Annotated in this window: 209 protein-coding genes, 4 tRNA genes and 1 pseudogene (1 of these 214 running past the window's edge); 140 read left to right on the top strand and 74 right to left on the bottom strand. The window is 67.6% G+C overall.

What is annotated here, in order from left to right:
* The 4 genes in view from ABLI39_RS05445 to ccsB are tightly spaced (at most 16 nt apart) and all read left to right on the top strand, a layout consistent with a single transcriptional unit that may run on beyond the window.
* On the top strand, positions 1–572 hold the 3' portion of the coding sequence (locus tag ABLI39_RS05445) for a TlpA family protein disulfide reductase (protein WP_349412407.1). It extends 40 nt beyond the left edge of the window; only the last 572 of its 612 coding nucleotides appear in the window; the start codon falls outside the window, past its left edge; it ends in the stop codon at positions 570–572.
* 16 nt (positions 573–588) lie between these two features.
* Positions 589–1344, top strand: coding sequence for a cytochrome c biogenesis CcdA family protein (locus ABLI39_RS05440; protein WP_146336692.1), 756 nt, complete (start codon positions 589–591; stop codon positions 1342–1344).
* Entirely contained in the window at positions 1344–3173 is a 1830-nt protein-coding gene (gene resB, locus ABLI39_RS05435) for a cytochrome c biogenesis protein ResB (RefSeq protein WP_349412406.1), read from the top strand. The genes ABLI39_RS05440 and resB overlap by 1 nt, the downstream gene beginning before the upstream one ends.
* Complete coding sequence (ccsB, locus tag ABLI39_RS05430; protein ID WP_349412405.1) at positions 3173–4267, top strand: c-type cytochrome biogenesis protein CcsB; 1095 nt, start codon at positions 3173–3175, stop codon at positions 4265–4267. Before resB ends, ccsB begins: the two co-directional genes overlap by 1 nt.
* Before the next feature lie 2644 nt (positions 4268–6911).
* On the opposite strand, the gene ABLI39_RS05425 is transcribed toward ccsB, so the two are convergent.
* Entirely contained in the window at positions 6912–7331 is a 420-nt protein-coding gene (locus ABLI39_RS05425; RefSeq protein WP_349412404.1) for a PLD nuclease N-terminal domain-containing protein, read from the bottom strand.
* Between the two features lie 81 nt (positions 7332–7412).
* Between ABLI39_RS05425 and ABLI39_RS05420 the strand changes: the two genes are divergently transcribed.
* On the top strand, positions 7413–7721 hold the full coding sequence (locus tag ABLI39_RS05420; RefSeq protein WP_349412403.1) for a DUF4229 domain-containing protein: 309 nt from the start codon (positions 7413–7415) through the stop codon (positions 7719–7721).
* Between the two features lie 135 nt (positions 7722–7856).
* On the opposite strand, the gene ABLI39_RS05415 is transcribed toward ABLI39_RS05420, so the two are convergent.
* The 5 genes from ABLI39_RS05415 to ABLI39_RS05395 are packed head-to-tail and all read right to left on the bottom strand — an operon-like array spanning position 7857 to position 12183.
* Complete coding sequence (locus ABLI39_RS05415; RefSeq protein WP_349412402.1) at positions 7857–8738, bottom strand: 1,4-dihydroxy-2-naphthoate polyprenyltransferase; 882 nt, start codon at positions 8736–8738, stop codon at positions 7857–7859.
* 59 nt (positions 8739–8797) lie between these two features.
* Entirely contained in the window at positions 8798–9955 is a 1158-nt protein-coding gene (locus tag ABLI39_RS05410; protein WP_349412401.1) for an AMP-binding protein, read from the bottom strand.
* Positions 9956–9965: 10 nt separating this feature from the next.
* The gene (locus ABLI39_RS05405; protein WP_349412400.1) at positions 9966–10919 is read right to left on the bottom strand and encodes a 1,4-dihydroxy-2-naphthoyl-CoA synthase; all 954 of its coding nucleotides are present in this window, start codon (positions 10917–10919) and stop codon (positions 9966–9968) included.
* A 21-nt stretch (positions 10920–10940) separates the two neighbouring features.
* A complete protein-coding gene (locus ABLI39_RS05400; RefSeq protein WP_349412399.1) occupies positions 10941–11381 on the bottom strand; it encodes a VOC family protein in 441 nt (146 codons plus the stop codon).
* 52 nt (positions 11382–11433) lie between these two features.
* Complete coding sequence (locus ABLI39_RS05395; RefSeq protein WP_349412398.1) at positions 11434–12183, bottom strand: CPBP family intramembrane glutamic endopeptidase; 750 nt, start codon at positions 12181–12183, stop codon at positions 11434–11436.
* Positions 12184–12394: 211 nt separating this feature from the next.
* On the opposite strand from ABLI39_RS05395, the gene ABLI39_RS05390 reads away from it, so the two are divergent.
* Positions 12395–13855, top strand: coding sequence for an amino acid permease (locus ABLI39_RS05390; RefSeq protein ID WP_349412397.1), 1461 nt, complete (start codon positions 12395–12397; stop codon positions 13853–13855).
* Positions 13856–13909: 54 nt separating this feature from the next.
* On the opposite strand, the gene ABLI39_RS05385 is transcribed toward ABLI39_RS05390, so the two are convergent.
* Positions 13910–14698: a dienelactone hydrolase family protein gene (locus ABLI39_RS05385; protein ID WP_349412396.1), complete on the bottom strand. Its 789-nt coding sequence runs from the start codon at positions 14696–14698 to the stop codon at positions 13910–13912.
* A 113-nt stretch (positions 14699–14811) separates the two neighbouring features.
* On the bottom strand, positions 14812–14988 hold the full coding sequence (locus tag ABLI39_RS05380) for a CsbD family protein (RefSeq protein ID WP_146336704.1): 177 nt from the start codon (positions 14986–14988) through the stop codon (positions 14812–14814).
* A 145-nt stretch (positions 14989–15133) separates the two neighbouring features.
* On the opposite strand from ABLI39_RS05380, the gene ABLI39_RS05375 reads away from it, so the two are divergent.
* From ABLI39_RS05375 to ABLI39_RS05360, 4 genes are all read left to right on the top strand, one after another.
* The gene (locus ABLI39_RS05375) at positions 15134–15787 is read left to right on the top strand and encodes a pentapeptide repeat-containing protein (RefSeq protein ID WP_349412395.1); all 654 of its coding nucleotides are present in this window, start codon (positions 15134–15136) and stop codon (positions 15785–15787) included.
* A gap of 121 nt (positions 15788–15908) precedes the next feature.
* Entirely contained in the window at positions 15909–17120 is a 1212-nt protein-coding gene (locus ABLI39_RS05370) for a thiolase family protein (RefSeq protein ID WP_349412394.1), read from the top strand.
* A complete protein-coding gene (locus ABLI39_RS05365) occupies positions 17120–17923 on the top strand; it encodes an enoyl-CoA hydratase/isomerase family protein (protein WP_349412393.1) in 804 nt (267 codons plus the stop codon). The genes ABLI39_RS05370 and ABLI39_RS05365 overlap by 1 nt, the downstream gene beginning before the upstream one ends.
* Positions 17920–18792, top strand: a complete 873-nt coding sequence (locus ABLI39_RS05360; protein ID WP_349412392.1) for a 3-hydroxyacyl-CoA dehydrogenase family protein — start codon at positions 17920–17922, stop codon at positions 18790–18792. Before ABLI39_RS05365 ends, ABLI39_RS05360 begins: the two co-directional genes overlap by 4 nt.
* Before the next feature lie 58 nt (positions 18793–18850).
* On the opposite strand, the gene ABLI39_RS05355 is transcribed toward ABLI39_RS05360, so the two are convergent.
* Positions 18851–19291 carry an SRPBCC family protein gene (locus tag ABLI39_RS05355; RefSeq protein WP_349412391.1) on the bottom strand — a complete coding sequence of 147 codons (441 nt, stop codon included), beginning with the start codon at positions 19289–19291 and terminating at the stop codon, positions 18851–18853.
* A 107-nt stretch (positions 19292–19398) separates the two neighbouring features.
* On the opposite strand from ABLI39_RS05355, the gene ABLI39_RS05350 reads away from it, so the two are divergent.
* The 3 genes from ABLI39_RS05350 to ABLI39_RS05340 are packed head-to-tail and all read left to right on the top strand — an operon-like array spanning position 19399 to position 22956.
* Complete coding sequence (locus ABLI39_RS05350; protein WP_349412390.1) at positions 19399–20025, top strand: GNAT family N-acetyltransferase; 627 nt, start codon at positions 19399–19401, stop codon at positions 20023–20025.
* Between the two features lie 18 nt (positions 20026–20043).
* Positions 20044–20751: a tyrosine-protein phosphatase gene (locus ABLI39_RS05345; protein WP_349412389.1), complete on the top strand. Its 708-nt coding sequence runs from the start codon at positions 20044–20046 to the stop codon at positions 20749–20751.
* Between the two features lie 9 nt (positions 20752–20760).
* The gene (locus ABLI39_RS05340; protein ID WP_349412388.1) at positions 20761–22956 is read left to right on the top strand and encodes a S1 family peptidase; all 2196 of its coding nucleotides are present in this window, start codon (positions 20761–20763) and stop codon (positions 22954–22956) included.
* Here the strand turns inward: ABLI39_RS05340 and ABLI39_RS05335 are convergent.
* Entirely contained in the window at positions 22953–23369 is a 417-nt protein-coding gene (locus ABLI39_RS05335; RefSeq protein ID WP_349412387.1) for a PaaI family thioesterase, read from the bottom strand. The two genes, ABLI39_RS05340 and ABLI39_RS05335, sit on opposite strands and share 4 nt — an antisense overlap.
* A gap of 160 nt (positions 23370–23529) precedes the next feature.
* Here ABLI39_RS05335 and paaZ point away from each other — a divergent pair, with 160 nt between their 5' ends.
* Positions 23530–25641 carry a phenylacetic acid degradation bifunctional protein PaaZ gene (paaZ, locus tag ABLI39_RS05330; protein ID WP_349412386.1) on the top strand — a complete coding sequence of 704 codons (2112 nt, stop codon included), beginning with the start codon at positions 23530–23532 and terminating at the stop codon, positions 25639–25641.
* 141 nt (positions 25642–25782) lie between these two features.
* Positions 25783–26190: a VOC family protein gene (locus ABLI39_RS05325; RefSeq protein WP_349412385.1), complete on the top strand. Its 408-nt coding sequence runs from the start codon at positions 25783–25785 to the stop codon at positions 26188–26190.
* A 434-nt stretch (positions 26191–26624) separates the two neighbouring features.
* Here the strand turns inward: ABLI39_RS05325 and ABLI39_RS05320 are convergent, their stop codons facing one another.
* The 3 genes from ABLI39_RS05320 to ABLI39_RS05310 all read right to left on the bottom strand — a co-directional run bounded on the left by ABLI39_RS05320 (position 26625) and on the right by ABLI39_RS05310 (position 29191).
* Positions 26625–27230, bottom strand: a complete 606-nt coding sequence (locus ABLI39_RS05320) for a TetR/AcrR family transcriptional regulator (RefSeq protein WP_349412384.1) — start codon at positions 27228–27230, stop codon at positions 26625–26627.
* A gap of 99 nt (positions 27231–27329) precedes the next feature.
* Entirely contained in the window at positions 27330–28667 is a 1338-nt protein-coding gene (gene paaK / locus ABLI39_RS05315) for a phenylacetate--CoA ligase PaaK (RefSeq protein WP_349412383.1), read from the bottom strand.
* A gap of 17 nt (positions 28668–28684) precedes the next feature.
* Positions 28685–29191 (bottom strand): hotdog fold thioesterase, encoded by a 507-nt coding sequence (locus tag ABLI39_RS05310; RefSeq protein ID WP_349412382.1) that lies wholly within the window; start codon positions 29189–29191, stop codon positions 28685–28687.
* A gap of 91 nt (positions 29192–29282) precedes the next feature.
* Here ABLI39_RS05310 and pta point away from each other — a divergent pair, with 91 nt between their 5' ends.
* The 3 genes from pta (at position 29283) to ABLI39_RS05295 (ending at position 33237) form a co-directional block, all read left to right on the top strand.
* Complete coding sequence (pta, locus tag ABLI39_RS05305) at positions 29283–31400, top strand: phosphate acetyltransferase (protein ID WP_349412381.1); 2118 nt, start codon at positions 29283–29285, stop codon at positions 31398–31400.
* A 9-nt stretch (positions 31401–31409) separates the two neighbouring features.
* Positions 31410–32582 carry an acetate/propionate family kinase gene (locus ABLI39_RS05300; RefSeq protein WP_349412380.1) on the top strand — a complete coding sequence of 391 codons (1173 nt, stop codon included), beginning with the start codon at positions 31410–31412 and terminating at the stop codon, positions 32580–32582.
* A 79-nt stretch (positions 32583–32661) separates the two neighbouring features.
* The gene (locus ABLI39_RS05295) at positions 32662–33237 is read left to right on the top strand and encodes a GNAT family N-acetyltransferase (protein WP_349412379.1); all 576 of its coding nucleotides are present in this window, start codon (positions 32662–32664) and stop codon (positions 33235–33237) included.
* 580 nt (positions 33238–33817) lie between these two features.
* On the opposite strand, the gene ABLI39_RS05290 is transcribed toward ABLI39_RS05295, so the two are convergent.
* The 3 genes from ABLI39_RS05290 to ABLI39_RS05280 all read right to left on the bottom strand — a co-directional run bounded on the left by ABLI39_RS05290 (position 33818) and on the right by ABLI39_RS05280 (position 38282).
* Entirely contained in the window at positions 33818–36034 is a 2217-nt protein-coding gene (locus tag ABLI39_RS05290; protein WP_349412378.1) for a S9 family peptidase, read from the bottom strand.
* A gap of 61 nt (positions 36035–36095) precedes the next feature.
* The gene (locus ABLI39_RS05285; protein WP_349412377.1) at positions 36096–37181 is read right to left on the bottom strand and encodes an LCP family protein; all 1086 of its coding nucleotides are present in this window, start codon (positions 37179–37181) and stop codon (positions 36096–36098) included.
* A gap of 9 nt (positions 37182–37190) precedes the next feature.
* Positions 37191–38282: an LCP family protein gene (locus ABLI39_RS05280; protein ID WP_349412376.1), complete on the bottom strand. Its 1092-nt coding sequence runs from the start codon at positions 38280–38282 to the stop codon at positions 37191–37193.
* A gap of 218 nt (positions 38283–38500) precedes the next feature.
* Here ABLI39_RS05280 and paaA point away from each other — a divergent pair, with 218 nt between their 5' ends.
* From paaA to galU, 7 genes are all read left to right on the top strand, one after another.
* Positions 38501–39532 carry a 1,2-phenylacetyl-CoA epoxidase subunit PaaA gene (gene paaA, locus ABLI39_RS05275; RefSeq protein ID WP_349412375.1) on the top strand — a complete coding sequence of 344 codons (1032 nt, stop codon included), beginning with the start codon at positions 38501–38503 and terminating at the stop codon, positions 39530–39532.
* A complete protein-coding gene (gene paaB, locus ABLI39_RS05270) occupies positions 39529–39891 on the top strand; it encodes a 1,2-phenylacetyl-CoA epoxidase subunit PaaB (protein ID WP_349412374.1) in 363 nt (120 codons plus the stop codon). Before paaA ends, paaB begins: the two co-directional genes overlap by 4 nt.
* The gene (paaC, locus tag ABLI39_RS05265) at positions 39888–40823 is read left to right on the top strand and encodes a 1,2-phenylacetyl-CoA epoxidase subunit PaaC (RefSeq protein ID WP_349412373.1); all 936 of its coding nucleotides are present in this window, start codon (positions 39888–39890) and stop codon (positions 40821–40823) included. Before paaB ends, paaC begins: the two co-directional genes overlap by 4 nt.
* An 11-nt stretch (positions 40824–40834) precedes the next feature.
* Complete coding sequence (paaD, locus tag ABLI39_RS05260; protein WP_349412471.1) at positions 40835–41404, top strand: 1,2-phenylacetyl-CoA epoxidase subunit PaaD; 570 nt, start codon at positions 40835–40837, stop codon at positions 41402–41404.
* Between the two features lie 15 nt (positions 41405–41419).
* Positions 41420–42652, top strand: coding sequence for a 1,2-phenylacetyl-CoA epoxidase subunit PaaE (gene paaE, locus ABLI39_RS05255; RefSeq protein ID WP_349412372.1), 1233 nt, complete (start codon positions 41420–41422; stop codon positions 42650–42652).
* 38 nt (positions 42653–42690) lie between these two features.
* Positions 42691–43470, top strand: coding sequence for an enoyl-CoA hydratase/isomerase family protein (locus ABLI39_RS05250; RefSeq protein WP_349412371.1), 780 nt, complete (start codon positions 42691–42693; stop codon positions 43468–43470).
* 98 nt (positions 43471–43568) lie between these two features.
* A complete protein-coding gene (gene galU / locus ABLI39_RS05245; protein ID WP_349412370.1) occupies positions 43569–44459 on the top strand; it encodes a UTP--glucose-1-phosphate uridylyltransferase GalU in 891 nt (296 codons plus the stop codon).
* On the opposite strand, the gene ABLI39_RS05240 is transcribed toward galU, so the two are convergent.
* Together ABLI39_RS05240 and ABLI39_RS05235 are read right to left on the bottom strand one after the other, a co-directional pair.
* Positions 44449–45552 carry an acyltransferase family protein gene (locus ABLI39_RS05240; RefSeq protein WP_349412369.1) on the bottom strand — a complete coding sequence of 368 codons (1104 nt, stop codon included), beginning with the start codon at positions 45550–45552 and terminating at the stop codon, positions 44449–44451. The two genes, galU and ABLI39_RS05240, sit on opposite strands and share 11 nt — an antisense overlap.
* 98 nt (positions 45553–45650) lie before the next feature.
* Positions 45651–46316: an arsenate reductase/protein-tyrosine-phosphatase family protein gene (locus tag ABLI39_RS05235; RefSeq protein WP_349412368.1), complete on the bottom strand. Its 666-nt coding sequence runs from the start codon at positions 46314–46316 to the stop codon at positions 45651–45653.
* A 249-nt stretch (positions 46317–46565) separates the two neighbouring features.
* On the opposite strand from ABLI39_RS05235, the pseudogene ABLI39_RS05230 reads away from it, so the two are divergent.
* Positions 46566–46721, top strand: a pseudogene (locus tag ABLI39_RS05230) (acyl-CoA dehydrogenase family protein); the annotation flags it as partial.
* 65 nt (positions 46722–46786) lie between these two features.
* On the opposite strand, the gene ABLI39_RS05225 reads toward ABLI39_RS05230, so the two are convergent.
* The 6 genes from ABLI39_RS05225 to ABLI39_RS05200 all read right to left on the bottom strand — a co-directional run bounded on the left by ABLI39_RS05225 (position 46787) and on the right by ABLI39_RS05200 (position 54276).
* A complete protein-coding gene (locus ABLI39_RS05225; RefSeq protein WP_349412367.1) occupies positions 46787–47383 on the bottom strand; it encodes an LPXTG cell wall anchor domain-containing protein in 597 nt (198 codons plus the stop codon).
* Positions 47384–47552: 169 nt separating this feature from the next.
* Complete coding sequence (locus ABLI39_RS05220) at positions 47553–48797, bottom strand: DUF4012 domain-containing protein (protein ID WP_349412366.1); 1245 nt, start codon at positions 48795–48797, stop codon at positions 47553–47555.
* Between the two features lie 701 nt (positions 48798–49498).
* Positions 49499–50968, bottom strand: a complete 1470-nt coding sequence (locus tag ABLI39_RS05215) for a sugar transferase (protein ID WP_349412365.1) — start codon at positions 50966–50968, stop codon at positions 49499–49501.
* A 25-nt stretch (positions 50969–50993) separates the two neighbouring features.
* Positions 50994–51968, bottom strand: a complete 975-nt coding sequence (locus ABLI39_RS05210; protein ID WP_349412364.1) for a GDP-L-fucose synthase family protein — start codon at positions 51966–51968, stop codon at positions 50994–50996.
* The gene (gene gmd, locus ABLI39_RS05205) at positions 51968–52996 is read right to left on the bottom strand and encodes a GDP-mannose 4,6-dehydratase (protein WP_349412363.1); all 1029 of its coding nucleotides are present in this window, start codon (positions 52994–52996) and stop codon (positions 51968–51970) included. The genes ABLI39_RS05210 and gmd overlap by 1 nt, the downstream gene beginning before the upstream one ends.
* 65 nt (positions 52997–53061) lie before the next feature.
* The gene (locus tag ABLI39_RS05200) at positions 53062–54276 is read right to left on the bottom strand and encodes a glycosyltransferase family 4 protein (RefSeq protein WP_349412362.1); all 1215 of its coding nucleotides are present in this window, start codon (positions 54274–54276) and stop codon (positions 53062–53064) included.
* 565 nt (positions 54277–54841) lie between these two features.
* Between ABLI39_RS05200 and ABLI39_RS05195 the strand changes: the two genes are divergently transcribed.
* From ABLI39_RS05195 to ABLI39_RS05180, 5 genes are all read left to right on the top strand, one after another.
* Positions 54842–55468: an LbetaH domain-containing protein gene (locus ABLI39_RS05195; protein ID WP_349412470.1), complete on the top strand. Its 627-nt coding sequence runs from the start codon at positions 54842–54844 to the stop codon at positions 55466–55468.
* A gap of 1280 nt (positions 55469–56748) precedes the next feature.
* Positions 56749–57036: a DapH/DapD/GlmU-related protein gene (locus tag ABLI39_RS05190; protein WP_349412361.1), complete on the top strand. Its 288-nt coding sequence runs from the start codon at positions 56749–56751 to the stop codon at positions 57034–57036.
* Complete coding sequence (locus ABLI39_RS05185; RefSeq protein WP_349412360.1) at positions 57033–58118, top strand: glycosyltransferase family protein; 1086 nt, start codon at positions 57033–57035, stop codon at positions 58116–58118. Before ABLI39_RS05190 ends, ABLI39_RS05185 begins: the two co-directional genes overlap by 4 nt.
* 1245 nt (positions 58119–59363) lie before the next feature.
* Entirely contained in the window at positions 59364–60386 is a 1023-nt protein-coding gene (locus ABLI39_RS17400; RefSeq protein WP_502935186.1) for a glycosyltransferase family 4 protein, read from the top strand.
* Between the two features lie 133 nt (positions 60387–60519).
* Complete coding sequence (locus tag ABLI39_RS05180; protein WP_349412359.1) at positions 60520–60804, top strand: transposase family protein; 285 nt, start codon at positions 60520–60522, stop codon at positions 60802–60804.
* Positions 60805–60854: 50 nt separating this feature from the next.
* Here the strand turns inward: ABLI39_RS05180 and ABLI39_RS05175 are convergent, their stop codons facing one another.
* Complete coding sequence (locus tag ABLI39_RS05175) at positions 60855–61247, bottom strand: hypothetical protein (protein ID WP_349412358.1); 393 nt, start codon at positions 61245–61247, stop codon at positions 60855–60857.
* Here ABLI39_RS05175 and ABLI39_RS05170 point away from each other — a divergent pair.
* Entirely contained in the window at positions 61170–61784 is a 615-nt protein-coding gene (locus tag ABLI39_RS05170; RefSeq protein WP_349412469.1) for a transposase, read from the top strand. The two genes, ABLI39_RS05175 and ABLI39_RS05170, sit on opposite strands and share 78 nt — an antisense overlap.
* Before the next feature lie 132 nt (positions 61785–61916).
* On the opposite strand, the gene ABLI39_RS05165 is transcribed toward ABLI39_RS05170, so the two are convergent.
* From ABLI39_RS05165 to ABLI39_RS05155, 3 genes are all read right to left on the bottom strand, one after another.
* On the bottom strand, positions 61917–62990 hold the full coding sequence (locus ABLI39_RS05165) for a glycosyltransferase family A protein (protein WP_349412468.1): 1074 nt from the start codon (positions 62988–62990) through the stop codon (positions 61917–61919).
* Between the two features lie 274 nt (positions 62991–63264).
* On the bottom strand, positions 63265–64761 hold the full coding sequence (locus ABLI39_RS05160) for a tyrosine-protein kinase domain-containing protein (RefSeq protein ID WP_349412357.1): 1497 nt from the start codon (positions 64759–64761) through the stop codon (positions 63265–63267).
* 273 nt (positions 64762–65034) lie between these two features.
* Complete coding sequence (locus ABLI39_RS05155; RefSeq protein WP_349412356.1) at positions 65035–65496, bottom strand: Lrp/AsnC family transcriptional regulator; 462 nt, start codon at positions 65494–65496, stop codon at positions 65035–65037.
* A 159-nt stretch (positions 65497–65655) separates the two neighbouring features.
* On the opposite strand from ABLI39_RS05155, the gene ABLI39_RS05150 reads away from it, so the two are divergent.
* The 6 genes from ABLI39_RS05150 to ABLI39_RS05125 all read left to right on the top strand — a co-directional run bounded on the left by ABLI39_RS05150 (position 65656) and on the right by ABLI39_RS05125 (position 71383).
* Positions 65656–66873 (top strand): thiamine pyrophosphate-dependent dehydrogenase E1 component subunit alpha, encoded by a 1218-nt coding sequence (locus tag ABLI39_RS05150; protein ID WP_349412355.1) that lies wholly within the window; start codon positions 65656–65658, stop codon positions 66871–66873.
* Positions 66870–67982, top strand: coding sequence for an alpha-ketoacid dehydrogenase subunit beta (locus tag ABLI39_RS05145; RefSeq protein ID WP_349412354.1), 1113 nt, complete (start codon positions 66870–66872; stop codon positions 67980–67982). Before ABLI39_RS05150 ends, ABLI39_RS05145 begins: the two co-directional genes overlap by 4 nt.
* 2 nt (positions 67983–67984) lie before the next feature.
* Positions 67985–69427 carry a dihydrolipoamide acetyltransferase family protein gene (locus tag ABLI39_RS05140; RefSeq protein WP_349412353.1) on the top strand — a complete coding sequence of 481 codons (1443 nt, stop codon included), beginning with the start codon at positions 67985–67987 and terminating at the stop codon, positions 69425–69427.
* A 106-nt stretch (positions 69428–69533) separates the two neighbouring features.
* Positions 69534–70208 carry an SGNH/GDSL hydrolase family protein gene (locus tag ABLI39_RS05135; protein WP_349412352.1) on the top strand — a complete coding sequence of 225 codons (675 nt, stop codon included), beginning with the start codon at positions 69534–69536 and terminating at the stop codon, positions 70206–70208.
* A 4-nt stretch (positions 70209–70212) separates the two neighbouring features.
* Entirely contained in the window at positions 70213–70728 is a 516-nt protein-coding gene (locus tag ABLI39_RS05130; protein WP_349412351.1) for an acyltransferase, read from the top strand.
* 13 nt (positions 70729–70741) lie between these two features.
* Entirely contained in the window at positions 70742–71383 is a 642-nt protein-coding gene (locus tag ABLI39_RS05125; protein WP_349412350.1) for an SGNH/GDSL hydrolase family protein, read from the top strand.
* Here ABLI39_RS05125 and ABLI39_RS05120 read toward each other — a convergent pair.
* On the bottom strand, positions 71380–71661 hold the full coding sequence (locus ABLI39_RS05120) for a hypothetical protein (protein ID WP_349412349.1): 282 nt from the start codon (positions 71659–71661) through the stop codon (positions 71380–71382). The two genes, ABLI39_RS05125 and ABLI39_RS05120, sit on opposite strands and share 4 nt — an antisense overlap.
* A gap of 26 nt (positions 71662–71687) precedes the next feature.
* Positions 71688–72590, bottom strand: a complete 903-nt coding sequence (locus ABLI39_RS05115) for an SGNH/GDSL hydrolase family protein (protein ID WP_349412348.1) — start codon at positions 72588–72590, stop codon at positions 71688–71690.
* A gap of 142 nt (positions 72591–72732) precedes the next feature.
* Here ABLI39_RS05115 and ABLI39_RS05110 point away from each other — a divergent pair, with 142 nt between their 5' ends.
* A complete protein-coding gene (locus ABLI39_RS05110; protein ID WP_349412347.1) occupies positions 72733–74211 on the top strand; it encodes an O-antigen ligase family protein in 1479 nt (492 codons plus the stop codon).
* A gap of 588 nt (positions 74212–74799) precedes the next feature.
* Complete coding sequence (locus tag ABLI39_RS05105; RefSeq protein WP_349412346.1) at positions 74800–75558, top strand: SGNH/GDSL hydrolase family protein; 759 nt, start codon at positions 74800–74802, stop codon at positions 75556–75558.
* Between the two features lie 35 nt (positions 75559–75593).
* Here the strand turns inward: ABLI39_RS05105 and ABLI39_RS05100 are convergent, their stop codons facing one another.
* On the bottom strand, positions 75594–76196 hold the full coding sequence (locus ABLI39_RS05100) for an ElyC/SanA/YdcF family protein (protein WP_349412345.1): 603 nt from the start codon (positions 76194–76196) through the stop codon (positions 75594–75596).
* 157 nt (positions 76197–76353) lie between these two features.
* Between ABLI39_RS05100 and ABLI39_RS05095 the strand changes: the two genes are divergently transcribed.
* From ABLI39_RS05095 to ABLI39_RS05075, 5 genes are all read left to right on the top strand, one after another.
* Entirely contained in the window at positions 76354–77169 is an 816-nt protein-coding gene (locus tag ABLI39_RS05095; protein WP_349412344.1) for an MBL fold metallo-hydrolase, read from the top strand.
* Between the two features lie 700 nt (positions 77170–77869).
* Positions 77870–78754 carry a LysM peptidoglycan-binding domain-containing protein gene (locus ABLI39_RS05090; RefSeq protein WP_349412343.1) on the top strand — a complete coding sequence of 295 codons (885 nt, stop codon included), beginning with the start codon at positions 77870–77872 and terminating at the stop codon, positions 78752–78754.
* Between the two features lie 129 nt (positions 78755–78883).
* Positions 78884–80299, top strand: a complete 1416-nt coding sequence (locus ABLI39_RS05085; protein ID WP_349412342.1) for a MinD/ParA family ATP-binding protein — start codon at positions 78884–78886, stop codon at positions 80297–80299.
* 16 nt (positions 80300–80315) lie between these two features.
* Positions 80316–81050 (top strand): GAF and ANTAR domain-containing protein, encoded by a 735-nt coding sequence (locus ABLI39_RS05080; RefSeq protein WP_349412341.1) that lies wholly within the window; start codon positions 80316–80318, stop codon positions 81048–81050.
* Positions 81051–81090: 40 nt separating this feature from the next.
* The gene (locus ABLI39_RS05075) at positions 81091–82305 is read left to right on the top strand and encodes an MFS transporter (protein ID WP_349412340.1); all 1215 of its coding nucleotides are present in this window, start codon (positions 81091–81093) and stop codon (positions 82303–82305) included.
* 80 nt (positions 82306–82385) lie between these two features.
* Here the strand turns inward: ABLI39_RS05075 and ABLI39_RS05070 are convergent, their stop codons facing one another.
* The gene (locus ABLI39_RS05070; RefSeq protein ID WP_349412339.1) at positions 82386–83384 is read right to left on the bottom strand and encodes a phosphatase PAP2 family protein; all 999 of its coding nucleotides are present in this window, start codon (positions 83382–83384) and stop codon (positions 82386–82388) included.
* A 97-nt stretch (positions 83385–83481) separates the two neighbouring features.
* Here ABLI39_RS05070 and ABLI39_RS05065 point away from each other — a divergent pair, with 97 nt between their 5' ends.
* The 8 genes from ABLI39_RS05065 to ABLI39_RS05035 all read left to right on the top strand — a co-directional run bounded on the left by ABLI39_RS05065 (position 83482) and on the right by ABLI39_RS05035 (position 94137).
* Positions 83482–84858 (top strand): glycoside hydrolase family 32 protein, encoded by a 1377-nt coding sequence (locus tag ABLI39_RS05065; protein WP_349412338.1) that lies wholly within the window; start codon positions 83482–83484, stop codon positions 84856–84858.
* A 198-nt stretch (positions 84859–85056) separates the two neighbouring features.
* A complete protein-coding gene (locus tag ABLI39_RS05060) occupies positions 85057–86109 on the top strand; it encodes an o-succinylbenzoate synthase (RefSeq protein WP_349412337.1) in 1053 nt (350 codons plus the stop codon).
* Positions 86106–86636 carry a DUF6993 domain-containing protein gene (locus ABLI39_RS17395; protein ID WP_502935185.1) on the top strand — a complete coding sequence of 177 codons (531 nt, stop codon included), beginning with the start codon at positions 86106–86108 and terminating at the stop codon, positions 86634–86636. Before ABLI39_RS05060 ends, ABLI39_RS17395 begins: the two co-directional genes overlap by 4 nt.
* Entirely contained in the window at positions 86609–87442 is an 834-nt protein-coding gene (locus ABLI39_RS05055) for a class E sortase (protein WP_502935188.1), read from the top strand. Before ABLI39_RS17395 ends, ABLI39_RS05055 begins: the two co-directional genes overlap by 28 nt.
* 271 nt (positions 87443–87713) lie before the next feature.
* Entirely contained in the window at positions 87714–89792 is a 2079-nt protein-coding gene (locus ABLI39_RS05050; protein ID WP_349412335.1) for a PhoX family protein, read from the top strand.
* A 170-nt stretch (positions 89793–89962) separates the two neighbouring features.
* The gene (gene argS / locus ABLI39_RS05045; protein ID WP_349412334.1) at positions 89963–91750 is read left to right on the top strand and encodes an arginine--tRNA ligase; all 1788 of its coding nucleotides are present in this window, start codon (positions 89963–89965) and stop codon (positions 91748–91750) included.
* Positions 91751–91815: 65 nt separating this feature from the next.
* On the top strand, positions 91816–93492 hold the full coding sequence (gene menD / locus ABLI39_RS05040; RefSeq protein ID WP_349412467.1) for a 2-succinyl-5-enolpyruvyl-6-hydroxy-3-cyclohexene-1-carboxylic-acid synthase: 1677 nt from the start codon (positions 91816–91818) through the stop codon (positions 93490–93492).
* Between the two features lie 114 nt (positions 93493–93606).
* Positions 93607–94137, top strand: a complete 531-nt coding sequence (locus ABLI39_RS05035) for a cation efflux transmembrane domain-containing protein (protein ID WP_349412333.1) — start codon at positions 93607–93609, stop codon at positions 94135–94137.
* 87 nt (positions 94138–94224) lie between these two features.
* On the opposite strand, the gene ABLI39_RS05030 is transcribed toward ABLI39_RS05035, so the two are convergent.
* The 4 genes from ABLI39_RS05030 to ABLI39_RS05015 form a co-directional block, all read right to left on the bottom strand.
* The gene (locus ABLI39_RS05030; protein ID WP_349412332.1) at positions 94225–95001 is read right to left on the bottom strand and encodes an amino acid ABC transporter ATP-binding protein; all 777 of its coding nucleotides are present in this window, start codon (positions 94999–95001) and stop codon (positions 94225–94227) included.
* Entirely contained in the window at positions 94998–95957 is a 960-nt protein-coding gene (locus ABLI39_RS05025; RefSeq protein ID WP_349412331.1) for an amino acid ABC transporter permease, read from the bottom strand. Before ABLI39_RS05025 ends, ABLI39_RS05030 begins: the two co-directional genes overlap by 4 nt.
* Before the next feature lie 35 nt (positions 95958–95992).
* Positions 95993–96949: an ABC transporter substrate-binding protein gene (locus ABLI39_RS05020; protein ID WP_349412330.1), complete on the bottom strand. Its 957-nt coding sequence runs from the start codon at positions 96947–96949 to the stop codon at positions 95993–95995.
* 197 nt (positions 96950–97146) lie between these two features.
* Positions 97147–98520 carry an isochorismate synthase gene (locus ABLI39_RS05015; RefSeq protein ID WP_349412329.1) on the bottom strand — a complete coding sequence of 458 codons (1374 nt, stop codon included), beginning with the start codon at positions 98518–98520 and terminating at the stop codon, positions 97147–97149.
* An 87-nt stretch (positions 98521–98607) separates the two neighbouring features.
* On the opposite strand from ABLI39_RS05015, the gene ABLI39_RS05010 reads away from it, so the two are divergent.
* The 4 genes from ABLI39_RS05010 to ABLI39_RS04995 all read left to right on the top strand — a co-directional run bounded on the left by ABLI39_RS05010 (position 98608) and on the right by ABLI39_RS04995 (position 103323).
* A complete protein-coding gene (locus ABLI39_RS05010; protein WP_349412328.1) occupies positions 98608–99393 on the top strand; it encodes a demethylmenaquinone methyltransferase in 786 nt (261 codons plus the stop codon).
* A gap of 12 nt (positions 99394–99405) precedes the next feature.
* A complete protein-coding gene (locus tag ABLI39_RS05005; RefSeq protein ID WP_349412327.1) occupies positions 99406–100746 on the top strand; it encodes a geranylgeranyl reductase family protein in 1341 nt (446 codons plus the stop codon).
* Positions 100743–101843: a polyprenyl synthetase family protein gene (locus ABLI39_RS05000; RefSeq protein WP_349412326.1), complete on the top strand. Its 1101-nt coding sequence runs from the start codon at positions 100743–100745 to the stop codon at positions 101841–101843. Before ABLI39_RS05005 ends, ABLI39_RS05000 begins: the two co-directional genes overlap by 4 nt.
* A gap of 643 nt (positions 101844–102486) precedes the next feature.
* Positions 102487–103323 (top strand): type IV toxin-antitoxin system AbiEi family antitoxin domain-containing protein, encoded by an 837-nt coding sequence (locus ABLI39_RS04995; RefSeq protein ID WP_349412325.1) that lies wholly within the window; start codon positions 102487–102489, stop codon positions 103321–103323.
* 497 nt (positions 103324–103820) lie between these two features.
* Here ABLI39_RS04995 and ABLI39_RS04990 read toward each other — a convergent pair whose 3' ends face one another.
* Positions 103821–104249 (bottom strand): hypothetical protein, encoded by a 429-nt coding sequence (locus ABLI39_RS04990; RefSeq protein WP_349412324.1) that lies wholly within the window; start codon positions 104247–104249, stop codon positions 103821–103823.
* A gap of 14 nt (positions 104250–104263) precedes the next feature.
* Positions 104264–104935 carry a trimeric intracellular cation channel family protein gene (locus ABLI39_RS04985; RefSeq protein WP_349412323.1) on the bottom strand — a complete coding sequence of 224 codons (672 nt, stop codon included), beginning with the start codon at positions 104933–104935 and terminating at the stop codon, positions 104264–104266.
* Positions 104936–104996: 61 nt separating this feature from the next.
* On the opposite strand from ABLI39_RS04985, the gene ABLI39_RS04980 reads away from it, so the two are divergent.
* The 14 genes from ABLI39_RS04980 (at position 104997) to ABLI39_RS04915 (ending at position 120380) form a co-directional block, all read left to right on the top strand.
* Complete coding sequence (locus tag ABLI39_RS04980) at positions 104997–105749, top strand: sirohydrochlorin chelatase (RefSeq protein ID WP_349412322.1); 753 nt, start codon at positions 104997–104999, stop codon at positions 105747–105749.
* 58 nt (positions 105750–105807) lie between these two features.
* Positions 105808–107553, top strand: a complete 1746-nt coding sequence (locus tag ABLI39_RS04975) for a nitrite/sulfite reductase (RefSeq protein ID WP_349412320.1) — start codon at positions 105808–105810, stop codon at positions 107551–107553.
* Entirely contained in the window at positions 107550–108260 is a 711-nt protein-coding gene (locus tag ABLI39_RS04970; RefSeq protein ID WP_349412319.1) for a phosphoadenylyl-sulfate reductase, read from the top strand. Before ABLI39_RS04975 ends, ABLI39_RS04970 begins: the two co-directional genes overlap by 4 nt.
* Positions 108257–109405 carry a sulfate adenylyltransferase subunit CysD gene (gene cysD / locus ABLI39_RS04965; RefSeq protein ID WP_349412318.1) on the top strand — a complete coding sequence of 383 codons (1149 nt, stop codon included), beginning with the start codon at positions 108257–108259 and terminating at the stop codon, positions 109403–109405. Before ABLI39_RS04970 ends, cysD begins: the two co-directional genes overlap by 4 nt.
* Positions 109405–110832: a sulfate adenylyltransferase subunit 1 gene (locus ABLI39_RS04960; RefSeq protein ID WP_349412317.1), complete on the top strand. Its 1428-nt coding sequence runs from the start codon at positions 109405–109407 to the stop codon at positions 110830–110832. Before cysD ends, ABLI39_RS04960 begins: the two co-directional genes overlap by 1 nt.
* A 97-nt stretch (positions 110833–110929) precedes the next feature.
* Complete coding sequence (locus ABLI39_RS04955) at positions 110930–112096, top strand: RtcB family protein (RefSeq protein ID WP_349412316.1); 1167 nt, start codon at positions 110930–110932, stop codon at positions 112094–112096.
* Positions 112097–112317: 221 nt separating this feature from the next.
* A complete protein-coding gene (locus ABLI39_RS04950) occupies positions 112318–113484 on the top strand; it encodes an ABC transporter substrate-binding protein (RefSeq protein ID WP_349412315.1) in 1167 nt (388 codons plus the stop codon).
* 44 nt (positions 113485–113528) lie between these two features.
* Positions 113529–114254, top strand: coding sequence for an ABC transporter ATP-binding protein (locus ABLI39_RS04945; protein ID WP_146336777.1), 726 nt, complete (start codon positions 113529–113531; stop codon positions 114252–114254).
* Positions 114244–115182, top strand: coding sequence for an ABC transporter permease (locus ABLI39_RS04940; protein WP_349412314.1), 939 nt, complete (start codon positions 114244–114246; stop codon positions 115180–115182). The genes ABLI39_RS04945 and ABLI39_RS04940 overlap by 11 nt, the downstream gene beginning before the upstream one ends.
* Positions 115183–115308: 126 nt before the next feature.
* On the top strand, positions 115309–115788 hold the full coding sequence (locus ABLI39_RS04935) for an SRPBCC family protein (RefSeq protein ID WP_349412313.1): 480 nt from the start codon (positions 115309–115311) through the stop codon (positions 115786–115788).
* Positions 115789–115830: 42 nt separating this feature from the next.
* The gene (locus ABLI39_RS04930) at positions 115831–116127 is read left to right on the top strand and encodes a putative quinol monooxygenase (RefSeq protein ID WP_349412312.1); all 297 of its coding nucleotides are present in this window, start codon (positions 115831–115833) and stop codon (positions 116125–116127) included.
* A gap of 234 nt (positions 116128–116361) precedes the next feature.
* Positions 116362–117648, top strand: coding sequence for a uroporphyrinogen-III C-methyltransferase (gene cobA / locus ABLI39_RS04925; protein WP_349412311.1), 1287 nt, complete (start codon positions 116362–116364; stop codon positions 117646–117648).
* Positions 117649–117743: 95 nt separating this feature from the next.
* The gene (locus ABLI39_RS04920; RefSeq protein WP_349412310.1) at positions 117744–119222 is read left to right on the top strand and encodes an FAD-dependent oxidoreductase; all 1479 of its coding nucleotides are present in this window, start codon (positions 117744–117746) and stop codon (positions 119220–119222) included.
* 168 nt (positions 119223–119390) lie between these two features.
* Positions 119391–120380: a DNA topoisomerase IB gene (locus tag ABLI39_RS04915; protein ID WP_349412309.1), complete on the top strand. Its 990-nt coding sequence runs from the start codon at positions 119391–119393 to the stop codon at positions 120378–120380.
* A 4-nt stretch (positions 120381–120384) separates the two neighbouring features.
* Here the strand turns inward: ABLI39_RS04915 and ABLI39_RS04910 are convergent, their stop codons facing one another.
* Positions 120385–121242: a DUF1206 domain-containing protein gene (locus tag ABLI39_RS04910; RefSeq protein WP_349412308.1), complete on the bottom strand. Its 858-nt coding sequence runs from the start codon at positions 121240–121242 to the stop codon at positions 120385–120387.
* Between the two features lie 163 nt (positions 121243–121405).
* Between ABLI39_RS04910 and ABLI39_RS04905 the strand changes: the two genes are divergently transcribed.
* The gene (locus ABLI39_RS04905) at positions 121406–121942 is read left to right on the top strand and encodes a hypothetical protein (protein WP_349412307.1); all 537 of its coding nucleotides are present in this window, start codon (positions 121406–121408) and stop codon (positions 121940–121942) included.
* A gap of 97 nt (positions 121943–122039) precedes the next feature.
* Here the strand turns inward: ABLI39_RS04905 and ABLI39_RS04900 are convergent, their stop codons facing one another.
* The gene (locus tag ABLI39_RS04900; protein ID WP_349412306.1) at positions 122040–123482 is read right to left on the bottom strand and encodes a PucR family transcriptional regulator; all 1443 of its coding nucleotides are present in this window, start codon (positions 123480–123482) and stop codon (positions 122040–122042) included.
* A 159-nt stretch (positions 123483–123641) separates the two neighbouring features.
* On the opposite strand from ABLI39_RS04900, the gene ABLI39_RS04895 reads away from it, so the two are divergent.
* The 3 genes from ABLI39_RS04895 to ABLI39_RS04885 all read left to right on the top strand — a co-directional run bounded on the left by ABLI39_RS04895 (position 123642) and on the right by ABLI39_RS04885 (position 127575).
* A complete protein-coding gene (locus ABLI39_RS04895; protein ID WP_349412305.1) occupies positions 123642–125072 on the top strand; it encodes an aminobutyraldehyde dehydrogenase in 1431 nt (476 codons plus the stop codon).
* 61 nt (positions 125073–125133) lie between these two features.
* Entirely contained in the window at positions 125134–126489 is a 1356-nt protein-coding gene (gene gabT, locus ABLI39_RS04890) for a 4-aminobutyrate--2-oxoglutarate transaminase (RefSeq protein ID WP_349412304.1), read from the top strand.
* Positions 126490–126702: 213 nt separating this feature from the next.
* Positions 126703–127575, top strand: a complete 873-nt coding sequence (locus ABLI39_RS04885) for a universal stress protein (protein ID WP_349412303.1) — start codon at positions 126703–126705, stop codon at positions 127573–127575.
* A gap of 29 nt (positions 127576–127604) precedes the next feature.
* Here the strand turns inward: ABLI39_RS04885 and rarD are convergent, their stop codons facing one another.
* Entirely contained in the window at positions 127605–128663 is a 1059-nt protein-coding gene (gene rarD / locus ABLI39_RS04880) for an EamA family transporter RarD (protein ID WP_502935187.1), read from the bottom strand.
* Between the two features lie 166 nt (positions 128664–128829).
* On the opposite strand from rarD, the gene ABLI39_RS04875 reads away from it, so the two are divergent.
* The 9 genes from ABLI39_RS04875 to ABLI39_RS04835 all read left to right on the top strand — a co-directional run bounded on the left by ABLI39_RS04875 (position 128830) and on the right by ABLI39_RS04835 (position 139449).
* Positions 128830–130266: an FAD-dependent oxidoreductase gene (locus tag ABLI39_RS04875; protein ID WP_349412301.1), complete on the top strand. Its 1437-nt coding sequence runs from the start codon at positions 128830–128832 to the stop codon at positions 130264–130266.
* A gap of 110 nt (positions 130267–130376) precedes the next feature.
* Positions 130377–131783 (top strand): GAF domain-containing protein, encoded by a 1407-nt coding sequence (locus ABLI39_RS04870; RefSeq protein WP_349412300.1) that lies wholly within the window; start codon positions 130377–130379, stop codon positions 131781–131783.
* Positions 131784–131950: 167 nt separating this feature from the next.
* A complete protein-coding gene (gene exaC, locus ABLI39_RS04865; protein ID WP_349412299.1) occupies positions 131951–133474 on the top strand; it encodes an acetaldehyde dehydrogenase ExaC in 1524 nt (507 codons plus the stop codon).
* Positions 133475–133570: 96 nt separating this feature from the next.
* Positions 133571–133978, top strand: a complete 408-nt coding sequence (locus ABLI39_RS04860) for a DUF779 domain-containing protein (protein ID WP_349412298.1) — start codon at positions 133571–133573, stop codon at positions 133976–133978.
* Positions 133979–134099: 121 nt separating this feature from the next.
* Positions 134100–135716, top strand: a complete 1617-nt coding sequence (locus tag ABLI39_RS04855; protein WP_349412297.1) for an amino acid permease — start codon at positions 134100–134102, stop codon at positions 135714–135716.
* 251 nt (positions 135717–135967) lie between these two features.
* Complete coding sequence (locus ABLI39_RS04850) at positions 135968–136954, top strand: ABC transporter substrate-binding protein (RefSeq protein WP_349412296.1); 987 nt, start codon at positions 135968–135970, stop codon at positions 136952–136954.
* On the top strand, positions 136951–137793 hold the full coding sequence (locus ABLI39_RS04845) for an ABC transporter permease (protein WP_502935184.1): 843 nt from the start codon (positions 136951–136953) through the stop codon (positions 137791–137793). Before ABLI39_RS04850 ends, ABLI39_RS04845 begins: the two co-directional genes overlap by 4 nt.
* Positions 137790–138563: an ABC transporter permease gene (locus ABLI39_RS04840; RefSeq protein WP_349412295.1), complete on the top strand. Its 774-nt coding sequence runs from the start codon at positions 137790–137792 to the stop codon at positions 138561–138563. The genes ABLI39_RS04845 and ABLI39_RS04840 overlap by 4 nt, the downstream gene beginning before the upstream one ends.
* Positions 138553–139449 carry an ABC transporter ATP-binding protein gene (locus tag ABLI39_RS04835; RefSeq protein ID WP_349412294.1) on the top strand — a complete coding sequence of 299 codons (897 nt, stop codon included), beginning with the start codon at positions 138553–138555 and terminating at the stop codon, positions 139447–139449. The genes ABLI39_RS04840 and ABLI39_RS04835 overlap by 11 nt, the downstream gene beginning before the upstream one ends.
* Before the next feature lie 275 nt (positions 139450–139724).
* Here the strand turns inward: ABLI39_RS04835 and ABLI39_RS04830 are convergent, their stop codons facing one another.
* Together ABLI39_RS04830 and ABLI39_RS04825 are read right to left on the bottom strand one after the other, a co-directional pair.
* The gene (locus ABLI39_RS04830) at positions 139725–141230 is read right to left on the bottom strand and encodes a catalase (RefSeq protein WP_349412293.1); all 1506 of its coding nucleotides are present in this window, start codon (positions 141228–141230) and stop codon (positions 139725–139727) included.
* A 23-nt stretch (positions 141231–141253) separates the two neighbouring features.
* Positions 141254–141721, bottom strand: coding sequence for a Fur family transcriptional regulator (locus ABLI39_RS04825; protein ID WP_349412292.1), 468 nt, complete (start codon positions 141719–141721; stop codon positions 141254–141256).
* A gap of 81 nt (positions 141722–141802) precedes the next feature.
* Here ABLI39_RS04825 and ABLI39_RS04820 point away from each other — a divergent pair, with 81 nt between their 5' ends.
* Positions 141803–143074 (top strand): MFS transporter, encoded by a 1272-nt coding sequence (locus ABLI39_RS04820; RefSeq protein WP_349412291.1) that lies wholly within the window; start codon positions 141803–141805, stop codon positions 143072–143074.
* 57 nt (positions 143075–143131) lie between these two features.
* Positions 143132–144004, top strand: coding sequence for a zinc metalloprotease HtpX (htpX, locus tag ABLI39_RS04815; protein ID WP_349412290.1), 873 nt, complete (start codon positions 143132–143134; stop codon positions 144002–144004).
* A gap of 60 nt (positions 144005–144064) precedes the next feature.
* Here htpX and ABLI39_RS04810 read toward each other — a convergent pair whose 3' ends face one another.
* Complete coding sequence (locus ABLI39_RS04810) at positions 144065–144556, bottom strand: YajQ family cyclic di-GMP-binding protein (protein WP_138768479.1); 492 nt, start codon at positions 144554–144556, stop codon at positions 144065–144067.
* Between the two features lie 200 nt (positions 144557–144756).
* On the opposite strand from ABLI39_RS04810, the gene ABLI39_RS04805 reads away from it, so the two are divergent.
* Together ABLI39_RS04805 and ABLI39_RS04800 are read left to right on the top strand one after the other, a co-directional pair.
* The gene (locus tag ABLI39_RS04805) at positions 144757–145011 is read left to right on the top strand and encodes a hypothetical protein (RefSeq protein ID WP_349412289.1); all 255 of its coding nucleotides are present in this window, start codon (positions 144757–144759) and stop codon (positions 145009–145011) included.
* Between the two features lie 150 nt (positions 145012–145161).
* Positions 145162–145243, top strand: a tRNA-Tyr gene (locus ABLI39_RS04800).
* A 101-nt stretch (positions 145244–145344) separates the two neighbouring features.
* Here the strand turns inward: ABLI39_RS04800 and ABLI39_RS04795 are convergent.
* Complete coding sequence (locus ABLI39_RS04795) at positions 145345–146058, bottom strand: alpha/beta fold hydrolase (protein WP_349412288.1); 714 nt, start codon at positions 146056–146058, stop codon at positions 145345–145347.
* A 146-nt stretch (positions 146059–146204) separates the two neighbouring features.
* Here ABLI39_RS04795 and ABLI39_RS04790 point away from each other — a divergent pair, with 146 nt between their 5' ends.
* Positions 146205–146600, top strand: a complete 396-nt coding sequence (locus ABLI39_RS04790) for a DUF7793 family protein (RefSeq protein WP_349412287.1) — start codon at positions 146205–146207, stop codon at positions 146598–146600.
* Positions 146601–146721: 121 nt separating this feature from the next.
* Here ABLI39_RS04790 and ABLI39_RS04785 read toward each other — a convergent pair whose 3' ends face one another.
* The gene (locus ABLI39_RS04785) at positions 146722–147228 is read right to left on the bottom strand and encodes a hypothetical protein (protein ID WP_349412286.1); all 507 of its coding nucleotides are present in this window, start codon (positions 147226–147228) and stop codon (positions 146722–146724) included.
* 535 nt (positions 147229–147763) lie between these two features.
* On the opposite strand from ABLI39_RS04785, the gene ABLI39_RS04780 reads away from it, so the two are divergent.
* From ABLI39_RS04780 to trxA, 7 genes are all read left to right on the top strand, one after another.
* Positions 147764–147940 (top strand): DUF1059 domain-containing protein, encoded by a 177-nt coding sequence (locus ABLI39_RS04780; RefSeq protein WP_349412285.1) that lies wholly within the window; start codon positions 147764–147766, stop codon positions 147938–147940.
* Positions 147937–149103 (top strand): EAL domain-containing protein, encoded by a 1167-nt coding sequence (locus tag ABLI39_RS04775; protein ID WP_349412284.1) that lies wholly within the window; start codon positions 147937–147939, stop codon positions 149101–149103. Before ABLI39_RS04780 ends, ABLI39_RS04775 begins: the two co-directional genes overlap by 4 nt.
* 178 nt (positions 149104–149281) lie before the next feature.
* Entirely contained in the window at positions 149282–149818 is a 537-nt protein-coding gene (locus tag ABLI39_RS04770; protein WP_349412283.1) for a GNAT family N-acetyltransferase, read from the top strand.
* Positions 149819–149839: 21 nt separating this feature from the next.
* Positions 149840–150244 carry a VOC family protein gene (locus ABLI39_RS04765; RefSeq protein ID WP_349412282.1) on the top strand — a complete coding sequence of 135 codons (405 nt, stop codon included), beginning with the start codon at positions 149840–149842 and terminating at the stop codon, positions 150242–150244.
* A 32-nt stretch (positions 150245–150276) separates the two neighbouring features.
* Positions 150277–151005, top strand: coding sequence for a Type 1 glutamine amidotransferase-like domain-containing protein (locus tag ABLI39_RS04760; protein WP_349412281.1), 729 nt, complete (start codon positions 150277–150279; stop codon positions 151003–151005).
* A 45-nt stretch (positions 151006–151050) separates the two neighbouring features.
* Positions 151051–151596 (top strand): acyl-CoA thioesterase, encoded by a 546-nt coding sequence (locus ABLI39_RS04755; protein ID WP_349412280.1) that lies wholly within the window; start codon positions 151051–151053, stop codon positions 151594–151596.
* Between the two features lie 89 nt (positions 151597–151685).
* Positions 151686–152093 (top strand): thioredoxin, encoded by a 408-nt coding sequence (trxA, locus tag ABLI39_RS04750; protein WP_349412279.1) that lies wholly within the window; start codon positions 151686–151688, stop codon positions 152091–152093.
* A 104-nt stretch (positions 152094–152197) separates the two neighbouring features.
* Here the strand turns inward: trxA and ABLI39_RS04745 are convergent, their stop codons facing one another.
* Entirely contained in the window at positions 152198–152476 is a 279-nt protein-coding gene (locus ABLI39_RS04745; protein WP_349412278.1) for a putative quinol monooxygenase, read from the bottom strand.
* 112 nt (positions 152477–152588) lie between these two features.
* On the opposite strand from ABLI39_RS04745, the gene ABLI39_RS04740 reads away from it, so the two are divergent.
* The gene (locus tag ABLI39_RS04740; protein WP_349412277.1) at positions 152589–154265 is read left to right on the top strand and encodes an AMP-binding protein; all 1677 of its coding nucleotides are present in this window, start codon (positions 152589–152591) and stop codon (positions 154263–154265) included.
* Positions 154266–154429: 164 nt separating this feature from the next.
* On the opposite strand, the gene ABLI39_RS04735 is transcribed toward ABLI39_RS04740, so the two are convergent.
* Complete coding sequence (locus ABLI39_RS04735; protein WP_349412276.1) at positions 154430–155410, bottom strand: DNA-3-methyladenine glycosylase family protein; 981 nt, start codon at positions 155408–155410, stop codon at positions 154430–154432.
* Between the two features lie 207 nt (positions 155411–155617).
* Here ABLI39_RS04735 and ABLI39_RS04730 point away from each other — a divergent pair, with 207 nt between their 5' ends.
* Positions 155618–156040: a VOC family protein gene (locus ABLI39_RS04730; protein WP_349412275.1), complete on the top strand. Its 423-nt coding sequence runs from the start codon at positions 155618–155620 to the stop codon at positions 156038–156040.
* 7 nt (positions 156041–156047) lie between these two features.
* On the opposite strand, the gene ABLI39_RS04725 is transcribed toward ABLI39_RS04730, so the two are convergent.
* Positions 156048–157181: an ArsB/NhaD family transporter gene (locus tag ABLI39_RS04725; protein WP_349412465.1), complete on the bottom strand. Its 1134-nt coding sequence runs from the start codon at positions 157179–157181 to the stop codon at positions 156048–156050.
* A gap of 142 nt (positions 157182–157323) precedes the next feature.
* Here ABLI39_RS04725 and ABLI39_RS04720 point away from each other — a divergent pair, with 142 nt between their 5' ends.
* The 7 genes from ABLI39_RS04720 (at position 157324) to ABLI39_RS04690 (ending at position 165382) form a co-directional block, all read left to right on the top strand.
* Complete coding sequence (locus ABLI39_RS04720; RefSeq protein ID WP_349412274.1) at positions 157324–158709, top strand: cystathionine beta-synthase; 1386 nt, start codon at positions 157324–157326, stop codon at positions 158707–158709.
* 17 nt (positions 158710–158726) lie between these two features.
* Positions 158727–159914 carry a cystathionine gamma-synthase gene (locus ABLI39_RS04715; RefSeq protein ID WP_349412273.1) on the top strand — a complete coding sequence of 396 codons (1188 nt, stop codon included), beginning with the start codon at positions 158727–158729 and terminating at the stop codon, positions 159912–159914.
* A gap of 6 nt (positions 159915–159920) precedes the next feature.
* Positions 159921–161198, top strand: a complete 1278-nt coding sequence (locus ABLI39_RS04710; RefSeq protein WP_349412272.1) for a glycosyltransferase family 87 protein — start codon at positions 159921–159923, stop codon at positions 161196–161198.
* Between the two features lie 54 nt (positions 161199–161252).
* On the top strand, positions 161253–161768 hold the full coding sequence (locus ABLI39_RS04705; RefSeq protein WP_349412271.1) for a winged helix-turn-helix transcriptional regulator: 516 nt from the start codon (positions 161253–161255) through the stop codon (positions 161766–161768).
* Positions 161765–163105 (top strand): MFS transporter, encoded by a 1341-nt coding sequence (locus ABLI39_RS04700; RefSeq protein WP_349412270.1) that lies wholly within the window; start codon positions 161765–161767, stop codon positions 163103–163105. The genes ABLI39_RS04705 and ABLI39_RS04700 overlap by 4 nt, the downstream gene beginning before the upstream one ends.
* A 91-nt stretch (positions 163106–163196) precedes the next feature.
* Positions 163197–164591: a glycosyltransferase 87 family protein gene (locus ABLI39_RS04695; RefSeq protein WP_349412269.1), complete on the top strand. Its 1395-nt coding sequence runs from the start codon at positions 163197–163199 to the stop codon at positions 164589–164591.
* A gap of 5 nt (positions 164592–164596) precedes the next feature.
* Positions 164597–165382, top strand: a complete 786-nt coding sequence (locus ABLI39_RS04690) for an SDR family oxidoreductase (RefSeq protein WP_349412268.1) — start codon at positions 164597–164599, stop codon at positions 165380–165382.
* Positions 165383–165409: 27 nt separating this feature from the next.
* On the opposite strand, the gene ABLI39_RS04685 is transcribed toward ABLI39_RS04690, so the two are convergent.
* On the bottom strand, positions 165410–166597 hold the full coding sequence (locus ABLI39_RS04685) for an acyl-CoA dehydrogenase family protein (protein WP_349412267.1): 1188 nt from the start codon (positions 166595–166597) through the stop codon (positions 165410–165412).
* 173 nt (positions 166598–166770) lie between these two features.
* On the opposite strand from ABLI39_RS04685, the gene ABLI39_RS04680 reads away from it, so the two are divergent.
* The 6 genes from ABLI39_RS04680 to ABLI39_RS04655 all read left to right on the top strand — a co-directional run bounded on the left by ABLI39_RS04680 (position 166771) and on the right by ABLI39_RS04655 (position 172013).
* Positions 166771–167424, top strand: coding sequence for an MOSC domain-containing protein (locus ABLI39_RS04680; RefSeq protein ID WP_349412266.1), 654 nt, complete (start codon positions 166771–166773; stop codon positions 167422–167424).
* 393 nt (positions 167425–167817) lie between these two features.
* Complete coding sequence (locus ABLI39_RS04675) at positions 167818–169851, top strand: DEAD/DEAH box helicase (protein WP_349412265.1); 2034 nt, start codon at positions 167818–167820, stop codon at positions 169849–169851.
* A gap of 269 nt (positions 169852–170120) precedes the next feature.
* A tRNA-Thr gene (locus ABLI39_RS04670) sits at positions 170121–170192 on the top strand.
* A 62-nt stretch (positions 170193–170254) separates the two neighbouring features.
* Positions 170255–170328 (top strand) — tRNA-Met (locus tag ABLI39_RS04665).
* A 294-nt stretch (positions 170329–170622) separates the two neighbouring features.
* Positions 170623–171243, top strand: coding sequence for an alpha/beta hydrolase (locus ABLI39_RS04660; protein WP_349412264.1), 621 nt, complete (start codon positions 170623–170625; stop codon positions 171241–171243).
* Positions 171244–171353: 110 nt separating this feature from the next.
* Entirely contained in the window at positions 171354–172013 is a 660-nt protein-coding gene (locus ABLI39_RS04655) for an NAD(P)H-binding protein (protein ID WP_349412263.1), read from the top strand.
* Between the two features lie 102 nt (positions 172014–172115).
* Here ABLI39_RS04655 and ABLI39_RS04650 read toward each other — a convergent pair whose 3' ends face one another.
* Together ABLI39_RS04650 and ABLI39_RS04645 are read right to left on the bottom strand one after the other, a co-directional pair.
* Entirely contained in the window at positions 172116–174941 is a 2826-nt protein-coding gene (locus ABLI39_RS04650; protein WP_349412262.1) for an FG-GAP-like repeat-containing protein, read from the bottom strand.
* Positions 174942–175278: 337 nt separating this feature from the next.
* A complete protein-coding gene (locus tag ABLI39_RS04645; protein WP_349412261.1) occupies positions 175279–176523 on the bottom strand; it encodes an ROK family protein in 1245 nt (414 codons plus the stop codon).
* A gap of 73 nt (positions 176524–176596) precedes the next feature.
* Between ABLI39_RS04645 and ABLI39_RS04640 the strand changes: the two genes are divergently transcribed.
* The 5 genes from ABLI39_RS04640 to ABLI39_RS04620 all read left to right on the top strand — a co-directional run bounded on the left by ABLI39_RS04640 (position 176597) and on the right by ABLI39_RS04620 (position 181525).
* The gene (locus tag ABLI39_RS04640) at positions 176597–178303 is read left to right on the top strand and encodes a glycoside hydrolase family 13 protein (protein WP_349412260.1); all 1707 of its coding nucleotides are present in this window, start codon (positions 176597–176599) and stop codon (positions 178301–178303) included.
* Entirely contained in the window at positions 178300–179265 is a 966-nt protein-coding gene (locus ABLI39_RS04635) for an aldo/keto reductase (protein WP_349412259.1), read from the top strand. Before ABLI39_RS04640 ends, ABLI39_RS04635 begins: the two co-directional genes overlap by 4 nt.
* Before the next feature lie 176 nt (positions 179266–179441).
* Positions 179442–180305, top strand: a complete 864-nt coding sequence (locus ABLI39_RS04630) for an HpcH/HpaI aldolase/citrate lyase family protein (protein ID WP_349412258.1) — start codon at positions 179442–179444, stop codon at positions 180303–180305.
* Positions 180306–180329: 24 nt separating this feature from the next.
* Positions 180330–181268 (top strand): DUF2797 domain-containing protein, encoded by a 939-nt coding sequence (locus ABLI39_RS04625; RefSeq protein ID WP_349412257.1) that lies wholly within the window; start codon positions 180330–180332, stop codon positions 181266–181268.
* 32 nt (positions 181269–181300) lie between these two features.
* Entirely contained in the window at positions 181301–181525 is a 225-nt protein-coding gene (locus ABLI39_RS04620) for a DUF3188 domain-containing protein (RefSeq protein ID WP_349412256.1), read from the top strand.
* Here ABLI39_RS04620 and ABLI39_RS04615 read toward each other — a convergent pair.
* Both ABLI39_RS04615 and ABLI39_RS04610 read right to left on the bottom strand, forming a co-directional pair.
* Complete coding sequence (locus ABLI39_RS04615; RefSeq protein WP_349412254.1) at positions 181515–183194, bottom strand: SulP family inorganic anion transporter; 1680 nt, start codon at positions 183192–183194, stop codon at positions 181515–181517. The genes ABLI39_RS04620 and ABLI39_RS04615 overlap by 11 nt on opposite strands.
* A complete protein-coding gene (locus ABLI39_RS04610) occupies positions 183191–183568 on the bottom strand; it encodes an ArsR/SmtB family transcription factor (RefSeq protein WP_349412252.1) in 378 nt (125 codons plus the stop codon). Before ABLI39_RS04610 ends, ABLI39_RS04615 begins: the two co-directional genes overlap by 4 nt.
* Before the next feature lie 144 nt (positions 183569–183712).
* Between ABLI39_RS04610 and ABLI39_RS04605 the strand changes: the two genes are divergently transcribed.
* Genes ABLI39_RS04605 through ABLI39_RS04590 form a run of 4 tightly spaced genes read left to right on the top strand, consistent with a single transcriptional unit; the run spans position 183713 to position 187043 of the window.
* On the top strand, positions 183713–184192 hold the full coding sequence (locus tag ABLI39_RS04605; protein WP_349412251.1) for an FAS1-like dehydratase domain-containing protein: 480 nt from the start codon (positions 183713–183715) through the stop codon (positions 184190–184192).
* Between the two features lie 2 nt (positions 184193–184194).
* Positions 184195–184632, top strand: a complete 438-nt coding sequence (locus ABLI39_RS04600) for a MaoC family dehydratase (RefSeq protein ID WP_349412250.1) — start codon at positions 184195–184197, stop codon at positions 184630–184632.
* A gap of 18 nt (positions 184633–184650) precedes the next feature.
* Positions 184651–185922 carry an MFS transporter gene (locus ABLI39_RS04595; protein ID WP_349412248.1) on the top strand — a complete coding sequence of 424 codons (1272 nt, stop codon included), beginning with the start codon at positions 184651–184653 and terminating at the stop codon, positions 185920–185922.
* 53 nt (positions 185923–185975) lie between these two features.
* Positions 185976–187043 (top strand): UDP-N-acetylmuramate dehydrogenase, encoded by a 1068-nt coding sequence (locus ABLI39_RS04590; protein WP_349412247.1) that lies wholly within the window; start codon positions 185976–185978, stop codon positions 187041–187043.
* A 17-nt stretch (positions 187044–187060) separates the two neighbouring features.
* On the opposite strand, the gene ABLI39_RS04585 is transcribed toward ABLI39_RS04590, so the two are convergent.
* Positions 187061–187546 (bottom strand): hypothetical protein, encoded by a 486-nt coding sequence (locus ABLI39_RS04585; protein WP_349412246.1) that lies wholly within the window; start codon positions 187544–187546, stop codon positions 187061–187063.
* 120 nt (positions 187547–187666) lie between these two features.
* On the opposite strand from ABLI39_RS04585, the gene ABLI39_RS04580 reads away from it, so the two are divergent.
* Complete coding sequence (locus ABLI39_RS04580; protein WP_349412245.1) at positions 187667–188782, top strand: winged helix DNA-binding domain-containing protein; 1116 nt, start codon at positions 187667–187669, stop codon at positions 188780–188782.
* 16 nt (positions 188783–188798) lie between these two features.
* Here ABLI39_RS04580 and asd read toward each other — a convergent pair whose 3' ends face one another.
* The 11 genes from asd to ABLI39_RS04525 all read right to left on the bottom strand — a co-directional run bounded on the left by asd (position 188799) and on the right by ABLI39_RS04525 (position 199204).
* The gene (gene asd, locus ABLI39_RS04575) at positions 188799–189941 is read right to left on the bottom strand and encodes an aspartate-semialdehyde dehydrogenase (protein WP_349412244.1); all 1143 of its coding nucleotides are present in this window, start codon (positions 189939–189941) and stop codon (positions 188799–188801) included.
* A gap of 82 nt (positions 189942–190023) precedes the next feature.
* A complete protein-coding gene (locus ABLI39_RS04570) occupies positions 190024–190440 on the bottom strand; it encodes a hypothetical protein (protein WP_349412243.1) in 417 nt (138 codons plus the stop codon).
* Between the two features lie 5 nt (positions 190441–190445).
* Complete coding sequence (locus tag ABLI39_RS04565) at positions 190446–191102, bottom strand: hypothetical protein (protein ID WP_349412241.1); 657 nt, start codon at positions 191100–191102, stop codon at positions 190446–190448.
* A gap of 19 nt (positions 191103–191121) precedes the next feature.
* The gene (locus ABLI39_RS04560) at positions 191122–192075 is read right to left on the bottom strand and encodes a WXG100 family type VII secretion target (protein WP_349412240.1); all 954 of its coding nucleotides are present in this window, start codon (positions 192073–192075) and stop codon (positions 191122–191124) included.
* A gap of 157 nt (positions 192076–192232) precedes the next feature.
* On the bottom strand, positions 192233–192451 hold the full coding sequence (locus ABLI39_RS04555) for an NF038396 family protein (protein WP_146336836.1): 219 nt from the start codon (positions 192449–192451) through the stop codon (positions 192233–192235).
* Positions 192451–193044, bottom strand: a complete 594-nt coding sequence (locus ABLI39_RS04550; protein WP_349412239.1) for a dihydrofolate reductase — start codon at positions 193042–193044, stop codon at positions 192451–192453. The genes ABLI39_RS04555 and ABLI39_RS04550 overlap by 1 nt, the downstream gene beginning before the upstream one ends.
* Entirely contained in the window at positions 193041–193844 is an 804-nt protein-coding gene (locus ABLI39_RS04545) for a thymidylate synthase (RefSeq protein ID WP_349412238.1), read from the bottom strand. Before ABLI39_RS04545 ends, ABLI39_RS04550 begins: the two co-directional genes overlap by 4 nt.
* A 57-nt stretch (positions 193845–193901) precedes the next feature.
* Complete coding sequence (locus tag ABLI39_RS04540; protein WP_349412237.1) at positions 193902–194870, bottom strand: NUDIX hydrolase; 969 nt, start codon at positions 194868–194870, stop codon at positions 193902–193904.
* Positions 194871–194878: 8 nt separating this feature from the next.
* Positions 194879–197143, bottom strand: coding sequence for an RNA degradosome polyphosphate kinase (locus ABLI39_RS04535; RefSeq protein ID WP_349412236.1), 2265 nt, complete (start codon positions 197141–197143; stop codon positions 194879–194881).
* 100 nt (positions 197144–197243) lie between these two features.
* Entirely contained in the window at positions 197244–198236 is a 993-nt protein-coding gene (mshD, locus tag ABLI39_RS04530) for a mycothiol synthase (RefSeq protein ID WP_349412235.1), read from the bottom strand.
* 269 nt (positions 198237–198505) lie between these two features.
* Positions 198506–199204, bottom strand: a complete 699-nt coding sequence (locus ABLI39_RS04525) for a winged helix-turn-helix transcriptional regulator (protein ID WP_146336841.1) — start codon at positions 199202–199204, stop codon at positions 198506–198508.
* Between the two features lie 294 nt (positions 199205–199498).
* Here ABLI39_RS04525 and ABLI39_RS04520 point away from each other — a divergent pair, with 294 nt between their 5' ends.
* From ABLI39_RS04520 to ABLI39_RS04495, 6 genes are all read left to right on the top strand, one after another.
* Entirely contained in the window at positions 199499–200233 is a 735-nt protein-coding gene (locus tag ABLI39_RS04520) for a permease (protein ID WP_349412234.1), read from the top strand.
* Between the two features lie 183 nt (positions 200234–200416).
* A complete protein-coding gene (locus tag ABLI39_RS04515; protein ID WP_349412233.1) occupies positions 200417–201031 on the top strand; it encodes a nitrobindin family protein in 615 nt (204 codons plus the stop codon).
* Between the two features lie 76 nt (positions 201032–201107).
* Complete coding sequence (locus ABLI39_RS04510) at positions 201108–201830, top strand: flavodoxin family protein (RefSeq protein WP_349412232.1); 723 nt, start codon at positions 201108–201110, stop codon at positions 201828–201830.
* A gap of 22 nt (positions 201831–201852) precedes the next feature.
* Positions 201853–202935 carry a CAF17-like 4Fe-4S cluster assembly/insertion protein YgfZ gene (gene ygfZ, locus ABLI39_RS04505; RefSeq protein WP_349412231.1) on the top strand — a complete coding sequence of 361 codons (1083 nt, stop codon included), beginning with the start codon at positions 201853–201855 and terminating at the stop codon, positions 202933–202935.
* Positions 202932–203363, top strand: coding sequence for an ankyrin repeat domain-containing protein (locus ABLI39_RS04500; protein WP_349412230.1), 432 nt, complete (start codon positions 202932–202934; stop codon positions 203361–203363). The genes ygfZ and ABLI39_RS04500 overlap by 4 nt, the downstream gene beginning before the upstream one ends.
* Before the next feature lie 62 nt (positions 203364–203425).
* Positions 203426–204961, top strand: a complete 1536-nt coding sequence (locus tag ABLI39_RS04495) for a DHA2 family efflux MFS transporter permease subunit (RefSeq protein ID WP_349412228.1) — start codon at positions 203426–203428, stop codon at positions 204959–204961.
* Between the two features lie 38 nt (positions 204962–204999).
* Here ABLI39_RS04495 and ABLI39_RS04490 read toward each other — a convergent pair whose 3' ends face one another.
* The 5 genes from ABLI39_RS04490 to ABLI39_RS04470 form a co-directional block, all read right to left on the bottom strand.
* Positions 205000–205710: a GNAT family N-acetyltransferase gene (locus ABLI39_RS04490; RefSeq protein WP_349412227.1), complete on the bottom strand. Its 711-nt coding sequence runs from the start codon at positions 205708–205710 to the stop codon at positions 205000–205002.
* A gap of 33 nt (positions 205711–205743) precedes the next feature.
* A complete protein-coding gene (locus ABLI39_RS04485; RefSeq protein ID WP_349412226.1) occupies positions 205744–206769 on the bottom strand; it encodes a 6-phosphofructokinase in 1026 nt (341 codons plus the stop codon).
* 203 nt (positions 206770–206972) lie between these two features.
* On the bottom strand, positions 206973–207227 hold the full coding sequence (locus ABLI39_RS04480; RefSeq protein WP_146336849.1) for a PspC domain-containing protein: 255 nt from the start codon (positions 207225–207227) through the stop codon (positions 206973–206975).
* Positions 207228–207230: 3 nt separating this feature from the next.
* Entirely contained in the window at positions 207231–207503 is a 273-nt protein-coding gene (locus tag ABLI39_RS04475) for a hypothetical protein (RefSeq protein ID WP_497899608.1), read from the bottom strand.
* Between the two features lies 1 nt (position 207504).
* Positions 207505–209067 (bottom strand): PspC domain-containing protein, encoded by a 1563-nt coding sequence (locus tag ABLI39_RS04470; protein WP_349412225.1) that lies wholly within the window; start codon positions 209065–209067, stop codon positions 207505–207507.
* Between the two features lie 125 nt (positions 209068–209192).
* Here ABLI39_RS04470 and ABLI39_RS04465 point away from each other — a divergent pair, with 125 nt between their 5' ends.
* On the top strand, positions 209193–210557 hold the full coding sequence (locus ABLI39_RS04465) for an ATP-binding protein (RefSeq protein ID WP_349412224.1): 1365 nt from the start codon (positions 209193–209195) through the stop codon (positions 210555–210557).
* A 53-nt stretch (positions 210558–210610) separates the two neighbouring features.
* Positions 210611–211243, top strand: coding sequence for a LuxR C-terminal-related transcriptional regulator (locus ABLI39_RS04460; RefSeq protein WP_349412462.1), 633 nt, complete (start codon positions 210611–210613; stop codon positions 211241–211243).
* 266 nt (positions 211244–211509) lie between these two features.
* Here ABLI39_RS04460 and ABLI39_RS04455 read toward each other — a convergent pair whose 3' ends face one another.
* The gene (locus ABLI39_RS04455) at positions 211510–212727 is read right to left on the bottom strand and encodes a pyridoxal phosphate-dependent aminotransferase (protein WP_349412223.1); all 1218 of its coding nucleotides are present in this window, start codon (positions 212725–212727) and stop codon (positions 211510–211512) included.
* A 288-nt stretch (positions 212728–213015) separates the two neighbouring features.
* Between ABLI39_RS04455 and ABLI39_RS04450 the strand changes: the two genes are divergently transcribed.
* The 10 genes from ABLI39_RS04450 to ABLI39_RS04405 all read left to right on the top strand — a co-directional run bounded on the left by ABLI39_RS04450 (position 213016) and on the right by ABLI39_RS04405 (position 221653).
* Positions 213016–213088: transfer RNA gene (locus tag ABLI39_RS04450), tRNA-Trp, on the top strand.
* A gap of 79 nt (positions 213089–213167) precedes the next feature.
* The gene (gene secE, locus ABLI39_RS04445) at positions 213168–213452 is read left to right on the top strand and encodes a preprotein translocase subunit SecE (protein WP_146336854.1); all 285 of its coding nucleotides are present in this window, start codon (positions 213168–213170) and stop codon (positions 213450–213452) included.
* Between the two features lie 112 nt (positions 213453–213564).
* Positions 213565–214371, top strand: a complete 807-nt coding sequence (nusG, locus tag ABLI39_RS04440) for a transcription termination/antitermination protein NusG (protein ID WP_349412221.1) — start codon at positions 213565–213567, stop codon at positions 214369–214371.
* Positions 214372–214501: 130 nt separating this feature from the next.
* Complete coding sequence (gene rplK, locus ABLI39_RS04435) at positions 214502–214933, top strand: 50S ribosomal protein L11 (RefSeq protein ID WP_018773647.1); 432 nt, start codon at positions 214502–214504, stop codon at positions 214931–214933.
* A gap of 177 nt (positions 214934–215110) precedes the next feature.
* A complete protein-coding gene (gene rplA / locus ABLI39_RS04430; protein ID WP_146336856.1) occupies positions 215111–215818 on the top strand; it encodes a 50S ribosomal protein L1 in 708 nt (235 codons plus the stop codon).
* A gap of 93 nt (positions 215819–215911) precedes the next feature.
* On the top strand, positions 215912–217024 hold the full coding sequence (locus ABLI39_RS04425) for a GNAT family N-acetyltransferase (RefSeq protein ID WP_349412220.1): 1113 nt from the start codon (positions 215912–215914) through the stop codon (positions 217022–217024).
* A gap of 140 nt (positions 217025–217164) precedes the next feature.
* Positions 217165–218274, top strand: a complete 1110-nt coding sequence (locus tag ABLI39_RS04420) for a GNAT family N-acetyltransferase (protein WP_349412219.1) — start codon at positions 217165–217167, stop codon at positions 218272–218274.
* Positions 218275–218567: 293 nt separating this feature from the next.
* The gene (gene rplJ, locus ABLI39_RS04415; RefSeq protein ID WP_138768559.1) at positions 218568–219158 is read left to right on the top strand and encodes a 50S ribosomal protein L10; all 591 of its coding nucleotides are present in this window, start codon (positions 218568–218570) and stop codon (positions 219156–219158) included.
* A gap of 80 nt (positions 219159–219238) precedes the next feature.
* A complete protein-coding gene (gene rplL / locus ABLI39_RS04410) occupies positions 219239–219616 on the top strand; it encodes a 50S ribosomal protein L7/L12 (RefSeq protein WP_066436823.1) in 378 nt (125 codons plus the stop codon).
* Between the two features lie 204 nt (positions 219617–219820).
* Positions 219821–221653: a 5'-nucleotidase C-terminal domain-containing protein gene (locus tag ABLI39_RS04405; RefSeq protein WP_349412218.1), complete on the top strand. Its 1833-nt coding sequence runs from the start codon at positions 219821–219823 to the stop codon at positions 221651–221653.
* Between the two features lie 109 nt (positions 221654–221762).
* Here the strand turns inward: ABLI39_RS04405 and ABLI39_RS04400 are convergent, their stop codons facing one another.
* A complete protein-coding gene (locus ABLI39_RS04400; RefSeq protein ID WP_349412217.1) occupies positions 221763–222290 on the bottom strand; it encodes an aminoacyl-tRNA deacylase in 528 nt (175 codons plus the stop codon).
* Positions 222290–223489: an acetyl-CoA C-acetyltransferase gene (locus ABLI39_RS04395; RefSeq protein WP_349412216.1), complete on the bottom strand. Its 1200-nt coding sequence runs from the start codon at positions 223487–223489 to the stop codon at positions 222290–222292. The genes ABLI39_RS04400 and ABLI39_RS04395 overlap by 1 nt, the downstream gene beginning before the upstream one ends.
* A gap of 369 nt (positions 223490–223858) precedes the next feature.
* Between ABLI39_RS04395 and rpoB the strand changes: the two genes are divergently transcribed.
* Positions 223859–227374 (top strand): DNA-directed RNA polymerase subunit beta, encoded by a 3516-nt coding sequence (rpoB, locus tag ABLI39_RS04390; RefSeq protein ID WP_349412215.1) that lies wholly within the window; start codon positions 223859–223861, stop codon positions 227372–227374.
* The last annotated feature ends 37 nt before the right edge of the window (positions 227375–227411 follow it).

Here is a 227411-nt window from a genome sequence, read left to right as displayed (position 1 = left end):
TGACCGCCGGCGGCGCGGCGCTGGCCGGCGTGCTGGGACTCTCCGGCTGCGCCCAGGAAGACGCCCTCGCCAAGCAGGCCAGGGCGGGGGACAACAAGAACTACGTCGCCGGCGACGGCTCGGTGACCGAATTCGCCGTCGCCGACCGGAAGAAGCCGGTGGACATCAAGGGGACGCTGTTCGACGGGACCGCCGTCACGGCGTCGGACTTCCCCGGCAAGGTCACGGTGCTGAATTTCTGGTTCGCCGCCTGCGCCCCGTGCCGGGTGGAAGCTCCCTCGCTGGAGGCCCTGCACCAGGAGTTCAAGAGCCAGGGCGTGCAGTTCTTCGGGGTCAACCTGCGCGATGAAAAGGCCACGGCGGAGGCGTTCGACAAGACGTTCAACCTGACCTACCCCAGCTTCAACGACAAGGACGGCGCGGTGCTGCTGGCCGTCTCCGGTCTGGTTCCGCCGGGCGCGGTCCCCACCACGCTGGTGCTGGACAAGCAGGGCCGCGTTGCTTCCCGCGTGCTCGGTGAAATCCAGAAGGGCACCCTCAAGTCCCTGATCGCCGCCGCCGTGGCCGAGTAGCGGAGCCGACGACGCCGTGAACAGCCCCTTCGCCGAAGCCATCCTGAGCGGGTCGCTGCTGCTCGCCATCCCGGTGGCGCTGCTGGCAGGACTCGTCTCGTTCCTCTCGCCCTGCGTGCTGCCCCTGGTGCCGGGTTACCTCGGCTACGTCACCGGGCTCACCGGCGTCGACCTGCAGCAGCAGAAGCGCGGCCGGATGCTGGCCGGGATCGGGCTGTTTGTCCTGGGTTTCTCGGTGATCTTCGTCCTGCTCGGCGGGGCGTTCGGCCAGCTCGGTACGCTGATCACCGGCTCGCAGAACGCCTGGATCACGCAGCTGCTGGGTGTGCTGGTGATTTTGATGGGCATTGTGTTCCTGGGCGGGTTCTCCTGGCTGCAGCGCGACGCGAAGATCCATGCCAAGCCCCCGGCCGGCCTGTGGGGGGCGCCCCTGCTGGGCATCACCTTCGGCCTGGGCTGGGCGCCGTGCATCGGCCCCACCTACTCGGCCGTGCAGCTGCTGAGCCTTTCCGGCGGATCCTCCGCGGCGAAGGGCGCACTGCTGGCCTTCGTGTACAGCCTGGGGCTCGGTATTCCGTTCCTGCTAATCGCCCTGGCCGTGCGCCGCGGCATCGGCGTGATGTCGTTCTTCCGCAAACACCGGCTCGCTATCCAGCGCACCGGCGGCGGCATCCTGATTGTGCTGGGCCTGCTGATGGCCAGCGGCGTGTGGGGTGCCTGGGTGTCCGGGCTGCAGTACTGGTTCCAAACCGATGTGAAATTGCCGATCTGATGAGCGAGCGAGTGAACGTACAGAAAAAGACCCCAGCCAACGGCACAAAGCGCCCCGGCACGCCCGGCGCCGGGACGAAGCCCGCCGGGGATACCGTGTCTGCCGCCAAGGCGGACGCAATCCTGCCCTCGCTGGGACCGGCGGGCATGCTCCGCTGGGCCTGGACGCAGCTGACCAGCATGCGCACCGCGCTGTTCCTGCTCCTGCTGCTGGCCGTCGCCGCCGTCCCCGGATCGCTGTTCCCGCAGCGGCCCGCGAACCCCGCGGTGGTCACCCAGTACATCAAGGACCACCCGGACTACGGAAAAATCCTCGACGCGCTGCAGCTCTACGACGTGTACTCCTCGGCGTGGTTCTCCGCCATCTACATCCTGCTGTTCGTCTCGCTGATCGGCTGCGTGGTGCCGCGCGCCATCGTGCACTACAAGGCCATGCGCTCCCAGCCCCCGCGCACCCCGGCGCGGCTGTCGCGGCTGCCCGAGTACGGCACCCTGGTGATACCCGCCGGCGCCGGGATCCCGGCGGCGCACGCGATCGATGACGCCGCAGCCCTGCTGAAGAAGCGCGGCTACCGGGTGGAGGTCAGGGACCGCGACGGAGCCCGGCCCTCGCTGGGCGCCGAACGCGGCTTCCTCCGTGAGGTCGGCAACCTCGTCTTCCACACCGCGCTGATCGGGGTGCTCGTCTCCGTCGCCGCCGGCGGGCTGTTCGGGTACAGCGGCCAGCGGATCCTCGTCGAGGGCGACACTTTTGTGAACACCCTGGTGGGCTATGACCAGTTCACCCCGGGCACGAACTTCCAGAGCAGCCAGCTGCAGCCCTATTCCATCCAGCTGGACAAGTTCCAGATCACCTTTGACCGCGAATCCAAGGGCAAGTTCGGCCAGCCGATCGACTTCAAGGCGGATGTGACCACGAAGGAGAACCCTGGGGCGCCGGCCGAACAGCAGGTGCTCAAGGTCAACGACCCGATCAGCCTGGGCGGCACCAGCATCTACCTGACCGGCAACGGCTACGCCCCGGTGGTCACGGTGCGCGACGCCGCCGGCAACGTCGCCATGCAAGGCCCGGTCGTTGCCAAACTCCAGGGCGACAACTACTACTCCTCGGTGGTCATCAAGGTTCCCGACGCCAAACCCGAGCAGCTTGCCTTCGCGGGATTCTTCCTGCCCACGGCGTTCGTCACGCCCGAAGGTGTTTCCTTCAGCGGCGATCCGGAGCTGTTTAATCCGCAGCTGACGCTGAACTCCTACTACGGCGACCTCGGCCTCGACAGCGGCTCGCCGCAGAACGTGTTCGAACTCGACGTGAAGAAACTGACGCCGCTGAACGCCCGCAACCTGCCCACCAAGGGCATTGTGCTCACCCCCGGCGCCACCCACACTCTGCCGGACGGGAAGGGCACCATCAGCTTCGACGGGGTCAAGCGCTACGTGGGCGTGGACATCCACCACAACCCAGGCCAGGGCTACGCCCTCTTCTTCGCGCTGCTCGCCGTCGCCGGCCTGGTCACCTCGCTGTACGTCAACCGCCGCCGTGCGTGGGTCCGTGCCGGAACCCACGAGGACGGCCGGACCATGGTGGAGTACGGCCTGCTGGCCCGCGGCGAGGACCACCGCCTCGCGGGGGAGGCCTCGGCCATCCGCGCGCTGCTCGCGGCGGCGTGGCCGCTGGACGAGGCCGGCTCCCAGCCCGCTCCCAGCGCGGGGGCGGATAATGACCGGGCGGACGACGGCGCAGGCGCCGGCGCGCAACCCACCCAGGAACAACCCGCAGCAGATTCCCTCCAGACCACAGCCGGCTCTCCTGAGTCACAGAAGGATCAGTAATGTTCCCCATTAACGAAACCATGGGCCAGTACAGCGAGCTCTTTATGCTCCTCGCCGCCGGCACCTACACCGTGGCCTTCATCGCCTTCGCGTGGGACCTGGCCAAGAGCAGCAAGACCCTGCGCGCCGTGGACCTCAAGGCCGCGGAGCTCTCCGGTGCAGAGGCCGCCCGCGTCCCGGTGGGCGCCGGAGTCGGGGCCTCCTCCGCCGCCGTCGACCGCGCCGACTCGGACGTGGCCGGCCCGGTCGGGCGCGCCGAACGTCCGACGTCGTCGGTCTCGGGTGGCCAGGGCGCCGGCCAGACCGCCGACGGCGGCATGCGCTACGGCGCGGAGCGCCGCGTTCCTGCCCGCGTCGCCGTCGCCGTGACCGTGCTCGGTGCCGCCATTCACGCCGCCGGCGTCCTCACCCGCGCGCTCGGTGCCGGCCGGGTGCCGTGGGGCAACATGTACGAGTTCCTGACCACCGGCGCGTTTGTGGCGGTGGCGGTCTTCCTGTTGGTGCTGATCCGCCGCGACCTGCGCTTCCTCGGCACCTTTGTGGTCGGCCTGGCCATCATCATGCTCGTGGCCGCCTCTGTGGCCTACTGGACTCCGGTGGGGCACCTCGTGCCGGCGCTGCAGAGCTACTGGCTGATCATCCACGTCTCCATAGCCGTGCTGTCCTCCGCCCTGTTCACCCTGACCTTCGCGATGTCCGCGCTGCAGCTGGTCCAGTCGCACCGGCAAAAGACGATTGCCGCCGGCGGGGCCGACAAGCTGGGCTTTATGCGCCTTGTGCCCAACGCGTTGAGCCTGGAGAACCTGTCCTACCGAATCAATGCGATTGCGTTTGTGGGCTGGACCTTCACGCTGATGTTCGGCGCCATCTGGGCCGAGAAGGCCTGGGGCCGGTTCTGGGGCTGGGACACCAAGGAAGTCTGGACCTTCGTGATCTGGGTGGTGTACGCCGGCTACCTGCACGCCCGCGCCACCCGCGGCTGGACCGGCACCCGCGCGGCCTGGCTCTCGATCGTGGGCTACCTGTGTGTGGTCTTCAACTTCACAATCGTGAACCAGTTCTTCAACGGCCTGCACTCCTACTCCGGGCTGTAGGGCCGGGCGGGCTACGGGCCGGGTCTCGGGCCGGGTGCGCCTGGCCGCCGGATCACGATTCGCCAAACATGGCCGCTAAGCCTTCTCGCTTAGCGGCCATTTGCGTCAGATGGGCGCAGGTTGGGGGCAGGACGCGGGCCCGACCCGGGAGGTTGCCGCTGCTTCGCACCAGGGCTGGGCCTCCAGCCGCGTTCCACCAACGCCGCCCGCGGCTCGTCGCCATGAGTAGCCCGGACGCGTCGGCTGGCCGCGGTCCGTCCATTTGCCGAAGATGGCCGCCGGTTGGGGGCGGAACGCGGGGCCGACCCGGGAGGTTGCCGCTGCTTCGCACCAGGGCTGGGCCTCCAGCCGCGTTCCACCAACGCCGCCCGCGGCTCGTCGCCATGGGTAGCCCGGACGCGTCGGCTGGCCGCGGTCCGTCCATTTGCCGAAGATGGCCGCCGGTTGGGGGCGGGACGCGGGGCCGACCCGGGAGGTTGCCGCTGCTTCGCACCAGGGCTGGGCCTCCAGCCGCGTTCCACCAACGCCGCCCGCGGCTCGTCGCCAGGGGTAGCCCGGACGCGTCGGCTGGCCGCGGTCCGTCCATTTGCCGAAGATGGCCGCCGGTTGGGGGCGGAACGCGGGGCCGACCCGGGAGGTTGCCGCTGCTTCGCACCAGGGCTGGACCTCCAACCGCGTTCCACCAACGCCGACCGCACCCGGGTGACTGCCGTCGGCTCCATGCCGGGGGCGAAGGGGGTCAGATCCCACTGGGTCAGCACCACTACCCGCCACCCGGCATCGCGGGCGTTCTCGTCCCGGAAGACGTCACTGCGGCGCTGAGCGGGTGTGGCGTGGTGGCCGCCGTCGTACTGGACCGCGACCTTCTCCGTTTCGTAGGACAGGTCCGGGTCCTGGATCCAGCCGCCCGTTTCGTCGAACATGGGGACGTTGATTTCCGGTTCCGGCAGGCCATGGCGGAGCAGGAGCAGTCGGAGTTCGGTTTCTTTGGGGGAATCCGTGCCGGCCCGGACCAACTCGCGGGCACGCATGGCGCGCCGGTAGCCCGGTGTGCCCCGCTTCCCTGCGAGATAGGCGTCCAGCTCAGCGACCGTGGCCAAGGGATTCCTGCGTTGGATGAGGAAGTCGCCGGCGATCACCAAATCATCGAGACTCAGTGTGCCTGCGAGATCGAACCACGTCCGCAATGGGGATGTGCAACTTACCTTGGCCCCGGCAACGATCTCCTCCGGCTGCAGGGACTGCTGATGGCCCACGACGTTCTTTCGTCGCACAGCGCGACGGCCCGGCGGGCTCGTCAGATGAACGAGGGGCATGTTCGCCAAGGATGCCGGTAGGGGGAAGCCCCACAGTACGGCTGCGGATAAATGGCTCACCACCGCGGCAGTTACGGCAACCAGGGCGCGAACCCGTTCGAGGAGTGCGTCCGAGTTGGCGGCGGCGGTGCGCACTCCGTAACAGGGCGTGGCGAGGTCCCGGGCCCGGGTTCGACGTCGGCTTAACCCCGCCGCGCGGGCGTCTGCCATGGTGAATGGCTTGTCTCGAAGCTGTGCGGGTAGCTCACTTGGTTGGCGCATGATCGAATTCTGCGCCCGCCGGGAGGAGGCAAGGACGTTATCCACAGAGCGGGCTGGGTGTTGGGGAGTAGTGCACCCCTGGACGGAAGTTCGTGCCGCGCCTGTGTGTGGCGTCGGTTTGCCGGAGATGGCCGCTATGCGGGGTGGAATTTCGGCCGTGTGTGGCGAATGGCCGCTGCTGATGGGCCAAGCCCTAGGGGCGAGAGTTGCGGCCGTGGGAAGTCGTTAGCGGTTCGGGGAACCGTTCGGCGCGGACAGGGCGTGGGTTTGCCGGAGATGGCCGCTATGCGGGGTGGAATTCCGGCCGTGTGTGGCGAGTGGAGGCTCGTGGTGATCGGCCAAGCCCTAGGGGACGAGAGCTGCGGTCGTGGGAGGGCGTTGGTGGTCCAGCGAACCGTTCGGCGCGGACAGGGCGTCGGTCTGCCGGAGATGGCCGCTATGCGGGGTGGAATTCCGACCGTGTGTGGCGAGTGGAGGCTCGTGGTGATCGGCCAAGCCCTAGGGGCCGAGAGCTGCGGTCGTGGGAGGGCGTTGGTGGGCCAGCAAACCGTGCGGCGCGGACAGGGCGTCGGTTTGCCGGAGATGGCCGCTATGCGGGGTGGAATTTCGGCCGTGTGTGGCGAATGGCCGCTGCTGATGGGCCAAGCCCTAGGGGCGAGAGTTGCGGCCGTGGGAAGTCGTTAGCGGTTCGGGGAACCGTTCGGCGCGGACAGGGCGTGGGTTTGCCGGAGATGGCCGCTATGCGGGGTGGAATTTCGGCCGTGTGTGGCGAACGGCCGCTGCTGATGGGCCAAGCCCTAGGGGCGAGAGTTGCGGCCGTGGGAAGTCGTTAGTGGTTCGGTGAATCGTTCGGCGCGGACAGGGCGTGGGTTTGCCGGAGACGGCCGCTATGCGGGGTGGAATTCCGGCCGTGTGTGGCGAAAGGCCGTTGCGAGGGTTGGGATACGGGCCGTGTGTGGCGAATGGAGCGGGTGCCTCGAGAGGGCTACGTCGGACATCGGGCCGCCCGGCGTGGCAGTGGGCCGAATCCGTAGCGAAAACGGGAACAGCGCAGGGAACGGGCGGTTCTACTTGACCTCGTCGGTGCCCTGCGTGGTGTCGCCACTGGCTTCGCCGGATTCCGGGCCGCGGGAACGGCCGGGGCCGTCGCCAAGCTCACGTTCCTTGGCGTCCAGCTCATCTTTGAGCTTCTTGAGCCGGTCGGCCTCCGCCTGGTTGCGGCGGCGCAGCTCCAGGTTGCGGAGGAAATCTGCGTCGTCGTCCGGGGCAGCCGGGTGGCTGTAAGCGGCCGGGGACGCGGCGGCACTCCCGCGCGGCCGGCCGATGAGGAACCACAGCGCGGCGCCGATCAGCGGAAGGACGATTTGCACGACGATCCAGGCCGGCTTTGAAATGCCCCTGGTCTGGCGTGCGTCGGTCCGGATCAGGTCGATCAGCCCGTAGACAAACACGACCAGCAAGACGATGGGTACCACGACACGGAGCATAGCTTCAGTTTAGCCTCCATGCGAGCTTCCGGCTTAGGACCGGGGAACCGGGGGCCGGGCGGGGACGGCTAAACTGGGAGGGTGGCTTTCCTGAAATACTCCCTGATCCGTCTGGCGCTGTTTGTGCCGTTGTTCGCACTGTTCGTCTACCTGCAGCTGGGCTGGCTGCTGGCAGCGCTCTGCGCCGGAATGATGGCCTTTGCCATCAGCTTCCTGTTCTTCCAGAAGCAGCGTGACGCGGCCACAGCTTCCATTCGCCACCGCTTCTCCGGCCAGGCCAAGCCGCTGCGCAGCGCGGGGGAGGCCGAGGACGCCGCCGCGGAAGACCGCCTGGTGGACGAGCACCCGGACGTCACCGTGCGCACGGACAGCCGGCCCAAGGACTCCTAGCTCCCACCGCCGCCGGAATGCGCGCCGGGGCACCTGCGCATGCCGGGGCTCCGGCCGGAGGGGGTCCGAACGGACGGCCGTCTCCCGGACCCGCCTCCCTCAATTCCCGGCTGCCGGCGATTGCCGGCAAACGCCCTAGAACCCGTGGCTCAGCACCAGGCCGAGTGAGAACAGCACGGCGTAGCCAAGGTTGATGAGGCCGGTCTGCTTCAGCACGGGGATGAGGCTCTTGCGGCGGCGCCCCGCGATCATCAGCCAGGACGGCATCAGTATGGTCGGGATGAGCAGCAGCACTACCAGCATCCACGGCTGCCGGGGCGCGAGCACAATCACCAACAGAATCGCGACTGCCAGCATCAGCACGTAGCTTTCCCGGGCGTGTTTGTCGCCCAGCCGGACGGCCAGCGTCTTCTTCCCCGCGACGCGGTCGGTGGGAATATCTCGGACGTTATTGGCCATCAGCAGGGCGCAGGCGATCAGTCCCGTGCCGATCGCACCGATGACGGCCGCCAGGCTGATTCGGCCGGCCTGCGTATAGGTGGTGCCCAGCGTGGCCACCAGCCCGAAGAACACAAAGACGAACACGTCGCCCAGGCCCAGGTAGCCGTAGGGGTTCTTGCCCCCGGTGTAGCCCCACGCGGCCAGGACGCAGCCCACGCCCACGAGGATCAGCCACCACGCCTGCGTAATGATGACCAGGGCCAGGCCGAACAGCATGGCCAGTCCGAACGCCGCGAACGCAGCCCGCTTGACGTGCGCCGGCGTCGCCGCCCCGGAACCGACCAGGCGGAGCGGGCCCACCCGGTCCTCGTCGGTGCCGCGGATGCCGTCGGAGTAGTCGTTGGCGTAGTTCACGCCGACCTGGAGCAGAAGCGCCACCATGGCGGCCAGCACTGCGTTGACCGGACGGAACCCATCCAGCTCATAGGCGGCTGCGGAACCGATCAGGACCGGCGCGATCGCGGCCGGCAGGGTGCGCAGCCGGGCGCCCTGGATCCATTGTGCGGCTGTGGCCACGTTCAGTACCTCGTTGGTTTTGGTGACGATCTGGTTGGACAGACTTGGTTGAAGCTTTTCTATTTTCCCTGATGCAGGGCTTCCAGCCGAACCGTCATGCCCAGCCGGTCCGGTTTTCCGTTCGGAAGCATCAACAGTTCCGCCGCGGTCAGCACGGTTTTCGGGACCCGGGCGCCCGTCAAAGCGCCCGTACCGCCGGCTGCGAACCGCGCCCTGAACCCATCGGACGCCCCGGGGGAAGGATCGGCCAGCACCACGTAGGCCGCCAGCGCCTGGCCCCATTCGGCGGACGGAACCCCGGCCACGAACGCCGCCCGCACGCCGTCGAGCCGCTCCAGCTCCGCCTGTACGTGCGCGGCGGACACCTTGACGCCGCCGGTGATCACGACGTCGTCCGCCCGGCCCAGCACGGTCAGCGTGCCGTCCGCAGCGAGCTCTCCGAGGTCGCTGGTGCGGTACCAGCGGACCCCGTCGTTCTCGACAAACGCGTCCGCGCTGAGTTCCGGGGCGTCCAGATACCCCGCGGCGATGGTGGCGCCGCCCAGCAGGATGCGCCCGTCCTCGCCCAGCCGGACCTCGACGCCGTCCAGCGGCACACCGTCGTAGACGCAGCCACCGCAGGTCTCGGCGGAGCCGTACGTGGTCACCACCCTGACGCCGGCCTTGCGGGCCGCGGCGAGGAGTTCCGCCGAGGCGGGAGCGCCGCCGAGCAGGACCGCGTTGAAGCGGCAGAGCGCGGCCAGGGTCTGCGGCGAGGGCGACTCGAGCAGCCGCTGCAGCTGGGTGGGCACCAGCGAGGTGAAACGGAGTTTGTCGGTGAGCTCCCCGGCCGCGGCGGTGAAGGCCTCCGGGGTGAAGCCGCCGGAGAGGTCCATCGCCCACGGCCGGGTGCCGGCGAACAGTGACCTGACCAGCACCTGCACGCCGGCCACGTACTGCACCGGCAAGGCGAGCAGCCACTGGCCCTCGCCCTTGAGGGCGATCGCCGTCGCCATGGAGGAGGCCGCGAGGGCATCCACCGTGAGCACCGTGGCCTTGGGCGCCCCGGTGGAGCCGGAGGTCCGCACCACCACCGCGGCATCCTCAAAGCCGGGGGTCTCCACCAGGCTGACGGCGGGGGAGCCGTCCGGACCGGCGGAGAGTTCGACGGCGGGCCCCTCCCCGTGAAGGGCGGCTGCGAGGGCCGCGAGGGCGGGCTCGATGTTGACGGTAGTCACGTGCGGCGCCTCAGAAGTAGTACGGGAACTGGGACCAGTCCGGATCGCGCTTCTCCAGGAAGGCCTCCTTGCCCTCCACCGCCTCGTCCGTCATGTACGCCAGCCGCGTTGCCTCGCCGGCGAATACCTGCTGGCCGGCCAGGCCGTCGTCGGCGAGGTTGAAGGCGAACTTTAGCATCCGGATGGCCTGCGGGGATTGCCCGGCGATGTCGGCAGCGTATTCCAGCGCGACGTCCTCGAGCCGCTCGTGGTCCACGGCCTCGTTCACCGCGCCCATCCGGACCATGTCCTCGGCGGAATATTCGCGGGCCAGGAAGAAAATCTCCCGGGCGGCCTTCTGGCCGATCTGGCGCGCCAGCAGCGCCGAGCCGTAGCCGGCGTCGAAACTGCCCACCGTCGCGTCGGTCTGCTTGAACTTGCCGTGCTGGCGGGAAGCGATTGTGAGGTCCGAGACGACGTGCAGGGAGTGCCCGCCGCCGGCGGCCCAGCCGTTGACGACGGCGATGACCACCTTGGGCATGGTCCGCATCAGCCGCTGCACCTCGAGGATGTGCAGCCGGCCGGCGCGTGCCGGGTCGATGCTTTCCTTCGTCTCCCCGTCCGCGTACCGGTACCCGTCCCTGCCCCGGATCCGCTGGTCCCCGCCGGAGCAGAACGAGTGGCCGCCGTCCTTGGCGGAGGGGCCGTTGCCGGTGAGCAGCACAGTGGCCACGTCCGGGCTCATCCGGGCGTGGTCCATGGCCCGGTAGAGCTCGTCCACGGTGCCGGGGCGGAAGGCGTTGCGGACCTCGGGCCGGTTGAAGGCGATCCGGACGGTGGGCAGGTCCCGGACCACGGTGCCGTCCGCGGAGCGCTCCACCTGCCGGTGGTAGGTCATGTCCTGGAAGTCGTCGAAGCCGGATACGGTGCGCCAGCGGGTGGGGTCAAAGACGTCGGATACCTTGGCGGGGATTTCGTTGCTCACAGACCGAGTCTAGTAATCGGCTCAGCTGATGCAGAACTCGTTGCCTTCCGGGTCCGCCATGGTGTGCCAGGAGTGCGGGCCCTCGTTGGCGGTCCAGAGGTACGTGGCGCCGCGGGCTTCCAGGGCGGCGCGCACCTGGTCCTTGTCCGCGCCGGCCAGGTTCACGTCCCAGTGCACCCGGTTCTTCACGGTCTTGGCCTCGGGTGCGGTCTGGAACAGGATCCTCCGTGTGGCCGGCTTGGCGTCAAGGTCCTCGGGCGGGCGGATGGCGGCGCCGGTGCGCCAGACCAGTTTGCCGTGGTGGAGCTTGGTCTCGGACTCCGTGGCGAAGCCCTGTTCGATCATGGAGCGGATGAAGTCCTCGTCCTGCGGCTCCACGGCCCAGTCGAGGGTTTCGGCCCACCATTCGGCGAGGCCGTGGGGATCAGCGCAGTCGACAGCTATCTGGATGTTCAGTGCCATGGGAAGAACCTACGACGACGGCGCCCGCGGCGCTAGGTCTTTGGCGCAGATGCTATCCCAGCCGTTCGAGGACTTCCGGCGGGATGGCGTAGATGAAGATGACGGCCAGCAGGTTCTTCGCGGCATGGACGAAGTAGGAGAACATCACATTATTGCCCGTCCAGACATAGACCAGCACCAGGATCGCGCCCATGGCGAGGTATGGCATCAGGACGGGCAGCGACAGTGCCTCCTGGCCCACGATGTGCACGGCTGTGAACAGCGCGACGGAGAGGGCGCAGCAGAGCCAGATGTTCAGCTTCCCGCTCAGCTTGCCGATCAACAGGTGCCGGAAGATGTACTCCTCCACGAAGGGGCCCACCACCACCAGCAGCGGCACCATCAGCCAGGCCGGGACCTGCTGCATCAGGGCCTGCAGGCCGGCCTGGTTGGCCGAGGTCTGCGGCGGTCCGGTCAGGGCCACCAGGACGGCGGTCAGAATCATCGCGGCGACCACGGCCAGTGGCACCATCAGCAGCGTGAACCATGGCCTCGTCGCCAGGACGCGGAGGTCCCTGCGTGCCACGTGGCGTGCCGCGGCCAGGGCGAGCAGGCCGATGACCCCGTAGAAGGCCAGATTGACGCCGTAGGACGCTATCGCCGGGTTGGGGGAGAGCTGCAGCAGCAGCGGGGCCAGCAGCCCGGACGCGGTGGCAAAAAACGCGCTCACCGCCGTGTAGATCCCCGCCGTCGCGTAGTCCAGCCGGGAAAAAACGTACAGCTCCGGTCGCGGCGCAGGTAATTGACGGAGAGCGGTGCCCATGGCATCAGCCTAGCTCCCCGGAGGGGCCCGCGATGTTGCCCGCGTCACGGTCCGGCACCGAAAGCTAGTACTATGGATGAGCCGCGCGACGCTGCGAGCCATTGCGGGCTCCGGCACCACCGCTGGCCCCACATCCCGGGCTTACCCCCTGATGTGGCGCGCCCCGGCTTGCCTGCCCGTCCCGGCGAGACCCCGACCCCAAGGAACAGTTGTGCCACAAAGTACTTCCACAGAACCCCAGAGCACGACGGCGTCACCCGCCGTCGTCGACTCGACCCTCAGCGCCGAGGGCTACAAGAAGTCCCTGAGCGGCCGCCAGGTCACCATGATCGCCATGGGCGGCGCCATCGGCGTCGGACTCTTTATGGGAGCCGGCGGACGCTTGGCCTCCACCGGGCCCGCGCTGATCTTCTCCTACGCGATTGCCGGCGTCATCGCGTACCTGCTGATGCGTGCCCTGGGCGAGCTCATCATGTACCGCCAGACCTCCGGCTCGTTCGTCAGCTACGCCGGCGAGATGTTCGGCAAGAAGGGCGCGTACCTCTCCGGCTGGATGTACTTCATCAACTGGGCCATGACCGGGATCGCGGAGCTGATCGCGATCGGGCTGTACTTCCAGTTCTTCTTCCCCAACGTGCCGGTGGAACTGACCGCGATCGCGGCACTGCTGCTCCTGGTCGGTGTGAACCTCCTGAGCGTCAAGGCGTTCGGTGAATTCGAGTTCTGGGCCTCCGTGCTCAAGGTCGCGGCGATCCTGATCTTCCTGGCCGTGGGCACTTTTATGGTGGTCACCAACGCCAAGGTCGGCGAGGGCCACGCCTCGGTGAACAACCTCTTCGCAGCCGACGGCGGCATGTTCCCCAAGGGCGCGCTGGTGATGATCCTGGTGCTCAACGCCGTGATCTTCGCCTACAACGCCATCGAACTGGTGGGCATCACCGCCGGCGAGATGGAGGACCCGGCCAAGGAGGTCCCGAAGGCGATCCGCGCCGTCGTAATCCGCATCGTGGTGTTCTACGTCGGTTCCGTGACCCTCCTGGCCATGCTGCTGCCCTCGGACCAGTACAAGGCCGGCACCTCGCCGTTCGTCACCGTGTTCGGCCAGATGGGCCTGCCGTGGATGGGCGACGTGATGAACATGATCGTGATCACTGCGGCACTGTCCTCCTGCAACTCGGGCCTGTACTCGATCGGCCGGATCTTCCGCACCATGGCCAACAACGGGCACGCCCCGCAGTGGCTGACCCGGATGTCCAGGAGCCACGTGCCCTACGCCGCCATCCTGGCGATCGGCGCGGTGTACCTCGTCGGCATCCTGCTCAACATCTGGCTGGGCGGCTCGCACGCCTTCGACCTCGCGCTGAACACCGCCTCGATCGGCGTGATCTTCACCTGGGGTTCGATCTTCGCCAGCCAGATCGCGCTACGGAAGACCAAGGGCAACGCCTCGTCCCTGCCCATGCCGGGCTCCCCGTGGACCAGCTGGGCCGGGCTTGTGGCGCTGCTGGCGATCACCGTGCTGATCGGTTTCGACACCATGACCAGCAAGAGCGGCGAAGTTTTCCAGTTGGGCCTGTGGACGCTTGCGACCATCCCGTTCTTCGCGGTGGTGCTCTGGCTCGGCTGGCAGAAGGTCAAGCACAACGAGCCCAAGAGCGAGCTCTTCAGCTAGTCCCCGCCCCATCGATTGCTCCGTAACCGCCGTTCTGGGACTCCAAAAGGGCGGTTACGGAGCAATCGATCCGGGATTCTTCAGGTACTGGGCGAAGTGATCCTCGATCCGACGCCAGGCCTCCGGGGCGGACTGCGGATCCGGGCCGATGCCGAGCACCCGGAACAGCGGGCGCAGCGGCCTCGGCCCGGCCTCGGCGTCGTTGAGGAAGGCGTGCCCGGCCGTCTCGAACTCCTTGACGTCGTGCTCGATGCCCAGCTGTTCGAGGACCGACTCGAGTTGTGCCGCCGCCCCGGGCAGCGTCCGGTCCCTGGCTCCGAAATTGGCCACGATGGGGCAGGCGCCGGCGAGTGCCGTTTCCGGGTCCCTGGGCAGCCTGCCGTAGTTCACGGCCGCGGCGTCGAAGCCGTCGTTGGCCATCAGCAGGGCAAAACTGCCGCCCATGCAGAAGCCGATCACGCCGATCTTCCCCGTCGTGCGGCCGGAATCCAGCAGCCACTGCCGGGCCGCCGCCAGGTCCGTAAACGCCCGCCCCTGCCCGGCCGCCAGGGACCGCATGGTCGCCACGAGGCAGCGGCGCGCGCCGCCGTCGCTGTACAAGTCCACTGCCAGGACCAGATACCCGGAGGCGGCCAGCCGCTCGGCGTGCCGGACCGTGATGTCGTCGAGCCCGAAGGCTTCATGGACCATCAGCACGCCGGGGAAAGGCCCGGCCCCCTCGGGCTCGGCCACGTAGCCGTAAAGCCGCGGTGAGCCGCCGGCGGTGCTGCTGGCCGCGCTGAGGTCCAGGTTGTGCCGAACAGTCTCCGGCGCCCCGGGCCGGCCGGCGGGATTCCTGCCCATGTGCACTCCTCTGTCTGCAGACGGATGTTGCCTGGGGACAGTCTTGCATCCGGACACACAAAACGGCGCCGGGCATCCCCCAAAGGAATGCCCGACGCCGTCGAGGTTAAGGACTAGTCGCGCTTGACCGCGTCCTTGACGTTCTCGCCGACCTTCTTGGCGTCGGCGACGACCTGGTCCTTCTGGCCTTCGGCCTTCAGGCGGTCATTGCCGGTGGCGTCGCCAGTAGCTTCCTTGGCCTTGCCGCCGAGGTGCTCCGCTTCGTTCTGAATCTTGTCTCCGATACCCATGGTGTGTTTCACCTTTCGTTTCCGGTTGAAATTCAACGCATTTTCACCATAACACAAAGCATGCTTACTAATTCAAGTCCTTTCTCGGATCATTCGATCCTGCCCCGGCTGAAGGGTCGCTGGCGGACCCGGATAGGCTCGAACCATGAAGCCCAAAATCATTGCCCCGCGCCTCACGCCGGTGCGGCTGGCGGACCTTGTGGAGGATCCGGCCCCGGACTTCCGGCGCGGCGAACGCTACGACGGCGTCCGGTACAGCCGGGTGGCCGCAGACGGGCTGGAGCTCAGCGGAACGGACTTCGCCGAGTGCGAGTTCGACGGCGCCTCCTTCAACGAGGCGCAACTGCGCGGCGCCGGCTTCCGCGACTGCGTCCTCGCCGAGGTGTACGCGCCGGTGTTCACCGCCGCGCGCTCGAGCCTGCGCGACGTCGAGATCCGCAACCCCCGCTGGGGTTCGGCGGAACTCTATGAAAGCGGCTGGCAGTCCGTGCGGATCGACGGCGGGAAGCTGGACTACGTCAATCTCCGCGGCTCCAAGCTCGTGGACGTGCAGATCAGCGACTGCATCATCAACGAGCTGGACCTGGGCTCGTGCACGGCCACCCGGGTGGCGTTGAAGAACTGCACCGTCGGCAGCCTGGACTTCAGCGGTGCCCGGCTCAAGGACTTCGACCTGCGCGGCACCGATTTCCGGTCGTTGAGCGGCCTCGACTCGCTCGCAGGGCTGGTCGTCGACGAGTACCAGCTGACCCTGCTGGCGCCGTTGCTGGCCGGACAGCTCGGCATCACCGTCGCCTGAGCCGCCGCGTCATCCGGGGACGCCCGGTTGACCCCCTTGCCCTGCCGTGTAATCTTTATAGAACGAACGGTCGGTAATTTCCCCTGCTGCCGGCCCTGCTCCCTTGGTGAAGGATGTTCTCATGGTCGAGGCTTTTCTTGTTGGCGGTGCCCGCACTCCCGTGGGGCGGTACGGCGGGGCGCTCTCCGCTGTCCGTCCGGACGACCTGGCGGCGCTGGTGGTCCGTGAAGCCGTGGCCCGTGCCGGGGTCGACCCCGACGCCATCGACGAGGTCATCCTCGGCAACGCCAACGGCGCCGGGGAGGAGAACCGCAACGTCGCCCGGATGGCCACCCTCCTGGCCGGCCTTCCGCTGCACATCCCCGGCATCACCGTGAACCGGCTTTGCGCCTCGGGCCTGAGCGCCATCATCATGGCCAGCCAGATGATCAAATCCGGCGCCGCGGACATCGTGATCGCGGGCGGCGTCGAATCCATGAGCCGCGCCCCCTGGGTGCAGGAGAAGCCGCAGACCGCCTTCGCCAAGCCGGGCCAGATCTTCGACACCTCCATCGGCTGGCGCTTCGCCAACCCGCTGTTCCAGAAGGGTGAGCTCTCCCGCGGCGGCAAAATGACGTACTCCATGCCGGAAACGGCCGAGGAGGTCGCCCGCGTGGACGGCATTTCCCGCGAGGACGCCGACGCGTTCGCCGTCCGCTCGCACGAGCGCTCGCTCGCCGCGATTGCCGCCGGCCGCTTCACCGACGAAATCGTCCCCGTGACCGTCAAGACCCGCAAGGGCGAGACGGTCGTGGACACCGACGAGGGCCCCCGCGCCGGGACCACCCTGGACGTGCTCGCCGGGCTCCGGCCCGTCGTTGCGGGCGGCTCCGTGGTCACCGCCGGCAACTCTTCCACCCTGAACGACGGCGCCTCCGCGATCATCGTCGCTTCCGAAGCAGCGATCAAGAAGCTCGGCCTCACGCCGCGGGCCCGCATCATTGACGGCGCCTCCGCCGGGTGTGAACCCGAGATCATGGGCATCGGCCCCGTCCCCGCTACGCAAAAGGTCCTCGCCCGGAGCGGGCTCGACGTCGGCGACCTCGGCGCCGTCGAGCTCAACGAGGCCTTCGCCACGCAGTCCCTGGCCTCCATCCGCCGGCTCGGCCTGGACCCGGAGATCGTGAACCGCGACGGCGGCGCCATCAGTCTGGGGCACCCGCTTGGTTCGTCCGGATCCCGGATTGCCATCACCCTGCTGGGCCGGATGGAACGCGAGGATGCCAAGATCGGCCTGGCCACCATGTGCATCGGCGTCGGCCAGGGCACCGCCATGCTGTTGGAGCGCGTCTAGTGGCCGCCGCGGCGCTTGAGCCGGGCGGCTTCGCCACGCTCCTGGTCGAAGAACGCGAAGACCGGGTGGTGGTGCTGCTCAACCGCCCCGAGGTCCGCAACGCGATCGACCAGCAGATGGTCGACGAGCTGCATCGGGTCTGCGCCTACCTGGAGCAGACGCCCAAGGTACTGGTGATCGCGGGCACGGAGGGTGTGTTCGCCTCCGGCGCGGACATCGCCCAGCTGCGCGAACGCCGCCGCGACGACGCGCTGCAGGGTATCAACTCGACCATCTTCGTCCGGATCGCCAAGCTGCCCATGCCGGTCATCGCGGCCATCGACGGCTTCTGCCTCGGCGGCGGCGCCGAATTGGCCTACGCGGCCGACTTCCGGCTCGGCACGCCCGGGATCCGGATCGGCAACCCCGAGACCGGCCTCGGCATCCTGGCCGCCGCCGGTGCCAGCTGGCGGCTCAAGGAGCTGGTGGGGGAGCCCGTGGCCAAGGAAATCCTGCTGGCCGGCGCGGTGTTCCGCGCCGACCGCGCGCTCGCCGTCGGACTCATCACCGAGATCCACGAGCCCGAACAGCTGATGGACGCGGCGCACGCGCTGGCGGACCGGATCGCGCAGCAGGACCCGCTCGCGGTGCGGATCACCAAGTCGGTGTTCCATGCCCCGGCGGAAGCGCACCCGCTGATCGACCAGCTGGCGCAGGGGATCCTTTTCGAATCGCAGGCGAAGTTCGACCGCATGCAGTCATTCTTGGATAAGAAAACAGCTAAGAAGTCAGCCAAGGAATCAGACCGGAAGAAGCAGCCATGAGCAACTCCGCACGCCCCGCGAACCTGCCCACTACCGTCGGGGTGCTCGGCGGCGGCCGGATGGGCGCGGGCATCGCCCACGCCTTCCTGATCAAAGGCGCCAACGTTCTCGTCGTCGAACGCGACGAGCAGTCCGCCGAGGCCGCCCGCGAGCGGGTGGAATCCGCAGCGGCCAAAAGCATCGAACGCGGCGCCACGGACGGCAACCTCGACGAAATGGTCGCCCGGCTCTCCGTGACCGTGGACTATGACGATTTCAAGGACCGGCAGCTCGTCATCGAGGCTGTGCCCGAAGAATGGGACCTCAAGGTGGCCTCGCTGCGCGGGATAGAGGAACGGCTCGCGCCGGACGCGTTCCTCGCCTCCAACACCTCCTCGCTCTCCGTCAACGGCCTGGCCCGCGAGCTGAAGCGCCCGCAGAACTTCCTGGGCCTGCACTTCTTCAACCCGGTCCCCGCGTCCACCCTGATCGAGGTGGTCCTGTGCGAACAGACGTCCGAGACCCTCGCCCAGGCTGCCCGCGGCTGGGTGGAGGCGCTGGGCAAGACCGCGGTGGTCGTCAACGACGCCCCCGGATTCGCGTCCTCGAGGCTGGGCGTCGCGATCGCCCTCGAAGCGATGCGCATGGTGGAGGAAGGCGTCGCCTCGGCCGAGGACATCGACAACGCCATGGTCCTTGGCTACAAGCACCCCACCGGCCCGCTGCGCACCACCGACATCGTCGGCCTGGACGTCCGTCTGGGCATCGCCGAATACCTGGCCTCCACGCTGGGTGAGCGCTTTGCCCCGCCGCAGATCCTCCGGGACAAGGTGGCCCGCGGCGAACTCGGCCGCAAGACCGGCAAAGGCTTCTTCGACTGGACCGCCTGAGCCGGACCCGGGCGGACATTCATTGGGGGATTCGTCCGGGCCGGTCAGGCGCCCGGGCCTACTGCGCGGCCCGCGAGTCGAGGGCCCTCTTCATGCCGTCCATGGCGGGTCCAGCCAGGGACTGGAACGCCGGCCGCACGATCGGTTCGGCGAGCCTGCGCCAGCCTTTGAGCTCGAATTCCGCGGTGTACCTGACTTCAGAGCCGGGTCCCGAGGGCTCCACCTCGATGGTGTCCACCGAGATGACGGCCTTATTCTCGCCGCGCAACGTGATCCGGCCTTCAGCGAGCTCCACCACCTCGTAGATCAGCGTCTGGCGCTTGCCGCGGAACTCCGCCTCCGCCTCGTACCGGTGGCCCACCGCGACGGGTCCGTCGGAAAGCTTCCTGACCACCGGCGTTCCGGGATCCCATTCGGGCGTGTGCTCAAACGCCGAGAGGTACGCGAAGGCCTCGCCGGCCTCCAGTGTGGAGCGGACCGTGCCGGTGACTGTGATCATGGGCCCAGCCTACCCAGAAGTCTGCGATTGGACAGCGCGCCGGCGGCCTGTCCGTCGCGGGGGCCGGGGCCGGCCGGGCGGAGCGCCGCCGCACCTAGGATGGTTCCGTGGACCGCATTCAACCCCTCACCCTCACCGGCCAGTACGTGGTGCTGGAGCCTCTGTGCCAGGACCACCACGACGGCCTGGTGGACGCCGTCCGCGACGGCGACCTCTGGAAACTCTGGTACACCTCGGTCCCTGCACCGGAAGCCATGGCCGCCGAGATCGACCGGCGCCTCGCGCTGCAGGAGAACGGCTCGATGCTGCCCTTCACCACCCGGCTGCTCGATCCGGCCACCGGCGCCCCGGGCCGGGTGATCGGGATGACCACCTATATGAATATCGACGCCGCCACGCCCCGGGTGGAGATCGGATCCACCTGGAACGCCGCCTCCGCGCACGGCAGCGGCAGCAACCCGGACTCCAAGCTACTGCTGCTGCGGCACGCGTTTGAGACCCTCGGCTGCCCGGCCGTCGAATTCCGCACCCAATGGCTCAACCATCAGTCCCGCGAGGCGATCGCGCGGCTGGGCGCCAAACAGGACGGCGTCCTGCGCAGCCACACCCGGACGGCCGACGGCGTGCTGCGCGACACCGTGGTGTTTTCCATCCTGGAACAGGAGTGGCCGATGGTGCGGAGTGCCCTCGAATTCAGGCTGGCGAAGCGGCGCGAACGTGGGCTCGGTGAGTAGATGGGATGGGGTGATTCCGTGAAAGAGCAGAGTCCTGGCGGCAAGGTGGGCTGGGACGGGGCGGTCAACGCCTGGCACGTTGCCGGCAGCGTCTACCGGATGGGGCGCCGGGAATGGCTCACCGAGACCGGCTGGCAGCAGGCCTACGACGGCGGCATCCGTACGGTGATCGACCTCCGCAACCCGGAGGAGATCCGCCGCCGCGTCACCGACCCGCCGGTGCGCGAGGAGGCCCTGGCGGCGTTCGACGTCGTGAACGTCCCCACGGAGGACCCCTCCAACAGTGAATTCCGTGCCCTGTGCGTCCCCTACCTGAACGACCCGGCGTCCTATCCGGACAACGCCAGGATCTTCCCGGGCAAGCTCACGGCGGTGTTCCAGGCCGTGGCAGCGGCCCGCGGCGCCGTCGTGATCCACTGCTCGGCGGGCCGGGACCGCAGCGGCATGATCGCGGCCATGCTCCAGGACCTTGCCGGAGCCGGGGAGGACGCCATTGCCCTGGCCTACGAACGCGCCCTGCGGTCCATCAACGAACACCACCGCGTGGCCGCCACCCCGCATCCGCACGAGCGGTACCTGCCCGAGGACATCCTCGCGCCGCTGGTCGCCCGCCGCCGGGAAAGCCTCCTGCGCTTTGTGCGGCAGGTGAAGACCGCAGAGTTCCTAGGGCACAATGGGGTAACAGTCGGGCAGATGGACGCCATTTTGGCTAAATTGGGGCGCTAGAGTAACCGGGTGAAGACTCCCAAATACGCGCTGGCCGTGCGAATGGCGGCAGCCGCCGTGGTACTCGCTGGCTCGTCTCTGGCCGTCCCCGCATTTGCCGAGACCGGGCGGACCGGCTCTGCCACACCGTCCCCGGTTGCGTCCACGGGATCCGGACCCACATCTCCCGCCCTCAGCGACGCCGGGCTCGCGGAGGCCATCCGGAGGGATCTCGGCCTGACGCTCGAGGAATTCAACGCCGCGGGACAGCTGGCCAAGCGCGCCGCCGACGCCGCAACAACCCTGCGCGGGCTCCCAGGGTACGTGGGCATGAGCCTTGTGAGCGGCAAAATCGTCGTCCGGGGAAGCGGCGCGGAGCTGCAGTCCCGGATCGCTGAGCTGAACGCGGCGGGCCCGACCGCGGATTTCGTGCTTGACGTCCCCGTCCCAGCCGCCGCGACGGGGCAATCGTCCGTCCGGCAGGAGGCCTCGAGCGTGGACGAACTGTTCGCGGCCTACGTCCGCGAGGTCGGGCCGGCCGGGCTGCAGGCCGTGGCCTACGCCGACGGCCACTTTGTCATCCGGACCGGGGGAACCAACACAGCCGAGGCGGCGCTGCCGGACTTTCTGGACCCGCAGCCGCCGGTAACGTCCGTGACTCCCGTGCCAGACAAAATTACAGCCGCAGCTTTCGTGGCGCGCTTCACGAATGTCCAGCTGGAAAAGGGTGCCCCGGTCACCACCCAGGCCCCGGTCACCTCGGACCTCTTCGGCGGACAGGGCTACGTCACGGACAGCAACTTCACGTGCTCTGCCGGCTTCGGAGCCTTCAACCGCACCACAGGAGCGCCACTCATCCTGACCGCTGGCCACTGCGCCGGCGACGGCGCCAGCCATGCCACGGCCATCGAGCCGGCCACCGCCTCGAAGGCGGGGGGTGCTACGACGGCCAAGCCTGCTGTCCTCGCGCCGCTCGGAACCTTCGGGTTCAGCCAGTTCGGCGGCCCCGGCAATACAGCGACTACCGGTACTAGCGCCAGCAACATCGGGACGGACATCGCCGTGATCAATGACCTTGCAGCCGGCGTCAGGGTACAGCCAGCTGTGACCAAGTGGCGCGGCGTCGGGCCGGCATATAACAGCGCGGACCCCGCAAACCCGGGGCCCACGGCCGTCAAAATCATCGGAGCGATGGCCCCGAAGGTGGGCCAGCCCGTGTGCCGGTCCGGCCAGACCACCGGGTGGAAGTGCGGCACCGTCGACTCGGTCGGGATCTGGCTGATTCCGGGACCGAAGAGCCTGTCGCCAAACTTCGCCAACGACCTTCGTGCGGTCAGGGCTTTCGATTCCACCACGGTCACGTCGGACGGCGGTGATTCCGGTGGCCCCTGGATCAGCGGCAATTTTGCAGTGGGAACCCATACGGCGGCGGAGAAGCAAGGCACCACCCAGTTGCGTGCCATCGCGGCCACCCTCGAGGACGCCCTGGAGTTCGTCCCGGACGTGCAACTGCAGCTCTTCCTGAACAAACCGGAGCTCGTGGATCCGGCCAACCCGGCGGTGACGACCGGGGCGGCCATCACCGGCCGTGTACCGGCGGCCCCCGCCTCCGCCGTCGCGGCGGGCTCGACGGTGCGCATCACGCTGCCCGGCCAGCCGCCGTCGGACGTGCCGGTGGACCCGGCGGGACACTGGTCCTTCCCCGCTCCTGCGACCGCAGGCCGCCTGACCTTCACGGCAGAGACGGTCAACGGCTTTAGCCGGTCCAGTGCGGTCACTCTTGCCGTCGACGTCTCCGTGCCGGCCCCGGCTGGCGCAGCTGCTGCGTCGGCGGCCCAGCATGATCCCGGCGTCGCGCCCGTCCCGGCCGAGCAGCCGGCCGCAGCGGCAGCCACTGACCCGGTGGACTCCGCGCAGCCCTTCGAGCTGTCCGACGACAATGCCGACGGTGCTGTGTGGTCCGCAGCGCAGGGCGGCGTTCCAGGGCAGACCGACGTCGTTCCGGAGACTCAAGCCAAATCGCCGGCCGAGGTGTCGACCGCTGCGCCGCCCCGGGCCGCTGCACCGGCGGGTCCGCCGGCAAGGTCCGGACAGGGGGCGGGGCCGGGCACTGAGTGGCTGCTGCCGGCTGCCGGCCTGGCGGGCGGTTCCGTCCTGCTGGCCAGCGTGCTCATGATTGCCGGCCGCCGCCGGACCGTGAGGGCCGGCACTAACAGCCGGTCCTAGGCCTTCCGCTCCAGCAGCAGGTTGGTGATCCGCAGCGTGCAGAGCCGCTGGCCGGCCTCGTTGGTGATCAGCACCTCGTGGGTGGTCACCGTGCCGCCCAGGTGAAGCGGCGTGGCCGTGATGGTGATGGTCCCCTCCCTGGCCGACCTGTGGTGTGTCGCCGAAACGTCCACGCCCACCGCGGTCTTGCCCAGGGTGCTGGCGTGAATCACCGCGGCCCAGGAACCCACAGCCTCGCCGACGGCCAGCGAGGCGCCGCCGTGCAGCAGGCCGAAGGACTGCCGGTTGCCCTCCACCGGCATCGTGGCGACCACCCGCTCCACTGACTGCTCCACGATTTTGACCCCCATCTTCTCGTCAAGTTCGCCGAGCGTGATCTTCCACGGCTCACCGGCGGGGGAATCGGGGGTCATAGCGTCTCCTTGGGGCTTGGGCCCGCCTCGGGCCGGTCGGTCCTGCCACTACTAGTGTGCCGCAGGGCTCCTTCATGTACTGTAGACATATTACCGAACGGACGGTCAGTAATGCGCTGGCCGTGTTGATCTTGCCCCGCGTTGGAAGGACCCGTCAACGATGACCACCACTGCAACAGCTCCGGAACCCTCTGTCGGCACCGTCGAGATCGTCCCCAGCTTCATCCGGAACTCGTGGTGGACCCCCGACGCCGTCTCGGCAGCCGGAGCGGCCTCGGTCCTGGACGCCAGTACCGGCGAACTGCTGGCCAAGGTGAGCACCGAGGGCCTGGACCTCGCCGCCGTCGTGGACTACGGCCGCACCACCGGCCAGGCGGAACTGGGCAAGCTGACCTTCCACCAGCGCGCCCTCAAGCTCAAGGAGCTCGCGCAGTACCTCAACGGCCGCCGCGACGAGTTCTATGCACTGTCCGCGCAGACCGGCGCCACCAAGGTCGACTCGATGATCGACATCGACGGCGGCATCGGCGTGCTCTTCACCTTCGGCTCCAAGGGCCGGCGCGAGCTGCCCAACGCCCAGGTGGTCGTGGACGGGCCCATGGAGGTGCTCTCCCGTGACGGCTCCTTCGCCGGCGAACATATCTACACCCGGATCCCCGGCGTCGCCGTGCAGATCAACGCCTTCAACTTCCCGGTCTGGGGCATGCTCGAAAAGCTCGCCCCGGCCTTCATCGCCGGCGTGCCCACGATCGTCAAGCCCGCCACCCCCACCGGCTACGTCGCCGCGGCCGTGGTGAAGGCGATCGACGAATCCGGCATCCTGCCCGAGGGCTCGCTGCAGCTCGTCTCCGGTTCCGTCCGCACCCTGCTGGACCACCTGGACTACCGCGACCTCGTCGCCTTCACCGGCTCGGCCTCAACCGCCAACACGCTGAAGTCCCACCCCAACGTGGTCAAGGGCGGCGTCCGGTTCACGTCCGAGACCGACTCCCTCAACGCCGCGATCCTGGGCCCGGACGCCGTCAAAGGCACGCCGGAATTCGACGCCTTCATCAAGTCGCTCGTCACCGAGATGACCGCCAAGGCCGGCCAGAAGTGCACCTCGATCCGCCGGGCGATTGTGCCGCAGGAGCTGGTGTCCGACGTCGTCGCTGCCGTGGGGGAGCGGATCACTGAACGGGTGGTGCTCGGCGATCCCCGCGCCGACGGGGTCACGATGGGCGCCCTCGCCTCCCTCGAACAGCTCGCCGACGTGCGTGCCGCCGTCCAGTCGATGCTCGACGCCGGCGGCGAACTCGCCTACGGTACCCTCGATTCGCCGAAGGTCACCAGCGCGGACGGCAGCGTCGGCGTCGTCGACGGCGGCGCGTTTATGTCCCCGGTACTGCTCAGCTGGGCCGATCCGGAGGCCGAGGAGGTCCACTCGCTCGAAGCCTTCGGCCCGGTTTCCTCGGTGATCGGCTACACGGACCTGGCCGACGCCGTCCGCCTCGCCGCCCGCGGCGGCGGCTCGCTGGTGGCCTCGGTCTGCACCAACGATCCCGCGGTGGCGCAGCAGCTGGTCACCGGGATCGCGGCGCACCACGGCCGCGTGCTGATGCTCAACCGCGAGGACGCCCGCAGCTCCACCGGGCACGGCTCCCCGGTCCCGCACCTGGTCCACGGCGGCCCGGGCCGCGCCGGCGGCGGCGAGGAACTCGGCGGCATCCGCTCGGTCATGCACCACATGCAGCGCACCGCGATCCAGGGCTCGCCGAACATGCTGACCGCCGTCACGGGTGTCTGGCACACCGGCGCGGACCGCAACTTCACCCTCGAGACCGAGGGCCAGCACCCCTTCCGGAAACCGCTGGCCACGCTGCACATTGGCGATGCCATCCGCTCGGAGCTGCGCGAGGTCTCGCTGGAGGAAATCACCAAGTTCGCCAACTCCACCGGCGACACCTTCTACGCCCACACCAACCAGGAGGCGGCGGAGGCCAACCCGTTCTTCCCGGGCATCGTCGCGCACGGCTACCTGCTGCTGGCCTGGGGCGCCGGGCTGTTCGTGGAACCAGCACCGGGCCCGGTGCTGGCGAACTACGGCCTGGAGAACCTGCGCTTCATCACCCCCGTGGCGGCCGGCGACTCCATCCGGGTCACCCTGACGGCCAAGAAGATCACCCCGCGTGAGACGGACGAGTACGGCGAGGTGGCCTGGGACGCCGTCCTGACCAACCAGGACGACCAGATCGTGGCCACCTACGACGTGCTGACCCTCGTCGAGAAATAGCCCTTCCGCCCCTCCCGTTGCCCTATCACGTATGGCTGCCAAGACGCCGGAATAGCAGCCATACGTGATAGGGCAACCGCGGAGGGGCGGGCTCTTTAGCCCCTCCTTCGGCGTAAAATTTGGTTCGTAGGAGGTGGCGAAATGACCCTCGTATTAGATAAAGCCACAACGGTCCTGCCAGTCGATGATGTGGAGCGCGCCCACCGCTTTTATGCGGACACCCTGGGCCTGCCTCACCGTGGAGTGACAGACGACGGAAGTGAACTGTTTGGCTCGGCCGGCGGCCCGATGCTGCAGCTGATGCCAGTCCGGGATGGAAAGCATTCAGAGCACACCACCCTGAGTTTCGAACTCAGCGAGATCGAGCGCACCGTCAGGGAGATGGAAGCCAAGGGCGTCATGTTCCAGGACTATGATCTCCCCGACCTCAAGACCGAGAACCACATCTGCGTTACGGATTCCGAGAAGTGCGCCTGGTTTATGGACACCGAGCACAACATTCTTTGCGTGCACGAGAACATCACCACGGCAGCCGATTACCAGCTCTGAGCGGCAGCTCCACGGCGTCCAGCCTGAGGAAACGGCACCCCGGACTCCGGGGTGCCGCCTTGCGTGTGCGGGCTGGTCGGGTCGCCGGGCGGGGGCACATTGACACGGACACGCCGGTCTTAGCCGGCGAAACGCGCGCCGAGGCTTTCAAAGTGCCCCCGGACCGCCGCCGTCGCCGTCGGCTCTCTGACCCGGGCCGGAACGCGGCCCGGGCAACAACGGCCGACGCCGTCACGGCGTCCAGTTCCTCGCCGTCGTCGGTGTGCCTGCCGAACCCGGTTCCGGGGGTTCAGCGACGCCGCGGCTCGCGCAGACTCTTTTGGCGGCGGGTTCGTCCGGGGGCACATTGACACGGACACGCCGGCGGTCGAAGGCGGAATCCCTGCGGCAACCCGCAGAGTGCCCCCGGACCCTGCGGCGGGCGCCGGAGGAGGCTAATCCGGGACGTGCAGGCCGTGGAACGCCATGGTGATGACGTCGTCGGCGAGTTTCTGCGGCGACAGGGAACCGCCGGGTTTGTACCATTCGACGATCGAGTTAATGGTGCCGAACAGCAGCCGGGTGACCGTGCGGGGGTCAATGTCCTGGCGCAGCGAGCCCTCGTCGCGGGCCGCGGAGATCAGGGCCGCCACCTTGTGGTCGAAGGTGCGGCGGCGTTCGAGGGCGTCCCGTTCGATCTCGGTGTTGCCGCGCAGCCGGAGCAGCAGCGTGACGAACGGCAGCCGCTCCACCAGGACCGAGATGGTCTCCCGCAGCACGAACTCCAGCCGGGCGTCAGCGGAGCCGGTCTGCGCCTCGGGGCGGTCCAGGATGGCCTCAAGGCCGCCGAGGGCGTGGTTCAGCGCGAGCTTCAGCAGGTCGCCCTTGGACGGCACGTGGTGGTAGATGGCGGACTTGGAGATGCCCAGGTTCTCGGCGAGGATGCCCATTGAGGTGGCGTCGTAGCCGTGGCGGTTGAAGACGTCGACGGCGATCAGCAGGACCGACTGCTGGTCATAGCCGGGCCGGCCGCGCTTGGTGCTGGTTACTGTGCTGGGCATACTCGCTAGTTTCTCATGAACGGTCGGTCAGTCCGGCCGGGTGGGCCCTGACGGACGCACCCGGCCGGGCTTCCCTGGTTGCGGAGCGCACGGGCCGGTTCAGGCCTTGGGGCGCATGTCGTAGATCCGGCGCAGCTTGCCGTTGGAACGCTCCAGCGAGCCCGGTTCGACGACGTCGACGGTGCAGGAGGATCCGACGTGGATCTTGATCTGCTGCTGCAGGACCTTCGCGGCCGAGGCGACCACCTCGGCGGTGACAGACTCGCGGCGTTCGATCCTGACGGTGAGCTGGTCCATCCGCTGGCCTTCGGGGCGGGTGAGTTCGAGCTGGAAGTGCGGGCTCAGCTCCGGGATCCGGAGGGCGATCTCCTCGATCTGCGACGGGAACAGGTTCACGCCGCGCAGGATGATCATGTCGTCGCTGCGGCCGGTGATGCGGCCCATGCGGCGGTGTGCGGGGCGGGCCGTGCCAGGCAGCAACCGGGTGAGGTCCTTGGTGCGGTAGCGGATGATCGGCAGCGCTTCCTTGGTGAGCGAGGTGAAGACCAGCTCGCCGGGTTCGCCGTCGCCCAGGACCACCGAGGGATCAAAGGCGTCGATGATCTCGGGGCGGAAGTGATCCTCCCAGATGTGGCTGCCGTCCTGGGTTTCCACGGCCTCGCCGGCGACGCCGGGTCCCATGACCTCGGAGAGCCCGTAAATGTCGCACGCCTTGATATTCATGGTGGTTTCGAGCTCGTGGCGCATTTCCTCGGTCCACGGCTCGGCGCCGAGGACGGCGTACTTGAGCGAGGTGGAGGCCGGGTCAATGCCCTGCTTCATCATCGCGTCCGCGATGGTCAGCAGGTAGGTGGGGGTGGCCAGGATCGCGTCCGGCTTGAAGTCCTGGATCAGGGTGATCTGGCGTTCGGTCTGGCCGCCGGAAATCGGGATGACCGTGCAGCCGAGGGCCTCGGCGCCGGCGTGGGCGCCCATGCCGCCGGTGAAGAGGCCGTAGCCGTAGGCGTTGTGCACCTTCATCCCGGGCCGGACGCCGGAGGCGCGCAGCGAGCGGGCCACGAGCTTGGCCCAGTCCGCGAGGTCCTTCTTGGTGTAACCGACCACGGTGGCGCGGCCGGTGGTGCCGGAGCTGGCGTGGATCCGGGCCACCTCCTGCTGCGGCACGGCGAACATGCCGAACGGGTACTCCAGGCGCAGGTCCTCCTTGGTGGTGAAGGGGAACTTGCCCAGATCGGAGAGCTCACGGAGGTCGGTGGGGTGCACGCCGGCCTCGTCGAACTTGCGCTTGTACAGGGGGACGCGGTCGTAGGCATAGGCCACGGTGTGCTGGAGCCGGCTGAGCTGCAAGGCCTCGAGCTCGTCGCGGGAGATGGTTTCTTCGCGGTCCAGGACGGCGTCGCTGGCGGCGAGGGCAGATTCAGCGGTGGGGGTGGTCATCTGGGGTTCCTACGTTTCTATTTCTTGGAGATGGTGCGGCTGCGGCCGCGGAACTCGGCGATGAGTTCGCCCGGGACGGCGTCGGAAGGAAGTTCGCCCGGGACGGTTGGGGATGCGGCGCCGGCCGGTGCCTGCGTCGTAACGGGGTCCGCGGCGTAGATCTGGACGTCGTACAGGCCGCTGCGGCCGGTGCTGGCGCGGTGGTTCGCGACGGCGGTCAGGATCTGCCCTCGGAAGGCCGGTTTGATGAAGTTGATATCCACGCCGGACGCAACCGTAATGGAGCCGGCGTCGGACGCCTCCGGGGCCGCCGGGTTGCAGGCAAGGGCGAACGCGGTGTCGCCGAAGGCGAAGATCATTCCGCCGTGCGCCATGCCGAAGCCGTTGAGCATTTCCTGGCGCAGCGGCATCCGGATGGTGGCGTGGCCGTCGTCGAGCGCCAGGACCTCAATGCCCATCCACTCGGAGGCGTAGTCGTCTTTCAGGATGGGGTGGGTGTGCCCGGAAATCGTCAGTCCAGCCATGCGTCGTTGCCTCCAGCTTTATTTACCGAATGTTCATTAGGTAATCCCATTCGGGTGCCTGCTGTCAAGGGGTGTAAGTATGCTGGGACACATGGCCAAAGGAATCTATGTCAGTGCGACCACGCCGGGATCCGGGAAGTCGCTGGTTGCCTTGGGCCTGGCGGACACGCTGCACCGGCACGCGGACCGCATCGGTTTCTTCAAGCCCGTGGTCCACGGCCGCGCCGACGCCGATCCCATGGTCGCGCTGATGAAGTCCCGCTTCGACCTCGACGACGACCGCTGCCGCAGCGGCCTCACGTTCGCCGAGGTCCGCGGCCTGCTCGCGGAGGGAAAGCGCGAGGAAATCGACTCCCGCTGCGTCGAGATCTTCGCGGAAATGTCCCGGCACTGCGACGTGGTGATCATCGAGGGCACGGACCTGACCGGCCAGGACGCCGCCGTCGAATTCGACCTCAATGCCCGGCTCGCCAACAACCTCGCGGCGCCAATGGTCGCCGTCGTCGGGGCGAAGGGCCGCACCGTGGCCGAAACCGCTGACGCCGTCGAGGTGGCCCGCAAGGAACTCCTCGCCGAGCGCTGCGCGCTGCTGGCGATCATGGTCAACCGCGCCGACCCCGCGGACCTGGAGGCCATCGCCGCAGCGGTCCGGCCCGGCGCCTCCGGCCGCCCGGTCTACGTTTTCCCCGAACTCGAGGACATTGCGCGGCCCACCACGGGCGAGGTTGCCTCCGCGCTGGGTCTCGGCCAGGTGGCCGGCCTGCCGGACCTGGAACGCGATGTGCACTCGGTGAAAGTGGCGGCCATGAACGTGGCCAACTTCCTCCACGTACTCGACGACGGCGCGCTGGTGATTGTCCCCGGCGACCGGGCGGACGTGCTGGTGGCCTGCCTGGCCTCGTCGTTCTCGCCGGAATTCCCGGTCCCGTCGGCACTCATCCTGACCGGCGGCCTGGCCCCGGACCCGACCATCTACTCGCTGCTGGCGCAGGCTCCGTTCCCCATCTTTGCCGCCCCGGACGACACCTACGTGACCGCCAAGCGGGTCTCCGAGGTCCGCAGCGAGATCTGGTCCGGCCACCGCCGCAAGGTGGCCTCCGCCCTGGGCCTGTGGGCCCGGCGCGTGGACGAGGCCGAACTGCTGGAGCGGCTGCACCTGCCCCGGCCGGAGCGGATGACGCCGCTGCGGTTCCTGCACGACCTGATTGAACGGGCCCGTTCGCAGCGCCGCCACATCGTCCTGCCGGAGGGCACCGACGTCCGGATCCTGCGGGCCGCGGAGATCCTGCACCGCCGGGACGTCTGCGAGCTCACCGTGTTGGGCCGGGAATCCGAGGTCCGTGAGCTTGCGGCAACGCAGGGGATCGACCTCGCCGGCATCAACATCGTGGACCCGGCCACCTCCGAGCTGCGCCAGGGCTTCGCACAGAAATACGCGGAGCTCCGGGCGCACAAGGGCGTGGACCTGGCGAAGGCGCTCGAGGTGATGGAGGACGAGAGCTACTTCGGCACCATGATGGTCCAGCTGGGGGTGGTGGACGGCATGGTCTCCGGCGCCGCGCACACCACGGCGCACACCATCCGCCCGGCGCTGGAGTTCGTGAAGACCCGCGAGGGCGTCAAAATCGTCTCTTCGGTGTTCCTGATGCTGATGCCGGACCGGGTGCTGGTCTACGGCGACTGCGCCGTGAACCCGGAGCCGAACGTGGAGCAGCTCGCGGACATCGCGCTGGCCTCCGCCGAGACCGCGGCCCAGTTCGGAGTCGAGCCGCGGGTGGCGATGCTCTCCTACTCGACCGGCGGGTCCGGGGCCGGGGAGGCGGTGGACGCCGTCCGGCAGGCCACCGAGCTGGTGCGCCAGCGGCGCCCCGATCTCGCCGTGGAGGGGCCCATCCAGTACGACGCCGCCGTCGACGCCGCCATCGCCGAGTCCAAGATGCCCGGCTCCACGGTGGCCGGCCAGGCGACGGTGTTCATCTTCCCGGACCTGAACACCGGTAACAACACGTACAAGGCGGTCCAGCAGTCCTCCGGGGCGGTCGCCGTCGGGCCCGTGCTGCAGGGGCTGCGCAAACCGGTGAACGACCTCTCCCGCGGCTGCACGGTGGATGACATCCTGAACACGGTGGCCATCACCGCGATCCAGGCCCAGTCGGTCCAGCCCGTGCCCGCGCAGCCCGCGCTGCAGCCCGTCGACTCCAAGGCCTAGGAGGCCCCCTTGCTCGTGCTCGTCATCAACTCCGGCTCGTCCTCGCTCAAGTACCAGGTCCGCGACGTCGAGGCGGGCAGCGTCCTCGCCGAGGGGCTCATCGAGAAGATCGGGATGGGCAACGGCGGCGAGGGCGACGGCGAGATCGAGGGCCCCCGCGACCACGCCGAGGCGCTGGAACAGGTGGACGGGGCGATCCACGAGGCTCTCGGTGACCGGCCGCTGGACGCCGTGGGCCACCGCGTGGTGCACGGCGGGGAACGGTTCTCCGAACCGGTGCTGGTCAACAACGAGATCACCCGGGCCATCGAGCGGCTGAACCCGCTGGCGCCGCTGCACAACCCGGCCAACGTGCTCGGTATCCGCGCCATCGCCAAGAAGTGGCCGGAGCTGCCGCAGGTCGCCGTCTTCGACACAGCCTTCCACCGCACGCTGCCCGAGCACGCCTGGCGCTACGCCGTGCCGGACGAGCTGTATACCAACCACGGCATCCGCCGCTACGGCTTCCACGGCACCTCGCACGAGTATGTCGCGAGCCGGGCCGCGGCGCTGCTGGATGTGCCGGTGGAGGAGTTCGACGCCGTGATCGCCCACCTGGGCAACGGCGCGTCCGTCACCGCCATCCGCGGCGGCAAGTCGATTGACACCTCGATGGGCTTCACCCCGCTCGAAGGCCTCGTGATGGGCACCCGCTCGGGCGACCTTGACCCCTCGATCCTGGTCTTCCTCGGCCGGGCCGGCTGGTCCGCCGAGGACCTCGATTCGATGCTGAACCGCCAGTCCGGGCTCAAGGGACTCGCGGGCAACAACGACATGCGCTCGGTCGTCGAGGCGGCCGAGGCCGGGGATGCCCGCTCCGCCATGGCGCTCGCCGTGGCCTCCTACCGGCTCTCGAAGTACATCGGCGGCTACCACGTGGCCGTCGGGGGAGCGAAGGCGCTGGTGTTCACGGCGGGGATCGGCGAAAACTCGCACCAGTTCCGCAGCCTGGTCGCGGAACGGCTCGGCGCACTCGGCGTGGAGCTCGACGCCGGACTGAACCGGGAACGCTCCAAGGAACCCCGGGTCATCTCGACGCCGGACTCGGCCCTGCCGGTGCTGGTGGTGCCGACCGACGAGGAGCGCGCCATCGCGGAGGCGACCGCCGCCGTCGTCGCCGTCGCCGCGGGGGAACCCAATTAGCTAGCAGCAGGGGCCGTTTTGAGTGCTCAAAACGGCCCCTGCTGCGAGTCAGTTGGGAACGGGACCTAGGCTGGGGGACATGACCGAACTGAACCTGCCCCTCCGCACTGACCGGCTGGTGCTGCGCCGCTTCGAGGCCTCGGACCTGGACGCCTACCACGCCTACCACTCGCTGCCCGAGACCGCCCGATTCCTCCCCGGGGAGGCGAAGAGCTACACCAAGTCCATGGAGTCTGTGGGCAAGTACGCCAACTTCGTCTTCGAAAAGGAGGGCGATTGGATCTGCCTGGCTATTGAGGCCGCGGACTCGCCCGGCCTGCTCGGGGAAGTGGTGCTCAAGTGGCTGCCCGGCTGCGGGCAGGCCGAGATCGGCTGGAGCCTCGCCCCGGCGGCCCGCGGCAGGGGCATCGCGTCCGAGGCCGCCCGGGCGCTGCTGAAGCTGGGCTTCGAGGACCTCGGGTTTCACCGGATCGACGCCAAGCTGGACGCCCTGAACGCGGCGTCGGCGGCGCTGTGCGAACGCCTCGGCATGCGGCTGGAGGCCACCCAGGTGGACAAGTGGCACTACAAAGGCCAGTGGGCCACCGAAGTCGTCTACGCCATTCTCGCCGACGAATGGCAGTCCGGGCAGCCGGGCACGGACTCAACGGATTGACGAAGATGGCCGCTATTCGAAGCGCCATAGCGGCCATCTTCGGCAAACGGCCGCCTGAACCTGGCCCCTTGATCGGCGGCGACTACTGCCGGTGCCCGGAGTGCGGCCACCCCGTGCCCGGCCCGGTCCCGACGCTCCCGCCCAGTTGTTCGCGTCCACACTGCATTCGGCCGCCGGGAACCCCCGAGATCCCGCTGCCCGTCCGGTCCCAGCCAAGTTCGGGCGCCGAGTAACTGGGCTGGAGCGTTGGCAAGCGGAAGCCGGACAGCCAGCAACCCGCGCTGGCGCTAAGGGGGTCAACGCTTCGCCAAAAAAGGCCGCCATGGGGAGTTCCGTAGCGGCCATCTCTGGCGAACCGGCGTGGTCCGCGCTGCGCAGACTTACGCACCTACGCCCCGGCCTATGATGCCGGCGGGGCGGTGTCTGTAGGTGTGGCCGACGGCGTGACGGGCGCCGGTTCAGTGGCCACGTCCGCGGGCTTGCTGGGTGGGGGAGCGAGTGTGGGCTCCGCAGCGGCTGGCCCGTCGCGCCCTGCCCGGGCTGCCCCGTAAGGGCCGCTACGGAGCAATCGATCGAGCGGTTACTTCAGCCCGGCGCCCGGGAGCAGCTCGGTGGCGCCGAGGGAGTCCGCGACGAAGGCGTAGTCCCAGGCGCGTTCCTTCCATTGCACGTAGCGGCCGGACGCGCCGCCGTGGCCGCCCTCCATTTCGATCTTCATCACGATCGGCTCGCTGCCGGTGTTCACCTCGCGCAGCCGCTGCACCCATTTGGCGGGCTCCACGTAGAGCACCCGGGTGTCGTTGAACGAGGTGACCGCCGCGATCTTCGGATACGCCGCGGCCCGGACGTTCTCGTACGGCGTGTAGGACTTCATGTACGCGTACACCTCCGGGTCCGTGATCGGGTTGCCCCATTCCTCCCACTCCAGCGCCGAGAGCGGCAGTTCCGGGTCCAGGATGGTGGTCAGCGCATCAACGAACGGCACGGCCGCCACGATCGCCGCGTACTTTTCCGGCGCAAGGTTGGCCACGGCGCCCATCAACAGGCCGCCGGCGGAACCGCCCATGGCCGCGATCCGGGCCGGATCCACCCAGCCGGAGCCGGCCAGCCAGTCGGTGGCCGCGATGAAGTCCGTGAAGGTGTTCTTCTTGTGCAGCTTCTTACCGTCGTCGTACCAGTGCCGGCCGAGCTCGCCGCCGCCGCGGATGTGCGCGATCACAAACACGATGCCGCGGTCCAGCAGCGAGAGCCGCGGAATGCCGAAGCCCGGGTCCATGCTCATTTCGTAGGAGCCGTAGCCGTAGACCAGGCCCGCTGCGGTCGCGTCCCGGTGCACCGAGGTGTGCCGGAGCACCGAGAGCGGAATCCGGGTGCCGTCCTCGGCCACCGCCCACTCCCGGGTCGCCACATAGTCGGCGGCCGAGTAACCGCCCAGCACCGGGCTCTCCTTGCGCAGCAGCAGTTCGCCCGCGGGCTGCTCCGCCGTGGGCAGCACAAAGTCATAGACCCGCGACGGCGTGAAGTAGGAGGTGTAGCCCATCCGGATCACGGGCGCCTCGTAGTCGGACCCGGCCACCCCGGCCGTGTACAGCTCCTCGTCGAAGGCCGGTTCCACCGGTGCGCCCTGGTCCGCGGTGCCGAGCCCGGCCAGCGGCAGGACTTGCACGCGTTCGATCGTGTCCTTGCGGATGGACAGCACGAGGTGGGTGGCGGTGACGCCGGCACCGTTGACGCGCACACGGTCGGAGTGCTCGACGACGGTCCGCCAGTGCTGCTCGGCGAGCGGCTTGGCGAGCTCGGCCGGGTCCACGAGCGAGACCATCGAGTTGATGGCGTCCTTGTTGTGCGTGATCAGGATGGTTTCCTGTGCGGCTCCCGCGGCGTCGGCCAGCACGAACGGCTCGGCCTCGTAAAGGATGCGCTCGTCGCGGGAGATCACGGTGGTCAGCCCGGCGTCGGGGGCGTCGAACCGCAGCAACCGGGTCTCGCTGAACTCGGAGCAGCCGATCCCCAGGACCAGGTGGCGCCGGTCCGCGGAGAGCTCGAAGCCGAGCCACATGGCGACGTCGTCCTCCTGGTAGATCACCTCGTCGTCGGTGACGGGGGTGCCCAGCACGTGGGCCTTGACCTGGTAGGGCCGCCAGGACGCGTCCACCACGGTGTAGAAGATCCGGGTGCCGTCGGGGGAGAAGGAGAGGCCGTAGAAAACGTTCTCGATCATGTCCGGCAGCAGTTCGCCGGTGCGGAGGTCCTTGATGCGCAGTGTGAACCGCTCGTCGCCGGCGTTGTCCACGGCGTAGGCGTACAGGTTCCCGTCGATGGTCACGGCGGACCCGCCGACGGCGAAGAAGGGCTTGCCCTCGGCCTCGAGGTTGCCGTCCAGGAGGACTTCCTCGCCGGCAATGTCGACGCCGACCTCGACGGCGGGTGGCGTCCAGTCCGCCACCGGGTCGCCGCTGTCCTGGGCGCGGACGCGGCACGCGATGCCGTATTCCTTGCCTTCGACCGAGCGGGTGTAGTACCACCAGCCGTCCTTGCGGTTCGGCACGGAGAGGTCCGTCTCCTGGGTGCGGCCCTTGATCTCCTGGAAGATGGCCTCGCGCAGCGGTTCCTGGTGGGCGGTGACCGCCTCCTGGTACGCGTTTTCGGCCTTCAGCAGTTCCACGACCTCGGCGGATTCCTTGTCCCGCAGCCACTCGTAGTTGTCCTCAAAGACGTCACCGTGGTGCGTGCGGGGCACCGGTACCTTTTTGGCGACGGGGGGCTGCGGGGAGGGCTGCACGGAAGTCTGCGTCATGGACCCAATCTACCGCCGCGCACGTCCTGGACCGGACCCCCGGACCGGATGGGTCGCGGCTTTAGTTTCCGTTCTGCAGGTTGTGGGAGGCCACGTAGTTGGCGAGCCCTCCGGAGGCCAGCGCGGCGGCCACCTCGGCAGTCGCCCCGGGATTCTGCAGCACAATTGACTGGCCGTCCGAGCTCGTGCCAATGCCGGCCGTCGGAAGCGTGAAAAACGTCCCGTTGCCGGCCGGGACGCTGCGCAGGCTGAAGGCCAGCCGTTCCAGGGTTTCCTGGGTCAGCCCCGGAGTCACCGAAACGTGGGGCAGCACGCCGGTCACGAACGAGTGAACCGTCCCGCGGTCCACCAGGACGCCGCTCCCCAGCGCCTTGGCGAGCACGGCCTTGAGGAAGGTCTGCTGGTTCCGGACCCGCTGGTAGTCGCCATCGGAGAACGCCTTGCGCTCGCGGACGAAATCGAGGGCCAGGGCGCCGCTGAGCTTGTTCACGCCAGGCCCGAAGTAGTGCTGGGTCTCAATGGTGCCGGTGAAGGGCCGTGTCACGTCAACGTCGATTCCCCCCAGCACGTCGATAAGGGCGGCAAAGCCCTCAAAGTCGACCATCACAGTGTGCTGGATCGGCTGGCCCAGCAGGGACTCCGCGGTCTGTGTCTGCAGCGGAATCCCTCCGCGCTCAAGCCCGGCGTTGATCTTCCCTCCACCGTAGCCGGGGATGTCCACCCACAGGTCGCGCATGAGGGAAATGCCGTAGATGCTCTGCCGGTCGGCCGGGAGGTGGAGGAAGACCAGGACGTCGCCGCGCTGGTCGGACCCGTTGCCGGCCAAGGCCTCGCCGCGGGCGTTGACGCGGCTGTCGCTGCCGATCAGCAGGATATTCAGGTCCGTCGGGGCCGGTTCAGGCGTGGGGGTGGGCGTGGGGGTTGGGGTCGGCGTCGGCGTCGGCGACGCCGTGGTGGGAGGCGCGGCAGTGGGCGGGGCCGCCGCCTGGGGCTTCGGCAGGGACAGGACCACGGCCGTGATGACCACGGCGATCACCAGCAGGGCCGCGGCGGCCGCGGCCCCCAGCTTGCGCCGCCGGTTCCAGCCGGCAGCCGCCGGGAGGGCTCGCCCGTCAGGACCTTGGGGGTCCGGCGGTTCCTGTGCCATATAGTCCCTTTAGTTGCCGTTGCCGAAGTTCTTGGCGTCAGTGTACTCGCCCAGTTTGTCGGCGGTGAGTGCCGCCTTGATCTCCTCGATGGCAGCGACATCCGGCAGCACGATTGACTGGCCGTCTGCGGAGGTGCCGATGCCGGCGGTGGGAAGGGTGAAGAACACCGCGTCTCCGCCCCGAACGCCGCGGAGGCTGAACGCCAGGCGCGCGACCTCGACGGAGTCCAGACCGGGAGCAACGCTGAGGTAGGGGGAAACGGCGCTGAGCACGTTGTGCAGGGTAACCGGGTTTCCGAGAGTGCCGCCGTTGAACGTTTTCGCGATGACTGCCCGCAGGAATGTCTGCTGGTTGCGCACCCGCTGGTAGTCGCCGTCGGCGAAGGCGTAGCGCTCGCGGACGAAGGCCAGGGCCTGGGCGCCGTTGAGCGTGTTCTTGCCTTCGGTGAAGACGTATTTTCGGTTGCGGTCGGCGGTGAAGGGGACCTTCACGTCGACGTCGACGCCGCCGAGGGCGTCGGTGAGGCCCTTGAACCCTTCGAAGTCGATGCTGACCACGTGGTCGATCCGCTGCTGGAGGAGTTCCTCGACGGTCCGGACCATCAGCGGAACCCCGCCGAAAGCCAGGGCGGCGTTGATCTTGGCCTTGCCGTGGTCCGGGATGTCGACCCAAAGATCGCGCATCAGCGAGACGCTGTAGACGTGGCTGCGGTCCGAGGGGATGTGCAGCAGCATGAGTGTGTCTGAGCGCTGGTTGGATGCCTCCCCGGCGGCCGCCTTGGCCGATGCCGCGCCCTGGGACGTGTCGCGGCTGTCGCTTCCCATCAGCAGGATGTTCATCGGCCGTTCCGCGCCGGCGGGGACGGCCGGGGGAGCGACGCGGAGGGCATCGGGGGGAAAGGCGTTTACGATCTTGATGGTTTGGGTGTCGTAGATCTGCGCCAGGGAGTGCAGATAGGCCCCGACCGCGCCGGAAACCATCAGCAGGAGGACCAGGACGGCGGCCAGGAACGTGCGTCGCCGCAGCTTCCGCCCGCCGGTTTGGGCCGCCGGCACCAGCTGCGTCGACACCGGCAGACGTCCGGGGCCTTGTGTTTCCATCAAATCAAATGCTGCACGCGTCGACATGAGCGTCCCCTGAACTTCGTGCAACGTCCGGCGAGGATCGCCGGGAGACCCCGCTGCAGTCGGTCAGGCAGACGCTATCCGGCGGACCTTGGGTTTTCCTTGAGTCCTCTGGTCCTTGACTCGCTTCCCGCCTTCCGCATATCCTGAACGAACGGTCGGTAATTATTTATCGGAAACGCATAGGAGCAACCATGGCATCGCAGACCCTGCAGTCAGTGCCCGCCGGGCCATCGCCGGCACGGCACGAAATGAGCCCCGAGGACGCGGCCCGCCGTGATGCCGAGGGCCAGGCGTATTTCGACAAGGTCATGGCGGAGGATTCGCGGATCGAGCCCCGCGACTGGATGCCCCCGGCCTACCGCAAGACCCTGCTGCGCCAAATCTCGCAGCACGCGCACTCGGAGATCATCGGCATGCAGCCGGAAGCCAACTGGATCTCCCGCGCCCCGAGCCTCAAGCGCAAGGCCATCCTGATGGCCAAGGTCCAGGACGAGGCCGGCCACGGCCTGTACCTGTATTCCGCCGCCGAGACTCTCGGCCAGCCGCGCGATCAGATGATGCAGGACCTGATGGACGGCAAGGCCAAGTATTCCTCCATCTTCAACTACCCCGCCCGCACCTGGGCGGACATGGGTGCCATCGGCTGGATGGTCGACGGCGCCGCTATCGCCAACCAGGTGCCGCTGTGCCGCGCCTCCTTCGGCCCCTACGGCCGCGCCATGGTCCGCGTCTGCAAGGAAGAATCCTTCCACCAGCGCCAGGGCTTCGAGATCCTGCTCGAACTTTCCCACGGCACGCCCGAGCAGAAGCAGATGGCGCAGGACGCCGTGAACCGCTGGTACGCCCCGGCGCTGATGATGTTCGGCCCGCCGGATGACGACTCGCCCAACTCCAAGCAGTCCATGGCCTGGAACATCAAGCGCTTCAGCAACGACGAGCTCCGCAACCGCTTCGTCGGCATGATGATGGAGCAGGTCAAGGTCCTGGACCTGACCCTGCCGGACAAGGACATCCGCTTCAACGAGGAAACCCGCAAGTGGGAGCACGGGCCGCTGGACTGGGATGAGTTCCACGAAGTCCTGGCCGGCCGGGGCCCCTGCAACGCCCAGCGACTGGAACGGCGTCGCGAAGCCCACAACAACGGCGCCTGGGTGCGCGAAGCCGCTGCCGCGTACGCGGACAAGCAGGCCCGGAAGCAAGCAGAGAAGGAATCCGCAGCATGATCCCCAATGACTCCCCAACCTCGCAAGCTCGGCCGGGGACCCCTGTCATCGTGGCCCCAACCCCCGAACCGCACGCAGGCAACGTCTGGCCCATCTGGGAAGTTTTTGTCCGCTCCAGCCGCGGCCTTTCCCACGTCCACGCAGGCTCCCTGCACGCGCCGGATGCCGCCATGGCCCTGCGCAACGCCCGCGACCTCTACACCCGCCGCAACGAAGGCGTGTCCATCTGGGTAGTCCCCGCGGACGCGATCGCCTCGTCCGACCCGGACGCCAAGGGCGCGTTCTTCGAGTCGCCGCAGGGCAAGGACTACCGGCACGCGACCTACTACACCAAGAGTGAGGGTGTGAAGCACCTGTGAGCACCTCGCCCGAAACGAAGGAAGAAACCGGCGGCCACGGCGACCTCAACGTCGGCGTCGCGGGAGCCAGCGGCACTGGCGAGGCCACGGCCAGCGCCACCCGCATCACCCCTGGCAACGCCCTCCGCCCGGAGGACATCGCCCTGGCCGTCAGCTGCGGCACCGCCAAGCCCAGCGAGGACGTGGCCGAGTTCGCCCTGCGCCTGGGCGACGACGCCCTGGTCCTCTCGCAGCGCCTGGGCCACTGGATCTCCCGCGCCCCGGAGCTCGAAGAAGACATCGCCCTGGGCAACATCGCGCTGGACCAGCTGGGCCACGCCCGGTCCTTCCTCAGCTACGCCGGCGGCGCCCTCGGAGAGGACGGCACGGCCCGCAGCGAGGACGACCTCGCCTACTTCCGCCGCGAGCACGAATTCCGCTCCGTCGAGATCTTCGAAATCCCCAACGGCGACTTCGCGGTCACCATCGCCCGGCAGTTCGTGGTGAGCTACTACCAGTTCGAGCTGTACCGCCGGCTCGCCGAATCCACCGACGCCACCCTCGCCGGCATCGCCGCCAAGGCCGTCAAGGAAGTGGACTACCACCGCGACCACAGCGCCCAGTGGGTGCAGCGCCTGGCGCTCGGCACGGATGAGTCCCGCGGGAAGATGGTCCACGGCCTCAAGGTCGTCTGGCCCTACGTCGACGAGCTGTTCCGCGACGACGAGCTCACCGCCCGGCTCAGTGAGGCCGGCGCCGCCGTCCAGCCCTCCAGCCTGCGTGCCGACTTCGACCGTCTCACCGGCGAAGTGCTCGCCGAGGCGGAACTCGACGTTCCGCAGGTCCAGTCCGCCCCGGGCGGCGGACGCCGCGGACTCCACTCCGAACACCTGGGCTACCTGCTGGCCGAAATGCAGGTGCTGGCGCGCGAATTCCCCGGAGCGAGCTGGTAACCATGCCGGAGATGTATGTCAGCCATCCCACGGCCGCGTCGTCGGCGCCCGGGGAGCAGAAGACTGCAGAGCAGAAGGCCTGGGACCTCGCCGCCACGGTTTGCGATCCGGAGATCCCGGTCCTGACGATCGCGGACCTCGGGATCCTGCGCGACGTCGAGGTGACCAAGGAACCGGCCGCCGGCGACGGCGGGATGGTTCCCACGGTTCACATCACCATCACGCCCACCTACTCCGGCTGCCCCGCCATGGACACCATCCGCGACGACCTCACGGCTGCCTTCACCCGCGAAGGCTACCCGAGCGTCAACGTGGAGCTGGTGCTGTCCCCGGCGTGGACCACCGACTGGATGAGCGAGGCCGGCAAAGCCAAGCTGGAGGAGTACGGCATCGCCCCGCCCTCCGGACACTCCAACGCACTGCGGCACGCCGGCCCGGTCCGGCTGTCCCTCGCCGTCAAGTGCCCGCAGTGTTCGTCGTTGAACACCAAGGAACTCACCCGCTTCGGTTCCACCTCCTGCAAGGCGCTTTACGTCTGCCAGGACTGCAAGGAACCGTTCGACTACTTCAAAGTTTTGTAAGGAACAGGTGCTCCCATGACTGTTGTCCGCCAGACCGCCGCTGAAGCGGCTGCAGCCACCGGCCGCCGTCGTGCGTCCTTCCATCCGCTGGCGGTGGACGAGGTCCGCCGCCTCACCGACGACGCGATCGAGGTCACCTTCGGCGTGCCGGCGGAGCTGGCGGGACAGTTCGACTACCTGCCCGGCCAGTACGTCGCGCTCCGCACCACCTTGCCGGACGAGTCCGGCGAGCCGAAGGAAGTCCGGCGCAGCTACTCCATCTGCGCCGAGCCGCGCAGCTTCGCCGACGGCAGCAGCGAAATCCGCGTCGCCATCAAAAAGGACCTGGGCGGCGTGTTCTCCACCTGGGCCAATGCCGAACTCAGGGCCGGCGACGTCCTGGACGTGATGAGCCCGATGGGCGCCTTCGTGTCCAGGCACGGCCGGGACGGCAAAGAGCAGAACCTGATGAACTCGATGAACCACCCAGAGGAGATGGCCCAGGCGATGGCGGGGGAGGCCGGCTCCTTCGTCGCGATCGCCGCCGGGTCCGGCATCACCCCGGTGATCGCGATAGCCCGCACCCTGCTCGCGGCACACCCGGATACCCGCTTCGACCTGATCTACGCCAACAAGGCGGCCATGGACGTGATGTTCCTGGAGGAGCTCGCGGACCTGAAGGACAAGTACCCCTCCCGGCTCGCCCTGCACCATGTGCTCTCCCGCGAACAGCGCATCGCCCCGCTGCTCAGCGGCCGGATCGACGCGGAGAAACTGCAGGCCCTGCTGGGCACCGCCATCCACGCCGACGACGTCGACGAGTGGTTCCTCTGCGGCCCGTTCGAGCTGGTCCAGCTGTGCCGGGACACCCTGGCGGCGCGCGGCGTCAACCCGGACCACATCCGCTTCGAACTGTTCACCACAGGCAAGCCGGACCGCCCCGAGGGCAACGCCGGCCGGCCGGTGATCGTGGACGAGTCCCAGGCGACATACAAGATCACCTTCAAGCTCGACGGCCTCCAGGGCGAGGTGGCGAGCCCCACGCACGCCCGCGAATCGATCCTCAACGCGGCGCTGCGCGTCCGGCCCGACGTTCCGTTCGCCTGCGCCGGCGGGGTCTGTGGCACCTGCCGCGCCAAGGTCGTCACCGGCTCGGTCACGATGGACGAGAACTACGCCCTGGAACAGGATGAACTGGACAAGGGCTATGTGCTGACCTGCCAGTCCCATCCCACCACCCCCGAAGTCACCGTCGACTTCGACGTCTAAATTTTTTCGACGCCCGCCCCACGCAGCCAAGGAGCCGCATGATTTCCCTGACCATCGCCGACGCCGTCGCCGAGATCGTCCTGGACGCACCGCAGAAGCTGAACTCACTCGATGAGCAGGCCCTGCAGGATCTGGCACAGGCGTACGACGACGCCGCCGCGGCCGCCGCGCGCGGCGAGGTCCGGGCGCTGCTGCTCCGCGGTGAGGGCCGCGCCTTCTGCGCGGGCCGGGACATCGCCGGTGTGACCCCGGAAAGCGACGACGCCCAGGCCTACCTGGGCGGGCTCGTCCAGCCGCTGCTGAAGAAGATGAGCGCCTTCCCGGCCCCCACCTTCGCCGCCGCGCAGGGCGCCTGCCTCGGCGTGGGACTCGGGCTGCTGCTCGCCACGGACGTGGTGTACGTTGCCGAGAATGCCAAGTTCGGGTCCCCCTTCGCCAAGCTGGGGGCCACCCTGGATTCCGGCGGGCACTGGTACTTCACCGAGCGGCTCGGCATGCACCGGACCCTGGACCTGATCTACACCGCCGAGCTGATGAGCGGCTCCGAGGCGGTGGCGCAGGGGATGTTCAGCCGTGCCATGCCGGCGGACGAACTGTTGGAGACCACCCGCGGCATCGTCGCCCGGGTGGCCGCCGGGGCAACCGGCGCGTTCAACGCCAGCAAGGAGCTGGTGGCGCACCTCCGCGACCAGCGGCTGGGCCTCTGGGAAGCCATGGAAGAGGAGAACGCCGAGCAGGCCCGGCTCTGCAAGAGCGAGGACTATGCCGAGGGCTTCCGGGCGTTCCAGGAGAAGCGCACCCCTGTTTTCAAGGGCTGATCGCCCTCCCGGGGCGGCCCGGACGGGCCGGGCTGCCGCGGTACTTGTCTTTCATTCCAGCCATTCTCATTTCCAGAACGCGCTTGTACAGTGCGGATATGACGTTGGGGAAACCGGTTCGAAAAGCTGTTATACCCGCGGCCGGATTGGGGACGCGTTTCCTGCCGGCCACGAAGGCGATGCCCAAGGAAATGCTGCCGGTGGTGGACCAGCCGGCCATCCAGTACGTCGTCGAAGAGGCGATGCGGGCCGGCCTGAGCGATTTGCTGATGATCACCGGCCGCCAGAAACGTGCCCTCGAGGACCACTTCGACCGGGAGCCCACCCTCGAGCGGACGCTTGAAGACAAGGGCGACCTGGACCGGCTCGAAGCGGTCAGGTACGCCTCCAGCCTCGGACCGCTCCACTATCTCCGCCAGGGCGATCCGAAGGGGCTTGGGCACGCGGTCCTGTGCGCCCGCCAGCACGTGGGGGATGAGCCGTTCGCCGTGCTGCTGGGCGATGACCTGATCGACGAACGCGATGAACTGCTCACCGCGATGATGGACGTGCAACGGCAGACCGGCGGGTCCGTGATCGCCCTGATCGAGGTGGACCCGGCGCAGATCAGCGCCTACGGGTGCGCGGACATCTCGCCGGTGCCGGGGGAGGAGTACTTCCAGGTCAACCGCCTGGTCGAGAAGCCCGCCCCGAAGGAAGCGCCGTCGAACCTGGCCGTGATCGGTCGCTATGTGCTGCACCCGGCCGTGTTTGACGTCCTGGAGGACACCGCGCCCGGCCGCGGCGGGGAAATCCAGCTGACCGACGCCCTGCAGGTCCTCGCCACGTCCGACGCCGCGGGCGGCGGGGTCCACGGGGTCATCTTCCGGGGCCGCCGCTACGATACCGGAGACAAATTGAGTTATCTCAAGGCGGTCATCTCGATCGCCTCCGAGCGCGTCGACTTCGGCGAGGAACTCAAGACCTGGCTCAAGGCCTTCACGAACTGACGGGTCCCGCCTGCCCCGGGCCGGGCACCTCGGCGGCTACCGGTGTCCTGGCCGGCTTGCGTCCCACCAGCGCCGGCGGCGCCTGGAGCAACCACCAGAGCGGGCCGGACCGGATCAGCTTCCCGAGCCACACCGTGGCCACTACGATCGGGATCGTCATGAGCGGCGGCAGCAGCGCATTAGAAAGCGGCAGGTTCGACTGCAGGAGCTGCAGCAGGCCGCTGACCTTGACTAGGGCGCTGATCACCGAGATCAGGAAGATGTGGAAAATGTAGACCGGCAACGTCTGGCTGCCGAGGTTCTGCAGCCAGCGGGGGACCCGTGCGTCCATCCGCACCAGGGCCACCAGTTGCGCCATGGCGAACAGTGCCAGGCAGGACAGCGGCACTTTCAGCTCGAGTTTCAGGTCGAAAAGCATCATCGGGACCACCAGCGCGGTGTACGCGGCGGCGGCCAGGGCCAGCCGGCCGTACGAGGCCGACGCCATCAGCCGGTCCCAGAGGCTCCGGCCATGCACCCCGAGGTAGAACCAGACGAAGTGGGTTGCCAGCGAGGGGACCTTCAGGGCATCGAGCGGGGCCGTGACGATCGGCTGGGTCAATGGCTCCAGCAACGGCGAGAGGGCGCTGAGCAGCGCCAGCGGGATCAGGACGTAGGCGCTGAACCGGCCCAGCGCCCGCGTCAGGAGCCAGGACGCCAGGAAGAAGACCGGCAGCGCATACAGATACCAGAACGACGTCGGGAGCAGCAGGCTCAGGACCAGGTCGCCGGCGGAAGGGGCCGGGGCGCCGTTGCGCGAGAGCGGCAGCCAGAGCCGCATCAGGAACAGGAACGTCCAGATCAGGTAGACGTAGTACAGGCCGAGGGTGCGCTGCCGGGACTGGCCCAGGCCCTTGCCGAGGGCGCTGACACTGAGCAGCCCGGAGATGAAGAAGAAGAGCGGCATCCGGATCGGGCTCAGCGCCTCGCTCACCGGCCACCAGAAGCCCACAACGTCGCCGTTGACCTGTGTTTCCATAAAAAGCGCGGAGTGGAACAGCACCACCAGCACCATGCAGAGACCCTTGGCGAAATCCACCCACGGCAGCTTCACCCGGCGCGCATCATTCGCGCGGAGACCATTCTCGACGGACAGGTTAATCCCCCCCCATACATGCGGCCTCTGACCCTGCTGCCGCCTGAGCCGCCAGCCTACGGGAAGGCCGTTTGCCCGTCCAGAGTTTTCGGCGCGGAAATGGAGCGGGCGAACCGCAGGATGGTGAGGATTGCCGGCGCCAGCTGGTCCTCCATCTGCCGGTATGTTTCCTCGCCGCGGCGGTACGGGTCGACGACGTCGTTGTCGGCAGCATCCGCGGCTAGTGCCAGGTGCCGGACCGAGGCCGCCCGGGTAGGGAGTTCCCGCCATGTGGTTCGCGGATCCGCCCCGGCTGGCGCGCCGTCCTCGCGCCCGGCCAAGACGTGAAGCATGCGGGCAAACTCACGGATGGTAAAGGTTCGTTTCAACAGCGAGGGATCAAGCTGCAGGACCTCGCCGCGGTGGCTGGTAGCCATGGTCAGCACCAGATCGCTATCGCGCAGAATCGCCGGAGTGAGTTGCCGTGCCGCAAACGCGTCCGCTGAACCGCCGTAAGTGCTGATGATTTCTGCCGAGAGCGGCTGGACCGGATCGCCCACCATGGCCCGGGTCCCGGCGCTGCGTACCCGGAAAGCGCCGGGCTGCACTTGGTCGAGCCCGGCCTGGAGCAGGCGTTCGGCGACGGGGGAGCGGCAGATGTTTCCAGTGCAGACTGTGAGGATTCTTACTGGGATCGGCACGGAGTCGTTGCGACCTTCTAGGTCCAGGCTTTTAGGCGGCATAGTTGCTGAGTCTATCCCTCCTGGGCGCCGTGCCGGTCCTATGAAGTCCTCAGCATTGCCAAGGCGGCCATTCCCAGGGCGGCCGCTGCCAGGAGCGTGAGGAAGATGTAGGGGCGTGCTTGTCCCGTTGGCAACGGAAACGAAAAGTTAGGCTGCCATCTTCTTTTCGTGCGCCAATGTCTGCCGGTAGCCCCAAGTTCCCCCATGGACCTAATAAATACCACACCCGTTCTTTCGTGCTTCATGNCGGACGGAAGCTACGGATTCACCGGGCGGAAGATCTTCACGAGCCTCTCGCCGGCCTGGACCCGGCTCGGCATTTTCGGCAAGGACGCCACTGCGCGCGGCGGCGAAGGCGAACTGGTCCACTGCTTCATCGACCGGGATACGCCCTCCTACCATCTCCCCCCCTCCCCTTCCCCCCCCCCCCCCCCCCCCCCCACCGCGTCTACTGCTGGCAGTCCTGAGAACTAGACTGCTACGTCTGCCTTGGCGCGACGGCGCACCACCACAACCGAGGTGATGCCGGCGGCGAGGGCGCCGCCGCCGACGAGGGTCCAGAGCAGCAGGCTGGCGTCAGCGCCTGTGTTGGCCAGGCCGGCGCCGCTCCCGGTGTTCGCCAGGCTGGTGCCGACGGCAGCGCCGGAGACCTTCACTGTGGCGGTAACGGTCTTGCCGGACGTCTGGCCGGTAGCGGTCAGCGTGTACGTGCCGGCCTCGCTGATGGTCAGCGGCAGCGCGAAGTTGCCATTGGCGTCAGCCTTGGTGCTGAACGTCTGCGTGGCCATCGGCAGGCTGATCTTGCCGGAGACGGCCATGCTGACACCGCCGCCGGTGCTGCCGCCGAGCGCCTGCGGGGCGCCCGTGAGCGTGACCGTAACGGTGATCGCTTCACCGGGCGTGAAGCCCGAACCGGAGAAGGTGAATGCTTCGCCGGGTGCGACGGTTCCGTCGGACACGGTGCCCTGGGCCGGCGGTGCCGGGTACGGGGTTACTGCCATGGCCGGAACCGCCCCTACGAGTGCGATGGATCCGGCAAGTGCAACTGCCGCGAGTGATTTCTTCATGCGTGTCCCCCTGAGACCGTACTGACGTGAATTACGTGGAATGGTGGAGATTCCTGGTCCCGAGCAACCGTAGGTGAAATCTCATTTGTTAAGCCTTTGCAGACGGTAGCATCAAAAAGGCGTGTTGCCAAAGTGACTCCAGTTTCTTTACTAAGTCTTTACCTACACGCTATTTGGATGTCTCACAAACCGCATTTTCGGTCGCCAGCACAACCTCTTTGACCGGCTGCACGGTGGGCGTGACAACGACGGTGGGTTCTGCGTGCTGCACGATCCTGCCGAAGGAGAAGTCGACCGTGCTGCTCTGGCCAGGCGCCAAGGTAACGGTCACGCTTCCCACCGGCCTATTGGCGTGCTGCTGCGCTGCGAAGCCGGCCTTCTTACCGTCAACGCTGGCAGTCTCCACGTCCGCCTGGACCGGACCGTAGGCGATCACGTTGGTCCGGACGGAACCGGCGGGAACGCCGAAGTCGCCTGCTCCGGTGACGTAGGCCGGCAGCGACGTGGCTGCGTCCGCCGGTGCCGTGTTGGTGCTGGTGATGCGGACCCTGGTTCGTTGGTAACCGTCGGCGGGACATTCCTTGACAAGCTGAGCGGTTCTCTTGACGTAGTAGTCCATTTTGGCGCCGGTGCCGTCGTTGAAATAAACCCCGAACTGCGCGGGGGCGACGCCCGGACCCGAAATTGCTCCGCCTACGGTGTAATTGTTGAGGACCGCCTGTTCATCCTTCGCACCGGACCAAAGAAGAATCCGGCCCTCAGCCGCTCCCCGCGAAAGCCCCTCGATCAGCCCTTTGCCCTCACCTTTTCCGCTGGACAGCGCGGCAAAGATTTCCTGGGCCACACCGGCGAAGTACACGTCCTGAAGTTGGGGACGGGCAATTTTCGCGTAGACGTCGGAAAGAAGCGTCGGCACAACATTCTTGCCGGTTAGCTCGACCGGCAGTCCGGTCTTGGTCAAGGCCAGCAATTCCGGACTAGTAGTCCTGACCGGCCCGGTGGCGTCCAAGACATAACCCAGCGCCACGGGATCCAAGGAAATCACCCCGTCCACGTGCTGGCCGGTCTTCTTCTCCCACATCGCCTGCGCCGTGCTGGCCGCAGTGGGGAAGTCCGGGGTCAGGTTGACGTCCTGCATGTACATGCCGAGGCGGGTGGAGTAGATCTGCTGCTGTTCCGGATCGACCGGCAACGTCGGAGACATGGTCCCCACCTCGGCTGCGCTGCTTTGTTCACCCAACGACAGCTTGCCCTTGTCCAGAGTGAGCACCGCGAGCGCACCCGGGATGCCACCCGAGGCCCTAGATTCGGCGTTGTTCTGGATCATGAGTAGGTAGCTCCGCTGCCCGTCGGCTCCCATCATGCCGGGCGCGATCTTGGCTACGCTCGCAGAGGCATCGAGGGCGCCGGTCACCGTCTGCAGCTGCTGCCGGGCCAGCGTCAGCGGCTTGGCTACCTGCGGCCATAGCGTGTCCGCATCGATTCCGTTCAGCCTTTCGGCAGAGGCTCGCACGGCGTGGGCCGCGGCCGAAACGCTAGGGGAGGCGCTTCGGACGGGTCCGAGGTCCGCTCCCCCGCTGCTTGGCAGGAGGTTGTCCCACTTGAGGGATTCAAAGACCTTTACTAACGGGGCAACACCTAGTGTGGAGACGTCGTCGGCCGAACGCGCAATCTCAGCGACGGCGCTAAAATTCGCGCCAATGCCGGGAACAGCGGAGGCTAGGGTCCACACCGGATCGCCAGCAGCGTCGCGGGCGGCCGCTGTGTGGGAGCGCAGCTGAGCAACCGTGGCGCTGGCTTCCTCCTGTTTGCTTGCAGCGATGTTGTCCTTTAGAACAGGAACGAGCTGAATCGAGGCCTCAAGTTCGTTCTTTATAATGCTGGCCCGGGAACCGAGCCACGTCGTTGCCGCGATTCCCGAGACGAGGACTGCGGCCAGACCAGTCAGCAAGATGGTCCGGGAGATGCGCCGTTGGCGTTTACGTCCGGCAGAAGTACCGTTATGCCGCCCGGCAGTTCGGCCTGCGTCAGAGCTATTCGTGACTTCCATTTTCTCTCTTCAACGTGTAAGGCCGCATGCTAGACGCGATCCATAGGCTTTCCTGCAGGAGTGCGTTAGAAGGCGCCGTTGCTTCCAAATACGGCTTTGAATGTTTTAAGAAGAATTACAACATCGCCCATGAGGGACCAGTTCTCCACGTAATACAAGTCAAGTCGGATGCTCTCTTCCCAAGACAGGTTGGAGCGTCCGCTAACCTGCCAAAGCCCGCTCATTCCCGGGCTGACGTATAGACGTCTGTGGGCGGCGTCGTCGTAAAGAGCAACCTCTCCCTCACGCTGGGGACGAGGCCCGACCAGACTCATGCTGCCGCCGAGTACATTTAGCAGCTGGGGAAGTTCATCGAGCGAATACTTTCGCAATACCCGCCCGAGCGGCGTTATGCGGGGGTCATTCTCAATCTTGAACAGCGGAGTGTCGCTGGAACCTTGAGCGTCTAGGAGTGCCGGCAGTTCGGCATCGGCATTGATCTTCATGGAACGGAACTTCAACATGTAGAACGTCGTCCCCCTAAGACCGATTCGCTCCTGGCGGTAGAACATCGGTCCGGCGTCCGTCAGCTTGACCAAGACTCCCAGCGCGAGAAAGACCGGAGAGAGCAGCACGAGCAGGAGCCCTGCTATGGCGATGTCGAAGGTTCGCTTGGCAACCTTTTTTCCTCCGGTCAATTTCGGGGTGGAGACATGAATCAAGGGCAGCCCCGCTACCGGCTGTGTGTGGATGCGAGGGCCCGCCACGTCGGTCAGCGCGGGCGCCAAAATCAGACCGATGTCCCTTGCCGCCAGTTCCCACCCCAGCCGGCGGAGGTCTTTCGGATGCAGGTTTACACCGGCAGATATAGCCACCGCATCCACCCGGATCTCACTGATGACCGTTAGAATGGAATCGACATCCGACTGCACTCCAGTTACCGGTATGGCTGTGCCAGGTACGATGGTAGTATCCCCCGGCGCCCCTGGGAGATGCGCTGCCACCGGCATATAGCCTGCCGCAGGTGCCCTATTGAGCGATTGCACCAGATGGGCGACCGAATGAGGTCCACCAATGATGAGTACGCGGGCGCTGCTTTTGCCGACCTTTCGTTCGAGGCTCAGGTGCTGGCGGATCAGCCACCGCGCGGCCAATAGGCCGAGCACGCCAGCCGGGAATGCCAGACCGATAAAACCTCGAGCGGTGTCTATGCGCACGGCATACGAAACCACTGCTAATAAGCCGAATAGCCATGCGGAACTGGCCAGGACTCTCTTGTACTCGTCGGCGCCGGAGCCCAATATGCGAGGCTCTCTGGACCCCCACAAACCCAGCATGAGCCACCATGCAAGCATGAGAGCTGCCGATAACACAACGTAGCCAACGTCCTGAGTGGTATCGGAATCGATATCGGAGAACCCGAATCGAACACCGTATGCCCCTGCTACTGCCCAGACCACGACTCCGGCATCGATAATCCTTAGCCGGCTGGAATACTTGGAACGCCAGTCATCAAGCCTGCCAGCCTGTGGCTCGGCCAGCTTTTGCGTTGTCACTTGTCACCCCCGAACAAGACTTGAATCACGACCGGATATGGTCCGCATTCGCGCGGTACCACTCCACCGTGCGCTTGACTCCGTCACTAAGACTGATGCTGGCTTTCCACCCGGAATCCGATAGTTTGGCAACGTCGAGCAACTTTTGTGGTGTGCCATCAGGCTTGGTGGTGTCCCAGATTATCTCCCCGTCGTAGCCGACGACCCCGGCAACAATTGAGGCGAGTTCTTTGATCGACACGTCGGTTCCCGTCCCCACATTGACCTGTTCAGAGCCGTCGTAGTTCTCTAGCAGATGCAGACAGGCTGCCGCCATATCGTCGACGTGCAGGAACTCGCGACGGGGAGAGCCGGAGCCCCAGTTGGTAACGCTGGCCGTTCCGTTACTGGCCGCCTCGTCGTAGCGGCGGATGAGGGCGGGCAGAACGTGAGAACCTTCCGGTGAGAAGTTGTCGCCGGGCCCATAGAGATTGGTGGGCATCGCAGAGATCCACGGCAGTCCGTACTGGCGCCGAGTCGCCTGGACATGCATGATGCCGGCGATCTTGGCGATGGCATACGCGTCGTTGGTCGGTTCCAGATGTCCGGTCAGGAGCGACTCTTCCCGGATAGGCTGTTCGGCAAATTTCGGGTAGATGCAGGACGAACCCAAGAACAGTAGCCGTTCGACACCGTGCTCGCGTGCGGCGTCGAGAACGTTGACCTGGATTCTCAGATTGTCGCTGAGGAAGTCAACAGGGTACGAATTGTTGGCGAGAATGCCGCCCACTTTGGCCGCGGCAAGCACCACATAGCGCGGCTTCGTCTCGGCAAAGAAAGCAAAGACGTCATCACGGTTCTTTAGATCCAGTTCCGAGGACGACCGGCCGACGAGGGCGGAGAAGCCCTCGGCCTCTAGGTTGCGCCAGATGGCGGAACCGACGAGTCCGCAGTGACCGGCGACGTAGAATGTCGAGGAACGATCCAGCTTGCCCGGGACGAATGTGACTTCTGCACCCACTAGTTGTTCCAACTTTCCAGGTCCACGCTATCGATCCAGTGATGGCCGGCGTGCTTGAGGGCCTCAATGTCGGCGTCCACCATGATGCGGGCGAGTTCCGGCGTGTGGACCGAGGCCTTCCAGCCCAGCTTTTCCTGAGCCTTGGTGGCGTCACCGACTAGGGCGTCAACCTCGGTTGGCCGGAGATAGCGCTCGTCGAAGCGCACGTGGTCCTCCCAATTGAGCCCGGCGTGTTCGAAGGAGAGCCGCAGGAAGTCCCGGACGGTGTAGTTGCCGCCCGTGGCGAGCACAAAGTCGTCGGGGTCGTCGGCCTGGAGCATTCGCCACATGCCTTCCACGTATTCGGCTGCGTAGCCCCAGTCACGGACGGCGTCAAGGTTTCCCATGTAAAGCAGATCTTGTTTTCCGGCCTTGATAGCGGCGACGGCGCGGGTGATCTTTCGCGTCACAAACGTCTCGCCCCGGCGCGGCGATTCGTGGTTGAAAAGGATCCCATTGACAGCAAACATGCCGTAGGCCTCGCGGTAGTTTTTGGTTATCCAGTAGCTGTAGACCTTAGCGGCACCGTAGGGTGACCGCGGGTAGAACGGGGTTTCTTCGTTCTGCGGAGGAGGTGTCGCGCCGAACATTTCCGACGACGAGGCCTGATAGAACTTGGTCTCGATCCCTGACATACGGACTGCCTCAAGGAGTCGGATCGTCCCGACGCCGGTGGTGTCGGCCGTGTGTTCGGGCTCATCGAACGACACCCGGACATGGGACTGCGCCGCCAGGTTGTAGACCTCGTCCGGCTTGATCTGAGCCAGCAGCGTGACCAGTCGTGCGCCGTCGCTCAGATCCCCGTAGTGAAGGAAGAGTTTGGCCTTGGGATCGTGCGAATCGACGTAGAGGTGGTCTACACGGGTGGTGTTGAATGTTGAAGCACGGCGAATCAGCCCATGGACTTCATATCCTTTGCTCAGCAGGAGTTCTGCGAGGTAGGAGCCATCCTGGCCCGTTATCCCCGTTATCAAGGCACGCTTATTCAAGTCTTTCCCCCATATTGGTTGTCTTACGACTTAGCCCAGCCGGCCTCGCGCGGTAATCATCCTGATCACGAAGTCATCGTATCTGGAGATGGCGTTCGTTGACGAAAGCACGTCACGTCGATAGCGGAGCCCGTTGGCGCCGAGCATTTTGGACCTCGCTTTGTCGGTCCCCAGAGCCAAAACCGCATCATAGAGTGCTGCGGGATTCCCTGCGTCCACCCGCCCCCTCCGCCTGACTCAGATATTTCAGCGGCCGTGACGCTATCGGCATCGGTTGCCGCCAACACCGGAACTCCTGAGCTGAAGTATGACGTTAGCTTGCTCGGGACCGCCATATCTCGCACTCCGGGCAACTCGTTGACTAATAGGACATCTGCTGCTTCCAGCGCTGCCTGAAACCGGCCAGTAGGCAGTCCATCCAAGAAGTTTAGGCGGTAAACGTCGCGGCCGATCGCTTCAAGTCGCCGGCGCTGGTTTCCGTCCCCCATTAGGACGAAACGAACCCGGCTGGCACGGGCGTCAGAGATTCTCGCTGCGGACACGACGTTTTCTAAGCCCTGCTTAGCCCCCATGTTTCCCGCATGCAGAACAATTATCTCGTCATCAGCCCATCCAAGATCCCGCCTAGTCTGCAGGCGGTCGGCGGGATCTCGCTCAGGGAGGTGAGTCCAGTTCCTTATGACTTCGACTTGCTCTGGTGCCACACCCAGGCCGTCCACAAGGTGACTGGCAAACCTGTCATGGATTGCCACTACACCGTCGGCAGACTTGAGGATCCTGGACTCTATTGTGGCGAGCGCGCTAGCCAAATAACCCTTAACGGAGCCGGTCTCAACCACCCCTCTGCTGTACAAGTCCTGCACCCAGATTGCGGCGAGTGGTCGGCGAAAAGTCAACCTCACTCTGCATTGGGCCATCCCAGTCGAGAACAGGGCAGGGCTGACCATGATCACAACATCCGGTTTTCCCCAATCTGCAAAAATCAGTCGCAGCCCAAAGCTGAGTTCCATGAGTAGCCGGCCCGCGATCTTGGGTCGCGCAGGAACGTAGTGTCGCAACCGTGTGAGCTCCACCCCGTTCTTGATTTCGTGGCGGGACCACTCTCCGGATCCCTCCTGCAGCCGCCATTCAGGATAATGCGGGAATCCTGTAATGACCTTCACGTGATGGCCCGCATCCGCTAGGCCCTCTGCCAATCCGGTCGTATAAGGGGCGTTGCCCGTCGACTCAGGGGCGTAATGGAGGCCGAGAATGGCGATGTTGAGGGGGCGGGAAGACATGGATTCGACTCTAGCAAGAGTCTGATGGGTCGCCGGACTCTAGCAAGAGTCTGCTGAATCACCTAGTCGACCAGACGCAATTCGGGCACGAGGCCACGGTCTACTGCCGCCTAAACGTCGAACAACCAATATGACGTTTCCGTCATTCGTGCCGCAGGATGCTCCGCGTCCCTGGTCAGAATGAGCTGGAGCCGAGGATGCAGCCCTGGGTGGAACGCTCCAAAACACGACCAACGACCGAGCACGAGTCCCTGAGTGCAGTCTGAGTCACCAGCCCGCAAGCCAGTGAGAACGACCCTGAAGAAAGGCCCTGATGGGTCGTCGCGTCGTTTGCTCCGGGCCGTTCCGAGAAGTATCACGCACCGCTCGCTGCTGACAGCGAGTAGTTGCGGGCTTTGCCCGGGAATATCTACTACAGTTGCTGCGGGCTCTAGATATCGTGGGAACGGGTAACTTGGTCATATCAGGCTTCCGTTGGCACGAAGATGGGGCTCCCACCCGACCATCGGCCCGCCTTAGGAGCCGCGTGAAGCTTCCTGGATTGGAGCCCAAACGACATGCTGCAATGTGGACACTCCATAATCGCGGACCTGATCGCCGACGTGACGGGTTGGCGGCGGAATTCATGAGAGACCTTGCAGGCTTTACAGGGGCCGGATACGACAAGGGGAGGAGTCTGTTTATTCAGGCTTTGTGGGTGGTTGTGTCGCGCGCGGTCGTTGAAAGAATATGGTGCCCCCCGGTCCTGCGAGTTAGGATCCTCCGACTTTTCGGATCGTCTATTGGGAATAATGTTCTCATACGCGATCGAGTTCGAATTCATTGGCCATGGAAACTCCACGTCGGTGACAGTACCTGGATAGGCGTTGACGCCTGGTTATTAAATCTTGAGCCGATCCGCATCGGTTCCAACGTGTGTATCTCGCAGCAAGCTTTTCTTTGCACGGGAAGCCACTCAATGGAGTCGGCGACGTTCGAATTCGATAATGCCCCAATAAGAGTCCACGACGGTGCCTGGATTGCAGCTCGAGCAACCATTTTGCGCGGAGTCACCATAGGAAGGGGTGCGGTCGTAGGTGCAACGACGCTAGTTTTCAAAGATGTCCCTGATGGGACAATAGTGTGCGCACCCGCTTCTGTGGCTGTACCGAACGCTGCTTCAAGCTTGGCCACGGATGGGACGGGACAGTAACTCATGAATAACAAGGCAGTTCTCTTGGTACTATTTCGACGGCCTGATCTCACCCGAAGTCTGATTGCCGCAGTAATGGCAGCCAAGCCGGACCGCGTCTACATCTCTATTGACGGGCCCAGAACTTCAGTTGCGGGTGAATGCACCCAAGTAGATGAGGTTTCAAAAATTGTCCACGCTGCAGGCTGGCCGTGCAGCATTGAAATTCGCAGATCGCCTACTAATTTAGGTGCAGGGAACCATGTGAGGGAAGCAATCTCTTGGTTCTTCCAACATGAAGAGGCCGGAATAATTTTAGAAGATGACTGCATACCCCACGGGGACTTCTTCCGATATTGCTGGCGAAGCCTGATTGAAAGTCGTGACTCTTCAACTATGTCTATTGGGGGCTACTCGCCCGTTCCTGAAAGACTAGTTGGTAGTAATTCTGTACGAAGGTCGCGGTATCCGATGACTTGGGGCTGGGCAACGTGGGCGAAGTCGTGGGAGCACTATAGTTTTGACCTAGGGGACTGGCGCGACCGCCTTTCACCTGCCACCCTAGCGAAGATCGGCGCCGGTGACCCGTGGTTCAGTACCTATTGGTCTGCAAAGTTCGATTCCCTCCAGTTCGGGACTCGGAACATCTGGGATTATCAGTGGGTCTTCGCAGTGTGGAGCCAAGGGGGACACGGCCTACTGCCGCGAGTGAACCTGGTTCAGAATCGTGGTTTCGGCGCTGCCTCAACGCATAGCTTCATAGAACGCAAAATATATGCGACACCAGCGGCGCCGCTATATGTCGACGGAGCTGCGGGGGTTTCGCAGCGGGTGGGGGATTTTAATGCCGCTGCCGACAGGTACCTTCACAGGCACTTTTATCAGTCAGGGTACGCTTACCCGCTCACGGCGACAGGCCGCGCTCTTGCCCGAACACTGATTAATAGATACCTCCGATGATTCGAAACGGAGCAGAGGTGAATCCGGTTTTTGCTTCAACGAAGTTTACGCCAAATTCAAGGGGCAAGGGCGGCGCTAGTTCGATTGGAAGGGCGCTCCGTAACTTCAGAAACTGGCTTCTTATCAAGCGGTCACTGAGTTCAAACGTTTGCTACGGAAGTAATCTAGTGATTGGGTCGGGAACCATAGTCAGGCCCCTCCACCACCTAAAGCTGGGCGACCATGTATCCATTGGCCGGAACAGCACAGTGGAGGTTAGTGGATCGATCGGTGACTTCGCAATGATCGCGGGCGGTGTAGCCCTCGTAGGACGACGGGACCATGAAATCGAGGAGGTCGGAATGCCAATGCGCTATTCGACCTGGATCGGGGATCGCGAGGCTGTCTTGGATGACAAGGTCGTGATAGGAAACGATGTTTGGATCGGATTCGGGGCAATAGTCCTTTCAGGCGTAACGATTGGCGACGGTGCTGTCATTGCGGCTGGTGCTGTCGTCTCCAAGGACGTCGAGCCGTTCTCCATCGTTGGTGGTAATCCCGCTCGTCCCATATCCGGGCGATTTGCAGCCGAAGACCGTGAACGACACATGATCGATCTGCGATCTCCGAACAAGCGATGGCTGCAGTGACTATCACGGATGACGAACCAAATAGAACTCTAATTATCGAGCCGAGTCCCGATGGGCACCGGTTCTACTACGTAAACCTCCTGATAGCGGGCGCACTTAGAAGAGGCGATGATGTGACCTTGCTTACGAGCGCCGCATCGCTGGACCGCCCAGAATTTCGTTTATACATTAAGAAGTGGATAGGCGAAATCAAAGTAGCCACGGCTGAAAAGTTCGCTGTACAAGACGTAGCCCGGCATGCTCGAAATTTCAGCGCCGATCTCACAGTTGTACCCGACGGCGACGCCTTTACTTTTAGACTGGCTCGGACGCGAAGATGGCGAGGACCAGGGGCCGTGTCCACGTTGATAATGCGTGAGTCGGTGCCTTCTTCTGGGCTAATCGGCATGCGCTTCGCGAAGAAGCAACTGAAGGCGCTCTTGATACGTAGGGCGAACCGAATGAGAAACGTTCGTGCGACGGTCCTGAAGTCCGCACTATGGCGCGCATCATCATCAGATGTCCCGGCTGTTGCTGATCCGGTCTCCGTCCAGACAGACCGACTCGCTATCGAGGCCGTACGGTCACAGTTGATGTTGGATCCAGGCACGTATTGGTTCGGCGTAATCGGAGTGATCTCGGCGCGAAAGAATCCCGTAATCGTTCTGGATGCCTTGGCAGCCTGTCCTCCCATTTCATTAGGGGTCGTCATAGCTGGTCAAATTGATCAACAGATCCTCGATGAAGTATTGGATGCGGCAGCCAGAGCGAGATCAGCCGGGCACAGGGTTGTCGTAGAGAATAGGCTGCTGGACTCCGACGAATTGGACTCTTTAGTTGCCGCGGTTGACTGTGTCGTCTTGGCCCATTCGAACGAGGGCCCCAGCGGAATCCTTGGCAAAGCGACCGTAACTGGCACACGAATAATAACTGCGGGGGCGGTATCGCTGGCATCCGATGCTAGGTCCCATCCCGACATGATGAGTTGGCACGTACTGGACGTCGCAAGCCTGACGGATGCCTTCACCCTGACCAGCCGCAAGCAGAGGCCCGAAAAGGTAGGCGCCTCGAGCGCGGCGGATTTCGCGATGGCCCTCCTATGACGTCTCGTCTCGGGGCGCACCCGACGGGTCGTAGGGGATTGGGAATGCAAGCGGTGGCACTAGCCTCCGCTACCGGCTTCTCCCAAGTAATAGTCGCAGTGATCTATGCGGTCGCGGCCAGATCAACAACCCCTGATTTATTCGGATCCGTTGTGGCCGCGATCGCTGTTGGAACTGCCTGCGTCGGTTTTGTCGATTTCGGCACTAACGCTTTATGGGTGCGCGAGCTGTCGCGTCGAAAACTGAACAACGTGGAGCTGGGAAGACGGATGCTCACTAAGTTAGCATTTGCAGCCGGGCTGGGTGTCACGGCCGTCGTCTGGTTCCAAACATACGCACCCGACAGCGTCATTTGGTCCGCCGCCCCCATAGCGGTTTCGGTCTTGATATCTCAGACTGCGTTGGTGCCTCTGCGCGCCTTGGCCAGAGGGGAGATTGTGGCGCAGACTATTCTCGCGGATCGATGCACAGTTGCCCTTGTTTTTACAGGATTATGTCTCCTGGGCGTCGCCCCGCTTGACGGACTTTGGGCCGCCCTCTGCGCCGGGTCTATCATGGGTGCGACAAGCGCTTGGGTGATGACCCCCAGATCGGCCCGTCCCCACGTCGCAGGTTTTACAGTCCGTCTGTATGAGTCCACGGGACATTACGGTCTCGCCAATGCCGCCATCAGTGCGCAGTCTCTCGACTTGGCGATAATAACGGCAGCCGGGGGCCCCTTGGCCGCTGGCATTTTCGGTGCCATTAACAAATGGACGCAGCCTCTAGGTCTTCTCGTAAACGGGTTTTCCTCTGCTGTCGTTCCCTTCATTGCCATGTCTAACGATTTCAGAGATGCGTGGCCCAATATAAAAAGAGCCCTATGGCTCCCAGCCACTGCCATTCTTGGCTGCCTGGCTCTCGTCTTTTGCGCCCCGGTCTTGATTGGACTTGTGCTGGGTCCAGAGTACGCGGCGTCAACTCAGGTCCTGCAGCTTCTCGCGTTGGCGGTTATTCCGGCCATAGTGAGTCAGCCTCTCTCTGTAATTCTCCAATCAATGGGACACGACCGGTCCGTAGCCGTCATTACCGTCATCGGGGTCGCCTTGCAGCTTTGCATGTTGATTGTCGTTACACCCCGTTATGGGGTCATAGGAGCTGCCTTGGGGATTATTGCAACTCAGCTGATCATGGCAATAGGTTACGCAACCGCCGTCGGGAGCGTTTATAGGAATTCTAAGTGCCCAGAAGGGAGCGCTGACTAGAATGAAAATTGCCCAGGTTTTGCTCAGCCCTCGAGTAGGAGGTGCTGAAACGTTGGCCGCTTCGTTGGCAGTCGAATGGCGCAGGGCCGGGCACGACTCCTCGGTCATATACCTAGATGAATCACCGAAGGGCGGTTCGAAATGGTCCCGTATCCGGCGGTTGCGGAGAGAGTTCGCGCGAGTTTGCCCAGACGTAGTTCTCTCCCACAGCGCTTTGCCTAACCTATATGCTCGCTTAGCCGCGCCAAGCCACCTGCCCGTGGTGACTGTTCTCCACAGTGCCACGGATGATTTTCTTATTTCCTCCCTCCGCGTTGCCGAGAAGCTCCTTCGATCCCGAACGTCGTGCGTTGTTGCAGTGAGTGCTAAGGGGGCGGAGGAATACGTGCGACATTTTGGTCACAGCGTGAGGGTCGTAGTGGTGCCGAATGGGACTCAAACTTCGTCAATGGTCAAGAAATCGCCCTCCCTCGTACCTCGGAAGGCGCTGACGTTGTCCAGGGTCGCACGGCAAAAGAATCCTGGGCTTTGGATTGAGGCCGTCGAATCCGCCACCCACAGACATCCCGAACTAGATTTCGAGTGGTGGGGACCCGCCGAATTGGGTACTTCCATGGCTGAGATGATGGCGGCGCACAATTCTGGGCCAAAGCCGGGCCGTTTTGCTGGTACCACGTCAACGCCAGAGGACGTTCTTTTCGAGGCTGATTTTCTTTTCCACCCGTCCGACAATGAGGCGCATAGCATAAGTATCATTGAGGCAGCCGCAGCGGGTCTCCCTATTGTGTGTTCGTCGCAAGTTGCGGAATCCTTGGATGAGGCCCTGGCCGCGGTAATCTTCCGAGTCAATGACGCCAATGACGCTGCCGAGGCAATATCTAGAGTCGTTGATGGGTGGCCCGAGCTAAGCACCAGGGCTCGTGAGCTTGCCCCAATAGTACAAAATATGTTCAGTATGGCCGTTTGCGCAGAACGATACATCGAATTGTTCGGCGAGCAGGCCAATGGGTCCCTTCGCATTTGAGCGGGGTTAGAGCGGTATGAGATTGGCGCCGCGGGGCAGGGGTTCCCGGTGCGGCGTGGTGCAGCGGGGTAGTGGTCGGGGCTTCTTTGAATTGGTAGCGACCAAGCCTACCAACACCAAAAGAGACCCTGACATGGATAACTCTATGTCTTGTTTCGACGACCGCTGGTGCACGCGCGCGGACGCGCTGCTCGGCGTCGAGGGCGTCCATGTCAGCTCCGTCACGGCAACGGCTGCCAGCCTGGTTCTGGGCGTCGAGCCCGGGGAAGACGTCACCGGTGGTCCGGACTGCGGCGTCGTCTCGGTTGGGCACAGTCGCCGGCAGGTCCGGCTCCATGACATCCCCTGTTTCGGCAGGCCGGTGCGGCTGCCGTGGGCCAAGCGCCTCTGGCGTTGGCAGGACCCCGCACGAAATTGACCGCCGGTGCCGTGACTTAGGCAACCGATGCGCCCCAGTATTTCGACACCTCAGTCTCGGCCCTGGCCCACCAACTCGGCGTCTCCTGGCACACCACCTGGCACGAAATCAGGGCAGAGACCCCGCGGCGGATCGCCGACACGCGCCGGTTGAAGGGGCTGAATGCGCTCGGCGTCGACGAACATATCTGGGCCCACACCGGGCCGCCCGGCACCGGGATGGTCACCCGGATCGTGGACCACACCCGCGACGCTCACGGCTTCGTTCACGCCCAATTGCTGGACCTCGTGCCGGGACGCTTCGGGAAGCATACGCCGACCGGGTGAAAGTGTCAATAGAACCTTCAGCAGTCCCAAACAGCGGCGCTGGATCCCTTCCGCGGCTACGTCAACGCGATCCGCGACGAACTGCCCGAAGCCATCACCGTCCTGGATGCCTTCCACGTGGGGAAACTGGGTCGGCCATGGTCGATGAGATCCGCCGCCGGGACCAGCAGGACATCCTGGGACGCCGCGGCCGCAAGTGCGCTCCGCTCTACGGAACCGCAGGACCCTGCAGATCGGAGCCGAACACCTCACCGAGAAACAGGCTTCCCGGCTCGACGCGAAGCTCACCGTCGGGAACCCGGACCACGCAGTCACCCCGCCCGGCAGTGCTACCAGAAGCTGCGCAACATCGACCACGCCCGTCCCGAACAGGGCAGGGCAACCGTGAGCGAGGTGATCGCGTCGTTCCCGAGCTGGCCCATCCCGGAAGTCGCCCGCCTCGGACGGACCCTCAAGCAATGGAAGACGGCTATCCTGGTCTACTGCGACACCAACGGCGCTTCCAATGGACCCACGGAAGCGCACAACGGCGTCATCGATACCATCCGCAGAATCGCCCGCGCCTTCCGCGACTTCACCACCTACCGGCTCAGATGCCTAGTCGCCGCCCGCAGCCACCGCCCCTACCGGGCGAAACAGATGAACCGTGCCTAAACGCAAAGGGCCACATAAAGAGGGCGCACTATCCGAGATCTCTGCGGCAGCTCAGCACTTAATCGATACAAGCCAGGCTGGGGAGCAACATGGGTGCTCATCCATATTCTGAGCGGAGAGGTGGATCAATTTTCAGAGTAGAGTCGTCGAAATCTTTCGCACGCTGCGTTTCGGTTCAGGCATCCGCGGACCGTGGGACTCAAGGTAGCTCTTAGCAGCTGCAATCGTGAATTGTCGCTTTAGCTGTTGGTATCGCTTTTCCTTGCTTTCGTTGCGGACCTGGCGCGTCGTGCCTAAATTAGTCGGGGAGTCGAACGCAATGGGCAAATAGGCTCCAGTCTTTTTGAGCAGACCTGCTGCCCGACTTAACAAATCATGGTCGTCGTTACCGAGGAAGAAGCATTCGAGATCAAAACCTTCAAGGACCTCGTACTCATCTCTTCGAAAAGCCAAAGGTCCTCGCATGACAGATCCGCCAACATACAGCAGTCTGCGGCCCTGCGCCTGAACCAGGGGCTTATTGATGTCTTCCCCCAACCGGCCTGCCTCTCCGCACAATATGAAGAGAATGGGGCTTGGCCGATATGCACGTCTGCTTCGGAGCATTGAAGTAGCCCTGAGAGTGGCTGATCGGATTTTGTCTGCCAAGACAGCTCTTGGACCTTGTTTTCCAACGACTGATGAGATGGGATGTATGCCCCTTCCGCTCACCGCGAAAACATCAACGTTGGTCGTCAGTGCATTCACCATTAAGCGGTCAAACCCATGTTCGCGCAGGGTCATGTCAGATTGCACTTCGATGATGAACTCACCGGCAGCCAGCTGGATTCCGATGCTGTCGCATGCCGTCTCAAAGATGTCAGACTCAGTTTTTATGAACGTAATGCACGTGGTTAATCCAGAATTCTCAGAAACACTGCTTATCCATGCCGCAATTTGTTTGTCGGAGCCATCGGTGGAGGCATCATCTATTATTATGAATTCATGCAGCATCGAAGAACACTTCAGAATGGATTGGAGATTGTTCTTTATTATTGCGGCCTGATTGTGGACGGGAATAATGTAAGTGACAACCGGGATCGCCGGCGAGAGGTCCCGTTTAAATCCGGTAAATTCGACATTAGCAAAAGGTGACTCTTGTGACGACAGCTCTTCGCGGACGGGCGCCAAATTAATAGCGGCGTACGGTAGGTCCATGAGATTCATGATCTCCAATCACTGAGTATGAGTAGAACCTCGACATTGACATCGAAGCCATTGCCTGCTGCACAGTTTTATTCAAATAACACAAGTCGGTGCCGGGGAAATTTCCAACCGCAATGTTAGGTGGGACGCTAGCCGGTCGCATACGGCAGGTCAGTCATTCTGCGTAGTGACCTGATCTGTCTACTCTACAGCGGGCTACTGGGCTCACTCACCTGGGAAGTCACGGCGAATGCGCTCCCGCTCGCTGATCGGTCAAAACGGAAACGGCATCCAGTTATGGCTTGAAACGTCCTGCTCGGAAGAGCCTGGGCTCGTCGGCATCGGAGTCAAAAAGTATGCGTTCAAGTTCTGCCCGAGGTGCACCGGCGTCGATTGCATTAGGACGGGAGTGCGTTTGGCTGGGGTCAAATTCGACATTTCCTGGATCTTGCGAATAGTAGCTATATGCGTAGGCGTCGGGACCTTTGGACGGTAGGCGATTGAGCACTATCCCGAGCACTTTCGCATCCACCAACTCCAGAGATTTGAGGGACTTTTCCAGGTCCTGGCTTCGCAGTTGATGCGATCCGACTACAAGAACAGTGCCGCTAACATATTGGGACAATACTGCGGCATCCGTTACGGGCAAGAGCGGGGGCGCGTCGATGACAACAGTGTCGAACGTATTCTCAAGACCAAGAATCAGGTGCTCCATCTCGCGGGAACCGAGAAGTTCACTGGGGTTGGGAGGAATTTGACCGGATGTCAAAACGTAGAGATTGTCGTCACCCCACGGCTGCAACAAATCGGTGACATTTGCCGAGCCGATGAGCGCTGTAGTCAATCCTGCGTTGCGCTCCAGCCCGAGATATTCGTGAACCATCGGCCGGCGCAAGTCGGCGTCCACCAAGCAAACAGAATTACCAGCCTGTGCCAAGGCTATCGCCAGGTTGGTGGCCGTAGTACTTTTACCCTCCCCGGGAAGCGAGGATGTTATCAGGATTGCCTTTGCCTCTCCCGAAACGTTTGCGAACTGGAGATTAGTGCGTAGCTGGCGGAATGACTCGGCCCGGGGACTCTGATGGCCAGCCTGTGTTAGGAGCGGCTGTTTCTTTGCGTCTTGATCGAATGAAATGCCGCCAAGAAGTGGCGCTGATGTGAGACGTCGGAGATCTGCCTCACCTCTTATTCGCGTGTCGAGCGTTGTGCGGAGCGTGGCGGCGGCAACGCCAGCACCGAGCCCGACTAGGAGGCCCAAGATCAAATTCAGGCGAGTGTTTGGCGCGGAGGGAGCGGACGGAGCCGTGGCTGGTTTGATTATGGACAAACTTACGGGGGATGGGCTCTCCATCTTTGGCTTCTCAAGGTTGTCGACGACCCTGATGAGGCTGTTTGCCACGGCCTGGGCAACGGCTGCCGCTTGGACAGGGGAATCGTCAGTGACGGAGATTTCGATTAGAACCGTGTTTAGATCTGTGCTGGCCGTCACTCTTTCCGCCAACTGGGCTGCAGTCTCTCCCAACCCTAATGAGTCGATCGCTGGCTGCAACACGGCAGGGGAGCCTACGGTCTTGACATAGGACTGGACTCGCGCCTGACTGAAGGTGTTGCCTTGTTGGAGCTCCGAAACACTTCCGGACCCTTGAATGGACACGAAGAGCTGAGTCTGCGCCGTGTAGGTAGCCTTGACGAGGACTGAGGCCGCTGCACCGCAGAGGAGTCCAATCGAAGCCAGCGCCACGACCAGCATCCAATTGCGGCGCAGAATGCGCAAATAGTCGCGTAGATCCAACTTGGGTCCCCCTATAGTTCTGCGGTCGGCTGGCGGCCGGCCCCCCGAATGGCCGCGCGGCCTTCGTAAATTGTACCTATCAAGTACGGGGCGTTCTCACCAAGGGTGTCAGGGGTCCGTTCGAGCCCTATTTTCTTTGCAGCGCAGGGTGTCTGGAGGGTCAAGCGAGGCGCCCGCTCCACCTCGGTGGTGCCTGCGACTGTTCGACTACGGACCCATGAGTCTGCACCTCGGGGTGGTGCGGAGCGGGCGGCGATGGTCGCGAGGGCGCCACTACCGCGTATCCAAATCCTCAAACACCAAGAACGTTTGAGTATCCAGCACCCCGGGCATGGACTGCAGCTGGTCGAAGATCACCCGGCGCAGGTCCACGTTGTCCACCGCGCGGACCAGCAGGATCACGTCGAAGTCCCCGCCGACGAGCGCGATGTGGTGCACCTCGGGGATGGCGCGGAGCAGCTCCCGCAGTTCGCGCCAAGAATGCTGGCGCACCTTGAGGGTCACGTAGGCGGAGGACTTCAAGCCGGCCTTGATCGGATCCACGAGGGCCGTGAACTTGGTCAGGACGCCTTCGCCGGTCAGCCGGGCAATCCGGGTGTAGGCGTGAGCCCGCGAAATATGGACGTTTTCGGCCACCTGGGTCACGGACATCCGGCCGTCCCGGGTCAGCTCCGCGATGATGTTCCGGTCCACCTCATCGAGCGGTACCGCCTGCTCCGGCTCCGTGCCTGCCATTTGTCCACATCCCCCGCCGGTAATCCAGCTCACACTTGCATTCTGTCTTCAAGATTAGGGCAATATTCAGGACTTCTCCATGATTTTGCCCGGAGGTGGATACGAAAAAGCCTCCGGGACCATACTGGAGGCGAATAGTGGCTACAGAAGGACGGACCAATGACGATCTCCGCAGACCACCCTGCGCAGCAGCCCGAGCGCGGGGAGGCGCCCGCCGCGCCGGCGCAGAACGCCGCGAGCGAGGCCGTGCGCAAGTTCGGCATCACGGTCGAGGACTACATGCTCCCGGCCCGGCACCCGATCCAGATCGTGGGCCCGGACGGGGCCCTGAATGCGGACACGGAGCAGGGCGCCCAGCCCGGCCACGAATACAGCCTCCCGGGGGACGCGGAACTGCTGGCCGCCTACGAGCAGCTCGTCGTCGGACGCCGCGTCAACGACCAGAACTCCGCCCTGGTGCGGCAGGGCCGGATGGCCGTCTATCCCTCCAGCCACGGCCAGGAAGCCTGCCAGGTCGCGGCGGCACTCTGCCTGTCCGACGGCGACTGGATGTTCCCCACCTACCGCGACTCGGTGGCCGTGCTGGCCCGCGGCGTGGATCCGGTCCAGACCATGACGCTGTTCCGCGGCGACTGGCACGGCGGCTACGACCCGGCCAGGCACAAGGTCGGCATCCAGTGCACCCCCCTGACCACCCAGCTGCTGCACGCCGTCGGCGTCGCCCACGCGGCCAAACTCCGCGGCGAGGACACCGTCGTCCTGGCCATGTGCGGCGACGGCGCCACCAGCGAAGGCGACTTCCACGAGGCACTGAACTTCGCCGCGGTCTTCCACCTGCCCGTGGTCTTCTTCGTCCAGAACAACCAGTACGCCATCTCCGTGCCGCTGGCGCACCAGTCGGTCGCGCCGTCCCTCGCGCACAAGGCGGTCGGCTACGGCATGGCCGGCGAACGCGTGGACGGCAACGACATCGTCGCCCTCCTGGCGGTGCTGGGCCGGGCCGTGAAGCTCGCCCGCGAGGGCTCCGGCCCGCTGCTGGTGGAAGCCCACACCTACCGGATGCAGGCCCACACTAACGCCGACGACGCCACCCGCTACCGCCAGGACAGCGAAGTGGCGGAATGGGTGGCCAAGGATCCGCTGAGCCGGATGAAGACCTACCTGACCGGGCTCGGACTGCTCGACGACGACGGCGCCGCCCGGATCGCCGACAAGGCCGAAACTGTCGCCACCGCGCTCCGCGAAGGGCTCAGCGAAGACGTCCCGGTGGAACCGCTGGACCTCTTCAAGTACGTCTTCTCCACCCCCACCCCCCAGCTGAGGGAACAGTCCGCCCTGCTCGCCGACGAGCTCTCCCGGGAAGTGGCCGCGAAATGAGCCCCACCGTCACCACCTCCTCCGAGGCAAACGGCAACGTCAGCGCCGCGACCGCCCGCGCGGCCGCCAAGGCCGCCGTTGAAGCCGAAAAGACCGGCCCGCAGACCGTCACCCTGGCCAAGGCGCTCAACACCGCCATGGCCGACGCGATGCGCGCGGACGAGTCGGTCCTGGTCTTCGGTGAGGACGTCGGCATGCTCGGCGGTGTCTTCCGCATCACGGACGGGCTGACCAAGACGTTCGGGACGTCCCGCTGCTTCGACACCCCGCTGGCCGAGTCCGGCATTGTGGGCATGGCCGTGGGCATGGCGATGAACGGCATGCGCCCGGTCATCGAGATGCAGTTCGACGCGTTCGCCTACCCGGCTTTCGAACAGATCGTCAGCCACGTCGCCAAGATGCACAACCGCACCAAGGGCACCGTCAAGCTGCCCATCGTCATCCGGGTCCCGTACGCCGGCGGCATCGGGGGAGTGGAGCACCACTGCGACTCCTCAGAGGCCTACTACGCCCACACCGCCGGGCTCAAGGTGTTCACCCCGGCCACGGTCGCGGACGGCTACCGGATGCTGCGCGAGGCCATCGACTCCGATGACCCGGTGATGTTCATGGAACCCAAGAAGCTCTACTGGTCCAAGGACCAGGTGGACCTGGACGCACTCCGTGCCGAACACGCCGAGAACACCGAACGGGGGACCTCCTCGGAGGGCCGGGCCGCCGTCGCCCGCCCCGGCACCGACGCGACGCTGATCGCCTACGGCCCCTCCGTCCCGACGGCGCTCGCCGCCGCGGCCGCTGCGGCTGAGGAGGGCCGCTCGCTTGAGGTGATCGACGTCCGCTCGATCGTGCCGTTCGACGACGAGACGGTCTGCGCCTCGGTCCGTAAGACCGGCCGCGCCGTGGTCATCGCCGAAGCCCACGGCTTCGCCTCCGTCGCCTCCGAAATCGTGGCCCGGGTCCAGGAGCGCTGCTTCCACCACCTCGCCGCCCCGATCCGCCGGGTCACCGGCTTCGATGTGCCGTATCCGGCGCCGAAACTCGAGCACTACTACCTGCCCGGCGTGGACCGCATCCTCGACGCCGTCGACGACCTCCAGTGGGAAGACTGACCATGAATAAGCCGAAAGTATTCCTCCTGCCGGACCTGGGCGAGGGTCTCACCGAAGCCGAGCTCGTCAGCTGGCTCGTGGCCGTGGGCGATGAGATCCGCGTCGACCAGCCGATCGCCGAGGTGGAGACGGCCAAGTCAATGGTCGAGGTGCCGTCGCCGTACGCCGGGACCGTGGCCGTGCTGCACGGCGAGCCCGGGCAGACCCTCGATGTCGGGAAGCCTTTGATCTCGGTGACTCCGGTTGGTGCGGCCCCCGGGGCGGCATTGCCTGCGTCGGCTGGTCGCGCTGTCGACTCACCTGACACTGTCGTGGACTCGCCTGCTGCAGTTGCTGCCGAGGTTTACCGCGAGGAGGAGAAGGCCGGGTCCGGGAATGTGTTGATTGGGTACGGGACTCCTGGCGGGCATGGGGTTGCTCGGCGGAGTCGGGCTCCTAGGCGGGGGGCGGTCCAGGTGCCGGCGGCTGAGAAGGCTGCCGATGATTTGGTGCTGATGCGGACGCGGGTTCCTGGGAAGTTGGGGGCGGTTATTTCTCCGCTGGTCCGGCGGATGGCTCGGGACCATGGGGTTGATTTGGGGGAACTCCAGGGGTCGGGGGCCAGCGGGCTGATCATGCGGCGGGACGTCGAGGCCGCCATCAAGCCCTCGGTGGTCGAGCGCCCGGAGGCTCCGGCCGGAACGGAAGCCCCGGCCCCGGCCGGCGGCACTGACGCGCGGACCGGGCTGGGCATCGCCGGGCGGACCCCGGTGCGCGGCGTGCGCAAGGCCGTTGCCGCGAACATGGCGCGCAGCCGGTCCGAGATCCCGGAGGCCACCGTGTGGGTGGACGTGGATGCCACGGCGCTGCTGGAAATGCGGGCCGCGCTGAAGAGGTCGGACCCGCACAACACGCCCGGGCTGCTGGCGTTCATCGCGCGGTTTGTCACCGCCGGGCTGAAGAAGTACCCGGAGCTCAACACCCGGATCGTCACCACCGAGGACGCCGCCGGCGGGGCATCCAAGGAGATCGTTGCCTTTGACGGTGTCAACCTCGGCTTCGCGGCGCAGACGGACCGCGGCCTGATGGTCCCCTCGGTGCGCAACGCGGACAAGCTCAGCGCCCGCGAACTGGACGCCGAAATCCGCCGCCTCACCGCCGTCGTCCGCGAGGGCAAGGCGACCCCCGCGGAGCTCGGCAGTGGCACGTTCACGCTGAATAACTACGGTGTCTTCGGCGTCGACGGTTCGGCGGCGATCATAAACCACCCCGAGGTGGGGATCCTCGGCGTCGGGCGGATCATCGACAAGCCGTGGGTGGTCCACGGGGAGCTCGCCGTCCGCAAGGTCACCGAGCTGACGCTCACTTTCGACCACCGCGTCTGCGACGGCGGGACCGCCGGCGGCTTCCTGCGCTACGTGGCCGACGCAATCGAAAATCCGGGGTCGGTGCTGGCCGATCTCTAGAATATTGGTGCAGGGGCTCTGATAGTCCTGGGTCACTTAACCGGTCTTATGGACCGTTTCCCGTGGCATAGGATGTTGGCAATCACATCTGCATCTTGGGGGACTCTTGCGCCGCATTCTGATCGCCGTCGTTCTGGCTATCGTCGCCACCGTCATGGCCGGTTGCGCAGCGAGCCCGCCGCCCGTCTCCGAGCGGGTGCAGAAATACTACGACGAGAACGTGGCGTCCAAGCCGAGCGCGGCGCCTACCGCACAGCCGGTCACGTTTACCGCCGTTGGAGACTCGGTGACTGAGGGTGACAGCCCGGACTTCAACGGCGGTAAAACCGGCGCGTTGTCCTGGGTGAGTCACATGCCGGCGGGGACGAAGTTCGTTGGGGGCTGGGCTAAGCATGGTTCGACTACCGATGCGATGACGGCTGGAGTGAAGGCTCAGCCCGCGGAGGTTCTGGTCATGATGGCCGGGACTAATGACGTGCTCGCCGGCGTCCCGTTCGGCAAGAGCGCTGCCAACCTCATAGCCATTGTCAAGACCGTTGGCGCGAAGCGTGTCCTTATATCCGCCATCCCGCCGCTTGACTCTGACCCGGCCGCAGCGACTGCCTACAACACAAAACTTCAAGCCCTCTCCGCCCAGCAGGGCTGGGCGTTCGTTGACTCCATGGCCGGCGTCCGCAAAGGTGACACGTACGCGCCAGGCATGACCACTGATGGCGTCCACCCCACACTTCCCGGAGTGAACGCCATCAGCGCCGTCCTGGCGAAGGCAGTCAAGGGCTAGACCGATGAGTAAAGTAGCGGAGCAGCTGAAAGCCACCTGGATCGATGCAGCGATTAATGGTGCCGCCGGGTCTTACATCGTCCCCAGAAGGGTACGAGGGGCACTCATTAGCCTGATTTCCAGGCATCAAATCGATCCGAGCGCAAATATCGCAGCCGGCGTATTCCTCGGAGGCATCGAAGGGCTGACCATTGGCCCGCACAGCTTCGTCAACTACCGATGCTTCATCGACCTCACCGCTCCAGTAACGATAGGGGCGAAGACTTCGCTTGCCTACGAAGTGATCATTGCTACTAGCAGTCACGAGCTCGGCGGCCCACAGGAGCGTGCAGGTAATAGGGAGAGGCGTCCCGTCAACATCGGCAACGGATGCTGGATCGGGGCCAGAGTCACGATTCTTCCGGGTGTATCGATTGGTGACGGATGCGTAATTGCGGCCGGCAGCGTCGTCACGACCGACTGTGAGCCCAACGGCTTCTACGCTGGAGTGCCGGCGGAACTCAAGCGAATTCTTGCATGATCGGAACAACGAAATGGCATTGCACATGACTTCTGGGGGATTGCTAGCTGTAGGCGACAGTATTGTTGATGGTCACGGCGATTCGATGGCGGGTGTCCCGGCGATGTCGTGGGCGCAGTGGCTCGCTGACGCCATGGACCTTTCGTACACCCGATATGCCCGAGGCGGCATACGCTCCGCTGAGATCGTGACGGACCTTTTGCCCCGCGTCCGTGGCAAGTACGCCGTGGGCGTGTTCAATATGGGCACCAACGACGCCCTGAAGAACTGGGACGCCAAGGTCTTTCGCGCCAGTATGGAGACGGCAGCGGAGGTCATGACTTCCGCGTGTGAGCGCGTCGTTGTCCTAAACGTTCCCACCAGCGCCGAGGCTACCGCCATAATTGAGGACATAGCGGCAGCCCGCGGGATCACAGTCGTTGACGCGGCACTCGCCGGCGGGAGGTTCCTAGCGGCAGATGGGGTACACCCAACGGCGCTGGGCCACCTCCGCATAGCTGACCGGGCCGCCGCCGCCATCGGCGCGCCGGCCCCTTCTACCCTCGCCTTGAATCAAGGGAAGAATGGACTCGGCGCGCCGTACTGGCTGGGCTACGGATGGCGCTCAGCCCAGGCTCAAGCCCGCAGGACCGCCAAGGCCATCCTCCGGCGCTAGACCAGAAGCGTGTTTAGGTCACGCGGAATTTGCCCGGTGACCAGTACGGCGCGGTCGATGGTGATGTCGGATGCAACGGCGTCGGTGTTGCCCCAGATGGTCACATTCAGGTTCGACACGTTCTTTGGGACGCGCGTTGTTACTGCCGTCCAGAAAAAGCCGTCCCTAGCGTCAGCACATGGCCGTGAGATTATCGAGTTGTAATCAATGTCGATACTGACCTGTCCCGCATTGCCACCCTGCCCGGTGGGTATCCTCATGCGGACGGCGAACGTCAACCACTTTCCTGCCAGTAGCATGTAGTTCAGGCCGCCCGACTGGATGAATGACTGAGCGCCCCCCGACGTTGACTGCAACCGGACAGCGTAGCCGTTGCTTGATTCCCGGTTCGTGGTGTCTTTCGAGAGCGTGGCATTGTTGCCGTCCAGTTCGGCAGCGCCGGCGGCGACGGGAACTGCTTGAAGTCTCCGTTTGGGAGCAGGTTCACGCCCGGCACGTAGAACGCTGGGGGCGCCATCGTGAGCGGGCTCGCCGATTTGTTGTAGGTCAGCGCGGCCTTGATGTTGTCAGCCCAGAGACGCGAGCCCGCCGCGTTTGGGTGGAGCCCGTCAGAGTTCAGAAGCCCCGCAACATTGCCGCTGTCAACAAACGCCTGGTGAATATCAACAAACCCATATCCCATCAGCTGCGCGACTTTGCGGAAGTACCCTGCGCGGATACCTTCGATATTTGGCGGCGTGGTGGCAATGTCGATGCGCGGATTCTGCGACATGACGATGACCGAGGCGCTAGCGCACGCAACGCGCAACGATTCCACTGCTGTAATCGCCCGCTCGGGGATGCGGACAGGGTCGAGGGTGCCGCTCTCGTTGTGGCCGTTGTTCATGAGGATGAGGTCGGGCTGTATCGCCCCGGCGAGATTTTCCAGACGTGAGGCGAGGGGGTACTCGAAAGTCTTCCCTGACACACTCGCGTTGTAGATCGTCAGGGTGTTCGGGCCGGTGCCCGTGGCAACCGTCACCATTGGATCGTATGCTCCGCTGGTGTCGTTCCATGCGGCTTTCTTGACCGTATAGGCGGGGAACTGTGCGGCGAGGTCCTGTCCCATGAACTCAACCCAGTTCGTATTGGGTCCGTTGTAAACTCCGGTCGAGTCTCCAGTTACCAGAATGGCGGCGTTCTCGTAGTTCGCCTTGAGCTTTGCCAAGAGAGGTTGAGCTGCGAACGAACCACCGGCAGATGGCGCATAAGTGGGGGTGTCTATCAGAGCGTCGCCGTTAGCCAGTGTTAGCAGCACATAATCAACCGCATATCATGGGAGCGATTACATCAGCGCTTTGGGGGAATCCGTGCGGGAACTTTACGTCGTCAACAGGGTCACTGTTTTGATCTCGGTCGTCGCTTCGGTGGTGGTCTTGATGGCAACTTTCATGTCGATCTCTTACCCCTGGCTAGTGCTGGCCCTTCCTGCCGCAGGGTCGGCGATCTATGCCATAGGGAAGCCGCTGGGCCGTATTGCTATCTTCGCGGGCGGAGCCCTCGCCGTTTTCCAGAGTTCTTCCGGTGCTTCCGCTGTGAAGCTTGTCTATTTCGCTGCTGCTCTGGTGGTTGTACTCATTGCCGTCATCCGATGTGGCGCGCATATGAAAACTGAGTGGGGAGCACTTTTCAAACCTGCTCTGCGTGGTGCTCTCCTACTAGTCGTTCTTGTTTTAATAGCGTTCACGGTTGGTACTTTGATTATGGGTGTGCCTGTCACAGAAGCGGCCCGCGACGGCATCACGTACCTGATGATCGCTGCCGCTGTGCCCTTGGCAATTGATGGGGCGTCCACCATGAATCGAAAGTCAGTGAGAGTGGTGACGGTGATCATCACGCTCCTAGCGGCCGTGTCCTTCGCGGTGCTCTTTCTGGCGGCCCGCGGGGTCAGCAGCCTTAGCGTCGAGCGCATTGGCTTGGCTTCCATGATGGCGTTAAGCATTGGGGTGTCCATGGGTTTCGTGCTCGGGCTTGGAGGCCGGGGGGTGAAGATGGTGTGGCTTCTGTATGTGGCCCTCCTCCTCGCTTGCGTATTGATAACGGGCAGCCGTGGGGGGCTCATTCTGCTGGCAGCCCTCGTTGGCGTTGTCGGTGCTTCGCGAAACGCTCGCGTGCCCGCAAGCAAGCTCTTCCTAGGTTTGGTCGTTTGCGCTTCGGGTATTGTTGCTGCGCTGATGGTAGCCGCACCGAACCTGACCAGCGCAGGTTTCCTGCAATCGCGAATCGATGCCAGCATCCTCGTCATGACCGAGGGCGCCGGACAGGACACTTCAGGTTACATCCGAGCCAGGGCTACCGGCTTCGCGCTCGATGCCTGGAACCGCTACCCGATCCTCGGCGTCGGCCTCGGCCACCGCTTTCCAGACCCCACTCCGGGCGGATACATGGTGGACTTCCAGCTGGACACTGCAGCAACATTCCTAGCGAAGTTCGGCCTCATTGGCACGGTCCTCCTTTTCATAGCGTTGGCGCTAATCGCCACTCCTGCGTTCCGCGTGCATAAAAATTTGCAGCCCAGGCTTCCGGAACAAGCGATGATGACAGGTGCCCTGGCCGTGTGGGTGGCCACCCTCATTTTCGGCGCGCCGACGGAGGATAAAGGTTTTTCCCTGGCCGTCCTCATGTGCCTACTCATGCTGGCGTCGGCCTTCAGGACGAAACCGAGCCTTGAGGATCTTGCTGCATCCCCAGACGAGCAGTTACCCACGCCTGTAGGTGGGACAAGCTATCTGATTTCTGCCCGTAAGGCGATAAAGTTCACTCGACCGACACCGGCCGCAAAGCTATAGCCGAGATCGCTTAGGAGCGGCCCAAGGCCCTTCTTGCTTCGGAGCCGGTGATGCCGAGCGCGGTCAGGTCATACACGGTCGCCAGCCCGAGACTGATTTTCCCGGACACGGGACCGCCCCAGCGGGTATGGTTGCCCGCAGTTTGAGCGCGAGCGCTTCGTGCCTAGGGGGGACGGTGATGCCTGATGAAATGGGGCCGGGGTTGGTGAAGTCTACGGACTGTTCACGTCAACTAGGGTAAGTCTGACCCGACGCCGCACCACTGGCCGCGACTGCGGCCTGCCAGCCGCCGAGGTCTTCAATCTGGAGCTGTGATGACGCACCTTCCGGAGCGCCCGATGCCATTTGCTGCCACCGTCCCGCAGTGAGAGCGCCGGTTGTGTAGACCGCGGTGGCGAACGTGGGCGTCGTTCCGCTGGAAACGAGCCAGGTGGCGTCCTCCCACCCCGTTTCGCGAGCACTATTGCTGAGGCTAGTCTAAATGTAACCGCCGGATACACCGTTATCTGGATAGCCCCAGTCCCCGAGGACCGATGGCCCGGACGTAGAATCGTCAAGACTTCGCTTGCTCACCCTGGGGGAACACATATGACTAGTTACCGCATTCTGCCTGCCCTGGTTCTGACGGTGGCGTTCACCATGACGGGCTGTGCTGCAGCCCCTCCCGTCTCGGAGAAAGTTCAGAAGTACTACGACGAGAACGTCGCCAAGCTGACGACTGCCACCGCGACTGCGACCGCCACCGCGACCGCGACTGCGTCGGCAATGGCTCCGGCCCAAAGAGTGGTATTCATCGGTGATTCTTTCGCGCAGGGTGCGGGGTCCTCAACGCCTGCGAGCAGGTGGACCTCCAAGCTGTCCCTCGACCGGGGGTGGACGGAGAAGAACATCGCGCGGGGCGGCACCGGATACTTGGCAACGCCTGCCAGCCCCAAAGCTGCGTGCGGCCTGGACTACTGCCCCACGTTTGAGGAGATGATCCCCGAAGCCGTCAAAGCGAAGCCGGACACGGTGATCGTGTCCGGCGGCCGCAATGACGTCGGATTCAGATATGCCCCCTTCGTGTCAGCCGTTGACAGCTTCTATGCGGAACTGCGCACCGCGCTGCCGAATGCCCGCATTGTTGCGGTCAGCCCTGTCTGGGACTCCTCCAAACCGCCCGCTCAGCTGGCCGCCTACGGTGACGCCATTCGTGCTGCGGTGACGGCCGTGAGGGGCGACTATGTGGACGTCAAACAGCCACTGGTCGGGCACCCGGACTGGATTACGCCAGATGGTGCCGACACCAAGGACGCTGGACATACCGCCATTTACGCGGCACTCAAGGATGCACTCCCCACAAAGTGACGACCAATCAGCTGATGGTTAGCCGAATATGAGCGTCAGCAGCCCGGGTTGAGAGCCACCTTGACGAATGCCGCTGTCTGGTAGATGTACTGGTACATCCACGAACCGTGGAAGTTCGTGACCGAGACCAGCGGCATCCTCCTTCGGTCAGCGACCATGCCCAGCTCGCCGCTGTAGCAGCGCTCCACGATGACCTGCGCCCGCGCCAGATGGAATTGAGCCGTGAGAACGTCGGCGCTCTTCCACCCGTACTGGGCGGAAAGATCCCTCAGCGCCCGCGCCTCGCCCTGGGTGGTGAAGGGCTCTGGATGGAAGCAAAGAATCCGATACGTGCGGTGGGCACTACATATTTCGGCGTCGAACCGGCCGTCCTGGGCGAGGGGGACCGAAACTGCCAATACGGGCGCGTATCCCTGCTCCATGAGCTTCTGGGCATACTCCATCCGCTGGTCCGGCGGCCCGAGGACAAACAGCACATCTGCGTGCCTGGGATTGTCCGCGGCAGGAGCCACGTACAGAAAAAACCCGGAAACTGCCCAGATGATGACGAGGGTCGCTAGGGCGGAAGCAACCCTGAGGAAGTTCTCTTTTCGCTGGGTTGTCCGAGCCACTGGTTCCTGGAGGTCGGTGACGGTCATGCTGTCCTTTTGCCGAAGGGGATACGGGTGGCAGCGATGCACTGGCGCCTACTTTACTATGCCGGGTTGCGGGGAAGGCGCAGCCCGGCGGTTAGAATCGAAACCTGAACATCGCAAGGCCAGCGGCGCTAGAAGGTGCCGGAAATACGGAGATTTCATGTCACGATGGCTAGAGGTCGGCCAGGACAACTATGTGCTGACCACCAAAGGATCCCTGCTCAACACCGGGCTGATCATAGGCACTGAACGTGCCATGGTGATCGATACCGGCGGAGGGCCCCGGCAGGGCCGCGAAATCCTGGACGCCGTTCGGGAAAAGACGCAGCTGTCGCTGGTGGTGGTCAACACCCACGCCCACTACGACCACTTCTTCGGCAACGCCGTATTCGCCGACGACGGCGTGAGCGAGTTCTGGGGGCACCAAAACTGCGCCGCCGAGATCGAGGACAACGGTGACGCCCAGCGGCGCCTGGTGGAGGCGGCGGAACCGGAAATGGCTGCCGGCCAGGGGGCTTCGGTGGAGCTTGTGGTTCCGAACGCGATTGTCAAGGACCAGCCGGTCCTGGTGGATCTGGGCGGTCAGACGGCCACCCTGTTCTACCTGGGCCGCGGCCACACCGACGGTGACCTGCTGGTGGGGACGGGCACCACGCTGTTCGCGGGAGACCTCGTGGAGCAGGGCGCGCACCCGTCTTTTGAGGATTCCTTTCCGGAGGAATGGGCCGATGCCCTGCGGCACGTCTCTGCCTTGCGGCACCGCTACGAATTCCTGGTCCCGGGCCACGGCGAACCCTGCAGCGACCAGTACGTCAAGACCATGGCCAACACCATGAGCACGGCGGTGCGGCAGGCCACCCAGGCCACCCGCGAGACGCCGAACGACGCCACCAAGGCGATCCCGATCCTTCCTTACGGCCCGGAGCAGTCGCGGTGGTTCATCCGGCGCCTGCAGGAGACCCGCGCCCACCACTGAGGGCTGCGAGAATCCTGTCCCCATGCTGCGCAAAGCCTGCGGAACCTTTTAGCGCGCCGAATCGACAACCCTCGAAGCCGCTGCGTAACCTCGTGGAGGACCCGCGTTCGAGGGTTTAATTCCGTCAGCGCTCAGCTCGCCCGGAGGATGGGGATCCCGGCCGCGCATCAATGGTGCCGCTGTACTCAGGAGGTCTCACCTTTGACATTGCCCGGCTACGTGCTTGCACTCGGCGTCCTTTTAGGCAGCATGCTATTCCTCGCTGCCGTGTTCTATGTGGCGATTTGCGTGAAACGCAAGCGCCACGCGTCCGCCCTTCAACGTCAGGTCCCCTAGTTTTGCCCTACATCGACATCAATCCGCACCGCACGAAGCCCAAATGGTGGGCTTACGCCGCCTTGACGATCCTCGCCATTGCCACCGCCGCCGTCGTGGTCCTGGCGCTGGCACTCCGTTAGTCCAGACCCCGCTGGTCATTAGGAGGTCGCTCGGACCGAGTGGTGTGGTCTGGAATTGAAGTACATGACTACGCGTGTGCGGGCGTCCGCCGATCGGTACCGTCGGAGCAGCGCACCTGCTCCGGCTCTGGCCAGTCCAGGGGTTCTGCCACCGCGATCCTGCCGGGTGGGCAGCTGCCCTGAGGGTCCCTAGGGACCCAAAATCGGGCCCTGGTTGAACCGCCTAGTTATAGGTCGGGCTGATGCAGATGGCTCCCAGACGTCATGAGCTTTCGGGAAATCGTCGGAAGCTGCAAACGATCCTCAGGCTGCTGCTGGCGGCCATGGTCCTCTTGGTGGCTTGGCCGGCCGCGGCCATGCAGGGGCGCCAGGCGCCCGGGCTGACTGCGGCGACGGCGGCCGCCGAGGTGGCCGCGGGCACTGAGGACTCGGTCTCGGAGCAAACCTTGGCCCCGCGCAGTTCCGCAGTGCCCAGTACCGCACCCTCCAGCCCGGCGCCGGAGGTTCCTGCCGCTCAGGTCTCGGCTCCGGTGGCCGCGCCGGCTGCGCCAACAGACGCCGCTGCGGCCAGTGCCATCGAGAGCAACCAGTACGTTGTAGCGCCGGGGGACACCGTCGGCGCCATCGCAGCCCGGTTCGGGCTGGATGTCGCCACGGTGCTGGTAGCAAACGGGCTGGGAGCGTTCACTCCCATCATGCCCGGCCAGACGCTCAAACTCTCAGGTCCCGCGATTGCCGCCCCTGCGGCGGCACCCGCACCCTCGGAGGCTCCCGCTGCCGCCGCGGCTGTTGCCCCGGCCGCGCGGACCATCTTTGTGGCCGGCTCGGGCGGACAGGCCATGGTGGACCGGTGCATCGGCCCCATCCACTTCACCCCGACCGATGCGTATTCGCTCTTCATCACCGAGCACGACTTCTGCGGAGGTTGGGCGAGGTTCTCGGGGATCAGCGTCGGCGAAACGGTGGTCGTCTCCGGCTACGGCACCTACACGGCAACGGGCCGCGGCCAGGTAGGACAGGGCGGCTCGACTAACGACGTCGCTGCCGTCTTCGGCGGCTTCCCCCGCGCCATTCTCCAGACCTGCATCCCGGGCACAAACCAGATGCTGCTGATCGCGCTCAACTAGCCTGGCCGCAGTGCTGCGTCGCCGCTGGACCACCGGGCATTAGGGCTGCGCCTAGACTGGGTGCTTGAAAGAAGTTCCAACAAGCGCCGCAGCGTGCTCCGCGGTGAGTCCTGGGGGAGAAACCAAAAGATGCCCGAACCGGTGGAAGACAACTCAGCTACCACTGCTGAAAACGCAGGACAGCCTGAACTCCGCCGCCGTCGCGACCTGCGTCGCGCCGACGGTGAGAACTCGGCTGCCCGGACAGGAACCATGCCGGTCGTTAACCCACGCAGCGCCCCCGCGGACACCACGGAACCCCCCACCCGCCCGGCTCCGCCGCGCAGCAGCTCGTGGGCCCAAGCCGCGGAAGCCGCTGACGAGCGCTTTGGCTACCCGGCCACCGGCGCCACTCCGGTGATCAGCGAGGTTCCCGCGGCGCCGCTTCCTCCCGCCAGCGCGCCGACGTCGGCCGCCCCGCAGGCACCAACGGCGCAGCAAGAACCGCACGAGACCGCGGCGGCCCCGAACCGGAGCCCGGACCCGGCCTTTGAATCTGCGCCCGGCAACGTGCCGCCGCCGCCGGCCCGTGCCACCCGTTCCGCCGGCCGGGCCGCCGCCCTGGCCGAGGCGCCGATCCCGGACTTCATCAGCTCGCCGGGCCTCTTCGTCCGGGAACAGAAGCCCCGGCCCGTCGGCGGGCTCCGCGGCACCCTCTACAACCTGACGGGCGGCAGCCTGAACCTGGGCCCGAGCGCCCGGCAGCGTGAAGAGGACGAGCTCGCGCGGCGGATTTCCCGCCAGCTGCAGGGCAGCTACAACACCGCGGTGCTGAGCCTCAAGGGCGGCATCGGCAAGACCTCCACCACGGTCGGCGTCGGACTGACCCTGGCCGAATACCGCGGCGACCCGCCGTGCGCCATCGACGCCAACCCGGACTCCGGTGACCTCGTGGAGCGCGCCCTCGGCGAAGGGATCTACCAGCAGCAGACCCCGCGGACCATCAGCGACCTGCTCCGCAACGTCGAATCCATCGACTCGCTGACCGCCCTGGCCCGGTACATGCACCACGCCGGACGCCTCCACCTGATCGCCGGGGAACAGGACCCGGAGGTCTCCGATTCGCTCACCGCCCAGGAATACCTGCGCATCCGCAAGCTGATCTCCGGCTACTACTCCGTGGCCCTCACCGACTGCGGCACCGGGGTGACCCATAATGCCATGAGCGGGATCCTGCAGTCCGCAGACAACCTCATCATCGCTGCCGGCTACGCCGTCAGCGGCGCCAAGCGGGCCAGGAGCACCCTGCACTGGCTCGCCAGCCACGGCTACGAGGATCTCGCGCGGAACGCCGTTGTGGTCATCACGGACAAGGACGAAGTCTCCTCAAGGGTGGACAAGGACGCCATCGAGGACCACCTCTCCGGCATCTGCCGCCAGCTGATCGCCGTCCCGCATGACCGCGGCGTGGCCGACGGCGACCTTGTCACCCTCGATGCCCTGCGGCCGGAGACCCGGCGGGCGTACCGGGAGATCGCCGCGGCGATCGTCGACGGCTACGTTTAGCCGCTAGATTTAGGCCATGAGTAAGTACGTCGAGGGCGAGGCCACCGTCCATCTGCAAGACCTCGTTGAGGGCACCGAAACCGTTGAGGACTTCCTGGACGGGCTCTCGGAGTTCGCTGCGTCAACCCTGAGCCACTTCGCCGGGACGGATATCGAATGCGGCGTGACCCTCCAACGACGCAGAAAGACGATGACCGTCGCAGGGTCCAGCCCCACCGCGGTGATGCTGGACCAGATCGAGCAGAGCCTGGGGGAGGGCCCCTGCATCGAGGCGCTGCGGACGAAGACCATGGTGCTCCTGGCCGACGTGGCCACCGACCCGCGCTGGCCGGAATACCAGGAACAGCTCGCCGCGCACGGCTGCCGGAGCACCCTTGGCGTCCCGCTGGAAATCGGAGACGACTCCACGGCGGCGCTGAACTTCTTCGCACCCGCGACCGGCGTCTTTACCGCCGAAGTTGTGTCCGAGGCCGCCGGATTGGCCGACATCGCCGGCCGGGCGCTGCGCCTGGCCGTCCGGATCGGGACCGCCCAGACCCGTGCCGAGGACCTGCAGGCCGCCATGGAGCACCGAACCTCCATCGACCTGGCGTGCGGCGTCGTCATGGCGCAGAACCGGTGCTCGCAGGAGGACGCGATGGCCATCCTCACCCGGGTCTCCAGCAACCGGAACCAAAAGCTCCGCGACGTCGCCGCCGAGGTGCTGGGGAACGTTACGGGTGAGGAAATCCACACGCACTTCGAGGGCTGACCCTGCGGCCTGCTGAACGTGCGGCCCTAGGATGAAGGGGATGACCACCACACGCCCCGCAACCTTCAGCCTCCGCAGCATCGCCGTCCCCGCCTTCGGCCCGGCCCTGCTGTTCAGCATCGGCGAGGGCGCGATCCTGCCCGTGGTGGCCCTGTCCGCCCGGGACCTCGGCGCCTCGGTGGCCGTCGCGGCGCTGATCGTGACACTGATCGGGCTGGGCTCGTGGTTCTTCAACCTGCCCGCGTCGCTCCTGACCCTGAAGTTCGGCGAGCGCTGGGCGATCGTCGGCGCGGCGGCCGCGAGCGCCGTCGCCCTCGCCGCCGCCGCCCTGGCGCCACTGGTGCCGGACGGGATCTGGCTGCTGGCCGCGGCGATGGTGGTGGTGGGTATGGCCGCCAGCGTGTTCAGCCTGGCCCGGCAGAAGTACCTGACCGAGGCGGTTCCGGTGATCCTCCGGGCCCGGGCGCTCTCCACCCTGGGCGGGGTGAACCGGATCGGCATTTTCATCGGCCCGTTCATCGGCGCGGCGGTAATGCCGTTCGGCGGCATCAGCGCGGCCTACTGGGCAGGCGTGGTGGCGATGGCGGCCGCCGCGGCCCTGTCTATGACCATCCCCGACCTCGTCGCGGCGGCCGCCCCGGCGGACGGTACCCCCGTCCGGCAGCCGACGCTGCGCAGCGTCGCGGCCTCCCACGCCGGGGTGTTCCTGAGTGTGGGCATGGGGGTGCTGCTGCTGAGCGCGCTGCGTGCCTCCCGCCAGGTGGTGATCCCGCTCTGGGCCGATCACCTCGGCATGGACGCGACCGGCGCCTCGCTGATCTACGGCCTCTCCGGGGCCATCGACATGCTGGTCTTCTACCCGGCCGGCAAACTGATGGACCGCAAGGGCCGCCAGTGGGTGGCGGTGCCCTCCACGCTCATTATGGGCACGGCCCTGCTGCTGATCCCGCTCAGCACCGGATTCGTGGGCCTGCTGCTCGCGGCGCTCCTGATCGGCTTTGGCAACGGCATCAGCTCCGGGCTGAACATGACCCTCGGCGCCGACTTCTCGCCGGACAACGGGCGCGGCCAGTTCCTCGGGATCTGGCGGTTCCTGGCCGACGCCGGCGCCACCGGCGGCCCGGTGCTGCTCTCCGGCGTCACGGCCGCCGCCTCCCTCGGGGCCGGGGTGGGGGCCACCGGCGTGCTGGGCTTCGCCGCTGCCGCCGTCTTCGCCATCACCATCCCCCGGCTCCGGCACCGCCGGAACTACTGAGGGTTCCCAGGCGCGCTTCCCCAAGCCGTTGTGTCCCAACTGACTCGCAGCTGGGGCCGTTTTCAGCGCCCAAAACGGCCTTAGCTGCGAGTCAGTTGGGTCCGGCGTCGTGCGGCGTGGCCGAACAACCACACCAGGGCGACCGTGGCGAGGTAGCCGGTAATAACGATCAGCGAGGTGCCTGCCCAGAAGTAGTTGGTGGTGCTGCCTTCCTGGCCCGGCCCGGGCGCGATTTTCAGCAGCGAGTAGGCGGCCACGGCGGCGGAGGCTAGCCCGGCCAGCACCGGGACGGCGACCCACAGCCGAGCGGACGCCCAGTGGCTGTTGTAGCCCTCCCAGACATTCCAGCGGCGTCCGGTGCGCATGATCAGCCAGCCCGCGGGCAGCGTGAAGGCCCCCACCACCAGGAACGCCGCCACCACATCGGCGGGCCGGTGCCACTGGTTAATGAGCGTGGACACCCCGGTGGCGACGGCGAAGCTGCCGCCCAGGAACCCCGCCAGCGGCCGCCAGCGCGGCGACACCATCAGGAACACTGCGGCCGCGGCGGAGGCGGCCAGCGTAGTGTGGCCGGAAGGGAGGGAATTGAGCTCAAGGGTCTCGATGCCGCGGAACGGACGGACCGGGACCAGGTCCTTGAGGACCTGGGTGGCGACGTTGGCGCCCGTGGCGGCCAGCACAGCGATGCCGGCGGCCCTCCAGCGGCGGCGGGCCACCGTCACGAACAGGACCACCACCGAGGCGATCAGCACGGACAGGGCCGGGAGCCAGTCGAGGAGTTTGTTGCTGGCTTTGCCGGCGGCGCCGTGGATTTCCACAGCCTCGACCAGCGCCGATTCGTCAATGAACTGGCCGGTGGTGGTGCGCACGAAGAAGTAATATGTGGCGGCGAGGGCGGCGGCGCAGCCAAGGGTTGCCAGCAGGAAGAGGAAGCCGGCGGCCCCGCCCGGACGGGAGGGCTCCGGGGCCGGCGGCGTCGAGGGGTGTCCGCCGGGACGCGCCGGGGCGCGTCCGGGGAAGCGGTCCCGCCTGATGCCGGGTGCCGCCTGACCGCTGCTGCGTTCCTGCCGAAAACTCATCGCTATACAGGTTCCCACAGAACGCTAGGACCTGCCTGACGGTCGGCCGGGAACCGGCAGGATTGACCGGCGGCGCGAACCGGACCAGAGTCGTCCCATGAGCAACCTGGAACGCGGCACCGACGCGGCCGCCGCAGCGGCACAGCACCCGGACCCCGCCTTCCCCCGCTTCCATCCTCGGCCGGCGCAGGGCTGGATCAACGATCCCAACGGCCTGTGCTACCTCGGCGGCAGGTACCACGTGTTCTTCCAGTACAACCCGGACTCGGCGCGGCACGACCGGATCTGCTGGGGCCACCTGAGCTCCCCGGACCTGCTCCGCTGGGAAGAACACCCCGTGGCGCTCCGGCCCCAGCCCGGCGGTCCGGACGCGCTGGGCTGCTGGACCGGCGTCGTGACAGACGACGGCGGCGTGCCCACCGCGGCGTCCTCGGGCGTCAGCACCGCGGGCGGGCACTCCCAGGTGGTCCTGGCCCGGGGATCCCAAGGACTGACGCAGTGGCGGCAGGAAGGGCAGGTGGCCGCGCCTGTACCCGCGGACCCCCACGTCACGGCGGTGCGCGACCCCTATCTCTTCACCTTCCACGGCCGGCGCTACGCCCTCCAGGGCGCTGGCCTGGCGTCAGGTCACGCGGCCGTGCTGCTCTACCGCGCCGACAAGCTGGACGACTGGCGCTACGAAGGCATCTGGTTCAGCACCGAGGATGCCCTGGCGGCCCGGCACCTTCCGGCGGAGATCTGGGAATGCCCGCAGCTGGTCCGTGTTCCGGACTCCTCCGGGGCGGAAACCTGGCTGCTGATGGTCTCCCTCTGGCTCTCCTCGGACTACCACCACCACTCCAACGGTGTGGGCTACCTGCTGGGGGCCCTCGCCGAGGACCCCGTCACCGGGCTGCCGGTCTTCACCCCGGCGAAAGGCGGCAAGGCGGACCTGGGGCCCGACTTCTATGCGCCACAAATCCTGTCCCTGCCGGACCGCGCCCTGCTGTGGGGCTGGTCCAACGAGGTATCGGGGCTGGACGGGCGCGCCGGTCGCGGGCAGGAGCAAACGGACGCCGCCGGCTGGGCAGGGCTGCTGACCTTCCCCCGGCAGCTGGCCGTGCACGGCGGCACCCTCGCCGTTGAGCCGGCGCCGGAGCTGCGCGGGTACCGGGGCGCGCTGCGCGCCAAGGGCGCCGCCGGAACACTGCGCCTGCCGGGAGGTGCAGCCGAAGCCGTGGTCACCGGCGGGGAGGGCAGGATCCGGCTCGTCCTGGCTTCCGCGGCGCAGTCCCGCCCGGTCTTCGCGGACACCGTGGCCGGCGGCGACGAGCTGAGGATCTTCGTGGACGGCTCGATTGTGGAGGTCTACCGCCACGGCTCGGTGCCGGCGACGCTGCGCGCCTACCCGGCGCCCGGTGAACAGTGGCGACTGGAACTGCCGCACGGCGCCGCAGCCGATGTCTGGGAGCTGCGGCAGCCAGCGACCACGTAGCGCTGCCGCCCAAGACAAGTAGCCGCTACTCGTGTCCGGCCCGGGGCGGCGTCCCTAAACTCGCAGGACCGGTGTGGCTGTTCCCGCCGGAAGCTCCTTGGGCGGGGCCGATGCAGACGAGTGACCTAAACCAGGAGCTCACCCCCAGTCGACGTCGGCCCGCCCAAGGCCCCACCCCGGCGCCGGTAGAGTACATCCATGCCCTCCAGTGCCGACACCCCTCCCGCTCCCGGCCTGAACCCCGGGGGCGTGGACGAACTCCTGGACGTGGCCCGGGTGGTTAGCCTGCCGATGCGGGTGAAGTTCCGCGGCATCACCCAGCGCGAGGCTCTGCTGCTGCCGGGCCCGCTCGGCTGGGGCGAGTTCTGCCCCTTCCCCGAATACGGCGACGCCGAAGCCTCCGGCTGGCTGGCCGCCGCGATCGAGGCCGGCTGGCAGGGCTTCCCCGAACCCCGGCGGACCAGCATCCCGGTCAACGCCACAGTCCCCGCGGTTGCCGCGGAGCGCGTGCCGGAGATCCTGGCGCGCTTCGGCCGGGTGGACGCGGTCAAGGTCAAGGTTGCCGAGCCGGGCCAGACGCTCGAGGACGACGCCGCCCGGGTAGCCGCCGTCCGTGCCGCGCTGCCGGACGCCGCGATCCGGGTCGACGCCAACGGCGGCTGGGACGTGCCGGCCGCCGTCGAGGCGCTGACCCGGCTGGCCGCCGTCGGGCTCGAATATGCCGAACAGCCGGTGCCGGACATCGCAGGCCTCGCCGAGGTGCGCCGCCGGCTTCGGGCCGCCGGCGTACCGGTGCTGATTGCCGCGGATGAGAGCGTCCGCAAGGAGGACGATCCCCTGAAGGTGGCGCGGGCCGGCGCCGCGGACCTGATTGTGGTGAAGGTGGCGCCCCTGGGCGGCGTGCGGCGGGCCCTGGACATCGTGGCGCAGGCCGGGCTGCCCGCCGTCGTCAGTTCCGCCCTGGACACCTCCGTGGGGATCCGCGCCGGGCTGGCGCTCGCCGCTGCCCTGCCCGAGCTGCCCTATGCCTGCGGGCTGGGCACGGTGTCGCTGCTCGCCGCCGACGTCAGCCGGGATTCCTTGGTCCCCGACGACGGCGCCATCCGGCTCCGGGACGTCGCGGTCGATGCCGGGCTGCTGGCCGAGTACGCGGCCCCGCCGGAACGCAGGGACTGGTGGCTGGACCGGCTCCGGCGGGTTTACGCCCTCATGGCAGCAGGGCAGATCCGGTATGGGAAGATGAAGCCATGACTTCCCGCGGCCCCGTATGGCTCCCCAAGAGGGGTGGCCGTTGGTGGGGAGGAATGGGCGGCACCGGTCTGTTGATCATGATGAGCATTGCCGGATGTTCGGTTCCCGGTGCACCGGCGTCCCCCGCCGCCTCGAGCGAGGCCGCAAAGCCGGAAGTGCCGGCGTCATCGTCGGCGTCAGGCCCAGCACAGGACATTTCGGGCACCGGAAGCACGGCGTCCGCGGCTGCTTCAGCCCCAGACATCAGGGCCACCGTGCAGGCAGCCTTACGGACACTGGTCGGGTCGGCCCCGCAACCGAGCCGGGAGCAGATCCGGACCAGTCTGGCCGATGCCGGCTTTGCCCCCGCCACGGTAGAGGTTTCCGCCCCGCGCACTCCAACTGGCCTGGCCGTAGATGCAATGGACGTCGGCGTGTTGCGAGGCGGCCAGTGCGTGATGGCGCAGATCCGCTCCGGAAACGTGGAAGCCAGTATATTGCCGGCTCTGAAGAGCGGAAGATGTTTTATCGGCAAGGCCAACGGGTAGTGGGGACTCTGCTGACCCGTCGTTCCGAAGTCCGGAAGCGATCGAAACCGGGCCCCCGTCGCCCCCTGCTGCCGATCGTGCAGGTGGTGGGTGAACTCCTCATCACACTGGGGGTGATAGCGCTTCTCTTTGTGGCCTGGGAATTGTGGTGGACCAACGTTGAAGCCGACGCCGCCCAGGGTGCCGCGGTGAAACAATTCGTCCAGGAAAATCCGGTGCCCTCCACCCCTACCGCCGGGACTTCTGCGGGAAGCGCAGCGGCCGCGGGAGGTACGGGGTCCCAGATCCCGGTGGTCGGAACGGCACCCGCCCACGGCAAGGCGATCGGGGTGATCTATATTCCCCGTCTCGGCGCCGACTACAGCCGCCCGATCATCGAGGGCACCAGCCCGGACGTCCTGGACACACTCGGCCTGGGCCACTACGGAGGAACGGCGATGCCGGGGGCCGTGGGGAACTTTGTGCTGGCCGGCCACCGTCAAACCCACGGCGCCGTGCTCGATGCCATCCATACGCTGGTGCCCGGGGATAACATCTACGTCCAGACCGCCGACGGGTTCTACACCTATGTCTTCCGCAACCAGGAAATTGTCTTGCCGGACCGCACCGATGTGCTGGCGCCGGTGCCGACTGAACCGGGCGTAAAACCGGAGCAGGGAATTCTGACTTTGACAAGCTGCAACCCGCGTTTCGGGTCGCAGGAGCGCATCATCGCCTACTCCGTTTTTGATTCGTGGCAGCCGCTCAGTGCCGGGCCGCCGGCCGCCATTGCGAAGCAGCTCGCTGAGCTGCAGGGAAAGGGATAGGCCATGTACGGTTGGATCTTTCGACACCTCCCCGGGCCCCTGTGGGCCCGGGTGGCACTGTCCCTGGTGCTACTTGCGGGGGCCCTGGTGGTGTTGGTTCAGTTTGCTTTCCCTTGGATCGCTGATGTTACAAATCTGACCGGGGCTACTGTCGGACAGAACTGAGAGTCGAGCCTGAGTTAACCGGAACTTCACCGACAGGACCGCTCCGCGTAGTCCGGCGCTGACAGGGTGGCGGGGACGCAACCCCCTGCCTTGGAAGGTCTCTCCCATGTCTGTCCCCACCGGACGCAAGTTCTCCCTGCTGCCCATGCTGGGCCACACGAAGGGCAAGCGCAGCCCCGTGACCTGCGCGCTCAAGTGTGACAACGCCTGCTCGGGCGAGGTCTGCAACAGCAGCTCCAACGACTACTTCCGCGACATTGCCTCCGCCACGATGTCCCGCCGCTCCGCCCTCGGCTTCGGCGCCGCCGGCGCGCTCGCCGTCGTCTTTGGCAACGCCGTGACCTCGGCGCAGCCGGCCACCGCAGGCGGCCCGGGCCTGGCCGCCGCCGCCAAGGACGGCTTTGGCAAGTCCAAGCTGACGTTCACCGCGATCGCGCCGGTTGACGCCGCCGTCGACGCGTTCACCGTCCCGGCAGGGTTCACGTGGCAGCCGATCATCCGCTGGGGAGACCCGCTCTTCAACGATTCGCCCGCCTTCGACGTCGACCGCCAGAGCGCCGCAGCGCAGGCCCGCCAGTTCGGCTACAACAACGACTACACGGACATCCTGCCCCTGGACGACAAGAACCGCCGGGCCGTGCTCTTCACGAACCACGAGTACACGAACGAGAACATCATGGTTCCGGCAGGCTTTGACGCCGCGGAGAAGCGGGCCATCGGCCGCGCCGCCCACGGGCTCACCGTCGTCGAGCTGGAACGCCAGAACAAAAATCAGCCGTGGAGCTACGTCAAGGGCGCGGAACTGAACCGGCGCTTCCTGACCGACACCAGCTACGAACTGACCGGCCCCGCCGCCGGCTCCGCGCTGGTCAGCACCGTGGCCGACCCTGCCGGGCGGACCATTAAGGGCACGCTGGGCAACTGCTCCGGCGGCACCACCCCCTGGGGCACCATCCTCTCCGGCGAGGAGAACTTCAACGGCTACTTCGTGTCCGCCGGCACGTCCGCCACGGACAAGCGCTACGGCCTCACCAGCAAGCCGACCGCCCGGCAGTGGGAGCTCGATGACCCGCGCTTCGATACGCGCAAGGAGGGCTACGCCAACGAAAGCAACCGCTTCGGCTGGATCGTGGAGGTGGACCCCCTCGACCCGAACTCGACGCCGAAGAAGCACTCCGCGATGGGCCGCTTCAAGCACGAGGGCGCCAACGTGATTGTGGCCGCTTCCGGGCACGTAGTTGCCTACATGGGCGACGACGAGCGCTTCGACTACCTCTACAAGTTCGTCTCCAAGGACAAGTACCGCGAAGGCGACCGCAAGCACAACCTGACCCTGCTCTCCGAGGGCGACCTCTACGTTGCCAAGTTCACCGGCGACTCCCCGGCTGCCGAAATCGACGGCTCGGGCAAGCTCCCCGCCGACGGCGCCTTCGACGGTTCAGGTGAATGGCTTCCGCTGGTCGTGGGAGGCAAGCCCATGGTTCCCGGCATGTCGGTCGAGGAGATCCTGGTCTACACCCGCGTTGCCGCGGACAAGGTCGGCCCCACCAAGATGGACCGCTGCGAGGACGTCCAGCCGAGCCTGCACACCGGCAAGGTCTACGTGGTCTGCACCAACAACTCGGACCGCGGCAAGACCGGCAAGGAGGGCGCCACCGAGGTCAACCCGCGCACGCTGAACCGTGACGGCCACATTGTGGAAATCACCGAAACCGGGGACCAGACCTCCACGAAGTTCAACTGGAACCTGCTGATGGTCTGCGGCGATCCGGCCAAGAACACCTCCGCCTACTTCGCCGGCTTCCCGGCCGACCAGGTTTCGCCGATTTCCTGCCCGGACAACGTGGCCTTCGACTCGGTCGGCAACATGTGGATCGCCACCGACGGCGCCCCCTCGAGCATCGGTTACGCGGACGGCCTGTTCAAGGTCACCCTCGACGGGCCGGAGCGCGGCCGCGTGGAGCAGTTCCTTGCCGTGCCGCGCGACGCCGAGACCTGCGGGCCGATCATCCACGACGAGGAACGGCATGTGTTCGTCGCCGTGCAGCACCCGGGCGAGGAGGGCTCGTTCGCGGCCCAGCACTCGGCGTTCCCGGACTACGTGCCCGCCGGCGCGGCGCCGAAGCCGGGCCAGGCCCGGATTCCCCGCCCGTCCGTAGTCCAGGTCTTCCGCACCGACGACTAGCACTCCCGACGCTCCCTCACGTCTGGCAGCTTTCGGGCCGACGCTCCGTCACGTTTCGCATTCCATCAGCGGGACGTGGGGGAGCGTTTGCTGTTTGGGGGCCGGATGTGAGGGAGCGTCCGGGGCGGCGGGGAACTGATAATTTGAACAGTGTGAATAATCCGGCCGAAATGGTTGTCCCCAGAGTCCAGGCAGCTATTGCCCATGCCTTCGGCGAGGAGTTCCGCCAGACCGACCCGGTGATCCGGCCCTCGCAGTTCGCGGACATCCAGATCAACGCCGCCATGGCGCTGGCCAAGAAGGTCGGGCTGGCGCCGCGTGACGCCGCCGCCAGGATCGTGGATGCCCTGGACCTCGACGGCGTCTGCAGCCTCGTGGAGATCTCCGGGCCGGGCTTCATCAACCTCACCTTCGACGGCACCTGGATCGAGGAACTGCTCAACACGCCTGAGCCGACGGGCGGGCAGCCGGAGCCGGTGCACCGCGTCGTCGTCGACTATTCCTCCCCTAACGTGGCCAAGGAAATGCACGTCGGACACCTCCGCACCACCGTCGTCGGGGACAGCATTGTGCGCGTGCTCGAGGCGCTGGGCCACACGGTGATCCGGCAGAACCACATCGGCGACTGGGGCACACCGTTCGGCATGCTGATCGAGCACTGGCTCGAGGTGGGGGAGGACTCGCCGGAGGCCGCCCTGCTGGTTGATGACCCGAGCGCCTTCTACCAGGCCGCGCGGGCGAAGTTCGATGCCTCCGCCTCCGACCCCGACGGCTTCGCCACCCGTGCCCGGCTGCGCGTCGTGGCGCTGCAGGGCGGGGACGCGGACACCTTCGCCGTCTGGCAGCGGCTCGTGGCGCAGTCCAAACGCTACTTCAACGCGATCTACGCGATGCTCGGCATCAGCCTCACGGACGACCACATAGCCGGCGAAAGCTCCTACGACGCGCACCTGGCACAGCTGTGCCAGGAACTTGAGGAGCGCGGCATCGCCCGGATCAGCGAGGGCGCGCTCTGCACCTTCCCGGCCGGCTTTACCGGCCGCGACGGCGACCCGCTGCCACTGATCATCCGCAAGTCCGACGGCGGCTACGGCTACGGCACCACCGACCTCGCCACCATCCGGTACCGGATCCGGGAGCTGGCCGCCGACCGCGTGCTCTACGTGGTGGGCGCCCCGCAGAACGTGCACCTGCGCATGGTGATGGCCACCGCCCGCGACGCCGGCTGGCTGCCGGACATCGTGGAGGCCACCCACGTCCAGATCGGCAACGTGCTCGGCGAGGACGGCAAGATCCTCAAGTCCCGCGCCGGCAACCCGGTCAAGCTGATGGCGCTGCTGCAGGAGGCCGTGGACCGCGCCCGCGCCGTCATCGACGCCAGCAGGCCCGAGCTCAGCGACGAGGAACGCGCCGTCACCGCCCGCCAGGTGGGCATCGGCGCGGTCAAGTACGCGGACCTCTCCACCGGCCACGACACCGAGTACGTCTTCGACTTCGACCGGATGCTCGCGCTGACCGGCAACACCGGCCCGTACGTCCAGTACGCCGCCGCCCGGATCCGCTCCATCCTGCGCAAGGCCGGCGCGCTGGAGCAGCACCTCGGCGCCGCCGGCGGGGCCGGCGCCGCCGGCGGGGCCGGCGCCGCCGGGGCTCGGGCCGGCGCGGCCGTGCCGGCGGCGACGATCGCCGTCGTCGAACCCGCCGAACGCGCGCTGGCCCTGCACCTGCTCGAATACGACGCCACGCTGCAAAAGGTCGGCGAACTGCTGGAACCGCACCGGCTCTGCGCCTACCTGTTCGAACTCGCGCAGCTGTTCACCTCCTTCTACGACCAGTGCCCCGTGCTCAAGGCCGATGACACGGTCCGGGAATCCCGGCTGGCCCTGTGTGGACTCGTGCTGCGCCGGCTCTCCAGCGGCCTGGACCTGCTGGGCATCGAGACGCCGGAGAACATGTGAGCCCGGACGCGGCCGCGGCAGGCCCCTCAGGGGCCGGTCCCCTGGCCTCGGTGGAGGCAGCGCGGATGGCCGTCGCCGCCCTGATCGGGTCCGGGGTGCGTTACGTCGTGGTGGCACCGGGGTCCCGCTCCGCGCCGATGGCCTACGCCCTGGCCGAGGCCGACGCCGCGGGCCGGGTCGAACTGCTGGTCCGGATCGACGAACGCGACGCCGGCTTCACCGCCCTGGGCCTGGCCCTGGCCACCGGCGCCCCCGCCGCCGTCCTGACCACCTCGGGCACCGCCGTCGGGAACCTGCTGCCGGCCGTGATGGAAGCCAACCATGCCGCCGTGCCCCTGGTGGTCCTCTCGGCCGACCGTCCCGAGGAACTCCGCGGCACCGGGGCCAACCAGACCACCGTGCAGCCGGACCTGTTCGGCGAGCACGTCCGCTTCGCCGCCGACGTGCCGGCGGGCGAGAACCCGCTCCGGGCCGTCGAGACCGCGCTGAACGCCGCCACCGGCGCCTTCGAGGACATCCCGCCCGGCCCGGTGCAGCTGAACCTCGCCTTCCGCGACCCGCTGGTCCCCGCCGCGCGCGACAGCCTGGGCGAGGGCTCCGACCGCCGGATCCACCAGGCCGCGCGGCACCCGCTGGCGCTGGACTTCCCGGCCGCCTCCCCGGCACTGCCCGAGCGGCGCACCGTGGTTCTCGCCGGGCACGACGCCGGACCGGTCGCCGAGGCGTTCGCCCGCGCCCACGGCCTGCCGCTGCTCGCCGAACCCTCCTCCAACGCCCGCTTCGGCCCGAACGCCGTGGGACCGTACCGGCTGCTGTTGGAGCACTTTGGCCCGGAGTCCGGACAGCCGATCGAACGGGTGGTGCTGTTCGGCCGGCCCACGCTATCCCGGCCCGTGTCAGCCCTCCTCGCCCGCGCCGACGTGCCGTCCGCCCTCTACCAGCCCGTTCCGGTGGCCTGGTACGAGCCCGGCCGGCGCACCGAACTGCCGCTCGAGACCCTTGCGGACCTGGCTGACTTTGCCGGCCGGGGCAGCGCGGCGTGGCTCGATGCCTGGCTGCTGGCCGGGGCGGCCGCCCAGCACGCCCTGGACCTGGTGCTCGCGGAGTCGGCCGCCGCTTCTTCCGATGCCTCGGGCCCTGCCGTGGGCGCCTTAGTTTGGGAGCACACGCGCGGGCAGTTGGTCTTGGGTTCCTCCAACGGGATCCGCGACGTCGATTTGTCCGGCACCCCGGCCCCGGAACCGCAGGCCACCGTCTTCGCCAACCGCGGACTGGCCGGGATCGACGGCACCCTCGCCACGGCCACCGGCATCGCCGTCGGCGGTCGGCAGGAAACCACGGTGCTGCTTGGCGACGTGACCTTCCTGCACGACGCCGGCGGGCTGCTGCTCGGAGCGGGCGAGACCGAACCGGCGCTGCGGATCGTGGTCCTCAACGACGCCGGCGGCGCCATCTTCGGGCTGCTGGAGCACGGCGCCGTCGAGCAGTCCGGCCGCTACGGCACCGCCGTCGAACGCCTCTTCGGCACCCCGCACTCCGTGGACATCTCCGCCCTCGCGGCGGCGTACGGCGTCGCCCACCGCACGGTCAGCACGACGGCGGAGCTCGCCGCGGCGCTGGCGGACCCCGTGCAGGGCCGCAGCATCATCGAGGTGCGGACCGACCGCCACGGCCTCCGCGAACTGCACGGGCGAATCCGCGAGGCCGTGTCCGCCGCCGTGGCGGGGGTCCTCGGGCGTTAGGCCGGACCAACCACCGCATACCCGGGAGAGTGAGAATCGATGCTGTCTGAAACGTCGAAGCGTACTGACGAGGCCCGCTTGAGACGGCGTGGTTTCCTCCTCGAAGGAATCACCTTGGGCTGGAACGTCATTGGCGTAGTCGTTCTGGCCGTTGCCTCGATCGCGGCCGGCTCGGTGGCGTTGGCTGGCTTCGGCCTGGACAGCCTGATCGAAATCGGCGCCAGCGCCGTGGTCATCTGGGAGCTCTCCGGGGCCGGGGAACGGCGCCAGCGTATAGCGCTGACGTTGATCGCCGGGGCGTTCGTGGCACTGGCCCTCTACCTCACTATCCAGTCCGGCGTCGCGCTGTGGGCCGGGCACCGTGCGCAGCCCAGCACGGCCGGGATGATCTGGACGGCGGTGACGGCTGTGGTCATGTTTGTCCTCGCCGCGGGGAAGGCGCGTACGGGCAGAGCCCTGGGCAACCCCGTCCTGACCGCAGAGGGCAGGGTGACCTTTATCGATGGGCTTCTGGCCTCCGCCGTGCTGGCCGGGATCCTCCTGGATGCCCTCGCCGGGTGGTGGTGGGCCGACCCGGTGGCCGGCTTTGTGATCGTCTACTATGCGATCCGCGAAGCTGTTGCCATCTTCCGTCACGCACACTGACCATCCGCCGGAAAGGGCTACGAAAACGGACAGCCGCTACGTGGGTCCACGTAGCGGCTGTCCGAAATCGGTGCAGAAAGTTGCTCCCTAGAGCACCCGGCTCAGGAACTCCTTGGTGCGGGCGTGCTGCGGGTTCGCGAGCACCTCGCGCGGGTCGCCGGATTCCACCACGACGCCGCCGTCCATGAAGGTCAGGCGGTCGCCGACCTCCCGGGCGAAACCGATCTCGTGGGTCACCACGATCATGGTCATGCCGGACTTGGCGAGATCCTTCATGACGTTCAGCACGTCGCCCACAAGCTCCGGGTCCAGGGCGGACGTCGGCTCATCGAAGAGCATCAGTTCCGGGTCCATGGCCAGGGCCCGGGCGATGGCCACGCGCTGCTGCTGCCCGCCGGACAGCTGCGAGGGGTAGTGGCCGGCCCGGTCCGCGAGTCCAACCCGGTCCAGCAACTCCAGTGCCCGCTTCCGGGCGGCGTCCTTCGGCTGGCCCTTGACCTGGACCGGAGCCTCCATGACGTTCTGCAGCGCCGTCTTGTGCGGGAACAGGTTGAAGCGCTGGAAGACCATGCCGATCTCGCGGCGCTGGGCCGCGATTTCCTTGGTCTTCAGATCATGCAGGCGGCCGTTGACCTCGCGGTAGCCGATCAACTCACCGCCGACGGAAATCCGGCCGGCGCTGATGGTTTCAAGAAGGTTGACGCAGCGCAGCATGGTGGACTTGCCGGAGCCGGACGGGCCGATCACCACCGACACTTCGCCCTGGTTGACGGTCAGGTCGATGCCGCGCAGCACGTGATGCTGCCCGTAGAACTTGTGGAGGCCTTCGATCTTGACCAGCGGGTTCTCAGTGGTGATCGTCATCGTGCACTCTCCTCGGGGAAGTCCGTCTTCATCGAGCGCTGCGCGTCAGCACCGGCTCCTGCGGCCTTGGCGGCTGCGGGGTTCACCGCGGCAGGGGACAGGTTGTCCACGCCCTTGCCGTAGTAGGCCTCGATGAAGTGCTGGCCGACCATCAAAATGCTGGTGATGACGAGATACCAGATGGCCGCCACGATGAGCAGCGGCACCGGCAGGTACGTCCGGTTGGCCAGCGTGTTGGTGGCGAAGGTCAGGTCCAGGGTGAACGGGACCGCGAGCACCAACGAGGTGGTCTTCAGCATGCCGATGGTTTCGTTGCCGGTCGGCGGCACGATCACGCGCATGGCCTGCGGCAGGATGATCCGCCACATGATCTTGGTCTTGCCCATGCCCAGGGCTTCGGCTGCTTCCATCTGGCCGCGGTCCACCGATTTCAGGCCGGCGCGGAAGATCTCGGCAAGGTAGGCCGATTCGTTGAGGCCCAGACCCAGGATCGCCGCAACCGTGGCCGTCACGATGGTGCTGGTGTCTACGCTGAGGAGCTCCGGTCCAAACGGGACGCCGGCGCTGATCTTCGGATAGAGCACGGAGATCAGGCCCCAGAACACCAGCTGCGTGTAGACCGGAGTGCCGCGGAAGAACCAGACCCAGACCCAGCTGGACCAGCGGAAGACCGGGTTGTCGGACTGCCTCATGAAAGCCAGCAGAATCGCGAGGATGATGGCCAGTACCATCGAGGCCACCGTCAGGAGCAGCGTCCAGCCGACACCCTGGACCACTTTGACGTCCAGGATGTACGTGCCGACGATGTCCCACCGGAAGTTGCGGTTGGTGACCAGGGACTGCAGGAACACGGCGAGGAAACCGAGGATGATTATCGCGCTGATCCAGCGGCCCGGGTGCCGCACGGGCACGGGCTTGTTCAGGACCGGTGCTGCGTGGTTGTGCTTACTTTCCATCCCTACCCCTGATGAGTGGTCGGTGGCGGGAAGACTCAAGACGCGGCCGCCGGGTTGACCTCGGACTTGGTGATGGCACCTTCAGCGTTGCCCCAGCCCTCGAGGATCTTCTTGTAGGAGCCGTCCTGGATCAGCTTGGTCATCGTCTTCTGGATGACGTCGGCGAGCGCAGTGTCAGACTTGGCAACGGCGATGCCCTGCGGAGCGGCGTCGTAGACGTCGCCGAGCTTCTCCAGCTGCCCGTTCGTCTGGGTCAGGGCGTAGCCGATGATGGGGGAGTCAGCAGCCATGGCGTCGATGCTGCCGTTGACCAGCCGGGTGGTCACATCGGTCTGGTTCTTGAGCGTGACGATATCGATCGGCTTCTTGCCTTCCGCCGTGCACTTCTTGTTCCGGTCCGACAGATCCGGGTCTTCCTGCACGGTGCCGGTCTGGACGCCAATCGACTTGCCGCAGACGTCGTCAAGGGAGAACTTCTTCGGGTTGCCCTTCTGCACGGCCCAAGCGGTGCCGGCATTGAAGTAGCTGACCATGTTCACGGCGCCGAGGCGCTCCTTGTTGATGGTGAAGGAGGAAATGCCAAGGTCGTACTTCGGGCCCAGCGCGGGGAGGATCCCGGTGAACTCGGCGGTCTGCACCTGGACTTTGAGCCCCAGGGTGGCGCCGATCGCCTTCGCGATGTCGACGTCGTAACCAACCGCCGTCTGGCCGTCGTTGCCGAGGAACTCCGCCGGAGCGTAGCTCGTGTCAGCGCCGATGGTCAGGGTGCCCTTGGACTTGATGGCCGCCGGAACCATGGCCGCCAGCGCATCGTCCTTCTTGACCGTCGTGGGGTCGAAACTGGCCTTGGCGGCGCTGCCCGACGGCGTCGCCGCGCCGCCCGTACCGGTCTCGGAGGCGTTGGTGCAGGCCGAGAGCGCGAGGACGCCGACGGCGAGCACGGCGGCGGCCTTGACTTTGGAGTTGCTCAGGAGCGAACGGGAGATCTGCATTTTTCTTACCTTTTGTTGCAGGGGATGCGAAAACTAAGTCGGTGTATAGTGTATCGCCGAACAAGAGATGTGCGTCACAGAAAACTTAGTTTCACTATTGGATAACTAAATGCCGGCGGTTTTCAAGGGGTGCCGCGTGGCCAATGTCTGTAATGACGGATTCGCCTCGCCGGCCACAGAGGGGCCGGACTTCCCGGTCAGCTGCTGATGCCGAGGGATTCCAGCATCGGCCGGAACTTCGCCCAGGTCTCGGCCAGTTCCGCCTCGGGAACGGATCCCTCGACGACGCCGCAGCCGGCGTAGAGCCGGACCGTGTCCGGGGACTCGATGACCGCGCCGCGCAGTGCGATGCCCCACTCGCCGTTGCCCGCGGCGTCGAGCCAGCCGACCGGACCGGCATACGGGCCGCGGTCCAGGTGCTCGAGTTTGCGGATCAGGGCCCCGGCCACGGTGGTGGGGGTGCCGCAGACCGCGGCCGTGGGGTGCAGGGCGTTGATCAGGGCCAGGCAGGTGGGCACGTGGCCCTCGACCTCGGTCAGTTCGGCCTTGACGTCGGAGGCCAGGTGCCAGACATTAGGCAGTTCCAGGATGAACGGCTCGCTGTGGGCGTTCATGGCCTCGGAGAAGGGTGCCAGCTGGGTGGTGAGCGACGCGATGGCGATGTCGTGCTCGTGCCGCTGCTTCTCGGAGCCGGCCAGGACCCGCTCGGCGAATTCCATCGGCGAGCCGGCCATGCCCTCGGCGTCGCGGCGGTCCAGGGTCCCGGCGAGGACACGGGCCTGCGCGGTGCGGCCTTCCACCTGGATTAGCATTTCGGGGGTGGAGCCCACGAGGCCGTCGACGCCGTAGGTCCAGCATTCGCGGTAGCGGACGGCGAGCTGGCGCAGGATCTCGGCGGCGTTCACGCCGTCGGGCACGGTGGCGACAATGTCGCGCGCCAGCACCAGTTTCTCCAGTGCCCCGGTGCGGATTTCCGCGACGCCCTCGGCCACGGCGGCCATCCAGTCCGCCTCGGTGAGGGATCCGGTGCTGAGCTTCGCATCCCGCGACGGGGTCTCCGACGGCGACGTCTCCGACGGCGACGACTGTTCCGCCGTCGCCGGGTCCGCCGTCGGCCCGTCGCCGTCCGCGTCCAGCCACCGGCGCAGGGCGGCGCGGGCGCCGGCCGCGGTGAGCTCGCCGTCGTCGAAGGTGAGCTGGGTGAGCCAGGCTTTGCCGTCGCGCAGCCCCACCACGATTTCGGGCACAATCAGCCGGGATTCGTGCGCTGACACCTTGGAGAAGGCGAAGGAGCCAAAGGCCACCGGGCCGGTTCCCGGGCAGTCGACGGCGTCGCTGATCTCCGCTTCCAGGACCAGGTGCCGCCACCAGATGTCCGCCTCGAGGAAGCGCTCCGGACCGGTGGCGGTGAAGCGGGCGACCTCGCCGAAGCCGACCAGGCCGGCCTCGCGACGGGTCCAGCACAGCACGTCATCACGGACCAGAAACGACGGCAGCCCCCCGGGGAACGAATCTGCATCGAGGGGGACTGTCAGTGTCCTGATAATTCTGGTAGGGAGGGCGCTCGTCATGATGAGACAACACTACTCCCGCCGCACGCCGCGCCCCGGCCGGGCCCGTGGTTAGGGGGTGCGTCGAAGATTTGAGACAATAACGGGGTGAACCGAGCATCCTTGGATAAGCGTCCGGACGAAGTAGCCACGATGTTTGACGACGTCGCCCCTAAATACGACGTCGTCAACGATGTCCTGTCGATGGGACAGACGCGCCGCTGGCGCCGGATCGTCGTCGAAGCCATGGACGTGAAGCCCGGCCAGCGTGTGCTGGACCTCGCCGCGGGAACCGGCACCTCCAGCGAACCCTACGCCGACGCCGGGATCGACGTCGTCGCCTGCGACTTCTCCCTGGGCATGCTCAAGGTGGGCAAGCGGCGCCGTCCGGACATCAACTTCGTCGCCGGTGACGCCACCCGTCTTCCGTTCGCGGACAACACCTTCGACGCCAGCACCATTTCCTTCGGCCTGCGCAACGTCAACGAGCCCAAGAAGGCCCTTGCCGAGATGCTCCGGGTCACCAAGCCCGGCGGCCGGCTGGTCATCGCCGAGTTCTCCCAGCCGGTGGTGCCGCTCTGGCGCACCATGTACACCGAATACCTGATGCGTGCACTGCCCGCGATCGCCGTTAAGGTCTCCTCCAACCCGGACGCCTACGTGTACCTCGCCGAGTCCATCCGCGCCTGGCCGGACCAGGACCACCTCGCCGCCTGGCTGCAGGAGGCCGGCTGGGAATCCGTCACCTACCGGAACCTCAGCGGCGGCATCGTCGCCGTGCACCGCGCCCAGAAGCCGGCCGGCACCGACCCTGCCGCGGGCGCCAGGGCTCTGGCGAACCACAGCGGGCCCGTGGCCAAGCTGCGGCGCAACATCACCCGGCCCGAGCGGTAGCTGATCGTTGCCGTGAAAGCACTGATCGTCGGGGCGGGGCCGGCCGGATCCACCGCCGCGTTCTACCTTGCCCAGGCCGGCATCGACGTCACGGTGCTGGAGAAGACGAGCTTTCCGCGTGAGAAGGTTTGCGGCGACGGACTCACCCCGCGAGCAGTCCGGGAGATCCAGAAGCTTGGCCTGCCGCACCCGGTAGCCGACGGCTGGCGACGGAACAAGGGCCTGCGCCTGATCGCCGGCGGCCGCACCATTGAACTGCCCTGGCCCGAGGTCTCCGACTTCCCGCAGTACGGCCTGATCCGCACCCGCCTCGGCTTCGACGAAGAACTTGCCCGGCACGCCCAGTCCGCGGGCGCCGTCGTACTGGAACGCCACAGTGTCACCGAAGCGCTGCGCGCCGAGGACGGCCGCGTCACCGGCGTCCGCGCCGCACTGCTGGACGACGCCGGCCGGAAGACCGGCGAAACTCAGGACTTCAGCGCCGACGTAGTGCTCGCCGCCGACGGAAACTCCACCCGCACCGCCGTCTCGCTGGGCATCCAGAAGCGCGACGACCGTCCGCTCGGCGTGGCCGTGCGCACCTACTTCACCAGCCCGCGGCACGACGACGACTGGATGGAAGGCTGGCTGGAGCTTCCGGGCCGCGACGGCAAGCTGCTGCCCGGCTACGGCTGGGTGTTCGGCGTCGGGGACGGCACCTCCAACGTGGGCCTGGGCATCCTGAACTCCTCCAAGGAATTCGGCAAGCTGGACTACAAGCAGGTCCTGCGCGAATGGACCGCCGGCATGCCCGCGGACTGGGGCTTCACCCCGGAAAACCAGGTGGGCGAGATCCGCGGCGCCGCGTTGCCCATGGGCTTCAACCGCACCCCGCACTACTCGCCGGGCCTGCTGTTGCTCGGCGACGCCGGCGGGATGGTCTCCCCGTTCAACGGCGAAGGCATCTCCTACGCCATGGAATCCGCCCGCTTCGCGGCCGAGTTCATCATCGACACCGCGGCGCGGTCGGCTTCGGCAGGCTGGAGCACGGACGACGCCGACGCCCGGCTCGCCGGCTACGCGGACCATGTGCGGGACCAGTGGGGCTCGCACTTCACCCTGGGCCGCGCCTTCGCCGCCGTGATCGGCAAGCCAGCCGTGATGAAACTGGCGCTCCGGACGGGCATGCCCATCCCACTGCTGATGAAGTTTGTGGTCCGGCTGCTCGCCAACCTGACCGACCCCTCGGCCAAGGGCACTGAGGACCGGATGATCCGCGTCCTGGAAGCCCTGGTCCCGGCCACGTCCAATACCCGGCCCGTTTCAGACTCAACCCCGCGGATTCCGCAACAAAAAGTTAGGGTTAACCCGTGACCAACTCTGCAGACCAAAGCTGGACGCACGCCGGGCACGGCCTGCCGAGCGCTGAACCGGACCTGAACACCACCGCCATTGCCACCGGGCTCCAGCTGCCGGCCGGTTTCGCGGCGATCGCGGGCGACCCGGAACTCGGCCCGGCCATCACCACCAACCTGGCCCGGGTGGAGAAGAAGCTGCGCGAGGCCATCGCCAACTCGGATCCGCTGGCCGACGCCACCTCGCGCCACCTGGTGGAAGCCGGCGGCAAGCGCATCCGGCCGCTGCTGACCCTGCTCTGCGCCCACCTTGGCGACGCCTCGCTGCCGGCCGTGGTGCAGGCCGCCGTCGTCGTCGAACTGACGCACCTGGCCACGCTTTACCACGACGACGTGATGGACTCCGCCCCGTTCCGCCGCGGCGCCCCCACCGCGCACGAGGTCTGGGGCAATTCCGTGGCCGTCCTGACCGGCGACCTGATCTTCGCCCGTGCCTCGATCCTGGTTTCCGAGCTCGGGTCCCGTGCGCTCGGCATCCAGGCCCGAACCTTCGAGCGGCTCTGCCTCGGCCAGTTGCACGAGACCGTGGGCCCGCGCCCGGACGAGGATCCGGTGGCGCACTACCTCTCCGTGATCGCGGACAAGACCGGCTCGCTGGTGGCCGCGTCCGGCCAGCTCGGCGCGATCTTCGCCAACGCCGATCCGGCCTACGAGTCGCTGCTGGTGGAGTACGGCGAGAAGGTCGGCGTCGCCTTCCAGCTCGCCGACGACGTCATTGACGTCACCGGCGTCAAGGTCAAGTCCGGCAAGTCCCCGGGCACCGACCTGCGCGAAGGTGTGCCCACCCTGCCCGTGCTGCTGCTGCGCAAGGCGGCGGACGACGGCGACCAGTCCGCGGCCGAACTGTTGAAACTGATCGACGGCGACCTCAGCTCGGACGAGGCCCTCGCGGCCGCCGTCGCCGGTCTGCGCGAGCACCCGGTGACCGCCGAGTCCTGGACGGTGGCGCGCGCCTGGGCCGATGAGGCGATTGCTGCCCTCGCGCCGCTGCCGGAGGGTGTGGTCAAGGATTCGCTGACCAGCTTCGCCCACGCTGTGGTGGACCGCAGCAGCTAGTTTCTGCGGGCCTGCCGGGGTGGCCGCCGCTGGGGCCGCCTGGGAGGGTAGTCGCCGTCGGGCGCTTTGCCGCGTCTGTTGCGCCAGAGTCTCTTAAACCGGAATGGCCCCGGTTCCTCACAACGTTACGAGTCGTCCGTTGTGCGGAACCGGGGCCATTTCTCCGTTCGCATCAGATTCACCGGAGGCATTTGGTGAACCCAAGAATGAGCTTATGACAGTTGTGTCATGCTGTCTAGCGCATTTGTAAATTTGTTGTCACGGATTGGCGGACTGCGTTCCGGGCCGGGCGGGGGCACTTTGAGCCTCCATCGCTGAACCCCGGGCTGCCCGCCGGCGTGTCCGTGTCAATGTGCCCCCGGGCGGTGTTGGGGTTGTGGGGCGCGCAGTGGGTGTGTCGCGCCGGAGTTGTCTGCCGCTAGGCCGGCGGGCCTGTCAGTGGGTCAGCCTGGCGGTGCCGGGGCACATCGTCGTGATGTGGGCTGCGTTCCGGGCCGGGCGGGGTACTTTGAGGCCTCCTTCGCTTAACCCGGGGCTGCGCGGCGGCGTGTCCGAGTCAATGTGCCCCCGGGCGGCGACGAAGTCATCCACATAGCGCAGGAGGGGCGGTCTCCGCTGGCTCCTGATACAGCACAGTGGCGCCATGAATGTTGCCATGTTTCTGAGCTCCAGGGGCGGTACGGCCAGCACAGCTGACCTTGCCCGCGCGGGGTTCAGCCGCAGCCAGCTGACCAGGGCCGTGGCCGAGGGCGTCATAGCGAGGATTCGCCGGGGGCATTACGGCCTGCCCCAGGGCGCCAGCGCCCACCGTGCCGCGCGTGAGCTGGGGGCCAAACTCACATGTCTCTCTGCCGCGCCGAGCTACGGTTTGTGGACGCTGCTGCCCGCCCAGCGCCTGCATCTCTGTGTCGGGCACCGGGCAACGCCGTCCGGCTCCGTGGCACATGGACGCTGCCGGCATCCCAGGCATCCGTGGCTTCCTGTCGTCGGACTGGCCGACGTCCTGATGCACGCACTGCACTGCCTGCCGGAGCTGGAAGCCCTCGTCATGGTCCAGTGCGCTGTGGGGCGCGGGGACATCAGCCTGCCGTTTCTCCGGGGCAAACTCGCCGGCAACCGCAACGCTCGTGCCAGATCGGTGCTGGATCTAGTCATTCCCAGGGCTGATTCGCTGCTGGAAGTGCTCGCCAACACCTGGTTCCGCCGGGCCGGTCTGCAGGTGCGGAGGCATGTGGAGATTCCGGGCGTGGGGGAGGTGGACTTCCTTGTCGAGGGCTGCCTCATTGTTGAGACGGATGGTGAAGCGCATCTGGAGCCTCGGCAGGTCAAGAAGGACCGGCGGCGGAACAATGCCTCCGTCGTCGGAGGTTATCTGGTGCTCAGGTTCAGCTACGACGACGTCGTCTATCACCCGGAGCGGATGCTCGCCCAGGTCTTCGCGGTGTTGGAGGTGCGGCGCCGGGGTGGCTTCCAGCCGTGAGTGCCGGGCTGTGCAGGCGTTCCGGGGCTACTTTGACGTCGTAGCGCGGCGATCCGTGGCCGGGCGGCGGCGTGTCCGTGTCAAAGTGCCCCCTGACGGCCGGGGCCCAGGTTGGGGCTCTTGGCTAGTGGTTCTGGCGGTGCAGAGCAACGGCGTCGGGGTGGCTTCCAGGCTTAAGCCCGGGCCGTGCCGGCGTTCCGGGGCTACTTTGACGTCGTAGCGCGGCGATCCGTGGCCGGGCGGCGGCGCGCCCGTGTCAAAGTGCCCCCTGACGGCCGAGGCCCAGGTTGGGGCTCTTGGCTTGTGGTCCTGGCGGTGCAGAGCAACGGCGTCGGGGTGGCTTCCAGGCTTAAGCCCGGGCCGTGCCGGCGTTCCGGGGCTACTTTGAGCCCTCAAAACGAAAATCCCGGGCTGGGCGGCGGCGTGTCCGTGTCAATGTGCCCCCGGCCGGCCGATGCCATTCGAACCAGGGACCGGGGTGAGCGGCCGAAGGGGCCCTAGTCCTCGTCGTCGTCGTTGAAGGCCCACTCGAACATGTCGAAGACAAATTCGGAGAAGGTGCCTTCCTCGCTCTTCCACTGGCCGCGGGCGTTGTTGCGGCGGTACACGATCGGGTCCGGGATGCTGAGGTCGCCCACGCGGAAGCCCCAGGTGAACTGCTCCTCTTCGTCCTCGAGGAACATCAGGAAGCCCTCATCGTCGACTTCGAGCTCTTCGGGGTCCCAGAAGTAGTGGTAGGCCTCCATCAGGTCCTCGCAGCCGCCGAGGGCCAAGTAGAACTCGCGCAGGACCAGCGGAACCTGGAACTGGTGCTCGGCAAGGGCCGCATCCAGCTCGTCGGCCGGCAGCCCATCTTCTTCCTGCCATTCGTCCTCGAGATACTTCGGAACAAGCGCGCGGAACTTCTCGAGGAACATGTCAGTCATGCCTCTTATCCTAGCTAATCCTTAGGGCCGCGTTCGGCCGTGTTCAGCCCCAGCCGGTGCCAGCCCCGGACGGCCAGCGGCACGTACCAGTGGCGCCGCCAGGCAGTGACGCGGAAGGCGAAAACGACGGCGGCCACCGCACTCGCCGTCAGCGCGGTGAAGACCCCGGTGACGGACAGCGCCACCGTCAGCGCGGCCCCGGCGAACGCCGGCAGGGCGTAGATGTCCTTGGGGTCGAAGAGCTGCGGCACCTCGTTCGCGGTGATGTCCCGCAGCAGCCCGCCGCCCACCGCCGTCGTGACCCCCAGCAATACCGCAGCCACCGGGTGCATGCCCGCGGCCAAGGCCTTGAGGCTGCCCGTAATGCAGAACAAAGCCAGGCCACCGGCGTCGAACAGCACCAGCAAGGAGGTGAAGCGCTGGACGCTGGAGAACAGGAAATAGACCAGGACCGTGGCCAGCAACGGGGGAGCGAGGTACGCCGGGTTGGTGAAGGCCGCCGGCGGGCCCGCGTTGATGATGATGTCGCGGATCACGCCGCCGCCCAGGCTCACCACCGAGGCCAGCAGGAGGGAACCGACAATGTCGAACTGCTTCCGCGCCGCGAGCAGCGAACCGGAGACGGCGAAGAAGAACACGCCCGCCAGGTCCAGCCAGACCATCACGAGGCTAAAGGAGAAAGTCATGGGGCGTCCCGGTCGGTAGCAGGGCGGCGGATAGGGCGGCTCCAAGGTTACGCTAACGGCTATGAATAGCCCCATCCTGATCGCCTGCGCCCACGGCACCTCCAGCCCCCGGGGTGCGGCGGAGGTCAACGCCCTACGGGCCGGGATCGCCGCGCTGCGTCCCGGCCTCGACGTCCGCGAGGCCTACGTCGACGTGCAGGAGCCCGAGCTGCCCGCCGTCGTGGCGGGGCTCCCGGCCGGGGCCACCGCCGTCGTCGTCCCGTTGCTGCTGAGCGTGGGCTACCACGTCAAGGTGGACATCGCCCGGGCCGTGAAGAGCCGGCCGGGCACCGTCGCCGCGGCGCCGCTGGGCCCGGATCCGCGGCTCGCCGCCCTGCTGGACGTCCGGCTGCGCGAGGCCGGGGTGACCGACAACGACGCCGTGATCCTCGCCGCCGCGGGCTCCTCGGACCCCACCGCCGCGGAGAACGTGGAGGAACTTGCCGGGCAGCTGCGGGCCCTCCGCTCCAACCGGATCGTGGCCGCCTACGGCGCCTCGGCGACGCCCTCGGTGCCCGAGGCGGTGGCCATGCTGCGGGAGGAGGCCGCGGGAGGCGCCGGCGCGGGCCTCTCGGCCGGGGCCGTGGACCTGGGCGGCTGCGTGGTCATCGCCTCCTACCTGCTGGCCCCGGGCTTCTTCCACGACCAGCTCGCCAAGGCCGGCGCAGACCTGGTCACCGCGCCCCTGCTGCCTTCCCCGGTGCTCGCCGAGATCGCGCTGGCACGGTACGACGCGGCGGTCGCCGGCAAGGGTTATGACGAAATGTTGCCCTAGGTGACCCCGCGTTTCTGAGCCATTGTGACGCCGATACGGCCGCTCCTACAGTCGATCCATGACTGAAACAGCTCTAGCCGGAGCGTCCCCGGACCAGGCTGCCGCAGGCCGCGCCAAACGACCCGCCCGCCCCGCGGCCAAGCCGCACGGGCAGTGGAAGGTGGACGGCACCGCCCCGCTGAACGCCAACGAAACCTGGAAACAGGAAGACAACGGCCTGAACGTCCGCGAGCGCATCGAATCGGTCTACTCCAAGCACGGCTTCGACTCGATCGACGGCACCGACCTGCACGGCCGCTTCCGCTGGTGGGGCCTCTATACCCAGCGCAAGCCCGGGATCGACGGCGGCAAGACCGCCACGCTCGAACCGCACGAGCTCGAGGACAAGTACTTTATGCTCCGGGTCCGGATCGACGGCGGCGCCCTGACCACCGAGCAGCTGCGCGTCATCGGGCAGATCTCCGTGGACTTCGCCCGCGGCTCCGCCGATCTCACCGACCGGCAGAACATCCAGCTGCACTGGATCAGGGTCGAGGACGTGCCGGAGATCTGGCGCCGCCTTGAGGCCGTGGGCCTCTCCACCACCGAAGCCTGCGGCGACGTCCCCCGCGTCATCCTCGGCTCCCCGGTGGCCGGCATCGCCAAGGACGAGATCATCGACCCCACCCCGCTGATCCACGAGCTCGCCGAACGCTTCATCGGCGACCCGGAACTGGCCAACCTGCCGCGCAAGTTCAAGACCGCCATCACCGGCCACCCCAGCCAGGACGTGGTCCACGAGATCAACGACGTCGCCCTGGTGGGCCTGGTCCACCCCGAGCTGGGCATCGGCTACGACCTCTGGGTGGGCGGCGCGCTCTCCACCAACCCCATGCTGGGCAAGCGCCTGGGCGCCTTCGTTCGCCCGGACCAGGCCGCCGACGTCTGGCTCGGCGTCACCAGCATCTTCCGCGACTACGGCTACCGGCGCATGCGCACGAAGGCCCGCCTGAAGTTCCTGCTGGCCGACTGGGGCCCGGTGAAGTTCCGCCAGGTCCTCGAGGACGAATACCTCGGCTACCAGCTCGACGACGGTCCGGCGGCGCCCAAGCCGTCCGCGCCCGGAGACCACATCGGTGTGCACGAGCAGAAGGACGGCAGGTTCTTCATCGGCGCCACCCCGCTGGCCGGCCGCCTTTCCGGCAGCCAGCTCGTCAAGCTCGCGGACACCCTGGAGGCCCGCGGCTCACAGCGGCTGCGCACCACCCCGCACCAGAAGCTCGTGGTCCTCGACGTGCCCAAGGATGAGGTTGAACCGCTTGTGGCCGAACTCGACGCCCTGGGCCTGTCCGCACGGCCGTCGGTGTTCCGCCGCGGGACCATTGCCTGCACCGGCATCGAATTCTGCAAACTCGCCATCGTGGAAACCAAGGTCACGGCCGCCACGGCGGTCGCCGAGCTGGAACGCCGCCTCGCCGACCTCGTCGAAACCAAGCAGCTCCCGCAAGCCCTGTCGCTGCACATCAACGGCTGCCCCAACTCCTGCGCCCGGATCCAGACCGCGGACATCGGACTCAAAGGCATGATGCTCCCAACCCCCGACGGCGACCCCACCCCGGGCTTCCAGGTCCACCTCGGCGGCGGGCTCGCGTCCGACAGCCGCGAGGAGGCAGGCCTGGGCCGCACCGTCCGCGGCCTCAAGGTCACCGCCGAAGAGCTGTCCGACTATGTGGAGCGCGTGGTCCGGAAGTTCGTGGCCAGCCACACCGAGGGCCAGACCTTCGCCGAATGGGCCTTCGCCGCCGAGGAAGGTGATCTGCAGTGACCGCCGCACTCCGCTCCCACGAGGAGCTCAAGGTCCTCGCCGAAGCCGGCGCCGCCGAGCTCGGCGGGGACGCCCCGGCGCAGGAGGTTATCGCCTGGGTGGCGCGCAACTTCGAGCTGCCCGCCGTGGCCGTCGCCTGCTCCATGGCCGACGCCGTCCTCCCGGCGCTCGTCGCGGACCAGCTCCCCGGCGTCGACGTGCTCTTCCTCGAGACCGGCTACCACTTCCCGGAAACCCACACGACCCGCGACGAGGTGGCCGCGAACCTGCGGGTCAACGTCGTCGACGTGCTGCCGGAGACCACCGTGGAGCAGCAGGACCGGCTGCTCGGCAAGGACCTCTTCGCCCGAGACCCCACCCAGTGCTGCGCGCTGCGCAAGGTGGCCCCGCTGCGCCGCACCCTCGCCGGCTACGAGCTCTGGTTCACCGGCGTCCGCCGCGACGAGGCGCCCACCCGCACCAACACGCCGCTGGTCACCTGGGACGAGGCCAACGGGCTGGTCAAGGTCAACCCGGTCGCGGCCTGGAGCTTCGATGAGCTGGTGCAGTACTCCGAGGACAACCTCCTGCCCGTCAACCCGCTGCTTTCACAGGGCTACCCGTCCATTGGCTGCCAGCCCTGCACCCGCAAGGTGGCGCCCGGCGATGACCCCCGCGCCGGACGCTGGGCAGGAACCGACAAGACAGAATGCGGACTACACGTATGAGCAATGTTGAGACTTTCGTGGCCGTCGACGCCGTCACCACCGCCTCCGCGGCAGATGCCGCCCCCGCCCCTTCGCTGGACGGCAATGCTGCAAGCAGCATGCCGTCCAGCTCCGACAGCGGCAGCGGCCTTCCCAACGCTCGCAAGCTCGCGTCGGGTCCCTCGGCCGATGCCTTAGATGCCACTCCCGGGGCGGCATCTGCCGCTGCGGCTCAGGGGTCGGGTCACCTGAGTTCCGCTGCTCCGCGGGCTGGCCGCCTTTCGTCTTTGGACACCCTCGAGTCGGAGGCCATCCACATCATCCGCGAGGTTGTTGCCGAGTTTGAGAAGCCGGCGCTGCTGTTTTCCGGCGGCAAGGATTCTGTGGTGATGCTGCACCTGGCTACTAAGGCGTTTTGGCCTGGGAAGGTGCCCTTTCCGGTGCTGCATGTGGATACCGGGCACAACTTTCCGGAGGTGATCGAGTTCCGCGACCGGACCGTGGAGCGGCTGGGGCTTAAGCTCGTCGTCGGCTCTGTGCAGGAGTTCATTGATTCCGGGGAGCTGGCCGAACGGTCCGACGGCACCCGCAACCCGCTGCAGACCGTGCCGTTGCTGGACGCGATCGGGCGCAACAAGTTCGACGCCGTCTTCGGCGGCGGCCGCCGGGACGAGGACAAGGCCCGCGCCAAGGAACGCATCCTGAGCCTGCGCGACGAATTCGGCCAGTGGGACCCCCGCAACCAGCGGCCCGAACTGTGGAACCTCTACAACGGCCGGCACACCGTGGGCCAGCACGTCCGCGCGTTCCCGATCAGCAACTGGACCGAACTCGACGTCTGGCGTTACATCGAACGCGAAGGCATCGAACTGCCCGGCCTCTACTACGCCCACGAGCGCGAGGTCTTTGCCCGCGACGGCATGTGGCGCGCGGTCGGCGACGTCTCCCAGCCGCGCGAGAACGAGCAGGTCATCACCAAGACCGTCCGGTACCGGACCGTTGGCGACATGTCCTGCACCGGCGCCGTCGAATCGGCCGCCGCAACCGTGCGCGACGTCGTAATCGAAGTTGCCGCCTCCACCATTACCGAACGTGGCGCCACCCGGGCGGACGACCGCATTTCCGAGGCCGCCATGGAAGACCGCAAGAAGGACGGCTATTTCTAATGAGCACCACCGCAACCCTGCCCGAGGCCGGCGCAGAGACCCTGGGGCTCTCGTCCGCCTCGCTGTTCCGCTTCGCGACCGCCGGATCGGTCGACGACGGCAAGTCCACCCTGGTGGGCCGGCTCCTCCACGACTCCAAGGCGATCCTCGCGGACCAGCTCGACGCCGTCGCCCGCACCTCCGCGGACCGCGGCTTCGGCGGCGCCGGTGCGGCCGGTGTTCAAGCCATTGACCTGGCCCTGCTGACCGACGGCCTGCGCGCCGAGCGCGAGCAGGGCATCACCATCGACGTCGCCTACCGCTACTTCGCCACGGACCGGCGCAGCTTCATCCTCGCGGACTGCCCCGGGCACGTGCAGTACACCAAAAACACGGTCACCGGCGCGTCCACCGCGGACGCCGTCGTCGTGCTCATCGACGCGCGCAAGGGTGTCCTGGAACAGACCCGCCGGCACCTCTCGGTGTTACATCTGCTGCGCGTCGCGCACGTAATTGTCGCCGTGAACAAGATCGACCTCGTGGACTTCAGCGAGGACGTGTTCCGTGGGATCGAGGCCGACGTGCAGCAAGTGGGCCGCGAACTGGGGCTCGGCCGTGACGGCATTGCCGATCTGCTGGTCATCCCGGTTTCCGCGCTCGACGGCGACAACGTGGTGGACCGCTCGGACCGCACACCCTGGTACGACGGCCCGGCGCTGCTCGAAGTCCTCGAGACGCTGCCGGCCGCGGACGAACTCGAAAGTCATTTGGAGAGCTTCCGCTTCCCGGTCCAGCTGGTGGTCCGGCCGCAGGGCGCACTGGCGCCCGACGCCGTCGCCGCCGGACTCGACGTCGCCGGTTACCGCGACTACCGGGCCTATGCCGGGCAGATCACCGAGGGCTCCGTGAAGGTGGGAGACACGGTCAGTGTCCTCACCCCAGGCCAGGCGCCGCGCACCACCACGGTGACCGGCATCGACTTCGCCGGGCGCTCGCTGTCCGAGGCTGTGGCCCCGCAATCGGTGGCGCTGCGCCTCGCGGACGAGTTCGACGTCGCCCGCGGGGACACCATCGCCGCGGCCGGGACGTTCACCGAGCCCACGGCAGACCTTTACGCGGCGCTGTGCTGGCTGTCGCCGAAGCCGCTGCGCGAAGGCGCCAAGGTGCTCATCAAGCACGGCACCCGCACGGTCCAGGCCCTGGTCCGGAACGTGACCGGCAAGCTTGACCTGGCCAGCTTCCGGCTTGAACCCGCGTCAGGGCTGGAGCTCAACGACATCGGCCACGCCCAGCTCCGGCTCGCGGCGCCGCTGCCGCTGGAGAACTACCTGCACCACCGCCGCACCGGGGCCTTTCTGGTGATCGACCCGCAGGACGGCAACACCCTCGCCGCGGGCCTGGTCAAGGACCACCCCGGCGACCACGAGGACGAGCGCTACTCGATCTAGGCCCTGCCGAAACAGCCCTGCCGACTCCGGGTCGCCGCCGGCCGGCTCTTGCCACCCGTCTCCCGGGACACGATCATCGTCGTGGGAGGGCAGATCGTTGGAGAGACTCAGCAGCAGGCTGATCAGCTGGGCCTCCATCCTCGATGACGGGACCCGCCGGCAGGCGTTGGCTACCGCGACGCTGCCGATCATCTACCCGCACCTGGCGCTGATGCCGGACGCGCACCTCGGCAAGGGCGCGACCGTGGGATCCGTCATCCCCACCGTGGGCGCCATTATCCCGGCGGCCGTGGGCGTGGACATCGGCTGCGGGATGATCGCCGTACGCACCCAGTACGTGCGGGCTGACCTGCCCAGGGACCTGCCCCGGCTGCGCGAGGGGATCGAACGTGCCATTCCCTTGTCGGCCGGGCACTTCAACCGCCGGATCTCCGCCACCGCGGGACCCCGGCTGGCCGAACTGCGGAGGATGGCGGCCAGGGCCGGCTTCGACCCGAGCCGGTACGCGGCGAACTGGGAGCTGCAACTCGGGTCGCTGGGCTCGGGCAACCACTTCATCGAGGTCTGCGTCGACGAGGACGGCGCGGTGTGGCTGTTCCTGCATTCCGGCTCCCGCGGTGTCGGCAACAAAATCGCGCAGCGCCACATCGCCGAGGCCCGGAGCGTGGCCCTGCGCCGGAACATCCCCCTGCCGGACCGGGACCTCGCCTACCTGCTGGAAGGCACCCCCGAATTCGAGCGCTACATCCAGGAACTGCGGTGGGCGCAGCACTTCGCCCTGCTCAACCGGGAGGAAATGATGGACCGGGTCGTCCAGCAGTTCGAAGCCTGGATCGGCGGCCCGGTCCGGGAACTCGAACGGATCAACTGCCACCACAACTTCACCGCGCAGGAAGCGCACTACGGCAAGTCCGTCTGGGTTTCGCGCAAAGGCGCCATCAGGGCCCGGGCCGGAGACCCGGGCCTGATTCCCGGGTCCATGGGCACCGCGTCCTACGTCGTCGTCGGCCTGGGGAACGCCCTGGCCCTGGACTCCTCGCCGCACGGCGCCGGCAGGGAGTACTCCCGCACCGCCGCGCGCAAGGCGTTCACGCTGGCCCAGCTGAAAACTGCCATGCAGGGCATCGAATTCCGGCCCCGCGAAGCCTTCATCGACGAAATCCCCGCAGCCTACAAGCCCATAGACATCGTGATGCGCGACTCGGCGGACCTCGTCCGGGTCCGGCACACGCTCCGCCAGCTCGTCAACGTCAAGGGCGACTAACCGCTGGCCCGGGCACGGGCTCCGCATGTGACGCCGCATGAACTAGCGTGACCCCCGGTTTCCGCACCATTGAACCCGGTTCGTGACCCTCCCTAGGGTGAAGCCATGACTCCACCCGATTGGTTCGACGGCCCCTCCCTCGGGGCACCCCGGGGGCGATGTCGCCGGCGCTGACCATCCGCCCGGCCCACCGCCCACTCTCCACGAACCAGGATTCCGCCATGTCATCCACCCCCGAAAACCCCGCCCCCGGCACCACCCGGATCGTCGCCGGCGAAACGGCAAAGCCGAAGCGCAAGCGCACCGTTGAAATCGCCGTCGCCGCCGGACTGGCCCTGCTGATCGGCGCCGGCGCTGCCGTCGCCTCCACGGTGTCCCGCAACAACGACGCCGCCGCTGCCCCGGCCGTCGGCACTGCCCCGGCCGCGGAACTCCGGCTCGGCTACTTCGGCAACATCACCCACGGAGCCGCCCTGGTGGGCGTGAGCAAGGGGTTCATCGCCCAGGAACTGGGCCAGACCAAGCTCAGCACCCAGGTCTTCAACGCCGGACCCGCAGCCATCGAGGCCCTCAACGCCGGCGCTATTGATGCCACCTACATCGGCCCCAACCCGGCGATCAACTCCTTCGTCAAGAGCAAGGGTGACTCCGTCAGCATCATCGCCGGTGCAGCCTCCGGCGGGGCGCAGCTTGTGGTCCGGCCGGACATCACCTCGCCGGCCGACCTCAGGGGCAAGAAGCTCGCAACACCCCAGCTCGGCGGCACCCAGGACGTGGCCCTGCGCGCCTGGCTCGGCAAGCACGGCTACCGGACCTCCCCGGACGGCGGCGGCGACGTCACCATCAACCCCACCGAGAACGCCCAGACCCTGAAGCTGTTCCAGGACGGCAAGCTCGACGGCGCCTGGCTGCCGGAGCCGTGGGCATCCCGGCTGGTGCTGCAGGCCAGCGCGAAGGTCCTCGTCGATGAAAAGGACCTCTGGGATGGTGCGCTCTCCGGCAAACCGGGCGAGTTCCCCACCACCGTGCTGATCGTCAACAAGAAATTCGCCGCAGAGCATCCGGACACCGTCAAGGCCCTGCTGAAGGGCCATGTCGAGTCCGTGAATTGGCTCACCAAGGCACCGGCGGCCGAGAAGGCCGCAGTCCTCAACGCCGCGCTGAAGGAGTCCGGCGGCGCCGCGCTGCCCGCCGACGTCGTCGACCGGTCGCTGAAAAACATCCTCTTCACGGTGGACCCGCTCGCCGGGACGTACCAAAAACTGCAGCAGGACGGGGTGGACGCCGGCACCACCAAACAGGCGGACATCAACGGCCTGTTTGACCTGACCGCCCTGAACTCGGTGGCGGCAACGAAGACCTCGGCTCACGGGCTGGGCAAGGACTAGCTCCTTTCCCCGCCCCTCCCGTCACCACAACCAAGGACGTGACCATGCCAGTCGTACTGGAAAACCTGGGGAAGCGCTTCGGCGACGGCGCCCCGGTGCTGGACGGCGTCAACGCCAGCATCGGGCAGGGCGAATTCGTCGCCCTGCTCGGAGCCTCCGGCTGCGGCAAATCCACGTTGCTGAACATCATGGCCGGGCTGGAGGCCCCGACGTCGGGCGCCCTCGAGGTGCCGAGCGACGGCGCCGCGTTTATGTTCCAGGACGCGGCACTGTTCCCGTGGCTCACCGCCCGGGAAAACGTTGAGCTTGCCCTCAAGCTGCGCGGCGTGGCCAAGGCCGAGCGCCGGGTGCAGGCCGGGGAGCTCCTGGACCTGGTGCACCTGGGCGGCGCCGGGGACAAGCGCCCGCACGAGCTCTCCGGCGGCATGCGCCAGCGCGTGGCACTGGCCAGGTCCCTGGCCCAGGACCGGCAGCTGCTCCTGATGGACGAGCCGTTCGCCGCGCTCGACGCCATCACCCGCGACCTGCTGCACGACGAGCTGGAGCGGATCTGGAAGGAGACCGGCCGCACCATCGTCTTTGTCACGCACAACGTCCGGGAAGCCGTCCGGCTGGGCCAGCGTGTGCTGCTGCTCTCCTCGCGGCCCGGCCGCGTGGTCCAGGAATGGCACGTCTCCGAGGAACACCGCACCGACGCCGGCCTGGCCGGCCAGCTGACCGGCACCATCACCGCCCGGCTACGCGAGGAGATCCGCCGCCATGCCCAATAGCCCCCTTCCCGTGGCCGAAGCCCACACCGAGACCCACAAGGTGCACGCTGCCCTGACCCGGACTTCCACCGGCTCGGCCGACCTCCGCGAGCTTGAGGCCGGGCTGGATTCACTGCAGTCCGACGCCGTCCGCAAGGCCCGGATCGACTGGAGCCGGATCCTGCTGCCGGTCGCCGCGCTCGCCGTGCTCCTGGTGGCATGGCAGGTGTACGTCTGGCTCGGCATCAAACGCCGCGACCTGGTGCCCGGTCCGCTGGACGTCGTCGGCCAGCTCGGCACCCTCTGGGGCGAGGCCAAGCTGCAGGAGGCCGTTTGGACCTCGCTGCAGCGCGGCATCGCCGGCTTCCTGGTCAGCGTTGCCATTGCGACGCCGGTGGGCCTGCTGCTGGCCCAGGTCGCCCCGCTCCGCCGCGCCTTCGGCCCGCTGATTTCCGGCCTCCAGGTGCTGCCCTCCGTGGCGTGGGTGCCTGCCGCCATCATCTGGTTCGGCCTGAGCGACGCCACCGTGTACTTTGTGGTGCTGATGGGCGCGATCCCCTCGATCATCAACGGCCTGATCTCCGGCGTCGACCAGATCCCGCCGCAGTACCGCCGGGTGGCGACGGTGCTGGGCGCGTCCCGGCTCCAGCTCGCACTGCAGATCGTCCTCCCGGCCGCGCTGCCCGGATACCTGAGCGGCCTCAAACAGGGCTGGGCCTTCTCCTGGCGCTCGCTCATGGCCGCGGAAATCATCACCGTGGGCGGCAGCATGGGCTTCGGCCTCGGCTCCATGCTGAACCAGGGCCGCGACCTGGCCGACATGACCATTGTGCTGGCAGCAATCCTGCTGATCCTCGCCGTCGGCATCCTGATTGAGCTCCTGGTCTTCGCCCCGATCGAAAAGCGCCTGCTGCGCCGCCGCGGCCTCCTTACCGGCAGCACCCGCTAGGGGCGACGGCTAACCACCCCGGCACGCGCCCCTGAAGGTGACTACCGCCGTCGGGGCCAGCCCAAAGGACTGCGCAATTCCGGGGAGGCAGCCGGCGGGTCCCGCAGTGTCTGGCAGACTGACGGCATGACCGTGAGCTTCGTCTGCCGCACCGAATCCGTCCTGCCCGCGGAACAGTTGTTCGACCGGGCGCGCAGCATCGACGCCCATGTTGAGACGATGGCGGCCTCGGGAGAGCGTGCCGTTGCCGGGGTGACCGCAGGACTCATCGGTGCCGGTGAGGAAGTGACCTGGCGGGGACGGCACTTCGGTGTCCCCCTGACCATGACCAGCCGCGTGACCCGCTTCGACTATCCGGCCTCTTTCGTGGACGAACAAGCGCAGGGCCCCTTCAAAGCGTTCCGCCATGTCCACGAGTTCGCGGCAACCGACGCTGGCTCCGTGATGACGGACCGGATTGAGTTCACAGCACCCTTTGGGCCCGTGGGCTGGTTGGTCGAGCGAGTCATCCTGCACCGCTATCTGGAACGTCTTATTGCCCGGCGCGGGGCCCTCCTCGCGACGCCTTGTCCGGACCCCGGGACGGGCCTACACTCGCGGCTATAGGCCGGTTTCCGGCCGATCCAGTCCAAATCTGAGGAGACAGCCGTGGCGCCAAAATACGGAGTGCTGGCACTGGTCGAAGCCAAACTGGGGAAGGAACAGGAGGTCTGGAACTTCCTCAACGGCGGCCGGGAGATCGTGCTTAAAGAACCCGGGACACGGACCTGGTACGCCTTCCGAATCAACGATTACACGTTCGGCATCTTCGACACCTTTGACAGCGAGGAAGACCGGCAGGCCCACCTCAACGGGGCCATCCCCGCGGCGCTCGGCGAACACGGGCCCGCGCTGCTGTCCAAGGACCCGGACATCAAACTGATCGAGCTCATTGCCGTGAAGTAGTGCCCGCGGCGCCAGGCAACTCGCCTGCCGAACGGGGGCACATTGGCACGGACACGCCGTCCTGTGTGCGCGAATCGGCTGCTCCGGCCGGCAAAGTGCCCCCGGACCGCTGACAGGTGGGCCGGTGTGCCCACGAAACCCCGAAACCCCGGCTTTGTGACCCAGCGTTACCCCGCGTGAACGGGTGTTTCCGCACCGTTGTTCCGCCGGATGACGCCGCCCTATCGTCGATGCATGGCAATTCAGGACATTTACCCCACGGCCCTGCGCCTGCTCGGCCGCCGGGTGCTGGTGGTCGGCGGCGGCCCCGTCGCCGCGCGCCGCGCCAAGGGACTGCTCGACGCCGGCGCCCGGGTCACGGTCGTCGCACCCGCGGCCTGCCCCGCCCTGGACGACCTCGCCGCCGCCGGTCTGCTGGACTGGCAGCCGCGCCCCTACCGGTCCTCCGACGTCGACGGCGCCTGGTTCGTCCAGACGGCCACCGGCGACGCCGCCGTGGATGCGCAGGTCGCCGCCGACGCCGAGGAGCAGCGGATCTGGTGCGTCAACGCCTCCGACCACGAAGCCTCCGCAGCCTGGACCCCCGCCGTCGCGGTCGTGGACGACGTCAAGATCGCCGTCAACGCCGGGGGAGACCCGCGCCGCGCCATGGCCCTGCGCGACGCCGTCGCCACGGCCCTGGAAACCGGGGACCTGCCGCTGCGCCGGCACCGCGCCCGGGCGGACGCATCTGCCGGCACCGTTGCCCTCGTGGGCGGCGGGCCCGGCGGCTCCGGGCTGATCACCGTCCGCGGCCGGCGGCTCCTGGGCCAGGCCGACGTCGTCGTCGCGGACCGGCTTGGTCCTCGGGACCTGTTGGCAGAGCTGGCGCCCGACGTCCGCGTGATCGAGGTCGGCAAGACCCCCGGCCACCACCCCGTCCCGCAGGCCGACATCAGCCGGATCCTCGTGGACGAGGCCCTCGCCGGCCACCGGGTGGTCCGGCTCAAGGGCGGCGACCCGTACGTCCTGGGCCGCGGCGGCGAGGAGGCCGAGTTCTGCCGGCAGCACGGCGTCGAGGTCGAAGTGGTGCCCGGCGTGACCTCGGCGGTCTCGGTACCGGCCGCCGCCGGCATCCCGGTCACACACCGCGGGCTCGCCAAGGGCTTCAGCGTGGTCACCGGCCACGAGGAACTCGCCGAAGTCCCGGCCCGCGCCGACCACACCGTGATCCTGCTCATGGGGGTGGGCCAGCTGCGCGCCTCCGCGGCCTCCCTGGCCCGGGCCGGTTTGCCAGCGGAGACGCCGGTTGGCATCGTAGAGAATGGTTATTTGCCGAACCAGCGGGTGACCATCGGAACGCTCGGGACCATCGCGGACCAGGCGGAAGCCGCGTCCGTCGCGAATCCCGCCGTGATCGTGATCGGCGACGTGGTCCGCGTCAGCCCGTTTGCGCCGTCGCACTTCAAGACGGCGGACTACGGCACCACAACCCCGAACGCCCCGCGCGTCGCCGCCCAGAACCGAGTACCGACCCCGTAGCCTCCCAACTAACTCGCAGATCAGGCCGTTTTGAGCCCTCAAAACGGCCCCAAGTGCCAGTCAGTTGGGTCAGTGACAGAAAAAGGAACATCGCCGTGTCAACGAACACCCCCGTAGGAACCGCCGTCCGCCCGTTGCGCGTCGCCGTCGTCGGCTCCGGCCCTGCCGGCGTCTACGCCGCGGACATCTTGACCAAGAGCGAGGCCGTCAAGAGCGGCGAACTGACGGTCAGCATCGACCTCTTCGACCGCTACCCGGCGCCCTACGGCCTGATCCGCTACGGGGTGGCCCCCGACCACCCGCGCATCAAGGGGATAGTCAATGCCCTGCATAAGGTCCTGGACCGCGGCGACATCCGCTTCTTCGGCAACGTGGACTACGGCACGGACCTCACCCTGGAGGACCTCCGCACCCACTACGACGCCGTCATCTTCGCCACCGGGGCCATCAAGGACGCGGACCTGAACATCCCCGGCATCGAACTCGAGGGTTCCTTCGGCGGCGCCGACTTCGTCTCGTGGTACGACGGCCACCCCGACGTGCCCCGGGACTGGCCGCTGGACGCGAAGGAAATCGCCGTGATCGGCAACGGCAACGTCGCCCTCGACGTCGCCCGGATGCTCTCCAAGCACGCGGATGATCTCCTCGTCTCCGAAATCCCGGACAACGTCTACGCCGGCCTGAAGGCCTCCCCGGTCACCGACGTGCACGTCTTCGGCCGCCGCGGCCCGGCCCAGGTGAAGTTCACCCCGCTGGAACTGCGCGAACTCTCCCACTCCAAGGACGTCGACATCATCCTCTACGCCGAGGACTTCGAGTTCGACGCCGAATCGGACCGCCAGATCCAGAGCAACAACCAGACCAAGACCATGGTGGGCACGCTGACCAACTGGATCGCCGAGCAGCCCGAGGACCTCTCCGAGCTCACGGCCTCCCGCCGCCTGCACCTGCACTTCCTGCACAACCCGGTGGAGGTCTACGGGGACAATACCGGCGACGCCGGCACCCCCGGCCGCGTCGCCGGCATCAAGTTCGAACGCACCGAGCTCGACGGCACCGGCAACGCCCGCGGCACCGGCGAGTTCGTCGACTACCCGGTCCAGGCCGTCTACCGCGCGGTCGGCTACTTCGGCTCCGCCCTGCCCGAGGTCGAATTCGACCACAGCAAGGGCGTCGTCCCCAACGACGGCGGCCGCGTCCTGGACGCCGCCGGGACTCACGTGCCGGGCATCTACGCGACCGGCTGGATCAAGCGCGGCCCCGTCGGGTTGATCGGCCACACCAAGGGCGACGCCCTGGAGACCGTGACGCACCTGCTCGAGGACCGCGGGGACCTGCCGCTGGCCGCGGCACCCGAGCCGGAGGCGATCGCGGAGCTTCTGGCGGGCCGCGGCGTCGAGTACACCAGCTGGGAAGGCTGGCTGGCCCTGGACGCGCATGAACGCTCCCTCGGCGAGCAGGCCAGTGCGGCCGGCGAGTCGCACGGCGTCGCCGTCCAGCGCGAGCGCATCAAGGTGGTCCCGCGCGAGGACATGGTGGAAATCTCCCGCGGCGGGGTGGCCGCAGAGGTCTGATCCCCGAACAAAAAGCAACGCGGGGTCACTTCGCGCCCATTCCGCCGGGAATTATGGGCCGTAAGTGACCCCGCGTTGTTCGTAAAGACGCGAAATCCTGCCGGTAATCAGTAGGCTTACCGTCATGGATGAGCAGCGCACGCAAACCGCCGGTCAGGGTGTCCGCCGATGAGGCTCCGTCACAGCAACGCGTCCGGCCGCGGGTACCGCCGGGTCGCGGCTGGCGCCGGCTTCAGCTACAAGGACCTGGACGGCTCCACCCTCCCACCCGGCCCGGTGCGGGACCGGCTGGAAAGCATCGGGATCCCGCCGGCCTGGACCGATGTCTGGATCGCGCCCTACGAGAACGGCCACATCCAGGCCACCGGGGTCGACGCGGTCGGCCGGCGCCAGTACATCTACCACCCCAGCTGGCGGGAGCGGAAGGACCGGCTGAAGTTCGACCGTTCGCTGCAGCTCGCCGAGACCCTGCCGTCCGCGCGGCGGCTCGTGACCTTGGACCTGCGCTCCGAAGGGCTCACGCGGGAGCGTGTGCTCGCGGCCGGGTTCCGGATGCTGGACAGCGGATCGCTGCGCGTGGGCTCCGAGCGGTACACCAACGAGAACGGCAGCCACGGCCTGGCCACCCTGCTCTGCGCGCATGTGAAGGTGCGCAAGGACGAGCTCCGGCTCAGCTTCCCGGCTAAAAGCGGCAAGACCTGGGAGTCCCGGATCGACGACGCCGACCTGGCCGACGTCGTCCGCTCGCTCAAGCGCCGCGGCGGCAACGCGCGCCTGCTCGCCTACAAAAACGGACGCAGCTGGCATCCGGTCACCAGCGCGGAGATCAACGACTACGTCAAGGAGCGCACCGGCGGGGACTTCACCGCCAAGGACTTCCGCACCCTGCGCGGGACGGTCGCCGCGGCCGTGAGCCTGGCCCGGAGCGGACCGCAAGCTAAGGTCTCGGCCCGGAAACGCGCCGTGAGCCGTGCCATGGTGGATGCGGCAGCGGTGCTGGGGAACACGCCGTCGATCGCCCGGAAGAGCTACGTGGATCCCCGGCTGCTGGACCACTTCGCAGCGGGGGAGACCATCGACCCGCAGCGGCCGGACTCAGCCGAGTCGGAGATCCGGGCACTGCTGTACCAGGAAGGCTCGGTCGTCCCGCTGGGCTGAGCGGCTACATCCGCCCGAACCTCGCACGGATCAGGGCGAACACGCCGTAGGCGATGAACCCGGCGCCGATCGCCAGGAGCAGGAAGGGCCCGAACGGGTGGTGCTGCAGCGCCTTGAGGCTGCCGTCCAGCCCGGTGGACGAGCCCGGGTCGTTGGTGGCCGCGGCGATCACGAACAGCAGCCCGGTGAGGACCAGCGCCAGCCCCTTGGCGACGTGGCCGGCAACCCCCAGGGCACTGACGAGGTGGCCGCGGTGGGTTCCCTCGAAGTGCCGCAGTTCCTCCTTGAACTTCTTGCCCAGGCCCTTCACCACAAAAAAGACGCCGATCCCGCTCACCGTCAGGCCCAGGCCGATCAGCAGCGGCGCACCCAGTGGCCGGTTCATCAGGGCCTGGCTGAAGGCGGCGGTGGAATCCCCTGAGTCGCTGCGGACCCCGACGGCGAAACTGGCGAAGGTGAAACCGACGCTGCCGTAGGCAATGGCCAGGAAACCAGAGGAAACCAGTTTGCCCAGCCGTTGGCCGCGCGGCAGGTGCCGGGCCCGCAGGGTTGCCTCGCTCAGCTGCCACAGGGCGAGCCCGGCGCAGCCGATGCAGCCGGACCACGTCACCGCGGGGCCCCAGGGGTTGGCGGCGAGCTGTTCAATGGCGCCGGTGGGCTCGGCCTGGCCCGGCGCGCCCAGCACCAGCGCGACGGCGATCGCCCCGATGACGACGTGGAGCAGTGCCATCACGGCGAATCCCCAGCGCGCGACGACGTCCAGCACCCTGCTGTTGGAGGCGGCCTCCGCGGCATCGGCGGCATCGCCCAGGACGGCGTCCCGGTCCGGCTTCGCTGGCCAGCCCGGCAGTTTTCCGGTCAACCGTCTTCTTCCATGGCTACGAGCTTACGTGCCGCGCCGCCGGAACCCCGCCGGAAAGCCCGGGCTACCAACTTTTTGGTAAGTGTGCTTACCATATGCGCGGTGCGACCACGCAGCTGGCCGCACCAATCCGGATTCGCAAACACACGATAGGACGCTCATCATGGCAGGTAATCTTGTTGCCCGATCCATCCACGACCTGACCGCCGGCGCGTGGTTCGGCGGTTCACTGATGGGAGCCATCGGGCTGAACGGCGCGACGGCGGAGGCCAAGGACCCCACCGAGCGCACCCGGCTCTCCAGCCTCGGCTGGAAGAAGTGGGCCCCATACCAGACCGCGGCTTTCGGCGCGCACTTCCTCTCCGGCCTGGCCATCATGTGGGAGAACAAGGGCCGGATGGCCAAGCAGGACGGCGTGACGCGGCTGAGCGTCTACAAGTCCGTCGTCACCCTGGCCGGTGCCGCCGTGACGCTGTACGCCGGCCTGCAGGGCGCGAAGGTGGACAAGCTCGCGGCCGAAGGCGGCAAGGGCGCCACGGAGCCCAAGCCCGGGGCCTCGGAGGAGCTCCGGTCCGCCCAGCGGCAGTTGAAGGTCCTGCAGTGGGCCATCCCGGTCTTCGCCGGCTGGGTGATTGTCCTCGGTGCCAAGCACGGTGAGATGCAGCGGCCCAAGAACGTCTTCAAGGGCCTCGCCCGCTAGGACAACGCAACGCGGGGTCACTTCGCGCCCATGCCGGAGCTCCGGATGGGCCGTAGGTGACCCCGCGTTTCCTGTGTCTGCAGGCGCGGAAGGCGCGTCAGCGGGGGTGGCGGGCGCTGAGCCGTTGGACGGCCAGCGCCAGCCACAGCTGCACCCGGTCCGCGGTCTGGGCCGGGTCGTAGCCGGTCAGCTCGGTGATCTGGGCCAGCCGGTAGCGGACCGTGTTCCGGTGCAGCGTCAGCTCTTCGGCGACGGCGGCCACCGAACCGTTGTTGGACAGGTAGCTCTCCAGCGTGGTCATCAGTTCGGCGCCGTGGGCGGCGTCGAACGTCCGGAGCGGGTTCAGCGACTCGTTGGCCATGTCCGCCAGCGGAACGTCCTCGCTGGCCAGCAGCAGCGAGGTCAGGCTCAGCCGCTCCGGTTCGTTGACGGGCAGTCCGTGGCTGGCCGCGTCGCGGGCCTCGAAGTAGCTCCAGCGCAGCCCGTTCGGTTTGGTGTAGGCGCCGCCAATGCCGATCGTGGCATGAATACCCGCCTCGGCGAGGTGGTCGATGAGGCTCCGCGCCAGCGCGCTGGCGCCGCTGCCGTCGTCGTGCACCAGCACCACCAGGTCCTTGCCGACGACGGCGGTCACCGCCGCAGCGAGGGGCTGCGGCAGCGAGGAGCTCCCCAGCTGCTTGGCGTGGGCGGCCGATTCGGCCAGCAGCACCACGTTCTTGCGGGTGCTGTTGACGCCGATGCCGGCCAGACGCCGGGTGGCCTCGGTGGGCTCCAGCGTCCCGTGGATAACGTCCTCGAGCACCTGCCCGGCCAGGGCCCGCTGCGCCTGGCGCTGCTTGACCATGTTGTTCAGTTCCACGCTGATCAGGTTCTGCGCGTAGCCGATGATCCCCGAGTCCTCGAACGGGTGCCGCACCCACAGCGTGCAGGCGTCCCGGCGGCCGGTCGGGATCGGGTAGGAGGCCCAGCCGTCCGCGGTGGGGGAGGGGCCGCCGGCTGCGCTGTTGTAGAGCTGGGCGGTGAACTGCGTCAGGACAATGTCGGTGCGCAGCATGGAGCCCAGGTGCTTGAGCAGTTCGGCCAGCCCGCCGCCGGTCAGCAGGGCGCGGGCCAGGACCTGGTGCCCGGCGATCAGGCGCTCCAGCTTGGCGTAGTGGTCCGCGGACTGGGCGTCGGCGACGAGCTTGCCGATCGCGATGAAGGGCGTTTCGTAGGGCACTTCGACCACCGGCAGGCCCCAGCGGTTGGCCTCCGCGACCAGGGCCGGGGGCACCGCCTCGTGGGTGAGGCCGATCCCGAAGCCGATGCCGACCGCGCCGGCGCGCTGGACCTGGCGCACAAAGCGGCGCTGCTCGGGCGCGCTCCGCAGCCGCATCCCGGTGGTGAGAACCAGCTCCCCGCCGTTGAGGAAGCGCTGCGGGTCCTCCTGCTCGGTCACCGCGACCCAGTGGATGTCCTGGTGCCAGGTGGTCTCCGCGAGACCTGCCTTGGTCAGCTTGAGGGACGGCACCCCCACCAGGGCCGCGAGCGAAATTGCCATGGAATCAGGATAGCCGGGCGCTGGTCAAGCGCACTAAATCACTGCGACTTCGGTGTGCAGCTGCCTATTCCACGGCTTGCGCGCCTCGCATAGGCTCGGAGCAGTCGCAGATCCCTTCCCCCTGCCTTCGCCAGGCCAGCACGAAAGAGGTTGTACACCGTGGTTCAAACCTTGCAGAACTTCATCAACGGCGAGTTCGTCACCCCCGCCGGGACCGCCCTGCTGGACATCGTCAACCCCACCAACGGCGAGGTGGTGGCCAAGTCGCCGGTCTCGGTGCAGGCCGACGTCGACGCCGCCATGGCCGCCGCGAAGGACGCCTTCGCCAGCTGGAAGCACGTCACCCCCGGCCAGCGCCAGCTGATGCTGCTCAAGCTCGCCGACGCCGTGGAGGCCAACAGCGACGAACTCGTCGAAGCCCAGCACCGCAACACCGGCCAGGTCCGGTCCCTGATCGCCGCGGAGGAAGTAGCCGCCGGCGCGGACCAGCTGCGCTTCTTCGCCGGAGCCGCCCGCCTCCTGGAAGGCAAGTCCGCAGGCGAATACCTCGAGGGCCACACCTCCTACGTGCGGCGCGAACCGATCGGCGTCGTCGCGCAGGTCGCCCCGTGGAACTACCCGTTCCTGATGGCGATCTGGAAGATCGGCCCCGCGCTCGCCGCCGGCAACACCGTGGTGCTCAAGCCCTCCGACACCACGCCCGAATCCACCCTGGTCCTGGCCCGCCTCGCCGGCGAGATCCTCCCGGCCGGCGTGCTCAACGTCGTCCTCGGCACCGGCGAGACCGGTTCCCTGATGGTCGAGCACAAGATCCCGGGCCTGGTCTCGATCACCGGGTCCGTGCGGGCCGGCATCGCCGTCGCCTCCGGAGCCGCCAAGGGCCTCAAGCGCGCCCACCTGGAACTCGGCGGCAAGGCCCCCGCGATCGTGTTCAAGGACGCTGACATCAAAAAGAGCGCCGCCGCCATCGCCGAGTTCGCCTTCTTCAACGCCGGCCAGGACTGCACCGCCATCACCCGGGTCCTGGTCCAGGACTCCGTGCACGACGACGTCGTGGCCGCCATGGTGGAGCACACCAAGACCCTGCACACCGGCTCGCAGAACGACGAGGACAACTACTTCGGCCCGCTGAACAACGTCAACCACTTCAACGCGGTCACCTCCGTCGTGGAGCACCTGCCGGCGAACTGCAGGATCGAGACCGGCGGCCACCGCGCGGGGGAGAAGGGCTTCTTCTTCGAGCCCACCATTGTCACCGGCGCCAAGCAGACGGACGACATCGTGCAGAAGGAAACGTTCGGCCCGGTCATCACCGTGCAGAAGTTCAGCACCGAAGCCGAGGCGATCGAGCTGGCCAACGACGTCGACTACGCCCTCGCTTCCAGCGTCTGGACGACGGACCACGGCACCGCCATGCGGGTCAGCCGCGACCTGGATTTCGGCGCCGTCTGGATCAACACCCATATCCTGCTCACCGCCGAGATGCCCCACGGCGGCTTCAAGCAGTCCGGCTACGGCAAGGACCTCTCGATGTACGGCGTCGAGGACTACACCCGCATCAAGCACGTCATGAGCGCGCTGGACGCCTGAGTCGTTTCACGACCCAGAAGCACGGCTCCGCGCACAACCAGCACGCAAGAAAGGCTCTCCCATGACCACCACAGCAAACGACATCACCTACCGCCTCGAGCAGAAGCGCCGTGTCCAGGCCGACTTCCCGGGCCCCAAGTCCGCCGCCCTGACCGAGCGCCGCAAGGCCGTCGTCGCGTCCGGCGTCGCCTCCAGCGTCCCGGTCTACGTCGCCGACGCCGACGGCGGCATCATCCACGACGTCGACGGCAACTCGTTCATCGACCTTGGCTCCGGCATCGCCGTGACGAGCGTCGGCGCCTCGGATCCCGCCGTCGTCGGCGCCGTCAAGGAGGCCGTGGAGCACTTCACCCACACCTGCTTTATGGTCACCCCCTACGAGGGCTATGTCGCCGTCGCCGAGCAGCTGAACCGCCTCACCCCGGGCGACCACGAGAAGCGCACCGTGCTCTTCAACTCCGGCGCCGAGGCCGTGGAAAACGCCGTCAAGGTGGCCCGCCTCGCCACCGGCCGGGACGCCGTTGTCGCGTTCGACCACGCCTACCACGGCCGCACCAACCTGACCATGGCGCTGACCGCTAAGGCCATGCCGTACAAAACCAACTTCGGCCCGTTTGCGCCCGAGGTGTACCGGATGCCGATGAGCTACCCGTACCGCGAGGAAAACCCGGAGATCACCGGTGCCGAGGCCGCCAAGCGCGCCATCACCATGATCGAGAAGCAGATCGGCGGCGAGTCGGTGGCCGCGATCATCATCGAGCCGATCCAGGGCGAGGGCGGCTTTATCGTCCCGGCCGAGGGCTTCCTGCCGGCCCTGGTGGCCTGGGCCAAGGACAAGGGCATCGTCTTCATCGCCGACGAGGTCCAGTCAGGCTTCTGCCGCACCGGTGAATGGTTCGCCGTGAACCACGAGGGTGTTGTCCCGGACATCATCACGATGGCCAAGGGCATCGCCGGCGGCATGCCGCTCTCGGCCATCACCGGCCGCGCCGAGTTGCTCGACGCCGTCCACCCCGGCGGCCTCGGCGGCACCTACGGCGGCAACCCGGTCGCCTGCGCCGCCGCGCTGGCCTCGATCGGCTCGATGGAGCAGTACGACCTCAACGCCCGTGCCCGCCACATCGAGGAAATCGCGCTCGGCAAGCTGCGCGAGCTCGCCATCGAGCTCCCCGTGATCGGGGACGTCCGAGGCCGCGGTGCCATGCTCGCCGTCGAACTGGTCGAGGCCGGCTCCAAGGAACCGAACCCGGAGCTGACCAAGGCCGTCGCCGCCGCCTGCCTCAAGGAGGGCGTCATCATCCTCACCTGCGGGACCTACGGCAACGTCATCCGGCTGCTGCCGCCGCTGGTGATCAGCGACGAACTGCTGCTGGACGGCCTCGACGTCCTCGCCGCGGCGGTCCGCGCCCACGCCTAGCAGCGCGCCCGGCACCGGCCGGACAAAGGAGCCGCGGACCGCAGGGTCCGCGGCTCCTTTGTTGTCTCCGCGGAGGGCCGCAAAGTTCCGCCCTAATCCCGGCGCCGCTGGGCTAGAGTCGTTCCTACCACTGCAGGAACGCAGACCGGCCGACGTCGCCCGGAGACCCGGAGCCAAGCTGGATTCTGCCCCAGACCCGTAAGGGGTTCTTAGATGCGATACGTAGTTGGCTACACACCCAACGACCGCGGCGCCGACGCCGTCGCGCTGGCTTCGGCCATGGCCCGGGCACAGGGCGCCCACCTGGACCTTGTCCACGTCGTGGACCGGAACACCCCGTATGTCGCGCTGAACCCGCAAGGGAACCGGGTCAGCGCGGCGGAGCAGGCCGTCCTCACCGCCGAACGGCAGGGGCTTGCCCTGGTTCCGGAGGGCCTCGACGCCAGATTCCACGTACGCCAGGCGGACTCCTTCGCTGCGGGCCTGATCGATGCCGCCCTCGAGTACCGCGCTGGCCTGATCGTGGTGGGCGCCGCCAGCAACGGCCTGTTCAAGCGCTACAGCGTCGGCAGCGTGGCCAACGCCCTGCTGCATGCTTCCCCCGTCCCGGTGGCCCTGGCGCCCCGCGGGTACCGGCGCACGGACCCGATCAGCAGGCTGACGCTCGCCGTCGGCCGGCGCACCGGAGCCGAGGCCGCGATCGACGTCGCGATTCAATCCGCCGAACGCCGCGGAGTGCCGCTTCGCCTGGTCTCGCTCGTGGAACTGGATGCCGAGGGCGACGGCGGCGAAAACGTCAACGCCGCGCACGTCCATGCCAACACCGTGCTCAAGGCCGCGGCCGAGCGGCTGCCGGCCGGGCACCACGTCAGCGTGGAGGTCGCCCACGGCCGGACCATCGAAGAGGCCATCGACGACCTCGAATGGGACGACGCGGAAATCATGATCGTCGGATCGTCCCGGCTGGCGGAGAAGAACAAGCTGTTCATCGGGAGCACGGCCAACAAGGTGCTCCGCGCCCTGCCGGTTCCCATGGTTGTGGTGCCGCGCGACTACGTCCGCATCGACAGCAGCCCGGAGGACTGAGGGCCGGCGCCGCCGCTACCGGGATCCGGCTAGGCGGCGGCGCGGGCCAGCCGGCGGGTCACGGCGTTCTTCCGGGTGGTGAGCAGCATGTCCGCCGTCAACACCAGCAGGGCCAGCCAGACGACGCCGAAGCCGATCCAGCGCTCCGGCGTCATGGCCTCCCGGAACACCACCAGGGCCACGATGAACTGCAACACCGGGGCGAAGTACTGCAGCAGCCCGATCGTCGTCATTGGCAGCCGGCGCGCGGAGGCGCCGAAGAACAACAGCGGGACCGCGGTAATGACGCCCGAGGCGGCGAGCAGCCAGAAGTGCCCGGCGCCGTTGCTGGTCAGGGTCGCGGCCCCGGTCGTGGCCAGGACGATCATGGTCACCCCGGCGAGCGGGGACAGCACAATGGTCTCCACCGAAAGGCTGGTGATCGCGTCCGCCCGCGGTCCCACGCGTTTCTTGACGAAACCGTAGAGGCCGAAGCTGAAGGCCAGGGTCAGCGCGATCCACGGCAGCTTCCCGTAGGAATACGTCAGCACGCCCACGGCAACGAACCCGATCCCGACGGCGGCCCACTGCAGCGGCCGCAGTTTCTCTTTCAGGACGAAAACGCCCAGCAGCACGGAGACCAGCGGGTTGATGAAGTAGCCCAGGGACGTTTCGACGGCCTGGCCGGTGGTCACGCCGTAGGTGTAGGTCAGCCAGTTGACCGCGATCAGCGCGGCCGCCAGTGCGAGCGGGCCGATCACCGTGCGGTTCCGGAACGCCGCGCCGATCACCCGCCAGGAGCGGGTGACGGTGATCAGCAGGATGCAGAACAACAAGGACCACACCACCCGGTTGGCCACGATTTCGACGGCACCGGCCGGGTGCAGCACAAAGAAGTACAGCGGCAGCAGCCCCCAGAGCCCGTAGGCGCCGACGCCGAACAGGATTCCCGCCGTCGTATCCTTGTCCACGGCCTTAAGCTCGCCCGGCTTCGCGGCGGCGGCTCCGGCGGCGGCTCCCGTGGCGGGAACGTCGGCGGGGGCCACGGCGCCCGGCGACGTCAGGGCGGCGGGGGCAGGGGATCGGTCCGAGATAGGCACAAGATCAATAACACCACCCCCGGTGCGCCTATTCCTGCCGGCAGGCACGGCAGGGCGCAGCCGGAGCCTGCGATTTCGGTCACGCACGGAGCGATGAAACCGCCGGGGACATTTAGAATGGGGGACTGTGCGCTCCAACTTGCCGGCGCACCCGCCAAGACTCAGAAGGGCTCCCGTGTCCAACTCGGCCGAATCTTCGTCCAAACGTCCACTCCGCGTCGCGATCGTCGGCGCCGGACCGGCCGGTGTCTACGCCGCGGACATCCTCACCAAGTCCAACGAGGTCAAGGACGGCGACTTCGAGGTCAGCATCGACCTGTTCGAGGCCTACCCGGCGCCCTACGGCCTGATCCGCTACGGCGTGGCCCCCGACCACCCGCGGATCAAGGGGATCGTGAACGCCCTGCACAAGGTCCTGGACCGCGGCGACATCCGCTTCCTCGGCAACGTCACGTACGGGCGGGACCTGACCCTGCACGACTTCCGCGCCTTCTACGACGCCGTGATCTTCTCCACCGGCGCCATCAAGGACGCTGACCTGGACATTCCCGGCATCGAGCTCGAGGGCTCCTTCGGCGGGGCCGACTTCGTCTCCTGGTACGACGGCCACCCCGATGTCCCGCGGGACTGGCCGCTGGAGGCCAAGGAGATCGCCGTGATCGGCAACGGCAACGTGGCCCTTGACGTCGCCCGGATGCTGGTCAAGCACGCGGATGACCTGCTCGTCACGGAGATTCCGGACAATGTGTACCGTGCCCTCAAGGATTCCCCGGTCACGGACGTGCACGTCTTCGGCCGCCGCGGCCCGGCGCAGGTGAAGTTCACCCCGCTGGAGCTGCGCGAACTGTCCCACGCCAACGACGTGGACATTGTGCTCTACCCCGAGGACTTCGAGTTCGACGAAGCCTCCGACGAGGCCATCCGCACGAACAACCAGATCAAGACCATGGTCAACACCCTCGGCAACTGGCTCGTCGAGGAGCACGCCGAGTCCGAGGAACCGTCCTCCCGGCGCCTGCACCTGCACTTCCTGCACAACCCGGTCGAGATCTACGACGACGCCGAGCATCCCGGCAAGGTGGCGGGGATCAAGTTCGAGCGGATGCGGCTGGACGGCACCGGCAACGTCAAAGGCACCGGGGAGTTCGTCGACTACCCGGTGCAGGCCGTCTACCGCGCCATCGGCTACCACGGCTCGCCCCTGGAGGAACTCGAATACGATGCCCGGCGCGGGGTCATCCCGAACGAGGGAGGCCGGGTTCTCGACGCCGAGGGCAACCCCGTGCCCGGCATCTACGCCACCGGCTGGATCAAGCGCGGCCCGGTGGGCCTGATCGGCCACACCAAGGGCGACGCGCTGGAGACGATCGGGTTCCTGCTCGAGGACCGGCTGACCCTCCCGCCGGCCCAGAACCCCGACCCGCACGCCATCATCGACCTGCTCGAGGAGCGCGGCATCGAATACACCACCTGGGAAGGCTGGAACCGGCTGGACGCGCACGAGCTCGCCCTCGGCGCGGCGTGGACCGACGCCAACGGGGCCGACGGCGTCGTGCGTGAACGCGTCAAGGTAGTGCCGCGCGAGGAAATGATTGAGATTTCCCGGGGCTGAGGCCGACGTCGGGGCCTCCTCTGGCGGGGGCCCTGCGCGCCCCGTAGACTCGACCGGACGCGGCTGCATGCCGTCGCGCACCGACGATGGTGCCAGCAGGTGGGAGTTCAATGAGGAATCCGGTCGAGCAGGCCATCCCGCGCGGCCCCGGCCCGAGCCCGGAGCTCCGCCAGCGGTACGCACACGCGGGGCATGAGCAGCTGGGGTCCCTGGTGCCGGGGACCGAACAGCTGCCGGGGCTGCGCAGCCTGATCCGGGAGTCCTGGCAGCGTTCCGCCCAGTTGCACGCGAACCCGGACAACCCCGAAGCGCCGCTGGCCATGGACCGCGAGGAACTCGAGGAGTACCGCCGGCAGCACCCGCTGGCCGCGATCATGCCCGTGATCCACAAACTGCTGGTCCTGCCCAGCCACGACAGCGGCATGCTGGTGGCGGTAGGGGACGAGGTGGGCCGGCTGCTCTGGGTCGAGGGGGACCCCGCCATGCAGCGCCGCGCCGAGGGCATGATGTTCGTTCCCGGCGCCGACTGGTCCGAGGCCACGGTGGGCACCAGCGCGCCCGGCACCGCGCTCGCGCTGGGCCGCGGCATCCAGATCGCCGGTGCCGAGCACTACAAGCGCTCGGTGCACCCCTGGAGCTGCACGGCCGTCCCCTTCCACGACCCGGATTCGGGCGCCCTGCTGGGCGTCGTGGACATCACCGGCACCGAGTCCGCCGTCGCGCCCCACACCCTGTCCCTCGTGGAGGCGACGGTCGCCGCGGCGCAAGCGCACCTCCGGGTGGAGCGGCTCCAGCTGGCCGCGGCACGCCAATCCACGCCGGCCCGACGCCGGTCCTCCGGTGCCGCGCCCTCGACCGCATCCGCCCCGCGGCCAGCCCCGCGGGCCGCCGGTGCGCGCGCCTGGGCCTCCGGCAGCCTGTACCGCAACAGCCTGCAGCTGCTCGGCCGCGACCAGGCGGTGCTGAGCATCGACGGCCGCACGGTCACGCTTTCCGCCCGGCACAGCGAAATCCTCGCCCTGCTCAGCACGCACCCGGAAGGCCTGAACGCGGAGGAACTGAGCGCGCTGCTCTACCCGGACGGCGGCTCCACCATGACACTGCGCGCCGAGATGGTGCGCCTGCGCAAGGTCCTCCAGCAGCTCAACCCCGGCGCCGTCCCGGAGTCCCGGCCCTACCGGCTGCCGATGGACCTCATGCCGGATTCCTCCCAGGTCCTCAGCTGCCTGCAGCGCGGCGCCCACCGGATTGCGCTGGAAATCTACCGCGGCGCGCTCCTGCCGCGCTCCGAGGCGCCGGGGGTCAGCGAGCTCCGCGGCCGCGTCTCCGCCCTGCTCCGCGAGGCCGTGATGACCGACGGCAGCGCAGAGTCGCTGCTGAAGTATGCGGAGCTGCCTGAGGCGCGCGACGACGTCGGCGTCCGCACCGCGGCGCTGAAGCTGCTGCCGCCGCGCTCGCCGAAGCGGGCCGCCGTCGTCGCGGATCTGGAACGGCTGGAAGCGGAGCTCAGCGCCTGAGCCCGCCGCCGCGGGCGGCTCCGGCCGCCCGTACCCGCGCCGGCGTGACCCGGCTCACATGGTTGCAACCTGCCTGCAACCTCCCCGCTCCTAAGCTGATGCCAGCGGCGGCCCGCAGGACCCCTGGCCGCCTCCGCCAACCATCTTGCACAGCAAAGGAGCTAGCAATGACTGTCTACGCACAGCCCGGTACCGAGGGCTCGAAGGTCACCTTCAAGGACCGCTACGAGAACTGGATCGGCGGGGAGTGGGTTGCCCCGGTCAAAGGCCAGTACTTCGAAAACATCACCCCGGTGACTGGTAAAGCGTTCTGCGAGGTCGCCCGCGGCACCGCCGAGGACATCGAACTGGCCCTGGACGCCGCGCACAAGGTCGCCCCGTCCTGGGGCAAGACCTCCGTCGCCGAGCGCGCCGCCATCCTGAACAAGATCGCCGACCGGATCGACGAGAACACCGAGATGCTCGCCGTCGCCGAATCCTGGGACAACGGCAAGCCGATCCGCGAGACCCTCAACGCTGACATCCCGCTCGCCGCGGACCACTTCCGCTACTTTGCCTCCGCCGTCCGCGCCCAGGAAGGCCGGCTGTCCCAGCTCGACGACGACACCACCGCCTACCACTACCACGAGCCGCTCGGCGTCGTCGGCCAGATCATCCCCTGGAACTTCCCGATCCTGATGGCCGTCTGGAAGCTCGCCCCCGCCCTCGCCGCCGGCAACGCCGTCGTCCTCAAGCCGGCCGAGCAGACCCCGTCCTCGATCCTCGTGCTGATGGAACTCATCAGCGACCTCCTGCCGGCCGGCGTCGTCAACGTCGTCAACGGCTTCGGTGTGGAGGCCGGCAAGCCGCTCGCCTCCAGCCCGCGGATCCGCAAGATCGCCTTCACCGGCGAGACCACCACCGGCCGCCTGATCAGCCAGTACGCCTCCCAGAACCTGATTCCGGTCACCCTGGAACTCGGCGGCAAGAGCCCCAACATCTTCTTCAACGACGTCGCGGACAGCAACGACGCGTTCTACGACAAGGCCCTCGAAGGCTTCACCCTCTTCGCCTTCAACCAGGGCGAAGTCTGCACCTGCCCGTCCCGCGCCCTGGTCCAGGAAGGCATCTACGACTCCTTTATGGCCGACGCGCTGGCCCGCACCCAGAAGATCATTCAGGGCAACCCGCTGGACACCGACACCCAGCTCGGCGCCCAGGCCTCCAACGACCAGCTCGAGAAGATCCTTTCCTACATCGACATCGGAAAGCAGGAGGGCGCCAAGGCGCTCACCGGCGGCGCCCGCGCGGAGCTCGCCGGCGACCTCGCCGGCGGGTACTACGTCCAGCCCACCATCTTCGAGGGCCACAACAAGATGCGGATCTTCCAGGAGGAGATCTTTGGCCCGGTGGTGTCGGTGACCCGCTTCAGCGACTACAGCGACGCCATGGGCATCGCGAACGACACCCTCTACGGCCTCGGCGCCGGCGTCTGGTCCCGCAACGGCAACGTCGCCTACCGTGCCGGCCGCGAGATCCAGGCGGGCCGGGTGTGGGTCAACAACTACCACGCCTACCCGGCCGGCGCCGCGTTCGGCGGGTACAAGTCCTCCGGCATCGGCCGCGAGAACCACGCCATGATGCTGGACCACTACCAGCAGACCAAGAACCTGCTGGTCAGCTACAACGAGAACAAGCTCGGCTTCTTCTAGGCCGGCGCGGCGGGGCGGACCTTGGCGGTCCGCCCCGCCCCTTTCCCGGCGCCAGGATCCCCGGCGCCGGCCGTCCCACCGAACCAGGAGAAGACCATGACCCAGGCCAGGCTCGAAGCCGCCCCGACGCGGACCGGCGAGGACTTCTCCCGCGTGGCCCTCACCCCCGAGGCCGTGGAGCTGCTCCGCAAGCTCTGGCTCCAGCACGGGCCCCTGATGTTCCACCAGTCCGGCGGCTGCTGTGACGGGTCCTCGCCCATGTGCTATCCGGCCGGGGAGTTCCTCACCGGCGACTCCGACGTGCTGCTGGGCCTGTTCGACATTTCGGATGGCCTGCAACCGCAGCCGCTGGAATTCTGGATGTCCAGGGAACAGTTCAACTACTGGAGCCACACGCACCTGACGGTCGACGTCGTCCAGGGCCGGGGCAGCGGGTTCAGCGTCGAGGCGCCCGAAGGGAAGCGGTTCCTGATCCGCTCGACCCTGATGGACTGGCCCGTCTGAGCCGCCGCGGACGCGCACCCTGGCGTCTCACATTGTGGGACAAAAGCGGCCGTCCAGTGGATGGACACTACTATGGATAGGTCCGTTTCCAACCCAGCTACCGAAATTTTTGGACCTTCCTATGAATCTTTTCCGGACCAAATCCATTGAGCAGTCGATTGCCGACGCCGATGAGCCCGGACGCAAGCTGAAGCGCTCGCTCAGCACCTGGGACCTGATGATCATGGGCGTCGCCGTTGCCGTCGGCGCCGGAATCTTCTCGGTCGGGGCCAAGGCCGCCGCCAACTTCGCCGGCCCCGCCGTGACCATCTCCTTCGCCATCGCGGCCGTCACCTGCGCCCTCGCGATCATGTGCTACGCCGAATTCGCCACCGCCATCCCGGTGGCAGGCTCCGCCTACGTCTTCACCTACGCCACCATGGGCGAGGTGCTGGCCTGGATCATCGGCTGGAACCTCATCCTCGAGCTCTTCACCGCCGCGGCCGTGATCGCCAAGTACTGGGGTATCTACCTCAGCAAGGTCTTCGCACTGATGGGGCTGGACGTTCCGCCGTCGATCTCCGTGGCCGGCGTCGACCTGTTCTGGGGCGCCTTCCTGATTGTCGCCGTGTTCACCGTGCTGCTGGTCCTCGGGACCAAGCTCTCCGCCCGCGTCGGCAACGTCTTCACCCTGATCAAGATCGCCGTGGTGCTCTTTGTGATCGTGGTCGGCTTCAGCTACGTGAAGTTCGAGAACTACGCGCCGTTCGTCCCGGCCTCCGAGCCCACCGGCGGCACCGGCGCCACGGACGTGCTCAAGCAGTCCTTCTTCGGCTTCCTCACCGGCGCGGCCCCGGCGCAGTACGGCACCCTGGGCATCTTCGCCGGCGCGGCCCTGGTGTTCTTCGCGTTCATCGGCTTCGACGTCGTCGCCACCTCCGCCGAGGAGGTCAAGAACCCGCAGAAGACGCTGCCCCGCGGCATCTTCGGCGGCCTCGCGATCGTCACCGTGCTCTACATCCTGGTCTCGCTCGCCCTGACCGGCATGGTCTCCTACACCAAGCTGGCCGAGGCGAAGAACCCCACCCTGACCACCGCCTTCGAGGCCGTCGGCAACACCGACGCGGCCAAGGTGATCGCGTTCGGCTCGCTGGTCGGCCTGACCACGGTGATTATGGTCCTGCTGATGGGTCTCTCGCGGGTGGTCCTGGCGATGAGCCGCGACGGCCTGCTGCCCCGCTCGCTGTCCAAGACCAGCACCATCCGCGCGACGCCGGCCCGCCTGCAGATCATCTGCGGCACCGCCGTGGCCCTCGTGGCCGGGCTGACCAACGTGGACCTGCTCGAGGAAATGATCAACATCGGCACGCTCTCCGCGTTCGTGATGGTCAGCCTCGGCATCCTGGTGCTGCGCAAGAAGCGTCCGGACCTCAAGCCGGCGTTCCGCGTGCCGTTCGGGAAGGTGCTGCCGGTCGTGTCGGCCGTACTGTGCCTGTACCTGATGACCAACCTGGCCGTGGAGACCTGGATCTTCTTCGCCATCTGGCTGGCCATCGGCATCGCGATCTACTTCGCTTACGGCAAGCGCCACTCCCGCCTCAACGAGAAGTTCGCTGAGGCCCGGGCGGCTGTCAGCGGCGCCGGGTCCGCCGGCACGCCGGCCGCGCACACGAACGACACCGCCAACGCTGCCGCCAGCGGCGGGGAGCGCCCTGACGAGAACTCTGACCAGAACGCGGAGACGCTCTCCCGCTCCTAGCCGCACCGCCGCAATCCAACGCGGGGTCGCTTTCGGCCCGTCCGGCCTGTCCGGATGGGCCGAAAGCGACCCCGCGTGTTTTGTGTGCGCAGCATCTTCCACACTCGTCTCAGAGGTGTAACAATGCGCCCAATGTGGTTGACCTCACACTAGCCTTGGGACAGACTTCTTTTTGAACGTTTGTTCGAAAAGCGAACAACTGGGGCTTGGGGGCTAGTCACTTCCACGCCAATGCGCACATAGGAGTGAACATGAAACGTCGTATCATCACCGTGCTGGCGACCGCATCGGTCCTCGCACTCTCGGCCTGCGGCAGCGGATCGCCGAGTTCCACCGGCGGCGGTGCCGCATCCGGTGGCGCCACGGGAGGCGGCGAGTTGACCAAGGTCAGCGTTGGTGTGATCCCGATCGTCGACTGCGCCCCCATCTACCTCGGCAACAAGCAGGGCTTCTTCAAGGACGAAGGAATCCAGCTGGACATCCAGACGGCCACCGGCGGCGCGGCGATCGTCCCCGGCGTGGTGAGCGGCAGCTTCGACTTCGCCTTCTCCAACCTGATCTCGGTCATGGTCGCGAAGGACAAGGGCCTTGACCTGAAGTTCGTCGCCAACGGCGCCTCGACCACGGGGGAGAAGGGCAAGGACATCGGCGGCGTCGTCATTCCGGCCGGTTCCAGCATCCAGTCCCCGAAGGACCTCGCCGGCAAGACCGTCTCGGTGAACAACCTCTCCAACATCGGTGACACCACCATCAAGTCCATCATCGAAAAGGACGGCGGGGACCCCTCGAGCGTGAAGTTCGTGGAAGTCGCCTTCCCGGACGCCCCGGCCGCACTGGCGAACAAGCAGGTGGACGCCGCCTGGATCCTGGAGCCCTTCCTGTCCAAGGCGGTGGCCAACGGCGGCAAGATCATCTCCTCCAACTTCGCGGACATGAGCCCGGAGCTGGATATTGCCGGCTACTTCACCAAGGCGGACACCATCAAGGGCAAGGCCGAGCTGACCCAGAAGTTCACCAGGGCCATGAACAAATCCCTCGAATACGCCCAGGCGCACCCGCAGGAGGTCCGCGACATCGTGGGCACCTACACCAAGATTGACGAAGCCACCCGCGCCAAGATGATCCTGCCGCGCTACCGGGTGGAGTTCAACAAGGACGCTTTCAAGACCCTCGGCGACGCCGCCGCCAAGTACGGCACGCTGTCCAAGGCTCCGAACGCCGGCGATCTGCTCCCGTGAGTTCCAACGCTGCGGCCCCCGCCGGTCCCGCCCCCATCGCGGGGCGGGACCGGCGGTCCGCCCGCAAACTTCCGGTAAAACAGCTCCTCGGCGTCGCCGGGATCGTAGGCTTCCTGGCCACCTGGGAGCTCATTCCCCGGCTGGGCATCATCGACGAACGCTACCTGCCCCCGGCCAGCGAGGTTATGGTGGCGCTGGTCCGCGACTTCGGCCTGACCGCCTTCTGGGTCTCGGTCGGCGAAACGATGAAGGCCTGGTTCCTTGGCCTCATCATCGCGGTCTCCCTCGCCGTGCTGCTGGGCTTCATCATCGGCTCCAGCACGGTCCTGCGCAAAGCGACCAACTCCACCATCGAATTCCTGCGCCCCATCCCGTCCGTGGCGCTGATTCCGCTGGCGGTGCTGCTCTTCGGTGTGAAGATCGAGTCCTCCCTCATGCTGATCACCTACGCCGCCTTCTGGCAGGTGCTGATCCAGGTCCTCTACGGTGTGGCCGACGTCGACATGGTCGCCAACAACACCGCCAAAACCTACGGTCTGGGCGCCATGGCACGGATCCGCTACGTCGTGTTCCCCACCGCCCTGCCGTACCTGATGACCGGAGTCCGGCTCGCCGCCACCGTTGCCCTGGTGCTGGCCATCACGGCGGAACTGGTGATCGGCTCGCCCGGCCTGGGCCGTGAAATCGCCCTCGCCCAGTCCGGCGGCGCCATCTCCGGCATGTACGCCCTGGTCCTCGCGACAGGCCTGATCGGCGTCCTGATCAACGTCCTGATGCGGTTCATCGAAAAGAAAACCCTGTCCTGGCACTCCTCCGTCCGTTCCGAGGCGATCGTATGAAAGCTGTGAAAACCGCGGGCTATGTGCTGGCGCTGCCCCTCCTGTTGGTCCTGGCCTGGTGGGCCGCCACCTTGGGCTCGGTCAATTTCTTCGTCCCCACCCCCGCCGCCCTGGTCAGCAAATTCGGCCAGGTGTGGTTCGGCCCCCGCTTCTTCACAGACGTGCTGCCCAGCATCGGCAGGCTCCTGGTCGGCGTTGTCGCGGCGATCGCGATCGGCGTCGTCGGCGGTGTGCTGATCGGTTCGGTCAAATGGCTCCGCGCGCTGCTGGAACCAACCCTGGAATTCTTCCGCGCGATCCCGCCGCCGGTGCTGGTTCCCGTGCTGATGCTCCTGCTGGGAGGCACGGATTCCATGAAGGTCGTGGTCATCATCTCCGGCTGTGTCTGGCCGGTCCTGTTGAACACGATCGAAGGCGTCCGGGCCGTGGACTCGGTGCTCTCCGACTCCAGCCACACCTACGGGATCGACGGCTGGGCCCGGGTCCGGTACCTCGTCCTGCCGTCGGCCAGCCCGCAGATCATGGCCGGCGTGCGCCAGTCGCTGTCCCTGGGGCTGATCCTGATGGTCATCTCCGAAATGTTCGCCTCGTCCTCAGGGCTGGGCTTCACCATTGTCCAGTTCCAGCGCTCCTTCGCCATCCCGGAAATGTGGTCCGGCATTGTGGTGCTGGGGCTCCTGGGCGTGGCCATGTCATTCATCTTCCAGTGGGCCGAGCGGAACATCCTGCGCTGGTACCACGGCCAGAAAGAGGTAGAAAATGCAGCCTAGTGCAGCCCCGGCGGTCCCGGAAGCGATGCTTTCGGTCCGCGGATTGAAGAAGGTCTACCAGACCGACGGCGGCGACATCGAGGCGGTGCGGAACCTCACCTTCGACCTCCGCGCCGGGGAGCTGGCCTGCCTCGTGGGACCCTCGGGATCCGGCAAGACCACCCTGCTCAAGTGCATCTCCGGCCTGATGGCGCCCACCGAGGGCGAAGTGCTCCTGGACGGCAAGCGGGTGTCCGGACCCCCGAAGAAGATGGCCGTGGTGTTCCAGGAGTACGGCCGCTCGCTGTTTCCCTGGATGCGGGTCCGGGACAACGTGGAGCTGCCGCTGAAGAACCAGGGTGTGCCCAAGGCCGAACGTGACCGGCTCGTCGACGAGGCCCTCGAAGCTGTGGGCCTGGCGCACGTGCCGCGTTCCTACCCCTGGCAGCTTTCCGGCGGCATGCAGCAGCGGGTGGCGATTGCCCGGGCCATCGCGTACCAGCCCGAGGTGCTGCTGATGGACGAACCCTTCGCCGCCGTGGACGCGCAGACCCGGGCGGACCTTGAGGACCTGATCCGCGCTATCTGGAAGAAGTTCGGCGTGACGGTGCTCTTCGTGACCCACGACATCGACGAATCCGTCTACCTGGGCGAGCGGGTCATCATCCTCTCCAGCTCCCCGACTGTGGTGCAGGAGGACATCGTGATCGACCTCCCGGTGGAGCGCGACCAGTTGGAGACCCGGTCTCTGCCGCGTTTCACGGAGCTCCGGCACCACGTCTACGAGCAGATCCAGCTCGCCAAGAAGGGCCACCGGCCGGCGGCGGCCGGCGCACCGGCGTCGGATCTCCCGGAAACGGCCACGCCGGTCAGCCCGACGGCGGCCTCCGGTACCGGCGGCGCCTAGCGGCCCTGCCGGCCCCGGACTTCCGCTGCGGAACGGGATTTCCGCTACGGAAGTGGACCAGTGCATCCCGGATCCGGGGGGGGGGGCACTGGTCCGCCAGCGGCGCGGGTGTCCGGAAGTGCCGCGAAAATGTACCCCTACGGCCGCTTCGACACTGGGAGTGCGACGCTGGCCACACCATGGGGTGCCGCCAGGGGACCGGCGCCCGCGCCTTAAAGTCAAGAACACCCCGCCGCGGATCTCCGCGTCGGGGTGTTCTTTGGTGCTGGGGGCAGCTAGCCGACCTTGTTGGCCGCCTCGGCGTCCGAGGTACCGGCAGCGGCGGCGCCCAGGTTGGCGCGCAGCTTCGCGCCGAGCTCGGCGTCGACGTTGGTCCAGTACTGGATGGCGCGTTCCTTGATGGCTGGGCTCTTTACGCCGCCCACGGCGCCCGTGATGGTGTCCAGCAGGCGCGCCTTGGCGCCGTCGTCGAACACCTCGCGGTACAGCGTGCCGGCCTGGCCGAAGTCGCCGTCCTCAGCGTGCAGGGAGTGCGCGGAGAGCGTCAGCTCGCCGTCGTTCTCCCAGCCGCCGGCCGGGCTCTGCGGCTCCACGGCAGCCGGGCCGCCGACGGAGTTCGGGGCGTACACCGGAACCGAGGGCGCGTTGAAGTGGTAGCGTCCCGCGCCGTCCTGGCTGTAGTTGTTGACCTGGCTCTTGGGCAGGTTCACCGGGAGCTGGGCGTGGTTGGTGCCCACGCGGTAGCGGTGTGCGTCGGCGTAGGAGAAGATGCGGGCCTGCAGCATCTTGTCCGGCGACGCGGCGATGCCCGGCACGAAGTTCGACGGCGCGAAGGTGGCCTGCTCGATCTGCGCGAAGTAGTTCTCCGGGTTCTTGGTCAGCTCCATGGTGCCGACCTTGACCAGCGGGTAGTCGCTGTGCGGCCAGACCTTGGTGAGGTCGAACGGGTTGAAGCGGTAGGTCTTGGCGTCCTCGTAGGGCATAACCTGCACGTGCAGGTCCCAGGACGGGAAGTTGCCGGCGGCGATGTTTTCCTGCAGGTCGCGGATGTAGAAGTCCGCGTCCGAGCCGGCCAGCGACTCGGCCTCGTCGCCGGTCAGAGACTTGACGCCCTGGTTGGACTTGAAGTGGTACTTGACCCAGAAGCGCTCGCCCGCGGCATTGATCCACTGGTAGGTGTGCGAGCCGTAGCCCTGCATTTCACGCCAGGAGGCCGGCAGGCCGCGGTCGCCCATCAGCCAGGTGACCTGGTGCGCGGACTCGGGGGAGAGGGTCCAGAAGTCCCACTGCATGTCCGCGTCGCGCAGGTGGCTGCCGGGGAGGCGCTTCTGCGAATGGATGAAGTCAGGGAACTTGATGCCGTCGCGGATGAAGAACACCGGGGTGTTGTTGCCGACCAGGTCGTAGTTGCCCTCGGTGGTGTAGAACTTCACGGCGAAGCCGCGGGGGTCACGCCAGGTGTCCGGGGAGCCGTTCTCGCCGGCGACGGAGGAGAAGCGGATGAGCATGTCCGTCTCGGTGCCCGGCTGGAACAATGCGGCCTTGGTGTACTGCGAGACGTCGCCGGTGGTCTTGAAAGTACCGAACGCGCCGCCGCCCTTGGCGTGCACCACACGCTCCGGCACGCGCTCGCGGTTGAACTGGGCCAGCTTCTCGATCAGGAAGTGATCGGTGAGGATGATCGCGCCGTCGGCACCGACGGACTGCGAGTGGGCGTCGGACGTGACGGGGGCACCGGACTGGGTCGTGGACACTGCGGGCGCAGAGATGTTCTGAGTCATCGTTCTCCTATTTCTGTTTCTAACTAGTTACGGTCGGCGGGAAGTGTTTGGGTGCGCTGGCAGTCCTCGCAGATGCCCTGGTACAGGACGTCCGCGATCTGGATGGTCATCGGCTTGGCGCCGGCATCCCAGTGCGGAGTCAGGCACGGCGCGTGGCCGACGGCGCACTCGACGTCCTCGACGCGGCCGCAGCTGATGCACACGGCGTGGTGGTGGTTATCGCCCACCCGTGTCTCGTACAGCGCCGGGGAGTGCGGTGGTTCGAACCGGCGCAGCATCTGCAGCCCGGTCAGGTCGCCGAGGACCACGTAAACGGATTGCGCCGTCAGCTCCGGCAGCTCCTCGCGGGCGGCGGCGAGGATCCCCTCCGCCGGCGAGTGCGGGTGGCGTTCGACGGCGGCCAGCACGGCCAGCCGCTGTTTGGTCACCCGGCGGCCGTGGGCGCGCAGGGCGGCTGCCCATGCTTCGCTGCTGCCCGCGGAATCCGTCATGGCCCCATTCAAGCACTTATTTTTAGCTGTTCACAATAAGGTTCGGCTTATTTCGCATTTGCGTCCCACTAGAGTTGCCGGGTGGGGAAATTCTTGGCGGACATCACGCCGTTGCGCGAAAGCCCGGCGTTCCGCCGCCTGTGGCTGGGGTCCGCCGCCTCGGCGCTGGGCAGCCAGCTGACGCTCGTGGCCGTGAGCCTCGAGGTCTACCGGCTCACCCAGGACAGCCTCTACGTGGGCCTGCTAAGCATCTTCGCCCTGGTGCCGCTGGTTATCGGCGGACTCCTCGGCGGATCCATCGCGGACGCCCACGACCGCCGCAAGGTCGCGCTCCTCGCCTCCGCGGTGCTCTGGCTGACCACCGGCGCCCTGGCGCTGCAGGCCTGGCTGCAGCTGGGAAATGTGTGGCTGCTGTATGCCCTGGTGGCAGTGCAGAGCGGCGCGCAGGCCATCAACCAGCCGGCCCGCAGCGCCATCATCCCCGTGCTGGTGCGCAAGGAACTGCTGCCGGCGGCCAACGCCCTGAGCATGATGATCTTCGGCCTGACCATGACCGCCGGACCGCTGCTGGCCGGGGTGCTGGTCGCAGCGGTCGGCTTCGCCTGGACCTACACGATCGACGTGGCCAGCTTCGCGTTTGTGGTCTGGGCCCTGATCAAGCTGCCGCCGATGCCGCCGGGGCAGGCTTCGCACCGGGCGGGCCTGCGCTCCGTTGTGGAAGGCTTCCGCTTCCTCGGCACCCGGCCCAACCTGCGCATGACCTTCGTGATTGACCTCGTCGCGATGATCCTGGCCCAGCCGCGGGCCCTGCTGCCCGCCGTCGGCGCGCTGATGATCGGCGGCGGCGAGGCCACGGTCGGCATCCTCCTTGCCTCCACCGCCGTCGGCGCCTTCCTCGCCGGGCTGTTCTCCGGCCCACTGGGGGCCGTCCGGGCCCAGGGCGCCGCCGTGGTCTGGTCCGTGATGGGCTGGGGCGCCTCGATCGCCGGCCTGGGCCTTGTGGTGGTGCTCGCCGGCCGCTCCGGCGCCGGGGGTGTGACCCTGTGGCTGCTGCCGGCCGCCGTGTGCTGCGCGCTCGCCGGCATTGCCGATTCCGTCAGCGCCGTCTTCCGCACCACCATCCTGCAGTCCGCCACCCCGGACCACCTGCGTGGCCGGTTGCAGGGGGTCTTTGTGGTGGTGGTGGCGGGCGGGCCGCGGGTGGGCGACATGCTGGCGGGTGGCGCGACTAAGCTGCTCAGTGAGGGCTGGGTCCTGCTCGCGGGCGGTGTGTTGTGCGCGGTGGTGGCCTGGCTGGTGGCCCGCTGGCAGTCCGGCTTCCTGGCGTACGATGCGCGGAACCCGGTCCCTTAGCGGTTCGTTTCTCAAATGGGTGATCTGTTGGGGACACCCGGGCATGCGGGAGGATCAGTGCACAACCATCACAACGGACTGAAGACGGCGGCCCTGTTCGGCGTGCTCTGGGCGGTGCTGCTGGGCCTGGGCGCGCTGATCGGGTCGGGCACACGCAGCGCGGCGCCCATCTGGATCATGGCGCTGATCGGCGTCGGCACCACCGCCTACGGCTACTGGAACAGCGACAAGATCGCCATCCGTTCCATGCAGGCCTACCCGGTGACGGAGGCCGAGGCGCCCCAGCTGTACCAGATTGTCCGGGAGCTCTCGGCCCGCGCCAACCAGCCGATGCCCCGAATCTTCATTTCGCCGACCATGGCGCCGAACGCGTTCGCCACCGGCCGGAACCCGCAGAACGCGGCGGTCTGCTGCACGCAAGGCATCCTGCAGCTGCTCGACGCCCGCGAACTCCGCGGCGTGCTCGGCCACGAGCTGATGCACGTCTACAACCGCGACATCCTGACCTCCTCGGTGGCGGCCGCCGTCGCCGGCGTGATCACCTCGGTGGGCCAGATGCTGCTCTTCTTCGGCGGCGGAGGCGACCGCCGCAACGGCAACCCGCTGGCCCTGCTTGCCATGGCGCTGCTGGCGCCGTTCGCTGCCTCGCTGATCCAGATGGCCATCTCCCGGACAAGGGAGTACGACGCCGACGAGGACGGCTCCGCGCTCACCGGCGACCCGCTGGCGCTCGCCTCGGCCCTGCGCAAGATCGAGCAGGGCGTGCAGCTCGCGCCGCTGCCGCAGGACCAGCGGCTGGTGAACGCCTCGCACCTGATGATCGCCAACCCGTTCCGCGGCGGCGGCATGGCCCGGATGTTCTCCACGCACCCGCCGATGAGCGAACGGATCGGCCGGCTCGAGCGGATGGCCGGCCGGCCGCTGGTGTAGGCACGAAAAAGCCGGGCCCGGCGTCGAGGATGACGCTGGAGCCCGGCCCGTGCCGCCCTGCTAGCTGCGGAAGTTCACAAACTGCAGGTCGGCCTCGTCGAAGCCCTTGAGCAGATTCATGGTCTCCTGCAGGTCATCGCGGGACTTGGAGGTCACGCGGAGCTCGTCGCCCTGGATCTGCGACTTGACCGACTTCGGCCCCTCGTCGCGGATCAGCTTGTTGATCTTCTTCGCGAGGTCCTGGGCGATGCCCTCCTTGATGGTCGCCTCGAGGCGGAACTCCTTGCCGGAGGGGTAGGGCTCGCCCGTGTCGAGGGACTTCAGCGAGATACCACGGCGGATGAGCTTGGACTGGAGCACATCCAGGACGGCCAGCACCCGCTCCTCGGAGTTGGCCTTCATCAGGATCTTCTCGCCGCTGAAGTCGACCTCGGCGCCGACGCCCTTGAAGTCGTAGCGCTGCGCCAGTTCCTTCTGGGCCTGGTTCAGCGCGTTGGCGACCTCCTGCTTGTCGACCTTGCTGACGACGTCGAATGTGGATTCGCCTGCCATGACTGTCCTCCTGTTGGTTGTCCGGGCGCCCTCCTGCAGGGCGGTGTTTCCTGCATTCCAGCCTAGTACGGATGCTCCGGTTGTGAAGGTGCGGCGGGAGGCCGGCCTTCACAGTTGGCTCAAAGCTGAACCACGGCGGGAACGAAGCCATGTCCGGCAGAGTTGTAGCCGTTGGAAGAGCCGCTTGAAAGGCAAGGCACATGAACCGCAAAGCCGTCCGTTACGTCACCAGCACCACCGCCGCAGCCGCAAGCTCGCTCTCGTCGGCGGCAACGTCGGTGGCCGCAGCGGCGCTGGCGGCCTCGATCATCCTCAGCCCTGCGGCCGAGGCATCCGCCCGCCTGGACGGGGTGCAGGCGGACCTGGCCCGGGCGGTGCAGCTCAACCAGGTCACGGCGGAGCAGGCGGCCAAGTTCGAGGCCAGGATTGCCGGCCGCATCCTCGGCGAAGCTTGATTTTCCGGGCCTCCGGGGGCCTAATGGCGCCGATTCGATTCTTCGGCGGAAGTTCTGTAAAGTTGTCTTGCCCGCGGTTGCTGGAAGCGGAACGGACTGGAAACAGGTGTTCCGAACACGGAAGCCGCGAGTGATCTTCTTTTGAAGTTCGGCAGATTACCCGAGCGGCCAAAGGGGGCTGACTGTAAATCAGCTGGCAACGCCTACGGGGGTTCGAATCCCTCATCTGCCACCCTCGAAAAAGCCTCCGGAACCCATCGGTTCCGGAGGCTTTTTTGTTCTATTGGCCGGCGACTGCTCCGTAGACGCCGTTATGGAACGTGAAAACGGCAGTTATGGAGCAACCGCTGTGGCGTCGACGGCGGCGAGAATGACCGCCCCCAGTTCCGCCGGCCTGGTGAACTGCGGCCAGTGCCCGGTGGGCAGGTCCACATAGTCAACGTCGCGGATCCGCGCCAGCTCCGCTACATAGGGGTTTCCTTGCGCAATCCATTCCCGGAGCAGCGACGACGGAAATTCGCAGGCGATGATGGTGGCGGGAACGTCGTAGCGCCGCTCATCGTGCAGCTCCTGCCGGTCCTGGGCCACTGCCTTGGGTTCCGGCACGGCGCGGGCGCGGAAGGCGGCCCGCAGTTCCTGGTCCAGGTCGACGAGATCCTCGTCGTCGAACAGCTCCCAGGGCGGCAGCGGTACCTCATCGCCCTCGGCCGGCAGCTGATCGTTGATGACACCACCGGCCCCCAGCGGGCCGCTGTCCACATAGATGGCGCGGGCAATACGGTCCGGGCGCGCATCCACGGCGCCATGGATGATCGCCCCGCCGCCGGAATGGCCCACCAGCACCACCGGGCCGTCAATGCCGTCAACGGCGGCCACGACGGCGTCAATGTGGGTGCGCAGGCCAATCCCCGCACGCGGCGCGTCTGCCGCTTCGAGTCCGGGCAGCGTGAGCGGGTGGACCCGATGGCCCGCGGCGACGAGCGGCGGCGTGACTTCCGACCATGACGACGCATCCAACCAGAACCCGGGAACCAGGATGATGTCCATGGCGGCACCCTACGCGCTCCGGTACCCGCGTGGCTGGCGCAACGCGGGTACCTTTTACGGCCGGATCGTCATTTTTCGGACGCAAACGTAACGGGCATCACGTTTTTGCCCGCAACGCGCTATTCTGTCGCGGGAGGGGAATCACGATGGAAATAGTCCTGGCGGCCGGCAAAGGTACGCTCAGCCTGGATGAGACCGGCATTCTCCGGCTGGTCTGGGCCGGCGGCTCCGCGCTGGAGACTGCGGACGCGGCCGAATCCGTCCTGGCCATTTCAAAAATCAGCGCCGGGCGGCTGCTGCCCCTGCTGATCGACATCAGTGACGTCAAGCTGAGCGCCGGTGCCCGCAACCACTACCTCGACAGCCGCTTCGTCTCCTCCGTGGCACTGGTCGGCGAATCGAATGTGGACCGGGTGGTCGCGGCGTGGATGCGCCGCGGCAACGAATGCCCGCAACGGTATTTCACCTCCACCTCGGAGGCGCTTGCGTGGCTGGGCGAGCTGGCCGCCAGCGACGACGCGGCCCAGTGCGTCCCGGGCTGAAGTCTCCGCCGCCCCCAGCTGCCCGCTGTTAGGGCCGCGCCGGCACGGCTGAGGGGCGCCGCCTCGACGGTGCCCCCCGTTGTCCCCGGCGCGCGGGAACGTTAGTCTGCCTCCCTGCCAGCTAGTTCTTGCTCCAATTGTCGTGGACCTTGTTGTCCTTCTTGTCGTTCTTGTGGTCTACCCATTTGTCGGAGTTGTGGTCGGAGCGGTGGTCTCCGGAATTGCCGTTCCCATTGTCGTGGCTCCATGAGCTGCGGTCGTCGCGACGATCGTCCCAATTGAACCTGCCGTCATGGCTCCACCAGCCCCAGCGGTCGTGCTCGCAACCGTCCCTGTCGCGCCAACGGCCATCGAAGTCGTCGTCGGAACGCCAGTTGCAGTTGTCGTCGCGCCAGCCGTTGCGGTCATCGCGGTCGTGGAAACGGCCTTTGGAGTCCCACCAGCCGTGCGAGGAGTCGTGCCTGTTGTTGCAGGTATCGTCCCTGAAATCCCGGTGGTCGCCCGACATGCTTGCCGTTGTCTTCAGCCCAGTGTCCGCCGATGCCGCTCCTGCGGAGAGAACGGTGCCGCCGAGGCCTAGTCCGCCGGCAAGCAAAGTGACGCCGGCCAGTCGTATTGAGCTCTTCATGAGGTTTCCTAGCGTGAGTTTCATCCTGATGAGCCGCAGCCGTCCGGACGTGGGCATGCAGCCTCCCAAGACGCCTGCGGTGATGGGCCCCGAAAAAATCCGGCGCAGGACCGCGCGTCAAAGACAGCCTGGGTGGCCTGGGGCCGCGGCGGGCGGAGAAAGCGCGTAGCCAGCGCATTCGGGGCTCCGTGCCCGGTGTGAGTGGTGCGCGCCTGTCGCGCCAGGGCACGGTCTGTTTTTCTTGGGGACCCCCCGCGCCTGCCCCAACGCCAACAGGGGGTTCGCGGAATGGTAATCCTCGACCGGCTGCGGCAGGAACGACACCCCGCCTCGTCATTGAGTCTACGGAGAGGTTCGTTCACCAACCACGATAGCCCGATGAAGGTAGGGACAACAGTGCCGGAGCCCATAAATCAGGCCTGCGGTGCGCCCGGCGCCGCCGGCCGCCACGGCGACACCGGAACACGCCCTCGGCCCGATCCCAGCTACTGCAGAGTAGGGTGGGGCCGTTGATCATTGAGTCCTAGGAGCTGAAGTGAAGTCGTTTGCATGTGGTGACGTGGTCCCCGGTTGCGAAGCCCGGTGGGTCTGCAGCACGGATGACGAGATCCTGGTCCAGGTGGGGGCGCACGCCGCCACGGTGCATGGCCTGACCGATCTGCCCGCCGAATTGGTTGAATCCGTCCACAAAGCGATCCACCCGGTTAGTTGACGCACGCGGCAGGCGGGCCAGGCCCGGAGCCCGGGCCGCCGGGCTGGGACAGCCTGCTGGCCTCGGCCTGCCGCGGCGAAGGGCTGGCGGCCGCCTATCAGCCCATCGTCGATACCGCACGGGGCGCCGTGGTGGGCTATGAGGCCCTTGCACGGTTCCCCGGCTACGCCGAGAAAAACCCCGAGGCCTGGTTTGCGGCCGCGCGGGAGCATGGAAAAGCCGCCGAGCTTGAGTCCGCGGCGCTGCGTACCGCGCTGAAGGCGCGCGCCGCGCTGCCGGCGAATTGCTTCCTGACCCTGAACGTCTCGCCGGAACTGCTCACCTCGGAGGACATCCGCCGTGTCTGGCGGGACGAGGGCGCGCTGGGCGGACTCATCGTCGAACTGACGGAGCAAACGCCGATCGAGTCGTATGTGGAACTGGAACCGGATCTCAACCAGTTGCGCGCCGCCGGCGCCCTGATCGCCGTCGACGACGCCGGAGCCGGCTACGCGGGGCTGCGCCACCTGCTGGACCTGCGGCCCTCGATGATCAAGATCGACCGCGCGCTGATCCAGGACGTCGACCGCGACGAGGCGAAACGGGCCCTCATCGGGATGCTCGGCGCGTTTGCCAGCCGGGTCGACGCCTGGATCCTGGCCGAAGGCGTGGAACGGGCCGAAGAGCTCGACGCGCTCGTTTCGCTGGGGGTCCCGCTCGTGCAGGGCTACTACCTCGCCAGGCCCGCTCCGCCCTGGGCCGGCATAGAGCTGGAGGTCGCGCACCGCCTCGCCAGTGCCCGTCCCGTGGCCCACAAGAGGGTCGTCCGCGACGTCGTCGAACCGGCGGCGACGGCGACGAGTGTCACGCAGGCGGCCGAAGCCTTCGCGGCCAACCCAGCGCTGGACGCCGTTGTGCTGCTGGGCGAGCACCTGAGGCCGGTCGCGGTGCTGGGCGCCGGTGCGTCAGCACTCGGGGTGGTGAGCCCCGGGATGCGGGTGAACCTCGATACCCCGCTCAGCCAGGCGCTGGCCCGCTCCATGACGAGGCCGCCGAACCAGCGGTTCGACCCGCTTCTGGTGACGGACAACGCCGGCCGCTTCGCCGGCGTCGCCCGGATGGAGCGCATGGTCATCGCCGTGGCCGGGACCGCCGACGGGACTGACGACGGCGCCACAGACTAGCCCGGCCCGTTCCCGGGGGCACGAGCCTGAACGAGTACTGCCCGGTGCCCCCGGCAGGCGCCATGCTCAGCTCGGCATCGGATCCCCGGCGACCGCGCAGCTCGCCGGCGGCGCGGCGCCGGCTGCGGACCTGCGGGCATCGGTGAGTATGGGGGATGTGATCACTGAGGGTTCAAGCATGCTTGCGGGAGACTTGCCCGGCGATGTCCACATCAGGCTGCTTCGCGGCTCCGACGCCGAGAGGCTGGGCGCCGCCTACCGGCGGAACCGGGACCATCTGGCGCCCTGGGAGCCGGTGCGGACGGCGGAATTCGTCACCACCGAGGGCCAGCGGGCCAACATCGTGGGCAAGCTCGGCATGTTTGCCGCAGGAACCGGAGTGCCCTGGATCCTGCTGGCCGGCGACCGGGCCGTGGGCGCCATAACGTTGAGCGGCATCGTGCGGGGCCCGTTCCGCAGCGCCAACCTCGGCTACTGGGTGGACCAGGACGTCACCGGCCAAGGGGTCGGCTCCGCCGCAGTGGCCCACGTGGTTGAGGTTGCCAGTGGCCCGCTGGACCTGCACCGGATCCAGGCGGCCACCCTGCCCCACAATGCAGCCTCCCAGGCAGTGCTTCGGCGGGCCGGTTTCCAGGAGATCGGCCTGGCACCGGAGTACCTCCAGATTGCCGGATTTTGGCAGGACCACCTCCTGTTCCAGCGCATTCTGAACTGAGCCGCGTGCCAGACTTTCACAGTGACTGACGAATCTTTCGGTGCGCTGCACCATGTGGAACTCTGGGTGCCGGAGCTAGGCAGCGCCAAGGACCAGTGGGGCTGGCTGCTGACCCGGCTCGGCTACGACCTGTACCAGGACTGGCCCCACGGGCGGAGCTGGCGGCGCGGACCGACGTACATCGTCGTCGAGCAATCCCCGGATCTGAGCAGCACCACCCACCGGCGCACCGCACCCGGACTGAACCACCTGGCTTTCCATGCCGGCACCCGGCGGCAGGTGGACACTATGGCGGCCGACGCTCCCGCCCACGGCTGGACCGAGCTGTTTCCGGAGAAGTACCCCCACGCCGGCGGCCCCGAGCACTTCGCCGCCTACCTGGTGAACTCGGACGGCTTCGAGGTCGAGCTGATCGCCGCGGACTGACGCCGGGGCTGCCCGGCCGGTAGCGTGGCCCCATGAGCATCATCCTGGCGGGCGGCGGGCCCGATACCGTCACAACCCCGGTGGTCTTTGACCGCTTTGTGAAGGATGTCCGGCACCGCGCCGGCGGACGCCGGCCTGCCAGGATCGCCGTCGTCCTCTTCGACCGCGACGGCAGCTCGGAGTATTTCTTTCCCGCCTACCGGGAACCGCTGCAGGCCCGCATGCCCTGCGACGTGATCCCTGTCCTGCTGCGAACCGGCGAACCGGCCGATCCGGCGGCGTTCGACGACGTCGACGGGATCGTCGTCGGGGGCGGACCGACCCCGGAGTACCTCGCGGGCCTGCTCGGCTCGGCGGCGGCGATCCGGGCCGCGGCCGCAGCGAGTGTGCCTTATTTGGGGTTCTCAGCGGGGGCCATGATCGCGCCGCAGCGGGCGCTGGTGGGCGGCTACCGGATCCGGGGCACCGAGGTGTGCTCGGAGGAATGCTCCGAAGGCCTCGATGAACTCGACGTCCGCGACGGCCTGGGCCTGGTGACGTTCGCCGTCGATGTCCATGCCGCGCAGGCAGGCACCCTGAGCCGCGCGGTCGGGGCCGTGGCGGAGGGCCTCGTGGACCGGGCGGTGGCGGTGGACGAGAACACCGCGCTGGTGCTGCGCCACACGGACCTGGAAGACCTGGAAGTGATCGGCGCCGGGAACTGCTGGAGCATCCGCGGCTCCGGGAAGAAGGCCACGGTGGCCGTCCTGTCCGCCGGCTGACGGGACCCCTTGGCACCTTTGTTACTGGCGGGTAACATGGGCTCCATGCATCTGCTCCTCCGCACCCTCCTCCTGCTCATCACGTCCGCCCGGCGCTCCCCGCTGAGCATCTGGGATGCGTCGTCGCTGCCGCTGCGTGTCCTGCCGACGGACATCGACATCGCCCTGCATGTCAACAACGGCATGTATTTCTCGCTGATGGACCTGGGCCGGTTTGACCTGATGGCACGCAGCGGCACCTGGAAGGCCATCCGCCGGCGGGGTTGGACGCCGGTGGTGGCTGGGGAGACCATCGCTTTCCGCCGCTCCCTGCAGCTGTGGCAGCAGTACACCATCGAGACCAAAGTGATCGGGCTGGATGAGAAGGCCATCTACTTCGAACAGCGGATGGTGGCCGACGGCGAAATCTACGCCCGCGCGCACATCGCCACCCGGCTGGTCAGCAAGGGCAAGCCCGTCAGCCAGGAAGAGATCATCAGCGAGTTCGGTGCGCCGCCGGGGGATCTGGAACTGCCGGAGTGGATCCACGACTGGCGCGAAACCAACGCCCTTCCCGGCGCCCGCCGTCCGGCCCCGCACGTCTGGGCCTGATCTCAGGACGTGGCCCCCGGGCCCGGACGGGATGAGCCAACAGCGAAACGAGGGGGACTTTCACGGGAGGCTCGCGTACCGTTGAACCCATGGCAACCGTAGACATTACAGGTGAACAGTTCGCATCGACCGTCGAGGACAACGACATTGTCCTTGTAGATTTCTGGGCCGAATGGTGCGGCCCGTGCAAGCAGTTTGGCCCCACATACTCCGCCGTCTCCGAGAAGCACCCGGACGTCGTGTTCTCCAAGGTGGATACCGAGGCGGAGCAGCAGCTTGCCGCCGAGGCCGGCATCACCTCGATCCCCACCCTGATGGCCTTCCGCGAGAAGGTGCTGGTGTTCTCCCAGCCGGGCGCGCTGAACGCCCAGCAGCTGGAGCAGGTTGTGGACGCCGTCAAGGCCCTGGACATGGAGGAAGTCCACGCCCACGTGGCGCGCTCCCAGGCCGAGGCGGCCGCCTCCCAGCAGGACGGCACCCAGATCCCGGACGTCTAGTCTCGGGCCTATTAGCTACAACAACGCGGGGTCACTCCGCGCCCATCCCCGAGGGATGAACCGGCGCGAAGTGACCCCGCGTTTGTGCTGGGGGCGGGGGCGCCTTAGAGCCGTTCCAGCCTCACAGGCTCGGCCAGCAGTGCGCTCAGGGACTCGTTGAGGTCCTGGAGGGCGGTTCCCTTGGCGTGCCTGTCCAGGTCCTCCTGCGAGGCCCACTGCTCGGTCAGCACCAGCTTGTCCTCGGAGGCCTCGGTCAGCTCGTACCGGAGGCAGCCGGGTTCGTTGACCACCTCGTCGATGGCGATCTCGAGGGCTAACTTCACGCGGAAGAATTCGCCCTCGTTGGGGATGAAGGTGGCCTGCAGGTCAATGGGTGAGCTCATGGTTTTCACCCTACCCGGCGGACGCCGAGGCACCGCAGCATGTGCACAAGATTTCCTAGGACTTCCACGCTTTGCCCTTCTCATGCCGCCGGGCTGTTGGTAGCGTCGCACCATGCTTGCCTACACGGCCGGGGACACTGACGTCCCGCTGCTCAACGAGACCATCGGCGACAACTTCGAGCGGATCGTGGCCCGGTTCCCGTACCACGACGCCCTGATCGAGGCCGCGGCCATCCCCGGCGGGGAAGCCCGGCGGTGGAGCTACACCAAGATGAACGACGACGTCGACCGGCTGGCTCGCGCGTTGCTCGCCGTCGGCGTCGACAAGGGCGACAGGGTAGGGATCTGGAGCCCGAACTGCGCCGAGTGGACCATCCTGCAGTACGCCACGGCGAAGGTCGGCGCCATCCTGGTCAACGTGAACCCGGCCTACCGCAGCCACGAGCTTGAGTTCGTTGTCCGGCAGAACGGCATGCGGATGCTGGTGGCGGCCCCCTCGGACAAGAACAGCGACTACACCGGCATGGCGCGCCGCGCCCTGGCCGAATGCCCCGAACTGCGCGAGCTGGTATTCCTGCCCGACGGCGGCCAGCCGGGCCTCGCTGCCGGGGTCCCGGAAGGCGAGGCGGAGCGCACATACGCCGAACTGCTGCGGCGGGCCGACGACGTCGCGCATTCCGGCCTAAAGGCGCGGATGGCCGAGCTGGATCCGCACGATCCAATCAACCTGCAGTACACCTCGGGCACCACCGGCTTCCCCAAGGGCGCCACCCTGACGCACCACAACCTGCTCAACAACGGCTACTCCATCGGCGAGCTGCTGGGGTATACCGAGCACGACCGGGTGGTGCTGCCGGTGCCGTTCTACCACTGCTTCGGCATGGTGATCGGAAACCTGGCCGCCTTCAGCCACGGCGCCGCCACCATCATCCCGGGGCGCGGGTTCTCCCCGGCCGCGGCCCTGGAGGCGGTGCAGGACTTCGGCGGGACCTCGCTTTACGGCGTACCGACCATGTTCATCGCCGAGCTCGCCCTGCCCGACTTCGCCTCGTACGACCTGTCCACCCTGCGCACGGGCGTGATGGCCGGCTCGCTGTGCCCCATCGAGGTGATGAACCGGGTGATCGCCGAGATGAACATGCGCGACGTCGCCATCTGCTACGGGATGACGGAGACCTCGCCGGTCTCCACGATGACCCGTGACGGAGACACCCTGGCCCAGCGCACCCAGACGGTGGGCCGGACCATGCCGCAGCTGGAGAGCCGGGTGGTGGACCCCATGACCGGTGAGGTGCTGCAACGGGGCGACATCGGCGAGCTGTGCACCCGCGGCTACTCCGTGATGCAGGGCTACTGGAACCAGCCGGACAAAACCGCGGAGGCGATCGACGCCGAGGGCTGGATGCACACCGGGGACCTGGCCCGGATGGACGAGGACGGCTATCTCGTGATCGAGGGCCGGATCAAGGACATGGTGATCCGCGGCGGCGAGAACATCTACCCCCGCGAGATCGAGGAGTTCCTCTACACCCACCCGGACATCCAGGATGTGCAGGTGATCGGCGTCCCGGATGCCAGCTACGGCGAGGAACTCATGGCCTGCGTCATCCTCAAGCCCGGCGCCGCCCCGCTGGACGCTGAGGCCCTTGCGGAGTTCTGCAGCGGGAAGCTGGCGCACTACAAGATCCCGCGCTATGTGGACGTCCGCGAGAGCTTCCCGATGACCGTTTCCGGCAAGATCCGCAAGGTGGACATGCGCCAGGAGGCCGTGGCGAGGCTGGGTCTCTAAAAGCAACGCGGGCCGGGGCTGGCCGGGGCTGGGGCGGTGATTCGCGCCGTGGACCGTCCGAGGGCACTTTGGCGGCCAAGGACGACGTCGGCGGCCCGGTTGGCGGCGTGTCCGTGCCAAAGTGCCCCCGGAGCGCAGTCGGTGCCGCCTTGCTTGGGCGAGGGTCAGTGGTTCCGGTGGTCCTGGATGGTCATCCGCGGGCCGAAGACCGGCTTGCGGAAGCCGCTGAGGCCGATCATGCGCACCACCCGCTGCCGGTGGCCGGCCCAGGGGGCGAGCAGCCGCAGCATGCCGGCGTCGTCCGTCCTCCGCCCGGTCAGGGCGGCGCCGACGTAGGCGGCCAGATGGTAGTCGCCCACCGCGATTGAGTCCGGGCAGCCGTGCGTGCGCTGCACCACCTCGGCCGCTGTCCAGATGCCGATCCCGGGCAGCGTCTGCAGCCTCGCGGCCGCCTCGGCGGCGGGCAGCACCGCCAGCCGTTCGAGCGCGGCGGCGGAGCGGAGCGCCCGCATGACGGTGTCGGAGCGCTGCGGGCCGACTCCGGCCTTGTGCCATTCCCAGGACGGAATGCGCAGCCACTGCGCGGCGGTGGGCTGAACCCGGAGATCCGCCGGCGCCACGGTGCCGGCGCCGGGGGCCGGGGTCCCGAAGCGGTACATCAGGTAGCGGTAGCCCCGGCGGGCCTCGATCACGGTGACCTTCTGCTCGAGGACGGTGGGCACCAGCGCGTCGATCATCCGGCCGGTCGAAGGGAGCCGGACAGCGGGGTTCCGGCGCCGGGCGTCGACGACCATGCGGGGGAGGGAGGCGTGGAAAGCCGGCTCGTCGAAGGCCGTCCAGTCGTCGTCTCGGCCGAGCAGCCGCGGAACGGCCCGGACCGCTTCCTCTGCACCCGGTCCCCAGGCGCGTGCCTCGATCACCGGTGCGGCCGCCGGGCCGGTGCTGGCCAAGCGCAGCGTGGCCGGGCCGGTCGCCGTCGTGAACGCCATCCAGAAGCCGTCCGGCGCCACCCGGATCGAGGGGTCGCCGTGGCCCCGGCGGAGCGTGCCAAGGGTCTGCAGGAGATCGTAGGGGCCGCCCGGGTGCCACCGCAGCGAGGCGTCCGCCGCGGCTGCGGCGCCGGCCGGGAGCTCTGCGGTGGTCATCCAAATATGTTCCCACGCCCGGCCCGCGTCGGGGGCATCCGGGACCGCCCGCGGGGCGCTCCCGGAGGCCGCCGGGGCCCACCGGCGGCAGGGAGCCGCGGGTCCAACGGCCCTTAACCGCCGCCCCGTGACGGGCTTAGAATCCGGCTGGGGCACGGAGTTCCGCGCCCGCCCGGGAACGGATCCCTTGAGTGTCAGGAGAGTGTGATGGCTGGTGGAGTGGTGCACTTCGAGCTTCCGGCGGACGACGAAAACCGAGCCCGGGAGTTCTACAGTTCGGTGTTCGGCTGGGGTTTCCAAGTCATGCCGGAGATGGAATACAGCCTGGCGATGACCACGCCGATGGACGAGCAGGGCCGTCCGGCGGTCGCAGGCTCCATCAACGGCGGCCTGTTCCGCCGCGGCGACCTGACGGCGCCGGTGGTGACGGTCGACGTCGAGGACATCGACGCCGCTTTGGAGCAGATCGTGGCCGGCGGCGGGTCGGTCCACCGCGGCAAGATGGAGGTCCCCGGGATGGGCTGGAACGCGTATTTCAAGGACACCGAGGGCAACGTCGTGGGGCTCTGGCAGAACGCAGCTCCAGCGCCGGAAACAACAGGGGAGGCGGGGAACGACCTCGGCGCGTGAGGGGCGCCTAGTGCATCCCGCTGACCAGCCACAGCGCCACGACCGCCGCGGGAACGGTGAGGACGACGGCGGCGAGGCCGGCCAGCGCGAAGCCGCCCCAGCGGATCTCCACGTTGAGCGCCCGCAGCCGTTCGTGCCAGAGCAGGGTGGCCAGCGACGCCCACGGCGTCACCAGCGGACCCAGGTTCACGCCGATCAGCAGCGCCGCGAGCCGCACGGGCGAGCCTCCCACCGGCTCCAACGCAAGGTACGCCGGGAGGTTGTTGACCGCGTTCGACGCGCCCACCCCGAGGCCCGCCAACTGGAGCAGCGCGGGCAGGCTGTCCCCGGAACCGGCGACGCCGCCCAGCACCCTGGCCAGGCCGTTGGCGTGCAGCGCCTCCACCACCATGAACAATCCGATCGTGAGCATCAGCGGCCGCCACGGGACCATGGACCAGCGCAGGCTTGACCGGCGGCGCCACAGGAACAGCGTCAGGAGGACCGCGGCGGCGGCGCCGGCGGGAAGATACACCGGGACTCCGGACACCAGGGCCGGCAGCAGCACCAGCATCACGCCGGCCGAGGCGTAGAGCAGCACCCGGTCCCGCACCTGGTGGGCCGGCTGCGGACCGTAGCTGCCCCGCAGCTGCTTGCGGAAGGCCAGCCAGAGCAGCGCCAGGGGCAGCAGGACGCCCACCAGGGCCGGGGCCCAGACCAGGGAGGCGAAGGCGGCCGGGCTGAGGCCCAGCCGGGACTGCGCCAGCAGGTTGGTCAGGTTGGAGACAGGAAGCAGCAGCGAGGCCGTGTTCGCGAGCCAGATGGTGGTCAGGGCGAAGGGGAGCGGCGGGATCCGGGCGTGGACGGCCAGCAGCACCACGACCGGGGTGACCAGCACCGCCGTCGTATCGAGCGAGAGGAACACGGTGGAAACGCAAGCGAGCGCGATCACCAGGAACCAGAGCAGCAGCACCCGGCCCCGGCCCAGCGCGGCCAGGCGGTCGGTCACCGCCCGGAACAGCCCGGCGTCGTCCACCAGTTCCGTCACCAGGGACATGGCCACCACGAACCCCAGCACCGGGACCGTGCGGCCGGCGAGTTCCTCGAAGGCCGGCCAAGGCAGCAGCCCGGTGCCCAGCGCGGCGGCCCCGGCCAGCAGCATGCCGCCGGGGACCAGATAGCTCCTCAGCGGCTTCAACCAGGACCTTCGCTTCACCGCCCTATCGTCGCACCCGCGGGGCTGCGGCGCCCACGCGACGTGACTGAATCCGACTCCGGCTGCTGCAGACGGTAACTTTGTACCTATGAAGTACGCCCAGTCCGTCCTGGACCTCATCGGCAACACGCCGCTCGTCAAACTCAACCACGTCACCGACGGCATCGCCGCGACGGTCCTGGTGAAGCTCGAATACCTCAACCCGGGCGGCTCCATCAAGGACCGCATCGCGGCCAAGATGATCGAAGATGCGGAGCGCAGCGGCAAGCTCCGGCCCGGCGGGACCATCGTGGAGCCCACTTCCGGCAACACCGGGGTGGGGCTGGCGCTCGTGGCCCAGCAGAAGGGCTACCGCTGCATCTTCGTGGTCCCGGACAAGGTCGGCGAGGACAAGCGCGCCGTGCTCCAGGCCTACGGCGCCGAAGTCGTGGTGACGCCCACCGCCGTCGCCCCGGACAGCCCGCAAAGCTACTACGGCGTCTCGGACCGCCTGGTCACCGAGGTCCCCGGCGCCTTCAAGCCGGACCAGTTCTCCAACCCGGCCGCGCCGGCCAGCCACTACGAGTCCACCGGACCGGAAATCTGGAAGGACACCGACGGCAGGGTCACGCACTGCGTGATCGGCGCCGGCACCGGCGGCACCATCACCGGCACCGGCCGCTACCTCAAGGAAGTCTCCGCGGACCGGCCCGAGGCCGACGGCGGCGTGGTCAAGATCATCGGCGCCGATCCCGCCGGTTCGGTCTACTCCGGCGGCACCGGTCGGCCGTACTTCGTCGAGGGCGTCGGCGAGGACATGTGGCCGGCCAACTACGACAAGGCCGTGCCCGACGACGTCATCGCCGTCAGCGACGCCGACTCCTTCGCCATGACCCGCCGCCTGGCCCGCGAGGAGGGTCTGCTGGTGGGCGGTTCCTCCGGGATGGCCGTCGTCGCCGCGCTGCAGGCCGCGAAAGACCTGCCCGCCGACGCCGTCGTGGTGGTGATCCTGCCGGACTCCGGCCGCGGCTACCTGGCAAAGATCTTCAACGACCAGTGGATGCGCTCCTACGGTTTCCTGGCCAGCGGCGACGAGGCCTCGGTGGGCGAGGTGCTCAAGGCCAAAACCGGCGAGCTGCCGGATTTGGTGCACATCCACCCCAACGAGAGCGTCCGCGACGTCATCAACATCATGAACGAGTACGGCGTCTCGCACATCCCGGTGCTGTCCGCGGAGCCGCCGGTGGTGATGGGCGAGGTGCTGGGCGCGGTCGATGAGCGCACCCTGACCGCCAAGCTGTTCCGCGGCGAGGCGAACCTCACGGACAAGATCTCCGAACACATGGAGGCCCGGCTGCCGGTGATCGGTTCGCTCGAATCGATCTCCACCGCCCGCGAACTCCTCTCCGACGCCGACACCCTGATGGTGACGTTCGTCGGCGCTCCGGTGGGGATCCTGACCCGCCACGACCTCCTCGCCTACCTCAGCAACTGACCAGCCCAAGGAGTCCCATGTCCCAGCCAGAAAGCTCTTCCGCGAAGAACGCCGGCTTCAACACCCGCGCCGTGCACGCCGGCCAGGCCTTCGAGCCGCGCACCGGCGCCGTGGTGCCCCCGGTGCACTTCTCCTCCACCTACGCGCAGGACGGGATCGGCGGCCTCCGGGCCGGCTATGAATACGGCCGCGGCACCAACCCCACCCGCGACGCGCTGCAGGAACAGCTCGCGGCGCTGGAGGGCGGGTCCGCCGCGTTCTCCTTCAGCTCGGGACTTGCCGCCGAGGATTCGATGATCCGCGCCCTCACCCGGCCCGGGGACCACATCGTGCTCGGCAACGACGCCTACGGCGGCACGTACCGGCTGATCAGCCGCGTCCTGGGGGAGTGGGGGATCGGCAACACCCCGGTGGACATGTCCGACCTCGACGCCGTCGCCAAGGCCGTGGCCGCCAACAAGACCCGGCTGGTCTGGGTGGAGACGCCGTCGAACCCGATGATGAAAATCACCGACATCGCGGCCCTCGCCAAGGTGGCGCACGACGCCGGCGCCCTCCTCGTGGTGGACAACACTTTCGCCTCCCCGTACCTGCAGACCCCGTTGGCGCTGGGGGCCGACGTCGTGGTGCACTCCACCACGAAGTACATCGGCGGGCACTCCGACGTCGTCGGCGGCGCCATCATCGTCAACGATCCGGAGCTGGCCGAGAAGATCGGCTTCGTGCAGTTCGCCGTCGGCGCAGTGTCCGGGCCGATGGATGCCTTCCTGACCACCCGCGGGCTCAAGACCCTCGGCGTGCGCATGGACCGGCACAGCGACAACGCCCAGGCCGTGGCCGAATGGCTGCTGGAGCGCCCCGAGGTGGAGGCCGTGCTGTACCCGGGTCTGCCTTCGCACCCGGGCCACGAGCTGGCCAAGAAGCAGATGAAGAAGTTCGGCGGCATGGTCTCCGTGCAGTTCAAGGGCGGCGAGGCGGCGGCACGCAAGGTGGCCGAGTCCACCTCCGTGTTCACCCTTGCGGAATCCTTGGGCGGCATCGAATCGCTGATGAACTACCCGTCGGAGATGACCCACGCCTCGGTCAAGGGCACCGAGCTGGCAGTCCCGGTGAACCTGATCCGGCTCTCCTGCGGCATCGAGGACGTGGAGGACCTGATCGCGGACCTCGAGCAGGCCTTCGCGCGCCTTGAGCCGGGCAGCTAGCCTCCGGTGACCACCCTTTCGAAGGCGGCCGGTTCCACCACCCGCGGCTGGATCGCGACGGCGGCCGGCGCCGCCGCCGTCGTCGCGGCACTGGTGGTGCTGTACTCGGCCTACATTCCGCTGCTGAACGACTTCGAGGTCTACTTCTACGGCGGAAACCGCGTCCTGCAGGCAGGAGAGACCGGCGTGAACGAGCTGTACGCGCCGCGGGACGGGCTGCCGTTCACCTACCCGCCGTTCGCCGCACTGATTTTTGCCGCCATGGCCACGCTGGGCCAGAGTGCCGGCGGCTTCGTCTTTACCGCCTCCGCCCTGCTCGGCGCCGGCGTCGTCTCCGCCTGGCTGACCCGGCATTACTTCGGGCTGGGCCGCTGGCGGGATGCGGCCGCCGACTGGCGGTTCCGGGCCGTGGCCCTGGCCGGCACCGCGGCGATCCTGCTGCTGGGGCCGTGGCGGGACACCTTCGACTTCGGCCAGATCAACATCATCCTGATGGGCCTGATCCTGGCCGACTTCGCGCTGTACGGGAAGTCCCGGGCCGGCGAACTGCGCTGGCCCGCGGGCCTGCTGATTGGGATCGCGGCGGGGATCAAACTGACCCCGCTGGCGTTCGGGCTGTACTTCCTCGTCCGTCGCGACTTCAAGGCCCTGGGCTGGATGGCCGCGGGGTTCTTCGGCTCGATCGCACTGGCCTGGGCCCTGCTGCCCACGGCGTCGGTGACGTTCTGGACCAAGATTCTGCCGGACACCGGGCGGATCGGCGGACCGGCCTACGTGGACAACCTCTCGGTCAAGGGTCTGCTGCTGCACCTGGGGCTGCCGGACTCCCCGGTGACGTCCGTGGTGTGGCTGGTGCTCGTGCTGGCCCTTGCCGCGGTGGCAGCGCTGGTGATCAAGTGGGCGGTGGACGCGGACGAGAACTTCGTGGCCGTCTCCGCCACCGCCCTGCTGATGCTGCTGATCAGCCCGGTGTCCTGGTCGCACCACTGGGTCTGGATGGCCGTGGCGCTGCCGTGCATGGGGTTCGCGATCCGCCGGGTGCCCTCGCGCAACGGACGGATGCGGCTGGCCGGCTGGATCATCGTTGCCGCGTCCGTCGTCGCGTTCTACCTCACGCCCAAGTACCTCGCCGTGATGGCCGGGGCACATGAGTGGGGCAAGGACCCCAACACGCCCTGGCAGCTCACCCTCGCGAGCCTCGGCGTGGCCTGCGGAACGGCCATGCTGGTCTACTGGGCCCTCGCTTACCGGCCGTCCCGCGCGGGCCTCCGCCAGCACCAATAGCCGATCCGCCGCATCACCTAGCTTTCTTGAAAGAAGTTAGCTAGGCTCGTCCGCATGGCACTTAGATCCGACTGGTCCCGGCGCACCTGCAGCATGGCCCGCGGCCTGGATATCCTTGGCGACCCGTGGGGCATGCTGGTCCTGCGCGAAGTCTTCTTCGGCAACGGCCGCTTCGACGCCATCAAGGAGCGGCTGGGCGCGGCGGATTCGGTCCTCACCCGGCGGCTCGCGGCCCTGGTGGAGGCGGGCCTGCTCACCCGCAGGCCCTACGACGACGGCGGCCGGCAGCGCCAGGAATACGTGCTCACCGCCAAGGGCGAGGACGTCCTGCCGGTGCTCAACGCCGTCGTGCTGTGGTCCGAAAAGCACCTGCCAGCGCCGTCGGAGCGGGCCCACATGTTCGTGGTCCACAGCGGCTGCGGGCAGCGGACGTCCTCAGCGGACAGCTGCACGGCCTGCGGTGAAAGGCTCACGGCTGGGAACACGAGTTGGCACAGCCTCACCCGGACCGACCTCCCGGTACCCCTCGCCACGGCTCCGGCGGCCCCGAAGAACGGAACAGCAGCATGAGCTCGCCCCGGACCACGTCCCGTCCTCCCGTCAACCGCCGGTTGCACCCGGCCTGGATGGTCGCCGCCGTCGCGTTTCTGGCGCTGGTGGGCGCCGCCGGCTTCCGGGCCGCCCCGGGCGTGCTGATGGTACCCCTGCAGAACGAGTTCGGCTGGTCCACCACCGTCCTGTCGGCGGCCGTCAGCATCAACCTGGTACTCTTCGGCCTCACGGCCCCGTTCGCCGCGGCCCTGATGGAACGCTTCGGCATCCGGGCAGTCACCTCGGTGGCGCTGGTGCTGATCGGGGCCGGCAGCGCCCTGACTGTCCTGGTCAACCAGTCGTGGCAGATCCTGCTGACTTGGGGACTGCTGATCGGGCTCGGCACCGGATCCATGGCGCTGGTGTTCGCCGCCACCATCGCGAACACCTGGTTCGTGAAAAGCCGCGGGCTCGTGATCGGCATCCTCACCGCCGGAAGTGCTGCAGGGCAACTGGTGTTCCTGCCGTTCATCGCCGCCCTCGCGCAGAGCCCGGGCTGGCGGCAGGCCTCGCTGCTGATCGCCGCCGGGGCGCTGGCCGTGGTCCCGCTGGTCCTGAAATTCCTGAAGAACTCACCGGCCGACGTCGGGGCGCTGCCCTACGGCGCCGAGGCCGCGGCGCCGCCGGAATCCCCGGCAACCGCGTCCGCGCCGGCCGAACCGGCGGAACCGGCGGAGCCCCGCCGGAACGCCGCCGTTCGCGCGCTCCAGGTCCTCAAACGCGCCAGCCGGGTCCGCACGTTCTGGGCCCTCGTGGCCGGTTTCGCGATCTGCGGAGCCACCACCAACGGACTGATCGGCACGCACTTCATTCCCTCCGCACACGACCACGGCATGGCCGAAACCACAGCGGCGGGCCTGCTCGCCGTCGTCGGGATCTTCGACATCCTCGGAACCATCGCCTCGGGCTGGCTCACGGACCGGTTCAACCCGCGGATCCTGCTGGCGGTCTACTACCAGTTCCGGGGCATCGGGCTGCTGGTGTTGCCGCTGCTGCTCAGCGCCGAGGTGCAGCCCAGCATGATCGTGTTCGTGGTCATCTATGGCCTGGACTGGGTGGCCACCGTGCCGCCGACGGCCGCGATCTGCCGGCAGGTGTTCGGGGCGGACGGCAGTGTGGTGTTCGGCTGGGTCTTCGCCGCCCACCAGCTCGGCGCTGCCGCGGCGGCGCTGGCCGCGGGGGCCGTCCGGGACGCCACCGGCCAGTACACCTACGCCTGGTTTGCTGCCGCGGCCATGTGCACCATTGCCGCCGTCATCAGCGCCACCATCCGCAAGGACGCCGGAGAAAAGGCCAGGATCCCGGTCCCGGCCTGAGGACTCGGTAGGATAAGCGGCGGGGACCGGGACAGCCGCCGCCGGCGCGCCCCGCCCCGTCCCGCGGCAGCAAATATTGGGGGATCCACACATGTCAGTGCTCGACGCCGAAAACCCGCATGCCCGGCCGCCGTCCGGGAGCCGGGTGGAGCCGCCGTCGGACCCGTCGCGGCAGAGGCGCCGTCCCCTCAGCCCGGCGGGCGCCCTGTTGCCGCTGGGCGCGGCCGCCGTGGCCCTCGCAGTGTGGCACTGGCTGAGTGTCTGGGGCGAGCAGGGCCTCGACTTCAGCGTCTACTGGTACGGCGGGAAGATCCTCAACGACGCCGGCCCGGCGGCCTCGGACCTCTATGAAGGCAACGTTGACTGGGCCGGCGGACCCGGCCTGCCGTTCACGTACCCGCCCTTCGCCGCCCTGCTCTTCAGCCTGCTGGCTCGGCTGCCCGAGAAGCTCGCGCTGAACTGGTTCAACACCGCCGGCGTGATTATTGCGCTCTGGGTCGCTGTCCGCGCGGTCCGCTACTGGACGGCCAAGGCAGACTGGCGCGCGGCCTTCCGTTCCCCTGGCCACCGCTGGGCCGCGGCCGTCCTTGTCCTGGCCGTGCTCAACCTTGGACCCTGGCGCGAAACCCTGGCCTTCGGGCAGGTCAACATCCTGCTGATGGGCCTGATGGCGGCGGACCTGCTGGCCCGGAACCCCCGCTGGGCCCGTGGCGTTCCAGGCAGCGGGTTTCTGGTAGGTGTCGCCGCGGGCATCAAGCTGACGCCGCTGGTGTTCGGGCTCTATTTCCTGGTCCGCAAGGACTGGCGCGGCCTGCTGAACATGGGTGCGGGATTCCTCTTCACCGTGGTGCTCGGCGCGCTGCTGCTCCCGGCCGAGTCCCTGCAGTTCTGGCTCCGGATCCTGCCGGACACCTCCCGGATCGGCGGCGCCGGCTACGTCGACAACCTCTCCATCAAGGGCGCGCTGCTGCACTTCGGCGTCCCCGAGGACGCCGTCACCGTGCCCTGGCTGGTGCTGAGCCTGTTGGTGGTGGCGCTGGCGGCCGGCGTCATCAAAGCCGCGAGCGAGCAGGGCTCCCGGGTGGTCGCCATTTCGGCGACGGCATTGACCATGCTGCTGATCAGCCCCGTGTCCTGGTCCCACCACTGGGTGTGGGTCGCCGTCGTTCTTCCCGCCTTCGCCTGGACGCTGCGCGAATTGCCGCACCGCTACCGCGGATCCCGCTGGCTGATGGGCGGCGTGCTGGGCGTCTCCGTGCTCGTGTTCCTCTTCTCACCAAAGACGATCGGCACCGCCCTCGGCGCGCAGGACCTCAACGTCCAGACTCCCGGGCTTTGGATCATGGCGTCCAGCGCCGGGGTCTTTTGCGCCCTGGCCCTCCTGCTGTGCTGGCAGCTGGCCCTGCGCCGCGGGTCCCTGGCACTCGATGCGGACACAACAGCGGCGCCGGTCCGCGGACCGGCCGCACCGGCCCGGCTAGGCTGAAGCGTATGACCCAGACTCCCGGTTCTTCCGCCCCTGTCCCGGTCCAGCGCAGGACGGCACTGGTCACCGGCGTTGGACGGCTCGCGGGTCTGGGAGCCGGCATCGCGCGCCGGCTCGCGGCCGACGGCTGGGACCTCGTGATCACCTACTGGCAGGACTACGACACCCGCATGCCCTGGGGCGTCCAGCCGGACGACGTCGAGCGCCTCACCGCCGAACTGCAGGCCACCGGCGCAGCAGTGGTGGCGGTGCCCGCCGACTTCGAGGACCCGCAGGCCGTGGACCGGCTGATGGCCTCGGCGGCGGACGAGGCCGGCACGCTGCAGGCACTGGTGCTCAGCCACGCGGAATCCGTGGACTCCGGCATCCTGGACACGTCCCTGGCGAGCTTTGAGCGGCACTTCGCCGTCAATACCCGCGCCAGCTGGCAGCTGATTGCCGCGTTCGCCCGGCAGGCACCGGCCGACGGCGGCGCGATCGTGGCGCTCACCAGCGACCACACCGCGTTCAACCTGCCGTACGGGGCATCCAAGGGCGCCCTGGACCGGATCGTGATAGCCGCGGCCCGGGAGCTGGGCCCGCAGGGGATCAGCGCCAACGCGCTCAACCCCGGCCCGGTCGACACCGGCTGGATGGATCCCCAGCTGCGCGGGGAGCTGTCCCGGCGGCAGCCCGGCGGGCGGCTCGGCACCCCCGCGGACGTGGCCGGCACGGTGGCGTTCCTGCTCTCGCCCGAGGGCCGCTGGGTCTCCGGCCAGCTGGTCAAGAGCGACGGCGGCTTCTCGGCCTGATGCCCGAAGGCCCCGTGGCCGCCCGTCCTAGCGGAAGGCGGCCAGCCCGGTGATGTGCTGGCCCAAAACCAGGGTGTGAACCTCATCGGTGCCCTCGTAGGTGCGGACCGACTCCAGATTGGCGGCGTGCCGCAGCGGCGAGTAGCCCAGTGTGATGCCGTTCCCGCCCAGGATGGTGCGCGCCTCGCGGGCAATTGTGATCGCCTCCCGCACGTTGTTCAGCTTGCCGAGCGAGATCTGTTCCGGCCGCAGCGACCCGGCGTCCTTGAGCCGGCCCAGTTGCAGCGCCAGCAGCGTGCCCTTCTGGATCTCCAGCAGCATGTTCACCAGCTTCTCCTGGGTCAGCTGGTAGCCGGCCAGCGGCTTGCCGAACTGCAGCCGCTCCTGCGAGTACCGCAGCGCCGCCTCATACGAGTCCCGGGCGGCACCCATCGCGCCCCAGGCAATCCCGTACCGCGCCTCGTTCAGGCAGGAGAACGGGCCCCGCAGTCCCTGCGCCGCGGGCAGCATCGCCTCCGGGCCCAGCCGGACGCCGTCGAACGCCACGTCGCACTGGATCGAGGCGCGCATCGAGAGCTTCTGACCGATCGGCGTCGCGGTGACCCCGGGGGAGCCGGCGGGGACCAGGAAGCCGCGCACGCCGTCTTCGGTCATGGCCCAGACCACCAGGACGTCCGCCACCGAGGCCAGTCCGATCCAGCGCTTCGCCCCGTCCAGGACCCAGCCGGCGCCGTCGCCGGTCCCGTCCCGGCGGGCAAAGGTCTGCATGGCGGCGGGGTCCGAGCCCGCGGTGGGTTCGGTTAGGGCGAAGCAGCCGATCAGCTCGCCGGCAGCCATCCGGGGGAGCCACTCCTGCTTCTGCTCCTCCGAGCCCCATTTGTGGATGGCGGTCATCGCCAAGGAGCCCTGCACGGAGACGAACGTGCGGATGCCCGAATCGCCGGCCTCCAGCTCCATCGCCGCCAGGCCGTATTCCACCGCGGAGCGGCCCGGGCAGCCGAAGCCCTCCAGATGCATGCCGAGGACTCCGAGTTCGCCCAGTTCCGGGGCCAGCTCCAGCGGGAACACACCGTCCTCATACCAGCGCGCGATGCCGGGCCGGATCCGCTGGGTGGTGAAATCGCGGACCTTTTCCCGCACGGCCAGCTCGCCGGCGCTCAGCAGGGAGTCGATCGCCAGGACATCGGACACATCTGTTGCTGCAACACTGCTCATGGGAGCATCCTACGTTCCGGTGCGGGCGCCGTCCCCGACGTTCCTGCCCGGCTACTTCCGGACCCGCGCTCCGATCGCGGCCGACACGCAGGTGTCGCTGCCGGGCCCGGGGGCCGGCGGGAAAGTAACTGGGCTGGAGCGCCGCCGGCTGACCCCGGGCCTACACTGGTGCCATGGACACCGCTTCTGTGCTTGCCGTCTGCCGGGTACATCAGCTGCTCAGCGATGCCGGAAGCGTGGGCGTGACCGCGATCGACAAACGCCCCGTGGACGGTCCGGTCAAGGTGCACCGGCTGGGACTGCACGGCGACATCCAGGCCAGCCGCATCCACCACGGCGGCGAGGACCAGGCGCTCTATGCCTATTCCCAGGACGACGCCGACTACTGGGCTGAGGAGCTCGGCCGGGACATCCCGCCCGGGTACTTCGGCGAGAACCTGCGGGTCGCCGGCGTTGATGCCACCAACGCCGTGATCGGCGAACGCTGGAAGATCGGCCTCGACGTCGAAGTGGAGGTGACCTCGCCCCGGATGCCCTGTGCCACGTTCCAGCGGCGGATGCAGGTGCCGAACTGGGTAGCAAGGTTCGGCGAGGCCGGCCGGGTGGGCAGCTACCTGCGGGTGGTCCGGACCGGCACCATCGCGGCGGGGGACCATATCCACCGGATCTTTGTCCCCACCCACGGCGTCACCATCGGCAAGTGGTTCAGCGATCCCACGCTCGAGGACATGGAGGCCCTGCGGGACGCCGACGCCGACGGCGAAATCCGCCTCCAGCCTGAGTATCACGAGTATTTCGAGAAGCTGGGGCGCCGGCTGGGGCAGTAGCGGCGGAAACGGCAGTGTGCGCAAGCTCACCGCCGCAGGCGGGGCCTCCCGTTAGCACCTACGCCGCGGCATGCTCTACACTTGAAATATCCCCCACTCCGGAAATCCCTTATTCCTGCCCAATTCTTGAGGCAGGACTGGTAAGTGTTGGGGCCCGCAAAACTGTGTTGCGGGCATTTTCATAGGGAGAGCCGGCTAAAGAAAACGCTGTACAGACTGCTGGGATAGCAGCCAAGAGATGCAGCGGGAAGTCCTGCCACGGGATTGCGAAAGCGCCGGGCTTCTATGTGACCGGCCGGTCAAAGTATGCCCGGCACCATGTGTCACGCGTACTGCGGCTCCGCTCACCTCGGGTTGTGCCGCCTGGCCCCTATGGATGAGGAAGATTCCCCTATGCCCGAAAATCAGGACAACTCCGTCGACACCGAGACCACCAGCGCCGACGTCGAGTTCACCGCACCGGCTGCCCCCGCCGCAGCCGAGACCCCCGCTGACACCACCGCCGATAACTCCGGCGACGACGACGGCGGCCTCCGCTTCGTTGACCTCGGCATCGACGCCCGCGTCCTCGCCGCCCTGCAGGACGTCGGCTACGAGAAGCCGTCCCCGATCCAGGCAGCGACCATCCCGGTCCTGCTTGAGGGCCGCGACGTCGTCGGCCTGGCCCAGACCGGCACCGGTAAGACTGCAGCATTCGCAGTACCGGCGCTGTCCCGGCTGGCCGAACTCCACGACCTGAACGGCCCGTCCCGCAAGACGCAGGCCCTGGTCCTGGCTCCGACCCGCGAGCTCGCCCTCCAGGTCGCCGAAGCCTTCACCTCCTACGCCAAGCACATCGACGACTTCACCGTCCTGCCGGTCTACGGCGGCTCCGCCTACGGCCCGCAGCTGGCCGGCCTGCGCCGCGGCGCCCAGGTTGTAGTCGGTACCCCCGGCCGCGTGATCGACCACATCGCCAAGGGTTCCCTGGACCTGTCCGAACTCCAGTACCTCGTGCTGGATGAGGCCGACGAGATGCTGCGCATGGGCTTCGCCGATGACGTGGAGCAGATCTTCCAGCAGACCCCCGAGGGCCGCCAGGTTGCCCTGTTCTCCGCCACCATGCCGAGCCAGATCCGCCGGATGTCCAAGCAGTACCTGAACAACCCGGCCGAGATCCAGGTCAAGTCCAAGACCACCACCGGCGCCAACACCCGCCAGCGGTACCTGCAGGTCATGGGCCCGCACAAGCTCGACGCGCTGACCCGCATCCTCGAGGTTGAAGAGTTCGACGGCGTCATCGCCTTCGTCCGGACCAAGATGGCCACCGAGGACCTCGCGGACAAGCTACGCTCCCGCGGCTTCCAGGCCGCCGCCATCAACGGCGACATCCCGCAGCAGCAGCGTGAGCGCACGGTCGATGCACTCAAGGAAGGCCGCATCGACATCCTCGTGGCCACCGACGTCGCCGCCCGCGGCCTGGACGTCGAGCGGATCAGCCACGTGATCAACTACGACATCCCGCACGACACCGAGTCCTATGTGCACCGCATCGGCCGCACCGGCCGCGCGGGACGCTCCGGCGACGCCGTGCTGTTCATGACCCCGCGGGAGAAGTACCTGCTGCGTTCGATCGAGAAGGCCACCCGCCAGCCGGTCGAGCAGATGCACCTGCCCACTGCGGAGACGGTCAACACCCTGCGCCTGGGCAAGTTCGCGGACAAGATCACCGAGACCCTCGAGTCCGAGGACGTTTCGGCCTTCCGCGACCTGATCGCCTCCTACGAGGAAGAGCACAACGTTCCGGCCGCCGAGATCGCCGCCGCACTGGCCGTTATGGCGCAGGGCGGCCAGCCGCTCCTGGTCAAGGAACTGCCTGCCGCTCCGGAATTCCAGAAGCGCGAACGCTCCAAGGACGGCTTCGGCTCCCGCGGCCCGACCCGCACCCTGACCGAGGGCAACGCCACCTACCGGATCGCCGTCGGACGCCGCCAGCGCGTTATGCCGGGCTCCATCGTCGGCGCCATCGCCAACGAGGGCGGCATCTCCTCGGCCCAGATCGGCGGCATCGACATCCGCTCGGACCACTCCCTCGTGGAGCTTCCAGCGGACCTGAGCCCCGAGCAGCTGAAGGCCCTGTCCCGCACCCGGATCGGCGGCGAGCTGATCCACCTCGAGCTGGACAACGGCCGCAAGCCTTCCGGTGACCGCGGCGCCTACCAGGGCAACCGTGGCGGCGACCGCGGCGACCGCGGCGGGTACTCCGGCGGCAGCGGCAACTTCAAGGGCAACGGCGGCTTCAAGCGCGAATTCCGCAAGAACGACGGCGAGCGTTCCTCCGCGGACCGCGGCGGCCGCTCCTTCAGCGACCGCAACGAGCGCGGCGTCGGCGCGGACACCCGCAAGCCTCGCCACGAAGGCGGCTTCAAGCCCCGCAACAAGTGGTAACCATTAGCTCCTAGGCAGCACCAGAACGGGCCGGCTCTTTTGAGCCGGCCCGTTCCGCGTTTCCGGGCCGCGCGGCGCGGCATGCCGGTTCGGTGCAGGACCCGCGAGTCGGCTTCGTCACATACTGGTGCGGACCGGTCGGAGCGGGGCTGCGGAGGACGGTCGAAGGCCCCGGAAATCCCCGAAACCGCGCGGGTTTCGGCGCGATGGGCAGGGAAGATCGGCCGATTTGTTGGGAGCGGAATCTTCCGGTAGAGTATTTACTCGTTGCCCCCCTAGCTCAGTGGTAGAGCGCGTTCTTGGTAAGAACGAGGTCACCGGATCGATTCCGGTGGGGGGCTCGGAATGAGGGCCTGTGTCAAGGCGGTTTTTGACCGGCTTGGCGCAGGTTTTTCTCATTCGTGGCGGTGTAGCTCAGTTGGTTAGAGCGCACGACTCATAATCGTGAGGTCGGGAGATCGAGCCTCCCCACCGCTACAGAATGACCCCGCAGGCCGAGCCTGCGGGGTCTTTTTGTGTTCGAACGGGCCACACCCAGATGTTCCGGCGCTTTTGGCGCCCCGGGCGTCCAATTCCAGCCAGAGAAGTTATCCCAATGTTCACCGGAAAGGCGTGCGGGGAGGTAGGCTCTGCGCTCGGGGGGATATTGTGCGTTGGCTGTTGCTTGTGGTGATCATATTGGGGCTGTCCGGGTGCGGCGTGGTGGCTGCGCCTGCACCGGAAGCGACCCAACGAACCGTGCGTGCCGTCATCGGCCCGGACAATGTCGCCGTGACGATCCCCGCCAGACCCAACGGCACGCTCATGATTGCGGCCCACGGGCACGGCGGCACCGTCGAGGAGTGGCAGGCGGGCACCGACCAGGCGGCGCTGCTGGAGGCCCTGCTGGGGGCCGGCTACAGCATCGCCAGCTCGGACGCTGGCGGGAACGTATGGGGCGCCCCCGCCTCGGTCACAGCCTACGAGGACCTCCATCATTGGGCGGCGCGGGAAGCGGGTGCCCGGCATGTTGTTCTGCTGGGGCAATCGATGGGCGGGCTTCCCGCACTGCAGCTCGTCGGACGCATCCCGGCCACCGCGTTCGTGGGGATTTACCCCGTCTGCAACCTCGCGACCATGACCGACAAATTTCCCACTTTCCGGCAGGCATGGCCCGATGGCGCCCCCGCAGACCTTTCGCCGGTCAGCCCGCCCTACCCGCCCGGGTTCCGGGCGCTGTTCTTCGCGTCGCCGCAGGACACCACCGTTCCCAAAGCCACCAATACGGACACTTGTGCTGCCGTTGCAGCCGCCGCGGGAGCCGACGTGACGGTAGTGGCGGCCGAAGGTGAGCACGGTGATCCCTCCGTGTTCCAGCCTGCCAGGGTTGTTGAGTTCCTCAGCGCCGGTTGACGCCTAACCGCCCGCGTCTACGCCGAACTCTGCCGGGAACACGCTAGGCCTTCCTGGGGAAGTGGGGGGCATCTGGTGCGGCTCCGGTTCAAGTGGGACAGAATGGGACGATGACGCGAATCGCAATCATCGGCGGCCACGGCAAGGTGGCTTTGGAACTCTCCGGCATCCTGACCAAGGACGGAGCCGAGGTGACATCGATCATCCGCAATCCGGATCACCGCGACGACGTGGCTGCCACCGGCGCCACCCCGGCGGTCCTGGATGTGGAGAGGTCCACGACGGCGGAACTCGCCGCGGCACTGACGGGACACGACGCCGTCGTTTGGTCCGCCGGAGCCGGCGGTGGCAGCCCGGAACGCACCTACGCGGTGGACCGGGACGCGGCGATCCGATCCATGGACGCCGCAGCGGAAGCCGGCGTGCCCCGTTACGTCATGGTCTCCTATCTGGGGGCTGGGCCGGACCACGGCGTCCCTGCGGACAACAGCTTCCACGCCTACGCGGAGGCCAAGGCCGCTGCGGACGCCTACCTGCGCGGCACCGGCCTGGCCTGGACCATCCTGGGACCAGGGTCCCTCACGGACGGCCCCGGTAACGGACTGATCGACGTCGCCCCGGCGGACACTTCAGCCGGCACCGGTACCGCGCGGGCCAACGTGGCCCTGGTGGCCGCCGCCGTCCTGGGACTGCCCCAGACTGCCGGCCGGACCATCGAATTCCGGGACGGGACGCTGCCGCTGGCCGCGGCGCTGGAGCCGGCGACGTAACGGCGCGCAAGACCTTTCCGCTGTAGACGCAAAAAGAGCCGGACCTTTCGGATCCGGCTCTTTTTGCGTCTGGTGGCTCTCAGGCCTGGCGGGCGGGGCGCCCTAGGACAACTGGGCGGCGAACATGCGGCCGAGGTAACCCTCGTTGGGCTGCATGCCCGTGCCCGAGTAGGCCCACAGCGAGCCGTCCGGCCGGCGGGCGACGATGTCGGGGTAGCGGTCACCGTTGAGGTTCCAGGCACCACGCACGGCGTCGTAGATGTTCCACCCGGTCCCGACCTTCCGGGGCGTGGAGAGCCGGCCCGCACCATCACCGGGGTAGAGCAACAACGTCCCGTCGGGGAGCCGTGCCAGCACGTCGTTCTTGCCGTCCGCGTTGTAGTCCCCGACGCCGAAGAGCTGGTCGAAGACCTCCCAGCCGAAATTGCCGATCTTCGTGGGTATGCCGAGCCCGGAACTGGTGCCGTCGACGCGGCCGGTTCCGGGGTACACCCAGAGGGAGCCGTCGGAGCCCCGCGCCAGAAGGTCGTTCTTGCCGTCGCCCGTCAGGTCGCCGGTCCCGGAAAGCGTCGTGAACGCCTCCCAGCCGAAGTTGCCGATCTTCCGCCCCGGCGCATAGCCGTTACTGGTCGAGTTCACCTGCCCGGTGCCGGAGTACAGCCACAGGGACCCGTCAGGCATGCGGGCAATCAGATCATTCCTGCCGTCGCCGTCCAGGTCGCCCACGCCGGTCAGGGCGTTGAAGGCATCCCAGCCGAAGTTGCCGATCCGCACTCCGGCGCCGTACGACCCGGTGCCATTGCCGGCGTAGAACCACAGGGTCCCACCGGATCCTCGCGCGATCAGGTCCGCGATGCCGTCGCCGTTGAAGTCGGGCGTGGCGACGAGCATGTCGAAGGCATCCCAGCCGAAGTTGCCGATCTTGCGGCCGCCGGAATAGCCTTCGTCACGCATGCCGGTTCCTGCGTAGAAGTAGACCGAACCGTCGGGCTGGTTGGCGATCATATCCGCCATCCGGTCGCCGTTGGCGTCCCCGGTGCCCAGGATGGTGGTGTAGATGCCCCACCCCGACCCGATCTTGGTGGCGTTGATAAGTTTCGCCTGCCCGGTGTTCGAATACATCCACAACGTGCCGTCCGGTTTCCGGCCGGCAAGGTCGTTGGTGCCGTCGCCGTTGAAGTCCTGGAGGGCGATCAGCTGGTCGAAGATCTGCCAGCCGAAATCGATCTCGCGCGCCGCGCCGGGCCGGCCCGTGGCGGTGCCTGGGTAGAGCACCAGCACGCCGTCCGGACGCCGGGCGAGCAGATCCGGTCGGCCATCGCCGTCGAAGTCGCGGACCCCCAGGAGCGCATCGAACGCGTCCCAGCCGAAGTCGCCGACCTTCACACCGCCGGAGTACCCCTCGCTGGTGGCTGATACGGAGCCGTTTCCGGCGTAGAACCACAGCGACCCGTCCCATTTGCGGGCTATCAGGTCGTTTCGTCCATCGCCGTTGAAATCACCCACGCCGATGACGCTGTCGAAGATCTCCCAGCCCGTTCCAATCCGTCGGCCCGCACCCTGACGGCCGGTTCCGTCGCCGGGGTAGAACCAAAGCTCACCGTTGGCCTTGCGCTGGAGGACGTCCGGGATGCCGTCGCCGTTGAAGTCACCGGGAGCGATGAGCAGAGGCTTGGCAGGGGGAAGGGTGTCAATGGTGATGCCGGCGGCGACGTCGGAGATCCAGTCCACGGTCACCCTGGTGCCGGCGTGGGTGGTGAAGGTTTGACCGGCCTGCCAGGCGGCGTTCGAGGTGTAGTACGTCGAGTAATAGGTGGTGGTGCTGGGCGGCAGCGAAATCGAGCCTGCGCCGAACGACTGGACGATCTTGACGCCGCGGTTCCCGTTGACGGCGGCGGCGGCGTCGCCGCCGATCGGGAGGCGGAGCTCGACGTAGTAGATCTCCCCGCTGAGCGGGTCGGTGAATTTCACGGCCCGGTTGTCGGCCGCGCTGCTCCAGGCCTGCAATTGGTAGGAGGCTTTTCCGGAGGCCGTTCCGATGTTGTAGACCTCGTTGCCTGCGCCGAACCCGCCGTATTCGTACATTGGCGAACTGATGACCGGGCGGCTCAGCTGCGAGACGCCCATCAGGTCCAGGTTGTCCTTGTACTCCTGGACCGAGCAGCTTGGGTCGGCGAAGGAACCGTCGGCGTTGGTCGCCACGTCCACCGCCCCGCTGGTGCACTGCAGCGCGTTGGCGTGCATAAGGCCCAGCACGTGTCCGAACTCGTGCGACAGCACACTCTTGGTCAAGTTGGCAGGAAGGGGCATGATGACTTTTCCGCTGGTCCCGCTATAGCTCCAGCCCGCGCCGTAGGCTCCATCGGAAAGAGTGCCCGTCGACACGAAAACCACCAGGGCCGTGTTGGAGCTGGGGGCCCAGCCCAGTTCGGTCGTGATGGTGTTCATCATGTCCGAATAACGTTGGGTGGACGTCGCCTTGCTGGTGGGGTACTCCACCGACGCGACGCTCATGGACAGGCGCCCATTGGACTCGGCCTGCCAGTAGTCGCTGCTGGTGGTGATCGCGGCCCTTGCATCTGTTTCGGAGATAGCCGCTTTTTTGTCGGCCAGCTGCACCAGCGCCAGCCGGACCTTGATGTCACCCCGGCGGTCAAGGGCGTAGGCCTCGGTCGAAATTGCCGGGCGGGTCGGCACACCCTTGTTGCCCGCGGGCGGCGGCGTCTCGAAAGTGTGCTCGACCAGTGGCGCATCGCCGGGCGCAGCCGCGTCCTGCGAGGGAACCGCGGTAGTGCCGGCGGGCGCCGGGACGCCCGGCTGCGGGGGAGCCGAGATGACCGTCGTCGACGTGGGATCAGTCGGCGAGGGCGCCGCGGGGGACGTGGCACTGGTTCCAGAAGCCGTCGGCGCGGCAGTTGGCGTTGCCACCGGGGTCGCCGGAGCAGGCGTCACCGCGGCAGTCGGGGCGGGCGCAGGTTCGGCTGACGCCGGCGAACTTGTGACAGCGGGCAAGGTGGCCAGAGAAAGGACCAGCGCTACGATCCACGCGGTCCTCTTCCGTATTGAGTTCACTGTGTGTCTTTCATGAGACCGCCGCCCCGCTGAAGGCTCAGCGAAACGGCCGGGAGACCGGGAAGTGAGGCCAGTCTACGGACGGCACGCCGCCAGACCCGGCAAGCTGCAACAATCTTTCGGCTTAGTTGGCGAATCGTTGCCGAAACTTGAGCAAAGCCTGCGGCGGTCCCGGCGATGCGGCAATCCTGCGTTACCGGGGCAGCTCCAGTTCCAAGGCATTCGCCTCGACGAAGTCCAGGGCGTGCCGGATGGCGCCGACCGTGACGATCCCGTCCCCCAGCGGCGAAACCGTCACCCGCGGGGGAGTGGCGGTGAAGCGCGGCAGCGCGGCGGCGATGCCGGGCAGCAGTGCCCCGGCCGAGTCCGCGACGGCGCCGCCGATCACCACCTGCTCGGGGTTGAGCAGGCTGGCGATCGCGGCGATCACCCGGGCCATCCGCTCCGCGAGCCGGTCCAGGATGGCCAGTGCGGCGGGCTCCCCGGCGGCGGCTTCCTCGAAGACCCGCAGCGCGCTTGCCTCGCCGCCGGAAGCGGGTCCGCCGGACGCGGCCTGCCATTGCCGGGCGAGGCTCGCAATGCCGTCGCTGGAGCCGACGCCCTCCACCATGTCCAGGAATCCCATCTCGCCGGCGCCGCCGCCGCGGCCGTGCAGCAGCCGGCCGGACTCCAGCACGCCCGCGCCGAGCCGCTCGCCGGCCAGCAGTACCACGAGGTCGTCCACGCCCGCGCCGGAGCCGCGCCAGCGTTCGCCGAGCGCGGCCAGGTTGGCGTCGTTCTCCAGCAGCACCGGCCAGCCGTGCAGGTCCTGCAGGGCCGAGCGCAGCCCGACGTCGAACAGGCTCCAGAAGTGCTGGGCGGCCAGTACCTTGCCGTCGCGGTCCACCGGGGCGGCAATGCCGGCGCTCACGGCCAGGACGTTTCCGGGGGCCTCACCGGCGGCTGCCAGCGCATCCCGGCACGCACGGTCGACGACGCCGATCCGCTCGCCGGCGGGGATGTCCGCGGCGCGGAAGTGCCCGCTGGCGCGGCCAAGAACGGTGCCGCGCAGGTCCGCGACCGCGGCCGTGGTGGTGGCGGCGCCGATGTCGATGCCGAGGACGACGCCGGCCCGGGCCCGGAGTTCGAAGCGCCGCGCCGGCCGGCCTTTCTGCGGGCTGCCGGCTGCCTGGCCCCCGGCGTCAGCCGCATCCCTGCGCGGTGCGTCCAGCTCCCTGATCCAGCCGCGCCGGATCAGGTCCTCGCAGACGGCGATCACCGAGGCCCGGGTCAGGCCGGTTGCCGCCATCAGCTCCGTTCCGGTGGCCACCTCGGTGCCGCGGATGGCGGCCAGCACCGCCTGGGCGTTGACCCGGCGCAGCAGCTGGGGTGTGGCGGCGGCCTGGCGCTTCGGAATCTTGACCTCCCCATGAGTGCGGACCCATAATTGATCCGGCAATAGATTTAGCTTCTATCTAAATTATCAGACACGCTGTTATCAGACACCGCACCCCAGCCCCGAAGGATTCACCTTGTCGAACACCGCCACGCTGGCAACCCTGTCCGGTTCCGACCTCGCCGCCGACCCCAACTGGTGGCGCCAGGCGTCCGTGTACCAGATCTACCCGCGCAGCTTCTCCGACTCGAACGGTGACGGCCTCGGCGACATCAAGGGCATCACGGCCAAGGTGCCGTACCTGCAGGCCCTCGGCATCGATGCCGTCTGGCTCTCCCCGTTCTACCCCTCGGCCCTGGCCGACGGGGGCTACGACGTCGACGACTACCGCGACGTCGACCCCAAGCTCGGCACGCTGGAGGACTTCGACGAGATGTCCGCCGCGCTGCACGCCGCCGGCATCAAGCTGATCGCGGACATCGTCCCGAACCACTCCTCCAACCGCCACGTCTGGTTCCAGGAGGCCCTCGCCTCTCCGCGCGGCTCGGACGCCCGGGAGCGCTACATCTTCCGCGATGGGCTTGGGCAAAACGGCGAGATCCCGCCGTCGGACTGGGAATCCGTCTTCGGCGGACCGGCCTGGGAGCGCATCACCGAACCCGACGGCACGCCCGGCCAGTGGTACATGCACATCTTCGCCAAGGAACAGCCGGACCTGAACTGGTCCAACCGCGAGATCCGCGATGACTTCCTCAAGACCCTGCGCTTCTGGTCCGACCGCGGCGTGGACGGCTTCCGCGTGGACGTCGCGCACGCCCTGACCAAGGACCTCACCGAACCGCTGCTGTCCAAGGTCGAACTGAGTGAGGCCAACTCCGGCACTGACGGCTTCGACGACGGCTCGCACCCGTTCTGGGACCGCGACGAGGTGCACGAGATCTACGTCGAATGGCGCGAGGTCTTCAACGAATACAACCCGCCGCGCACCGCCGTCGCCGAGGCGTGGGTGCACGCGTCCCGCCGCGCGCGCTACGCCAGCCCGCAGGGGCTGGGCCAGGCCTTCAACTTCGACCTGCTGCAGGCCGACTTCGATGCCGACGAGTTCCGCGAAATCATTACCCGCAACCTCGCCGAGGCCACCGAGTCCGGCGCCTCCTCCACCTGGGTCTTCTCCAACCACGACGTCGTCCGGCACGCCACCCGTTACGGCCTGCCCAAGGGCGGCGGCCGGCACGCCAAGGGCCAGGACGGCAAGGGCTGGCTGCTGGCCGGCGCCCCGGCCGAGGAACTCGATGTCGACCTGGGCCTGCGCCGCGCCCGCGCCGCGACCCTGCTGATGCTGGCCCTGCCCGGCTCCGCCTACCTGTACCAGGGCGAGGAACTGGGCCTGCAGGAAGTCGCCGAGATCCCGGACGCCGAGCGCCAGGACCCCACCTTCTTCCGCAACAAGGGCGTGGAGATCGGCCGCGACGGCTGCCGGGTGCCGCTGCCCTGGTCCCCGGAGGGTTCCTCCTTCGGCTTCGGCGACGGCGGCGCCCACCTGCCGCAGCCGGCATGGTTCTCCCGCTACGCCGTGGCCGCCCAGGACGGCGCCGAAGGCTCCACCCTGGAGTTCTACCGCAAGGCCCTCAAGCTGCGCCGCGAACTGCAAACCTCCGAAGAGCTGGAATGGCTGGAGACCGGCCACGCGGACGTGCTGCACTTCCGCCGCCACGGCGGCTGGCAGTCCGTGACCAACTTCGGGGACGACGCCGTCCAGCTGCCCGCCGGCGAGGTGCTGATCAGCAGCGGCCCGCTGGACGGACAGCTGCTCCCGGGCAACACCACCGTCTGGCTCCGGTGAGCACCCAGGAACTGATCCCCAGCCAGGAACTGATTTATGGCTGCATGGGCCTGGGCGGGAGCTGGTCGGCGGAGCCGTACTCGTCCGCGCACGTGGACGAGGCGGCCGCCGCCGTCGACGCCGCCCTGCAGGCCGGCATCACGCTGTTCGACCACGCCGACATTTACCGCAGCGGCAAGGCCGAGGCGGTCTTCGGCGAGGTCCTGGCGCAGACCCCGGGCCTGCGGGAGCGGATCCGGCTGCAGACCAAATGCGGCATCCGGCTGGGGGAACAGGGCCTCGACGCGTACTACGACCTGAGCCGGGAGGGCATCCTGGACCGGGTCAACGAAAGCCTGGCCCGGCTTAAGACGGACTACGTGGACGTGCTCATGCTGCACCGGCCCGACCCGCTGGTGGATCCCGCCGAGGTTGCCTCCGCCGTCGGCCAGCTGATGGCCGAGGGCAAAATCCGCGCGGTCGGCGTGTCCAACATGTCAGCGCCGCAGATTGAGCTGCTGCAGGACCGGCTCGAGGCTCCTGTGGTGGCCAACCAGTTGGAGATGAGCCTGTCCGCACGGGCCTGGCTGGAAAGCACCGTGCTGGTCAACCACGCCGAGGGCACGGACTACAGCTTCCCGCACGGCACCGTGGAGCATTGCGTGCGGAACGGCATCACCCTGCAGGCCTACGGGGCCCTCTCCCGCGGGCTCTACACCGGAGCGCCGGCGCCCGCCCCGAGCGCCGCGGAGGAGGCCACCGCCGCCCTCGTGGCCGAGATGGCCGCGGCGAAGGGCACCACGGGCGAGGCGGTGCTGCTGGGCTGGCTGATGAAGCACCCGGCCGGGATCGCCCCGGTGATCGGCACGGCCAAACCCGAAAGGATCCTGGCCTGCGCCGGGGCCGCCGAGGTGGCCGCCGCCATGACCCGCGCCGAGTGGTACCGGCTCTGGATCACGGCCCGGGGCAGCAACATCCCCTAGGCACGCACCGGCGTCGTGTTCCGCCCACCTGGCTCGCAGTTGTTGCCGTTTAGACCGCTCTAAACGGCAACAACTGCGGGCCAGTTTCGTGTCCGGGGGTGATTTTGGTCGTATTGGTCGCCCCGAACGGGGGTATTACTTGGCGGCGGGCCGGTCCGGGCGGCTAGCGTAGAGACATGACCTCTACCACCACCGCCGGGATTGTCCGGCCCCAGCGCAACGTCCCGGCCGAAATCGCCCGCTCCTGGCTGCTGGTCAACGCCATGAAGCCCGAACTTTTCGGCCAATCGGCGGAGTCCCGCGCGGACGCCATCATCCTGGACATCGAAGACGCGGTGGATCCCTCGCAGAAGGATGCCGCCCGCGAGCACGTCGTGGACTGGCTGACCGCCGGCGGCAGCGCCTGGGTCCGGATCAACGATGCCACCAGCCCCTTCTGGGCCGATGACCTCGCCGGACTCCGCGGCACGCCCGGACTGCTCGGCGTGATGCTCGCCAAGACCGAATCCGCGGACCAGGTCACCGAAAGCTTCCACCGCATGGACGGCAAGACCCCGGTCATCCCGCTGGTCGAATCCGCCGTCGGCATCGAGGAAGCCAACAACATCGCCCGGGCCCAGGGCGCGTTCCGGCTGGCGTTCGGCTCGGGCGACTTCCGCCGCGACACGGGCATGGCCGCCACCCCGGAGGCGATGGCCTACCCGCGGGCCAAGCTCGTCGTCGCCAGCCGCGTCGGCAACCTGCCCGGCCCGATCGACGGCCCCACGGTCGGCACCAACCACCCGATCCTGCGCGAGCAGACCGGCATCACCGTGATGATGGGCATGACCGGCAAGCTCTGCCTCGCCATCGACCAGACCCACGTGATCAACGAGGTCATCAGCCCCACCCCGTCCGACGTCGCCTGGGCCACCGACTTCATGGCCGACTTCGAGGCCAACGGCCGCGTGATCCGGGACGGCTCCGACCTGCCGCGACTGGGCCGCGCCGAAAAGATCATGAAGCTCGCGGTAGCCTTTGGGGTGCAGCCGGCCCTGTAGCTGGACCCGAACCGAGGAGACCCCGTGACCGATGCCCGCTATCTGGTCCACGGGGTCTTTTGGGATGGTCACCCGCCGGCCGCGGAGCACGACGCCGGCGGCGCGGCCCTCCGCCTGCAGGACCCCTCGGGCGGCTTCACCGAGGTGGCGCTCGACGCCGGCACGCGGCTGGGCTTCCGGCTCGCCACGCCGGGTAAGCACTGCCTGGGCCACCACAAGGTGCACGGCCCCGCGGACCGGGACCACGTCGTCTGCCCGGACCAGGCCCCGGCCGCCCGCGGAAACCAGTGCGGGCCGTGTTTCGCCGTCGACGATTCACGGCTGATCCACGATTTCCACCGCGGCGGGCGCGTCCCGCCCGGCTTGCGCGCCTACCTGATGCAGCCGCACTGGCTCTACATCGCCACCTTCGCCAGCGGCGCCTGCAAGGTGGGCACCGCCTCACAGCTGCGGAAATGGCACCGGCTCGCGGAGCAGGGCGCCGTCGTCGCCCGCTACGTCGCCCGCGCCGGGGACGGCCGGATCGTCCGGATCCTGGAGGACCAGGTCACCCGCGACGCCGGGCTGCCGCAGCAGGTCCGCTCGGCTGCGAAGGCCGCCGGACTCACGGCACCGGCTGCCGCCACAGAACTCGATGGGCTGAACTCCCGGCTCGCCGCGGAGGTCCGGACCCTGCTCGCCGGCGCCGGCGTGGAGGGCTTCGACGTGGTGGACGAACGCTGGCAGCGGCCCGGGCTGGCCGATGCCGCCTGCACACCCGCTGCCCGGCATGCCTACCCGCACGACCTCGGCGCCGACGCCCACGGCTTCGTCGTGTCGTCGCTGAGCGGCAGCATTGCGCTCGCCCGGCTCGACGGCGCCGACCTTGACTTTGTGGTCAACCTCGGCGGGCTGAAGGCGCGAATGATCGAACTCGGCGACCACGGCTCCGAGGTCCCCGCAGTCCAGGAGTCCCTGTTCTGAACTGCCCCCGGCGTCCCCGGTAGACTGGGGCGGTGCTGAACGAATTCTGGGCCACCGCGCCAACCAGCTACAAGGTCCTCGTTTTCAGCGCGATGGGCCTGATCGCCACCGGCATCATCCTCAACCTGGTCGGTAACAACACCGGTAACCAGACCCTGGCGCTGGCATCGCTGGCCGTGATCGGGATCGGGCTCATCCTGCACATCGCAGGGATCGTGGTCCGCGGCCAGACGATCCGGAAAAACCTCAGGCGTTAGTGGCAGCGTTCCGCAGCACATGGCTCCGGGCGTGCTCCACGGCCCCGGGCAGGCTGTCGATCAGGTGCTTGTGGTGCCGGAGCGAGCGGATCACGCCAACGTTGGTCACCAACTCCAGGTGCTGGGGCTGGACGCCCTTGAGCAGCACCGTGACGCCGCGCAGTTCCAGCGCCGAGATCACCTCCACCAGGGTATGGGCGCCGGTCGCGTCAAGCATCCGCACCTGCGAGAGCCGGATGATCGCGACCTGGATGTCCCTGACCTGGCTGATTTCCTGTAGGACCCGCTCCGCCGCCCCGAAGAACATGGCGCCGTCCAGCCGGAAGATGGCGATGTGGCCGTCTCCGGGCGCGGGCGGCCCCGGGATGTCCTCGCGCTCCACCCCGCTGAGGGAGGCAAACTTCCGCAGCGTGAACACCGCCGCCGCAACGAGCCCGATTTCAATCGCCACGATCAGGTCGAACGCCACGGTGATCAGGGCGGTCAGGATGAAAACGAAGGCATCGGCACGGGTGGAGCGCAGCACAGCCGCCACGGTCTGCCGCGACACCATACGCGTGGCCGTGACCATCAGGATGCCGGCCAGGACCGCCAGCGGGATCCTGCCCACCAGAGGCGCCGCAAGGTAGATGATGGCCAGCAGTACCAGGGCGTGCACAATCGCCGCGAGCCGTGTTTTGGCTCCCGAGCGCACATTGACGGCGGTCCGGGCGATCGCGCCGGTGGCCGGCATACCGCCGAAGAGCCCCGCCGCCACCGACGCCAGGCCCTGGCCGGTGAGTTCGCGGTCCGGGCTGTACCGTCCGGTGGGGCGGCCGTCCGGGCCCACCATGCCGGCGGCCACCCGGGCGGACAGCAGCGACTCGATGGCCGCGAGTGTGGCGATGGACACCGCCGGCATGAGGAGCCCGCCCAGCGCCGACGGATCCAGCACCGGAAGTGCGGGGGCTGCGAGCGAATGCGGCAGGGCGCCGATCCGCGGGATCTGCAGATCCAGGAGTTCGGCGGCCAGGGTGGCCAGCAGCACCGCTGACAGGCTGGCGGGAATGGCCTTGTTGAGCCGGGGGAGCAGGGCCATCACCGCGGCGACCCCAGCCACAACGGCCAGGGTCTGCAGCACGGCAGGGGCAGAGGCTCGCGAAGCGCTCTCGACGGCGGCCAGCAGCGTGTTGTGGCCCGGCACTCCCGCCGTCCCGGTGGCCATGGGCACCTGCTGCAGGAAGATGATGGCGGCGATGCCCAGCGTGAAGCCCTCCACCACGGGCCACGGGATGAAGGCGACCGCACGGCCGAGGCCGCTGATGCCCAGGACGATGACCAGCAGCCCGGCCAGCACGGACACCAGGGCAATGCTGCCGGCGCCGTGGGCAGCGACCACGGGGGCCAGGACCACCACCATGGCGCCGGTGGGCCCGGAAACCTGCACAGGCGATCCGCCCATCACGGCGGCCACCAGCCCGGCCACCACCGCCGTGACGAGTCCGGCCTCGGCCCCCACCCCGGAACTCACCCCGAACGCGAGGGCCAGCGGCAGGGCCACAATGCCCACGGTGATGCCGGAGAGCAGGTCCGTCCGCCAGGACCTGCGCAGCCCCTCGTAGTCGCGGACGGACGGCAGGAACCGGGCCAGGTAGCCCCGGGAGCTGCGGCCCGCTGTCCCGGCGGTCACGTGGCGGAACCCTGGAGGTGCGCGGCCGGCAGTTCCTGCGCGAGCCGGAGTTGCTCGCCCGACTCCGCCAGGCTGTCCAGCAGGAAGAGCCGGGCAATCGCCAGCAGCTCCGCGATCTTCGGGTGCGCCAGCCGGTATGTGACGGCATTGGCCGTCCGGACCGAGGTCACCACCCGGTGCCGGCGCAAAGTGGCCAGGTGCTGGGACAGGTGCGAGGCCTCCAGCCCCGTCTCGGCCAGCAGGTGGCTGACCGGCGCCGCGGTGTCCGGCGCGGCCGCCAGCAGTTCCAGTACCCGGATCCGGGCCGGGTGGGCGAGGGCCTTGAACAGATTGGCCTTGATCTCGTACAGAGGGGCCTGCGCTGCGGGCATCATCGGAAGGACCTGCGCTCTCCCCGCGACTGGAACACCGGGCCACGGATTGCTGAATTGATGTTTCCATCATATCGCTGCTGGGCAAGCCCGCCCGGTGCCTGTAACGCGCAAGGCCCGTCCGGGGCAGGGCGCTAGGCTGGAGCCATGACTATCAATCCGGATCTGCAGGGCCGCAGTTACCCTGCCGCAGAGGTGTACGACGTCGGGCGCGAGAAGATCCGCGAGTTCGCGCGCGCGGTCAAGGCCACCCACCGGGCCCACTTCGAGGTGGACGCCGCCCGGGCACTGGGCCACGGCGACCTGGTGGCCCCGCCCACCTTCGCCATCATCGTCGCGCAGCGCGCCGATGCGCAGCTGATCGAGGACCCTGATTCCGGCATCGACTTTTCCCGCGTGGTCCACGCCGACCAGCGCTTCGTCCACCACCGGCCGATCGTCGCCGGCGACCGCCTCGTCGCCGAGCTCCACGTCGACGGCGTCCGCGCCATGGGGGGCGGCGCCATGATCACCACCCGCTCCGAAATCTTCGCCCTCACCGGCGGCGAGGCCCCCGGCGGTTCGGCCGGCCGCGAGCCGGTCGCCACCACTACCTCGTCCATCCTGGTCCGCGGAGAGGGACAGTAGCCATGAGCATCGACATCGCAGAACTCACCGTCGGCCAGGAAATCGGCGGCCGCACCATCGTGGTCACCCGCACCGACCTCGTCAAGTACGCCGGCGCCTCCGGCGACTTCAACCCGATCCACTGGAACGAATCCTTCGCCACCGGCGTCGGCCTGCCCGGCGTGATCGCCCACGGCATGTTCACGATGGGCGCCGCCGTCCAGCTTGTGACCGACTGGGCCGGCGACCCGGCCGCCGTCGTCGACTTCCAGACCCGCTTCACCAAGCCGGTCCCGGTGGCCGACACCACCGGAACCCCGGAGCCCGGCGCCGTGATCGAAGTCAGCGGCGCCATCGGGGCGCTCGACGCCGACGCCGGCACCGCCCGCGTGGACCTCACCGTTGTCGCAGGCGGGCAAAAGGTCCTGATGAAGGCCCAGGCCGTCGTCAGGCTGGCCTGACCGGATGATGCTGCCGTGATGGCGCGAATTGCGCAGACGGCCGAAGTCACCCGGTGGCGCAACGCCGTCGTGGCCGCCTATGCCTTCAGCGGCATTGCCTTCGCCAGCTGGGTGTCCCGGCTGCCGGCCATCCGGGACGGGCTTGACCTCACGCCCGGAAACGTCGGCCTGCTGCTGCTCTGCATGACGCTCGGCTCCTTCGTCTCGGTGTCCGCGTCCGGGCTGATCGTGCTGCGCTTCGGCTCCAAGCAGACCATCCGGATCGGCAGCATCATGGTGGGCGCCGGCCTGGTCCTCGCCGGATTCGGCACCTCCGTCCTGGTCAACCCGCTGGCGGTGGCGGCGGGCCTCGTTGTGGTGGGCCTCGGCACCGCCAGCTGGAACACCGCCTCCAACGTGGAGGGCGCCGCCGTCGAGCGCGCGGTGCGCCGCCACATTATGCCCCGGCTGCACGGCGCTTTCAGCCTCGGCACCGTCGCCGGCGCGGGAGCGGGCGCCTGGGCCGCCGGCGCCGGCGTGCCCGTCTTCTGGCACCTGGGCGCCGTGGGACTGCTGGTCGCAGCCTCCGTGGCCTCGGCCGCCGGCTGGTTCCGCGCCGACGTCACCCCGGTGGAGGAGAAGACCTTCACCCCGGCCGGAACGGACACCTTCGAGGACCCCTCCACCGGCCCGCTGCCGATCATCAGCCAGGCAACGCAGGGCCCGGAACAACCGCTGGACAACAAACGGCAGATCGCGCAGGCCTGGCGGGACCGCCGGACCCTGCTGCTGGGCGTCCTGGTGCTGGGGCTGGCCCTGGCCGAGGGCGCGGCCGGGGACTGGGTGGCTCTGGCGCTCGCCGACGGCCACGGCCAGTCCGACGCCGCCGGAGCCGCCGGCTACGGCCTCTTCGTGACCTTTATGACCGTGGGCCGCTTCGCCGGGACCCTGGTGCTGGACCGCTTTGGCCGGGTACCCGTGATGCGCTGGTGCGCGGCGCTGGCCGTGGCGGGACTGGGCCTGTTTGTCTTCGCGCCCGTGCCCTGGCTGGCCTACACGGCCCTGGCGATCTGGGGGCTCGGCGCCTCGCTGGGCTTCCCGGTGGGCATGTCCGCCGCTGCCGACGACCCGGTCAAGGCCGCTGCGCGCGTCTCGGTGGTGTCCACCATTGGCTACGGGGCGTTCCTCTGCGGGCCGCCGCTGCTGGGCCTGCTGGCCGAGCACGTGGGCATCCTGCACTCGCTGCTGGCCGTCATGGTGATGCTGGTGGTCAGCTTCCTGCTCTCCCCGGTGGCCCGTAAGGCCGCCTAGGCCCACACAGGCCGCCTTTCCGGGCACGGCCCGGACCCGGCTAGGCTGGAGGGGTGACCCAGACACTGCTTTCCGCCCTGACCACAGCCGGCGTCGGCGGCCCCGCCGCCACTTACGTCGAAGCCCGCACCGAGGCTGAGATCATCGACGCCGTCCGTGCGGCCGACGCCGCCGGCGAACCGCTGCTGATCATCAGCGGCGGCTCCAACCTGCTGGTCGCCGACGCCGGTTACCCCGGCACGGTCCTGAAAATCGCGTCTGAGGGCTTCACCGTCAACGCGGAGGACTCCTGCGGCGGGGTCGCCGTTGTGGTGCAGGCGGGCCATAACTGGGACGCGCTGGTGGAGCACGCCGTCAAACATGCCTGGTCCGGCATAGAAGCCCTTTCCGGGATCCCCGGCGCCACCGGGGCGACCCCGGTGCAGAACGTGGGGGCCTACGGTGCCGATGTCTCGCAGACCATCGCCGCGGTGCGCACCTGGGACCGGGAACGAAACGCGGTGCAGACGTTCACCAACTCGGAGCTGAAGTTCGGCTACCGTGACTCCCTGCTGAAACGGGCCACCTCCAGCGGGTCCCCGCGCTACGTGGTGCTCACCGTGGAGTTCCAGCTGCCGCTCGGCCGGATGAGCGCCCCGGTCCGCTACGCCGAACTGGCCCGCGCGCTCGGCGTCGAGGTGGGCCAGCGCGCCTACTCTACCGACGTCCGGCGCGAGGTGCTTCGGCTGCGGGCGTCCAAGGGGATGGTCCTGGACCCGGCGGACCGGGACACCTTTTCCACCGGTTCCTTCTTCACGAACCCGATCGTGCCGGCAGAGGTCGCCGCGACACTGCCTGAGGACGCCCCGCGGTACCCGGGCGGAGCGGACGGGCTGACCAAGCTGTCCGCGGCGTGGCTGATCGACCAGGCCGGCTACGGCAAGGGCTTCGGGCTGGAGCCCGGCAGCGTCTCCGGCGGCCTGGCATCACTGTCCACCAAACACACCCTGGCCGTCACCAACCGGGGCGGGGCCACTACCGCGGACCTGCTGGCCATCGCCCGCGAGGTGCGCCGCGGCGTCGCCGAACGCTTCGGGATCGAGCTGCACCCGGAGCCGCTGCTGATCGGGATCGACCTCTAGCCGCATCGCGGCGGGGCCTAGTTCCTGCCGCGCTGCGGGGCCACCTTGCTGAAGAGCATAAAGGTGAAGCCGGACGCTGCGGCGCCCAGCAGGAAGACCTGGCAGAACGCCACGGACTGGGCGCTGGGCCCGCTGCGCAGCAGCAGCCCGGCGCAGCCGAAAGCCACCGCCCCGGCCAGCAGCGCCAGCGAACCGAGCAGGAAACTCCGCACCGTGGCCGGAAACTCTCCGCCCGGATCGATGTCGAGCTCGGGCCGTTCGGGCTCCCGCGGGGCCGGGGTCCGCGGCTGGAGCGTCGCGGCGGTGACGAAACTGGCCACCGCGACCGCCATGCACACGGTGGACACCGCCTGGAATGTGGTCATCATGGGGGACAGGCGCGTGCCGCTGGCGATGGCGACGGCCAGGCCGGCCCCCATGCCGGCGGCGCTGGCGGCCCAGCCCAGCAGGGCCAGCCTCCTGCACAGGGGCCGCAGGCGCGGCCACACTTCACCCAGAGTCATGCATCCACCTTAAGGACACCGGCTGGGCGCAGGCTGGGAGGGCGCCGGGCGCCGGCCGGGCTGCGGACGGTGGAGGCGGGAATCCGGCCGAATGTCCGGCCCCGGGCCTAGGATGATGCCATGGCAGCAGTCGGGCACCCGCGTCTGAGCCGGGCCGTGATGGGCCGGCTCCGGCTGGCCTCGCAAGGGCTCACCGGGCCGGGCTTCGGCTCCGTCCCGGCCGCCGTCAGGTCGATGCCTGCCCTGCAGGCGCAGGACCTGCAGGCCTCACTCTGGGCCGTGGGGCAGCGCGTTCCGGGCTCGCGGCTGGCGGACGTCCGTGCCGCCCTGGACCGGGGCGAGATCGTCCGCTCCTGGCCCATGCGCGGCACGCTGCACCTGCTGGCCCCGGAGGACCTGAAATGGATCCTGGCCATCACGTCCGCCCGTCTCGTCAAGAGCCTCGCCGGGCGGCACCGGGACCTCGGCATCTCGTCCGCCGACGTGGACGCCGCAGCCGAGGCCGCGCTGCAGCGGGTCGCCGGCGGGGCCGCGGCGAGCCGGGCGGAGATGTTCCAGGCCTTCGAACAGGCCGGCCAGTCCACGGCCGGCCAGCGTGGCATCCATCTGCTCGCGATGCTCTGCCAGCGTGGCCTGCTGGTTCAGGGGCCGCTGGCCGGCAACCAGCAGCTGGTGGTGGCCGTCGACGACTGGATCAAGACTTCACGGACCCTGGACCGGGAAGAAGGCATTGCCGAGTGGCTGTTCCGCTATCTCCGCAGCCATGGTCCTGCTACCGAGCGTGACTTCGCCTGGTGGTCCGGTATTCCGTTGACGGAAACCCGGGCGGCCCTGGCCGAGGTCCGGGATCGCTTGGTGGAAGTGGAATTTGAGGGAAAATCGTACTGGCTGTCACCGGAGACAGCGGCCCTGCTCGAGGACGGCGTCCCCGGCCAGCGCGCCGTGCTGGCGCTGCCCGGGTTCGACGAGTTCCTCCTGGGCTACACCGACCGCTCCATCGCCCTGCCTGCGCACCATGCGGACAAGATCGTCCCCGGCGGTAACGGGGTGTTCAAAAAGACCATCGTGGCAGGCGGCGAAGTGGTGGGGACCTGGGCGGCGCCCGGAAACGGCCGGGGCGGCGCCGTCGTCGCGGAACCGTTTGACGGGGTTAACGGCCTGCGGCCCGCAGCCCGTAAATCCTTTGAGCTGCAGGCCGCGAAGTACCGGCGGTTCCTGGGCCTCGACCGGCCCTGACGGCTTCCGGCCGGGCCTAAAGGGTACCGGTGGCGATCTTGAGCATACGCCGCAGCGGCTCGGCCGCACCCCAGAGGAGCTGGTCGCCCACGGTGAAGGCGCTGATGTACTCCGGCCCCATTTCGAGCTTGCGGATGCGGCCCACCGGGATGTCCAGGGTGCCGGACGCCGCCACCGGGGTGAGATCCGCCATCGAGGCTTCCTTGGTGTTGGGCACCACTGTGGCCCATTCGTTGTCCGCGTCGAGCAGCTTCTCGATCTCGGCGACGGAGAGGTCCTCGCGGAGCTTGAGCGTGAGGGCTTGGGAGTGTGAGCGCATGGCACCGATCCGGACGCACAGCCCGTCCATGATGACGCGGTCCGCGCCGGAGGTACCGAGGATCTTGTTGGTTTCCACCCCCGCCTTCCACTCCTCCTTGGACTGGCCGTTGCCGAGGTCCGCGTCGATCCAGGGAATCAGCGAACCGGCCAACGGAACCCCGAACTGGGTGGCATCGATGTCGGTGCGCTGGTGCGCGAGGACCTTCCGGTCGATCTCGAGGATGGCCGACGCCGGGTCGTCCAGTTCGCTGCTGACCTCGGCGTTGAGCGTGCCGAACTGGCTCAGCAGTTCGCGCATGTGCCGGGCGCCGCCGCCGGAGGCGGCCTGGTAGGTCATGGAGGTGCCCCACTCGACGAGGCCGTTCTTGAATAGGCCGCCGAGGCCCATCAGCATGCAGGACACCGTGCAGTTGCCGCCGATGTAGTCCTTCACACCCCCGGAGAGGCCGGCGTCGATGACGTCGCGGTTGATCGGGTCCAACACGATGATTGAGTTATCGTCCATGCGGAGGGTGGAGGCGGCGTCGATCCAGAGGCCGTCCCAGCCGCGGCTGCGCAGTTCGCCGTGCACCCGTTTGGTGTAGTCCCCGCCCTGGGCGGTCACAATGATCGGCAGCTTCGCCAGCGTCTCGACGTCGAACGCGTCCTCAAGTTTGCCGGCAGCACCCGCCGCCGTGCCGGCAATGGCCGGGGCGGCACCTCCGGCGTTCGAGGTGGAGAAGAAGACCGGGTTGATGTTGGCGAAGTCGCCCTCGTCCTGCATGCGCTGCATCAGGACGGAGCCGACCATGCCACGCCAACCGACCAGTCCGACGGACGGGGTAGCTGCTGTAGTCATTGGGCCAGTTTAGACTTTGCGGCGGCCCGGCCGCAGTCGGTTACGTCACGCCCGCGGGCGGCCGCGCACGGGACGGCCCGTGTCAGTTCAGCTGGCGCGGGCTCGGTTCCGGAAGGCCGCGTTCGCGGCGGATGCGCCGGGCCTTGAATTCGGACATGGCGAGCCGGACGGCGTAGATCATTCCGGCGGCGCCGATCACGGTCAGCACGAGCGCGCCCCACAGCGGGCCCTCGCCCTGCGAGGTCGGGGCGGCGACGAGGACGATGGAGAAGACGGTCATGGCGGCGAACACGGCTGCCAGGATCACCATGCCGAAGGCCGTGGTGACGATCGGACCGGATCCGGCGCGGGCGAAGCCGATCTCGTCGGCCGCGTAGGAGTGCAGCCGGCCGCGGTCCATGGTCCTGGTGAGGAGCCTTTTCTCTCCTGCGGCCACGGCGCGTTCGTGCAGGGCGCGGACCTCGTCGTCGTGCTGGCGGTCGGCAGCGTCTTTGGGCACGTGGTTCAGCCTTCCCGGATGGTGCGGATGTGGTCCAGTACCTCGGAATCGCCCAGGCCCGTGAGCTCCTCAATGTCCCCTGCCCCGGGGGTGCTGTAGCCAACCGTCCAGGATTCTCCGGCGCGCTTGAGCAGCAGTTGGCGCCCGGAAGCGTCATCGAGGCGGCGCAAGGTGGCGCCGCCAGCGGGGTTGTCCTCGAGGTGCTTGCGCATAATAAAGAAATTCGCCTCCTCCGGGGTGATCTCCGGATCCTGCGCCATGGCAAACCAGCTGAAGAAGGCGCGCGGCTGCAGCAGGATGCGGTAGTCCTCGGACTCGACGGCCAGGACGCTGTCCGCGGAATCTGCCGTGAGCAGGTTGATCTGCATGCGGCGGGTGGCCGTGGTCAGTGCCCGCGTTACCGCTGCCACCGGCCCACTGACGGACAGCGTGCCGTCGGGCTCCACGGTCGCCGCGCCCCGTGCCACCAGCGAGGAAGCTCCGGCGGACACGACCGTGGGGTCCTCGAGTTCCTTGGCCACGCGCAGTGCCTCGGCGCTCGCGGTGGCGGCCGGGCCGTGCGCCAGGTTCAGCAGGGCCACGAGCTCGGCGAAGCCGAACCCGATGGAATCCGGGTAGACAGGCTGTCCGGCTCCCGGACGAGCTGTGGTTGTCTCAGTCACGATCTAGATCTCCTCGTTATTAGAAGCCAAAGAAGTCGCCAACAGCTTCCGCGCCGTCGGAAATGGAATCCCCGACGGCGCTCGCCCCGTCAGCGATCTTGCCGCCCACCCAGTTCACCGAGTCGTGGACGACGGGGACGTTGTCGTAAAGGGCCAGGCCTGCGCTGGCGACCATGCAGGCCGTTCCGGCGGGCGGCGGCAGGAAAGAGAGGGCGCCAATGACGGCCTTGGTCGACGAATAAGCGGCGTCGCCGTACTCGTGGTCCGCCAGGGAGTTAATGGCGTCCATACCGTCAAGGCCGACCCCCACAACGCCAAGCCCCTTGCCCAGGCCGTCGAAGGCAGCGAAGGCCTTGGTTCCTTCGGTGAGGTTGAAGGCTTCGTGCCATTTGCCCTCAAACAACTGGTTGGAGACGTTGAAGAACTTGCTGAACTCGTTGGAGTTTTGAAAGGCCTTCCATGCCGCCGGATCGAAGAAATCGCCGATCCGGGATTTCTGCAGCATGCCGGCGATGTCGAAGAGGCCGGAGCGAAGGTTGGGGAACGCCTTGACGACGTTGTAGAAGTCCCAGCCGCCGCGGAACGGGGACGAGGGGTCAGAAAACCAGTCCGGGCCCCAGGGATCGTTGGAGCCGGGCCTTCCCTGGCCGCCGGTGCTTCCGGCGGTTCCGGCGCCCGGTCCTCCGCCGGAGCCGGGAGCGGCGTTGCTGGCCTTCTCCTGCTCGTCGGCCTGGGTCATCAGCCGCTTGGACTGTTCCTTCAGGGCACGGGCGGTCTGCTGGATCAGCGCGCGGTGGCTGCCGTTCCAGTCGGACTTGAACCGTGCACTGTCGGCGCCCTTCCACGAGGTGTTGTTGTTGATCGTGGAAGTGAGGACCGAGGACTGCTGCAGCAGCGTCTCCGACGTTTTGCCAAAATGCTGCGCGAGTGTCCGCAGCTGGGCGACGTCGGCGCCCCACACGTTTCCTGCCATGCTGGCAACCCCCCTTTACGGGCAACAGCCTAACGGGCCGCCGCCGAGACCAAATGCATCCGGGCCAAAGAATCTGACCGGCACCAATCTAGCCGGGCCGCCTGGATGCCGCGATGGGGTGATCTCCCCATGGCGGTGAAGCCGCCGGCCGTAGCCGCTACTCGCCGTCGGGCTCTGCCAGCAGGGCGCTCTTGCGCCGGCGCAGGGCGAACACCGCGCCGAACGCGAACACCTGGGTGACCACAACGAGCACGATCGCGCCCGCGATCTTGTTGCCGCCGAGGATCATGGTCAGCCCCACGATCGCGGACAGCAGGGCCAGCAGCGGCAGCAGCATGTAGCCAAGGACAAACAGGGTTTCGGGTTTACGCAGCATTACTTGGCCTCCGTCCGGCGCCACAGGGTGATCCGGTAGCGGGTGCCGTTCGCGGCGGTCAGCCAGCCGTCGGCCGGGAGGCTGGCGTCCGCGGCCCAGTCGTAACCCAGCTCCGGCGCGAACGTGTCGCCCTCGGCGGCGGTGTCGATTGTGGTGACCACGGCGACGTCGGCCAGGTCCAGGGACTGGGTAAAGATCTCCCCGCCGCCAATGATCCAGACCATCTGCTGGCCCGGCGCGAACTGGGATTCCAGCAGCGCGTCATCGAGGGACTTGACCGCCAGGGCGCTTTCCGCTTCCGGCGTCCCGCCCCAGCCTTCCTGCCGGGTGATGACGATGTTCGTCCGTCCCGGCAGCGGCCGGTACTTGTCCGGGAAGGAATCCCAGGTTTTGCGGCCCATGATGACGGGATGCCCGGCCGTGAGCCGGCTGAAGTGCGCCATGTCCTCGGGCAGGTGCCACGGCATGGACCCGGCCTGGCCGATCACGCCCGTGCTGGTCTGTGCCCACACCAGCCCGAGCCCGGTGACGGTGCCGCGGAGCTGCTCGGTGAAATCGGCGGGTTCCATGTGTTTGCTCGTCTCGTTGCTCATACCGCGATCGGGGCCTTGATCGTCGGGTGGTGCTGGTAGCCGACCACCTCGAAGTCCTCGAGGGTGTAGTCGAAGATGGACTCCGGCTTGCGGGTTATCTTCAGCTGCGGGTATTCGTACGCGTCCCGGCCCAGCTGGGTGAGGACCTGGTCCAGGTGGTTGTCGTAGATGTGGACGTCGCCGCCGGTCCAGACGAACTCGCCCGGCTCCAGCCCGGTCTGCTGCGCCAGCATGCAGGTCAGCAGGGCGTAGGAGGCGATGTTGAACGGCACGCCCAGGAAGGTGTCCGCCGAGCGCTGGTAGAGCTGGCAGGAAAGCTTGCCGTCGGCGACGTAGAACTGGAAGAACGCATGGCACGGCGGCAGGGCCATGTCCTTGAGTTCGGCAACGTTCCAGGCCGAGACGATGTGCCGGCGCGAATCGGGGTTGGTCCTGAGGTTCTCCACGAGCTCGGCGATCTGGTCGACATGGCCGCCGTCTGGTGTGGGCCAGGAGCGCCACTGCACGCCGTAGACCGGGCCGAGTTCGCCGTCGGCGTCGGCCCATTCATTCCAGATGGTGACGCCCTGGTCCTGCATCCACTTCACGTTGCTGTCCCCGCGCAGGAACCACAGCAGCTCTACGGCCACGGACTTGAAGTGCACCCGTTTGGTGGTGATGAGCGGGAAGCTCTTGCCCAGGTCGAAGCGGAGCTGCCGGCCGAACACGCTGCGGGTGCCCGTCCCGGTGCGGTCCGATTTGTGCGTGCCGTGTTCCAGCACGTCGCGCAGGAGGTCTTCATAGGGCGTAGGGATGCTCACGCTCCCAGTCTACTGAGAAGAGCCGGGCCTGCCGTACTTGTGGCGCTCGCAAGGACCCTAGTCGTCGAAGGGCCGGAACTGCTCCACAGCCACAACCTTGCCCTTGGTCCGCGAGACATGGCAGACGATGATTTCGCCGGGGGAGAGGTAGGGGTCGTTTTCCGGCAGCAGCGCACGCAGCCGGGAGTTCATGTGCTTGCCGAGCTGCGCGAAGACCGTCGGCAGGGCGGGCCGGTGCGTGCACAGGGCCACGGCCCGTTCCTTGTCGAAGAGGGATTCGACGACGTTGGCGGTTTTGTGCGGGCTCCGGCCGTGCAGGTGCTCGGTGAGGGACTCGTGCAGTTTCACCTTGGCGTCCACGGCCTTGGCGTAGGGAGCGACCGTGGCCACGCAGCGAAGCCACGGACTGGTCACCACGCGGGAGGGGCTCCAGGCCTGCATCAGCCGCCCGACCGCCTGGGCCTGGCGGGCACCGGTGGCGGCCAGCGGGCGGTCGCCCTCGGCCTTGGACCAGGACGAGCGCGGCTTGGCCTTGGCGTGGCGGACCACCAGCAGCGGCCAGGTGTCCAGTTCATTGCGGGCATGGGCGGCCGCGAGGTGCTCCAGCGGGGCCTGATCACTGGGGTTGCTCAGCAGGGACGCCGCCTTCTCCGGCGAGCACCACATCACGCTGTCCACTTCCCTGCCGTCCGGGTGGAGCGGGGCGCCGTCGACGTCGACCGCCCAGTAGTGCACGACCTTCAGCCCGGCCGCCACGTGGTAGTGGATCGGCGGCAGCGGGATGCCGAGGGGCGCCTTGAGGCCGATTTCCTCCTCCACCTCGCGGGCGGCGCATTCGGGGATGGTCTCGCCCGGGTCGAGCTTGCCCTTGGGCCAGGACCAGTCGTCGTACCGGGGGCGGTGGATCAGCAGAACCTCGAGTTTGTCCTTGTTGACGCGCCATGGCAGGGCTCCGGCCGCGACGACGGCGACCGCCTCGCCGGGGTGGTCGGTCTGGTCCGCTACCAGCGCATCGCTGTTTGCCACCGGTGGCCCTAGCGCAGGCTCGTCGAGCGCTGCCGCGAACGGGAGGCGAGCAGCCATGACTGGACGTCCTCGAGGGCGGTTCCGTCCTCCGCGAGGTGGTGGCGGACCCATTCGCCGTCGTGGTCCAGGTGCCAGCTGGCGGTGCCCGGGTCCATGTAGCGGCGGAGCATGTCGAGGACATAGGAGGTGTCGTCGCCGCTGCTGAGTTGCACCAGGGCCTCCACCCGGCGGTCGAGGTTGCGGTGCATCATGTCGGCCGACCCGATGTACACCACCGGGTTGCCGGCGTTGGCGAACGCGAAGACGCGGGAGTGCTCCAGGAAGCGGCCCAGGATGGAGCGGACCGTGATGTTTTCGCTTAGGCCCGGGACGCCGGGACGCAGCGAGCAGATGCCGCGGACAATAACGTCCACCTGCACGCCGGCCTGCGAGGCGCGGTAGAGGGAGTCGATGATGGCTTCGTCCACCATCGAGTTGACCTTGATCTGGACGCGGGCGGCGATCCCGGCCCGGGCGTTGCGGATTTCCGTTTCGATCCGGTCGATCAGCCCCGACCGCACGGAGCGCGGGGCCACCAGCAGGCGCTTGAACGTGGACTTCGGCGCATAGCCGGAGAGCTGGTTGAAGAGCTTGGACAGGTCCTCGCCCACCTGCTCGTTGGCGGTCAGGAGGCCAAGGTCCTCGTAGTAGCGGGCCGTGCGGGGGTGGTAGTTGCCGGTGCCGATGTGGCAGTAGCGGCGCAGCCCGTCCACTTCCTGGCGGACCACGAGGGAGAGCTTGCAGTGGGTCTTGAGGCCCACGATTCCGTAGACCACGTGCACCCCGGCCTGCTCCAGCTTCCGGGCCCAGGAGATGTTGGCCTGCTCGTCGAAGCGGGCCTTGATCTCCACCAGGGCGAGGACCTGCTTGCCGGCTTCGGCCGCGTCAATCAGCGCATCGACGATGGGCGAGTCGCCGGAGGTGCGGTACAGGGTCTGCTTGATCGCCTGGACCTTGGGGTCCGCGGCGGCCTGCTCGAGGAAGGCCTGCACGGAGGTGGAGAAGGAATCGTAGGGGTGGTGCAGGAGGATGTCCCGCCGCCGCATGGCCGCGAAGACGTTCGCCGCCTTGGACGTTTCCGATTCGTTCAGGTAGCGGGAGGTGTGCGGGACGTGCTTGGGGTAGTGCAGGTCCGCGCGGTCGATGCCGGCGATGACGGAGAGCCCTCGCAGGTCCAGCGGGGCCGGGACGGAGTAGACCTCGGATTCCTCGACGCCGAGCTCGCGGATCAGCAGGGCCCGGATGTTGGGGTTGATGTCATTGGTGACCTCGAGCCGGACCGGCGGGCCGAAGCGGCGGCGCAGCAGTTCCTTCTCCAGCGCCTGCAGCAGGTTCTCGGCGTCGTCCTCTTCGACCTCGACGTCCTCGTTGCGGGTGACGCGGAAGGTGTGGTGCTCCAGCACCTCCATCCCGGCGAAAAGCTGGTCCAGATGGACGGCGATGACTTCCTCGAGCGCGATGAACCTGGCCACCCGGCCGGGGACCGACCCGGCGCGCGGGCCGTCGATGGAGATCAGCCGCGGCAGCTGGTCCGGGACTTTAACGCGGGCGAAGAGTTCCTTGTCGCTGACCGGGTTGCGGACCACCACGGCGAGGTTCAGCGAGAGCCCGGAGATGTACGGGAACGGGTGGGCCGGGTCCACGGCCAGCGGCGTCAGGATCGGGAAGACCTTCTCCGCGAACATGGCGCTGAGCTGGTCCTTGGCCTGGTCGTCCAGTTCCTCCCAGTGCATCAGGTGGATGTGCTCGTAGGCCAGCGCCGGGCGGATCTGCTCGGCGTAGACGCGGGCGTGGCGCTGCTGGAGCCGGTGGGCGGCCTCGCCGATTTGTTCCAGGACCTGCATGGGGCTCAGCCCGGCGGGGGAAGGCACGGCGAGGCCCGTGGCGATGCGGCGCTTGAGCCCGGCGACGCGGACCATAAAGAACTCGTCCAGGTTGGACGCGAAGATGGACAGGAAGCCTACGCGTTCGAGCAGGTAGAGGTTGGGATCCTCGGCCAGTTCCAGCACGCGCGAGTTAAAAGCGAGCCAGCTCAGCTCCCGGTCCAGGAAACGGTCGGGGCTGATGTCGCCCTCCGGTTCGAGGTTGGGGGCGAACTCGGGGATGTCGATCCGGTCCTGGGTGGCGCGCGAGGCGGGCACTTCGGAGGAGCCGAACCGCGCCCGCACGGGACGCGCAGCCTTGTCCGGCGTAGCGGTTCCAGAGCTGGCTGTCCGGGCAGAATCCGGTTGCATGGTCTCTCCTAATGCTGGCGCGAGTTAGCTTCAACCTTACAAGGAATCAGCTCCGGATGAGCCCAGGTTTCGCCCGGCCGGGGCCCGGGCGCAGGCGCGGTTACTGGCCTTCGCGCGGCGCGTACATCACGTCTTTGTCCCAGCGGGAGAAGCCGAGCCGCCGGTACAGGGCGACGGCGGGGATGTTGTCGGCGTCGACGTACAGCATGACGGCGTGCAGGCCCTGCTGCTGCAGGTGCTTGATGCCGGCGACAGTGAGGGCCTTGCCCAGGCCGGTGCCCTGGGCTTCGGGGGCGACGCCGACGACGTACACCTCGCCGATCGCCGGGTGCTCGCCGTGCCGGGGGTGGACCTTGGTCCAGTGGAAGCCGAGGATCCGGCCCCCGGCGTCGACCGCGAGCAGGAAGCCCGCCGGGTCGAACCACGGCTCGGCCATCCGGGCGTCGAGGTCGGCGCGGCTCATGTTCCCTTGTTCCGGGTGGTGGGCGAACGCGGCCCGGTTGACCGCGAGCCAGGCGTCCTCGTCCTGGCCGGGCACAAAGCCGCGCAGCGAGACACCCGCCGGCAGGGCGACGTCGGGCAGTTCGGAGGCCGCCGTGGCGAGCCGCATCTTCCACAGTTCCCGGACGGGTGCGTAGCCGTAGCGGGCGGCCAGGTCCGCGGCGGCCTCGTGGTTGCCGTGCGACCAGGCCTTGAGCCCGGTGAAGCCGCGCACCGTGCGCAGTTCGCCGACCAGCCGGTCCGCGACGCCCTGGTTGCGGTAGCTCGGATGCACGGCCACTTCCAGCACCCCGGTGCCGTCGGCTTCCCCGATCACCACGGCGAACCCCGCCAGGTCGTTGCCGCGGCCGGCGTTTTGGCGGGCCGGGGAGTCCTCGCCGGAATAGTCGGGGGAGTAGAGGGCCAAGGCCAGCACGGTGTGCGGCCCGGCGTCCCGGGCGCGGAGTGTCACGAGGGTCTGTTCGGACAGCGGGGGGGTGCCGTCGGACTCCTCCGCGGCGGCTGCGAGCGTGGTGACATCCCGCAGCAGCTGTTCATCGACAGCTCCCTGCAGGGTGAGTACGGGCCAGTTCTCCGGATGCGCGGGACTCATGGTGCAAGGCTATACGTCCGCCGCCCGAAGCTGGGTGACAATCCGGCCGATTTGATGCAAGCGGCTTCGGGACGTATAGTCGATATCTCATCCGGCTGGACGGTTCAAAACCGTTGAGTGGATGTGAGGGGGATCCACCACTGGGGTGGCCTCGATACGTTCGACCCGTATGTCCTCCACCGCAACGCCAAGTGGCGAAACGAATGCCCCGGACTTCAAAGTCCGGGGCTTTTTCGTGTCCAGCCGGGGCGGCCCTGGCGGCGGGCCGCTCAGGCCTCGGTGAGTTCCTCGTCCGGCTGCCGGACCAGGGTCAGGCGGTAGCCGACGTTGCGGACCGTGCTGATCAGGTTTTCGTGGTCGGCGCCGAGCTTGGCCCGCAGCCGCCGGACGTGGACGTCCACGGTGCGCGTGCCACCGTAGTAGTCGTAGCCCCATACCTCGGTGAGCAGCTGCTGGCGGGTGAAGACGCGGCCAGGGTGCTGCGCCAGGTACTTGAGAAGTTCAAATTCCTTGAAGGTCAGGTTGAGTGCCGCCCCGTTGACCCGGGCCGTGTAGCTGGCCTCGTCAATCACGACGCCGGCCGCCCTGATCTCCGTGGGGGTGTCGTCCGCGTCGGGCAGTGCCCGGGCAACGCCGAGGCGGATGCGGGCCTCGACTTCGGCGGGGCCGGCGGATTCGAGCAGGATGTCGTCCACGGCCCAGGCCGAGGAGACCGCGGCCATGCCGCCTTCGGTCAGGATCAGCATCAGGGGGGCGCTCAGGCCGGTCGCCTTGAGCAGCTGGGTGAGGGAGCGGGCGCCGACGAGGTCCTTGCGGGCGTCAAGCAGGACAATGTCGCACGGGTCGGTTTCCAGCAGGGCAGTGGGCTCGGCCGGCAGGATGTGGACGCGGTGGTTGAGCAGTTCCAGTGCAGGCAGGACATCCACCGATGACCCGGTGCTGTTCGTCAGTAGCAGGATGTGCGACATGGTTCCTCCAAGGGGTGTCCGCGCATCGTTGGGCGTCTGAGCCGGGCTTTCACCGGCCGGTACTGAGCTTCCTGGCGGTGCCCTGCCTGCGGCTGCCGGAGGAAGCGTAGCTGATTCTTGAGTATACCCAACACGCCCTGCTCAGGGCGTGTTCCGCCGCTCCAGAAGGGTTCTTTTGCGACACAAAACGTTCACATAGGGCAGGATTGATCGGGAAACCGCATTGGGAAGAGCCGCAGCGGAAGATCCGCAGGGGGAAACAGCAGTGGGAAGAGCCGCATTGGGAAGAACCGCGTGAAGTCCTGGAGCGTCGGGGCCATCGGCCTGGCCGGGCTCGCCGCGATCATCGCCGGTGCCTACTCAACTCCCGAGGCGCTGCTGGCCGTCGCCGCGCTCACCGCCGCCTGCGTCGGCATCGGCTGGCCGCACTTCCTGGGCATCCCGGCCAAGAAAACCCTCGCCGCCCTGATCGGCCTGCCCGGAATCGGCTCGGCCGTGGCCGCCACCTACCTGCCCGCCCCGGGTTTCCTGAACTGGACGCCGGCGTTTGTGGCGGCGGGGGTGATGGCGGTCTTTGTGATGCAGCTGATCCGGGGCACAGGCCAGGCCCAGCGCCTCGAATCCACCCTGGGCTCCTGCGCCGGCGTGCTGCTCTCCTGCCTGGGGGCCGGCTGGATCGCGTGTTCGCGCTTCAATGGTGTGCGCGAAATGCTGCTCATCGCCGCCATCAGCGCCGCGATCGCCCTGGCGGCGGGCCTGATCCGCTGGCCGGACCGGATTGTTGCGCCGCTGGGAATCGTCGGGGCAGGGCTCGCCGGTCCGCTGGCCGGCCTGGTGCTCTCGGACATCGCGGTCCTGCCGGCCGCGGTCGTCGGGATCGTCGTCGGGGCCGTGCTGGTCAGCTTCCGCCGGCTCGTGATCCTGCGCGGCGAAACTTTGAATCTGCCGGCCGTGCTGGGCATGGGCCTGGGGCCTGTCTCCGCGGTCGGTTCCCTGGCCTACTTCATAGACAAACTACTCATTCACTAACGCGTTAGGATGGCATCATGTCCGTACTTGCATTTGAGATTTTCTTCCTTGTTCTGCTTGGCGTCGCCAGCCTGGCCATGGCCTGGTTCGCCGGCTTTGTGGTGTACCGGCTCTTCAAAGGCCAGAAGTAAGCAGCCGGAGCCACCACCCGTCCAGACCCCGTAGTTTCCAGAGGTAGCTGCTGTGCCGATTGAAATTCCTACCGACCTGACCCCCGAAATCGTTCCGCTGTCCTGGCTCATTGGTGAGTGGGAGGGCCGGGGACGGCTCGGTGCCGGGGACGAAGATTCCGAGCACTTCCTGCAGCACGTCTCCTTCACCCACAACGGCCTGCCGTACCTGCAGTACCGGGCCGAATCGTGGCTGACCGACGATGAGGGAACCAGACTCCGACCCCTCACCGTCGAAACCGGCTTCTGGGCCCTCGAGCGCAAGCAGCGCGAGGAGGACGGCGGCCCCGGCCTCATCCCGGCCGACATCGTCCCCGTGCTCAAGAGTGCCGACGAAGTCGAGGAGCTGCGCAACAGCGACGGCGGCTTCGACATTTCGGTCTCCATCGCGCACCCGGGCGGGATCTCGGAGCTGTACTACGGCCAGATCAAGGGCCCGCAAATCCAGCTCAGCACCGACATGGTGATGCGCGGCAGCCATTCCAAGGAATACACCGCGGCCACGCGGATCTTCGGCCTGGTCGACGGGAACCTGCTATGGCGGTGGGATGTCGCCACCGGCAAGGGCTCGACGCCCGGAGCCGGACTGGAGGCCCACGCCTCCGCCATCCTCGGCAAAGTCGGCTGAACCGCGCGTCCGGCCGGCGCAAAGCCGGGGTCTCACTGATTTTCCGTTGTCCGCAGCGAACGCAGGGAGCACCACAGTGAACGGCACCACCAAACCCGCACAGTACAGCGACCTCAAGGCAGTCTTCTTCAACGGCACCTTGAAGAGATCGCCGGAGCGATCCCACACGCAGGGCCTGATCGAGGTCAGCCGCGCCATCATGGAGAAGCAGGGTGTCACCACCCGCGTCATCCGGACGGTGGACCACGACATCGCCAGCGGCGTCTATCCGGACATGCGCGAGCACGGCTGGGCCACGGACGAATGGCCTGAACTGTACCCCGCCGTGCAGGAGGCGGACATCGTCGTCGTCGCCGGCCCGATCTGGCTGGGAGACAACTCGTCCCAGACCAAGAAGCTGATCGAACGGCTGTACGCGCACTCCGGCCAACTGAACGCCAAGGGCCAGTGGGCGTTCTACCCGAAGGTAGGCGGCTGCCTCATCACCGGCAACGAGGACGGCATCAAGCACTGCGCCATGAACGTGCTCTACAGCCTCCAACACGTCGGCTTCACGATCCCGCCGCAGGCCGACGCCGGCTGGATCGGCGCGGTCGGCCCAGGTCCGAGCTATCTGGACGAAGGTTCCGGCGGCCCGGAGAGCGACTTCACCAACCGCAACACCACCTTCATGACGTGGAACCTGCTGCACCTGGCCCGGACCCTCAAGGACGCCGGCGGAATCCCCGCCTACGGCAACCTGCCGGAGGGATGGAAAGCCGGAACCCGATTCGACTTCGAAAATCCGGAATACCGCTGAGCGCTGGGGACTTCTACTTCATATGATTACCAAGAGCCCCCTGCTGTCGCGCCCCGGCGCGGTTGAAGCGGCCGGCGCAGACGCCGGCGTCGCCGCCCACTACGGCCAACCGCTGCGCGAACAGCGCGCGCTGGCCGCCGGAACCGCCGTCGTCGATCTGTCCCAGCGCGGCGTGGTCACAGTGGGCGGGCCGGACCGGCTGAGCTGGCTCAACACCCTGTCCTCCCAGCAGCTCACGGCCCTGGCCCCCGGGCAGTCGAGCGAGCTGCTGCTGCTCAGCGTGCAGGGACGGATCGAATTCGACGCGCGGGTGGTGGACGACGGCGCCGCCACCTGGCTGATCGTCGAAGCGGCCGAAGCCGCCCCGCTGGCCGAATGGCTCAACAAGATGAAGTTCATGCTCCGGGTCGAGATCGCCGATGTGTCCGCCGACTGGGCCGTTCTGGGCGCCACCCGCCCGGTGCCGGAGTGGTCCGGGCGGCTCGTCTGGGAGGATCCCTGGCCGCACGTGGGGGCCGGCGGGTACTCCTACGCGGTGGTCGGCGAAGACTCGCACCCCGGCCTGGAGCGGCCGTGGTTCGAATACCTCGTGCCGGCAGCCGAGCTGGAGGCCGCCGTGGCGGACCGCCCGCTGGCCGGCGTGCTGGCGGCCGAGGCGCTGCGCATCGCGGCGTGGCGGCCCCGCTGGGGGGCAGAGACCGACGACAAGACCATCCCGCACGAGCTGGACCTGCTGCGCACCGCGGTGCACCTCGCGAAGGGCTGCTACAAGGGGCAGGAAACCATCGCCCGGGTGCACAACCTGGGCCACCCGCCGCGGCGGCTGGTGTTCCTGCAGCTGGACGGTTCGCAGCACACCCTGCCCGCCGTCGGCAGCGAGGTCCGCGCCGGCGAACGGAAGGTCGGCACTGTCACCTCCGTGGCGCAGCACTACGAAATGGGTCCGGTGGCCCTGGCCGTCATCAAACGCTCCACCGCCCCGGACGAGGTGCTGACCGTGATGGACGGCGAGGAAGCCTACCCGGCGGCCCAGGAGCTCATTGTCGCGCCCGATGCGGGGCAGGTCGTCGGCCGGCAAACCGGGTTCCTCCGGGGGACCCGGTGAACGGCGGCCCGGAGGCCGCGGCGCCGGAACCGGCCGCGCCCGCAGGACCGGGTCCCGACGACGGGACCCTCGCCCTCGCCCATGCCCTGTTCGACGCCGCCCGCGGGGGCGACTCCGCCATGCTCGGCGGCTACCTCGCGGCGGGCGCCCCGGCCACGCTGACCAACGCGGCGGGCGATTCGCTCTTGATGCTCGCCGCATACCACGGCCACGCTGACACCGTCCGGCTCATCCTGGCCCACGGCGGGGACCCCAATACGGCCAACGACCGCGGCCAGACGCCGTTGGCGGGGGCGGTGTTCAAGGGCTACCCGGACGTCGTCCGCGTGCTGGTGGACGCCGGCGCCGACCCCGACGCCGGCAGCCCCTCCGCCCGGGCGGCCGCCCAAATGTTCGCCCGGGACGATATTCTGGCGCTCCTCGGCTGAGCCCAGGCTTCCCCGACGCACCCCACACTTCAACCGGCACCACGCACCGTAAGGAACCCCCGATGGAAAACGTAGCGAGGCCGTGGGCCGCCCTCTGGTCCCTGGTGATCGGATTCTTCATGATCCTGATCGACACCACCATCGTCTCGGTGGCCAACCCCAAGATCATGGAGGGGCTGAACGCGGACATCAACTCGGTGATCTGGGTGACCAGCGCCTACCTGCTGGCCTACGCCGTGCCGCTGCTCATCACCGGCCGCCTGGGTGACCGCTTCGGGCCCAAGAAGCTCTACCTCGCGGGCCTGGTGGTGTTCACCCTCGCCTCACTGTGGTGCGGGCTCTCCGGTGACGTCCACACCCTGATCGAGGCCCGGGTCCTGCAGGGCCTTGGCGCCGCGATGATGACGCCGCAGACCATGGCGGTCATCACCCGGATCTTCCCGCCGGACCGCCGCGGTGCGGCCATGGGCATCTGGGGCGCCACCGCCGGCGTTGCCACCCTGGTGGGGCCGATTCTCGGCGGCGTCCTGGTGGACGGGCTGGGCTGGGAGTGGATCTTCTTCATCAACATCCCCGTCGGCATCGCCGGCTTCGTCCTGGCCTGGCGGTTCGTCCCGTCCCTGAGCACCCACCCGCACAAGTTCGACATCCCCGGCGTGCTGCTCAGCGCCGTCGGCCTGTTCCTGCTGGTGTTCGGCATCCAGGAAGGCGAGACCTACAACTGGGGCACCATCACCGGCCCCATCACGGTGTGGGGCCTGATCATCGGCGGCATCGTGGTCCTCGCCGCCTTCGTGGCCTGGCAGCGGATCAATAAGGGCGAACCCTTGCTTCCGCTGGGACTGTTCAAGGACCGCAACTTCTCCCTGGCCAACATCGGCATCACCACCGTGGGCTTCACCGTGACCGCCTTCAGCCTCCCGCTGATCTTCTACTACCAGGTGGTCCGCGGCCTGACCCCGACCCAGTCCGCGCTCATGATGGTCCCGATGGCGGTCATCTCCGGCGGGCTGGCCCCGGTGGTGGGCCGGATCATCGACCGGGTCAACCCGAAATTCATCAGCGCCCTGGGCCTGACCCTGATGTCCGTGGCGCTGTTCTGGAACGCCTCGCTGATGCACCCGGACACCCCCATCTGGCTCTTCCTGCTCCCCAGCGCGGTGCTGGGCTTCGCGAACGCCGGGATCTGGGCGCCGCTGAGCTCCACGGCCACCCGGAACCTGCCGCCGCGCCAGGCCGGGGCCGGCTCCGGCGTGTACAACACCACCCGCCAGATCGGTGCCGTCCTTGGCAGCGCGGCCATCGCCGTGCTGATCCAGGCTCGGCTCGCGGCCGAACTTCCGGCGGCGCCCGGCGCCTCGGGGGAGTCGAGGCCGATGGCGTTCGGCGGCCAACTTCCCGAGGCGCTGCACGCGGGGTTCTCGACGGCGATGGGCCAGTCGATCCTGCTGCCCGCTGCCGTGATCCTGCTCGGCGCGGCCGTGGCACTGTTCTTCGCCAAGCCCCAGCCGCACCAGGGCTGGGGTACCCCCGGCACGGTGCCGGCCTCCGGCAGCGGGCACACCGTGGCGGAGGGGACCGAGGCCCGGCGGGGCTAGGACAGGCAGTGCCGGGCGGTACCTCTCCAAACGCGCGGCTAGCCCAGGAGCACGCTGGTCTGGATGCCGCCGGCGGTGAAGCCGAGCCTCCGGGCCAGGGCGAGTGAGCCCTTGTTGCTGACGTCGGCGCGCCATTGCAGGGTCAGGCCGGAGGCCAGGGCCTCGTGGGCGGCGATGGAGCCGGCGAGCGTGCCGACGCCGCGGCGCCGCCACTCGGGGGCCACGAGTACCCCGAGCTGCGCCAGGATGCCTTCCCACTCGGTGTAGGCGCCGCAGGCAACGGGCGTCCGGCGGCCGTCCTCCAGGTGCATGATGGTGAAGCGGTGCTCCAGGTCCGCCAGGCCCACCTCGTTGACGTCGTCCGGCGGGCACAGCCCTTCGAGTTCGATCGCTTCCGGGTTCCCGTGCGAGACGGTCAGCTCCTCGGAGGGCTGCTGCAGGGGCAGGTCGTCGGCGAAGAACAGCGCGGCGGCGCCCAGCCCGTGGCCGCCGTGTCCGCGGGTAATGGTCAGCAGCGTGACGTGCTGGGCCAGTTCCTCGTCCGTGTAGCCGCCGGCGGCGTCGAGGGCCCATTGCGGCCCCACCAGGGCGGAGCTGCCGAACAGGCGGACGAACTGCAGTGAGCGGGCAGCGTCGTTGGCCCGGGTGAGGCGGCGTCCCGCGGCACCGGCGAAGGCGCCGTCGTCGAAGCCCAGCCTGCGGTCCCAGGCGAGCTGGATGATTTCGGCGGAGCCGGGCGCAAGAGTCATGACCCAACCCTACCCAGCAGCCGCCGGGAAGCCTCAGCCGAAGAGGACCGCGGCTTCCTCGTAGCGGTTCTTCGGCACGCTCTTGAGGTTGCCCAGGGCGGCGTCGAAGCCCACGTGGACAATGTCGGTGCCATGCAGGGACACCATGGTGCCCCAGCGCTGCTCGACCACCGAGTCGATCGCGGCCATGCCCAGGCGGGTCGCGAGCACGCGGTCGAACGCCGTCGGGACGCCGCCGCGCTGGATGTGTCCCAGCACGGTGGCCCGGGTCTCGATGCCCGTGCGGGCCTCCAGTTCGGGGGCCAGCAGTTCGGCGATGCCGCCAAGGCGGGGGCGGCCGAAGGTGTCCAGCCCGCGCTCGGAGTGCGGGGACTCCTGGCCCTCCGGGACGAAGCCCTCCGCGACGACCACCAGCGGGGCGCGGCCGCGGTCGCGGGCGGAGACGACCCATTCGGTGATCTGCTCCATCGAGGCCTTCTGCTCGGGGATCAGGATGGCGTGGGCGCCGGAGGCCATGCCGGCGTGCAGGGCGATCCAGCCGACGTGGCGGCCCATCACCTCCGCGATCATGGTCCGGTGGTGGGATTCCCCGGTGGTGCGGAGCCGGTCGATCGCTTCGGTGGCGATTTCGACGGCGGTATCGAACCCGAAGGTGTAGTCGGTGGCGTCGAGGTCGTTGTCCACGGTCTTGGGCACGCCGACGATCTTCAGGCCGGCGTCGGTCAGGCGCTTCGCTGCGGCGAGGGTTCCCTCGCCGCCGATGGCGATGATGGCGTCAATGCCCAGCCGTTCCATGTTGGCCTTGATGACCTCCGGGCCGCCGTTGTTCTCGAACGGGTTGGTCCGGGAGGTGCCGAGGATGGTGCCGCCCTGCTTGGCGATGCCGCGGACCAGTGCGCGGGGGATGTCGATGATGTCGCCCTCGACCACGCCGCGCCAGCCGTCCAGGAATCCCACGAATTCGTGGCCGTGCACGGCGATGCCCTTCAGGACGGCGCCGCGGATGACGGCGTTCAGTCCGGGGCAGTCTCCGCCGCTGGTGAGGATTCCAATTTTCATGTCTCGGCTCAAATCCTGGTTCGAAGGGATACAGGCAGAGCGCCACGCTGAGCTCACCTAGAAGTCTACTGGCGCATGTGGGGCAGGACACAAACCGTGACCAACGCACAAAGTGCCCCCGCCGGCGTCGGCAGGGGCACTGGGTGGTGGGACTGGATCTGGCCGCCGCGGGTCCCCGCGGACCCGGCCCGGCTGGAGACCCGTTAGGGCTGGCCCGCGCGCCGCTCGAGGAAGGATTCGAGGACGATCGCGTTCCGCTGGTCCGGCAGGACCAACCAGGCCGCCAGGTAGAACACGAAGGCCGGGCCCGGGAGGAGGGCGAAAAGCAGGAACGCGATGCGGACGAACGCGACGTCGACGTTCAGTTTGGCGGCGATCCCGCCGCAGACGCCGCCCAGCCAGCGCTGCGGACCGCGTTTCAGGCCAAGGCCCCGGACGATGCTGAAGAACTTATCCATGGTTCAAGACTTCCCTGTTGTGGTTTCTTTGTCACGTCCGCGGGCGGACAGCAGCCCGCCGATTACCAGCGCGGCGCCGGCGCCGATCATCAGGCCGATCAGGACGTAGGTCCCGTTCAGGGTGACGATGCCGAGCCGGGAGATGATGATCAGCGCGGCCAGGGCCAGCACGATCAGCCCCCAGACCACCGTGCCGACGCGGGCCCGCTGGCTGCCGGGCATTGAGGGGTCCGCCGGCGTTTCCGGCGCATCTGTTGCCGGGTCATAGCTGCTCATGTCAGTTCCCTTCCTTCACGGTGATGTTGCTCAGTGTCCCGGAAATCTTGACGATCAGGCGGCCGCCGGTCTTGTCCGTGTTGTAGTCGCTTTGCTGGGTGGTCATGCCGCCGTGGTTGCCGCGGCCGTCGTTGAGGTTGCCCATGGTCAGGTCGGTCTGCACCTGGACTGGGACGGTGGCGGGGATGGCCACCGTGACGTTGCTCGCCGTGGCATCCAGCCGGACCACGACGTCGGATCCCAGCGGCGGGTTCAGGTTCAGCTTGGTCAGGTCCACCGTGCCGGTCCCGCCCGTGATGTCAAAGCCGTCCGCGGCCTGCTCGATGCTCACCGGGCGCCAGTCGACGTTCTGGAAACGGGCCCGGTCGGCGTTGGGCACCAGGTTGAAGATCCCGCCGATGATCAGGGCGACGACGGCGAAGAAGCCCAGGATGCCGGCCGTCCGGCCGCGGAGTCCGGAGACAAGGATGCCGAGGCCCAGCACCGCCGCGCCGCTGGCCCACACCACGGCGTTGCCCGTGGTTCCCAGGTTGATCGCGTGCACGGCGTCGAGCGCCTTGATGCCGCCGCCGACCAGCAGGGCCAAGCCGGTGGTGACGGCCACGGCGGGGGCGCCCGGACCCAGGTTGCGGGTCTTCGGCGCGGGCGCGGGGGGCGGCACCGGACCGTAGCCGCCATACCCTCCGCCGTAACCGCCGCCGTAGGGCGGGGTGGGGCCCGGAGGCGGAGCGGCGGCCGGGCCGGCGCCGGAGTGCTCCTGCCAGCCGTGGGCCGGGACGCCCTCCAGCGGCAGGGTCTGGTTGCTCAGGGTGGTGTCCGGGACGGACCCCGGGACAGTTGTGGCGGGGGCGGCCCGGTCCGGGAAACCGGGGGCGTGCCCGGCCGGGCCGAAGGCGGAGGCGCCGTGGGCCGCAGCACCGCGGGCCTTGTTGCGCTGGGTCAGGTAGTAGATGACATAGATGGCGCCGCCCACCCAGAACACCGTCCAGACGAAAGCGCCGAAACCATGGCGGTCCCAGCCCCAGGCGCCGCTGCCCAGGCTGGGGAAGCCGATGATGGTCGTGACCAGGGCTCCGGTCATGCCCGAGCTCCAGCGGCCCGCCGCCGCTTCCTGGACGTGGATCCGCCCGTCGGGCTCGGGGAGGAACGCCCACGCCAGCCCGTAAAGCAGGACGCCGACGCCGGCGAAGACTGTCAGGACGATCAGGATGCCGCGCACAATCAACGGGTCGACGCCGAGCCGCTGCGCGATGCCGCTGGCGACACCGCCGATCCAGCGCTCGCGGCCCCGGTAGATGCCGTGCCCGCGGATCCAGTCGAAGAAGTTCTGCGGCTGCGCGCCGGGACCCGGGGTGCCGGGATAGCGCGGCGGGGTGGTGCCGGCGGAGGAGGGGTGGGGGCCGCCCGGCGGGTACAGGGGAGGCGCTTCCTGGGCGGGCTCGCCGGCGGGTGCACGGTTCTCGTCGGAACCGCCGGATCGGGCGTCCGGGGTGCCGTCCGGGGTGGTGTCCGGACGGCCCGGGACGCTCGGGTCTTCATCTGGGTGCGGAGTGTGCGGGTTCATACTTCGATCCTCCTGCCCGCGGGGGTCTCCGCTCTACTGGGGAACACCCTGAACCGTCCCTGAGCGGCCCCCGGTTCGGCCCGAAAACGGCTCCGGGAAACCCCGGTCCGTGTTTGGATTGAGGCATGACAACAGCCGTTTCCCGCCCGCCCCTGGCGCGCAGCAGCGACCGCATGATTGCCGGTGTCTGCGCGGGCCTCGCCCACCACCTGGGCTGGCCGGTGCAGATGGTCCGGATCGGCATGGTGGTGGCGGCGCTCGCGGGCGGGGCCGGCGTCGCGTTTTATGCCTGGCTCTGGATTATGGTGCCCACCGCGGACGAGAGCGCCAAGCGCACCGCGCGGCGGCCGGCGTCGCCGATCGCCCCGGCGGTGAGTGACCACGCCGGGGACGGCCTTCCGTCCGTCTCTCGGCCGGGCGGTCCCGCCGGCGTGCCGGCCGGATCCTGGCGGAGCCGGCTCCCGGGCATGCCGTACGGCAAGGAGATCCTGCTCGGCGCCGGGCTGCTGCTGGCGGCCGGCATCCTGATCGCGCGGCTCTTTGGCCTGGACGTCCCGCTGGGCACCCTGATCCCGGTGGCCGCGATCCTGGGCGGCGCCGCGATTGCGTGGATGCAGCTCGATGAGACCCGGCGCGCGGGCATTGTGGACAAGACCAAGGCCGATCAGGCCGGCGGCTGGGCCAGGCTCGCGGCCGGGCTCGGCCTGGTCGTGGCCGGCGTGCTGCTGATGGTCTCCGGTTCCGGGTCCTGGGAGCAGACCTGGCTGGCGCTGCTGGCGTCCGTCGCCGTCCTCGGCGGCGTGGCACTGGTGCTGCTGCCTTGGGGGCTGAAGTTCTGGCGGGATCTGGAGGCCGAGCGCGCCGGCCGGGTGCGGGCCACCGAACGGGCCGAGATCGCCGCCCACCTGCACGATTCGGTGCTCCAGACCCTGGCGCTGATCCAGCGGCGGGCCGGCAGCGAGCACGACGTCGTCCGCCTGGCCCGCGCGCAGGAGCGGGAACTGCGGGGCTGGCTCTACCGGGACCCGGGACGCGAAGCGGGCCAGCTCTCCGACGCACTCCAGGCCGCCGCCGCGGAGGTGGAAGACTCGCTTGGGCACGCCGTCGACGTCGTCACGGTGGGCGACTGCGCCCTCACCGAACGCCTGGAGGCCATGGTCCAGGCGGCACGCGAAGCCATGCTGAACGCGGCCCGCCACGGCGGCGGCGCCGTCTCGGTCTACCTTGAGGTCACCGACGACGCCGCCGAGGTGTTCGTCAAGGACCGGGGCCCGGGGTTCGATCCGGGGTCCATCCCGGCCGACCGCCTGGGCGTGCGCGAATCCATGATCGGGCGGATGCGGCGCCACGGCGGCACCGCAACCATCGCCAGCAGCCCCGACGGCACCGAGGTCCGGCTCCGGCTGCCGCTCGCGGCCGCTGCGGGAACCAACGGCACGGCCGGAACCAACGGGGCCGCCGCAACCAACGGAGAGGACACCACGCAGTGAGCAACCAGTCAGTGGCAGGCAGCGGGGCAGCGAACCCGCCCGGCGCCACGCGCGTGGTCATCGTCGATGACCACGCCATCTTCAGGTCCGGGCTGAAGGCCGACCTCGACCCCGGCGTCGTCGTCGTCGGCGAGGCCGGGACCGTGGAGGAAGCCGTCGCCGTGATTGCCGCAACACGGCCCGACGTCGTCCTGCTGGACGTCCATCTCCCCGGCGGACTCGGCGGCGGCGGTCGCGACGTGCTGGCCGGTTCCGCGGCGCTGCTGGGCAGCACCCGGTTCCTGGCGCTGAGCGTGTCGGATGCCGCAGAGGATGTGGTCTCCGTGATCCGGGCCGGCGCGCGGGGCTACGTCACCAAGACCATCTCGGGGGCCGAGATCAGCGACGCGGTGCGCCGCGTGGCCGGCGGCGACGCCGTCTTTTCACCCCGGCTGGCCGGTTTTGTCCTGGATGCCTTCGGCACCGCCCCCGCGGACATCGCCGACAACGAGCTCGACCGGCTGTCCGCCCGCGAACTCGAAGTGATGCGGCTGATCGCCCGCGGCTACAGCTACAAGGAAGTCGCCAAGGAACTCTTCATCTCGATCAAGACGGTCGAGACCCACGTTTCCGCGGTGCTGCGAAAGCTCCAGCTCTCCAGCCGTCACGAGCTGACCCGCTGGGCCGCGGAACGCCGCCTCCTCTGACCCCAGCCCCCCGACGCTCCCGCAGTTCCGGCGGCTAGCCCCCCGACGCTCCCGCAGTTCCGGCGGCCTTCCGACGGACGCTCACGCAGGTCCGGTGGTCTTTCGACGGACGCGCACGCAGGTCCGGTGGTCTTTCGACGGACGCTCCCGCAGGTCCGGTGGTCTTACGACGAACGCCCCCGCAGTGAGTGCGGGAGCGTTCGTGGGAACCGTGCAGGATCTGCGGGAGCGTCCGTTTTGTTGCTGCAGGATCTGAGGGAGGGTCGTTACTTCGCCTTGCCGAGGAAGTCCTGGAGGCGGCCGACGCCGGTGGCCAGGTCCTCGTCGCCCAGGGCGTAGGACAGCCGCAGGTAGCCGGAGGGGCCGAAGGCCTCGCCGGGAACGACGGCGACCTCCACCTCATCGAGGATCAGCGCGGCGAGTTCGGCCGACGTCGAAGGCCGCACCGGGCCGTTCGCGGAGGGCAACTCCTTGCCCAGCAGCGCCCGGACGTCCGCGTACACGTAGAACGCCCCCTTGGGGGTGGGGCAGTCCACGCCCTCGATCGCGTTGAGCCCGGCCACGATGGCCTTCCGACGGCGGTCGAAGGCTACCTTCATCTCGTCCACCGCCGTCAGGGGACCGGACACGGCCGCGAGGGCCGCGACCTGCATGATGTTTGAAACGTTGGACGTGGCATGAGACTGCAGGTTCGTGGCGGCCTTGATGACGTCCGCCGGGCCGATCATCCAGCCCACCCGCCAGCCGGTCATGGCGTAGGTCTTGGCGACGCCGTTGAGGATGACCACCTTGTCGCCGAGTTCCGGGACGGCCGTGGCGATCGAGGTGAAGGGCACGCCGTCGTAGGTCAGGTGCTCGTAGATCTCATCCGTGACCACCCACAGGCCCTTCGCTGCGGCCCACTGGCCGATTTCCCTGACCTGCTCCGGGGAGTACACGGCTCCGGTGGGGTTGGAGGGGGACACAAAGAGCAAGATCTTGGTGCGGTCCGTGAGGGCCGCTTCGAGCTGCTCCACGGTGACCAGGTAACCCTGTTCGGGGCCCGCGAAGACCTCTACCGGAACGCCTCCGGCCAGCCGGATCGCCTCCGGGTAGGTGGTCCAGAACGGCGACGGGACGATCACCTCGTCGCCCGGATCCAGCAGGGTGGCAAACGTGTTGTAAACGGCCTGCTTGCCGCCGTTGGTGACCAGCACCTGGGCGGCCTCGGCCTTGTAGCCGGAGTCCCGGAACGTCTTGTCCGCGATGGCCTGCTTCAGCTCGGGCAGCCCGCCGGCAGGGGAGTAGCGGTGGTATTTCGGCTGCCCTGCGGCTGCGATGGCTGCCTCGACGATGTAGCCGGGGGTCGGGAAGTCCGGTTCGCCGGCGCCGAAGCCGATCACAGGCCGGCCGGCCGCCTTCAACGCCTTCGCCTTGGCATCGACAGCCAGGGTGGCGGATTCGGCTATGGCGGAAATGCGCTGGGAAATGCGGGCGGCAGGCATTGCGGGTCCGTTCTTCGCGTTCAGCTCGGGGCTGGATGTGGGATTCGACGAAATCTACTCTATGCTGTTCAGCGGATCCTCCGGGGTGCCGGGTATGAATGTGACCCACCGCGGGAATGAGACCTCACGGTCGGCCATTTCCGCAGGCAGCCAGGGGTCCGGACGGGGCCGGTTCGACGTGGACGCAGTTGTTGCGTAGACTGGTTCTCCGGTGTTGAAAACACGATGATGGCGTGCGCCTCAGGGAAGCCTGCGGAAACAGCGCAGTCTGGCCGGTTTTCGATCCATAGGGTAGTGGCGCAATTGGTAGCGCAGCGGTCTCCAAAACCGCAGGTTGCAGGTTCGAGTCCTGTCTGCCCTGCGCAAGCTGTTCCGGGGTTTACCGGAACCAGCGCAGCAACCATGGTTCAGTCCAGAGCCGGGTATCCGACATCGCGAGGATGAGTGAGGATCAGGTGACCGAAACAGCTGCCAGCAGCTCCCAAGGCCGCCCCGCCAAGAATGCCCCCAAGGCAGGCTTCTTCGCTCGGATTGCACTCTTCGTCCGCCAGGTCATCGGCGAACTGAAGAAAGTCGTTGCACCCACCCGCAAGGAACTGATCAACTACACGCTCGTGGTGCTGGTGTTCGTGGTCATCATGATGGTGATCGTCACCCTGCTGGACCTGGCCTTCGGGACCGGAGTGAGCTGGGTCTTCGGCGGAACAGGCGCCACGGACCGCTAAGGCGACCGGTCCGCAGACTGCGTGGACCTCCGGGAAACCGGAGCTTCCGCGGGGTGTGCGGAATTGAGCCATTTAAATAGGCATGTTAGGCAATGAGGAAGCAGGAGACCAAGTGTCTGAGCAGGAGCTCGAGGTAAACGAGACTGAGCTGGATAAGAGCCAGGACGCCGCGGTGGAAACCACGGAAGAGTCCGAGGCTGAGTCTGCTGCGCCCGCATCCGACGCCGCCGGCGAATCTGCCGACGAGGCCGTAGCTGCCGAGGGCACCGACTCCGTCGAGGAAGGCGACGCCCTTGCGGTGGCCGCAGCCGCTGCCGACGTCGACCCCGCCGAGGAGTTCAAGGCCAAGCTGCGCCGCCAGGAAGGTGACTGGTACGTCATCCACTCCTACGCCGGCTACGAAAACCGCGTCAAGGCCAACCTTGAGACCCGCATCCAGACCCTGGACATGGAAGATTACATCTTCGAAATCCAGGTTCCGATGGAAGAAGTCGTTGAGATCAAGAACGCTCAGCGCAAGGTCATCAACCGCGTCCGCATCCCCGGTTACGTCCTGGTCCGCATGGACCTGACGGACGCCTCCTGGGGCGCCGTCCGCCACACCCCCGGCGTCACCGGCTTCGTGGGCAACGCCCACAACCCCGTGCCGCTGCGCCTCGACGAGGTCTTCTCCATGCTCGCCCCGGTCTTCGAAGAAGAGCAGGCCGAGAAGGGCAAGCCGGTCAAGCACGCTGCCGCCGCCGTCGACGTCGACTTTGAGGTCGGCGAGTCGGTCATCGTCAAGGAGGGCCCCTTCGAGACCCTGCCCGCCACGATCTCCGAGATCAAGGTCGATTCGCAGACCCTGGTGGTGCTGGTCTCCATCTTCGAGCGTGAGACCCCGGTCACCCTGGCGTTCAACCAGGTCAGCAAGATCTAGCAATACCAACAGAATTCGCCCCGGACTGCCCGCTTAGCAGCCCCGGAGCGGCCGGCCGCCTCGCCATGGCGGCCACCAACCTGAGGCACGCTCCTGTGTCCCAGGACGTAATTGAGAGAAGGACCCTACATTGGCTCCCAAGAAGAAGGTCACCGGCCTCATCAAGCTGCAGATCCAGGCAGGTGCCGCCAACCCGGCCCCGCCGATCGGTCCTGCGCTTGGCCAGCACGGTGTCAACATCATGGAATTCTGCAAGGCGTACAACGCTGCGACGGAAGCCCAGCGCGGCAACGTTATTCCGGTTGAAATCACGGTCTACGAGGACCGCTCGTTCACGTTCATCACCAAGACCCCGCCGGCTGCAGAGCTCATCAAGAAGGCTGCAGGCGTCGCCAAGGGTTCGGCTACCCCGCACACCGTCAAGGTTGCCAAGCTGACCCAGGCCCAGGTCAACGAGATCGCCACCACCAAGATGGAAGACCTCAACGCCACCAGCCTGGAAGGCGCCGCGAAGATCATCGCCGGCACCGCCCGTTCCATGGGTATCACCGTCGAGGGTTAATTCCCCCACCGCTGATGCGCCGGGTTCGGGGAACCGATCACGACGCCGTCAGCACCGCCGGGCGACCGGCACCACCTAAACATAGAAGAGCGGGAACCGGATACACCACCGGGATCCCGACTGTGGCAGGGCCCAGCGCGGTCCGCAGACCACAACTGCACAAGGAGAATAAGCAGCATGGCAAAGCGCAGCAAAGCATATGAGGCAGCCGCCGCCAAGATCGACGCGGAGAAGTTCTACGCGCCGTTCGAGGCAGTGACCCTCGCCAAGGACACCAACCCGTCCAAGTTCGACGCCACCGTTGAGGTCGCGTTCCGCCTCGGCGTCGACCCCCGCAAGGCCGACCAGATGGTCCGCGGCACCGTCAACCTGCCGCACGGCACCGGTAAGGTCGCCCGCGTCCTGGTCTTCGCCACCGGTGACAAGGCTGAAGCCGCCATCGCGGCCGGCGCCGACTTCGTTGGTTCCGACGACCTGATCGAGAAGATCGCCGGCGGCTGGACCGACTTCGACGCCGCCGTCGCCACCCCTGACCTCATGGGCAAGGTTGGCCGCCTCGGTAAGGTCCTCGGCCCGCGCAACCTGATGCCGAACCCGAAGACCGGCACCGTGACCGCTGACGTCGCCAAGGCCGTCAACGACATCAAGGGCGGCAAGATCGACTTCCGCGTCGACAAGCACTCGAACCTGCACTTCATCATCGGCAAGGTTTCCTTCGACGCCGTCAAGCTGGCCGAGAACTACGCCGCTGCCCTGGAAGAGGTTCTCCGCCTCAAGCCGTCCGCTTCCAAGGGCCGCTACATCCAGAAGGCCACCGTCGCCACGACGTTCGGCCCGGGTATCTCGGTTGACCCCGCCGTCACCAAGGTCCTGACCGAGGCCTAAGCCTCCGGCTTAGCCTGAACAGGCAGCGAAAAGACCGTCCCGCGTCAGCGGGGCGGTCTTTTCTGCGTTCCGGGCGGCGGCTAGGCTGTGCCGGTGACTGCCGCGACGTACCGCATCGAGCCCCTTTCCCTGCCCGAGTCCCTTGACGCGCCCGACGCCGCCGAGTTCCTCGAGTTCGGCCGGCTCTGCGACGCCATCACCCAAGAGATATGGGGCAGCATGGACCGCGCGACGGCGGACCGGGCGCGGCTGCGTTTTTGGCAGGACAACGTCTACACCCGGACGCGGATCTTCTTCGTGCGCCTCGACGGGCGGATGGTGGCGAAGTCCTGGGTCCGCTTCGGGCTGCAGGAGAACCTGGGCAGCGCACTCCTGCAGGTCGCCGTGCTGAAGGCCTGCGCCGGCCGCGGAATCGGCCGTGGGCTGCTCGAACACGCTGAAGCGCTGGCAGCCGCCGAGGGCCGCACCGTCCTGAAGAGCTACTCGGAGCACCCGGCGGACTTCGACGCCGACGGCCCGGGCGTGCTCGCACCGCTGACCGGCACCGGTGCGCTGCCGGCGACGGCGCGCGGTGTCCGCTTCGCCACGGCGGCGGGCTACCGGCTGGAACAGGTCGAGCGGTACAGCAGCCTGGACGTCGCCGGCTCAGCCCCGGGACTGGACCGTTTGGAGCGGGATGCGCGGGCCAAGGCAGCAGGCTACGAACTGCTGAGCTGGACGGACCACTGCCCGGACGAGCACGTGGCGCAACTCGCGGTCCTGATGTCGCGGATGAGCACCGATGCGCCGACCGGGGGCCTCAGCTATGAAGAGGAAATCTGGGACACCGCCCGCGTCCGCCATGTCGAGGACACCTGGAAGCGGGCCGGCAACACCTCGCTCGTGACGGCGGCGCGGCACCTGGACAGCGGCGAGCTGGCTGCCTACTCGGTGCTTGAACTGGCGCCCGGCAAACCCTGGCTGGCGGAGCAGGATGACACCCTCGTGGTCGCACCCCACCGCGGTCACCGCTTGGGGATGCTCGTCAAGATCGCCAACCTCCGGCGCCTCGCGGACTACCCGGACGTCCGGCGTGTCACCACGTTCAACGCTGCCGAAAACGACCACATGCTGGCCATCAACGTCGCGCTCGGATTCCGGCCGGCCGGCTGGGACGGGGAGTGGCAGAAGACCGTCAACGCGGGAGGTTCCGCCGCTGCCGACTAGGCTCCGCCTGGTGGCCGGGGACGGCGGAAAACTGACCCTGCCGGGCCATGGAATGCGGGCCCGAACGGGCATATGCTGACGCTTGAAAGCCCGGCGCAAGCGGGGCACTGGGCGGCAGAATGGCTGGGAAGATGCCCGCTATGGCAAACGAGGTACAGGTCGAGCAGCTCTGGGTTCCGGATTCGCTGGACGGACCGGATGCGGCAGACTTCCTTGCCGCCGTCGAAGTGGGGCGCAAGGTCCGGATGCAGACGTGGGGGAGCGATGACCTCGCCTACGCCCCGCTCGAGAAGCTGCTGGAAATGTCGGACCCGTATGAGCGGCAGGTGATCCTGGTGGCCCGGGTCGACGGCGTAATCGTCGGGACCGTGGACATTGCGCTGCCACTCTCGGACCACCTGGACCTCGCCGAATTCACCCTCGACATCCTGCCGGAGTTCCAGGGCCGCGGCGTCGGCCGGCGGCTGCTGGAGGCGGCGGAGCGCTTCGCCCGGGACGAGGGCCGGCGCACCATCCTGATCGACACGAACCATCCCGGCGCGACGCTGGCGGACAGCAGGGCCGGGCAGCTGATCCCCGGCTCCGGCCTCGGCTTCGTTCCGCTGAACAGTCGGGAGGTGGAGTTCGCGCAGCACACCGGCTACACCCTCCAGCACATCGAACAGTTCAGCTCCTGCGCCCTGCCGCTGGACAGCAAGCTCGTCGCCGACCTGCAGGCCGAGGCGGAGGAAGCCAACGCCGGGCGGTACCGGCTGCACCATTGGACGGACCGCTGCCCCGAGCAGTGGCTCGAGGCCGTCGCGGCACTGGAAAACCGGGCCGGCGAGGACGGAATCCCCGGCGCCGACGACGCGGATCTGGTGTTCGACGGCGGTATCCTCCGCGAGGCGGAAGACGTCGCCATCGCGCAAGGCCGCCGGACGGTGGTCACCGCCGTCGAACATATCGCCAGCGGGGCCCTGGTGGGGCTGACCACCATCAGTGTCCTGGCGCTGCGCCCCGACGTCGTTTTCCAGGACGACACCGTTGTCCTGGGCGAGCACCGCGGCAACAAGCTGGGGCTGCTGATCAAGGTGGCCAACATGGAAAGGCTCACCGAACAGTTCCCGGACGCGCGGGTGCTCTACACCTGGAACGCCCCGGAAAACCGCTACCTGCTTACCGTGAACAAGCAGCTCGGCTTCACCACCGCCGGGGTGACGGGCATCTGGCAAAAGGAGCTGCCGGACCTTGGCCCCAGCATCAGCTGAGCCGATTTGGAGCGCGCGGGCCTCTTCCCGTAAGCTGGGAGGACCAAAGACCGTCGGTTGTTGGAAATCCACTCTCCCAAGCAAGGCTCACTTCTGCAGCCGCGCCGGGAGAGCCAGTGGATCTCCGGACGAAGGACCCTGAACATAGGGCGGCCGGCGCAGGTGAACGAAGCAAAGCTCCGCGGCACGTCCGCGTTGAGCCAAGCCCCGTGCATCTGCGCGGGGCGTTTTTAGTTTTTAGCTCATCCGAGCGGGGACCCGGACACACCGGCACTATCCCCGGAAGGAGGGTTATGGCAACGCCTACCAAGGTTTCAGCAGTAGCTGAGATCACTAACGATTTCAAGGAATCGAACGCCGCTGTCCTGACCGAATACCGTGGGCTCACCGTTGCACAGCTCAAGCAGCTGCGTGTTTCTCTCGGCCAGGACACCAAGTTCGCGGTCGTCAAGAACACCCTGACCGCCATTGCAGCCAAGGAAGCCGGTGTCGAAGCATTCGACGGCCAGCTTGCCGGCCCCACTGCAATCGCGTTCATCAAGGGTGACGCAGTTGCAGCTGCCAAGAGCCTGACGGATTTTGCCAAGGCCAACAAGCAGCTGGTTATCAAGACCGGTTACTTCGAGGGCAAGGCACTGAACGCCAGCGAAGTTGCTGCCCTGGCAGCACTCGAGTCCCGCGAGCTGCAGCTCGCCAAGGTTGCAGGCATCCTCAAGGCTCCTGCTGCCGCTGCTGCACGCATCATCGACGCCCTGCGCCTCAAGCTTGAAGAAGAGAACGGTGCACCGGCAGCTGCCGAAGCGCCCGCCGCTGAAGAAGCCCCGGCCGCAGAAGCAGCAGAGACCGAAGCTCCGGCCGAAGCCGCAGCCACCGAAGAGAACTAACTCTCTCTTTCAAACCAGACTCCGGTGCGAGGGCAACGGCTCCGGCCGCCAAGCACCACCTATAGGAAGGACGCCACACCATGGCGAAGCTCAGCAACGAAGAGCTCATTGAAGCTTTCAAGGAACTGACCATCATCGAGCTCTCCGAGTTCGTCAAGCTCTTCGAAGAGACCTTCGAAGTTACCGCAGCTGCTGTTGCCGTTGCCGGCCCCGCCGGTGGCGGAGCTGCTGAAGAGGCCGAAGAGAAGACTGACTTCGACGTCGTCCTCGAAGCCGCTGGCGACAAGAAGATCGCAGTGATCAAGGAAGTTCGCGCCATCACCTCCCTCGGCCTCAAGGAAGCCAAGGACCTGGTTGACAGCGCACCGAAGGCCGTCCTCGAAGGCGCCACCAAGGAAGCTGCCGAGAAGGCCAAGGAGCAGCTCGAGGCTGCCGGCGCCACCGTTACCCTCAAGTAACACTCGCAGCTCCGGGAGGCTTCCGGCCTTCCAGCTCCGGGAAACCCCGTCCACTCCGGTGGGCGGGGTTTCCTGCGTTCCGGGGCCGTCGCAGCCATGTGAACCTTCGGTAAACGATTGCCGGCTCTCCTTTTCAGGACGGGGCGGGACCTCTAGACTTTGGCATTGTGCCGACCGGCCGCCAACCCTTCAGGAGCTCACACAATGACCGATCCGAACCCGTCGTTCTCCCGCCGCGCCATGCTCGCCGCGGCCTTCGTCGGCGGCAGCGCCGCCGCCGCAGCGCTCTCCGGCGCCCCCGCCGCACAGGCTGCACCCGGCAACGCGAAGAAGCAGTTCAGCCTGACCGTGCTCGGCACGACGGACCTGCACAACAATGTCTTCAACTGGGACTACTTCAAGGACGTCCCCTACTCGGACAAAGCCGGAAACAAGATCGGCATCGCGCAGGCGTCCAGCCTGATCAAGGCCGTCCGGGCCGAGCGCGGCGCGGCCAACACGCTCACCATTGACTCCGGCGACACCATCCAGGGCACGCCGCTGGCCTACTATTTCGCCAAGGTGAACCCGATCTCCGACACCGTCAAGCACCCCATGGCGCTGGCCATGAACGCCGTCGGCTACGACGCCGTCGGGCTCGGCAACCACGAATTCAACTACGGTATCCCGATGCTGCGGACCTGGGAGAAGCAGCTTGACTTCCCGCTGCTCGGCGCCAATGTGCACGATGCCGTCACCGGCCAGCGCGCCTTCACCCCGTACGTCCTGAAGCGGGTCAGGACCGAGAACGGCTGGCTGACCGTCGGTCTCGTCGGTTTCGTGACCCCCGGCTGCGCCCTCTGGGACCGCGACAACGTCCAGGGCAAGCTCGACTTCAACGGCATTGTTGAGGAGGCCAAGACGGTCATCCCGCAGATGAAGGCTGCCGGAGCCGACGTCATCATCGTCTCCAGCCACTCGGGCGCGACGCCGGGCTCCTCCTACGGTGACGCGCTGCCGTTCGCCGAAAACGCCTCCACCCAGCTCGCCGAGGAAGTCCCGGGGATCGACGCGATCCTGGTCGGACACGCACACCTGGAGATCCCGGAGCGGTTTGTCGCCAACAAGGAAACCGGCCGGCAGGTGCTCCTGACCGAACCGCTGAAGTGGGGCATGCGCGTCGCCGTCATCGACCTGCAGCTGACCAAGGGCGAGGACGGGTGGGCCGTCACCTCGGCGCACTCGCACCTCCTGAACGCCAACACCGCCGATCCGGACCCCGCCGTCGTCAGCGCCGTGCAGGCCGGCCACGAGGCGACGGTGAAGTACGTGAATCAGGTGATCGGCACCTCCACCGGGCCGCTGACCACGGAGACTGCCTGCTGGGGAGACTCGGCCGCGATCGACGCGATCAACTACGTGCAGGCCAGCACCATCAAGGCGGAACTGGCCAACGGCCCCGCCGCCGGGCTCCCGGTGCTCTCCATCGCGGCGGCGTTCTCGCGCTCGGTGGACGTCAAGGCCGGCCCGCTGACCATCCGCGACGTGGCCGGGCTGTACATCTTCGACAACACACTGCTGTCCATCAAGGTCACCGGCGCCCAGGTCAAGGCCTACCTCGAGTGGTCGGCGCAGTACTTCAAGCCGGTGGCCACCACCTCGGCCCGGGCGCAGGACGTCACGAACGCCGCCACCACCCTGGCGCCGAACGGCACGCCGGACTACAACTACGACGTCGTCTACGGCCTGGACGCGCCGCTGAACTACGAGATCGACCTGGCCCGGCCGGTGGGGGACCGGATCATGAACCTGAGCTACGGCGGTTCGCCCGTGCCGGCGGACAAGGAGTTCGCGATGGCGATCAACAACTACCGCCAGAGCGGCGGAGGCAACTTCCCGGGTGTGAAGACGGCACCGGTGCTCTCGAACAGCCAGCAGGAGATCCGCCAGCGGATCATCGACTACGTCGTGGCGCACGGCACCCTCGATGCCGCCGTGTTCAGCCAGAACAACTGGCGGCTCACGGTCAACGGTGCACCCCTGACGGTCACCGCCTGACGCCTGGCCGGCCCTTCCGCCGAAAACAGCAACGCGGGGTCACTTCGCGCCCATCCTTTGGCCTCGGATGGGCCTGAAGTGACCCCGCGTTGCTTTTAACCCGGATGTCTTAGGCGTACGGCCCCGGGTCGGTGATGTCCGCGACGACGGCGCCGAGGGCCGCGGTGAGCGCGTCGGCGTCGACGAAGGCGCTGTAGCCGTGTTCCCCGGCGCCCATCGAGATCCGCCGGCCGGTGATGGTGCTGTCGGCGTACACCGGCCACGCGGTGGTGCTGCCGAGTGGGGTGATGGTGCCGCGCTCGTAGCCGGTTGCCGCCAGGGCGACGTCGGCGGCGGGCAGCGAGAGCTTGTTGACGCCGACCAGCTGGCGGAGCTTGGGCCAGCTGATCTGCCGGTCGCCCGGGACCAGGGCGAACAGGAAGCTGCCGTCCTTGTGCTTGACCACCAGGGATTTCACAATGTCCCCGGGCCTGATGCCGAGGATCGCGGCGGCTTCTTCCAGGCTGTGCGCGGCGAGCCGCTCCACCAGTTCCACCTCAAGGCCGCGGGCGGCGGCGTCGGCGAGGAACCGCTTCCTGCCGGCACTGCCGCCGCGCTCCTGGCCGGATGCAAGCCCGGCCGCCGTCGGGTCGGTCATCAGTCGCGGTACAGCAGCAGGGCCTCGCCCTGGCCGCCGCCGCCGCAGAGCGACACGGCGGCCTTGCCGGCACCGCGCCGCTTCAGCTCGTGGGCCGCGTGCAGGGCAAGCCGTGCCCCGGAGGCGCCGATCGGGTGGCCCAGTGCGATCGCGCCGCCGTGGATGTTGCACTGCTCCAGCGGGTAGTCCAGGTCCTTGAGGGACTGCACGGCCACGGAGCCGAAGGCCTCGTTGATCTCAATGAAGTCCAGGTCCGCGGCGGACCAGCCGGCCTTCTCCAGCGCGTTCTTGATCGCATTGGAGGGCTGGGAGTGCAGCGAGTTGTCCGGTCCGGCGACCTGTCCGGGCTTGCCGACCACGGCCAGGTACTCCAGGCCGTGCTCCTCGGCGAACTTCCGGGACGTGAGGACCAGGGCAGCGGCGCCGTCGGAGAGGGGGGAGGAGTTGCCGGCGGTGATGGTGCCGTCCGTGGCGAAGGCCGCGCGCAGCCCGGCCAGGGAGGCGACGGAGGTGTCCGGGCGGACGCCCTCGTCGGTGCCGACCTGGACCGGGTCGCCCTTGCGCTGCTTGACGCTGATCGGCGCGATTTCGCCGTCGAACACCCCGTCCTTGGCGGCGCGGGCGGCGCGCTGGTGCGAGGCCGCCGCGACCTCGTCCTGGGAGGTCCGGTCAATGCCGAGCGTGACGTTCTTGCTCTCGGTGGACAGGCCCATGGACTGTCCGTCGAAGGCGTCGGTGAGGCCGTCGTGGGCGGCGGCGTCGAGCGCCTGGACCGAGCCGTAGGTCCAGCCCTGCCGGGAGCCGGGGAGCAGGTGCGGGGCCCGGCTCATGGATTCCTGGCCGCCGGCGACCACGACGGTGGCGTCGCCGCTGCGGATCATCCGGGCCGCGTCGATCACGGCGGTCAGGCCGGAGAGGCAGACCTTGTTGATCGTGACCGTCGGAACGTTCCAGCCGATGCCGGCGCCGATGGCGCTCTGCCGGGCCGGGTTCTGGCCGGCCCCGGCCTGCAGCACCTGGCCCATGATGACCGAGTCGACCTGGTCCGGCTTCACTCCGCTGGCGGCCAGTGCCGCCCGGATCGCGTGGGCGCCGAGTTCGACGGCGGTGAAGCTGGCCAGCTGCCCGTTGAGCCGGCCCTGCGGGGTGCGGGCGGCGGCGAGGATGACAACATCATTGTTGTCCGCGGAGTTGCTCATGGTTATCTCTTCCGATCTCTAACGATGTACTCCAAGGTTATCGTGAGCCCCATCACGGAGCCATTCAGCCGGACCGCCCGGGCGGCGACGGCCGTGCTTGCAATCACGCCGCAAGTGGGGTAGACAAGTAGGTTGCTTTGCCGTATCGTAGATATTTGCGTCTTCCCTGTTTACCTTCAGCCTTCATATAGCGGTGGGCTTAGCCTGAGCGCTGCTCCATCAATGTGCCGTCTACAACGTGCACCAGCATGGTCAGCGCGGGTCCCGGGTCATATAGCGGAACCGGACTGGTAGCACTGCGGAGTCACTCCGCAGGGTGCATAACGGGGGAGATCTGAAAACGCCTGAAGGTCTGTGGAAGGATCCCTCTTGGTCGCCTCGAGCACCTCTAATGTAAACAACGCTACCGCTATCAATGCCGACAGCACCGACGGTGCAACCCGCCGGCTCTCCTTCGCAAAGATTCACGAACCGCTTGACGTTCCGAATCTGCTTGCCCTGCAAACGGACAGCTTCGACTGGCTGGTCGGAAACGAACGCTGGCAGGCACGCGTCGCGAAGGCCGTCGAGGAAGGCGACCTCAGTGTCGCCACCACGTCGGGCCTGTCTGACATCTTCGAAGAGATCTCCCCGATCGAGGACTTCCAGGGCACCATGTCCCTGAGCTTCTCCGAGCCGGAGTTCGCTGACCCGAAGTACACCATGGCCGAGTGCAAGGACCGGGACGCTACGTACTCCGCTCCGCTGTACGTCAAGGCCGAATTCATGAACAACAACACGGGCGAAATCAAGCAGCAGACCGTGTTCATGGGTGACTTCCCGCTGATGACCGAGAAGGGCACCTTCGTCGTCAACGGCACCGAGCGTGTCGTCGTGTCCCAGCTGGTCCGTTCCCCGGGCGCCTACTTCGAGCGCACCGCGGACAAGACGAGCGACAAGGACATCTTCACCGCGAAGATCATCCCGTCCCGCGGCGCCTGGTTCGAACTCGAAATCGACAAGCGCGACCAGGTCGGCGTTCGCCTCGACCGCAAGCGCAAGCAGTCCGTCACCGTGCTGCTGAAGGCCCTCGGCTGGACCGAAGGCCAGATTCTCGAGGAATTCGGCCAGTACGACTCCATGCGCGCGACGCTGGAGAAGGACGCCACCGAAACCCGCGAAGACGCTTTGCTGGACATCTACCGGAAGCTGCGACCGGGCGAGCCGCCCACCGTCGAGGCTGCCCAGTCCCTGCTGGACAACCTGTACTTCAACTCCAAGCGCTACGATCTGGCCAAGGTCGGCCGCTACAAGATCAACCGCAAGCTTGGCATCGACCGCTCCCTTGGCGACAAGGAAGCATCCGTGCTGCACGTTGAAGACATCGTTGCCATGATCAAGTTCCTGGTAGCCCTGCACGCCGGTGAGAAGACCCTCACGGGCAAGCGCGACGGCCAGGACCACGAGCTGCGCGTCGAGATCGACGACATCGACCACTTCGGCAACCGCCGCATCCGCGCCGTCGGCGAGCTCATCGAGAACCAGGTCCGCACCGGCCTGTCCCGTATGGAGCGCGTTGTCCGCGAGCGTATGACGACCCAGGACGTCGAGGCCATCACGCCGCAGACCCTGATCAACATCCGCCCCGTCGTGGCAGCCATCAAGGAGTTCTTCGGAACGTCCCAGCTGTCGCAGTTCATGGACCAGAACAACCCGCTCTCGGGTCTGACCCACAAGCGCCGCCTGTCCGCGCTTGGCCCGGGTGGTCTGTCCCGTGACCGTGCCGGCATGGAAGTCCGAGACGTCCACCCGTCCCACTACGGACGTATGTGCCCGATCGAAACCCCTGAAGGCCCGAACATCGGCCTGATCGGTTCGCTGGCATCCTACGGCCGCATCAACCCGTTCGGTTTCATCGAGACCCCGTACCGCCTCGTTTCCGAGGGCGTCGTTTCCGATGAGGTCCAGTACCTCACCGCCGACGACGAGGCCGAGGTCCTGATCGCACAGGCCAACGCCCCGCTCGACGAGAACAAGCGTTTCGCCGAAGAGACCGTCCTGGTCCGTGCCCGCGGTGGTGGAGGCGAGCCCGTGCTGGTTCCCGCCGCCGACGTCGAGTTCATGGACGTCTCCCCGCGCCAGATGGTGTCCGTGGCGACCGCCCTGATCCCGTTCCTCGAACATGACGATGCCAACCGTGCACTCATGGGTGCCAACATGCAGCGCCAGGCTGTGCCGCTGGTCCGCTCCGAGGCGCCGTTCGTCGGCACCGGCATGGAGCGCGCCGCCGCCGTCGACGCCGGTGACGTTGTCATCGCGAAGAAGGCCGGTGTGGTCACCGAGGTTTCCGCCGAACTCGTCATCATGCTCAACGACGACGGCACGGAAACCAACTACCGCATCAACAAGTTCGCCCGCTCCAACCAGGGCAACTGCTACAACCACCGCGTCCTGGTGAACGAAGGCCAGCGCCTGGAAGTCGGCGGCATCATCGCCGACGGCCCGGCAACGGACCAGGGCGAGCTCGCCCTCGGTAAGAACCTGCTCGTGGCATTCATGTCATGGGAAGGCCACAACTTCGAGGATGCGATCATCCTGTCCCAGCGGATCGTGGCCGAGGACGTCCTGTCCTCGATCCACATCGAGGAGCACGAGATCGATGCCCGCGACACCAAGCTTGGTGCCGAGGAAATCACCCGTGACATCCCGAACGTGTCCGAGGAAGTCCTGGCAGGCCTGGACGAGCGCGGCATCATCCACATCGGTGCCGAGGTTGAAGCCGGCGACATCCTGGTCGGCAAGGTCACCCCCAAGGGCGAGACCGAGCTGACCCCGGAAGAGCGCCTGCTGCGCGCCATCTTCGGTGAGAAGTCCCGCGAAGTGCGCGACACCTCCCTGAAGGTGCCGCACGGCGAGTCCGGCACCGTGATCGGTGTCCGCGTCTTCGACCGCGACAACGACGACGAGCTGCCCCCGGGCGTCAACCAGCTGGTCCGCGTCTACGTCGCCGCCAAGCGCAAGATCACTGACGGCGACAAGCTCGCCGGCCGTCACGGCAACAAGGGTGTTATCTCCAAGATCCTCCCCGTGGAGGACATGCCCTTCCTTGCCGACGGCACCCCCGTTGATATCGTCCTGAACCCGCTGGGTGTTCCGGGCCGTATGAACGTCGGCCAGGTGCTCGAAACGCACCTCGGCTGGGTTGCCAAGACCGGCTGGAAGATCGAGGGCGAGCCCGAGTGGGTCAAGCAGCTGCCGAACCTGCCGCGCGAGAGTGGCCAGACCACTGTCGCCACGCCGGTCTTCGACGGTGCGCGTGAAGAAGAAATCACGGGCCTGCTCGACTCCACCAACGTCACCCGCGACGGCGACCGCCTGATCAACTCCTCGGGCAAGACCCGCCTGTTCGACGGCCGCTCCGGCGAGCCGTTCCCGGATCCGATCTCGGTCGGCTACATGTACATCCTGAAGCTCCACCACCTGGTGGACGACAAGATCCACGCGCGCTCCACCGGTCCGTACTCCATGATCACGCAGCAGCCGCTGGGTGGTAAGGCACAGTTCGGTGGCCAGCGCTTCGGTGAAATGGAAGTGTGGGCGCTCGAAGCCTATGGCGCCGCCTACACGCTCCAGGAACTCCTCACGATCAAGTCGGATGATATCCACGGTCGTGTGAAGGTCTACGAAGCCATCGTCAAGGGCGAGAACATCCCGGAGCCGGGCGTTCCTGAGTCCTTCAAGGTCTTGATCAAGGAAATGCAGTCGCTGTGCCTGAACGTGGAAGTTCTTTCCACGGACGGAACCACAATTGAAATGCGTGACTCTGATGACGCAGTCTTCACGGCTGCGGAAGAACTGGGTATCGATCTGTCTCGTGCAGAGCCCAGTTCCGTAGAAGAGGTCTAGCAGGTCGGGGTCCGACGGCGGGTCACCACCCGCCGTC

Source organism: Pseudarthrobacter sp. B907, from assembly GCF_040137805.1.
GTDB lineage: Bacteria > Actinomycetota > Actinomycetes > Actinomycetales > Micrococcaceae > Arthrobacter.
The sequence above is the reverse complement of the archived record's forward strand: the minus strand, read 5'-3'. Positions and strand labels throughout refer to the sequence as shown.

What these genes read in the sequence shown, in the direction of transcription:
- resB (WP_349412406.1), top strand. Translation starts at nt 1,344, where the DNA reads ATGAGCGAGCGAGTGAACGTACAGAAAAAGACCCCAGCCAACGGCACA.
- ccsB (WP_349412405.1), top strand. Translation starts at nt 3,173, where the DNA reads ATGTTCCCCATTAACGAAACCATGGGCCAGTACAGCGAGCTCTTTATG.
- ABLI39_RS05425 (WP_349412404.1), bottom strand. Translation starts at nt 7,331, where the DNA reads ATGCTCCGTGTCGTGGTACCCATCGTCTTGCTGGTCGTGTTTGTCTAC.
- ABLI39_RS05400 (WP_349412399.1), bottom strand. Translation starts at nt 11,381, where the DNA reads ATGGCACTGAACATCCAGATAGCTGTCGACTGCGCTGATCCCCACGGC.
- ABLI39_RS05395 (WP_349412398.1), bottom strand. Translation starts at nt 12,183, where the DNA reads ATGGGCACCGCTCTCCGTCAATTACCTGCGCCGCGACCGGAGCTGTAC.
- ABLI39_RS05385 (WP_349412396.1), bottom strand. Translation starts at nt 14,698, where the DNA reads ATGGGCAGGAATCCCGCCGGCCGGCCCGGGGCGCCGGAGACTGTTCGG.
- ABLI39_RS05380 (WP_146336704.1), bottom strand. Translation starts at nt 14,988, where the DNA reads ATGGGTATCGGAGACAAGATTCAGAACGAAGCGGAGCACCTCGGCGGC.
- ABLI39_RS05375 (WP_349412395.1), top strand. Translation starts at nt 15,134, where the DNA reads ATGAAGCCCAAAATCATTGCCCCGCGCCTCACGCCGGTGCGGCTGGCG.
- ABLI39_RS05370 (WP_349412394.1), top strand. Translation starts at nt 15,909, where the DNA reads ATGGTCGAGGCTTTTCTTGTTGGCGGTGCCCGCACTCCCGTGGGGCGG.
- ABLI39_RS05360 (WP_349412392.1), top strand. Translation starts at nt 17,920, where the DNA reads ATGAGCAACTCCGCACGCCCCGCGAACCTGCCCACTACCGTCGGGGTG.
- ABLI39_RS05355 (WP_349412391.1), bottom strand. Translation starts at nt 19,291, where the DNA reads ATGATCACAGTCACCGGCACGGTCCGCTCCACACTGGAGGCCGGCGAG.
- ABLI39_RS05335 (WP_349412387.1), bottom strand. Translation starts at nt 23,369, where the DNA reads ATGACCCCCGATTCCCCCGCCGGTGAGCCGTGGAAGATCACGCTCGGC.
- paaZ (WP_349412386.1), top strand. Translation starts at nt 23,530, where the DNA reads ATGACCACCACTGCAACAGCTCCGGAACCCTCTGTCGGCACCGTCGAG.
- ABLI39_RS05325 (WP_349412385.1), top strand. Translation starts at nt 25,783, where the DNA reads ATGACCCTCGTATTAGATAAAGCCACAACGGTCCTGCCAGTCGATGAT.
- ABLI39_RS05320 (WP_349412384.1), bottom strand. Translation starts at nt 27,230, where the DNA reads ATGCCCAGCACAGTAACCAGCACCAAGCGCGGCCGGCCCGGCTATGAC.
- paaK (WP_349412383.1), bottom strand. Translation starts at nt 28,667, where the DNA reads ATGACCACCCCCACCGCTGAATCTGCCCTCGCCGCCAGCGACGCCGTC.
- ABLI39_RS05310 (WP_349412382.1), bottom strand. Translation starts at nt 29,191, where the DNA reads ATGGCTGGACTGACGATTTCCGGGCACACCCACCCCATCCTGAAAGAC.
- pta (WP_349412381.1), top strand. Translation starts at nt 29,283, where the DNA reads ATGGCCAAAGGAATCTATGTCAGTGCGACCACGCCGGGATCCGGGAAG.
- ABLI39_RS05295 (WP_349412379.1), top strand. Translation starts at nt 32,662, where the DNA reads ATGACCGAACTGAACCTGCCCCTCCGCACTGACCGGCTGGTGCTGCGC.
- ABLI39_RS05290 (WP_349412378.1), bottom strand. Translation starts at nt 36,034, where the DNA reads ATGACGCAGACTTCCGTGCAGCCCTCCCCGCAGCCCCCCGTCGCCAAA.
- ABLI39_RS05285 (WP_349412377.1), bottom strand. Translation starts at nt 37,181, where the DNA reads ATGGCACAGGAACCGCCGGACCCCCAAGGTCCTGACGGGCGAGCCCTC.
- ABLI39_RS05280 (WP_349412376.1), bottom strand. Translation starts at nt 38,282, where the DNA reads ATGGAAACACAAGGCCCCGGACGTCTGCCGGTGTCGACGCAGCTGGTG.
- paaA (WP_349412375.1), top strand. Translation starts at nt 38,501, where the DNA reads ATGGCATCGCAGACCCTGCAGTCAGTGCCCGCCGGGCCATCGCCGGCA.
- paaB (WP_349412374.1), top strand. Translation starts at nt 39,529, where the DNA reads ATGATCCCCAATGACTCCCCAACCTCGCAAGCTCGGCCGGGGACCCCT.
- paaD (WP_349412471.1), top strand. Translation starts at nt 40,835, where the DNA reads ATGTATGTCAGCCATCCCACGGCCGCGTCGTCGGCGCCCGGGGAGCAG.
- paaE (WP_349412372.1), top strand. Translation starts at nt 41,420, where the DNA reads ATGACTGTTGTCCGCCAGACCGCCGCTGAAGCGGCTGCAGCCACCGGC.
- ABLI39_RS05250 (WP_349412371.1), top strand. Translation starts at nt 42,691, where the DNA reads ATGATTTCCCTGACCATCGCCGACGCCGTCGCCGAGATCGTCCTGGAC.
- galU (WP_349412370.1), top strand. Translation starts at nt 43,569, where the DNA reads ATGACGTTGGGGAAACCGGTTCGAAAAGCTGTTATACCCGCGGCCGGA.
- ABLI39_RS05235 (WP_349412368.1), bottom strand. Translation starts at nt 46,316, where the DNA reads ATGCCGCCTAAAAGCCTGGACCTAGAAGGTCGCAACGACTCCGTGCCG.
- ABLI39_RS05225 (WP_349412367.1), bottom strand. Translation starts at nt 47,383, where the DNA reads ATGAAGAAATCACTCGCGGCAGTTGCACTTGCCGGATCCATCGCACTC.
- ABLI39_RS05200 (WP_349412362.1), bottom strand. Translation starts at nt 54,276, where the DNA reads ATGTCTTCCCGCCCCCTCAACATCGCCATTCTCGGCCTCCATTACGCC.
- ABLI39_RS05195 (WP_349412470.1), top strand. Translation starts at nt 54,842, where the DNA reads ATGTGGACACTCCATAATCGCGGACCTGATCGCCGACGTGACGGGTTG.
- ABLI39_RS05190 (WP_349412361.1), top strand. Translation starts at nt 56,749, where the DNA reads ATGCCAATGCGCTATTCGACCTGGATCGGGGATCGCGAGGCTGTCTTG.
- ABLI39_RS17400 (WP_502935186.1), top strand. Translation starts at nt 59,364, where the DNA reads ATGAAAATTGCCCAGGTTTTGCTCAGCCCTCGAGTAGGAGGTGCTGAA.
- ABLI39_RS05180 (WP_349412359.1), top strand. Translation starts at nt 60,520, where the DNA reads ATGGATAACTCTATGTCTTGTTTCGACGACCGCTGGTGCACGCGCGCG.
- ABLI39_RS05165 (WP_349412468.1), bottom strand. Translation starts at nt 62,990, where the DNA reads ATGAATCTCATGGACCTACCGTACGCCGCTATTAATTTGGCGCCCGTC.
- ABLI39_RS05155 (WP_349412356.1), bottom strand. Translation starts at nt 65,496, where the DNA reads ATGGCAGGCACGGAGCCGGAGCAGGCGGTACCGCTCGATGAGGTGGAC.
- ABLI39_RS05150 (WP_349412355.1), top strand. Translation starts at nt 65,656, where the DNA reads ATGACGATCTCCGCAGACCACCCTGCGCAGCAGCCCGAGCGCGGGGAG.
- ABLI39_RS05145 (WP_349412354.1), top strand. Translation starts at nt 66,870, where the DNA reads ATGAGCCCCACCGTCACCACCTCCTCCGAGGCAAACGGCAACGTCAGC.
- ABLI39_RS05140 (WP_349412353.1), top strand. Translation starts at nt 67,985, where the DNA reads ATGAATAAGCCGAAAGTATTCCTCCTGCCGGACCTGGGCGAGGGTCTC.
- ABLI39_RS05130 (WP_349412351.1), top strand. Translation starts at nt 70,213, where the DNA reads ATGAGTAAAGTAGCGGAGCAGCTGAAAGCCACCTGGATCGATGCAGCG.
- ABLI39_RS05125 (WP_349412350.1), top strand. Translation starts at nt 70,742, where the DNA reads ATGGCATTGCACATGACTTCTGGGGGATTGCTAGCTGTAGGCGACAGT.
- ABLI39_RS05105 (WP_349412346.1), top strand. Translation starts at nt 74,800, where the DNA reads ATGACTAGTTACCGCATTCTGCCTGCCCTGGTTCTGACGGTGGCGTTC.
- ABLI39_RS05100 (WP_349412345.1), bottom strand. Translation starts at nt 76,196, where the DNA reads ATGACCGTCACCGACCTCCAGGAACCAGTGGCTCGGACAACCCAGCGA.
- ABLI39_RS05095 (WP_349412344.1), top strand. Translation starts at nt 76,354, where the DNA reads ATGTCACGATGGCTAGAGGTCGGCCAGGACAACTATGTGCTGACCACC.
- ABLI39_RS05090 (WP_349412343.1), top strand. Translation starts at nt 77,870, where the DNA reads ATGCAGATGGCTCCCAGACGTCATGAGCTTTCGGGAAATCGTCGGAAG.
- ABLI39_RS05085 (WP_349412342.1), top strand. Translation starts at nt 78,884, where the DNA reads ATGCCCGAACCGGTGGAAGACAACTCAGCTACCACTGCTGAAAACGCA.
- ABLI39_RS05080 (WP_349412341.1), top strand. Translation starts at nt 80,316, where the DNA reads ATGAGTAAGTACGTCGAGGGCGAGGCCACCGTCCATCTGCAAGACCTC.
- ABLI39_RS05075 (WP_349412340.1), top strand. Translation starts at nt 81,091, where the DNA reads ATGACCACCACACGCCCCGCAACCTTCAGCCTCCGCAGCATCGCCGTC.
- ABLI39_RS05070 (WP_349412339.1), bottom strand. Translation starts at nt 83,384, where the DNA reads ATGAGTTTTCGGCAGGAACGCAGCAGCGGTCAGGCGGCACCCGGCATC.
- ABLI39_RS05065 (WP_349412338.1), top strand. Translation starts at nt 83,482, where the DNA reads ATGAGCAACCTGGAACGCGGCACCGACGCGGCCGCCGCAGCGGCACAG.
- ABLI39_RS05060 (WP_349412337.1), top strand. Translation starts at nt 85,057, where the DNA reads ATGCCCTCCAGTGCCGACACCCCTCCCGCTCCCGGCCTGAACCCCGGG.
- ABLI39_RS17395 (WP_502935185.1), top strand. Translation starts at nt 86,106, where the DNA reads ATGACTTCCCGCGGCCCCGTATGGCTCCCCAAGAGGGGTGGCCGTTGG.
- ABLI39_RS05055 (WP_502935188.1), top strand. Translation starts at nt 86,609, where the DNA reads ATGTTTTATCGGCAAGGCCAACGGGTAGTGGGGACTCTGCTGACCCGT.
- ABLI39_RS05050 (WP_349412335.1), top strand. Translation starts at nt 87,714, where the DNA reads ATGTCTGTCCCCACCGGACGCAAGTTCTCCCTGCTGCCCATGCTGGGC.
- argS (WP_349412334.1), top strand. Translation starts at nt 89,963, where the DNA reads ATGGTTGTCCCCAGAGTCCAGGCAGCTATTGCCCATGCCTTCGGCGAG.
- menD (WP_349412467.1), top strand. Translation starts at nt 91,816, where the DNA reads ATGGCCGTCGCCGCCCTGATCGGGTCCGGGGTGCGTTACGTCGTGGTG.
- ABLI39_RS05030 (WP_349412332.1), bottom strand. Translation starts at nt 95,001, where the DNA reads ATGACGATCACCACTGAGAACCCGCTGGTCAAGATCGAAGGCCTCCAC.
- ABLI39_RS05025 (WP_349412331.1), bottom strand. Translation starts at nt 95,957, where the DNA reads ATGGAAAGTAAGCACAACCACGCAGCACCGGTCCTGAACAAGCCCGTG.
- ABLI39_RS05020 (WP_349412330.1), bottom strand. Translation starts at nt 96,949, where the DNA reads ATGCAGATCTCCCGTTCGCTCCTGAGCAACTCCAAAGTCAAGGCCGCC.
- ABLI39_RS05015 (WP_349412329.1), bottom strand. Translation starts at nt 98,520, where the DNA reads ATGACGAGCGCCCTCCCTACCAGAATTATCAGGACACTGACAGTCCCC.
- ABLI39_RS04995 (WP_349412325.1), top strand. Translation starts at nt 102,487, where the DNA reads ATGAATGTTGCCATGTTTCTGAGCTCCAGGGGCGGTACGGCCAGCACA.
- ABLI39_RS04990 (WP_349412324.1), bottom strand. Translation starts at nt 104,249, where the DNA reads ATGACTGACATGTTCCTCGAGAAGTTCCGCGCGCTTGTTCCGAAGTAT.
- ABLI39_RS04985 (WP_349412323.1), bottom strand. Translation starts at nt 104,935, where the DNA reads ATGACTTTCTCCTTTAGCCTCGTGATGGTCTGGCTGGACCTGGCGGGC.
- ABLI39_RS04980 (WP_349412322.1), top strand. Translation starts at nt 104,997, where the DNA reads ATGAATAGCCCCATCCTGATCGCCTGCGCCCACGGCACCTCCAGCCCC.
- ABLI39_RS04975 (WP_349412320.1), top strand. Translation starts at nt 105,808, where the DNA reads ATGACTGAAACAGCTCTAGCCGGAGCGTCCCCGGACCAGGCTGCCGCA.
- cysD (WP_349412318.1), top strand. Translation starts at nt 108,257, where the DNA reads ATGAGCAATGTTGAGACTTTCGTGGCCGTCGACGCCGTCACCACCGCC.
- ABLI39_RS04960 (WP_349412317.1), top strand. Translation starts at nt 109,405, where the DNA reads ATGAGCACCACCGCAACCCTGCCCGAGGCCGGCGCAGAGACCCTGGGG.
- ABLI39_RS04950 (WP_349412315.1), top strand. Translation starts at nt 112,318, where the DNA reads ATGTCATCCACCCCCGAAAACCCCGCCCCCGGCACCACCCGGATCGTC.
- ABLI39_RS04945 (WP_146336777.1), top strand. Translation starts at nt 113,529, where the DNA reads ATGCCAGTCGTACTGGAAAACCTGGGGAAGCGCTTCGGCGACGGCGCC.
- ABLI39_RS04940 (WP_349412314.1), top strand. Translation starts at nt 114,244, where the DNA reads ATGCCCAATAGCCCCCTTCCCGTGGCCGAAGCCCACACCGAGACCCAC.
- ABLI39_RS04935 (WP_349412313.1), top strand. Translation starts at nt 115,309, where the DNA reads ATGACCGTGAGCTTCGTCTGCCGCACCGAATCCGTCCTGCCCGCGGAA.
- cobA (WP_349412311.1), top strand. Translation starts at nt 116,362, where the DNA reads ATGGCAATTCAGGACATTTACCCCACGGCCCTGCGCCTGCTCGGCCGC.
- ABLI39_RS04915 (WP_349412309.1), top strand. Translation starts at nt 119,391, where the DNA reads ATGAGGCTCCGTCACAGCAACGCGTCCGGCCGCGGGTACCGCCGGGTC.
- ABLI39_RS04905 (WP_349412307.1), top strand. Translation starts at nt 121,406, where the DNA reads ATGGCAGGTAATCTTGTTGCCCGATCCATCCACGACCTGACCGCCGGC.
- ABLI39_RS04900 (WP_349412306.1), bottom strand. Translation starts at nt 123,482, where the DNA reads ATGGCAATTTCGCTCGCGGCCCTGGTGGGGGTGCCGTCCCTCAAGCTG.
- gabT (WP_349412304.1), top strand. Translation starts at nt 125,134, where the DNA reads ATGACCACCACAGCAAACGACATCACCTACCGCCTCGAGCAGAAGCGC.
- ABLI39_RS04885 (WP_349412303.1), top strand. Translation starts at nt 126,703, where the DNA reads ATGCGATACGTAGTTGGCTACACACCCAACGACCGCGGCGCCGACGCC.
- ABLI39_RS04870 (WP_349412300.1), top strand. Translation starts at nt 130,377, where the DNA reads ATGAGGAATCCGGTCGAGCAGGCCATCCCGCGCGGCCCCGGCCCGAGC.
- exaC (WP_349412299.1), top strand. Translation starts at nt 131,951, where the DNA reads ATGACTGTCTACGCACAGCCCGGTACCGAGGGCTCGAAGGTCACCTTC.
- ABLI39_RS04860 (WP_349412298.1), top strand. Translation starts at nt 133,571, where the DNA reads ATGACCCAGGCCAGGCTCGAAGCCGCCCCGACGCGGACCGGCGAGGAC.
- ABLI39_RS04855 (WP_349412297.1), top strand. Translation starts at nt 134,100, where the DNA reads ATGAATCTTTTCCGGACCAAATCCATTGAGCAGTCGATTGCCGACGCC.
- ABLI39_RS04850 (WP_349412296.1), top strand. Translation starts at nt 135,968, where the DNA reads ATGAAACGTCGTATCATCACCGTGCTGGCGACCGCATCGGTCCTCGCA.
- ABLI39_RS04840 (WP_349412295.1), top strand. Translation starts at nt 137,790, where the DNA reads ATGAAAGCTGTGAAAACCGCGGGCTATGTGCTGGCGCTGCCCCTCCTG.
- ABLI39_RS04835 (WP_349412294.1), top strand. Translation starts at nt 138,553, where the DNA reads ATGCAGCCTAGTGCAGCCCCGGCGGTCCCGGAAGCGATGCTTTCGGTC.
- ABLI39_RS04830 (WP_349412293.1), bottom strand. Translation starts at nt 141,230, where the DNA reads ATGACTCAGAACATCTCTGCGCCCGCAGTGTCCACGACCCAGTCCGGT.
- ABLI39_RS04825 (WP_349412292.1), bottom strand. Translation starts at nt 141,721, where the DNA reads ATGACGGATTCCGCGGGCAGCAGCGAAGCATGGGCAGCCGCCCTGCGC.
- ABLI39_RS04810 (WP_138768479.1), bottom strand. Translation starts at nt 144,556, where the DNA reads ATGGCAGGCGAATCCACATTCGACGTCGTCAGCAAGGTCGACAAGCAG.
- ABLI39_RS04805 (WP_349412289.1), top strand. Translation starts at nt 144,757, where the DNA reads ATGAACCGCAAAGCCGTCCGTTACGTCACCAGCACCACCGCCGCAGCC.
- ABLI39_RS04795 (WP_349412288.1), bottom strand. Translation starts at nt 146,058, where the DNA reads ATGGACATCATCCTGGTTCCCGGGTTCTGGTTGGATGCGTCGTCATGG.
- ABLI39_RS04790 (WP_349412287.1), top strand. Translation starts at nt 146,205, where the DNA reads ATGGAAATAGTCCTGGCGGCCGGCAAAGGTACGCTCAGCCTGGATGAG.
- ABLI39_RS04785 (WP_349412286.1), bottom strand. Translation starts at nt 147,228, where the DNA reads ATGAAGAGCTCAATACGACTGGCCGGCGTCACTTTGCTTGCCGGCGGA.
- ABLI39_RS04770 (WP_349412283.1), top strand. Translation starts at nt 149,282, where the DNA reads ATGCTTGCGGGAGACTTGCCCGGCGATGTCCACATCAGGCTGCTTCGC.
- ABLI39_RS04760 (WP_349412281.1), top strand. Translation starts at nt 150,277, where the DNA reads ATGAGCATCATCCTGGCGGGCGGCGGGCCCGATACCGTCACAACCCCG.
- ABLI39_RS04755 (WP_349412280.1), top strand. Translation starts at nt 151,051, where the DNA reads ATGCATCTGCTCCTCCGCACCCTCCTCCTGCTCATCACGTCCGCCCGG.
- trxA (WP_349412279.1), top strand. Translation starts at nt 151,686, where the DNA reads ATGGCAACCGTAGACATTACAGGTGAACAGTTCGCATCGACCGTCGAG.
- ABLI39_RS04745 (WP_349412278.1), bottom strand. Translation starts at nt 152,476, where the DNA reads ATGAGCTCACCCATTGACCTGCAGGCCACCTTCATCCCCAACGAGGGC.
- ABLI39_RS04740 (WP_349412277.1), top strand. Translation starts at nt 152,589, where the DNA reads ATGCTTGCCTACACGGCCGGGGACACTGACGTCCCGCTGCTCAACGAG.
- ABLI39_RS04735 (WP_349412276.1), bottom strand. Translation starts at nt 155,410, where the DNA reads ATGACCACCGCAGAGCTCCCGGCCGGCGCCGCAGCCGCGGCGGACGCC.
- ABLI39_RS04730 (WP_349412275.1), top strand. Translation starts at nt 155,618, where the DNA reads ATGGCTGGTGGAGTGGTGCACTTCGAGCTTCCGGCGGACGACGAAAAC.
- ABLI39_RS04725 (WP_349412465.1), bottom strand. Translation starts at nt 157,181, where the DNA reads ATGCTGCTGGCCGGGGCCGCCGCGCTGGGCACCGGGCTGCTGCCTTGG.
- ABLI39_RS04720 (WP_349412274.1), top strand. Translation starts at nt 157,324, where the DNA reads ATGAAGTACGCCCAGTCCGTCCTGGACCTCATCGGCAACACGCCGCTC.
- ABLI39_RS04715 (WP_349412273.1), top strand. Translation starts at nt 158,727, where the DNA reads ATGTCCCAGCCAGAAAGCTCTTCCGCGAAGAACGCCGGCTTCAACACC.
- ABLI39_RS04705 (WP_349412271.1), top strand. Translation starts at nt 161,253, where the DNA reads ATGGCACTTAGATCCGACTGGTCCCGGCGCACCTGCAGCATGGCCCGC.
- ABLI39_RS04700 (WP_349412270.1), top strand. Translation starts at nt 161,765, where the DNA reads ATGAGCTCGCCCCGGACCACGTCCCGTCCTCCCGTCAACCGCCGGTTG.
- ABLI39_RS04695 (WP_349412269.1), top strand. Translation starts at nt 163,197, where the DNA reads ATGTCAGTGCTCGACGCCGAAAACCCGCATGCCCGGCCGCCGTCCGGG.
- ABLI39_RS04690 (WP_349412268.1), top strand. Translation starts at nt 164,597, where the DNA reads ATGACCCAGACTCCCGGTTCTTCCGCCCCTGTCCCGGTCCAGCGCAGG.
- ABLI39_RS04685 (WP_349412267.1), bottom strand. Translation starts at nt 166,597, where the DNA reads ATGAGCAGTGTTGCAGCAACAGATGTGTCCGATGTCCTGGCGATCGAC.
- ABLI39_RS04680 (WP_349412266.1), top strand. Translation starts at nt 166,771, where the DNA reads ATGGACACCGCTTCTGTGCTTGCCGTCTGCCGGGTACATCAGCTGCTC.
- ABLI39_RS04675 (WP_349412265.1), top strand. Translation starts at nt 167,818, where the DNA reads ATGCCCGAAAATCAGGACAACTCCGTCGACACCGAGACCACCAGCGCC.
- ABLI39_RS04655 (WP_349412263.1), top strand. Translation starts at nt 171,354, where the DNA reads ATGACGCGAATCGCAATCATCGGCGGCCACGGCAAGGTGGCTTTGGAA.
- ABLI39_RS04630 (WP_349412258.1), top strand. Translation starts at nt 179,442, where the DNA reads ATGACCTCTACCACCACCGCCGGGATTGTCCGGCCCCAGCGCAACGTC.
- ABLI39_RS04610 (WP_349412252.1), bottom strand. Translation starts at nt 183,568, where the DNA reads ATGATGCCCGCAGCGCAGGCCCCTCTGTACGAGATCAAGGCCAATCTG.
- ABLI39_RS04605 (WP_349412251.1), top strand. Translation starts at nt 183,713, where the DNA reads ATGACTATCAATCCGGATCTGCAGGGCCGCAGTTACCCTGCCGCAGAG.
- ABLI39_RS04600 (WP_349412250.1), top strand. Translation starts at nt 184,195, where the DNA reads ATGAGCATCGACATCGCAGAACTCACCGTCGGCCAGGAAATCGGCGGC.
- ABLI39_RS04595 (WP_349412248.1), top strand. Translation starts at nt 184,651, where the DNA reads ATGGCGCGAATTGCGCAGACGGCCGAAGTCACCCGGTGGCGCAACGCC.
- ABLI39_RS04585 (WP_349412246.1), bottom strand. Translation starts at nt 187,546, where the DNA reads ATGACTCTGGGTGAAGTGTGGCCGCGCCTGCGGCCCCTGTGCAGGAGG.
- ABLI39_RS04580 (WP_349412245.1), top strand. Translation starts at nt 187,667, where the DNA reads ATGGCAGCAGTCGGGCACCCGCGTCTGAGCCGGGCCGTGATGGGCCGG.
- asd (WP_349412244.1), bottom strand. Translation starts at nt 189,941, where the DNA reads ATGACTACAGCAGCTACCCCGTCCGTCGGACTGGTCGGTTGGCGTGGC.
- ABLI39_RS04560 (WP_349412240.1), bottom strand. Translation starts at nt 192,075, where the DNA reads ATGGCAGGAAACGTGTGGGGCGCCGACGTCGCCCAGCTGCGGACACTC.
- ABLI39_RS04555 (WP_146336836.1), bottom strand. Translation starts at nt 192,451, where the DNA reads ATGCTGCGTAAACCCGAAACCCTGTTTGTCCTTGGCTACATGCTGCTG.
- ABLI39_RS04550 (WP_349412239.1), bottom strand. Translation starts at nt 193,044, where the DNA reads ATGAGCAACGAGACGAGCAAACACATGGAACCCGCCGATTTCACCGAG.
- ABLI39_RS04535 (WP_349412236.1), bottom strand. Translation starts at nt 197,143, where the DNA reads ATGCAACCGGATTCTGCCCGGACAGCCAGCTCTGGAACCGCTACGCCG.
- mshD (WP_349412235.1), bottom strand. Translation starts at nt 198,236, where the DNA reads ATGAGTCCCGCGCATCCGGAGAACTGGCCCGTACTCACCCTGCAGGGA.
- ABLI39_RS04525 (WP_146336841.1), bottom strand. Translation starts at nt 199,204, where the DNA reads ATGTCGCACATCCTGCTACTGACGAACAGCACCGGGTCATCGGTGGAT.
- ygfZ (WP_349412231.1), top strand. Translation starts at nt 201,853, where the DNA reads ATGATTACCAAGAGCCCCCTGCTGTCGCGCCCCGGCGCGGTTGAAGCG.
- ABLI39_RS04495 (WP_349412228.1), top strand. Translation starts at nt 203,426, where the DNA reads ATGGAAAACGTAGCGAGGCCGTGGGCCGCCCTCTGGTCCCTGGTGATC.
- ABLI39_RS04490 (WP_349412227.1), bottom strand. Translation starts at nt 205,710, where the DNA reads ATGACTCTTGCGCCCGGCTCCGCCGAAATCATCCAGCTCGCCTGGGAC.
- ABLI39_RS04485 (WP_349412226.1), bottom strand. Translation starts at nt 206,769, where the DNA reads ATGAAAATTGGAATCCTCACCAGCGGCGGAGACTGCCCCGGACTGAAC.
- ABLI39_RS04480 (WP_146336849.1), bottom strand. Translation starts at nt 207,227, where the DNA reads ATGGATAAGTTCTTCAGCATCGTCCGGGGCCTTGGCCTGAAACGCGGT.
- ABLI39_RS04475 (WP_497899608.1), bottom strand. Translation starts at nt 207,503, where the DNA reads ATGAGCAGCTATGACCCGGCAACAGATGCGCCGGAAACGCCGGCGGAC.
- ABLI39_RS04470 (WP_349412225.1), bottom strand. Translation starts at nt 209,067, where the DNA reads ATGAACCCGCACACTCCGCACCCAGATGAAGACCCGAGCGTCCCGGGC.
- ABLI39_RS04465 (WP_349412224.1), top strand. Translation starts at nt 209,193, where the DNA reads ATGACAACAGCCGTTTCCCGCCCGCCCCTGGCGCGCAGCAGCGACCGC.
- ABLI39_RS04455 (WP_349412223.1), bottom strand. Translation starts at nt 212,727, where the DNA reads ATGCCTGCCGCCCGCATTTCCCAGCGCATTTCCGCCATAGCCGAATCC.
- secE (WP_146336854.1), top strand. Translation starts at nt 213,168, where the DNA reads ATGAGTGAGGATCAGGTGACCGAAACAGCTGCCAGCAGCTCCCAAGGC.
- rplA (WP_146336856.1), top strand. Translation starts at nt 215,111, where the DNA reads ATGGCAAAGCGCAGCAAAGCATATGAGGCAGCCGCCGCCAAGATCGAC.
- ABLI39_RS04420 (WP_349412219.1), top strand. Translation starts at nt 217,165, where the DNA reads ATGGCAAACGAGGTACAGGTCGAGCAGCTCTGGGTTCCGGATTCGCTG.
- rplJ (WP_138768559.1), top strand. Translation starts at nt 218,568, where the DNA reads ATGGCAACGCCTACCAAGGTTTCAGCAGTAGCTGAGATCACTAACGAT.
- rplL (WP_066436823.1), top strand. Translation starts at nt 219,239, where the DNA reads ATGGCGAAGCTCAGCAACGAAGAGCTCATTGAAGCTTTCAAGGAACTG.
- ABLI39_RS04405 (WP_349412218.1), top strand. Translation starts at nt 219,821, where the DNA reads ATGACCGATCCGAACCCGTCGTTCTCCCGCCGCGCCATGCTCGCCGCG.
- ABLI39_RS04400 (WP_349412217.1), bottom strand. Translation starts at nt 222,290, where the DNA reads ATGACCGACCCGACGGCGGCCGGGCTTGCATCCGGCCAGGAGCGCGGC.
- ABLI39_RS04395 (WP_349412216.1), bottom strand. Translation starts at nt 223,489, where the DNA reads ATGAGCAACTCCGCGGACAACAATGATGTTGTCATCCTCGCCGCCGCC.